At 52.3% G+C, this 185,625-nt stretch carries 132 protein-coding genes, 1 pseudogene, 3 riboswitches and 1 other annotated feature (1 of these 137 cut by a window edge); of the genes and pseudogenes, 111 read left to right on the top strand and 22 right to left on the bottom strand.

Annotation, left to right across the window (positions count from 1 at the left end; translation table 11 throughout):
• Positions 1–624: 624 nt before the first annotated feature.
• Positions 625–1,527 (bottom strand): LysR family transcriptional regulator, encoded by a 903-nt coding sequence (locus tag HQN87_RS23465; protein WP_173138199.1) that lies wholly within the window; start codon positions 1,525–1,527, stop codon positions 625–627.
• A gap of 170 nt (positions 1,528–1,697) precedes the next feature.
• On the opposite strand from HQN87_RS23465, the gene HQN87_RS23460 reads away from it, so the two are divergent.
• The 4 genes from HQN87_RS23460 to HQN87_RS23445 are packed head-to-tail and all read left to right on the top strand — an operon-like array spanning position 1,698 to position 6,331.
• Positions 1,698–2,822: an extracellular solute-binding protein gene (locus tag HQN87_RS23460; RefSeq protein ID WP_173138197.1), complete on the top strand. Its 1,125-nt coding sequence runs from the start codon at positions 1,698–1,700 to the stop codon at positions 2,820–2,822.
• Between the two features lie 6 nt (positions 2,823–2,828).
• On the top strand, positions 2,829–4,514 hold the full coding sequence (locus HQN87_RS23455) for an ABC transporter permease (RefSeq protein ID WP_173138196.1): 1,686 nt from the start codon (positions 2,829–2,831) through the stop codon (positions 4,512–4,514).
• Positions 4,511–5,644, top strand: coding sequence for an ABC transporter ATP-binding protein (locus HQN87_RS23450; RefSeq protein WP_254075622.1), 1,134 nt, complete (start codon positions 4,511–4,513; stop codon positions 5,642–5,644). Before HQN87_RS23455 ends, HQN87_RS23450 begins: the two co-directional genes overlap by 4 nt.
• 36 nt (positions 5,645–5,680) lie before the next feature.
• Positions 5,681–6,331: a metallophosphoesterase gene (locus HQN87_RS23445; RefSeq protein WP_173138195.1), complete on the top strand. Its 651-nt coding sequence runs from the start codon at positions 5,681–5,683 to the stop codon at positions 6,329–6,331.
• Positions 6,332–6,460: 129 nt separating this feature from the next.
• Here HQN87_RS23445 and HQN87_RS23440 read toward each other — a convergent pair whose 3' ends face one another.
• Positions 6,461–6,640, bottom strand: a complete 180-nt coding sequence (locus HQN87_RS23440) for a hypothetical protein (protein WP_173138194.1) — start codon at positions 6,638–6,640, stop codon at positions 6,461–6,463.
• A gap of 230 nt (positions 6,641–6,870) precedes the next feature.
• On the opposite strand from HQN87_RS23440, the gene HQN87_RS23435 reads away from it, so the two are divergent.
• Together HQN87_RS23435 and HQN87_RS23430 are read left to right on the top strand one after the other, a co-directional pair.
• A complete protein-coding gene (locus tag HQN87_RS23435; protein WP_425517051.1) occupies positions 6,871–8,256 on the top strand; it encodes an MATE family efflux transporter in 1,386 nt (461 codons plus the stop codon).
• A 649-nt stretch (positions 8,257–8,905) separates the two neighbouring features.
• Complete coding sequence (locus tag HQN87_RS23430; protein WP_173138192.1) at positions 8,906–12,910, top strand: glycoside hydrolase family 10 protein; 4,005 nt, start codon at positions 8,906–8,908, stop codon at positions 12,908–12,910.
• Positions 12,911–13,095: 185 nt separating this feature from the next.
• Here HQN87_RS23430 and HQN87_RS23425 read toward each other — a convergent pair whose 3' ends face one another.
• Positions 13,096–14,073, bottom strand: coding sequence for a Gfo/Idh/MocA family protein (locus tag HQN87_RS23425; protein WP_254075621.1), 978 nt, complete (start codon positions 14,071–14,073; stop codon positions 13,096–13,098).
• Between the two features lie 391 nt (positions 14,074–14,464).
• On the opposite strand from HQN87_RS23425, the gene HQN87_RS23420 reads away from it, so the two are divergent.
• A complete protein-coding gene (locus HQN87_RS23420; protein ID WP_216857420.1) occupies positions 14,465–17,017 on the top strand; it encodes a hypothetical protein in 2,553 nt (850 codons plus the stop codon).
• On the opposite strand, the gene HQN87_RS23415 is transcribed toward HQN87_RS23420, so the two are convergent.
• Positions 16,985–18,061, bottom strand: a complete 1,077-nt coding sequence (locus tag HQN87_RS23415) for a D-alanine--D-alanine ligase family protein (protein WP_173138188.1) — start codon at positions 18,059–18,061, stop codon at positions 16,985–16,987. The two genes, HQN87_RS23420 and HQN87_RS23415, sit on opposite strands and share 33 nt — an antisense overlap.
• Positions 18,062–18,103: 42 nt before the next feature.
• Positions 18,104–19,042 (bottom strand): tyrosine-type recombinase/integrase, encoded by a 939-nt coding sequence (locus HQN87_RS23410; RefSeq protein WP_173138186.1) that lies wholly within the window; start codon positions 19,040–19,042, stop codon positions 18,104–18,106.
• A 474-nt stretch (positions 19,043–19,516) separates the two neighbouring features.
• Between HQN87_RS23410 and alaS the strand changes: the two genes are divergently transcribed.
• The 11 genes from alaS (at position 19,517) to HQN87_RS23355 (ending at position 33,641) form a co-directional block, all read left to right on the top strand.
• A complete protein-coding gene (gene alaS, locus HQN87_RS23405; RefSeq protein WP_173138184.1) occupies positions 19,517–22,150 on the top strand; it encodes an alanine--tRNA ligase in 2,634 nt (877 codons plus the stop codon).
• A 335-nt stretch (positions 22,151–22,485) separates the two neighbouring features.
• Positions 22,486–22,761: an IreB family regulatory phosphoprotein gene (locus HQN87_RS23400; RefSeq protein WP_173138182.1), complete on the top strand. Its 276-nt coding sequence runs from the start codon at positions 22,486–22,488 to the stop codon at positions 22,759–22,761.
• The gene (ruvX, locus tag HQN87_RS23395) at positions 22,761–23,177 is read left to right on the top strand and encodes a Holliday junction resolvase RuvX (RefSeq protein WP_173138237.1); all 417 of its coding nucleotides are present in this window, start codon (positions 22,761–22,763) and stop codon (positions 23,175–23,177) included. Before HQN87_RS23400 ends, ruvX begins: the two co-directional genes overlap by 1 nt.
• A gap of 13 nt (positions 23,178–23,190) precedes the next feature.
• Positions 23,191–23,499, top strand: coding sequence for a DUF1292 domain-containing protein (locus HQN87_RS23390; RefSeq protein WP_036696606.1), 309 nt, complete (start codon positions 23,191–23,193; stop codon positions 23,497–23,499).
• Complete coding sequence (locus HQN87_RS23385) at positions 23,492–23,800, top strand: DUF1292 domain-containing protein (protein ID WP_173138180.1); 309 nt, start codon at positions 23,492–23,494, stop codon at positions 23,798–23,800. Before HQN87_RS23390 ends, HQN87_RS23385 begins: the two co-directional genes overlap by 8 nt.
• A gap of 182 nt (positions 23,801–23,982) precedes the next feature.
• The gene (gene mltG, locus HQN87_RS23380; protein ID WP_367272787.1) at positions 23,983–25,008 is read left to right on the top strand and encodes an endolytic transglycosylase MltG; all 1,026 of its coding nucleotides are present in this window, start codon (positions 23,983–23,985) and stop codon (positions 25,006–25,008) included.
• 47 nt (positions 25,009–25,055) lie between these two features.
• Positions 25,056–25,988: a peptidase U32 family protein gene (locus tag HQN87_RS23375; RefSeq protein WP_173138178.1), complete on the top strand. Its 933-nt coding sequence runs from the start codon at positions 25,056–25,058 to the stop codon at positions 25,986–25,988.
• 262 nt (positions 25,989–26,250) lie between these two features.
• Positions 26,251–27,573, top strand: a complete 1,323-nt coding sequence (locus tag HQN87_RS23370) for a peptidase U32 family protein (RefSeq protein ID WP_173138177.1) — start codon at positions 26,251–26,253, stop codon at positions 27,571–27,573.
• Between the two features lie 357 nt (positions 27,574–27,930).
• Complete coding sequence (locus HQN87_RS23365) at positions 27,931–30,126, top strand: methyl-accepting chemotaxis protein (RefSeq protein WP_246553400.1); 2,196 nt, start codon at positions 27,931–27,933, stop codon at positions 30,124–30,126.
• 476 nt (positions 30,127–30,602) lie between these two features.
• The gene (locus HQN87_RS23360) at positions 30,603–31,685 is read left to right on the top strand and encodes a LacI family DNA-binding transcriptional regulator (protein ID WP_173138175.1); all 1,083 of its coding nucleotides are present in this window, start codon (positions 30,603–30,605) and stop codon (positions 31,683–31,685) included.
• 138 nt (positions 31,686–31,823) lie between these two features.
• Positions 31,824–33,641: a peptidoglycan D,D-transpeptidase FtsI family protein gene (locus tag HQN87_RS23355; protein ID WP_173138174.1), complete on the top strand. Its 1,818-nt coding sequence runs from the start codon at positions 31,824–31,826 to the stop codon at positions 33,639–33,641.
• Here HQN87_RS23355 and HQN87_RS23350 read toward each other — a convergent pair.
• Entirely contained in the window at positions 33,590–34,813 is a 1,224-nt protein-coding gene (locus HQN87_RS23350) for an AI-2E family transporter (RefSeq protein WP_173138173.1), read from the bottom strand. The genes HQN87_RS23355 and HQN87_RS23350 overlap by 52 nt on opposite strands.
• 247 nt (positions 34,814–35,060) lie before the next feature.
• Here HQN87_RS23350 and HQN87_RS23345 point away from each other — a divergent pair, with 247 nt between their 5' ends.
• The 12 genes from HQN87_RS23345 to HQN87_RS23290 all read left to right on the top strand — a co-directional run bounded on the left by HQN87_RS23345 (position 35,061) and on the right by HQN87_RS23290 (position 51,311).
• The gene (locus tag HQN87_RS23345; protein ID WP_173138171.1) at positions 35,061–36,446 is read left to right on the top strand and encodes a polysaccharide deacetylase family protein; all 1,386 of its coding nucleotides are present in this window, start codon (positions 35,061–35,063) and stop codon (positions 36,444–36,446) included.
• Positions 36,447–36,657: 211 nt separating this feature from the next.
• Complete coding sequence (locus tag HQN87_RS23340) at positions 36,658–37,788, top strand: amidohydrolase/deacetylase family metallohydrolase (RefSeq protein WP_173138169.1); 1,131 nt, start codon at positions 36,658–36,660, stop codon at positions 37,786–37,788.
• Positions 37,742–38,854, top strand: coding sequence for a DgaE family pyridoxal phosphate-dependent ammonia lyase (locus HQN87_RS23335; RefSeq protein ID WP_173138167.1), 1,113 nt, complete (start codon positions 37,742–37,744; stop codon positions 38,852–38,854). The genes HQN87_RS23340 and HQN87_RS23335 overlap by 47 nt, the downstream gene beginning before the upstream one ends.
• Positions 38,847–39,602 carry a 2-dehydro-3-deoxy-phosphogluconate aldolase gene (gene dagF, locus HQN87_RS23330; protein ID WP_173138164.1) on the top strand — a complete coding sequence of 252 codons (756 nt, stop codon included), beginning with the start codon at positions 38,847–38,849 and terminating at the stop codon, positions 39,600–39,602. The genes HQN87_RS23335 and dagF overlap by 8 nt, the downstream gene beginning before the upstream one ends.
• Complete coding sequence (locus HQN87_RS23325) at positions 39,595–40,611, top strand: sugar kinase (RefSeq protein WP_173138162.1); 1,017 nt, start codon at positions 39,595–39,597, stop codon at positions 40,609–40,611. The genes dagF and HQN87_RS23325 overlap by 8 nt, the downstream gene beginning before the upstream one ends.
• A 137-nt stretch (positions 40,612–40,748) precedes the next feature.
• On the top strand, positions 40,749–41,765 hold the full coding sequence (locus tag HQN87_RS23320) for a glycoside hydrolase family 130 protein (protein ID WP_173138160.1): 1,017 nt from the start codon (positions 40,749–40,751) through the stop codon (positions 41,763–41,765).
• A 333-nt stretch (positions 41,766–42,098) separates the two neighbouring features.
• Positions 42,099–43,403 carry an extracellular solute-binding protein gene (locus HQN87_RS23315; RefSeq protein WP_173138235.1) on the top strand — a complete coding sequence of 435 codons (1,305 nt, stop codon included), beginning with the start codon at positions 42,099–42,101 and terminating at the stop codon, positions 43,401–43,403.
• A 100-nt stretch (positions 43,404–43,503) separates the two neighbouring features.
• Complete coding sequence (locus tag HQN87_RS23310; protein ID WP_173138158.1) at positions 43,504–44,379, top strand: carbohydrate ABC transporter permease; 876 nt, start codon at positions 43,504–43,506, stop codon at positions 44,377–44,379.
• A 30-nt stretch (positions 44,380–44,409) separates the two neighbouring features.
• Complete coding sequence (locus HQN87_RS23305; protein WP_173138156.1) at positions 44,410–45,240, top strand: carbohydrate ABC transporter permease; 831 nt, start codon at positions 44,410–44,412, stop codon at positions 45,238–45,240.
• Between the two features lie 58 nt (positions 45,241–45,298).
• Positions 45,299–47,107 (top strand): cache domain-containing sensor histidine kinase, encoded by a 1,809-nt coding sequence (locus HQN87_RS23300; RefSeq protein WP_173138154.1) that lies wholly within the window; start codon positions 45,299–45,301, stop codon positions 47,105–47,107.
• Positions 47,097–48,677 (top strand): response regulator transcription factor, encoded by a 1,581-nt coding sequence (locus HQN87_RS23295; protein ID WP_173138152.1) that lies wholly within the window; start codon positions 47,097–47,099, stop codon positions 48,675–48,677. Before HQN87_RS23300 ends, HQN87_RS23295 begins: the two co-directional genes overlap by 11 nt.
• A gap of 306 nt (positions 48,678–48,983) precedes the next feature.
• Positions 48,984–51,311, top strand: coding sequence for a glycoside hydrolase family 3 C-terminal domain-containing protein (locus HQN87_RS23290; protein ID WP_173138150.1), 2,328 nt, complete (start codon positions 48,984–48,986; stop codon positions 51,309–51,311).
• A gap of 86 nt (positions 51,312–51,397) precedes the next feature.
• Here the strand turns inward: HQN87_RS23290 and ilvD are convergent, their stop codons facing one another.
• A complete protein-coding gene (ilvD, locus tag HQN87_RS23285; protein WP_173138148.1) occupies positions 51,398–53,083 on the bottom strand; it encodes a dihydroxy-acid dehydratase in 1,686 nt (561 codons plus the stop codon).
• 275 nt (positions 53,084–53,358) lie between these two features.
• Positions 53,359–54,399 (bottom strand): acyltransferase family protein, encoded by a 1,041-nt coding sequence (locus HQN87_RS23280; RefSeq protein WP_173138146.1) that lies wholly within the window; start codon positions 54,397–54,399, stop codon positions 53,359–53,361.
• A 221-nt stretch (positions 54,400–54,620) separates the two neighbouring features.
• Here HQN87_RS23280 and HQN87_RS23275 point away from each other — a divergent pair, with 221 nt between their 5' ends.
• The 4 genes from HQN87_RS23275 (at position 54,621) to mgrA (ending at position 58,067) form a co-directional block, all read left to right on the top strand.
• The gene (locus HQN87_RS23275) at positions 54,621–55,370 is read left to right on the top strand and encodes an alpha/beta hydrolase (RefSeq protein WP_173138144.1); all 750 of its coding nucleotides are present in this window, start codon (positions 54,621–54,623) and stop codon (positions 55,368–55,370) included.
• A gap of 46 nt (positions 55,371–55,416) precedes the next feature.
• A complete protein-coding gene (locus tag HQN87_RS23270) occupies positions 55,417–56,190 on the top strand; it encodes an HAD family hydrolase (protein WP_173138142.1) in 774 nt (257 codons plus the stop codon).
• A gap of 35 nt (positions 56,191–56,225) precedes the next feature.
• Positions 56,226–56,966 (top strand): NAD-dependent protein deacylase, encoded by a 741-nt coding sequence (locus HQN87_RS23265; protein ID WP_173138140.1) that lies wholly within the window; start codon positions 56,226–56,228, stop codon positions 56,964–56,966.
• Between the two features lie 96 nt (positions 56,967–57,062).
• Complete coding sequence (gene mgrA, locus HQN87_RS23260; protein ID WP_173138138.1) at positions 57,063–58,067, top strand: L-glyceraldehyde 3-phosphate reductase; 1,005 nt, start codon at positions 57,063–57,065, stop codon at positions 58,065–58,067.
• Positions 58,068–58,169: 102 nt separating this feature from the next.
• On the opposite strand, the gene HQN87_RS23255 is transcribed toward mgrA, so the two are convergent.
• A complete protein-coding gene (locus HQN87_RS23255) occupies positions 58,170–59,027 on the bottom strand; it encodes an AraC family transcriptional regulator (RefSeq protein WP_173138136.1) in 858 nt (285 codons plus the stop codon).
• A 237-nt stretch (positions 59,028–59,264) separates the two neighbouring features.
• Here HQN87_RS23255 and HQN87_RS23250 point away from each other — a divergent pair, with 237 nt between their 5' ends.
• The 14 genes from HQN87_RS23250 to pulA all read left to right on the top strand — a co-directional run bounded on the left by HQN87_RS23250 (position 59,265) and on the right by pulA (position 78,824).
• A complete protein-coding gene (locus tag HQN87_RS23250; protein WP_173138134.1) occupies positions 59,265–60,443 on the top strand; it encodes a galactokinase in 1,179 nt (392 codons plus the stop codon).
• 1 nt (position 60,444) lies between these two features.
• Positions 60,445–61,431: a UDP-glucose 4-epimerase GalE gene (gene galE / locus HQN87_RS23245; protein ID WP_173138132.1), complete on the top strand. Its 987-nt coding sequence runs from the start codon at positions 60,445–60,447 to the stop codon at positions 61,429–61,431.
• A 41-nt stretch (positions 61,432–61,472) separates the two neighbouring features.
• A complete protein-coding gene (locus HQN87_RS23240; protein WP_173138130.1) occupies positions 61,473–63,056 on the top strand; it encodes a UDP-glucose--hexose-1-phosphate uridylyltransferase in 1,584 nt (527 codons plus the stop codon).
• 125 nt (positions 63,057–63,181) lie between these two features.
• Entirely contained in the window at positions 63,182–64,345 is a 1,164-nt protein-coding gene (locus tag HQN87_RS23235) for an iron-containing alcohol dehydrogenase (RefSeq protein ID WP_173138128.1), read from the top strand.
• 158 nt (positions 64,346–64,503) lie between these two features.
• Complete coding sequence (locus tag HQN87_RS23230) at positions 64,504–65,040, top strand: NfeD family membrane protein (RefSeq protein ID WP_173138126.1); 537 nt, start codon at positions 64,504–64,506, stop codon at positions 65,038–65,040.
• On the top strand, positions 65,040–66,614 hold the full coding sequence (gene floT, locus HQN87_RS23225) for a flotillin lipid rafts scaffold protein FloT (protein ID WP_436836488.1): 1,575 nt from the start codon (positions 65,040–65,042) through the stop codon (positions 66,612–66,614). Before HQN87_RS23230 ends, floT begins: the two co-directional genes overlap by 1 nt.
• Positions 66,615–66,938: 324 nt before the next feature.
• The gene (locus HQN87_RS23220) at positions 66,939–67,646 is read left to right on the top strand and encodes an ABC transporter ATP-binding protein (protein WP_173138124.1); all 708 of its coding nucleotides are present in this window, start codon (positions 66,939–66,941) and stop codon (positions 67,644–67,646) included.
• Positions 67,639–69,258, top strand: coding sequence for a hypothetical protein (locus HQN87_RS23215; protein WP_173138122.1), 1,620 nt, complete (start codon positions 67,639–67,641; stop codon positions 69,256–69,258). The genes HQN87_RS23220 and HQN87_RS23215 overlap by 8 nt, the downstream gene beginning before the upstream one ends.
• Before the next feature lie 111 nt (positions 69,259–69,369).
• The gene (gene glcT, locus HQN87_RS23210) at positions 69,370–70,233 is read left to right on the top strand and encodes a glucose PTS transporter transcription antiterminator GlcT (RefSeq protein ID WP_173138120.1); all 864 of its coding nucleotides are present in this window, start codon (positions 69,370–69,372) and stop codon (positions 70,231–70,233) included.
• Between the two features lie 251 nt (positions 70,234–70,484).
• The gene (ptsG, locus tag HQN87_RS23205) at positions 70,485–72,542 is read left to right on the top strand and encodes a glucose-specific PTS transporter subunit IIBC (protein ID WP_173138118.1); all 2,058 of its coding nucleotides are present in this window, start codon (positions 70,485–70,487) and stop codon (positions 72,540–72,542) included.
• A gap of 99 nt (positions 72,543–72,641) precedes the next feature.
• Positions 72,642–72,917, top strand: coding sequence for an HPr family phosphocarrier protein (locus HQN87_RS23200; RefSeq protein ID WP_039309348.1), 276 nt, complete (start codon positions 72,642–72,644; stop codon positions 72,915–72,917).
• Positions 72,910–74,622 (top strand): phosphoenolpyruvate--protein phosphotransferase, encoded by a 1,713-nt coding sequence (gene ptsP / locus HQN87_RS23195; protein ID WP_173138116.1) that lies wholly within the window; start codon positions 72,910–72,912, stop codon positions 74,620–74,622. Before HQN87_RS23200 ends, ptsP begins: the two co-directional genes overlap by 8 nt.
• 201 nt (positions 74,623–74,823) lie before the next feature.
• The gene (locus HQN87_RS23190; RefSeq protein WP_367272784.1) at positions 74,824–76,071 is read left to right on the top strand and encodes an MFS transporter; all 1,248 of its coding nucleotides are present in this window, start codon (positions 74,824–74,826) and stop codon (positions 76,069–76,071) included.
• Positions 76,072–76,397: 326 nt separating this feature from the next.
• A complete protein-coding gene (gene pulA / locus HQN87_RS23185; RefSeq protein WP_173138111.1) occupies positions 76,398–78,824 on the top strand; it encodes a type I pullulanase in 2,427 nt (808 codons plus the stop codon).
• 957 nt (positions 78,825–79,781) lie between these two features.
• On the opposite strand, the gene HQN87_RS33080 is transcribed toward pulA, so the two are convergent.
• The gene (locus HQN87_RS33080; RefSeq protein WP_173138109.1) at positions 79,782–81,386 is read right to left on the bottom strand and encodes a diguanylate cyclase domain-containing protein; all 1,605 of its coding nucleotides are present in this window, start codon (positions 81,384–81,386) and stop codon (positions 79,782–79,784) included.
• Positions 81,387–81,977: 591 nt separating this feature from the next.
• Positions 81,978–82,267: a binding site (T-box leader), on the top strand.
• A 59-nt stretch (positions 82,268–82,326) separates the two neighbouring features.
• Here HQN87_RS33080 and pheS point away from each other — a divergent pair.
• The 9 genes from pheS (at position 82,327) to HQN87_RS23135 (ending at position 97,862) form a co-directional block, all read left to right on the top strand.
• Positions 82,327–83,361, top strand: coding sequence for a phenylalanine--tRNA ligase subunit alpha (gene pheS, locus HQN87_RS23175; RefSeq protein ID WP_173138107.1), 1,035 nt, complete (start codon positions 82,327–82,329; stop codon positions 83,359–83,361).
• A gap of 390 nt (positions 83,362–83,751) precedes the next feature.
• On the top strand, positions 83,752–86,196 hold the full coding sequence (gene pheT / locus HQN87_RS23170; RefSeq protein WP_173138105.1) for a phenylalanine--tRNA ligase subunit beta: 2,445 nt from the start codon (positions 83,752–83,754) through the stop codon (positions 86,194–86,196).
• A gap of 212 nt (positions 86,197–86,408) precedes the next feature.
• Positions 86,409–88,574 carry a hypothetical protein gene (locus HQN87_RS23165; RefSeq protein WP_436836490.1) on the top strand — a complete coding sequence of 722 codons (2,166 nt, stop codon included), beginning with the start codon at positions 86,409–86,411 and terminating at the stop codon, positions 88,572–88,574.
• Between the two features lie 1,169 nt (positions 88,575–89,743).
• Entirely contained in the window at positions 89,744–90,733 is a 990-nt protein-coding gene (locus tag HQN87_RS23160) for a sugar-binding protein (protein ID WP_173138101.1), read from the top strand.
• The gene (locus tag HQN87_RS23155; RefSeq protein ID WP_173138099.1) at positions 90,730–92,163 is read left to right on the top strand and encodes a sensor histidine kinase; all 1,434 of its coding nucleotides are present in this window, start codon (positions 90,730–90,732) and stop codon (positions 92,161–92,163) included. The genes HQN87_RS23160 and HQN87_RS23155 overlap by 4 nt, the downstream gene beginning before the upstream one ends.
• A gap of 30 nt (positions 92,164–92,193) precedes the next feature.
• Entirely contained in the window at positions 92,194–93,774 is a 1,581-nt protein-coding gene (locus HQN87_RS23150) for a helix-turn-helix domain-containing protein (protein ID WP_173138097.1), read from the top strand.
• A gap of 263 nt (positions 93,775–94,037) precedes the next feature.
• Entirely contained in the window at positions 94,038–95,066 is a 1,029-nt protein-coding gene (gene xylF, locus HQN87_RS23145; protein WP_173138231.1) for a D-xylose ABC transporter substrate-binding protein, read from the top strand.
• A gap of 88 nt (positions 95,067–95,154) precedes the next feature.
• Entirely contained in the window at positions 95,155–96,666 is a 1,512-nt protein-coding gene (locus HQN87_RS23140; RefSeq protein WP_173138095.1) for a xylose ABC transporter ATP-binding protein, read from the top strand.
• Between the two features lie 2 nt (positions 96,667–96,668).
• Positions 96,669–97,862 carry a sugar ABC transporter permease gene (locus HQN87_RS23135; RefSeq protein ID WP_173138094.1) on the top strand — a complete coding sequence of 398 codons (1,194 nt, stop codon included), beginning with the start codon at positions 96,669–96,671 and terminating at the stop codon, positions 97,860–97,862.
• 89 nt (positions 97,863–97,951) lie between these two features.
• Here the strand turns inward: HQN87_RS23135 and HQN87_RS23130 are convergent, their stop codons facing one another.
• On the bottom strand, positions 97,952–98,350 hold the full coding sequence (locus HQN87_RS23130) for a cupredoxin domain-containing protein (protein WP_216857417.1): 399 nt from the start codon (positions 98,348–98,350) through the stop codon (positions 97,952–97,954).
• Between the two features lie 197 nt (positions 98,351–98,547).
• Here HQN87_RS23130 and HQN87_RS23125 point away from each other — a divergent pair, with 197 nt between their 5' ends.
• The gene (locus tag HQN87_RS23125; RefSeq protein ID WP_173138092.1) at positions 98,548–99,681 is read left to right on the top strand and encodes a GGDEF domain-containing protein; all 1,134 of its coding nucleotides are present in this window, start codon (positions 98,548–98,550) and stop codon (positions 99,679–99,681) included.
• A 47-nt stretch (positions 99,682–99,728) separates the two neighbouring features.
• On the opposite strand, the gene HQN87_RS23120 is transcribed toward HQN87_RS23125, so the two are convergent.
• Positions 99,729–100,076: a phage holin family protein gene (locus tag HQN87_RS23120; RefSeq protein WP_173138090.1), complete on the bottom strand. Its 348-nt coding sequence runs from the start codon at positions 100,074–100,076 to the stop codon at positions 99,729–99,731.
• Between the two features lie 152 nt (positions 100,077–100,228).
• On the opposite strand from HQN87_RS23120, the gene HQN87_RS23115 reads away from it, so the two are divergent.
• From HQN87_RS23115 to HQN87_RS23060, 12 genes are all read left to right on the top strand, one after another.
• Positions 100,229–102,595, top strand: coding sequence for an endonuclease MutS2 (locus HQN87_RS23115; protein WP_173138088.1), 2,367 nt, complete (start codon positions 100,229–100,231; stop codon positions 102,593–102,595).
• 23 nt (positions 102,596–102,618) lie between these two features.
• A complete protein-coding gene (locus HQN87_RS23110) occupies positions 102,619–103,038 on the top strand; it encodes a DUF350 domain-containing protein (RefSeq protein WP_173138086.1) in 420 nt (139 codons plus the stop codon).
• Between the two features lie 131 nt (positions 103,039–103,169).
• On the top strand, positions 103,170–103,715 hold the full coding sequence (locus tag HQN87_RS23105; protein ID WP_173138084.1) for a hypothetical protein: 546 nt from the start codon (positions 103,170–103,172) through the stop codon (positions 103,713–103,715).
• Positions 103,716–103,792: 77 nt separating this feature from the next.
• Positions 103,793–104,980, top strand: coding sequence for an MFS transporter (locus HQN87_RS23100; protein ID WP_173138082.1), 1,188 nt, complete (start codon positions 103,793–103,795; stop codon positions 104,978–104,980).
• A 113-nt stretch (positions 104,981–105,093) separates the two neighbouring features.
• Positions 105,094–105,196: riboswitch (cyclic di-GMP riboswitch) on the top strand.
• 143 nt (positions 105,197–105,339) lie between these two features.
• Positions 105,340–109,374 carry a fibronectin type III domain-containing protein gene (locus tag HQN87_RS23095; RefSeq protein ID WP_173138080.1) on the top strand — a complete coding sequence of 1,345 codons (4,035 nt, stop codon included), beginning with the start codon at positions 105,340–105,342 and terminating at the stop codon, positions 109,372–109,374.
• Between the two features lie 25 nt (positions 109,375–109,399).
• Positions 109,400–112,720: a fibronectin type III domain-containing protein gene (locus HQN87_RS23090; RefSeq protein WP_173138078.1), complete on the top strand. Its 3,321-nt coding sequence runs from the start codon at positions 109,400–109,402 to the stop codon at positions 112,718–112,720.
• A gap of 28 nt (positions 112,721–112,748) precedes the next feature.
• Entirely contained in the window at positions 112,749–113,693 is a 945-nt protein-coding gene (locus tag HQN87_RS23085) for a hypothetical protein (RefSeq protein ID WP_173138076.1), read from the top strand.
• 14 nt (positions 113,694–113,707) lie between these two features.
• A complete protein-coding gene (locus HQN87_RS23080) occupies positions 113,708–114,502 on the top strand; it encodes a hypothetical protein (protein ID WP_173138074.1) in 795 nt (264 codons plus the stop codon).
• 68 nt (positions 114,503–114,570) lie between these two features.
• A complete protein-coding gene (locus tag HQN87_RS23075; RefSeq protein WP_173138072.1) occupies positions 114,571–124,266 on the top strand; it encodes an RHS repeat-associated core domain-containing protein in 9,696 nt (3,231 codons plus the stop codon).
• Between the two features lie 7 nt (positions 124,267–124,273).
• On the top strand, positions 124,274–124,777 hold the full coding sequence (locus tag HQN87_RS23070) for a HEAT repeat domain-containing protein (RefSeq protein ID WP_173138070.1): 504 nt from the start codon (positions 124,274–124,276) through the stop codon (positions 124,775–124,777).
• 77 nt (positions 124,778–124,854) lie between these two features.
• Positions 124,855–125,475 (top strand): DUF4291 domain-containing protein, encoded by a 621-nt coding sequence (locus HQN87_RS23065; protein ID WP_173138068.1) that lies wholly within the window; start codon positions 124,855–124,857, stop codon positions 125,473–125,475.
• Positions 125,476–125,853: 378 nt separating this feature from the next.
• Positions 125,854–126,579 carry a response regulator gene (locus HQN87_RS23060; protein WP_173138066.1) on the top strand — a complete coding sequence of 242 codons (726 nt, stop codon included), beginning with the start codon at positions 125,854–125,856 and terminating at the stop codon, positions 126,577–126,579.
• Between the two features lie 146 nt (positions 126,580–126,725).
• Here the strand turns inward: HQN87_RS23060 and HQN87_RS23055 are convergent, their stop codons facing one another.
• On the bottom strand, positions 126,726–127,184 hold the full coding sequence (locus HQN87_RS23055) for a hypothetical protein (protein ID WP_173138064.1): 459 nt from the start codon (positions 127,182–127,184) through the stop codon (positions 126,726–126,728).
• Between the two features lie 204 nt (positions 127,185–127,388).
• On the opposite strand from HQN87_RS23055, the gene HQN87_RS23050 reads away from it, so the two are divergent.
• The 5 genes from HQN87_RS23050 (at position 127,389) to HQN87_RS23030 (ending at position 134,163) form a co-directional block, all read left to right on the top strand.
• On the top strand, positions 127,389–128,819 hold the full coding sequence (locus tag HQN87_RS23050; RefSeq protein WP_173138062.1) for a flavocytochrome c: 1,431 nt from the start codon (positions 127,389–127,391) through the stop codon (positions 128,817–128,819).
• A 22-nt stretch (positions 128,820–128,841) separates the two neighbouring features.
• Positions 128,842–129,198: an FMN-binding protein gene (locus HQN87_RS23045; RefSeq protein ID WP_173138060.1), complete on the top strand. Its 357-nt coding sequence runs from the start codon at positions 128,842–128,844 to the stop codon at positions 129,196–129,198.
• A gap of 189 nt (positions 129,199–129,387) precedes the next feature.
• The gene (gene dcuS / locus HQN87_RS23040; RefSeq protein ID WP_173138058.1) at positions 129,388–130,998 is read left to right on the top strand and encodes a DcuS/MalK family sensor histidine kinase; all 1,611 of its coding nucleotides are present in this window, start codon (positions 129,388–129,390) and stop codon (positions 130,996–130,998) included.
• A gap of 125 nt (positions 130,999–131,123) precedes the next feature.
• Complete coding sequence (locus HQN87_RS23035; protein WP_173138056.1) at positions 131,124–132,683, top strand: flavocytochrome c; 1,560 nt, start codon at positions 131,124–131,126, stop codon at positions 132,681–132,683.
• Positions 132,684–132,969: 286 nt separating this feature from the next.
• Entirely contained in the window at positions 132,970–134,163 is a 1,194-nt protein-coding gene (locus HQN87_RS23030) for a YncE family protein (RefSeq protein WP_173138054.1), read from the top strand.
• A gap of 71 nt (positions 134,164–134,234) precedes the next feature.
• Here the strand turns inward: HQN87_RS23030 and HQN87_RS23025 are convergent, their stop codons facing one another.
• Positions 134,235–135,470 carry an NAD(P)/FAD-dependent oxidoreductase gene (locus HQN87_RS23025; RefSeq protein WP_173138053.1) on the bottom strand — a complete coding sequence of 412 codons (1,236 nt, stop codon included), beginning with the start codon at positions 135,468–135,470 and terminating at the stop codon, positions 134,235–134,237.
• A gap of 181 nt (positions 135,471–135,651) precedes the next feature.
• Between HQN87_RS23025 and HQN87_RS23020 the strand changes: the two genes are divergently transcribed.
• The 6 genes from HQN87_RS23020 to HQN87_RS22995 all read left to right on the top strand — a co-directional run bounded on the left by HQN87_RS23020 (position 135,652) and on the right by HQN87_RS22995 (position 140,139).
• Positions 135,652–135,885 carry a hypothetical protein gene (locus HQN87_RS23020; protein WP_173138051.1) on the top strand — a complete coding sequence of 78 codons (234 nt, stop codon included), beginning with the start codon at positions 135,652–135,654 and terminating at the stop codon, positions 135,883–135,885.
• A 56-nt stretch (positions 135,886–135,941) separates the two neighbouring features.
• On the top strand, positions 135,942–136,340 hold the full coding sequence (locus HQN87_RS23015; RefSeq protein WP_436836487.1) for a spore coat protein: 399 nt from the start codon (positions 135,942–135,944) through the stop codon (positions 136,338–136,340).
• A gap of 133 nt (positions 136,341–136,473) precedes the next feature.
• Entirely contained in the window at positions 136,474–136,968 is a 495-nt protein-coding gene (locus HQN87_RS23010) for an Lrp/AsnC family transcriptional regulator (protein ID WP_173138049.1), read from the top strand.
• 13 nt (positions 136,969–136,981) lie between these two features.
• Positions 136,982–138,199, top strand: coding sequence for an aminotransferase class I/II-fold pyridoxal phosphate-dependent enzyme (locus tag HQN87_RS23005; protein WP_173138047.1), 1,218 nt, complete (start codon positions 136,982–136,984; stop codon positions 138,197–138,199).
• Between the two features lie 258 nt (positions 138,200–138,457).
• The gene (locus HQN87_RS32445) at positions 138,458–138,652 is read left to right on the top strand and encodes an aspartyl-phosphate phosphatase Spo0E family protein (protein ID WP_246553693.1); all 195 of its coding nucleotides are present in this window, start codon (positions 138,458–138,460) and stop codon (positions 138,650–138,652) included.
• A gap of 590 nt (positions 138,653–139,242) precedes the next feature.
• A complete protein-coding gene (locus HQN87_RS22995; protein WP_173138045.1) occupies positions 139,243–140,139 on the top strand; it encodes an alpha/beta fold hydrolase in 897 nt (298 codons plus the stop codon).
• A gap of 46 nt (positions 140,140–140,185) precedes the next feature.
• Here the strand turns inward: HQN87_RS22995 and HQN87_RS22990 are convergent, their stop codons facing one another.
• Positions 140,186–142,207: a methyl-accepting chemotaxis protein gene (locus HQN87_RS22990; RefSeq protein ID WP_254075620.1), complete on the bottom strand. Its 2,022-nt coding sequence runs from the start codon at positions 142,205–142,207 to the stop codon at positions 140,186–140,188.
• Positions 142,208–142,512: 305 nt separating this feature from the next.
• Here HQN87_RS22990 and HQN87_RS22985 point away from each other — a divergent pair, with 305 nt between their 5' ends.
• The 5 genes from HQN87_RS22985 (at position 142,513) to HQN87_RS22965 (ending at position 146,786) form a co-directional block, all read left to right on the top strand.
• Positions 142,513–143,277: a class I SAM-dependent methyltransferase gene (locus tag HQN87_RS22985; protein ID WP_254075619.1), complete on the top strand. Its 765-nt coding sequence runs from the start codon at positions 142,513–142,515 to the stop codon at positions 143,275–143,277.
• A gap of 79 nt (positions 143,278–143,356) precedes the next feature.
• A complete protein-coding gene (locus HQN87_RS22980) occupies positions 143,357–143,923 on the top strand; it encodes a cob(I)yrinic acid a,c-diamide adenosyltransferase (RefSeq protein ID WP_173138041.1) in 567 nt (188 codons plus the stop codon).
• The gene (locus HQN87_RS22975; protein ID WP_173138039.1) at positions 143,920–145,014 is read left to right on the top strand and encodes an RluA family pseudouridine synthase; all 1,095 of its coding nucleotides are present in this window, start codon (positions 143,920–143,922) and stop codon (positions 145,012–145,014) included. Before HQN87_RS22980 ends, HQN87_RS22975 begins: the two co-directional genes overlap by 4 nt.
• Before the next feature lie 437 nt (positions 145,015–145,451).
• Positions 145,452–145,817, top strand: a complete 366-nt coding sequence (locus HQN87_RS22970) for an arsenate reductase family protein (protein WP_173138037.1) — start codon at positions 145,452–145,454, stop codon at positions 145,815–145,817.
• A gap of 27 nt (positions 145,818–145,844) precedes the next feature.
• Entirely contained in the window at positions 145,845–146,786 is a 942-nt protein-coding gene (locus HQN87_RS22965; RefSeq protein ID WP_173138035.1) for a 5'-3' exonuclease, read from the top strand.
• A 163-nt stretch (positions 146,787–146,949) separates the two neighbouring features.
• On the opposite strand, the gene HQN87_RS22960 is transcribed toward HQN87_RS22965, so the two are convergent.
• A complete protein-coding gene (locus HQN87_RS22960; RefSeq protein ID WP_173138033.1) occupies positions 146,950–147,888 on the bottom strand; it encodes an SAM-dependent methyltransferase in 939 nt (312 codons plus the stop codon).
• A 14-nt stretch (positions 147,889–147,902) separates the two neighbouring features.
• On the bottom strand, positions 147,903–148,316 hold the full coding sequence (locus HQN87_RS22955; RefSeq protein ID WP_173138031.1) for a peptide deformylase: 414 nt from the start codon (positions 148,314–148,316) through the stop codon (positions 147,903–147,905).
• Between the two features lie 187 nt (positions 148,317–148,503).
• On the opposite strand from HQN87_RS22955, the gene HQN87_RS22950 reads away from it, so the two are divergent.
• A complete protein-coding gene (locus HQN87_RS22950; RefSeq protein WP_173138029.1) occupies positions 148,504–150,000 on the top strand; it encodes an alpha-N-arabinofuranosidase in 1,497 nt (498 codons plus the stop codon).
• A 13-nt stretch (positions 150,001–150,013) separates the two neighbouring features.
• Positions 150,014–150,289, top strand: coding sequence for a DUF6171 family protein (locus HQN87_RS22945; protein WP_173138027.1), 276 nt, complete (start codon positions 150,014–150,016; stop codon positions 150,287–150,289).
• Positions 150,290–151,349: 1,060 nt separating this feature from the next.
• On the opposite strand, the gene HQN87_RS22940 is transcribed toward HQN87_RS22945, so the two are convergent.
• Positions 151,350–152,282, bottom strand: coding sequence for an ArsR/SmtB family transcription factor (locus HQN87_RS22940; protein WP_173138025.1), 933 nt, complete (start codon positions 152,280–152,282; stop codon positions 151,350–151,352).
• A 150-nt stretch (positions 152,283–152,432) separates the two neighbouring features.
• Positions 152,433–152,626, top strand: a riboswitch (cobalamin riboswitch).
• Between the two features lie 384 nt (positions 152,627–153,010).
• Here HQN87_RS22940 and HQN87_RS22935 point away from each other — a divergent pair.
• The 16 genes and pseudogenes from HQN87_RS22935 (at position 153,011) to HQN87_RS22865 (ending at position 170,965) form a co-directional block, all read left to right on the top strand.
• Positions 153,011–153,775: an energy-coupling factor ABC transporter permease gene (locus HQN87_RS22935; RefSeq protein ID WP_173138023.1), complete on the top strand. Its 765-nt coding sequence runs from the start codon at positions 153,011–153,013 to the stop codon at positions 153,773–153,775.
• Positions 153,775–154,068 carry an energy-coupling factor ABC transporter substrate-binding protein gene (locus tag HQN87_RS22930; RefSeq protein ID WP_173138021.1) on the top strand — a complete coding sequence of 98 codons (294 nt, stop codon included), beginning with the start codon at positions 153,775–153,777 and terminating at the stop codon, positions 154,066–154,068. Before HQN87_RS22935 ends, HQN87_RS22930 begins: the two co-directional genes overlap by 1 nt.
• Positions 154,065–154,853, top strand: coding sequence for a cobalt ECF transporter T component CbiQ (cbiQ, locus tag HQN87_RS22925; protein ID WP_173138020.1), 789 nt, complete (start codon positions 154,065–154,067; stop codon positions 154,851–154,853). The genes HQN87_RS22930 and cbiQ overlap by 4 nt, the downstream gene beginning before the upstream one ends.
• A 32-nt stretch (positions 154,854–154,885) precedes the next feature.
• Positions 154,886–155,746: an energy-coupling factor ABC transporter ATP-binding protein gene (locus HQN87_RS22920; RefSeq protein ID WP_173138018.1), complete on the top strand. Its 861-nt coding sequence runs from the start codon at positions 154,886–154,888 to the stop codon at positions 155,744–155,746.
• Between the two features lie 14 nt (positions 155,747–155,760).
• Positions 155,761–157,491, top strand: a pseudogene (gene cobJ / locus HQN87_RS33240) (precorrin-3B C(17)-methyltransferase); the annotation flags it as partial.
• Positions 157,492–157,518: 27 nt separating this feature from the next.
• Positions 157,519–158,784, top strand: a complete 1,266-nt coding sequence (locus tag HQN87_RS33235; RefSeq protein WP_436836489.1) for a sirohydrochlorin chelatase — start codon at positions 157,519–157,521, stop codon at positions 158,782–158,784.
• Complete coding sequence (cobK, locus tag HQN87_RS22910) at positions 158,781–159,575, top strand: precorrin-6A reductase (RefSeq protein WP_173138014.1); 795 nt, start codon at positions 158,781–158,783, stop codon at positions 159,573–159,575. Before HQN87_RS33235 ends, cobK begins: the two co-directional genes overlap by 4 nt.
• 2 nt (positions 159,576–159,577) lie before the next feature.
• Positions 159,578–160,243, top strand: coding sequence for a precorrin-8X methylmutase (locus HQN87_RS22905; RefSeq protein WP_173138012.1), 666 nt, complete (start codon positions 159,578–159,580; stop codon positions 160,241–160,243).
• An 845-nt stretch (positions 160,244–161,088) separates the two neighbouring features.
• A complete protein-coding gene (locus HQN87_RS22900; RefSeq protein WP_173138221.1) occupies positions 161,089–162,195 on the top strand; it encodes a cobalt-precorrin-5B (C(1))-methyltransferase in 1,107 nt (368 codons plus the stop codon).
• Complete coding sequence (gene cbiE, locus HQN87_RS22895; protein ID WP_173138010.1) at positions 162,188–163,411, top strand: precorrin-6y C5,15-methyltransferase (decarboxylating) subunit CbiE; 1,224 nt, start codon at positions 162,188–162,190, stop codon at positions 163,409–163,411. Before HQN87_RS22900 ends, cbiE begins: the two co-directional genes overlap by 8 nt.
• Positions 163,412–163,525: 114 nt before the next feature.
• Positions 163,526–164,401, top strand: coding sequence for a precorrin-2 C(20)-methyltransferase (cobI, locus tag HQN87_RS22890; protein WP_436836486.1), 876 nt, complete (start codon positions 163,526–163,528; stop codon positions 164,399–164,401).
• Positions 164,402–164,406: 5 nt separating this feature from the next.
• Positions 164,407–165,201, top strand: coding sequence for a precorrin-4 C(11)-methyltransferase (gene cobM / locus HQN87_RS22885; RefSeq protein WP_173138217.1), 795 nt, complete (start codon positions 164,407–164,409; stop codon positions 165,199–165,201).
• A complete protein-coding gene (locus tag HQN87_RS22880; protein WP_173138008.1) occupies positions 165,194–166,354 on the top strand; it encodes a cobalt-precorrin 5A hydrolase in 1,161 nt (386 codons plus the stop codon). The genes cobM and HQN87_RS22880 overlap by 8 nt, the downstream gene beginning before the upstream one ends.
• A 1-nt stretch (position 166,355) precedes the next feature.
• Positions 166,356–168,227, top strand: coding sequence for a cobyrinic acid a,c-diamide synthase CobB (locus tag HQN87_RS22875; RefSeq protein WP_301953213.1), 1,872 nt, complete (start codon positions 166,356–166,358; stop codon positions 168,225–168,227).
• A 642-nt stretch (positions 168,228–168,869) separates the two neighbouring features.
• A complete protein-coding gene (locus HQN87_RS22870; RefSeq protein ID WP_367272782.1) occupies positions 168,870–169,751 on the top strand; it encodes an ROK family protein in 882 nt (293 codons plus the stop codon).
• 203 nt (positions 169,752–169,954) lie between these two features.
• Entirely contained in the window at positions 169,955–170,965 is a 1,011-nt protein-coding gene (locus HQN87_RS22865; protein ID WP_173138006.1) for an HRDC domain-containing protein, read from the top strand.
• 197 nt (positions 170,966–171,162) lie between these two features.
• On the opposite strand, the gene corA is transcribed toward HQN87_RS22865, so the two are convergent.
• On the bottom strand, positions 171,163–172,098 hold the full coding sequence (corA, locus tag HQN87_RS22860; protein ID WP_173138211.1) for a magnesium/cobalt transporter CorA: 936 nt from the start codon (positions 172,096–172,098) through the stop codon (positions 171,163–171,165).
• A 424-nt stretch (positions 172,099–172,522) separates the two neighbouring features.
• Positions 172,523–172,655, top strand: a riboswitch (SAM riboswitch).
• A gap of 118 nt (positions 172,656–172,773) precedes the next feature.
• Here corA and metA point away from each other — a divergent pair.
• The 3 genes from metA (at position 172,774) to mqnC (ending at position 176,279) form a co-directional block, all read left to right on the top strand.
• A complete protein-coding gene (metA, locus tag HQN87_RS22855) occupies positions 172,774–173,691 on the top strand; it encodes a homoserine O-acetyltransferase MetA (protein WP_173138005.1) in 918 nt (305 codons plus the stop codon).
• Positions 173,692–173,759: 68 nt separating this feature from the next.
• Positions 173,760–174,926, top strand: a complete 1,167-nt coding sequence (locus HQN87_RS22850) for a PLP-dependent transferase (protein ID WP_173138003.1) — start codon at positions 173,760–173,762, stop codon at positions 174,924–174,926.
• A 216-nt stretch (positions 174,927–175,142) separates the two neighbouring features.
• On the top strand, positions 175,143–176,279 hold the full coding sequence (gene mqnC, locus HQN87_RS22845) for a cyclic dehypoxanthinyl futalosine synthase (protein ID WP_173138001.1): 1,137 nt from the start codon (positions 175,143–175,145) through the stop codon (positions 176,277–176,279).
• A 103-nt stretch (positions 176,280–176,382) separates the two neighbouring features.
• Here the strand turns inward: mqnC and HQN87_RS22840 are convergent, their stop codons facing one another.
• Entirely contained in the window at positions 176,383–177,084 is a 702-nt protein-coding gene (locus HQN87_RS22840) for an HAD family hydrolase (protein ID WP_173137999.1), read from the bottom strand.
• Between the two features lie 33 nt (positions 177,085–177,117).
• Positions 177,118–177,444 (bottom strand): hypothetical protein, encoded by a 327-nt coding sequence (locus HQN87_RS22835; RefSeq protein WP_173137997.1) that lies wholly within the window; start codon positions 177,442–177,444, stop codon positions 177,118–177,120.
• A gap of 210 nt (positions 177,445–177,654) precedes the next feature.
• Between HQN87_RS22835 and HQN87_RS22830 the strand changes: the two genes are divergently transcribed.
• The 3 genes from HQN87_RS22830 to HQN87_RS22820 all read left to right on the top strand — a co-directional run bounded on the left by HQN87_RS22830 (position 177,655) and on the right by HQN87_RS22820 (position 183,274).
• Positions 177,655–182,118 carry a bifunctional 2',3'-cyclic-nucleotide 2'-phosphodiesterase/3'-nucleotidase gene (locus HQN87_RS22830; RefSeq protein WP_173137995.1) on the top strand — a complete coding sequence of 1,488 codons (4,464 nt, stop codon included), beginning with the start codon at positions 177,655–177,657 and terminating at the stop codon, positions 182,116–182,118.
• A gap of 126 nt (positions 182,119–182,244) precedes the next feature.
• Positions 182,245–183,087, top strand: a complete 843-nt coding sequence (locus tag HQN87_RS22825) for an SPFH domain-containing protein (RefSeq protein WP_173137993.1) — start codon at positions 182,245–182,247, stop codon at positions 183,085–183,087.
• 13 nt (positions 183,088–183,100) lie between these two features.
• Positions 183,101–183,274 (top strand): type II toxin-antitoxin system antitoxin, encoded by a 174-nt coding sequence (locus HQN87_RS22820; RefSeq protein WP_036722388.1) that lies wholly within the window; start codon positions 183,101–183,103, stop codon positions 183,272–183,274.
• A gap of 186 nt (positions 183,275–183,460) precedes the next feature.
• Here HQN87_RS22820 and HQN87_RS32810 read toward each other — a convergent pair whose 3' ends face one another.
• Positions 183,461–183,586 (bottom strand): hypothetical protein, encoded by a 126-nt coding sequence (locus tag HQN87_RS32810; protein ID WP_281424971.1) that lies wholly within the window; start codon positions 183,584–183,586, stop codon positions 183,461–183,463.
• A 139-nt stretch (positions 183,587–183,725) separates the two neighbouring features.
• Between HQN87_RS32810 and thrS the strand changes: the two genes are divergently transcribed.
• Positions 183,726–185,625, top strand: partial view of a threonine--tRNA ligase gene (gene thrS / locus HQN87_RS22815; RefSeq protein WP_173137991.1) — the 5' portion only. It continues 38 nt past the right edge of the window; 1,900 of the gene's 1,938 nt are visible here — the first part of the coding sequence; its start codon is at positions 183,726–183,728; its stop codon lies beyond the right edge, outside the window.

Here is a 185,625-nt window from a genome sequence, read left to right as displayed (position 1 = left end):
ATAGCGGATGAATCCAGTTTCTGGGGGTCGGGGTTCCCCCTCCCCCCAGAAACACCTACACCCCCAACCCGTAACCCGGGGAGGTACTTCTACTCTCTTACACAAACTTCTTGACGCTACCGCCAGAAGCGGACGGTAGGCAGGAATGAAAGGTATAAATCCCTCAGAATCCGCCGGGAGTGGGCGGTAGACAGGAATGAGAGGTATAAATCCCTCAGAATCCGCCAGAAGTGGGCGGTAGGCGGGAATGAGAGGTATAAATCCATTTGAATCCGCCAGAAGCGGACGGTAGGCAGGAATGAGAGGTATAAATCCCTCAGAATCCGCCAGAAGCAGACGGTAGACAGGAATGAGAGGTATAAATCCCATTGAATCAGCCGGGGGTAGGCGGTAGTCAGGAAGCAGTAGGCGGAAATATTTGAATAAAAGAGTAGAGTAGAGGCCCCTCCCAACCTATCGTAGCATCGCCGAACTGTCCCTGCCCCCGAACTCATATCTACCCCTGCATTCAAGTCCATCCCCACATTCCAACCACTCCCTCCCTCACTCCCTCCCTCACTCTCTCCCAGATTCTACCTCTCTCATTCCCGTCCTCATCCTCATTCCCATCCCCATCCCCATCCCCTAATCCCCCCTCCCGCCAGCGGTACGGATGAAGTCCACGAAGCTGCGGATGTGTGCGGCATAGATTGGCTCATCCCGGTAAGCTAGGCAGATATGCCTCCGGTTGGTATAGCCTGCTCCGGGCAGAGGGCGCCGGATTAACTCCCCGGCAGCGGTCTCTTTGAGCACACTGCGCAGCGGGAGTACACCGATGCCCGAATTGAATTTCAGCGTCTCCTTAATCGTCTCAATGGCTCCAAGCTCCATCACGGAATGGAACTGCAGTCCGATGTAGGCTGCCCATTCCTCAGCGAGCTGCCGCGAGGTAGAGCCTTGTTCATGCAGCAGGAAAATTTCATGCTCAAGCTGATCCACGCTAAGCGTTTCTGCGGATGCCAGAGGATGCCCCGGATTCAGGACAAGCTGCAGCTCGTCTTCGATGAGCGGCACGATCTGCAGTCCCTTTTCGGGCTCATTCGGCAGGGAGACGATTGCGGCATCAATTTCATGCTGCCGCAGAAGGGAGAGGATGGTCTCCGCTTTTTTTACGGTCAGCAGCAATGCAGTCTCCGGGTGCGCCTGCTTGTACTCCGCCAGGAACGGGGGCATGAAATAAGTGGCCGGTGTATAGCTGGCGCCCAGCTTCAATTTGTTGTGACCCTGCGCTGCCCTTGCCTGCATCCGGTCAGCGGCCTCTTCCATCAGTGAAACTACACGGCGTGCATAAGGCAGCAGCTCGTCTGCCGCTTCGGTACGGATCAGCTTGCGGGACTGCTTCCGGAACAACTGTGTTCCTAGACTCTCCTCAAGCTTCCGCAGATGAAAACTGACGGTAGGCTGCGTCAGCCCGAGCTGATCAGCCGCTTCCTGCAGAGTCCCCCTGCGCATGACCTCGACAAACACCTTTAACTGCTGCACATTCATAGCATTTCGCTCCCCTCTTTTTTGAATATAGAGTTTATCTATCAAACATTCAATACACATAGATATATTTAATAAAACTACCTACCGGGCTTAACGCTGCTCTTACACTATCTTGTTAAAGTTTGAAGTAACGCGAAGGCGAAAAACGATTCTCAAGGGGGATTCTTCAAGTGAAAAGAGAGTGGCGGAAGACAGCGGGTGTTGCAGCAGGGTTGTTATCATTATTGGCCGTGACGGCCTGCGGAGGACAGAATCAGAACGCAGCGGGTGCTGCCGCAAACGGAAACAACCAGGGTGCCGAAGCGACAGCAACAGCCACATCTACAGCAGTACCAACAGATACAGCCACAAGTACAAATGCCGGCGGCGAGACCCTTACGGTGTATTTGAATGATTTTGACGCGGTCATCGGGGAGATGTTCGAGAAGAAAAGTGGAATCAAGCTCAATATCGTATCCGGGAACGGCGCGGAAATCATGTCCCGGATCGAAGCTGAGAAGGGGAATCCGCAGTGGGATGTCGTATGGATTGATGCGATGCCGTCCATCTACGGGCTGGATGCCAAGGACCAGCTTCTGACCGGCTGGACGCCGGAGAATGTGGCCGGACTGAAGGACAATTATGAATCGCTGATCCCGGAAGACGGCTCCTACTATCCGACCGGAGCCCATGCCTCTGGAATTATCGTCTACAATAAGACAACCGTTAAAGGCACAGATATCCCGGCTTCCTGGGAAGATCTGAAAAAAGCGGCCTACAAAGGAAAACTGGGGATGGCTGATCCTGCAATCGCAGCACCGGCATACCCGTTTGTAGCGAGTTTTTTTGAGGATAAAGGAATGGATGGCGGCAAGGAATATTTCAACCATCTGATGGAGCAGGGGCTCCGTGTCTACCCGAAGAATCCTCAGGTGGTACAAGCCCTTACTTCCGGTGAAATTGATATTGCGGCGCTGCAGGAATCCAATGCCTACTCCATGCTGAGTGCCGGAGAACCGGTGGAGCTGGTATGGCCGGAGGAAGGCGCACCAGCCTCTGTCCGTGTTGCGGCCATTCAGAAGAACACAGACAAAGCCGATGCGGCCAAGCAGTTCGTGAGTTTCCTGCTTGAACCTGAGGTGCAGCAGGAGCTGATTGACAGCGGCGACGAAAGTTATTTTGAACCCTCCGCAGAAGGCGCAACTCCCAAGGCTGACCGGGCTAAGGGTGCCAAGCTGAACTTTACGGATGCCGCCTATGCAAGTGAGCATGAAGCCGAGATCAAGCAGTGGTTCGCTGATCAGGCGGTACAATAGACGGTTATGCTTAGAGTTCTGAATGTAAACCGGCTGGGCTGGATGGTCAGTATTCTGCTGGCCATTCTCGTCCTGTGTCCGTTAGCGGCGGTAATCATTCAGGTGCTGCTGCCGGGAGTATTCTTTGGAGAGCTGAACTTCGGGGATTTGTCCCTGCTGCTGGATGTATTCAACCGTCCGCTATGGAGAAAATCCCTGGAGAATTCTCTCCTGCTGGGGCTGGGGACGACGCTGTTAGGAACCCTTCTGGGGACAGTGCTGGCGGTAATCCGTTCCCGCTGGAAGTTCGCAGGCGCCGCTGCCCTGGATGCGGCAGCCTGGATCTTGTTCATTATGCCTTCCTTCATCCTTGCCCAGGGCTGGATCATGTTCTCGGCAGGAAATGGTCTGGCGGCTTCGCTGCTGGGCTGGAAGTGGGTCAGCGGTGCGGTGTTTTCTCCCGGAGGACTGATCGTGGTGATGACCTTCAGCAAGTTTCCTCTGGCATATCTTACGGTAAGAGCGGCCATGGAATGGAAAATGGATATGCTGTCACAGGCAGCACGGCTATGCGGTGCCCGTCCATGGCGGGTCTGGCTGAGCATTGAGGCGCCGCTGCTTCTGCCTTCGATCTGCTCAGGAGCTCTGCTGGTCTTTATGGATACCATAGGCGATTTCGGATTGCCTTCAGCGATAGCCGTGGTATACCGTTTCCCGACACTGCCTTATTCTATTTATTCGGCCATTTATACTTCACCGATCCGTTTCGACATGGCCGGGGTGCTGTCATTATATCTGGTGCTGCTGATTACACTGGCAATCGCTGTCCAGTTCTACATTCTGCGCAGGTCCCGTTACGATATTTTGTCAGGACGGGCCGAGCGCCTGATTCCCGGGTCCTCCGGCCAATATCACTGGCTTCTTAGCGGCGCGGTCATTCTGCTGCTCATTGTTGTCATTGGTATTCCGATTGGCTCGAGTCTAGTGATGTCTGTTCTGCAAGTGCAGTCAGACGGCCTGGTCCGCAGCAACCTGACGCTTCAGCATTATGCCGAGCTGTTCCGGCAAGGAGCAGATTTGTTCCCGGGAATCGGCAGATCCCTGGCGATTGCCGCCATTGCTTCGCTGGCCGGACTTCTCATCGGTCTGGGCGCTGCGTTCGTCCTTTCGTATTCCCGGTTCAGGTTCAAAAAAGCCATCGAGACCGCGACACTAATCTCATTTGCAGTGCCGGGAGTGGTGCTGGGAATCGGATATATCTTTGTCTGGAATCAAAAATGGCTCGAGGTGCTGGGACTGAGGCTCTACGGCACGCCAACGATTCTCGTATTGGCGGCTATTGCCGGAGCTATTCCGGTGATTACCCGGATGATTACCGGCTCGATGGCTAAAGTCCCCGAGCATCTGCTCGATGCCGCCCAGCTACAGGGAGCTTCGCTGGTTAGCCGGGTGAGAAGGATACTGATCCCGCTGATCCGCGGAGCACTGGTATCGGGTGCACTTGCTGCGTTCGGCTCCTGTGTGTTCGATCTGGCAGTCAATTCGATTCTGTTCCCGCCGAATTTCGTGACACTGCCGATTGTAATAGATGATGCGTTCGAGGATATGCGGTTTGGCTACGCCTCTGCGGCAACGGTTACCGGAGGAGGCATTATTGTACTGATTCTGATCGTGATTGAAGCGGTCTTCAAGAGAAAAGGGGTTACAGCATGAGAGAGGCACAAGCACAGATGGTTCCGGTGACAGGCAAGCCGCTGCTTGAGGTTAGAAATCTGCAGAAAAGCTACGGCGATTATAAAGCATTAACCGGCCTCAGCCTCGAACTTCAGGAAGGTGAAATCATCAGCGTGCTGGGCCCGTCCGGCTGCGGTAAATCGACGCTGCTGCACCTTGTGGCAGGCTTAAGCCGTCCGGACGGAGGCGAGATTCTGCTGCACGGCCAGACCATTGCTACAGCGGCTAAGATGCTGCCGCCCGAAAAACGCGGCATCAACATGGTCTTCCAGGATTATGCGTTATGGCCGCATTTGAATGTGTTTGAGAATGTGGCGTATGGACTGAAGGAGAAACGGATGCCCGCCCAGCAGATGAAAGACAAGGTGGCCGGTGCTCTTGCCCTGCTGCAGCTTGAAGGCTTTGAGCGGCGTCTGCCGCCGCAGCTGTCCGGCGGGCAGCAGCAGCGGGTAGCGATTGCCAGGGCGCTCGTAACCGAACCGAGGCTGATGCTGCTCGATGAACCGCTCTCCAACCTGGATATGCGCCTGCGCGTCGAGATGCGGACGGAAATGTCCGTCCTCTTCCGCAGGCTGAGGATGAGTGTATTCCATGTCACGCATGACCCGGAGGAAGCCTTTGCTATGGCAGACAGGCTTCTGCTGATGCGCAGCGGTGCGATCGACCAGTTCGATACGCCCTTTGCCTGTTATCATAAACCGGCAAGCAGACAAGCGGCCTCGTTGCTCGGAGCCATCAACGTGCTTAAGGGACAATTTGCCGGCACAGCTGAAGACCCGGCTATCGCTTGTTCCGCCGGACGTATCTCCGGAATCTTGTGTGAGCCGGGAGGGAGACTTCAGGTGAACGGGCCCGCTGAGCTGCGTTTCCGTCCGGAAGCACTGGCACTCCTGCAGGAGAACTCTGATATAGCCGGTGAGAGGGACAGGAAGACGAATATTCTGGAGGCCAGGGTCGTCCATTGCGTCTTTGAGGGGACGAGATGGCGGACGCTGGCAGAAACGGCAAGAGGCGAAAGACTGTATCTGTTCAGTGAAGACTATGTGGAGACAGACAAAGATATCCGTATGGTACTCCCTAGTCACGCTGCTTATTTGTACGGGCTGTGAGAGAAAAGCGATTTTACCGGAAAGGCCGTTGATACTATGCCGCACACACTACAGAAAGCTTACCGGCTGCTTGCAGTATCGGACATCCATGGACATGCCGCAGGACTGCAGCAGTTGCTCGATGCCGCCGCCTATAATCCCAGGACAGACCAGCTGATTCTGGTGGGGGATTACATAGATGAGGACCCGCAGAGCCGCTCAACGCTTGAGCTGATACGAAGCTTAACCCGGGAGGGAGCACTCGCCGTTCCGGGTAATATGGAGACGAAGCTGCTGAGCCAGCCTGAAGGACACTCGGCAGTGGAGTTAACCTTCCGTAACTGGCTGTGTCAGTTACCTCCGTATGTGGAGGCGGACGGGTATCTGTTTGTGCATGCCGGGTTCCGTCCCGGAGTGCCGCTGGAGCAGCAGACGCTGCTGGATATGACCGAGATCCGCCAGGATTTTTGGGAGGCTCCGCTGCCCGCCTTCGCCGGTCAGGGCATTGTGTTCGGACACACCCCGACCTTCAAGCTGGGAGCGGCGGCGGGGAAGATCTGGAGAAGCGGCGGAAAGATCGGCATTGACACAGGGGCTAAGCATGGCTGCCGGCTGACGCTGCTTGATGTCCATAATGGTATAGCGTACTCGTGTTCTACAGAGTCCAGACAACGGTATGGAGACTTCCGTGCCGATCTTCTGGAGTGACTGCTCCTAATTCTGTATCGCCCTGTATGAATGGCACAAAAATAACCCGCAGGTAGAGGTCCTCTACCCTGCGGGTTATTTGCGTAGAATACATCACGGGTATGTAGCACAGACCAACTGTGCGGAAGCTTAATCCTTATCAATCAGCTCCAGCTTTTCAAGGATTTTCAGGGTGGTAACGGCGGACAGCTGCACGGCTAATTGAATACTGGCCTGGCTGTTTCCAGCCTGCTCCAAGGCGGCTTTGTTCTCGGACATGACTTCTTCCGTAACCTGCCCGATCAGACTTTTGACAATTTCATTATTCATCAGAGACTCCTCCTCCCGCAAAAAATAGTCACAAGCTATATTTCGGACAGATCCAGGATTTTACTTAGAGCGAAAGGGATGGCAATGGAGTGCGTGTTTCTATTTTGTCATCGTCGTCTAAAAAGTAATACAGACTTAACACAGACTTGGAATGGAATCTGTAGTAAACTGGAAGGAATGTATGTATTGTATGCCTGCAAATATTCTACAGAAAAGAATGTGATATGTTTATGCAGCTTCAAGCCCGTCTGCCGGCCAAGAAATGGCTGGAGAAATATCTGTCCGGGGAAGGAATGGATTACCGGCAAATTATCGCCCTGTTTCTTCCGATTCTGATTGACCAGGCCTTCATTATCGGGCTGAATCTGGTCAACACTGCGATGATCAGCTCGTCGGGGATGGCGGCGGTTAGTGCAGTGAATATGGTAGATTCTCTGAATATTTTCTTGATTAACGTATTTGTTGCTATTGCGACGGGGGGAACGGTGGTAGTTGCCCAGTATAAAGGCAGCGGAAATGACCGGATGGTCTCCCAGGCCACGGCCGGTTCGGTCGCCTCCGTATCGCTGATCTCGGTGGGGATTGGTCTCTTGCTTATGTCCTTTCATACCCCAATATTGAATTTACTGTTCGGGAACGCCTCCGCCGATGTGCTGGACAACGCCCGGGTCTATATGATCGGCAGCAGTATTTCTTACTTAGGAATCGCCGTGGTTCAGGCCGTATGCGGTGCGCTGCGGGGCGTGGGGCGGACGCGGGCTTCGCTGTTGCTGTCGCTGATTATGAATCTGCTGTATGTACTCCTGAACATTGTCTTCATTAACCTGCTGCACATGGGTGTGCTGGGGATGACGCTGGCGGTCAACATCGCGCGGTATGCGGGCATGATCTTCGCCCTGGTGTACCTGTTCAAGATTGATACAGTGCTGCGTGTGCAGGTCCGCGACCTGTTCCATGTTCCGCTCTCCATGCTGCGCAGAATCATGTTCATCGGTGTGCCGTTCGCTGCGGAGCAGATGTTCTTCAACGGCGGCAAGCTGCTGACCCAGATCTTCATCGTCAGTCTGGGCACCTATGCGATTGCCACCAATGCGATCGCCGGGTCGCTGGCGATGGTGTTTCAAATTCCGGCCAGTGCATTGTCGCTGACGATCGTAACGGTGGTCGGCCAGTGCATCGGGCGGGGGGATGTGGCGGATGCCCGGAAGTTCATCAAGTCCTTCCTCTGGATCGGTTCTGCCTCTTATGCCTTGGTGGCCTTGATCCTGATGCCGCTGTTCCATCCGCTGGTGTCGATCTTTTCCCCGCCGCCGGAGATTATTGATGATCTGTTCGTGGTGCTGCTGGTGAATGCGATTGCCCAGATTCCGCTGTGGGCCTTCAGCTTCATTCTGCCGTCTGCGCTGCGGGCAGCGGGCGATTCCCGCTTCACCTCAATAGCTTCGATGCTGACCATGTGGCTGTTCCGGGTCATATTCGGCTACATTCTGGGGATTGTGCTGGGTTACGGGGTTCTGGGCGTGTGGCTGGCGATGAACTGCGAGTGGGCCGTCCGCGGAGCTGTGTTCCTGTGGCGCTTCCGGGGGAAGAAGTGGTATGCGCATAAGCTGATCTGATAGCTGCTGGTGATAAGGCCGTCCTCTGCTGGCGGATCACCCATATATGAAATAGTCCTATTTAAGAGAAAAGGATAACAGAGCAGCATTTCTCGCGTTACTGAGAAGTGCTGTTTTGTGTTTTTTGCATCTTCGTGCAGACTCCCTGCACGTGGTGTAATGAAGGCTGGCATGATACGATGCCGAGCTACGTCGGCGGTCCAAGTGTTCTCAGGTAGGAGTGGCTTGCCCCGGCCAGCAATTGGATAAACGTAGCTTAATTCGTCAACTTCCCAGCAATCTGCTGAAGCAAGTGGAAAAACAGCATCTAACACGGATGGTTTTCACTATTTTGGAGGAAATGTAATGATGTAAGTGCTGTTTGTCCAACTGCTGATTAAGCACGGGGTATTCGCTCACCAGCAAGTGTTGAAAATCCAACTATTTCCGTCCTCTGTAGCATCCGGCTTGTAGAGTAGGCGATAGGTGCTGCTTAAATTGTGACACTCCAGTGAAATGAACTATAAAAAGCACGGTACAACCTTTAGTTTCGGGTAAGACGCATTTTTGTCCTTGTGCTACGATTTGGGTGGTGAAAGGAAAGGCTTTCGATTGCCTTGGAAGCGCTTAACTTATTGAAACCTAAATTTCATACAGAGGAGTGCAATGCATGAAGAGAATGATCAAGCAAGTCTCTCTGGTGCTGCTGGCAGCCCTTCTGCTTCTTCCGGCAGGCGGATATGTTCCGGCGGCTCAAGCGGCGGAGGCCACGACCACGGTCTATCACGAAACGTTTGCGGGTGGCATAGGCAAGGCAGTCCCATCCGGGGGCGCTAGCCTTAGTGCAGTCAAGGATGTTCCTTTCGACGGGAATGCCGATGAAGCGGCGTTGTACGTAAGCAAGCGGGTGAATAACTGGGATGCGGTTGATTTCAAGTTCACGGACATAGGTCTCAAGAACGGAAAAACGTACACCGTCACTGCGGTTGTCTACGTTGACGCAACTGTGGCGGTCCCAAGCGATGCTAATGCAGCCCTACAGACAGTGGACGATTACACCAACGATGCATCAGTACCTTATAAAGCAGGGCAATCTGTAACCCTGACTAAGAAATTTACGGTGGATACCAGTAAGAAGGATCATTCCCTGCGTATCAACTCCAACGAGGCCGGGGCCGCAGTCCCCTTTTACCTTGGAGATATTCTGTTCACCGAGGAGGGCACACCAGGCGGCGGGGAAGATCCTGTAAGAGAACCGGCCTTGCCGTTCAGCACGGTTGATTTTGAAGACCAGACGGCGGGTGGATTCACCGGCAGGGCGGGAACCGAGCTGCTTACGGTGACCAATGAAGCGAATCATACGGCGGATGGTTCCTATGCGCTGAAGGTGGAAGGCAGAACGGCTACCTGGCACGGGCCTTCCCTGCGTGTCGAGAAATACGTGGATAAGGGCAGCGAATATAACATCTCCGCCTGGGTCAAGCTGATTGATCCGGCAAGCGCGCAGCTCCAGTTGTCCACGCAGGTGGGCAATGACAGTGGTGCGAGTTATGTGGCCCTGTCCCCCAAGACCATCAGCAACGCTGACGGCTGGGTCAAATTTGAGGGCAGCTACCGCTATAACAGTGTGGGCGGCGAATATCTGACCCTTTATATTGAGAGCTCCAATAACTCAGCAGCCTCCTTTTATATCGACGATATCACTTTTGAGCATACAGGCACCGGCCCGGTTGATATTCAAAGGGATCTGGTTCCTCTAAAAGCGGCTTATCAGAATGACTTCCTGATCGGCAACGCCTTATCCGCCGAGGATCTGGAAGGGGTCCGGCTGGATCTGCTGAAAATGCATCATAATGTGGCTACCGCAGGCAATGCCATGAAGCCGGATGCGCTGCAGCCCACTAAGGGTAATTTCACGTTTACAGCGGCAGATGCGATGGTGAACAAAGTGCTGGCTGAAGGGATGAAAATGCATGGGCATGTGCTGGTATGGTATCAGCAGTCGCCTGACTGGATGAACCTGACCACGGATGCAGCAGGCAATACCGTTCCTTTGGGGCGTGCCGAAGCACTCACCAATCTAAGGACGCATATCCGGGAGGTTATGGAGCATTTTGAGGGCAGGGTGATCTCCTGGGATGTAGTCAATGAAGCAATGAATGATAACCCGTCTAACCCGTCCAACTGGCAAGACGCTCTGCGTCAGTCTAACTGGTATAATGCCATCGGCGCGGACTATGTAGAGCAGGCTTTCCTGGCGGCCAGAGAGGTGCTGGACGATCATCCGGAGTGGGATATCAAGCTGTATTACAATGATTATAACGATGATAACCAGAACAAAGCCCAGGCCATCTACAGTATGGTCAAGGAAATCAACGACAGGTACGCGCTTGCGAACCCCGGGAAGTTGCTGGTTGACGGTGTGGGTATGCAGGCACATTACAACATCAACACGAATCCCGATAACGTCAAGCTGTCGCTGGAGAAATTCATCTCGCTTGGCGTAGAGGTCAGCATTACCGAGCTGGATATCCAAGCGGGAAGCGACAATAAGCAAACGGAGAAGGAATTGGTGGACCAAGGCTATCTGTATGCGAAATTGATGGATCTCTACAAGACATATGCCGCCAATATCGCTCGTGTTACCTTCTGGGGAATGGATGACCGTACGAGCTGGAGAGCTGTCTCCAGTCCGCTCTTGTTTGACCGGAATTTGCAGGCCAAACCGGCCTATTACGGCGTCATTGATCCGGCAAAATATATGGCAGAGCATGAACCGAACAGGGCAGAGGCTAATGTGTCTGAGGCTGTTTACGGCACACCGGTAATTGACGGAACTGCGGATGCAATCTGGTCCTCGGCGCCTGAGATGGCAGTGAACCGGTATCAATTGGCCTGGCAGGGTGCAAGCGGAACCGCACGTACGCTGTGGGATGACCAGAATTTGTATGTGCTGATTAAGGTCAGCGACGCCCAGCTCGATAAGAGTAACCCGAATGTATGGGAGCAGGACTCTGTCGAGGTCTTCCTGGATGAGAATCTGGGCCGCACCACCTTCTATCAGGATGATGACGGACAGTTCCGGGTCAATTATGACAATGAAGCCTCCTTCAGTCCGGTAGCCATCGGTGCAGGCTTCGAGTCGGCCACCAAGGTAGCCGGAACAAGCTATACCCTTGAAATGAAGATTCCGTTCAAAAAAATCACCCCGGCCGGAGGCACTAAGGTCGGCTTCGACACTCAGATTAACGACGCCAAGAGCGGCGTCCGGCAAAGTGTTGCCGCCTGGAATGATACCACCGGGAACGGTTATCAGGACACCTCCGTCTACGGAGTGTTGACGCTTAAGGCCAAAGACGGCGCTGAACCGCCGACGAAGCCGACCCCAACGCCAACACCGACACCGGCAGCAACGCCGGAACCGGAAGCCACACCAACACCGACACCGGAACCTGTGTACGGCGGTACGAACTACAGCAGTAGCACACCGGCGCCGAAGCCTGTGAATCTGGAGAGCAAGGATGGCGTAATTACGCTCAGACCAGAGGTGAAGACCGAGGGCGGAGAAGCGAAGGCCATTGTTACAAGCGAACTGTGGCAGCAAGCCTTGAAGCAAGCCGTCCCGGCTGCGGACGGCCGCAAACAGATCGTCATTGATCTGCCTAAGCAGACAGGTGCGGTCTCCTATGAAGCTCAGCTGCCGCTGTCAAGCATGAAGGGACAGGAGAAGTATCTGCTTGTTATCAAGAATGGTGTTGCCACTCTGGCAATCCCAAGTGAGCAGTTGGCTGGTATTACAGCGAGCACGGATTCCATCTCTATTCGCATACAAGAAGTCCCGGCAGCCAGTCTGGATGCAGCAGTTACTAAGCAGACCGGCACCCGTCCGGTAATGGAGCTGAGTCTATGGGCAGCGGGGCAGCGGATAGCCTGGAGCAATCCGGGGACGCCGATTACCGTAACCATCCCGTATCAGCCTTCAGTGGAAGAGCAGGGGAACTTGGATTCTTTAGTCATCCGCTCTCTGACGGGCAATGCCTCCCTGACTGCTGTTGTGAACAGCCGTTATGACGCGGCTAAAGGAGGATTTGTATTCCAGACCTTCGGGTCCGGCACGTTTGTGGCAGCCTATGCTCCGCTATCGTTCACGGATCTGGGGAACCTGTCTTGGGCGAAGCAGGCTGTCGCTGCCATGGCTGCGCGCGATATCATTCCGGGCGGCAACAGCTTCATGCCTGCGGCTCCTATGAACAGAGCAGACTTTACCGCCTCGCTGGTGAAGGTGCTGGAGCTTAAGGCTGCTGCTGAAGCAGTTGCAGGCTTCAGCGATGTCCAGAGCAACGCGGTATACAGCAAGGAGCTTGCCGCCGCGAAGCAGCTGGGTATCGTCACAGGCTATGCGGACAATACCTTCAAGCCAGCGGGCGTCATCACCCGCCAGGAGATGATGGTGATTGCAGCGCGTGCCCTGAAGGCGGCTGGAATCACGGCTGAAGGCAGCGGAGCAATAGCATCTTACACCGATGCCGGTCAAATCTCAGCCTATGCCAAGGACAGCGTGTCCGCCCTGCTGAAATACGGCGTAGTGAACGGTAAGAACGGCAAGCTTGCTCCGGGGGACACACTCTCCCGCGCGGAAGCAGCGGTGATTTTGTACCGGATCTGGAAGCTGTAAAGGATACTCGCAGTCTTAATTGATAGAATGAATGGATAAGATACAGACGCAGTTAAACAACCAGCCGCCGGGAATCTGCCCGGCGGTTGGTTGTTTGGGTTGCGGTTTGTTTTCAAGGGGAGCTATTAGATTGCGGGATAAGCATTGGTAATAGAAACCGGAGCTGTTCTTAAGTATGCCGCCTGTCAGCGTCCATTGTAATTCCGTACCAGTTCATCCATCACGCGGCTGGTACGGATAGCGGTATCGCCAGTGCTGAGAGCGGTGCCGTATCCCAGAAGCTCATCTACAATGGACTGGATCAGCGGCTGCTGGATATGGGGCGGATGGGCAATGAATTCAGGCTGCTCCCCGTCTTCGGTCCGGAGAATAACCGGCTGCTCCGCAAAGGTGGAGAAGGTGATACTGCCGCGGCTGCCAACGATTTCAGTAACGTCTTCGTTAGAAAAAGCATTAAAGCACCAGATGCCCGTCCCATGGACACCGGACTCAAAGCGGTATCTTCCGGAGACGGTATCCTCAGGTGTGTAGGGGCTCCCAAAGTTGGACGCATGTCCACTGACATCCTGAATCGGGCCGAGCAAGAAATCCAGCAAATCCAGCGTATGGCTGCCCACATCGAGTAATAAACCGCCGCCGGAAATTGCCGGGTCCACCCGCCAGTTCTCCTCACTTACTGCCGTAAGCGGCTTAGTCATATGCAGGGTGCGTACGAACCTGGGTTCGCCGATCGCTCCCGTATCCAGCCACTCCTTAACCTTGCGGAAGCGCGGAAGCCCTCTCCGGTAATAAGCAACGTAGAGTGGGACCCCTGCCTGCCCGCAGGCAGCAATCATGGCTTCGCATTCTGCCGTATTGAGAGCCATCGGCTTCTCGACATAGACAGGTTTTCCGGCATGGGCAGCCGCTAAAGTGTACTCCATATGGGTGGAAGGCGGTGTGGCGATATATACGGCATTCACTCCGGGATCATTCAGGAGATCGGTTGCCAGGCTATACCACCCAGGCACTCCATGCCGCCGTGCATAATCCTCTGCTAGTGCTCCGTTTCGCCTCATGACAGCCGTAAGCTGTGAACCCTCAGCCTTTTGCAGAGCCGGACCACTCTTGACCTCAGTTACATCCCCGCAGCCGATAATACCCCAGTTAATGATTTTGCTCAATTCCGTATCCTCCTCCGGGTCTGCTTCTGCCATTCTCCCTGACACTATCAACTTCCCGCCAAAATCCTGCACAAATTACAACATTCCCCCTCATTATACCAACCGCAATCCTGTTATGTTGCATAAAAAACAGCATTTTCCCGCCCCCAGTCCGCTTAGGTGGATGTAATCCTGCAGTTACTGCAACAATGTCTGATGGACGCTGGTTATCTAAGATTCCGAGTTGCAGATGATGCAACATTAGAACAACACAAAATGAATGTGAGGGTAAGATTCACGACAATGCGAGATCGGCTATCATTCCAGGCTGTAATGGCTACTAGCCTGAAGCTCTAACGTTTGCAGACTTGCTCTTGCTGTCGAAGTAAGAATAGTGCGGAATCGAAAACGAATGGCTAATTATGTCGTTAGTGAAAGATCTGTGAAAGATATGGTAGAAAAAAGGATTATTTTGAAAAAAGTCGAATATGTCGATTATCATGTTGAAACAAAAATAATGCGGTGTATTTCTAAAGAAATACATCCTAATAACTCAGAATTATTTGGAGGTTATGTTTTGAACTGCTTAGAATTAATGCCCATTGAAAAAAGGATAATCCAATACATCAATAAATTCATTCAAGAAAGTATGGATACACGAATTGTTAAAATCACGACAAATAGCAACATTAGTTTGTTAAGATATTATCAGGCTGAACTGCATTCCTACGAAATTATTACATTTAGCGATTTGAGTTCAAATAAATATACAGATAATAATTCGAAATTTTCAGGTGGGACTACTTTTAGTCTCCTTCCACTTAAAGATATAGTGTCAACGTTTGCTCCAACGAGTGTGCTTCTGACTGTCCTATCGACTATAATTCCAAGCACTACTGCGATTAATTATCAAAAGCAGTTTAAGCCAATTATTAATGGTTTAAAAGTGAATCGAACTAAAGCTAAGACTTATAAGAAAATGACTAGAATAATTATCGTAGAGGATTACAATAAGCTGTCCGATAAAGAGTTTGATTTACTAAAGACAATTTCTTATTTTATTCAGGCAAAGCAACTCCTCAATATCGGAATTATCATTCAGTGTTCTGAAGAAGAAAAATGGGATACGAGTTTAATGGATATTCCAAGTGAAAACTTTGATATTACAATGGAGGATTTGAATTTTTTAACGTCTAATGAGATCATATTTAAACCTTATGTATTACAACTTGCTCAGAAATTCGGTATTCCATTTTTCAAAAAATATAGTGACATTATTATTCACTCTATTCAAGCATCTGAAGAAAATTATGATACTATGCTTCAAAAAATCCTTGATAAAATGCTTGCTACTTCACATCAACAAAGTCAAATTGACCAGGGGGAGTTAGATAAATTCCTGAAATATTGTAGTTTATTTATTAATTCCTTTACTAAATTTGATATTGAAGATGTATTTGATGAGAAGTCTTTAAACTTCCTTAATCCTGCTTTACAAGCTAAAGTATTGGATAATCAACAAGAAGACACTTATCTATTTATGGAGGAAGCGATAAAGTTATTTTTTTATAACAGAGCTAGAAGAGACGTACCTAGTCAAATAGTGGGGAAATTATATAAACATATAAACAAGCACTACCCTTATGAATATATATATTTAGCACATCTTGTAGAAATGTTTTCACGAGATAGAGAAGAAATTATTTCAGCGTATATAGTCGCATACTGCTACACAAAAAAAGAAGGGTTATTTCAGCAGCGATTACAGTTGTTATCAGCTATTTCTAAGTACTCACCAGAATATCGTTATTTAGAGTGTATAGAAATGCTCAGAGACCATACTTCATACGAAATAAACATGTTAAAAGAAATGGTAGAGTCTTTGTTGAATAATGCTAAATTAAGTTCATTAACTGTACTAGCAAAGTTATGTTTTTACTGCTCTATTGCCATTTATTATTATGAACATGAATTGAATCAGTCTGTTCTTGAAAATCTGCATAATGAAATATTTGTTTCTTTGAATCAGTTAAATGAGAATAATTGTAATAACCTTCCCTATTGGCAAAATGAGTTTAATATGAACCTAATTTTATTGACCACAGTTCTCAAAAATCCGTATTCCAAAGCAAAAAGAAATGCACAAAAAAGTATTGGGAAAATGATTGAGTATTTTGAATTTAATAAGGAAAAGGAAATGAAGAATTACTTGAAATTATTGCGTTTAGGGAATGCGATATATCCAGAGGATATAGAAAAAGGCATGTTATTTACTAAAAAGGCGTTTACCCTTAGTAAGGGGAAAGAAGACTGGGTTGTTGATCACGAACTTTCCAAAATCAATTACAGCTATAGTCTTATTTATCTTGGACAGTACAGCAAAGCTTTTGATTTACTTAAAGCCAAGCCCTCAATAGATTTAAGTTTAATAAACCAAGACACCCAATTGTCATTTAAAAATAACTATTGGATTGCGGGCAGATTATCAAATAGATTATCTTTATCAAGAGTTTTAAAGGAATTTAACGGGTTACTTAAAGAAGCTGGAAATTCAAACTCAAGTGATGTAATGATTATCCGAAACAATGCTGCTGCAGCATTGTTAAAGAATAATCATGAGAAGGCAATTGAAATGCTTGAGTACGTTATTAGTCATGGGGATTCGTACCATCAATTCTATGCTCTTCATAATTTGCTTTCATTTTATTTTGAAGCAGGAGATGTTGATAACTATAATCACACAATAGTAAAGATCAAAGCTAACGATGACCCACTGATCCAACCCTTTCAGAGTTTTTTTAATGATAAATTCCAAATAATGCTTTTGCTTATGAAAGAAGAACTAACATTTACAGAGAAGGAAAATCGGTTACTGTACATCATGAATGAACGCTATCCTTCTCCAGGCTATGCCTATTTTAAAAATTTGATATTATATGGAGGAATTGAACGCTGGTTCGAATAGATCATATTTTATGATAGCCAACATAATTAGTAGCCTGTAAACCGCATGATTATCCTTAAGAAAATGTTGGAGAAACATATAATGGGTCGAGCTCATCGATGATACAGTTGGATTTGGAGTAATATCGATGACATAAGCAAAATCTTCAGTAAGGCGGAAATCAAACCGGCAGATTGAAGAGAATCCTAGTATTTTAGCGCAAACAAGAGCAGTTTCCAGAATAGAGTCAAATAGTTTTCCGTTATATGATGTGAAATCATATCGCTCTGATGCAACAATATCGTAAGTGAGAATTTCATTATCGTCTGAGAAAAGTATTTCAACGACTCCGGGTGATACATGCTTGCCTTCAATATTAACAACAGGAACTTCAACTTCTTTTCCTGATATGTACTCTTGAATTAGGAAGTCTCCATAAGTGTCAAAAGTTCTCTGAATAATGATAAAAATCTCATCAATTGTCTGAGTGCTTAAAGATATTTTGGAGACGCCTATACTAGCGGATTCTGAGTTCGGCTTTATTATAAAATCCTTGTTTTGATTAATAAATCGGTCCGTATATAATTTTGCTTCTTCTATGTGATGGCAAAAATAAGTTTCAGGAAATGAAATATTTGGAATGTTGGAATTTGTAATATAGTTGTACATTAACTCTTTATTCCCTCCTAAAACAGAAGGGTAAAAATCCGCACTAATATTATAGAGTCCAAAATGTTCACATAACAACGGAATCAGGCATCTTCTACCAATTCCTTTTGTGTTCTGAGCCATTGAGTATACAAGGATATAGTTGAAACGTTCTTTATAAGTATGAATACTTGTAATAAATTCCTTCTCGCCGTTAACCGGAAAGAAAAAGTTAGTAATAGATCTAAAGGCATTCGTAATTTCACTTTTTTCATTACTGGTAATACATTCGGATTGGTGTGAATCGTTATCAAAGTCATTCCAATCATTATAAACAAAAATAACGCAGAATTGATCTGAAAGCTTTCCATATGTATTCATCAAGTTGTATGTGTCTATCACTTTTTTAAAACCCATAATTTACCTCCAAATAATTCTGAGTTATTAGGAGGTTTTTAACTATAATTTCAGATTATTTCTTGCATTGAATCGGTTAAGAACTTCTTTCTTTCGTTCTACAGAAACTTCTGTATAAATTTGGGTAGTACTGACATTGGTATGCCCAAGAATTTCTTGGACGGAGCGGAGATCGGCTCCATTGTTTAGTAAATGTGTTGCAAAGCTATGTCGTAAGTAGTGGGGAGTGGACTTCTTACTGATGTTTGCAAGATCTCTGTACTTAGCATAGATATCCTCTATAGAATAAATGGAAAGACGATCTCCATATTTATTGATAAAAAGCGCATCTGAGTTTGGGTTTAACTCTTCCCGAATACTGAGCCATGCATTAATCTTTTTGACTACCTCAATACTTGAAATATATAGAAGCCGTTCTTTACGCCCTTTCCCAAAAATCAGAATAGTGTTCTCCTCTAAATCAAAATCCTCTAGATCAATGGAAACGAGTTCCCCTATTCGTATTCCAATCACATATAACAACTCGATAATTGCATTATTCCGTGTACAAATTATTCTCCTGAAGGAGGAGTGTAATTGTTTCATATGTTCTTGAGGGGAGTTTAGAAGGCGCTCAACTTCGTTTACAGATAGTGTCTTTGGAATGCGTTTTGCTGTTTTGAAATGCCTCCCGAAGCTTGCTATAGGTGAAACTGATATTTTTTCTGTCTGAACAAGATAGTTGAAAAAGGCTTTGATACTGATATATTTTCGTTTGATTGTTGAATCACTCAATATGTTTTTTGAGTTCAATTCTTCTAAATATGTAATCAAATTTTCTTTTGTAATCAAGTCTAGAGACTGAAGAATGTACCAAGCGTATAATCCATTCAAGTCAGATAAATAAGCTTTAATTGATTTTAACGATAAATTACGTTCTACACTTAAAAAAAATTCATACTCCTTGAGATGTTGTGTAAAATCAGCGATGGTTAGTTTCATGTTGCCTCCTAATTTCTGTGTTTTCTTGAAGTAATAAATTACAAATTGATTATTAATCAGCTTACTTCATTTTGACTTAAATGGCTTGGTGTTTTTATGCTTGAGAATTTCCCTACCCAAGATTGACAGAAAACCACCCGCTGGCTATACTTGAAATGTTAAAAAGCAAATCGGATAAAACGTTGATGAAAACAAGTACGCCGGAGAATGGCTCCATCAGAGAACAGGTTCCTTTGCGGATGGTCCGCATCGGGTGTGAGAACCTGGAAGTCAGGCCGGCAGAAAGCTACTTTCGGAGTGCGGGGACAACCCCGCCGGGGGCGCCCGTTAACAGCCGCACAAGGCGATCGTCTGCAGTTGTCCGTTTTTTACGGATCAGGACGATAACCAGGGTGGTACCGCGATAATCATCGTCCCTGAATCTAATTCAGGGGCGTTTTTTGCATTTAAATGAAGAGACGGGAGCTGTACATGATGAAAGCAAGTGAAATCCGTTCCAAATGGCTGCAGTTTTTTGAGAGTAAAGGTCACCGCATTGAGCCGAGTGCATCCCTCGTGCCGCACAATGACCCATCGCTGCTGTGGATTAACGCAGGCATGGCGCCGCTGAAGGCGTACTTCGACGGCCGGGAGATTCCTGAGAATCCCCGCCTGACCAATTCGCAGAAATGTATCCGTACCAATGATATTGAGAACGTGGGCAAGACGCGCCGTCACCACACTTTTTTTGAGATGCTAGGTAACTTCTCCATCGGAGATTACTTCAAGGAAGAGGCCATTACCTGGGCTTGGGAGTTCCTGACCGGCAAGGAATGGATCGGCTTCGACGGCGAACGGATCTCTGTTACCGTATATGCCGAGGACGAAGAAGCGTTCAAGCTGTGGAACGAGAAAGTCGGTCTGCCCGCAGAACGCATCATCAAGCTGGGCGACGAGAACTTCTGGGATATCGGCGAAGGCCCGTGCGGACCATGCTCGGAGATTTTCTATGACCGTGGTGAAGCGTACGGCAGTGATATGAGTGATCCTGAAATGTACCCGGGCGGTGAGAATGAACGCTGGCTGGAGGTATGGAACCTCGTATTCTCACAGTTCAACCATAATAAGGACGGCAGTTATACGCCGCTTCCGAATAAGAATATTGATACCGGCGCAGGTCTGGAGCGCTTCGCCTCCATTCTGCAGGATGTAGACTCCAACTTCGATACCGATCTGTTCCAGCCGATCATCCAGAAGACTGCTAAGCTGGCTGGAGTGAATTACAAGGACCAGGTGGAACAGGATATCGCGTTAAAAGTCATTGCCGACCATGTACGTACCGTTACGTTCGCAGTGGGTGACGGCGTGCTTCCTTCCAATGAAGGACGCGGCTACATTATACGCCGTCTGCTCCGCCGTGCCGTGCGTTATGGGAAGACGCTGGGGCTGGACCGTCCGTTCCTGCATGAGCTGACCGAGACTGTCGGCGAGATTATGGGCGTGTACTATCCTTCTGTGGTGGAGAACCGTGAATATATTGCCAAGATCATCCGGCTCGAAGAGGAACGCTTCCACGAGACCCTGTCCGATGGTCTGGCTATCCTGGGCGAGATCAGCGCCAGAGCCAAAGCTGACGGCCTCAGCACCATTGCCGGCGCCGATGCGTTCAAGCTCTATGACACTTACGGTTTCCCGTTTGACCTGACCGAGGATTTTGCCTCTGAGCAAGGGCTTGCCGTAGACCGCGAGGGCTTCGATGCTGCTATGCAGGAGCAGCGTGACCGTGCCAGAGCAGCCCGTCAAGACAGTGCCAGCATGAAAATTCAAGGTGGCGCACTCGCCGATCTGACGGTTAAAAGTGAATTTGTTGGATATAATGACACGGTAGCAGAGTCCAAAGTAATGGCGATTGTCATTGACGGCGCACTTGTTGATGTCGTCAGTGAAGGCGCGCAGTGCCAGGTGATTCTTGAAATGACTCCGTTCTATGCAGAAAGCGGCGGTCAAGTCAGCGACACCGGAGTTCTGACCGGCGGATCGGTGACAGCTAAGGTGAGTGGCCTCTTCAAAGCACCGCACGGCCAGCATGTTCACCTCGTTACGGTTGAAGCAGGCGATCTGAAGGTGGGCGATACCGTCCGTGCCGAAGTGAACCGGGCAGAGCGTGAGGATATCGTGAAGAACCACACCGCAACCCACTTGCTGCACAAAGCACTGAAGGAAGTGCTGGGCAGCCATGTCAACCAGGCAGGCTCTTTAGTAGAAGGCTCACGCCTGCGGTTTGACTTCTCGCATTTTGGAGCTATCACTCCAGAGGAACTCAGCGATATCGAGCAGCGTGTGAATGCCCAGATCTGGCGGAGTCTTCCTGTAGTTATTGAGAATAAGCCGATTGATGAAGCCAAAGCCATGGGAGCTATGGCGCTCTTCGGAGAGAAATACGGCAATGTGGTCAGGGTCGTTCAGGTCGGAGATTACAGCCTGGAGCTGTGCGGCGGATGCCATGTAGCCAATACCTCGCAGATCGGAATCTTCAAGCTGCTCAGCGAGAGCGGCATCGGTTCCGGTGTGCGCCGGATTGAAGCGGTGACCGGACGTTATGCGTATCAGTTCACGGAGAGCCAGCTGGACCTGCTGAAGCAGTCGGCAGCGCTGCTGAAATCTTCGCTGACCGATGTGCCTAAGCGCATCGAAGCCCTGCATGCCCAGGTACGCGAGCTGGGCCGTGAGAACGAATCCCTGCAGTCTAAGCTGAGCGCAACCTTTGCGGCTGAGCTGACCAGCAGTGTGATCACTGTAGGCGGAGGCACACAGCTTCTGGCTGTCTCCGTGCAGGCCGGCAATATTGATGCGCTGCGCTCAACCGCAGACGAGCTGAAGTCCAAGCTTCCGGATGCCGTACTGGTACTCGGTGCCGTGATGGATGACAAGGTTAACTTTGTGGTTGCTGTGCCGCAGGACCTCGTCAAGAAGGGCTTCCACGCCGGCAAGCTGGTCAAAGAGATTGCAGCGGTCTGCGGCGGCGGCGGCGGCGGACGTCCGGATATGGCCCAGGCCGGCGGCAAGGATGCCTCCAAGCTGGACGAAGCCCTGAAGAAGGCTGCCGAGCTGGTAGCTGCACTGGCTTAAGCGTCATTCAGTGATTGAATTGTTGTAAGAAACTGTGAAGATTTATTAACGGTGAGATACGGCGGTACTGAGGGCTTTATATCAGTGCCGCTGCTTTATTCACAAAATGTATATTTTTGAGGGTTATTCATTATTGACCTGGGGCTTGCAATAGCTTAAAACCCAAAAAAACATCTGTTTTTGTAGACAAAATGCCAAAAAAAGCGCTTTTACAGGGCAGGATTTCCTCGTTAGGGCATGAATATGTTATGATGAAGGCAGCAAGTAAGCTGTACAGCAGCAACTTTGCGAAGCCGCCCGGGTAGGGTGATTTTGCAGAAGGAAGGTGTCACCAAATGGACTCCATGGACAAAACGGTCAAATTCAATGTGAAGGGCGACGAAAAGGAAGCCTCCCCCCAGGAAATACTGCTCGCCGTATACGACGCGCTGGTGGAGAAAGAATACCATCCGATCAACCAGATCGTAGGGTATCTTCTGTCTGGAGATCCGGCTTACATTCCGCGCCACAACAATGCGAGAAGTTTGGTCCGGAGAAAAGAGCGTGATGAGCTGATCGAAGAACTGGTCCGTTTCTATCTGGCCAATCACCGGGTGGACCCGCCGAAATGATGAAGAAGCTGGGACTGGACTACGGCGACCGCAGAATCGGTGTCGCCACAAGCGATATTTTCGGATGGACAGCACAGTCTCTGGAGACCATTGAGCGGCGCGGAAACGGCAACGAATATGACCGTATCCGTGAACTGATCAAGGAGCATGAAATCGGTGAGATTGTCGTTGGGCTGCCGAAGAATATGAACGGCTCAGTAGGACCCCGTGGTGAAATTTGCATTGAATTCGCTGCCAAGCTGCGGGAGCAATTTGATTTGCCCGTACACCTTTGGGATGAGCGTCTGACGACGGTATCTGCTGAGCGGGTGCTTATTGATGGGGACGTCAGCCGGAAGAAACGCAAGGGGCTTGTGGACAAAATGGCCGCAGCGCTGATTTTGCAAAATTTTTTGGATGCTAACAGTAAAAGGTGAGGGGTGTGCGGATATGACAAACGAACAGATCGGCCAAGAAGAGGAACCGGAAATTATCTATATTCCCGATGAGGAAGGTAATGAAGAGGAATTCGAGGTCATCATGAAGTTTGAAGTCGACGGATCGGATGCCAAGTATATGATGGTGGTTCCACTCGATTCCGAGGATGAGGAGACAGATGAGGTCTACGCGTTCCGTTACGAGGAAGACGGCGACGATCTGCAGCTCTTCATGATTGAGAATGACGAGGAATGGGCCATCGTAGAAGAGACCTTCAATACTTTGGTTGACGAGCTGGATGGAGGAGCAGAGAATGACTGATTTTTCCGCTGATCAAGCGGTATGGACTTCTAAGCTCAAGGAAGTATACGGAGAAACAGTAGAACTGGAAGATGAGCAGGGCAAGTCTTCCGTTTACGATATTATTGCAGAATTTGCTGTCGGTGACCGTGCTTATGCGGTTCTGGGCGGTTCGGGAAGAGCTGCGGAGCAGGAAATTCTGCGCATCGTAGTTTCTCCGGACGGACTTCCCGAGCTGGAGAGCATCATGGACGACGATGAGTGGGAGAATATTTCCGAGCTGTACGATGAGCTTACCTTCCCGGCGGAAGACAGCGAATAAGCATCTGCGGCAACTTAATCTAGAGCGGGTACGGAAGAGGGCGGAATTTTTCCGCGCTCTTTTTGTTTAAGGATAAGGGATTCTAGTTTATGCTGAAAAAATAAGTTGAATTTTGGACAATACAAATTTATACTTTATAGTCGGAAAGTGAGGCGTAATATTTGAAAGCCGTGATCCGCACTGTGCTTATCTTAATCCTGGTCCTGGCGGCTGCCGCAGGAGGAGGAGCATGGTATATTTGGAATGGAATGCAGCCGGTAGAGCCCGCAGGGCCGCCTGTAACGGTTACGATAGAGAAGGGTATGGGCAGCTCGCAAATCGCTGACCTGCTCGAGCAAGAGGGAATTATCAAGAACAGCCTGTTTTTCAAAGGGTATCTGAAATGGGTCCAGGAGGGCTCCAGCTTCAAGGCTGGAACGTATAATGTAAGTCCCGGCGACTCGTACGACACCCTGATCAGCCGGATGAATGCCGGAGACGTCGTGAAGGAAGAGATGGTTACATTCACGATCCCTGAAGGGTATACAGTAACCCAAGTGGCAGAGAAGCTGGCTGCTGCTTGGAACCAGAAGCCGGAGGTTTTCCTGAAATTGATGGATTCCGGTGAGGGCCTGGAGGCTGTAAGCCTGCTGGAAATCCCGTCCAACCCGCAGCTGCGCCATCGTCTGGAGGGATATCTGTTCCCGGAAACCTATGAGCTGGTTAAGGACAGCACTCCGCAGGAGGTTATTGAAGCCATGCTGGATCAGCTGGTGAAGAAGCTGGATACGATTCCTGAATGGAAAGCAAAGCTGGCGAACCGCGGACTCACCCTCCATGAACTGCTGACCGTAGCTTCACTGGTGGAGCGTGAGGTTGTGGTGGATAAGGAACGCCCGCTGGTTGCCGGTATTATCTATAACAGACTGGACAAAGGGCAGAAGCTGGAGATAGATGCTACGGTTCAATATTTGCTGGACAAGCAGAAAGAGCGGCTGTATGAGAAGGATCTGAAGGTGGACAGCCCTTATAATACGTATAAGCAGGCAGGACTCCCGCCTGGACCGATCAGCAGCCCCGGCCTTGCCTCCATTGAAGCAGCGATGACTCCGGAGGTATCGGATTATTTCTTCTATGTCACTAAGAAAGACGGGTCACAGGGGCATTTATTTGCCAGGACCTACAAGGAACATTTAGCCAATATTCAAAAAAGCAAACAAAATCCCTAAGAACCCGCTACAATAGTAGGGATGCGCTACACACAGGAGGTAACACAATGAATAACACACCGGAGCTGCTGGTTACAGCGGCTTCTCTGGAAGAAGCTGCTGCCCTGCTAACGGCAGGAGCGAATGCGCTGCTGATCGGTGATGACCGCTTCGGCATGCGGCTTGCCGGGCATTTTACGCTGGAGGATACGGCGGCAGTGGTCAAGCTCGCACATGCCCGGGGCGCCAAGGTATACGGAAGTATAAACGGACTGATTCCCAATACGATGCTGGAGGAGCTTCCGGCTTATGTGAAGGCCATTAGCGAGCTGGGTGTCGATGGGGTAGAGTTCGGTGATCCCGCCGTTCTTGCGGCAGTGAAGGCGGAAGCGCCGGGAATGAAGCTGCACTGGAATGCGGAAATGACGTCCACCAACTATGCTACAGCCAATTATTGGGGCAGCAAGGGAGCTTCGCGGGTCGTGCTGGCACGTGAGCTCAATATGGATGAAATGACGGAGATGGTGCCTCATTTGGAAGTGGAAGCCCAGGTGCAGGTGCATGGCATGACCAATATCTATCATTCCAAGCGTAAGCTGGTAGCCAGTTATATGTCCCATCAGGGCCGTCCGAGTGATGGCGGAAGCCTGGGCAAGGAGCGCGGGCTGTTCCTGATTGAAGCGGAGCGTCCGAATGAGAAATTCCCGATTTATGAGGATGAGAACGGAACGCATATTATGAGCTCAGATGATATTTGTATTCTGGAGGATCTCCATTTCCTGCTCAAGGCCGGTGTGCATAGCCTGAAGATTGAGGGACTGCTGAAGCCTGCGGCCTACAACGTGGCTGTCGTTAAGGCTTATCGTCATGCTATTGACTTATACGCCGCTGATCCGGCGGAATATGCTTATGATGAAGCTTGGCTGGAGGAGGTCCGGGCGTTGCAGGACCCTGAGCGTGAACTGTCGTTCGGCTTCTTCTACAAAGAACAGGTATATTAATATAAAAGGGTTTGTCTCAGCTCTTTAAAATGGGTTGTTAACTTTACCATCGAGATGGGTAGCAGCGGAGGGGAATTTGGAACTGCAGGAGCGATAGCGTCCGCCTTTAGGTTTGAATTTCAACCGCTGACAGCGGATTATAATTGGGAAATTCAAACCTAACAGCGGCCGAAAGTCCAAATTCACCGCAGCAGCGTTTATCATCGGTATGCAAGCTTCGCAAGCTTTTTAACAAGATGAGACACAGAGAGGAGAACAGGAAATGGGAACCATGACCAAGCCTCAATTCAAAGGCAAACGTTACCGTCTGGACAAACCGGAGCTCCTGGCTCCGGCAGGGAATCTGGAGAAATTGAAATTCGCCGTACACTATGGTGCGGATGCAGTATATATTGGAGGCCAGAAATACGGCCTGCGCTCGGGGGCAGATAACTTTACCTTCGAGGAAATGCGCGAGGGCGTTGAATTTGCGAAGAAATATGGCGCCAAAGTATTCGTTGCGACGAACATCTATGCTCACAATGAAGATATCGCGGGGATTGAAGAATACCTGCGTAATTTATATGAGGCCGGGATTGCAGCTATTATTGTAGCCGATCCGGTAATTGTGGACACCGCCCTCCGCCTGGTACCGGGCCTTGAGGTGCATCTAAGCACCCAGCAATCCACGCTCAACTGGCAGGCGGTATCTTTCTGGAAGCAGGAAGGACTGCCCCGGGTAGTATTAGGCCGGGAGACCAGCCTGGAGGAGATTGCCGAGATCAAGCAGCATGTGGATATTGAGATTGAGAGCTTCATCCACGGGGCCATGTGCTCCTCTTACTCCGGACGTTGTGTATTGTCCAATCACTTCACAGACCGTGACTCCAACCGCGGGGGCTGCTGCCAATCCTGCCGCTGGAAATATGATCTGTTTGAAGATGCCCGTCCGGAAGGGAACTGGGTATCCGAAGAGGATCAGGCGGAAGCGCCGCAGGCCCTGCAGCCTGGAGTAACGCAGTTGCCGCTGCATCAGCCTGAGGATAATCCGTTTACCATGGGATCGAAGGATTTATGTATGCTGGAGAGTATCCCTGACCTGATCGAGGCCGGAATAGACAGCTTCAAGATTGAGGGCCGGATGAAGTCGATTCACTACGTGGCTACTGTAGTGAACGCCTACCGCAAAGCCATTGATGCTTATATGGCAGACCCGGAAGGGTATGTGCTGAAGCCGGAGTGGCTGGAGGAGCTGCAGAAGGCGGCTAACCGTCCGCTGAATACAGGATTCTTCTACGACACACCGGACCATGAGGATCACATTTATGAGCCGGAGGAGAAAGCTGCTCCTTACGACTTTGCTGGTCTGGTGCTGGAATATGATGCTGAGACGGGGATGGCGCTCGTTCAGCAGCGCAATAACTTCAAGCCGGGACAGGAAGTCGAATTCTTCGGACCAGACGATACCTTCTTCAAGCAGACCGTAGGCGAGCTGTGGGATGAGGCGGGTAATCCGCTGGAGGTTGCCCGCCATCCGCTGCAGCGGGTGCGGATGAAGGTCGATCAGCCGGTTGCTTATTTTGATATGATGCGCAAGAGAAAATAGCAGCTTCTTATACGTGGAGTGTCCGTTACTAAATGGGCACTCCTTTTTTGAAAGATAATAAATTATAGGCTTCGCGTAATAAATCTTCCTTATCTTTCTCGCTGAAACGGATGCCATCCTTTTGAAGGATGGCATCCGTTTCTACTTGTATGCCAAATTACTTATGCAGTTCGGTAAAAATATATGAATATTGAAGTGATTTGTAAAAAATGCTAAGAAAAATGAGACTTTGTGCCGATATAAAGGGCAGGTAACGCTTACATACGTCTTCCAATCTAATGGATAGGTAGGGTGATGGTAATGGGGGCTCCGAATCCGGAGAACGAGTTAAACAAACCAAAGGAGAGAAGGATAAAAGTGGCAAAGAACAGTAAAAAGCCAAAGAGTACACAAAAGGCTAAGGCCGGTCAAACAGAAACGTCACAGACAACAGGCAAAACGGCAGAACAGGGAACGTTGAAGAATGTATTGAACGGCTCGTTGCGTCAGGTCAAGAGAGTAAACCCGACGAAGTCCGTGGGGGTGAAGCTGTTCCTGATCTTCTTATCCTCCATTGTGGTGGTGGTGCTATTCCTGGGACTTCTGTCGTACAACAAGGCCAAGAATACGATTAAGGATAGTGTGTCCGAAGCGAACCGGCAGACCATTATTCAGACCTCGGAGAAGCTGGATATTACCTTGAAGCAGTATGAGAGCCTGGCACTTCAGCTGTATTTCGATACACAGATGCAGGCGAATCTGACAGAGCTGTCTTCTGCGAAGAGCAGTTATGATAAGTTTGTGGCTACGGATGCCATCAGCAAGAAGTTGTCCAGCCAGACGACAACGGATTCCAATATCGTGGCCATTTCACTAATTCCAGACGATCCTGAGATGACGATTATCTCCAGCGGAAGCGCCAGCTTCGACGGGGACGGTCTGAGAACCCAGGAATGGTTCAAGACAGTTGTCGCTAATTCAAGCTCTTACGAGCCTTATTATACGGCAGAAGCCAAATCAGCACAGAACTACTGGTTCCCTACGGCGGTTCAAGGCAGTGGCGGCAAGAATCTGGCAATGGTCAGAACGCTCAAGAATCTGGGTTCCAATGCCTCTTATGTTGTCATGCTGGAGCTGAAGAGCAGCCTTCTCGAAGAAGCCTTCAAGAGCGTGAAGCTCGGGGACAATTCACGGATTCAGCTGGTTTCACCGGATGGAACCGTAGTAGCCTCCTCCAAACCGGAAGAGGACGGGCAGGTGTCAGAGCTTCCCTTCATTATGGAGAGCAAGCAGAACAGCAAGAGCCAGGAAGCCGAGGATGCGAACGGCGATGATGTGCTTGCTGTATACAACCCGATGCAGAAGGCAGACTGGAAACTGGCCGGCGTAGTTCCTACCGGAGAACTGGTCAAGTCCGCTACGCCGATTCTCGTTACAACCTTCATCGCTGCGGGTGCTGCAGCCCTGCTCGCTATTCTGGTTGGATTCTGGATGGTACAGATGATTGCCAAGCCGCTCGCACGGCTCAAGGACCTTATGGTGGAAGGAGCCAAGGGGGATCTGAGTGTCCGTACCGAGTATGTCTCGAAGGATGAGATCGGCGATCTGTCCGCTTCGTTCAACCTGATGATGGGGCGGATTACGGAGCTGGTTGCCCAGACTACGGATACTGCCCGGGAAGTACTTGAGACTGCAGGCGAGCTTGGGGACGCATCCCGCAAGACGGCCATATCTGCCAAAGAGATTGCGGCGGCTACGGAAGAGATTGCCGGGGGGGCCGGCAGTCTGGCTCAGGAGGCGGAGCGCGGCAATGAGCTGACTGATCTGATTGCTACGCAGATGCAGAGTGTAATTGCGGCCAATGCCGAGATGGATCAGGCAGCACGCGGAGTCGGGGAAGCCAGCGGACAAGGGGCCGTTCAGCTCGAGGAGCTGCTGCAGCAGACCGGACGTACCGGTGAGATGACCTCTGCACTGGTGGATAGGGTCAATAACCTGAAGGAAACCGTGTATTCCGTGATCAAGGTGCTGGATGTTATGAAGAATATTACGCAGCAGACTAATATCCTGTCTCTCAATGCCACGATTGAAGCCGCAAGAGCAGGCGAAGCCGGCCGCGGCTTCATGGTAGTAGCCGGGGAAGTCCGCCAGCTTGCGGACCAGTCGAAGCAGTCCATTGCACTGGTCGCCGGAATTACAGACAAGATTGTGGCTGAGATGGACGAGACGGTAGCTGTACTGTCGGAAGTAGCCCCGCTGTTCAAAGAGCAGATGGTTTCCGTGAAGAGCACCAGTGAGATCTTCGTGTCCGTGAAGGGGCAAATGGAAGACTTCATCACCAGTCTGGAATCTGTGACAGGCGCAATCGACAGTCTGAACCATTCGCAGGGCGTGCTGTCGGATGCCATGGGTAACGTAAGTGCGGTAGCCCAGCAGTCGTCGGCAACCTCCGAAGAGGTGGCTTCGCTTAGCAGTGAGCAGCAGAATGTTAGTGATCACCTTGTAGCCTTGTCAGGCAAGCTGCAGGGTGCCTCGACACAACTGGAGAGCAAGCTGTCATTGTTCAAGATCTAGAGTGAGATTAGATTTACTGTTGTGAATGCTCCGTATACTAGAGACCGCTTCTTCACCCTCGGTGAAGAGCGGTCTTTTTATGCAGCCGAAACGGTATCATTTGTTGAAAAGTAGGACAAAGCCATTTCTGCTTATTGTACTAACGTTCACTGACCCGTATACTTATTTTGTTATATAAGAAGCACTAATGAAAATAACAAAAAGCAAAAGAAGCGGAGGGGAAATTTGGAACTGTAGGAGCGGTAGCGACCGCCTTTGTCACCGGATTTCCACCGCGAAGAGCGGAATAAATCAAGAAATCTGGGGACAACAGCGGCCGGAAGTCCAAATGTTCACCGCAGTGACGATGAAGCTTCAAGTTCAAATCTTAAGTGCGTCTTATATAGCTAATTGTTATGGATTCAAGAAAAGTTAGCTACAATGAAGATAAGGATTTCACTGAAATTGTCAATTGGAGCTGGAGGTCTTACTATAATATGGCTAAAAAAGTCACTATGCAAAAAATTGCCGACCATCTCGGCGTATCTAAATTTGTTGTGTCCAAGTCCCTTTCGGGCAAAGGCGGTGTTAACGAAACCACCCGGGAGAGGGTGATTCAGGCAGCCTCGCAGCTGGGCTATTTCACGCAGAAGAACGCATACGTCCAGAGTATCAAGCACCCTCAGCAGTCTGCAGGCCATGACCGGAATAGACAATCAGTCCTGGTGCTGATGCCCAATATCCGCGCACAGACCCAGGACTCTCTATACTGGGGGAAGATAGTAGACGGTATAGCGCTGGCCCTGGATCAGGAAGGTCTCGGCATGGTCATTATATCCGAGCATCGTACCGATAATTTCGTAAATATCCTCAATCCTGCCGGCCTGCTTGGATTAATTGGGGTAGGGCAGATCTCAACCTCGCTGCTCCTGGAAGTGCACCGGACCGGTCTGCCTATGGTGCTGATTGACCATGAAGACCCGCTGATTCCCAGCGATACGGTATTTGCCAATAATACAGATTCCATGGTCCGGCTCACCAATCATCTGATGGGCATTGGACATACAGAGATGCATTTTATTGGGAATAACCTGTATTCCCGCAGCTTCCGTGACCGCTGGATCGGCTTCCGCAGTGCGCTTGAAGAGAAGGCCATGAAGACACCTGCCGGCGATGACGAGATGCTTCAGCTGGAGGGCCTGGATGACGGTACATTCGATGAGAGTTTCAGGCAGTGGATGCGGGGGCGTATCCGGGCCAATGCTCTGCCTACCGCCCTGGTCTGTGCCAATGATTCCACTGCGTTAATCGTCTGTGAGGTGCTGAGGGCGGAAGGTCTTAACATTCCGCAGGATATTTCAGTAACGGGCTTCGATAACATTGAGGATGCTACCAGAGGCAACCCTCCGCTGACTACGGTGCATGTCCCCAAAGAAGCGATGGGCCGGGCGGCAGTAGAGAAGCTGCTGAACCGTATTCATAACCCTTCCGCACCTCTGGAGAAGATCCTGATTGCAGCGGATATTGTCCATAGGGATTCGGTGGCGGAGCCGCTCCTACCAACAAAGTCACAGCAGTGAAATAACGTTTATCCAAATTCAGTGTGTGATCTTATATTTCAGGACCGCTTTTCCTACAGGGAAAGGCGGTTTTTTTGCCGCTTGGGGTGGGTATAATAGTAGCCATGGTTCTGCAGCACACTGGATGGAGGTATTGCCTTGCACAAGCTGGTTCATAAACGTATATTCTGGGGATGCCTACTCCTGTGTATCATGCTTGCCGGCCTGATGATCAGGCTGGCCTGGGTACAGCTGCTGATGAAGGACAGCCAAGTAAGCGGGACCCGGTACACGATGGCCCAGATGGCCGAAATTCAAAGTGAGCGGGAGGCCGTGCTGGACAGCGGTAGAGGGCGGCTGTACGCCAAGAACGGGGAAGCGCTCGCGGGAGAGACCATATGGACGGCTGCACTGTTCCCGCAGGAGGAGCAATTTCACCTGCATAACGATGCCGGAAGCCACAAGGAAGACAAGCAGCTGCACAGGCTAGCGGAGATTCTAGGCGTCAGCTACAGCCAGCTTCAATCCAGACGCACAGGGCTTAAGGAGCCGCTTCTCTGGCCCTCGGGGCAAGGGGCTGATCCGCTGGCATTGACATTGCCGCAGGCGAGAGAGGTGGAGAAACTGAAGATTGAGGGAGTCAGGGCGCTGCCTTTTGCCCGCAGATATAACGGGTCTGATACAGGCCGTCAGTGGCTTGGTTATCTGTCTGAAGCTTCGGGTGACGCGCTCCGGCAATCGCCTACAGGCCTGAGAATTCCCAGAACAGGAACAGACGGGCTGGAGAAAACGCTGGAACCGCTGCTGCAAGGTGTGGGGCACACGGAGGCAGTAGCCCAGGTCGATGCACGCGGCAATAGGATTCCGGGCAGTCCGGTCAAATTTAAGGCACCGGGCAATCCCTATTACCCGCTGTCTTTATATACCACGATTGACTTGAAGCTTCAGGAAGGAATCGAGGAGCTGGCTGCAAAAGCGGGTGTGAAGGAAGGGGCCATTGTTGTATTGGACAGCCAGAGCGGAGATATCGCGGCGATGGTCTCTTTGCCATTCTATAATCCGCAGCAGATCTCCCCGCAAGGAGGAGAATGGAACAATCATGCGCTGCAGGCGGCAGCCCCGGGCTCCATCTTCAAGATTGTAACAGCCGCGGCTGCGCTTGAAGCCGGGGTGACTACCCCGGACGAACCCTTCTTCTGCACAGGCCAGTATGGCAAATATGGTCTGTCCTGCCTGCACGGCAAAGGACACGGCGCCCTCACCATGGAGCAAGGGTTCGCCGTGTCCTGTAATACTGTATTCGCTACGCTGGCCGAGCGGCTGAGCGGGGTGAAGCTCCAGGCTGCTGCCCTGGCCTTGGGGCTGGGCCGGGACATCGGGTGGCAGGCGGAGAATACGCTGGGCCTCCCGCTGCTCCGGCCGCTCGCCGGAGAGCAGCCGGGGACTATCTTCACCACGCTGCTGCCTGATGACGGCGGGGCCAGAGTCCAGACAGCCATCGGCCAGCGCGATGTGCGGATCACGCCGCTGCAGGCGGCGAATCTGGTGGTCACGCTGCTGCATGGCGGCGAAGTCAGAGCGCCGCGTATTCTGCAGCGGGTCGCTTTTGCCAACGGGCAGACGCTTCAGAAGCTTCCCGGGCATCTGGCGCCTGCGCCGGAGGGCCGAATCTCCGCCGCCACTGCCCGTGTGCTGCTGGGAATGATGCGTAGTGTGGTGACAGAGGGAACAGGCCGGATGCTTGCGCATTCGGCCTGGCCGGTTGCCGGCAAATCGGGCACTGCCCAGACACTGGTCAAAGGGAAGGCCCGCAACAATCAATGGTTCATCGGCTATGGCCCGGTAGACCATCCGAGATATGCGGTGTCCGTTGCGGTAGAGAATGTGGCACCGGGCAGCCCGCAGGCTGCGACACGGCTGTTCGGTCAGGTATTTGAGCTGCTGTCCGAGCTGGAATCGGGGCGGGCAGGTGCCTGATGGTCTGGTCCGGCAGGATCTGTGGCAACATCCCCGCTAACCGGACCGCCCGCTGTAGAAGTCCCGGACGCCGCGAATGGAGACACGACGAACTCCTCCTGCGGCAGATAGATCCACTGCTGAAGATATCCCTGCTGGATCAGCTCTTTAAGCAGGATGAGCAGAATCGGCGACAGAATAAGTCCGGCTATGCCGAATAAGGAGGAAGACAGAATGACGAAGGAGAGCATCAGGAAGGCGGAGGAGACACCGATCGAATTCCCTGTGATTTTGGGCTCCAGCAGCTGTCTTACGACCATCACCACGACCAGCAGAACGATCAGTCCGATGGCGAGCGAAGAGTTGCCTACAATGAACAGATAGATAATCCAAGGAATCAGAACCGCAGGTACCCCGAGCAGCGGCAGCAGGTCGACGAGTGCGCAGACCAGCGCCAGGGTAAGCACATTTCCTGTCCGCAGAATCAGCAGACCGGCAAGAATGATCACGAAGGTGATGCTGATCAGAATCATCTGGGCTTTGATATAAGAACCGATGGCCTTGAACACATTGCCCTGCAAAAAAGCAAAGGCTGTCTTAAATGTCTTCGGAAGCTTGTCATGAGCGATACGGCGCCAGTCCTTGATCTCCATACTGAGGAAGAAGGCCAGAATGATCGCAATACCGAAATTAGCCATAAAGGAAGAGAAGGAGCCAAGCACTCCGACCATATATTTAAAGAAGGCCACCATCCACTGGGAGAGAATATTCGTGGCATCCCTGAAATAGCCGTTCAGCTTGTCTGTGAGATTGGCCGGGAGCGCATCCACTTTGTGCTGAAGATAGGTTGTTGTCTCTGTGAAATGCTGCTGGACCACGTATGTATATTTGGGCAGGTTATTCTGAAGGTGGATCGCCTGGGTTGTAATCAGCAGTCCGGCACCAAACAGTGCGCCCAGAAGAATGACCAGGAAGAGAAATACGGAGATCGCGGAGGCAAAAGGCTTGGCTAACCCCTTACGGTTGAGGAAGCGGGCCAGCGGCTCAATGAGCAGAAATACAAAAAAGGACAGGAACACCGGCGCAGCCAGCTGATACAATTTGCTGAAGCCAAGCATCACTAAATATAGCGTGAGAAAAACCAGCCCGATGTCGAAAAAGGTACGCCAATATTTTTTGTACAGCGGCAGCATAGATTTAAACGACTCCTTTTTTAGATCAATTATTTTTAGAGATTTCTTTCATTTCATTGTACACGATTTTAATAAAAAGCGTCTATTTCTTTGACAGCTGTGTTAAAATAGGAGGTAACGTTTTTTTCTTGAAAGTTAAGAGTTCATACAGACGCTTCTACTTACACTCCTACTTGGCCGTATCACATCTATCTGTTTACAGACGTAGGGCGAGCCAAAGTCAACTCTGGAAAAGCGGTGATTTTACATGCAGACTTTGCTGCTCTGGCTATTTTACATCTCTACCTTTTATGCTTTTATTCCTGGAATGATCAGCCGCTTATTTGGTTACCGTGTCTTTCGCAAGGGAATTGGACGCACGGATTACGGACTGACCTTCGATGACGGGCCGGACCCGCATTATACACCGCTACTGCTTGATCTGCTTAAGCGTTACGGGGCGAAGGCGACATTCTTCGTCGTTGGCTCCCACGCGGAGCAGCATCCCGAGATTATTAAGCGAATGCATGATGAAGGGCATTTGATTGGCATTCATAATTATGTGCACAAGACGAATTGGCTGATGCGTCCCGCTGCAGTAAGGAAGCAGATTGACCGGACGGGCGACATCATCTTCGGTATTACCGGCGAGCGCAGTACGTATTACCGGCCGCCCTGGGGGATCGTGAACCTGTTTGACATCTCCAAGCGCCGGCAGGTGCAGATTGTGCTGTGGTCGGCCATGTTCGGTGACTGGAAAGAAAAGCTTGGAGCGGAACGGCTCACCGAGAAGCTGATTGCGAAGCTGGGCCCGGGTGAAGTCCTGCTGCTGCATGACTGCGGCACAACGATCGGTGCCGATCCGCATGCGCCGGAGCATATGCTTATTGCACTGGAGCGGATGCTGGAGGAAGCGGACAGACGGGGACTGCGCAGCGTCCGGATTGATGAGATGATTAAGGCGGTGCAGCGCTCCCCGATCACACGTCTGTCGTTCGGCAAACGGCTGGTCGTCGGATTATGGCTGGCCTGGGAGAAGGCCTTCCAGCTGCTGTTCCGGATTAAGACGATCACTCCGGCAGATCCGTTCCTGCATTACCGCCTGCGTAAGTACCAGGGTAATCCTGTTCAGATGGACAACGGCGAGTCCTTAAGCAAAGGCGACAAGGTCATCGAGCTGCATATCGACAACAGGCAATTGTTCGAGCTGGGCATTCATTCCCGTTCCTCGGCCCAGCTGGCCATCCGCATGATCCGCCGGATGGAGAAGGATCTGCCGGTGCTTGCGGAGCGTATTGCCGGTGATCTAGAGCTGGCCGAGGCCAAGGCGCTCTACGGTGTGAGCTTGCTGAACCGCGGGCCGGAGAAGTTCGGATTCATGGTGCTGGATCTGCCAAGCGGCCTGTTCGCAAGCTCCACCAAATTCTATCTCAGTATTCTGCTCAGCGTCATTCATCCGTCAGGCGGAGCGAGACTTAAAGTCCGCAGTGAGCTGCTGGTACCCAAAATGATGCTGATGCCCGTGTCGCAGCTGCTTGACCAGATGAACCAGCAGCGGCCGCAGAAGCTGGTGAAGCAGCGGGAACGTGTCCGGGAAGAGGAGCACTCCCTTGAAGCTGAGCTTGAACTGCCCGGAGCAACGGTGGTTCATTGAAGCACGTGCGTAATTAAATGAAATAGCCATAATAAGCTAAGCTTCCATAACCTTTGGGTTATGGAAGCTTTTTTTGTTTGTTAGCTTAGAATGATCTGAATTCTCACGATATAATCGCAATTTTATGGGATATTTCTTTCGGCGGGGCCGGGCTATGATTAATTCATACACTGGGCGGTATAAACAGCCGGACCGAAAGGTGATGAGGATGATGGCAGGGCGGTTGCTGCTCCGCCGGGTAAGGCGGATGAACGGTGAAGAAGTGGATTTGGTGGTGGAGAAGGGAAGGATTGCGGAGATCCTGCCCGCAGGTACCGCAGAGGCGGGCGGCTGCCGGGTATGGGAGACCCCGGGAGCCTATGTCTCCAGCGGCTGGATTGATATGCATGTTCATGCTTTTCCCGCTTTTGACCCGTACGGGGATGAGATAGATGAGATAGGCGTGAAGCAAGGGGTGACCACTATTGTGGATGCCGGAAGCTGCGGGGCTGACCGGATTGCTGAGCTTGCAGAATCGGGGCGGAGAGCGGCTACCCGGCTGCTGGCTTTCCTCAATATTTCACATATCGGGCTGCAGCGGATTGATGAGCTGGCCGATATGGAATGGATTAACCGGGCGAGACTGCTGCTGGCGGTCTCGAAGCACCCGGGATTTATCGTAGGACTGAAGGCGAGGATCAGCCGGAGTGTGGTGAAGGAGAACGGACTTGAGCCGCTGCATGCAGCGGTTCAGCTCTCGGAAGAGACGGGCCTGCCGCTGATGGTACACATCGGCTCGGGCCCTCCGGATATCCGTGAGGTGATTCCGCTTTTGCGCCGGCGGGATATCATCACCCATTATTTGAACGGCAAAAGCAATAACCTGTTTGACGGCGCGGGCCAGCCGCTTGAGGTCTTGAAGGAAGCGGTCTTACGCGGAGTCCATCTGGATGTCGGACACGGAACTGCCAGCTTTTCGTTTGAAGTGGCGGAAGCCGCGAGGCGCAGCGGTGTCCACCCGGATACCATCAGCAGCGACATCTACCGGGGCAACCGGCTGCATGGGCCGGTCTTCAGTCTGGCCCATGTGCTGACTAAATTTCTTGCGCTCGGCTATTCTCTTGAGGAAACCGTGGCACGGGTAACGACACAGGCTGCAGACTGGCTTGGCAGACCTGAGCTGGGTGAAATACGCACCGGAGGCGAGGCTAATCTGACGTTGTTCCGAGTGAAGGACGAACTGGCGGAATTGGTGGATTCAGAAGGGACGCGGCGGTTAGGCCGGCAAATTATTGAAGCGATGGGAGTGTTCGTTGATGGCAGATTCATTGAATGCGAAATACGGCCTGAAGCGGGTGATTAATGCCAGCGGCCGCATGAGTATCCTGGGGGTATCCGCCCCCGCGGATACGGTGATGGATGCGATGAAGCAGGGAGGGCAGCGGTATGTGGAGATTGCCGAGCTGGTAGATAAGGCTGGAGACTATGCGGCACGGCATATCGGTTCGGAGGCTGCGGTGATTGTCAATTCAGCTTCCAGCGGAATTGCACTTGCGGTAGCGGCGGTAGTAACACGTGGCGAACCGCGTGCAAGCCTTCGCCTGCATCAGGATAAGCTGTACCGGAATGAGATTATTATGCTGAAGGGGCATAACGTGCAATATGGTGCGCCTGTTGAAACTATGATCTACCTCGGCGGCGGGGCAGTGCTGGAAGCCGGTTATGCCAATGAAGGCCGGGCAGAGCATCTCAGGGATGCTGTGTCGGACCGGACGGCTGCCATTCTGTATGTGAAATCCCATCATGCAGTGCAGAAGAATATGATTTCTGTCGAAGAGGCCTGGGAGGTCGCCCGGGCGGCAGGGCTTCCGCTGATTGTGGATGCCGCAGCGGAAGAGGATCTGCAGAAGTATGTGCAGGTGTCCGATCTGGTTATTTATAGCGGCTCCAAAGCCATTGAAGGACCGACCTCCGGCATTGTCGCGGGCAAGCGGACCTATATCGAATGGCTGAAGGTGCAGCTCCACGGCATCGGACGGAGTATGAAGGTCGGCAAGGAAACGACGTTCGGTCTGCTGCAGGCACTGGATGAGTATGCGGTTAAACAGGACAACAGCAGCCAGGAACAAGCAGCCTTGCAGACGTTGCTGACCCTGAACGAGCTTCCCGGCATACAGGTGTCTGTTGTCCAGGATGAAGCTGGACGGGCGATTTTCCGGGGAAGAGTCCAGGTGGACCCGGCTTTGGCCGGAATTTCTGCACAGGAGCTGTCCGAAGGGCTGCAGCAGGGCGATATCGCGATTTATACCCGTGACTATGGCGTCCGGCAAGGTTATTTCGATATTGATCCGCGTCCGCTCACGGGCGATGACATTCACATCATTGCGGCGGGAATTCGCCAATGGACTGGAGGAGAAGCAGATGTCTAAGATTGCAGAACGGTTCTACAAGGGACGGGTCGCTTTGAATGTGCTGGCCCGGGATATCGGGAACGCCAAAGAGGTGTTCGAGGCGTCCGAGGGGCATGTACTGGTTGGCGTACTCTCGAAGGATTATGCCACTGTTCAGGAAGCGGTAACCGCAATGGAAGCCTATGACCGGGAAATTGACGGCGCAGTATCCATCGGACTGGGAGCCGGGGATAACCGTCAGGCTGCGGTGGTGGCGGAAATCGCCAGGTACTATAGCGGAAGCCATATCAACCAGGTGTTTCCTGCCGTAGGCATCACCCGCGCAAGTCTGGGCGGGAAGGACAGCTGGATCAACGCTCTGGTCTCTCCGGCAGGGCAGCCCGGCTATGTTAATATTTCCACTGGACCGGTTAGCGCTGCTCAGACGGAGCAGGCGGTTATTCCTGTGAAGGCGGCGATCGCCCTGGTCCGGGATATGGGCGGCAATGCACTGAAGTATTTCCCCATGCAGGGGCTGAGCAGGGAAGCAGAGCTGCGCGCAGTGGCTGAGGCCTGTGCCGAGGAACGCTTTGCACTGGAGCCGACAGGCGGCATTGACCTGTCCAACTTTGAGGCTATATTGTCCATTGCGCTTAGTGCTGGCGTCCCGCAGGTCATTCCCCATGTTTATACTTCCATTATTGACCAGGATACCGGACTTACGCGGCCTGACGATGTGCAGAAGCTATACCGGATGATGACCCGGCTGGCGGATAGCTATGTCTAAACAGATCGCCGCCTTCGGCGAAGTGATGATGCGGTTGCAGGTACCCGGATATGAGCTGCTGTCACAAGCCAGCACTCTGAACTATTCATTCTCCGGGAGTGGTGTGAACGTATTGTCCGCTCTGACCCGGTACGGGCATCAGGGCAGTCTGGTAACGAGACTGCCCGAGGGTCCGCTGGGCGATGCCGCAATCGCGAGCCTGCGTAAGCTGGGCATTCATTCCGGCTATATTGAGCGCGGCGGGCAGTATATCGGCATGTATTTTCTGGAGAACGGGTTTGGGGCAAGGCCCGGCAGAGTAACTTATACGGACCGGGCCGGAAGCAGCTTCAATACAGCTCCGCAGCATACGTATTCCTTCGCCGGGCTTGCCGGCAAAGCGGATGCTGTCCATTTCTGCGGCATTACGCTGGCGATGAATGACGGCGTCAGAACGGCGATGAAAAGCTACGCCGAAGCGGTCAAGCTCAAGGGAGGCCTCGTGGTTTTTGACTGTAATTACCGCCCGTCCCTCTGGAGGGAAGGCGGCTATGAGCTGGCGAGGCTGCATTATGAAGAGATGCTTCATCTGGCCGATATTGTGCTCATGAACGAGCAGGATGCCATGTTCATCCTGGGTATGGATGCGGTAAGCGGTGAACGGGAGGGACAGCTTCGTGAGCTTATTCCTGAAGTGGCTGCCCGTTACAGTCTCTGTACGGTTGCCGGAACACACCGGACCATTCATGAGGACAACCGCCACTCCCTGCGCGGATATATCTTCAAGGCAGGCAGCTTCTCGTTCTCGGATCATCTGACATTTACAGTCCTGGACAGGGTCGGAGCGGGAGATGCTTATGCCAGCGGGATTATTCACGGCGAGCTGGAGGGCTTTGATCCGCAGCATACGGTTTCGTTCGCTGCTGCTGCCGGAGTACTGGCACACACCGTAGCGGGAGACTCGCCGATGTCCTCCGAGCAGGATGTCTTTCGGATGCTGATGAATCCCGGCGGCGATGTTCAGCGCTGAGGCTTCTCCCTTAACCGGGATATCAGCGCTATTATTCGGATGATTTCTATACTATGCGGGATATTTTGACGCCCGGGAGCGGGCTATAATGGGGATAATTCAATTCAAGTACAGGTTAACCCTGAGGAGGCAGAGCAATGAGAATCAACAGACATCCGGAGAATCCAATCGTGGTGCCGGGCAAATATGACTGGCGGCTGGCGACGGTATTTAATCCGGCAGTGATCAAGGATAACGGGAAATTCTATATGATTGAACGGACCGCAGGCTCGCTGACGCCGTGCAAAAATGTCCTGGGTCTGCTGGAGAGCGAGGACGGTGTCCATTTCACCCATGTGAAGGACGAGCCGGTGGTTACACCCGATATGCTCGGCTTTCCTTACGGCAGTGTACAGGACCCGAGAATAGTGAAGATTGGGGACCTGTTCTACATGAGCTTTGCGCTCCGCCCCTGTGCAATGAATTATTATCCGACCGGAACCGGCATTCCAGAGCGCTCCATACCTGAATATCCCGATGGCTGGGGCGAGGAGGAGGGGCACTGGCTGACGCGCTCTATTCTGATGTCCTCCCGCAATCTGACGGATTGGGAGTATGTAAGCACTACAACTCCGCTTGAGATTAACGACCGCAATAATATGCTGTTCCCGGAGACAATAGGCGGCAAATACGCGCTGCTGCGCAGACCGGAGGAGTACATCGGTGAAGCTTACGGAACGGAGCAGGCGGCAATCTGGATCTCGTATTCGGAGGATCTGAAGGAATGGGAAGAACCGAGTCTGCTGGCCAAAGCGGAAAACGCGTGGGAAAGTAAAAAGATCGGGGCGTCCACTCCGCCGATCCGTACCGCTCACGGCTGGGTGCTGCTGTATCACGGTGTGGACAGCGATACGGTGTACCGTCTCGGCGCCATGCTGCTCGATCTGGAGGACCCGTCCAAGGTGATCGCCAGAACGAAGGACTTTATCATGGAGCCGGAGACGTATTATGAGAAATTCGGCTACCAGATTCCCAATGTTATTTTTCCGACCGGCTGTGTGCTCGATGACGGCATTCTGCATATCTACTACGGCGTAACCGATACAGCCATTGCGCTGGCAACGGTTCCGCTCTCCGATATGCTGGAGCATTTGCTGGGGCAGACGGTATTGTAGAAGGATGTTCGCTAACCGCTTGGATATTTTCAGGCGGTTCCTATCCGCTTAATATTGGAAGCGTTTACCCAGAAAAATTCCCGTAAAAGAGGAATTTATATAACGTATAGTGTAATATAATATGACTTACTTTCATGATTTTCAGTGTATTTTTCATATTTCTTGCAAATTCGCTGTAGAATATCGGATATAATCTAACATTTGTGGGATATAGACCGCAGCCCATAGCTTTTATAATTAACGTAACAGCTCAGGTAGTCCTGCAAGAGGGAATCTGAGGTGCGGGAATAGCAGATACTAATAATAGTAGAAAGAGGGTTGATTAGGGTGACAATGAAACAGACCAAAAAAGTAGCTTTGCTTGGGATGGCGGGCGCGCTGGCTTTGTTCACAGCAGCATGCGGCAACAGCAACAACGCGGGTAATACGGGCGGGAGCGGGAATAGCGAAGAGACCATCACCCTGAATATGATGCATCCCTGGACCTCGCCGAATGTGGACAATGAGGTATACAAGGCGCGGATCGCCAAATTTGAGGCGGAGCATCCGAATATTGTAATCAAGCAGGACGGAGTGCCTTCCGCACAATATAAAACCAAGCTGCGGACGCTGGCAGCCGCCAACAATCTGGCGGACATTAATGTCGTATGGCCCGGAGCCGATCTGGAGCCGCTGGTGGAGGGCAGCCTGGTGGAGCCGATTGATAGTCTGATGGATAACTGGAAGTCGATTCTGCCGGAGAGTGCCCTGGCCGGGTTCAATATTGGCGGCAAGCAGTATGCCATTCCGACCAAACAAACCTTCGTAGACATCATTTATTACAACAAAGAGATGTTCGCCCAAGTAGGCTATACAGAGTTTCCTGATACGTACGATAAGTTCATCGACGCAGTTACCAAGCTAAAAGCGGCGGGGATTACACCAATCTCGCTGGGCAACAAGGAGCAATGGCCGCTGCAGTCCTCCTATCTGTCCATTCTCGGGGACCGCTTTACCGGCAGTGACTTCCTCACCAAGGTGGTAAATAAGGAAGCGAAATTCACAGATCCGGAGTTCGTCAAAGCGATTGCGGTTATTGATGAGCTGACTAAGCTGAAGGCCTTCAATACCGATGCCAACAACATGGATTCCGTACAAGGCCAGGATTATTTCATCCAGGGCAAAGCAGCGATGCATATCTCTTCCTCAACAGTAGATGCGAGAATCCGGATCAATAATGACGAAGGCGACAAGTTCGGCATTGCCCTGTTCCCGGGTGTGGAAGGCGGCAAAGGTGATCCGGTGAAGAGCGCGGGTGTGGTGCAGTACGGTATCGCCATTAAGAGCGGGCTGAATGAGAAAACCAAAGCGGCGGCTGAGGAATTCATGAAGTATTTTGTCAGTGAGGACCTGTACAAGGAGTTGATCCGCAACGGGGTAGTAGTTCCGGCCACCGTGGAAATTCCCGGGGATGCCAGCCCGTATCTGAAAGAAATGCTTGAGCTGACCGGCAAAGGCACAGCCCCTGTATTCGACAGCATCATTCCGACACAAGTGGTTGACGTTGTACAGAACGGCATACAGGCGCTCACGATAGGCCGCGGCACACCGGAAGAGGTCGCCAAGGACGCACAGGCAGCTTTTGACCAAATGAACTAGGATGAACAGGGAGAAACGGGGACCGCCGCTTGCAGCATCAGGCGAAGCCGTTTCTCCATTTCATAAGCAGAAGAGGATTCAACTGGAAGGGGGATGCCCTGTGCATACACTTAAGCAAAATAAACTGGCGATCTTTATCGGATTATTCCCGGCGCTGGTCATCTATCTTGGAATTGCGATCATACCGATCGGCATTTCGCTCTACTACTCGGTGATGGACTGGAACGGGATTGGCAAGATGTCTTTTGTCGGCTTGGACAACTACTCCCGTATTCTTACGGATGATACGTTCTGGCTGTCTGTGCAGAATAATATTGTCATTATGCTGACGGGGCTGGTTGGTCAACTTCCGCTGGGCCTCATCATGGCGATGCTGCTGAACAAAGGGCTGAAGGGCTCAGGCTTTTTCCGTACCGTAGGGTTCATGCCTGTTGTTATCTCGTCCGTTATGGTTTCCTTAATCTGGGGCATGATTTATAACACGGAATACGGGATGCTGAACAGCATGCTGGCCTTCTTCGGACTGGAGAGCTGGCAGCAGAACTGGCTGGGGGACATGAAGTGGTCCATGCTGTCCATCAGTGTGGCGTACATTTGGCAGAACTGCGGGCTGTACATGGTTATTTTCCTTGCTGCTCTGCAGAATATCCCGGATGAAGTTAATGAAGCCGCCGAGCTGGATGGTGCAACAGGCTTCCGCCGCACACTGCATATCACGATTCCTATGCTCCGCAGTACTATTATGGTAGCGGTCGTATACAGCATCAGTAACTCTTTCCGGGTATTTGATTTGATTCAGGTGCTGACCGGCGGCGGTCCGGCACATCAGACAGAAGTCATGACACTCTATATGTACAATAGCGCATTTATGAATTTGCGTTACGGCTATGGCAGCGCGGTATCGATTCTGATTCTGGTGTTCAGTCTGGTCGTGATTTCCATCGTTAACCGGATCGGCCGGGAGAAGGACGCCTGATGAAGATGTACAGAAAGGAGGAGAGAAGCTATGAATAAAAAAACACCGTTATTCAAAGTCATGGCCTACACATTTTTGAGTCTGTTCGCTATTATGAATATAATTCCGATATTCTGGATGATCGTGAATTCGTTTAAGGAAGAGCAGGAATATGCGGCGAACCCGTTCTCCTTCCCGACCACGCTGCATTTCTCCAACTACACCAAGGCTTGGGAAATCGCAAATATGAACATTTACTTCTTGAACAGTCTGCTGATTACGTTCGTATCGCTGATTGTGACCGTGCTGCTGGGCTCGCTTGCCGCCTATTTCCTTGCCCGGTTCACATTCAAGCTCCGCGGCTTCACGTATGCGCTGTTTCTGCTGGGGATGCTGGTGCCGATTCATGCCACATTGATCCCAATCTTCCTGATTATGCAGAAACTGAGTCTGATAGATACGTATTTCTCACTGATTCTGCCATATACGGCTTTTCACCTGTCACTTACGGTGTTCATTCTGGAGGGCTTTATGCGGGGCTTTCCCAAGGATCTGGAGGAGTCGGGGATTATGGACGGAGCGGGTGTATTCCGCATTTTCTGGTCCATTATTCTGCCTATCACCCGCCCGGCTATGGCTACCGTCGTGATACTCAACTTTATTTACAACTGGAATGAATATTTATTCGCGCTAGTACTGATCACCTCCAATTCGCTTAAGACGCTTCCGCTGGGGCTCGCGAACTTCGTCGGCGTGGAGACAGCGAGCTATACGCTGCAGATGTCGGCGCTGACGATTGCACTTGTGCCCATATTGATCTTCTATCTGCTGCTGCAGAAGCAGCTGGTTACCGGAATGACCGCCGGAGCTGTCAAAGGCTAAATACAGGTCCGCAGTGAGGAGTGAAGCAGCGGCGGTGGAAGAAAAAAGGAGTCTGAGGATGAAGACACGCTGGAGAAAGGCCGGTAATTTCGGCTTGAAACGCAAGGCTATGGTGATATTTCTGCTATTTGTCTTTCTGCCGACCATCGGGGTCGGGGTCATCGTTCAATATAAGTATAATAAGGTGCTCCGCGAGCAGTTCATCAGTGCTACCCGCCGCAACCTTGATAATGTGACCAGCCAGCTTGGCGAGCAGACCAAAATGGTGGAGGATATCGCCGACTACTTCATTCTCAGTCCCGACATGCGGAACTTTCTCCGCAGCTATCCGCCGCTTGAAGCTGAACAAAGGTCTGTATATAAACGCAATATTGAGGATTTCCTGACCTTCCAGTTAATGTCGAGAAGTTATATCCGCTCCATTGAGATCTCCGGCTACAACGGTAATGCTATTGAGATGGGTGAGCCGTTCAGCGGGGATGAAGGCAAGTGGGAGCGTGAGGCGGTGGCCCGCAAGGGCGGGATTCTCTGGACGGAGGGCTATCCGCTGAACAGCTCCTGGAATGGGCAGGTCCGGGTGCTCTCCATGATCCGTGTCCTGAATTCCTTCAGTGAGATTACGAAGTCGCTCGGCATGCTGACCATCCGGCTTGATGAGGCGGAGATCGCCGCTCAGCTTGAAAAAGGTGTGCTGGCAGCAGGTTATGGCAGCGTGTTCGTAATGGGCGGAGCGGGTGATCTGATCCTGGAGTCGGTCAACCGTCTGCCGGACGGCTATGTGCCGGACCAGGGCCTGATGCAAAGGCTCACGGCTGGCAGCAGCAAGCTGGCTACCGCTGAAATCGGGGGCAAACGGTACCTGACTATGTATAACCAAATTGACAATTCCGACTGGAAAGTGGTCGTTCTCATCTCCGAAGGGAAGATGGCGGAGGAATTCCGCAGCGTCAAGATCGTGATGTCCATTATCCTGATTGCTATTCTGGTGCTGGCGCTCACTGCGCTCCTTGGATTCCACTATACGATTATCCGTCCGATTCTGCGGCTGAAGATTGAGACGGGGCGTGTGGCCGGCGGTGACTTCAGCGCGAGGGTGCCCGTCAGCTCTCAGGATGAGATTGCTGAACTGGGCAGTAAGTTTAATGAGATGGTCATGACCATCCAGCAGCTGATTGATCATAAATACAAGCTGGAGCTCCGCGAAAGGGAAGCGGAGCTAAGGCTGATGCAGAATCAGATGGACCCTCATTTTCTGTACAATACCCTGGATATGATCCGCTGGACGGCCCGTCTGGAGCAGGCGGAGCAATCCAGTCAGCTGATCGAAATGCTGTCCAGATTCTTTCGCGCCAGCGTCAATAACGGAAGCTATCAGACGACGTTGGGCAAGGAAATGGAATTTGTACAGGCTTATTTGTATTTACAGCAGTACCGGTTGGGGGATAAGCTGTCCTATTCGCTGCACCTGGAGCCGGGTATTGAAGAGGCAGTCACTCTGAAGGCGACCCTCCAGCCGCTGGTGGAGAACTCGGTCAAGCACGCTATGGACAGGAGCAAGGCTGTTCATACGATTGAAGTGAAGGCTTATACGGCTGAAGATGAAATACGAATTGATGTGACCGACAATGGAACAGGCATGACTCCGGACCGGGTGCGGGAGATCGCAGCTACCCTGGATCGCAGGCCTTCCATGCGCGTCAGCGGCCATGAAGGGGCGCTGCGCAATATTCATGAACGGCTGTCTATTTTTTTCGGACAGGATTACGGGCTGCGGATTATCCATACATCGGGTGAAGGTACACGTATCCGTGTCACACTCCCGCTGCGGCAGGCCGGAAGCGAGGGGGGAGAAGATCATGGGCAATAACGGACGAACAGACACCAAAGGGCTTAAAATGCTGATTGTTGATGATGAACCGGTCATTTGCAAAGGACTTCGCCTGACCATCGACTGGGCTGCGCTGGGAATAGAGGTCATCGGCGAAGCTTACGACGGTGAGGAAGCGCTGCAGATTATGGGGGAGCATGAGGTGGATTTCGTACTCTCGGACATCCGGATGGATGGCATGGATGGTCTCCAGCTTGCTGAGCAGGTGGGACGGCGTTATCCCGGGGTCCGCATGATAATTATCAGCGGCTATGAAGATTTCGATTATGCACGCCAGGCGATCCGGCTCGGGGTGAACGACTATTTGTTGAAGCCGGTTAATATAGACGAGCTTACCGGGGTAGTGGGCAAGCTGGCAGAAGATATCCGGCAGCAGAAGCAGGAGGGCGGCAGAGATGAAGTGAAGCTCTGGCTGACCAACATGGCCCGGCAAGGGATGGCGTACCGCAAGGCTGCCCCCTCTTCACTTCAGGGAGCACAGTTCAGAATTCTTGCCACGCAGCTGAGCTGCTTCCACGGGCGTTATTCGGAGCTTGGGCAAGAGGAGTATGAGCAGCTTCAGGAGCAGTGGATAGGCTGCCTTCAGGGGCAGCTGGCATTACCCGGCCTGAAGCTTGTCTCTATCTTCGCTCATGAGAATCTGCTGATTACATTGGCGGCGGCAGACCACCGGCTGGAGCCGCAGGAATGGCGTGAATGGCTGGACGGCTTCGTTCCCGGGCTTATCCCCGGGGCGGAGCTGCACTGCGGAGCATCGCAGACTTATGACGATGCCGCAGAGACGTCGGACCGATGTGCGGAAGCCGCGGGGCTGCTGCGCTATGCTGTACTGGATAACTCTGCTGTGCTTGAGGAAGATATTGTCCGGCAGTGGAGCGGTACAAGAGAGCCTGCGGCATTGGATATTGCCGGTACGGTGCAGAATCTGGTAGCGGCTCTATTCAAGCAGGATGCCGGCGAGACCGGGGAGCTGGTATCGGAGATGCTGAGATTTTTCAAGCGTGAATCGTATTTGCTGCATGAGATTGTGACTGTGTATGAGGAGCTGTTCGCTCTGCTGCGCCAGCGGCTGCGCAAGAGCGGAATTACCGGTATGGATTATGGCCGCCAGTCACCGGACCTCTACCTGTTCAATTCTTACGATGCTCTCCAGGAGCTGATCCAGAAGGACATGGGCGACCTGCTGGAGCTGATTGAACAGAATGGCACAGACCGCTCCTACTGGATCGTTGAGAAGGCCAAGCGTTACATTGAAGCGCAATACCGTACGGATCTGAAGGCATCCGAGGTCGCGGCCTGGCTGAAGATTACGCCCAGTTATTTCAGCTATATTTTCAAGCAGAGCACAGGAAAGGGGTTCACGGAATACATGAACGAGCTGCGGATCGAGCAGGCTAAGGCACTGCTTGCGGCTACACATGATAAGATATTCGAAATTGCCGACAAGGTGGGCTACAAGGAATACAAATATTTCGTGACGGTGTTCAAGTCCTATACGGGCATGACCCCCAAGGAATACCGGGGCTTGCGGGCGAGCAAGGACTTGTAAGGTTAGGCGGGACAAGGCAGTTAGATAAGAAGCACTAGAGAAATAAACAAAAAGCAAAAGAAGCGGAGGGGAAATTTGGAACTGTAGGAGCGGTAGCGACCGCCTGAAAGCTTTCCGTAGGAAAGCTAGCATCGTAAGCATCAGCAGTCCCCGGATTTCAACCGCGAAGAGCGGAATAAATCAAGAAATCTGGGGACAACAGCGGCCGGAAGTCCAAATGTTCACTGCAGTGACGATGAAGCTTCAAGTTCAAATCTTAAGTGCGTGTTAAATAGATGACTTTGGGCAAGCGGGGGGAGCAAGACGATGGAAATATATAAGCAACCTTCCTACAGTGTGGAGGAGCGGGTTCAGGATCTTCTGTCCCGCATGACACTGCGTGAAAAGACGGGCCAATTGAACCAGCGGATGTATGGCTGGGATGCTTATGCCTGGGAGAACGGGGAGCTTGTGCTTACCGAGGCCTTCCGCCGGGAAGTGGCTGCAGGCGCAGGCATGGGGGCATTGTATGGATTATTCCGCAGTGACCCGTGGTCCGGCGTGGATTACAGCAACGGAATTACAGCCGCCGCCAGCGCGGCTGCTGCGAACAAGGTGCAGCGCTATGTGCTGGAGCATACCCGGCTGGGCATTCCTGTACTGCTTAGTGAGGAATGCCCGCATGGGCATCAGGCACTGGACGGAACATTGCTGCCCGTGAATCTGGCTGCCGGAGCAACCTGGAATCCGCAGCTGATGGAACAGGCTTACAGCCGGGTAGCGCTGGAGCTGCGCAGCCGGGGGGCTCACCTCGGGCTGCTGTCCGCCCTGGATATTCTGCAAGATCCGCGCTGGGGCCGTTCCGAGGAATGCTACAGCGAGGACCCGTTCCTGGCGGCTGCCTTCACGGCAGCGGCTGTGCGCGGGATGCAGGGAACAACGCCGGAAGAGCTGGATTCACCTGACAAGATTGCAGTGATTCTCAAGCATCTGTGCGCTCAGGGAGCCGCGCAGGGCGGGAGGAATGCCGGGCCGGCAGCAATCGGTGAACGTGAGCTGCGCGAGATTCATCTGCCGGCCGCGCAGGCAGGTACAGCGGCGGGTGCGGCCGGATTCATGGCAGCCTATAATGAAATCGACGGCATTCCCTGCCATGCGAATGAGGCGCTGCTGAGCGGTATTCTACGCGGGGAATGGGACTTCGGCGGGATCGTTATGGCTGACGGTCAGGCGGTAGACCGTCTGATAGCGCTGACCGGCAGTTATGAAGGCGCAGCAGCGCTGGCCTTATCCGCCGGCGTTGACCTCAGCCTGTGGGACAAAGCGTTCAGCACGCTTGAGGAGGCAGTGAACCGGGGCCTTGCCCGCGAGGCTGATATTGACCGTGCAGTATCCCGTGTGCTGGCGCTGAAATTCCGGCTCGGCTTGTTTGAACGCCCCTATACGGATGAGCAGCTGGCGCTTTCTGTAGTTGGTCATGCGGCTACCCGCAGCCTGAACCTGCAGGTGGCAAGGGAATCGGCCGTTCTGCTGAAGAACGAAGATGCTTTGCTTCCGCTCTCCGGCAAGCTCCGGCGGATTGCGGTTATCGGTCCGAATGCGGATCGGCTGTACAATCAGCTCGGTGATTATACCAGCATCCAGCGGGAGGGAAGCGGTACGACCGTACTCCAGGGCATCCGGCAATGTGCCCCCGCCGGTGTTGAGGTTGTACATGCTCTGGGCTGCGGCATCCGCGAATCTTCCACAGCCGGTCTGAGCGAAGCGGTGGAGCTGGCACAGCGTGCGGATGTTGCTGTACTGGTGCTGGGAGGCAGCAGTGCACGGCAGTTCGGCGGCGACTTCGAGGCCAACGGTGCCGCAATTATCAGTGAAGGCAGTCCATCCGAAATGGACTGTGGAGAAGGCGTGGATCTGGCTGACCTGCGGCTCGGCGGCATCCAGCTGCAGCTTGCAGAAGCAGTGGCTGCCACCGGTACACCGGTGGTCGCAGTTGTGATCCAGGGCCGTCCACATGCGCTGGACGAACTGGAGCCGTTAGCCGGTGCGCTTCTCTGCGCGGCATATCCCGGGGCGGAAGGCGGACAGGCCATCGCTGAAATAGTGTTCGGCCACGTGAATCCCAGCGGCAAGCTGCCGGTGTCTCTGCCGCGTTCCTCCGGGCAGCTACCGGTATATTACAACCAGAAGGACCCGGGCCGTCCCCGGGTATATGTGGATATGCCGTCTGCCCCGCTGTATGCCTTCGGACACGGGCTCAGCTACACCAGTTTTGAATACGGCAGTGTCTCTTTATCCGCTGACTCCATCTCAACTGCTGATCTGGGTACCGGCAGCCGGGTAGCTGTCAGTATCAAGGTGAAGAATACCGGCGCTATCTCAGGTATGGAGACCGTTCAGCTGTACATCCGTGCCCGGGAGTCGGGGATCACCCGCCGGATTGCAGAACTGAAGGGCTTCAGCAAAATCTCTCTGCAGCCGGGAGAAGAGCAGACCGTAACCTTCCATCTGGGCGTGGAAGAGCTGGGGATATGGAATACTTCAATGAAGTTTGCGCCTGTCCCCTGCCGGGTTACGGTGATGGCTGGAGGGAGCCTTGCCGGAGCCCGGACAGCGGAGCTTGAGATTACGGACGGACTTGGTACCGGAGTATAATCAACGAACAAAAAAAGAGCAGCGGTTCTCCTGTCAACGGAGAATCGCTGCTCTATTGTGTTATATCCGGTCGCGGCGGCTAACTATTAGATCTTCAGCACGCCGCCTTTGCTTGCATTGGTAACCAGCTTGGAGTAACGGGCCAGATAACCGGTCTTCACCTTCGGTTCGAATTCCTTCCAGCCGCTGCGGCGGACAGCCAGCACTTCTTCTTCAACCAGCAGCTCGATCTTGCGGTTGATCAGATCCAGCTCGATGATGTCACCATCCTCGACAAAAGCAATCGGTCCGCCCTCAGCCGCTTCCGGCGAGATGTGGCCAATGCTGATGCCGCGGGACGCACCGGAGAACCGGCCGTCAGTGATCAGGCCGACCTTGGCGCCAAGACCCATACCGACGATCTGCGAAGTCGGAGCCAGCATTTCCGGCATACCCGGTCCGCCCTTCGGACCTTCATACCGGATCACAACGACATGGCCTTCTTTGACCTTGCCGTTCGCGATTCCTTCCAGCGCCTGCTCCTGGGAGTCGAAGCAGATGGCAGGTCCTTTGTGGTAGCCGCCAACGGAAGCGTCTACGGCACCAACCTTGATGATGGAGCCTTCAGGAGCCAGATTGCCGTAGAGTACAGCCAATCCGCCTACTGGGGAATAAGGGTTGTCTATTGTATGAATAACTGACGTATCCTGAATCTCATGACCGGTGACATTCTCGGCCAGAGTCTTGCCGGTTACGGTCATGCAGTCGCCGAAGATGGCGCCCGGCTTCTTCAGCAGCTCGTTCAGCACGGCGCTGACGCCGCCTGCCCGGTCCACATCCTCGATGAAGATATCGGATGCTGGAGCCAGCTTGGCCAAGTAAGGCACGCGGTTGGCTACTTCATTGATGCGCTCCAGCGGATAGTCGATTTCAGCTTCTTGAGCCAGGGCCAGGGTATGCAGCACCGTGTTGGTGGAACCGCCCATAGCCATATCCAGCGCAAAGGCATTGTCCAGTGATTCATGGGTTACAATATCACGCGGCTTCAGATCCAGCTTGATCAGCTCCATGAGCTGGGTAGCTGATTTGCGGACGAAATCTCTGCGTTCTTCTGCTACAGCCAGAATGGTGCCGTTGCCCGGAAGTGCCAGGCCCATAGCTTCGGCCAGACAGTTCATGGAGTTGGCAGTGAACATACCGGAGCATGATCCGCAGGTTGGACAGCCGAATTGTTCCAGTTCAAGCAGTTCGGCGTCATTGATCTTGCCGACCTGATGGGCACCTACGCCTTCAAACACGGAAGTCAGGGAGAGCTTCTTGCCTTTGCTGTCTACGCCGGCCTTCATCGGCCCGCCGCTGACGAAGATGGTCGGGATGTTGACGCGCAGTGCGCCCATCATCATGCCCGGGGTGATTTTATCACAGTTGGGAATGCAGACCATTCCATCGAACCAGTGAGCGGAGACCATCGTTTCCACTGAATCGGCAATAATCTCGCGGCTTGGGAGCGAATAGCGCATTCCGATATGTCCCATGGCAATACCGTCATCTACGCCGATGGTATTGAATTCGAACGGAACCCCGCCGGCTTCACGGATCGCTTCCTTCACGATTTTGCCGAATTCCTGCAGATGCACATGACCTGGTACAATGTCGAGATAGGAATTGCAGACCGCGATGAACGGCTTGCCGAAATCCTCTTCCTTAACGCCTGCGGCCCGCAGAAGGCTGCGGTGCGGAGCGCGGTCAAAGCCTTTTTTGATCATGTCTGAGCGCATTTTTTTGTTTGCCATGATGACATTTCCCCTTAAAAGTATTGGTGAAGCAAATATAGTGCCGCATTAACGCAATGCAATCCGGGAATTCACGTGTCTGCGGTGATTGGTTAAGAACGTTAATAGAGAGTCTATCACAAAAAGTCTCTTTTTTCTACCGGACAATGTGAAGTTTGTCGCAGTCCTGGGGCGGCGGATTCATGGAAACGGCTTCATTGTTGTGCAAACAGAAAGAAGCCCCTCCCGGATGGGAAAGGCTTCTATATAGATAGATTTGGAACAATATCCTTAATCTAGAGCGAACGTCTGAGCGCTGTGCGCTGCAGCGAGATCATCCAGTCCACAGACGGCTCGACGAGCGGATTCAGCAGGCGTCTGAGCGCAGGCTGGGCCAGCAGCACCGTACAGCCGACTGCACCGGCAAGCAGCAGGGCAACTCCGGCAGGATTAGTGATATAGTCGTACAGGCCGGAAACGGCAGCCGCCCGGACGATGAATCCGTGAAGCAGGAACACGTAGAGCGTACGGCGTCCCAAGTCCGTCATGCGGCTTAACCCGTAAGGGACCAGGCCGAGAAACGCCAGGGAAGCGGCAAATTGCAGACCGTACACAGCGAGCCGGAACACTCCCGCATACCAATCATGGGCGCCAAGCTGCATGTAGGTCATACTGCCGTACAGCCAGCCGAGCGGGAGATCACGGCCGAACAGGCCGATTAGAGCGAGCAGCAGGAGGGAGGCGGCAGCGGCAGTGATTTTGACATATTGCTGATACAGCTTGACGAAAGCTCCGAAGGAGAAATGGGTTCCGATGACGAAAAAGGGCAGATATACAAAGGTGCGGCTGATGCTGAACCAGATCCCGTCCGGTTGCAGATAACCTACGGCCACCCCTGCGGTAACGGCGAAGGCCAGTTGGGCGCTGCGGGTCCAGCGGCTCATGCCCAGCATCAGCAGGCGCCAGCAGATGTGGCTGGCCAGGAACCATAGCAGCAGATAAGGAGCGAAGAAGGAATGCTGTATATTATTCACATGAAACAGGGAGGCGTCCAGTGCGGAGTATAGGCTCTGAAAAATAACATATTGCAGGGCAATCTGCAGCAGGACTTTGCGTCCTGGCGCTCCATGTAAGCTTGAACGGGCAAAGTATCCGGTCACCAGCACAAACAGCGGCATATGAAAACTGAAGATCCACTGGTAAAGGGTGTGAAGTCCGCTCATTTCTTGAATCAGGGGTTCGATCGCATTGGCCGCAAAGACAGTTACAATAAGCATGAAGCGCAGATTGAGAAAAAAAGTCTCTCCGCGCGTGTCAAGCGAGCTTTCCCGGGTCATGACGTAACCTCCAAGTGAGATTCGGTTTACGTGTTGCGCAGTGTTTAAATACTTTAATTTTAAAATACATGATTTCCGGTAAATAAATTGTGAAATATATCACAATAGTAAGCGCTATCATTGGGAATAGATGCGCCCATATGTGGCGAACTCTTGAAGGTTGTTTGATTTCATTGATTACTTTATAATTTTCAGTATGCAATAACCGGGAGTGAAGTTGAATGAACAAGAATATTACCAGACGCCGTGTGCTTATAGGGATCGTGCTGATTCTGCTGGTGGCAGGGGTGTTTATATGGAGGTATCTGACCCCGTATAAGCCGGAAGAACGGGCCGAAACAGCCCTTATCTCTGCCGGAGGAGTATCTGTGGAGCAGAATGACAATTGGATCTCGTTTGACCCTGCGGTTGTGCTTGGCACATCCGTGATCTTTTATCCCGGTGCCTTGGTCAAGGCGGAGGCGTATGCCCCGTTGGCCAGAAAAGTGGCTGCGGCCGGCCACCCGTTCTACATTGCCAGAATGCCGCTTAACCTCGCCGTGATTAAAGGGGATGCGGCCGAAGAGATTATCCGCGTTCATCCCAAGCAGTCCTTCGTCCTTGGCGGCCACTCGCTCGGCGGCGTCATGGCCTCGCGCTTCGCTGCAGATCATGCCGGTCAGCTGGAAGGCGTTTTTTTGCTGGCCTCGTATCCTGACGAGAAGGGCAGCCTGAAGGACACTACGCTGTCTGTATTGTCTGTGCTTGGCACGGAGGATAAGGTGGTTGATCAGAAGAGCTATAACCAAGGACGCGCCTATTTACCCGGCAATACTGTATACGTGTCGGTTGAAGGCGGCAATCATGCCCAGTTCGGGAGTTATGGCCCGCAAAAGGGTGACGGTGTCGCTGCGATTACAGAAGAAGAACAGCAGACGCGGACTGTGCGGGCAATGCTGGACTGGATGGGCAATCTGCGCCAGACCAAATGAATATAGAATCATAGAAATAATGTAATCTATGCAGAGGAGCGATGGAATGCCTGTGTTGCATATTAATGAAATCACCGTTCCCTGCCGGGGTATCCTGTTCGACAAGGACGGAACGCTGCTGGATCTGCTTGGCACCTGGGGCCATTGGGCGAATCTAATGCTTGAGGGATTAAGCAGCCAGCTCACGCTGATCGGAAGCTCTTCCGGTTCAGGAGCGGACCTTGCCAAGGTGCTGGGAACGGTCCATGATTCCGCAGGCAAGGTGACCGGGTATGATCCCGCCGGACCGCTCTCCATGGCGACCGCCGAAGAGACGATCGGGATTCTGGCCTGGCAGCTGTATGCTGCCGGTGTTCCCTGGAATGAGGCGGTCACGCGTGTAAATGCAGTCTCCAAGGAAGCGATGAGCGAGCTGCGCAGAAGGCAGGCAGCGCTGCCAATGCCGGGCTTACAGGATTTTCTGGAGCAGTGTAAGGCAGCTTCCTTGAAGCTCGGTGTAGTGACCTCAGACAATATGGGGACTACCCGTGAGCATCTGGAGTGGCTTGGAATTTCCGGTTATTTCGGTTCGGTCGTCACCAGAGACAGGGTGAAGTACGGTAAGCCTGCACCGGAGATGGCCGAGACCGCCTGCCGCGAGCTCGGTCTTCTGCCCGGCGAGACCGTTATTATCGGTGACAGCAATGCAGATATGCAGCTTGGCGCAGGCGCGGGCCTCCGTCTTGCCATCGGGATATCTCCGGACGGGAGTTCAGGTCACCTGCTGGATGCGGATATCGTGATCTCCGGATATGAACAGCTTCGCCTTACAGCATTCTAAATACATTCCGTACAGAAGGGAAATGTGTAGAGACTATGGATCAATTGCAGCTGCTGGCTTCCTGGTTGAAGAACAGCAATAATATTGTATTTTTTGGCGGCGCCGGAACCTCGACGGAGAGCGGCATCCCGGATTTCCGTTCGGCAGCCGGACTCTACCAGACACAGCACAATTCTCCTTACCCGCCTGAGGTGATGCTCAGCCGCAGCTTTTTTATGTCCTCGCCGGACATTTTTTTTGATTTCTACCGCAGCAAGATGATTCATCCCGGTGCGAAGCCGAACGGCGCCCACCGGCTGCTTGCAGAGCTGGAATCCTCTGGAAAACTGAAGGCGGTCATTACGCAGAATATTGACGGCCTGCATCAGATTGCGGGCAGCCGCCGTGTGCTGGAGCTGCATGGTTCGATCCACCGGAATCACTGCATGGGCTGCCAGCGGTATTACGGCCTGGAGGAATGGCTGGAGCAGAGTGATGCAGTGCCGCGGTGCCTGGACTGCGGCGGCATGATCAAGCCGGATGTAGTGCTCTATGAGGAAGCGCTCGATCATGAGGTGCTGGTGGAGGCTGTAGACGCTATTGCAGCGGCGGATCTGCTGATCATCGGCGGCACCTCACTCACTGTTCAGCCAGCCGCGAGTCTGGTCACTTACTTCAGAGGACGGCATACGGTACTGCTAAACGGCGAACCCACCCCGTACGATGATCAGGCGGATCTGATTATTACAGAGCGGATCGGTGAGGTGATGGGCAGAATACAGGGACTGCTAGGCTAGGCTTCAAGCTTTTCTGGAGAATAAGATTACAAATTCCGTCCTGCGTTTAAAGTAGGGTAATGCATCACAAAGCGAAACGAGAGGCAGGGATAAGATATGGTATATGTGGCTAATGAGGAACGGTATGAAGTCATGCGTTACAACCGCACCGGCAGGTCTGGACTGAAGCTTCCGGCCATCTCCCTGGGCCTGTGGCATAATTTCGGCGGCATTGATACCTATGAGAACGGCCGTGAGATGATTACCCGTGCTTTTGATCTCGGGATTACCCATTTTGACTTGGCGAACAACTACGGGCCTCCGGCCGGATCAGCAGAAGAGCTGTTCGGCAAGGTTCTGGCCCGGGATCTCTCCCCTTACCGTGATGAGCTGGTGATATCGACCAAGGCGGGATACAATATGTGGCCTGGCCCCTACGGGGACTGGGGTTCACGCAAATATCTCCTGTCCAGTCTGGACCAGAGTCTGAAGCGGCTGGGGCTGGATTATGTGGATATCTTCTACTCTCACCGCCCGGACCCGGAGACGCCCATGGAAGAAACGATGGGAGCGCTGGATCATGCCGTACGTTCAGGCAAGGCACTCTACATCGGCTTGTCCAACTATACGGCGGAGCAGACCTTGCAGGCGATTACCATCCTGAAGGAGCTGGGAACCCCGCTGCTGATTCATCAGCCGCGATATTCCATGCTGGACCGCTGGATCGAAGGCGGGCTTCAGGATGTGCTGGAGGAACACGGGGTGGGCAGTATCGCCTTCACTCCGCTGGCGCAGGGTCTGTTGACCAATAAATATCTGAACGGTATTCCCGGCGATTCCAGGGCCGCCGGGCCTTCAACCGCTCTGAATGAGAACCGGATTACACCGGAGGTGCTGCGCAAAATCCACGCGCTGAACCAGATGGCGGTAGCCCGCGGTCAGAGTCTGGCCCAGTTCGCCTTGCTCTGGACGCTGCGCGGAGGCCGGGTAACCTCGGCGCTGATCGGCGCGAGCCGGGTCAGCCAGATTGAGGAGAATATCGCCGCTCTGTCCTATGGCGAGTTCTCCCAGGAGGAGCTGGACCGGATCGAAACGATCCTGAAGACGGAGAGTGAAGCCTGAGGTCGTCAACCTATTAACCTGTAATGTCAGAGGATCAGCTTAATAACCATAGCAGCATGAAACAGCCCGCTTCCGGTTCAGGATTCGGGCTGTTGGTCCAGGCTATTTCCCACCGGGGTTCACCGTTGCCAGGCGGTAGGCGGTGGGGGACTGGCTGTAGAAGCGTTTGAACTGCCGGGAGAAGTACAAGGCATCCGTCAGTCCCACCGAAGCCGCAACCTGCTCCACGGACAGCTCGGGACGTTCACGCAGCAGCTGGCGTGACTTCTCTACCCGCAGCTTCAGCAGATAGGTCACCGGAGAGAGCCCGGTCTCCTGCTTGAAGATACGGGAGAGGTAGGCCCGGTTATATCCCAGGCTGCCGCACATTTGTTCAATCGAGACCGGATGGGCATACTGTGAAGCCATATAGTTGATCATTTGCTTTACCGTCCGCTTGACCTGCGATTCTGCGCCCGGGAGCCGGGAAGAAGAGACCAGCAGCTCCGCAGCTTCGCCTGCAATAAGGTATAGATATCCCAGAGCGGTGAGAGAGGCGCTCTCCTTATTGGCATAGAAGGCGGACATCATACCGGCCAGCGCACCGGGAATCACGCTGCCTTCAGCGGTAGACAGCACCGGTGCAAATGGAGTGAAGCCCGCCTGCTGCGCAAGCTGACCGGCGTCACCGCCGGTGAAGGCGGCCCAGCGGTACCGCCAGGGCTGCTGCGGATCAGAGATGTAGCTGACGAGCTGGCCCGGGTGAATCAGGAAGCAGTCCCCGGCCCCCAGCTCATAAGTACGTTGCTCCGTCCGGAAGACCCCGGAGCCGGATTCAATATAATGGAGCAGATAGTATTCGTAGATCTTGGGGCCAGCCTGATGCAGCGGAAGCGTCTGGCTCTCCCCTGCAAAGAGTACATGCAGCACTTGCTTATCGTAATATACAGGATTAGATCCTACAGAATAGGTATGTTGCACTTCTAAGCCGCCTTTCCTGAATATAACGCTACCACTGCTATTTGAAAGGGTAAGCGCCAAGTGAATTTCCTTCTTACCGAGTATAGCCTGAGTAAGGATAGAAGTCACATTTGTCCATACATTGCACACATGATTGCATTATCAGGGCAAGTCTGATTTTATTATAATGTAGTCATGAAGGACGCAAGTTGAATTCCAAAGTCCAAGCACAAGCACCGAAAGGATGGAGTGGCAATAATGAGCATACAGGCACTGAACAGCAAATTTATCGAGAAGTACGGGGAGAGCGGGGAAGAGGCGCGGGTATTCTACGCACCAGGCCGCGTGAATCTGATCGGAGAACATCTGGATTACAACGGCGGCTATGTGTTCCCGGCAGCGCTGGACTTCGGAACCACCCTGATCGTGCGTCCGCGCACAGACGGCAAGGTTCAATTCGCATCGACGAATTTCCCTTATGAAGCCTCTATCGACTTCAGTGAGATCGGCCATGCCAAGACCGGCGAATGGGTGGACTATCCCGTAGGCGTAATGGTAGAGCTGGCCAAGAAGGATCTTCCGGTATCCGGAGGCTACGACCTTTTGTTCCACGGTGAAATTCCTAACGGTTCGGGCTTGTCCTCTTCCGCTTCCATCGAGGTAGTAACAGGCTTTGCCTTCCTGACGCTGCTTGGCGGTGACACAGACACCGTAGAGATCGCCCTGTTGTCCCAGCGTGCGGAGAACCAGTACGTCGGCGTGAACTCCGGTATCATGGACCAGTTCGCAGTGGCCAACGGCAAGCGCGACCAGGCCATCCTGCTGATGTGCGACACTCTGGAATACAGCCTGGTTCCATTCGTGACCGGCAGCTATAAGCTGGTGATCAGCAATACGAACAAGAAGCGCGGACTGGTGGACTCCAAGTATAATGAGCGCCGCAGCCAGTGTGAAGAGGCGCTGGCTATTCTGAAGCAGGAGGTTCCCTCCCTGTCTTATCTGGCCGAGATGAAGCCGGAGCAATTCGGGCAGCATCAGGATAAAATCACCGACGAAACGGTTAGACGCCGTGCCCGCCATGTGGTGGAAGAGAACCAGCGCGTACTGGACTCGGTTGAAGTTCTGAAGAACAATGACCTGAAGCAATTCGGTCTGTATATGAATGACTCCCATGTCTCGCTCCGCGACCTGTATGAGGTCAGCTGCGAAGAGCTGGACGTTATGGTGGAAGAAGCACAGCGCATTCCGGGCACACTCGGCTCGCGGATGACGGGCGCAGGCTTCGGCGGATGTACGGTATCTCTGGTGCATGAGGATGATGTGCAGCGGTTCATCGCTGAGGTAGGTGAAGCTTACAAGAACAGAACAGGTCTGACCGGCGAATTCTATGTATGCGGCATTGGTAACGGTGTGGAAGAATTGAAAGGAGTGAAATAAGATGGCGATTCTGGTAACGGGCGGAGCAGGATACATCGGTTCACACACAGTAGCTGAGCTGCTGGACCGCGGGGAAGAGGTAGTGGTGATTGACAATCTGCTGACCGGGCACCGTGAGGCGCTGCTTGGCGGCAAGCTGTATGAAGGAGACCTGCGCGACAAGGAGCTGCTGGCCAAGCTGTTCTCCGAGAACGAGATTGAGGCAGTGATTCACTTCGCAGCCAGCTCCCTGGTGGGCGAGAGCATGAAGGACCCGGTCAAATATTACGACAACAATGTCTATGGAACACAGTGTCTGCTGGAAGCCATGCAGCATGCTGGTGTGGACAAAATCGTCTTCTCCTCTACAGCCGCAACCTACGGCGAACCGGAAAAGGTGCCCATTGAAGAGACCGACCGCACGGAACCTGCGAATGTCTACGGCGAAACCAAGCTGACCATGGAACGCATGATGGCCTGGTTCGACAAAGTGCTGGGCATCAAGTATGTAGCGCTGCGCTACTTCAATGCCGCAGGCGCTCATGCCAGCGGCAAGATCGGCGAAGACCACCGTCCGGAGAGCCACCTGATTCCGCTGGTGCTCCAGGCTGCCCTGAAGCAGCGTGAGAACATCGCAGTCTTCGGGGAAGACTATCCGACGGAGGACGGAACCTGCGTACGCGACTACATCCATGTCAGCGATCTGGCGGATGCGCATGTCCGTGCAGTAACCTATCTGCGCAGCGGCAGTGCAAGCAATATCTTCAACCTGGGCAACGGCCTGGGCTTCTCCGTGAAGCAGGTGATTGAGACGGCGAAGAAGGTCACCGGCCTTGATATTCCGGTTGTGATCCAGGAGCGCCGTGCCGGAGACCCGGCAGTGCTGGTCGCTTCCTCCGCCAAAGCCCGTCAGGTGCTGGGCTGGGACCCGCAGCACGCCGACCTGGAAGGGATCATTCAAAGCGCCTGGAACTGGCATTCCGCGAACCCGCAGGGGTACGGGGAGTAAGCCTGGCTTGAAGAATAAGCAATCATATGAGGAGAATTGAAATGCAGAACGATAATAGTACAGCTGCTGCCTCTGAGAAGGCGCTGTATGCGATTGAACAGCTGGTTCTGTTCGCCGGGCACACGGGGCTGATTCAGCCTGCAGACGTTGATTACAGCCGCAATGAACTGCTGGACCAGTTCGGCTTCAGCGAGCCGTATGCAGGTGCATTCACGGAAGCTCCGCTGGACAGCCCGCAGGCCCCGCTGGACCAGCTGATTGACTACGGGTTCGGCATCGGGCTGATCCCGGAGAATACAGATACGTACCGCGACCTGCTGGATGCCAAGATTATGGGCCTTCTGATGGCCCGCCCGTCTGAGGTGAATGCCGGGTTCGCCGCGACGCGGGCAGAGCAGGGGATTCAGGCGGCAACCGACCGCTTTTACAGGCTGAGCATTGATTCCAATTATATTCGTATGGACCGGGTGGCCAAGAATGTATATTGGCTCCAGGATTCGCCTTACGGGGATATCGAAATGACGATCAACCTCTCCAAGCCGGAGAAAAGTCCGAAGGAAATCGCCATGGCCCGGCTGCTACCGCCTCCGGTCTATCCCAAGTGCCAGCTCTGCCGCGAGAATGTAGGCTATGCCGGACGGGTGAATCACCCGCCGCGTCAGAACCTGCGCGTGATTCCGCTCTCGATGAACAACGAGAAATGGTTCTTCCAATACTCGCCTTATGTGTATTATAACGAGCATTGTATCGTGTTCCATCACGATCATGTGCCGATGAAGCTGACGAAGGATACGCTGAAGCGTCTGCTTAGCTTTGTGGAAGCCTTCCCGCATTATTTCATCGGCTCGAATGCCGATCTGCCGATTGTCGGCGGCTCTATTCTGACTCATGACCACTTCCAGGGCGGGCGGCATACCTTCCCGATCCAGAAGGCGCCCAAAGAGGAGACCTTCTCCCATGCTTCGTATCCAGGCGTCAGCTTAAGCACCGTGAAATGGCCGATGTCTGTGCTGCGGATGCATGCGGAAGATCCTGCGGTGCTGCTGGAGGCAGGCAACCATATCTATGAGGCCTGGAAGACGTATAGCGATCCGGCAGCCGAAGTCCTGGCGTTCAGTGAAGAGGGCGGCGAGAGCGTGCCGCATAATACGGTTACCCCTATCGTGCGCCGGGCAGAAGACGGCGGCTACGAGATGGATCTGGTGCTGCGCAACAACCGGACCAGCGAAGAATATCCCGAAGGGATTTTTCATCCGCACCGGGAGATGCATCATATCAAGAAGGAGAATATCGGCCTGATTGAGGTGATGGGACTGGCGATTCTGCCGGGACGGCTCAAGGAAGAGCTTGATGCCATTGCTGGCGTACTGGCAGGCGATACCGCACTGCTGGAGGCTGTCCAGAGCCAGGGGGCAGCTCATCCGCTGGCGCTGCATACCTCCTGGATTGTGGAGCTGGCAAGCCGCTTCGGCACCTCCCTTAACCGCGAGGAAGCGGTGAAGACGGTCCAGAACGAGGTTGGCATGAAGTTCACGCATATTCTGGAGCATGCCGGAGTCTACAAACGCACGCCGGAAGGACATGCGGCGTTCCGCCGGTTCTTGAACAGCAGCGGGTTCAACTAAGAGCTGGATGAAGTGGCCCTGCCGGGATACCGGCAGGGTCTTTCTGTATGCATTTGAATGCGTTAAGCAGGAGGTCTATAATATACAAGTGCTTCACATTCACATACTCATGGAGGTTTACCCATATGCGCAAGTTTGAATTTTATAACCCTACCAAGCTGATTTTTGGACAGGGGACGTTGCAGGCACTACGCACTGAAGTGCCGAAATACGGCAAGAATGTACTGCTGATGTACGGCGGCGGCAGCATCAAACGCAGCGGCCTGTATGACAATGTCATTGCTGAGCTGGCTGCTGTAGGAGCTGTAGTGACCGAGCTGGCAGGAGTGGAGCCGAATCCGCGTCTGTCTACGGTACATAAGGGTGTGGCCTTATGCCGGGAGAACGGAATTGAGCTGATTCTCGCCGTCGGCGGCGGCAGCGTACTGGATTGTGCCAAGGCAGTGGCAGTCGGTGCGAAATATGAAGGGGATATGTGGGACTTCGTAGAACGCAAAGCGGCCCCGCAAGGAGCGCTCCCGCTGGGGACGGTGCTGACTATGGCGGCAACCGGCTCGGAGATGAACAACGGCTCGGTTATCACCAATGAGGTGACCAAGGAAAAAATGGGCTGGGGCAGCGTACATGCTTATCCGGCCTTCTCGATCCTTGATCCGGAGAACACCTTCTCCCTGCCGCATGACCAGACGGTCTACGGTATGGTGGACATCATGTCCCATACGCTGGAGCATTATTTCCACACAGACGGGAATACGCCGGTACAGGACGGCTTCTGCGAGACTCTGCTCCGCACCGTGATCGAGACTGCGCCGAAGCTGATTGAGGATCTGAATAACTTCGAGCTGCGCGAGACCATTATGTACTGCGGAACGATGGCACTGAACGGTATGGTCAGCATGGGCTTTGCCGGTGACTGGGCTACCCACAATATCGAGCATGCCGTATCGGCAGTGTATGATATTCCCCACGGCGGAGGTCTGGCCATTCTCTTCCCGCAATGGATGAAATATAACCTCAGCACGAATCCTGCCCGCTTCCGTCAGCTTGCTGTGAATGTGTTCGGAATTGACCCTTCCGGCAAAACAGATGAACAGACCGGCCTCGAAGGCATTGAAGCGCTGCGCCGCTTCTGGGATTCGATCGGCGCTCCGAAGACGCTTGGCGATTATGATATCGACGACAGCGAAATCGGCAGCATGGCAGACAAGGCGGTCCGTTTCGGCCCGTTCGGCAACTTCCGCAAGCTGCAGCGTGAGGATGTTGTGGAGATTTACAAGATGGCCCTGTAATGGTTACACACAGCCGCTTCCATTCTACGGGAGCGGCTTTTTTTGTCGTAACTGACATACAATAATGAGAGTTACACCCAACTTTGTGAAACCAAGGGCATGGTTGCTGCGTTTATACTAGTATGGCAGTCCGGAAGTATCGACGGGAGGAGACTATAATGCAAACGCTGTATTTGGGCTGTTTGACACTTGGTGTTTTATTTGCCGTAGTCAGTGTGGTGATTGGTGACCTGATCGGGAGTGCGCTGCACGGGGTTTTTGACATTGTATCCTTCGATTTCCTGAATCCTACCCTGTTGGCAGGAGGGGTAACTGTATTCGGCGGAGCAGGAATGCTGCTTAACCGCTACAGCGGACTGGAAGATGGCGTAATTCTTGCCTTGTCTCTGCTGATTGCGGCATTCATGGGAGTGGTCATGCACCTGGTGGTAGTGAAGCCGATGAGGAACAGTGAGATGTCCAGCGGGTTCTCCATGAGCGAGCTGCCGGGCAGGATCGGCGAGGTAACCATTCCGGTTCCCGGCGCAGGCTATGGTGAGATCATGGTGAAGTTCGGGGCAAGCAACAGTCTGCATACGGCAGCCAGCTTCGAACAGCAAGCACTGCCGGCCGGGATCAAGGTTGTAGTCGTAGAAGTTCGCGAAGGTGTAGCCCTTGTATCTGAATTTGAAGAGAGAAGAGGAGTGGATACTTAATGATGGATTATATTCCAGAGAACATATTCATACCCGCAGTAGTGATCGCTGTATTGCTTGTACTCGGACTTGCGTTCTGGGCGCGTTACAAGACGGTAGGCCCGGACGAAGGCATGATTGTCACCGGTTCCTTCCTGGGCAAGAATCATATCTCGGATGACGGCTCCGGCCGCAAAATCAAAATCGTCCGCGGCGGCGGTGCGTTCATTCTGCCCGTCTTCCAGAAGGCGGAGTTCATGTCCCTGCTCTCCCACAAGCTCGATGTGACGACCCCGGAGGTCTACACCGAGCAAGGCGTACCGGTTATTGCCGACGGGGTGGCGATTATCAAGGTGGGCAGCTCCACCGAGGATGTGGCAACAGCTGCCGAGCAGTTCATGGGGAAGCCGATTGAATCGCTGAAGAGCGAAGCGCAGGAAGTGCTGGAAGGGCATCTGCGGGCGATTCTCGGAACGATGACCGTGGAAGAGGTCTACCGCAACCGTGACCGGTTCGCGCAGGAGGTTCAAGGCGTTGCCGCCCGCGATCTTAAGAAGATGGGACTGCAGATTGTCTCATTCACCATCAAGGATGTGCGCGACAAGCACGGGTATCTCGAAGCGCTCGGTAAGCCGCGGATTGCCGCAGTGAAGCGGGATGCGGAGATTGCGGAAGCTGAAGCGGTGCGTGACGCGCGGATTCAGAAGGCCAATGCTGAAGAGCAGGGGCAGAAGGCCGAGCTGCTGCGCGATACCAATATCGCTGAAGCATCCAAGGAGAACCAATTGAAGGTGGCGGCGTTCAAGCGCGATCAGGATACCGCCAAAGCGGAAGCCGACCAGGCGTACCATATTCAGGAGGCTCGTGCCAAGCAGACCGTGGTGGAAGAGCAGATGAAGGTCGAGCTGGTCCGCAAGGAACGCGAGATTGATATCCAGGCGAAGGAAATTCAGGTACGTGAGAAGCAATATGATGCAGAAGTGAAGAAGAAAGCGGAAGCGGACCGTTATGCGGTTGAGCAGGCGGCGGAAGCCGATAAGGCCAAGCGGATGCGTGAAGCCGATGCGCTGCAATACAGCATTGAGAAGCAGGCTCAGGCAACCTCAGAGCAGAAACGTCTGGAAGGTCAGGCGATCGCCGATGCCGAGCTGGCTAAGGGTAAAGCGGAGTCCGAGGTTATCCGGCTGCGCGGTCTGGCTGAAGCGGAAGCCAAGGAGAAGCTCGCGGAAGCCTTCCAGAAATTCGGCGAAGCGGCAGTACTCGATATTATCGTCAAAATGCTGCCTGAGCTGGCCGGCAAGATTGCCGAGCCGCTGGCATCTATCGACAAGCTGACTGTGGTGGATACCGGCAACGGTGAAGGGGCGGCGCGGGTCAGCAATTATGTGACCCAGCTCATGTCCACAGCTCCTGAGATGCTCAAAAGCGTATCCGGCATTGATGTCGAGGCGCTGATCAAAGGACTGACTAAGGGCAAGTCTGAGCACAAGGATGTTGTCAGACATACAGCAGCACCCATAACCACTGTGGTCAGCAGACCCGCTCCGGTACCCCCGGCCGCTCCGGCCGACCCGGCGGAACAGCCTGAGGGATAACAGTGCAGCAACCAGGTATGGCTGGCAGCATTAACCGCCAGTCATACCTTTTTTACAAGAATTTAACTATATAAGAGGCACTAAAGAAATAAACAAAAAGCAAAAGAAGCGGAGGGGAAATTTGGAACTGTAGGAGCGGTAGCGACCGCCTTTGTCACCGGATTTCCACCGCGAAGAGCGGAATAAATCAAGAAATCTGGGGACAACAGCGGCCGGAAGTCCAAATGTTCACCGCAGTGACGATGAAGCTTCAAGTTCAAATCTTAAGTGCATCTTATATAAGCAGAGATTCTTTATCTTTCACGCTGAAACGGAGGTAGAGGCATGGAGCTCATACTGGATAATATACGCAAGAGCTTTGACGGCAGGGAAGTACTGAAGGGCATTGACTTTACCTTTGAGCAAGGCAAAATTTATGGCCTGCTCGGCCGCAACGGCGCAGGTAAAACCTCATTGTTCAACTGCCTGAGCGGGGAGATCCGCATGGATAGCGGCGGGGCTTTTCTGCGGCGGGACGAGGTGAGTCTTCCGCTCTTGGAAGAGGAGATCGGCTACGTCTTTTCCTTGCCGATTCTGCCTGATTTCCTGACGGGCTACGAGTTTGTGAAGTTCTATATGGATATCAATAAGGACAAAATCGGGCCGGGACGAACCATTGAGGAATATTTCGATATCATCCGCTTTGAGGAGGAGGACAGGCACCGCCTGATCAAGGGCTATTCCCACGGGATGAAGAACAAGATCCAGATGCTCTGCTTCATCATTTCCCGGCCGCCGCTGATCCTGCTGGACGAGCCGTTAACCTCGTTTGATGTCGTGGTGGCCCTGGAGATCAAGAAGCTGCTGCGTGAGATGAAGCAGGACCATATCATTATTTTCTCCACCCACATTCTGCAATTGGCCGCCGATCTCTGCGATGAGCTGGTCATTCTGAATAACGGTACGCTGCGGGAGATTCCTGCTGAGACCCTGCACAGTCCGGAATTTGAGGAGCAGATCATTGCCCTGCTGAAGGATGAGGACCATGATTAGGACGCTGAAGGCGATTCTGGAAGTGCGGGGGATGTCCGGCGCGAACCGGCTCATGTTCTATGTCCGTAAGCTCCCGGTGCTTGGCAAGCGGGTCCCGGCTTCGGTCTATGCGGAGACTGCGCTTAAGCAGACCTTATCCGTTGTCGTGCATATTCTGAAGGTACTCATGGCCTTTCTGACCAAGTTTGCTTATCTCGGGATCATGATCTATCTCCCGGTGAAGTTCATCGGCAATGATATTACCTTATCCCTCTCTGTTCAGTACCAGCTCTATCTGCAGATTCTGCTGTGTCTAAGCTTCCTGGTTGGTGCGTTTTCAAGCGTTATTATTCTGGAGCCGAAGCGGGATAAATACATATTCGTGAAGCTGATGAGGCTGCCCGCTGAGAGGTATATGCGGACCACACTGACCCTGCGCGGAGTCAGCTTCTTGGTCACGTTTATTCCGGCGATGATGGTCTTCGGGAGCCTGCTGGGCGCTCCGCTGTGGCACGGGGTTGTTCTTGCGCTGTTGCTGACCTTCTGGCGGGCTGCTTGCGAGGCGCTGCATCTGTGGATTTTTGACCGCTACGGCATCGTTGTCATCAAAAAAACAGGCGTGGTCTGGACCGCTATCGGCATAGGTTACCTGCTGGCTTATATTCCATTGCTGCCCGGCTTCGCCGTGGTGGACAGCGGGATGCTGTTCAACCTGCCTGTAGTGCTGGGTGTCATGGTGCTGGGTACACTTAGTGCAGTCTATATTGCCCGGTATGCGGGCTATCAGAACGCAGTTGATGCGGTTACCAAAATAGATGATCCGCTGCTGGATATGGGACGGATGATGAAGGAGGCGCGCGTAAAAGAGGTTGCAACCCAGGAGCAGCAATACACGGCTGAGCAGCTGAAACCGGGTCCATTCGAGGGGAAAAGCGGGTATGCTTACCTGAATGCGATCTTCTTCTCGCGCCACCGGCGGCTGCTCACCAGTCCGATTCAGCGGCGGCTGGTTATTATTGGTGCGCTGTTCGCCGCCGCCTTGCTGACGATGCTGTTGTCGCATGCAACTTTTACCAAGCTGGCCCATTATCTGATCAGCGCTTTGCCGACCTTCCTGATCGTTATGAATTATACCTCCATTGGTGAACGCCTATGTAAAGCTATGTTCTACAACTGCGATCTCAGTCTGCTGCGCTACGGCTTCTACCGGGAACAATCGGCTATCCTGAGCAACTTCCGGATTCGGCTGCTGCGTCTCAGCGTGCTCAATCTGATTCCGGCGGCAGCGATCTGCCTTGCTGTCAACGTGCTGCTGCTGTTGTCCGGGGAGAGCTGGGGTGCGGCGGATGCGGTGATCTTCTGCGTGACGATCCTGGCGTTGTCCCTGTTCTTCTCGGTGCATCATCTGTTCATGTACTATATTTTCCAGCCGTACAGCACGGAGCTGAATGTGAAGAATCCGTTCTTCACGATTGTGAACAGTGTAGTGCTGGCGATAGGATTCATCGCGATGCAGTTCAGGAGTGAACCCGGGATGTTCGCTTGGGTTGTAGTGCTCTCTGCCGCTGTCTATATGCTGGCCGCTCTGGTATTGGTCTATAAATTCTCAGGCCGGACATTTAGGGTGAAATAAGCCTCCATGCTCCTTGCCGTACCCTTCTAATTTGAGATTCTTGATGTTATGATAGTAGGTATCGTGCTGCCAGAATAAATCGGGTATTCAGAATTAAAAGAGGTGTCGCAAGTGAGCAGCATTACAGTGGCCAAGGTGCTTAATAATAATGTGATCATTGCCGAGCATCCCCAGCATGCCGAGGTTGTCGTCATTGGCAAGGGGATCGGCTTCAACCGCAAAACGCGGGACCGGATCAACCTGTCCTCTGTGGAGAAGATGTTCATTCTGCGGAGCCAGGAGGAGCAGGAGCAATATAAGCAGTTGGTGCCGCAGGTTGACGAGAAGCTGATTGAGGTGGTTCAGGAGATTGTACTGCATATTATGCAGAGCAGCCGCCAGCCGCTGAACGAACATATCCATATCGCGCTTACGGACCATATTTCCTTCGCGATCCGCAGGAGCGAGCAGCATATAGCCATTCATAATCCGTTTCTGTATGAGACGCGTGAGATTTACCCCGAGGAATATAGCCTGGCGGAGTATGCGGTGGAACGCATCAATGAAGTCATGGAGGTTACGCTCCCGCCGGATGAGATCGGGTTCGTGGCCCTCCATATTGTCAGTGCGCTGAGCAACCGGCATATCTCTGAGGTGAAGCAGCATTCCCAGCTAATCGGAGATATGGTCGGGCTGGTGGAGGATAGCCTGGAATACCGCATTCCGCGAGAATCTCTGGACTATTCGAGACTGGTGACCCATTTACGGTTTGTGCTGGAACGGCTTCGCCGGGGGGAGACGGTCCGTGAGACGTCGTCGCTGGACGGATTAATGAAGCGGGAATATCCCGAGATGTACATGCTTGCCTGGAAGCTGACCAAGGTGATCGAGCAGCGTGTGCATATACCGGTCTATCCTGCGGAGGTAAGCTACCTGACGATTCATCTGCAGCGTCTTGCCCAGAAGAAGGAAGATGAGACAGGGATGGAGGAGTAGACCGGCTTTAGCGATTTTTGGGGTTGCAACTTCAAATCAATGGTGCTACAATGATCCCTGTTATGAAACAGAAGCAGAATACAAACGTGTAACTGATACGATCAGGCATGAGTGATTTACAGTATTATGGTTGTCCTGCCCCAACTCGGGGTACTCTAACGTTAGCGTTAGCCGGGCAATCTATGTGCTGTATTGCTCATGCCTTTTTTGGCTTCTGTTGAAAGAAATTTAGGAGTAGGAAGTGACCTTGAATGTTCAAAAAATTATTTGGCGTTCTGCAGAGAGTCGGTAAAGCGCTTATGCTTCCTGTTGCCATTCTGCCTGCAGCGGGCTTGCTGCTCGGAATCGGGAACATGCTGGTGAATCCGGACTTCCTGCAATACGTGCCTGCACTGGAGAATAATATAGTACAGGCCATTGCCACGGTACTAATGAACTCCGGGCAAATCGTATTCGATAACCTGTCCCTGCTCTTTGCCGTCGGCGTAGCCATCGGGCTGGCCGGAGGGGAAGGCGTAGCCGGGCTGGCAGCGATTATCGGCTTCCTGGTGATGAACGTAACCATGGGTACGGTAGTTGGTGTCAATGCTTATGTGCTAACGTGGAAGGATTTCTCGTATTCCAGTGTGCTGGGGATCCCCACCTTGCAAACCGGGGTGTTCGGTGGTATCCTGGTCGGGATATTGGCCGCATCCATGTACAAAAGGTTCTTCCGTATAGAATTGCCGTCTTATCTCGGCTTCTTCGCGGGTAAACGTTTCGTACCGATTATGACGGCAGTGACCTCCCTGATTCTCGGTCTTGCACTGACACTGGTATGGCCGCCGATCCAGCACGGTCTGAACTATGTGTCGCAGAGTATGATCAATACCAACCTGACGCTGTCGGCCTTTATCTTCGGGGTCATCGAGCGTTCCCTGATTCCGTTCGGCCTGCACCATATCTTCTATTCACCGTTCTGGTATGAATTCGGAAGTTATATTGACAAGGCGGGGGATCTTGTCCGCGGGGACCAGAGAATCTTCATGCAGCAGCTTCGTGACGGTGTGGATTTCACAGCGGGTACATTTACTACAGGTAAATATCCGTTCATGATGTTCGGCCTTCCGGCTGCGGCCCTGGCGATTTACCACGAGTCCAAGCCTGAGAACAGACGGATTGTCGGCAGCTTGATGGTCTCGGCCGCACTGACTTCGTTCCTGACAGGGATTACGGAGCCGCTGGAGTTCTCATTCCTGTTCGTAGCTCCGCTGCTGTTCGCGGTCCATGCCGTCTTTGCCGGTCTGTCCTTCATGACCATGCACATCCTTGATGTCAAAATCGGGATGACCTTCTCCGGCGGCTTCATCGACTATGTGCTGTTCGGTGTCATTCCGAACCGTACCGCCTGGTGGCTGGTGATTCCGGTAGGTCTGGTGCTTGCGGTAATCTACTACTTCGGATTCCGCTTTGTCATCCGCAAGTTCAACCTGAAGACTCCGGGACGTGAAGATGCCTCGGACGATGAGGAAGAAGTAAGCACAGAGAGTGTATCCAAGACGGGCGACGATCTCCCGCGCAACATTCTGTCTGCCCTGGGCGGCAAAGAGAACATTACCCATCTGGATGCCTGCATCACGCGTCTGCGTGTCGAAGTCAAGGACAAAGCGGGCGTAGATAAGAACCGTCTGAAGAAACTGGGTGCTTCTGGTGTTCTTGAAGTGGGTAACAACGTACAAGCGATCTTCGGAACACGTTCGGATACGATCAAGTCCCAGATTCAGGATGTGATGAACGGCAGAACACCGGCTGCTGCTCCTGTAGCGCCTAAGCCGGAGCTTGAGCAGCAGGCCGGCGAGCAGGGTGAAGCTATTATTGCCGAGGATATCGTATCCCCGGTGAACGGTGAGCTGATGGATATTACACAGGTTCCTGATGCGGTCTTCTCGCAGAAAATGACCGGTGACGGCTTCGCCTTCCTCTCTGAAGACGGCAAGATTGCTTCGCCGGTATACGGCAAGGTATTCAACGTGTTCCCGAGCAAACACGCGATCGGCATTATGTCGGACGGCGGCAAGGAAGTCCTTGTTCATATCGGGGTCAATACGGTTAAGCTTAAGGGCCAGGGCTTCACGGTTCTGGTAGAGGAAGGCGATCTGGTAGCTGCCGGACAGCCGATTATGGAAGTGGATCTGGAGTACGTGAAGGCCCATGCACCTTCCGTCATTTCCCCGGTTATTTTCTCCAATCTGCCTGAAGGCTCCTCCGTTACCCTGAAGAAGCCGGGTAAAGTGGTCATCGGCGATAAAGATATCATCACCATTCAGTAAAATGTGCAAAGGCGAAACGCTTCCATTATAATGAAGGGAAGCGTAAGCCTTCACCATAATTAAGATCCCAAATTAACAGAAAGCGAGTTGGATATTATTATGCAAACAACTTTCAGAATTATTGACGAAGATGGAATTCACGCACGTCCGGCAACAGCGCTGGTAAATACAGCTACAAAATTCAAAGGCACCGAGGCTTTTGCGGAAGCCAAAGGCAAAAAAGTAACACTCAAGTCGATCCTGGGCGTTCTGTCCCTGGGCCTTGAAGCAGGAGATACCCTTACCCTGATTACTGAAGGCAGTGAAGAAGCCGAAGCACTCAGCGCACTACAAGAGATTATGGTTAAAGAAGGGCTGGGAGAGGTCCATGAATAAAATTTCAGGAATCGCGGCTTCCGCAGGTATTGCAGTAGCCCGTGCCTTTATCCTGGAACATCCGGACTATACCATTACCAAAACAGCAATTACTGATGTAGATGCTGAGCTTGCGAAGCTGAAGGATGCCCTGGACAAATCTAGAGGCGAGCTTCAGGCGATCAAAGAGCGTACCCTGGCTGAGCTTGGCGAGAAGAAGGCGGAGATTTTTGAATCCCATCTGCTGATCCTTGATGACCCTGAGCTGATTACGCCTGTAATGGATAAAATCCGTGAGGAATCGGTGAATGCGGACTATGCCTTGAATGAAGTAGCCACCCAGTTTGTAGAAATGTTCCAGAACATGAAAAGCGCGTACCTGCAGGAACGTGCAGCCGATATGCGTGACGTCACCAAACGTGTGCTGAACCACCTGCTTGGCATTCACTATGTGAGCCCGGCAGAAATCAGTGAAGAGGTTATCGTCATTGCGATGGACTTGACACCTTCGGATACCGCACAGCTTAACCGCAATTTCGTCAAAGGCTTCACGACCAACATCGGCGGCCGGACTTCCCACTCGGCGATTATGGCCCGTTCCCTGGAGATTCCGGCAGTTGTAGGGACCAAGAATGTCTTGTCCCTGGTCAAATCCGGCGATCTGATCATCGTTGATGGTCTGAACGGCGATGTGCTGATCAACCCTTCGGAAGCCGAAGTTGCTGAGTACACTGCGAAGCAGGCAGCCTATGATCTGCAGATTGCTGAGTGGAAGAAGCTCCGTGATGAGCCTACCGTATCCGCTGACGGCAAGCATGTAGAGCTGGCTGCCAATATCGGTACTCCGAATGATGTCACTGGCGTGATTGAGAACGGCGGAGAAGGCGTAGGCTTGTACCGTACAGAGTTCCTGTACATGGGCCGCGACAAGCTGCCTTCTGAAGAGATTCAGTACAATGCCTACCGCACTGTGCTTGAGAACATGCAAGGCAAGCCGGTAGTGGTGCGTACGCTGGATATCGGCGGGGACAAGGAATTGCCTTATCTGGATCTGCCGAAGGAAATGAATCCGTTCCTGGGCTTCCGGGCGATCCGTCTCTGTCTGGACCGTCAGGATATCTTCCGCACCCAGCTTCGTGCCTTGCTGCGAGCAAGCGCACACGGTGACCTCCGGATTATGTTCCCGATGATCGCCACCCTTGGCGAATTCCGTGCAGCCCGTGACCTGCTGCTGGAAGAAAAAGCCAAGCTGCGTGAAGAAGGCAAGGAAGTGTCGGACAACATTCAGCTCGGTATCATGGTTGAGATTCCTTCGACTGCTGTGCTGGCGGACCAGTTCGCCAAAGAAGTGGATTTCTTCAGTATCGGCACCAACGACCTTATCCAATATACAATGGCTGCGGACCGTATGAATGAACGGGTATCCTACCTGTATCAGCCATACAACCCGGCGATTCTGCGTCTGGTCAAAATCGTGATCGACGCTGCACACGCCGAAGGCAAATGGACCGGCATGTGCGGTGAAATGGCCGGTGACTCTACAGCTATTCCTCTGCTGCTGGGTCTGGGCCTGGATGAATTCAGCATGAGCGCTACCTCCATCCTTCCGGCGCGCAGCCAGATCGCTAAGCTCTCTGCTGCGGACATGAAGGACATGGCCGCCCAGGCGCTGCAGCTCGGCACTGCCGAGGAAGTAGCGGCACTGGTGCAAGCCCGCGTGAATTAATCCGTTCGTCTGTTTACGCTTCACACTTTTCCAACTACTTTGCCGGCCTCCGATCTCGGGGGCCGTTTTTTTATTTTTTAGTTTAAAACAAACTGGGAACAGCTTGTTCTGGCAGCATTTTATATAATAAATCCATTACCGGGCAGATTGAAGGATTAAGTTCCCGAGTTCAGTCTTTACAGCTTTGGAGGGTGGTTTATAGTGCAGAGGTTTAGTGCGTCACAGATTTATTTGTTCATCGTTTTTATGATGTCATTGGCAAGCAGTACGATATTTACAACCTACAGTATTTATTATGTTTCTGAGCTGCGGTTAAATCCGTTTCAACTGGTGCTGGTGGGAACGGTACTGGAGATAACGGTGCTTATATTCGAGGGGATTACCGGGGTGGTTGCTGATACATACAGCCGCAGACTGTCGGTTATTATTGGAATGTTCGTGCTGGGAAGTGCTTTTGTCCTGGAAGGGAGTATTATCTGGATCATGCAGCCGGCTTCCTTTCTCCCCGCATTTGGCTGGCTGGTGGTCTCCCAGATGCTGTTTGGAATCGGCTGGACGTTCGTCAGCGGGGCAGATACGGCCTGGATTGTTGATGAGCTGGATGAGGAGTCAACGGGAAGCCTCTTTCTGCGTTCCAAAATCTTTGCGTTAAGCGCTTCTCTCCTGGGCATCGCCATCGGCGTAGGTTTAACCATGCTGGCGCCTAATATGCCATTTTTGGCGGGCGGAGTTTTCTATTTCATCCTGGGATTGATCTTGATCCGCTATATGAAGGAAACGGGGTTCACCCGCAGGGAGCGTGCGCTTCATTCGTCTCCTGTCCGTGAGCTGGGCAAGACCTGGATCAGCGGTGCATCCATACTAAGGCATCATCCGCTGCTTCTGCTGCTGACCGTTGTAACTTTATTTAGTGGTGCTGCGTCTGAAGGATATGACCGCCTGTGGCAAGTCTATCTGATGAATGAAGTCGGCTTTCCGGAGACGGTGTTCTCTGTGGCAACAGGGTTCGGGCTGATCAATGCAGCAACGACCCTTCTGGGTATGCTGGCTGTCTATATTGCCGGAAAGGTCATTGATTTGGAGCGGGAGCGCCAGGTAGCGGCCGCCTTGTTCCTGCTGACATTACTCCGCATGGGCTGTATTCTGCTGCTGGTGTTTGCACCTGATTTCTACTGGGCCATTGGGGCTGTGCTGATCCTGGGGGTAGTGACTTCCGTGAGCGAACCTGTCTATACGACCTGGCTGAACACGAAGCTGCCGTCACAGAACCGCGCCACCCTGTTGTCCATGATCAGTCAATCCGATGCCCTGGGCCAGAGCGCAGGCGGTCCGGCTGTGGGTTACATCGGCAGCAGGATCTCCATCAGAGCTTCGCTGCTGTCCGCAGGCATCCTCTTGCTTCCTGTCATCGCTTTATATGGAAGGCTGCTGCGGAAGCGGTCCGTATGATCTGGAAGATTTTACAATTGTAATCGGGCGGTGAGACAAGTATACTTCCGATTAACTAGCGGCTATAACTTAATTAGCTTAAATCCCGGGAACTGAATGCCGATATAGGGTATATCACAGGGGTACAAATCTACCCTTAACCCAAACCTGTGACTATAATGTTACATATTATACAATGAACCCTTTGAAGGAAATCCCGCGTAATCCGCTTGCAGAGCAGTGCAAGTACAAGTATTAGTTGTGCATGATGTGGATATAGCTTGAAAGTAATAGAATGATTCGTTTTCCGGGGAATATGGCGGAGAGCATTAGGATGGTGAATGTCAATGAATAGCAATTATATCGAAGCAGAGCCCGTAATTGAGACCTATGAAGGCAATGACCTCGGTTTAACGTATACTGCGGAATTCTGTGTATTCAAAGTCTGGGCACCTACTGCATTTACAGTATCGCTTGTATTGTATGCTACAGGCGGCCACGGGATCACTCCCCAGGATGGAAAGGTTAAGGACGGCGGCAAAATCCTTGGCATGCAGCGCTCTGAGGGCGGGGTGTGGGAGATCCGGGTTCCCGGTAACCTGAAGGGTAAATATTATATGTACCGGGCCGTATTTGCCGACGGATCTATTAATGAAGCGGCAGATCCATATGCAACTGCTGTATCGGCTAATGGCCTGCGTACGGCGATTGTGGATCTGGCGGAGACGGACCCGGAGGGCTGGGACCGCGATGCTTCTCCAGTTCTGCCGCATCCGGCTGATGCTATCATCTATGAGCTGCATGTACGGGACTTCTCGGCACATCAGAGCTCTTGTCTTAAGCACGCAGGGAAATTCAAAGCATTCACCGAAACAGGACTGCGGGATGCTGCGGGTCATGCGCTGGGCATTGACCATCTGGCAGAGCTGGGTATTACCCATGTGCATCTGATGCCGGTCTTCGACTATCAGACAGTGGATGAGCTGGGGACTCCGGGTGAAGAACCGGCGTCTGCGGTCTTCACGGACTATAACTGGGGATATGATCCGCAGCATTATAATGTGCCGGAGGGCTCCTACAGCACAGATCCGGCTAACCCGCTTACCCGTATCCGTGAATTCAAGGAGATGGTACAGGCGCTCCACAGCCATGGCATCTCGGTCATTATGGATGTGGTCTACAATCATACGTATGGTCTGGAGAAGGGGCCCTTCCAGCCGCTGGTGCCGGATTATTATTACCGTCACGACCAGAGCGGCAGGCTCTCGAACGGCTCGGGTGTCGGCAATGAGCTGGCTACGGAACGGCCGATGGTCCGCAAATATATCAAGGATTCGTTGTCCTACTGGGCTTCGGAATACCATATCGACGGGTTCCGCTTCGATCTGATGGGACTGATGGACAGTGTAACCATGCGTGAGATTACCGAAGAGCTGCGGCTGGAGATTAATCCGGATCTGCTGCTCTACGGTGAGCCTTGGACAGGCGGAGACTCTCCGCTTGCAACCAAGACACTGAAGGGCGTTCAGCGCGGTAAAGGCTATGCCGTCTTCAATGACAACTTCCGCGCTGCCCTTAAGGGAGACAGTGACGGCTGGGGCAAGGGCTTCGCTACCGGAGAATACGGCAAAGAAGGCGCAGTGGCTTCCGGGGTGAAAGGGGCCATTCATGAATTCACCGATGCGCCTGTAGAGACGGTCAACTATGTAACCGCACATGATAATCTTAATCTGTGGGACAAAATTCTGGCTACCCAGGGACTCCGCGGGGAAGCCGGGCTGCCGGATCTGGAGAATGGCAGACTCCGGGGCGGAGGTGATCTTCAGGCCGCAGTGGAGCGGGCTAATCCTTACTTTGCCGTTGATCCCGAGGATGTGCTGGAGAATGAGACGGTCCGCCGTTCCTTGCTGGCTAACGGAATCATTCTGACCTCGCAGGGAATTCCGTTCCTCCATGCCGGGGATGAGCTGCTTCGCAGCAAATACGGTGATCATAACAGCTACCGCAGCCCTGATTGTATCAACGCGATCCGCTGGGAGAACAAGAAGAGGTTCATTGCGGTATTTAACTATTACAAAGGCCTGATTGAGCTGCGGCGGAGCCATCCGGCTTTCCGCCTGCACGGCCGCCAGGAGATTGAGCGCAGCCTTGAGTTCCTGCGCTGTGACGGCGGCGTTGTCGCCTATATGCTGAAGAATCATGCCGGCGGCGATTCATGGAGTAATATAGTGGTGGTCTACAATGCCAACATGGAACCAGTCACCCAGTATCTCCCGGAAGCTTCCGGGGGCTGGAACATCGTAGTTGATCATACCCATGCCGGACCGGAGGCCTTCCGGCAGACGGATAGCGGCAGCATTGAGATTGCCGGACTGTCGATGATGGTACTCTATGATAAATATGGTGAACCCGAGCCAAGATCGAAGGTAGTGGAGGTTCATTATGAACGGCCGGATGGCGATTACCGGGGCTGGAATCTCTGGGTATGGGGTACAGGCATACAGGATGGACAACGGGACTTCCAGCACATGGAGGACGGCCATGCGGTCGCGCGGATTGAGGTGCTGCCGGAGACGTCTTCGATCGGCTACATTCTCCGGCTGAACGACTGGGAACAGAAGGACGGCGCCGGAGACCGCTTCATCGACTGCTCCGGCAGCGAGGAGCCGGTTAAGGTCAGGGTCAGCGACCGCCGGCAGGCGGACGAGGGCCACGCCGATGTGGTCCATGGCGAATTGAGCCACTCCGAAGGACCGCTTGAGCGGAGCGGTTGAGTCGTGAGTTAGAAGCTGGAGCTTGGAGCTAAGGCTGAGAGCTAAGAGCTAAGAGCTAAGAGCTGAGAGCTAAAAGCTAAAAGCTAAAAGCTATTCTGCTTGTCCCCCTTTTTAGGGGGCGCAGGATAGCTTTTTTATTGTGAGGTAGATTTGAAATGAAAGGGATAAATCCCTCTGAATGTGCCGGAAAGTGGGCTAAGTGTGGAAATGAAAAGGATAAATCCCTCTGAATGTGCCGGAAGTGGGCTAAGTGTGGAAATGAAAGGGATAAATCCCTCTGAATGCGCCGAAAGTAGGCTAAGTGTGGAAATGAGAGGGATAAATCCCTCTGAATGCGCCGAAAGTGGGCAGAGTGAGGGAATGAAAGGGATTTATCCCTCTGAATTAGCTGGACGCGGGCCAAATGAGTAAATGAGGGGTAATAGTGCACCTGAATGCGCCGGGTGCTGGCCAAATATGAAAATGAAGAGCATTAGTGCACCTGAATCCGCCGAACGTGGGCCAAATGAGTAAATGAAGAGCATTAGTGCACCTGAATCCGCCGAACGTGGGCCAAATGAGTAAATGAAGAGCATTAGTGCACCTGAATTCGCAGAACGCTGGCCAAATGAGTAAATGAAGAGCATTAGTGCACCTGAATGCGCCGGGTCCGGGCCAAATGTGGAAATAAAGAGCATTAGTGCACCTGAATGCGCCGGGTGCTGGCCAAATGAGTAAATGAGGGGTATTAATGCACCTGAATACGCCGGGTGCGGGCCAAATGAGTAAATGAAGAGCATTAGTGCACCTGAATCCGCCGAACGCGGGCTAAATGAACAACAGAGCGCCAGAGCAACTGAGAGGAGTAAGCGGCCACATACAACCCTTCTAAAATCCAACAAACAGGGGAGTTTCATCAGCCACAGCATGGCTTTTGAAACTCCCGCTGTTTGTTATTGCCTAAGTCGGACATATGTGCTATTTCCGCTGGTCGTTATATTTTTTATCCACATGCTCACTGTACAGGTTAGCCTCGTTGCCGCCATGGTTCTTGGAGCGGTACATTGCCAGATCGGCGGCACGGAGCAGCTCGTTGATGCTGCTGCCATGCTGCGGGTACAGGGCGACGCCAATGCTGGCTGAGGTATGGAAGCTGGAGCCTTGGTTGACGGACCACGACTTATTGAACAACTGGAGCAGACGGTTCAGCATCTCATCCAGTATTTGCGGGCTGGTGAACCGGTGCAGCACCACGGCGAATTCATCACCGCCGATCCGGAAGGCCTGGCCGGAGCCCTTCACAGTCTGCTGCAGTTCCCGTGAGAGCATCTGCAGGAATTCATCCCCGGCAAGATGGCCGAGCGTATCATTAAGCTGCTTGAACCGGTCGCAGTCCAGTAGCGCCACGGCGATTTCCTGTCTGCGCTCCTCGGGCTGGTTAATCAGGTTCTCCATGTACATTTTGAAATGGGCACGGTTGGGAATCGCTGTCAGATGATCATAGAAGGCCAGCTTGTGCAGCCGCTCCTCATATTGCTTGCGCTGGGTAATCTCACGCGATACCAGCATGAACTGCGCCGGGAAAGCGCGGCTGCCCGCAATAGGTGTAACTTTGGTCTCCAGCCAGACCCAGTGGCCTTCGGCCGAACGCATGCGCAGCTCGGATATTCTCGGTGCGGACTGAATGACACTTTTCAGCTTAGCCCAAGAGATTTCGGCTTCACGTATATAGTTGGAGAGCGGAGCCCCCTTACTCGGCACATAACCAAGCGCAGTTGCATGGGAGGGGGAAGCATACAGAATCAGACCATTCGGGTCCGTTAGAATAATAAAGTCAGACATCGTCTCGCCGATCAGCTGATACAGCGATTTCTCTTCCCGCATTTCATTCTGCAGGGAGATCAGTCGGCGGGAGAGATAGATGATAAGCAGCACGAGCAGAAACAGGAACAGGGAGTAGATGGCGAACAGCGAGCTTTTGAGGTTATTGAACTCCAGCATGACCTGACTGGCATAATTGTCGATCATATCCTCTGCGTTATCCAGACGTCCTCTCACTTCGTTCAATTGGGTATGTACGGCGAGGGCGGAGTAGGATTCAGCATTCCAATCGCTCTGGACCCGGCGCGAGATCAGCTCCCGGCCGCTATCCTTCCAGTCGGCAAGCGTAGCCCCGAAGTGGTCCAGCTCGCTTCTCAGCTCATCCAGCAGCAGCTCACTCTGCTTCATTCCATTGAACGGGCTCTCCACGGAGTCCAGATTATATCTGGCGGTACTGACCCGCTGCTGCGCCTGGGCATTATTATCCTCGAATTCTTGAGATAACTTACTGCGCTGCGCACCGTTCAGATTCCCGCTAACCGAAGACTGAAGCGCCAGAGCAGCCTGATACAGATCTCGGTCGGCATTCAGAATGAGCTCGGAGTTCAGGTATACGTCACTGTATAAGGAGTCCGATAATTTGTTCATTGTATGATTCAGATACAGCAAGGAAGCCACACTGATACCAACCAGAAGAACGGAGATGGAGGTGAATAATAGGATTAGTCTGCGTGTACTTGTGATTTCGGAAAAAACTGCCACTGTCATCCTCTCCCCGCACAAAACTTTTACAAATCTCAATGGTGTAGCTTGGATGCATGCGGAACTTATCCTAATTGCGGAATAAGGCATCTTGCAGGCATGAAAAAGAGAGTTATGTTAGCGAGTCCTAGGAAGCAGGGGAAGAAGGAGGCAATGAAAACACAAAGTTCCGGTTTGATCGCGGTTTCTTTTCACCAGTATATAGGACATCCCTTAAGCAGAGCAATTGCTGAAATAAGACATATTCCTTGCAGCCGATAGAAGAACTATTATGTATAACTTACTACTATATAAATATTCTGAATAAATATTCTGACCTTTGAGTCCTATTACCCACTTTTACTGCAAACGATACCCCTAAGGCATCAATTCTGCATTAAAATTATGCTAAGCCGTTTGACCCGTCAGCCCCGCATTCATCGAAAGACTTGTAAATTGAGCAGAGGTGTAATCTGTAGCATACCTTCCGGGGCGCCTTGTTGTGCAGTGCGTACTAAGGGCGTATTCATGCTTGTCAAAATGTCTGTTTTTGCATATAATAAATAGACATATCTTCTGAATGTGAAGATCGAAGTTTAAGTTATTCATCCACAAAATGCATTGATGGAGAAAAGTACGCAGTGCCTGGCTTACAGGGAGGAAGCGCCGCAGATTGAGAGCGTTTCTAAGAGAGCAGAGCTGCCGAAGTTCACTCCGGAGCAGTTCCCTGAATTCCGTTCAAGGCTTCCTTGAGCGTGATAGTAGGGGGGACCGGCCGCAGACCGTTAGTTCTGTATAAAGTGAGACAGGTCTCCGCTAGACCATAAGAGGGAATATTACTCTTATAGGGAAGCGTACCGGCCGTCTAACAAGGGTGGTACCACGGTCTTTTCGTCCCTTTACCGGGAGGAAAGGCCTTTTTTTGTTGAACAATATGAGATTTGAGGGGGCAGTACAAGCCATGAAAGAAAAATTGGAAGCACTGAAGGCTGAGGCGCTGGAGAAGCTACAGGCGGTAACCGATCCGCAGATGCTGAATGAGCTGCGCGTCAAATACCTGGGTAAAAAGGGTGAGCTTACAGAGGTTCTGCGCGGCATGGGCGGACTAAGCGCGGAGGAGCGTCCGGTGATTGGCCAAGTGGCCAATCTGGTGCGCAGTGCCATCGAAGAGGTTATCGGCACGAAGCAGGAGCTGTTCCAGCAGCAGGAGACCCAGAATCGCCTGAATGCGGAGAAGGTCGATGTTACCCTGCAAGGCCGCGGCCTGCCGCAAGGGGGGATTCATCCGCTCAGCCGGGTGATCCAGGAGATCGAGGATATTTTCATCGGCATGGGCTACCAGGTTGCAGAAGGACCGGAAGTGGAGACAGACTACTATAACTTCGAGGCTCTGAATCTGCCGAAGAACCATCCGGCCCGTGATATGCAGGATTCCTTCTATATTACAGAAGACATTCTTATGCGCACACAGACCTCGCCGGTTCAGATCCGTACCATGCAGGCGATGAATGGTGAGACTCCGGTCAAAGTGATCTGTCCGGGCAAAGTATTCCGCCGTGACGATGACGATGCGACCCACTCCTTCCAGTTCCATCAGATTGAAGGCCTGGTGATCGGCCGCAATATCCGCATGAGCGATCTGAAGGGCACCCTGCAGCAGTTCATGAAGGAGATGTTCGGGCCTAGTGCAGGCATCCGCCTGCGTCCAAGCTTCTTCCCGTTCACCGAGCCGAGTGTTGAGGTGGATGTGAGCTGTTTCAAATGCGGCGGCGAAGGCTGCCGTCTCTGCAAGCAGAGCGGCTGGCTGGAAATTCTCGGCGCCGGCATGGTGCATCCGAATGTGCTGCGGATGGGCGGCTACGACCCTGAGATCTACAGCGGCTTCGCGTTCGGCATGGGTGCGGAACGGATTGCCATGCTGAAATACGGCATCGACGACATCCGTTATTTCTATACGAATGATATGGGATTTGTGAAGCAGTTCAAGGGTATTTAGGGATTTGGCGGCTGTGCGTGGAGGGCGTGTTGGACGCTTGTATGAAAAGGTGATGAGGTACTGGGTTACTTTGTATCTAAGACTGCAATAGAAAGAACCGGAGGGGAATTTTGGAACTGGAGGAGCGTTAGCGACCGCCTGAAAGCTTTCCGCAGGAAAGCTCACTTCGGAAGCATATGCTAGGATTGAATTTCTACTGCAGCCAGCAGTGTAATCAGGAAATTCAATCCTAACAGCGGCCGGAAGTCCAAATATTCTCTGGAGGTTCTGCTAGTGCAGAATGCTCCGAAGTAAGCTAGGGAGCGCAATATCTTTTCATGCATGTCCTTCGCGCCAAGCATAGACGGCATGGAGATCAATACATCTGAAACAAAAAGGAAGTGTGCGATTATGAAAGTATCAACCGCCTGGCTGGCCGATTATATATCGCTGGAAGGGGTGACCGCAGGTGAGCTGGCGGACAAAATCACCACCGCCGGCATCGAGATTGACGGAGTAGAACGCCGCAACAAAGGAATTTCCGGGATTGTTACCGGCTATGTGAAATCCAAAGAGAAGCACCCGGATGCCGATAAGCTGAATATCTGTATCGTGGATGCAGGTCAGGGCGAGGATCTGCAGATCGTCTGCGGAGCCAAGAATGTCGCAGCGGGCCAGAAGGTTCCGGTTGCACTGGTAGGCGCCAAGCTGCCGGGCCTGGAGATCAAAAAAGCCAAGCTGCGCGGCGTGCTGTCCCAAGGGATGATCTGCTCGGCCAAAGAGCTGGGCCTCAACGACAAGCTGCTGCCCAAAGAGCTGCAGGAAGGCATTCTCGTGCTGCCTGAGCATACAGAGGTGGGCCAGGATATTCTTAAGGTGCTTGGACTGAATGACGAAATTCTTGATTTCGATCTGACGCCGAACCGTTCCGACTGCCTGAGCATGATCGGTGCTGCTTATGAAGTGAGCGCGGTGCTGGGCCGTGAGCTGAAGCTGGCTGATCCGGCTGCAGAACTCGTAGAAACAGGCGGAAAGGCTGCGGATTCTATCGCCGTGACGATCGAGAATGAAGCCTTCTGCAGCCATTATGCTGTGCGTTATATTGCCGGAGTGAAGACTGCACCGTCCCCGCTGTGGATTCAGAACCGCCTGATGGCAGCCGGAGTACGTCCGATCAACAACATTGTGGACATCACCAACTATGTGATGCTGGAATACGGACAGCCGCTGCATGCTTTTGACGGCGGGCAGTTACAGGGCGGGACCATCGGCGTACGCTTCGCCCGTGAAGGTGAAGGGCTGACGACACTTGACGGCCAGGAGCGCAAGCTGGAGCCGCAGATGCTGGTGATTGCCGACGGTTCGGGGGCGATTGGTCTGGCTGGAGTGATGGGCGGACTCTCTACAGAGGTTACCGCAGACACCGTCAATATTGTGCTGGAGTCCGCCAAGTTCGACGGGGGAACTGTACGCAAGACCTCGCGTCAGCTGGGCCTGCGCTCGGAGGCTTCCCAGCGGTTCGAGAAGGAAGTGGACCCGAACGCGGTAATCCCTGCACTGAACCGTGCGGCGGCATTGATAGCCCGGTATGCCGGGGGGGCTGTGCATGAAGGGATTGTTCAGGCCGGTGCAGTTGCGGAGCAGGAGAAGGTGCTGCAATTATCGCTGGAGAAGCTGAACCGTTATCTCGGTACGGATCTGTCGCTGCTGGAAGTGAAAACCCTCTTCGGCCGTCTGCACTTCAAGTGCGGCGATGCTGCCCAGGGAATCGTCGAGGTCCAGGTGCCGACACGGCGCGGCGACATCAGCCATGATGTCGATCTTATTGAAGAAATTGCCCGCTTGTACGGATATGATAATATTCCGACAACCTTGATCGAAGGCACCACTACACCCGGAGCGCTGACCAGACAGCAGTTCCTGCGCCGTGAGCTGCGCCGCCTGCTCTCGCTGGGCGGATACCAGGAGGTTATGGGCTATTCCTTCATTCAGCCGGAGCAGAGCAAGCTCTTCCCGATGCTGGCGGACGGCAAGCTGTCTGTGAAGCTGGCGATGCCGATGAGCGAGGAGCGCAGTGTGCTGCGCACCAGCCTGCTGCCGCAGCTGCTGGACATTGCTCTTTACAACACCAACCGCCGCCAAGGTGACCTGGCGCTGTTCGAAATCGGCAATGTATTCTTCACGGAGGAAGAAGTGCTTACCCGTCAGCCAAGCGAGCTGCCCGTACTCGGGCTGCTGCTGAGCGGCACGCGTGCCGCCAAGCAGTGGAACGTAGCGGCTGAGCCGGTGGATTTCTTCGATCTTAAGGGTGCACTGGAGACCGTATTTGAACATCTCGGCCTTACGGACCGTGTGATCTATGAGGGGGATGCCCCTGAGGGTTATCATCCGGGACGTTCGGCTTCGATCTATCTCCAGAAGGCAGAAGGCCGCATGAAGATCGGTACGATGGGCCAGCTTCATCCCGAGCTGCAGCGTCAGATGGATCTGGAGGATACTTATGTATCCGAGGTACTGCTGCAGCCTCTGTATGATGCGGCGCGTGCCGAGCTGCATTATAGCGAGCTTCACCGCTTCCCTGGCATGGAGCGGGACATTGCGGTTGTTGTGAATACCGAGGTTCCGGCAGGCCACCTGATCGCAACGATCCGTGAGCATGGCGGGACACTGCTGCAAAATGTGCAAGTCTTCGATGTCTACACAGGAGGCCAAATGGAGGCAGGCAAGAAGAGTGTAGCCCTGTCGCTGCTGTACCGCCATACCGATCATACGCTTACCGATGAAGAGGTAGTGGAGGTTCATGGCAAGGTGGTCGCTGCACTTGAACAAACTTTTGGCGCTGAATTAAGAAAATAGCAGGAATTGTGCAAAGCCGCAGCGAATCCATTTAGAAACAGAGATTCGCTGCGGCTTTTCTGTACCCTTGTGAAGTGCGGAGGTTCATGTAAATGAGTGATATGGACACGTTCTTTTGCCAAAGGTTAAGGAATAACGCTACAATAGGAGCATGAGAGTAAAGAAACCATCTAAGAATCCGCACACATACAAAGGAGGGCACAACTGTGGCTATGGACCGGACCCGTGTCGCCGTGGAGATATACGGAACTTCCTATAAGCTGGTTGGAAGCAGCACTGAATACATGAAGCAGGTTGCCCGTTATGTAGACGAGCACATGCGTGCAATATCCCAATCCCATTCCAGACTGGATACACCGCGGATTGCGGTGCTTGCAGCTGTACATATGGCTGAGCAGGCCATCCAGGTTCAGGATTTCAAGAATGAGCTGAATATGCTGACAGGTGAACGTACCGAGCTTCGGGTTGAGGTGTCACGCCTCCAGGAAGCACAGCGTGAACGGCAGGAAGAATACGAGAAGCTCGAAGCGGCGGCGAAGGAAGAGGCGGCGCGGCTGATTGCCGCTGCCGAAGAAGAACGCGCAAGGCATTTGGAGCTCCAGGAACAGGAGCGTAAGCTCCATGCACAGCTGCTGGAGGAGGAGAAGCAGGCTGCTGCTTCCGGCCGCGAGCAGCTGGTGCAGGAGCTGAAGGAACGCGAGGCAGAGCTTAAGGCGCTGCGCGAGAATCATGAAGCAGAGCAAGCCGCAAGCCGTGAGGCGGCGCGGCAGGAACTGGAAGCTGCCGAAGCCATGCGGCTGCAGCAGCTTGAAGACCTGCAGAATGCCCATCTGCAGGAATTGACGCAATTGCGCGAGACGCTGACCCGGGAGAAGACGGAGAAGTTGTCAGAACTGGAGCAGGAGCTGCTTCAGACGCGGGAGTCGATGGGCAGCGAGATCGTGGAGATCCGTACAACCTTAAGCAAGGAGCTTGCCGATACCAAGGCTGCGCTCACCAGTGAGCTTAGCGGAGAGCGGGAAGCGCTTGAGAAGGAGCTGGCCAAGAATAAGGAGCTGCGTCAGTCGCAAGGGACGCAGGAGCATAGACATAAGCAGCAGCTTCAGGAGCTGGAGAAGCAGCTTGCGGAGCTGCGCGGCGGAACCGGGCAGCTCCAGTCCCGGCTGCGTGCGGCGGAAGCCGGGCTTAAGGGGGAACGCGATGCGCGCCTGACGCTGCTTGCGCAGTACGAGGCCGTGCTGAAGCGCGAAGAGCAGCTGGGCGAAGAGCTGCGGCTTGCGGCAGAGCAAGGCCAGCAGCATAGCGAGGAGCTGGAAGAGGTACGCCAGCGTTACGGACAGGCTCAGGAGGAAGCGGCCGGGCTTAACCGCGCCCTGCAGGAGACAGCGGACAAGCTTAGCGCGGCACTTGAAGAACTGAGCACAGCCACGGAACTTGGCAATCTGCTGAATGATGAGCTGGAAGGCCTGCGCCAGCGTTATGAGCTGACCCAGGAAGAAGCGGCGGCTCTGCGCAAATCTCTGAAGGAGACAGCAGATCAGCTTAGCCGGACACAGGCAGAATTCGACCGGACGGCTGAGGAGGCGGTGTCCTGGCAGGAGCTTGCGAACAAGCATATGGAGGATATCGGCGAACTGGAGATGAACCTCTTGGAAGCCGAGGAGAAGTCGGCAGCGCTGCAGCGTGAGGTGGAGACCCTTCGCGGACAGGCCGATGGTATGGTACAGCAGCTTGACCGGGAAGCCCGGCTTCGTGACGAAGCTGAGCAGGAGGTTGCCGTTCAGCATGAGGCAGCCGAGACAGCCCGGAAGGAGCTGTCTGCGCTCCGCGGCCGTTATGAGGAGCTGATCGCCCAGTACGACGAGATCCTGCAGGATGGGGAACAGCTGAAGGAACGGTACGAGCTGCTGGAAGCCGAACGCGAGGAATCCGCGCGGCGTCTGGAAGAGCTGTACGAAGCGGGCCGTGAAGCTGCCGCAACGGTAGCAGAGCAGCAGGAAGCACTCCGCGAGACGAAGGAGTATGAAGCTTCCTGGAAGCAGAAGTACGAGGAGCTTCAGCAGCGCGAGCAGCAGTGGAGCGAGCAGGAAGCGCAGCTGCGTGAGGAGATCGAGATCTGGCAGCAGGAGGCCGGGGAAGCTGAAGCCCAGGCGGAATCGGTGAGCCGCTCGCGCAGCGAGACGGCGCAGCAGCTGGAAGAGATTGGTGAGAGCTACGAGCTTGTCCAGGGCCAGCTGCGGCTGGTTCAGGCCCAGTTCGAGATGCAGCAGAGTGAGCTGGAGAAGCTCTCCAGGGAACACCACAGTTTGCAGGCGGAATATGCCAAGCTGCAGAGTGAATATAATGAATGGATTCAACTGATCGAACAGGACAGTTGAATGGCGGATGTTTTACGAAAGGGCTGTTTTAAGCAGGAGACTGCCGGGAACAGCCCTTTTGTTGATGTCTGGTTTAGTAGATTAGGATATTCGTTAGTGATAGATAAGGTATACACGGGATACATACAACCAAGAGTAAGTTTATTTGGAACTGACAAGCTTGCAGGACAAATTTGCTCTAAGTCAGGAGACCTGCTGAGTCCAACGGAATTGGGGTAAAGGCAGAATTAGAGACTAGATAGACCAGAGGCGAGAATGAGGGGCAGAAGTGCACTTGAATCCGTCGAAAGTGGGCAGTAGGCGGGAATGAGGAGTAGAAGTGCACCTGAATCCGTCGAACGTGAGCGGTAGGCGGCAATGAGGAGCAGAAGTGCACCTGAATTGGCTGGAAGTAGCTAGGGAGCGCGAATGGAGAGTAATAGTGCACCTGAACTGGCCGGAAGTAGCTAGGAGGCGGAGGTGGAGAGCAAAAAAGTGAAACTGAATCCGTCGAAAGTGGGCAGCAGGCAGGAACTAAGAAGAGGAGAGGGATAAATCCCTCTGAATATGCCGGAAGAAGGCGCAACGGGGAAATGGGAGGGATAAATCCCTCTGAATCAGCCAGAAGTAGGCGTGACGGAGAAATGAGAGGGATAAATCCCTTTGAATGGGTCGGAAGTAGGCGCAACGGGGAAATGGGAGGGATGAATCCCTTTGAAATCGCCCGAAGCAGGCTGGACTGCGATAGGTTCAACGTCTGGTGTGAGGCTTATTTTACCACTAGCTAGTTTTAGCCGCCGATTATGCTATTCTCATAAATCAACTGTTGCAACCGTTTACAACTGGGCTGGGATAGGGGTAAACACGGAATGTTGGAGTAAACACGGAATGTTGATGTAAATACGGGTATGGTTGTAACCAATGAATGTAGGTGTGAAGTAACCAAGAGATATGTATGTAACGAAGAAAAACGGGTTGTGGTAATAGGAGACTTATATTGTGCTATTAAAGTTCGGTATGTGCTATCAAAGTTCAGTTGTGCTATCAAGGTTCGGTTGCCTACAAGGTTCGGTTTCGCTACCAACGTGTGGTTTGTGCTACCAAGGTGTATTGTGCTACCAAAGTGTGGGTTGCAGTAACCAAGAGCTGTACGCTGAGACGAACAAAGGATGTTGGCTGAGGTGAGGGAGATGGATAAGAAATGGGTCAGCGGCGTGGGGGTGATTGTGCTTTTTGTGCTGCTGGCGTATCTGTTTATGGGGTTCGCGCGTCATTCGGCCCGGATGGGCAATATCGTCAAGGAATTAAGCGGGCGTCCCAGCGGGAACAGTCCAGGTTATCATATTGTGCTGATTGAACAGGAGCGGTATCACCCGTACTGGGAGATGGTCGAGAAGGGGGCGAAGGAGGCCGCAGAGAAATACGGGATGGATATCGAATTTACAGGACCGGTGCGCAATAACATGGAAGAGCAGATCAGTCTGCTGGAAAAAGCGATTGCCGCTCAGGTGGATGCCATCATCGTGCAGGGGCTCAACGACGAGAAGTTCACTCCGGTGATTGATAAAGCGGTCAACCGGGGGATTCCGGTGATTACGATAGATACCGATGCTCCGGCCAGCCGCCGGCTGGCTTATGTGGGGACCGACAATGTCGCTGCAGGCGAGGCGCTCGGACGTATGGTGGTGCAGACTACCGGCGGTAAAGGCAAGATCGGCGTCATCATCGGCAGCGAGCTGGCCAAAAACCAGCTTCAGCGGCTGGACGGCCTGCGGAATATTGTGAAGAGCTACAGCGGCATGGAGATTGTCGATGTCCGCAGCTCGAACATCTCACACATGGAGGCGATCCAGCAGGCGGCGGATATGCTGCGCTTCCATCCGGAGATTGATGTGATGGTCGGCACCAGTTCAACGGATGCGCTTGGTGTTCTGCAGGCTTCAAGGAGCCTGAAGCGCGGGGACCTGACCATTATCGGATTCGATAACCAGGCGGAGACGCTGGATGCCATCAGCCGTGGGGATATCGCAGCCACTGTTGCACAGCAGCCTTATCTTATGGGGGATATGGCGGTCCGGCTGCTGCATCAGTATTTTGCGGGAGTTCAATTGCAGCCGAGGTATTACACCGGAGTGAAGGTGCTGGATAAGTCCAATGTGCAGGAGGGAGAGAGCCTATGAGTATCCGCCTGAAGCTGCTGATTTGTATTCCGCTGCTGGTGCTGCTGATGAGTTCGGTGTCCTTTGTGCTGTTTGAGAGTGGAAAAAATGTGCAGGAGAGCTACCATCTGATGATGAACCGGATCATGCTGTACAAGGAAGTGTCCTATGAGGTTGGAGAGAATATGCGCTCCTTGAACCGCTTCATTATGCAGGTCGATACGGACAGCTTCCCGGAGGTGGAGAAGCATCTGGGCGCAGTGCGGGAGCTGCGCGGCAGGCTGGACGGGATGGCGACCATCGGGGGAAGCGGTCTTCCGCTGATGAACTACAGCCATATCATTGATACGTTTCTGGAGCAGGCCGGGCAGATGATTACAGAAATTGACGGCAAGGATTCCAATACACTGGCCGGCGCCTATATCGAAGCAGAGCAGACGCAGCGGTTCATCCGGGAGGAGGCGCAGGAGCTGGTTGATCTTGAGCTGGACCAGTACAAGCCGATCTACGGGGAGATCATGTCCACGACAGCGAAGCTGAACCGGATGGGCAGCCTGCTGGTGATCACCGCCGCGCTGCTTAGCATCTGTATGGCCGTCTGGCTGTCCAGCAGCATCACCGGACCGATCCGCCGCCTGGTGGCAACGGCGAAACAGATCTCCAAGGGACGGATGGATACCAAGGCGCCGGAGAGCGTCAATAACGATGAGATCAGCATTCTGTGCCGCGCTTTTAACGGGATGATCGACAATATCCAGGAGCTGATGAAGGAGAATATCAAGAGTGCGGAGAAGGACCGTCTGGTCAAGGAGCTGGAGCTGAAGATGCTGCAGAGCCAGATCAATCCGCATTTCCTATTCAATACGCTGAATTCCATCGCCAAGCTTGCGTATCTTGAAGGGGCGGCGAGAACCAGTGATCTGACTGTGTCGGTATCACGGCTGCTTAGGTATAACCTGCAAAAGCTGGATCAGGCGGTTCCGCTGCGCGAGGAGGTGGAGCATGTGAACGAGTATATTAATATTCAGCGGGCCCGCTTCCGTGACCGGATCGCCTTCGAGATGGAGATTGATGAGGAGGCGATGGCCGGAATGGTGCCGTGTCTGACGCTGCAGCCCATCTTCGAGAATGCCTTCGTTCACGGTCTGGAACAAATGGAGGAAGGGGGCGTATTGTCGCTGTCGATCCGCTACCGGAGCGGGCAGGTGGACATCAAGATCAGCGATAACGGAGCCGGCATGAACCGCGAGACTGTAGCCAGGCTAATGGGATCGATTCAGGAGGAAGCTCCGTCATTCAGCGGCAAAGGCCAGTCTACCGGGCTGGGTACCCATAATGTATTCAAAAGGCTGCATCTCTTCTTCGACGGCCAGCAGCTGATTGAGATCAACAGCCGTGAGGGGCAGGGGACGGCTGTGCTGTTCAGATTACCGTTCCGCCCGTCGGCCTAGAGGGCAGAAGAGAAAGGGGAGGCGATAAGGATGTACAAGCTGCTGATCGCAGATGATGAGGCGCTGGAGCGGGAAGGGCTGGAGCTGATGATCCGGCATATTTTGCCTGATCAATTCGAATTCCTGCATGCCGAGAACGGCCGCAAGGCGATTCAGCTTGCCGAGGAGCACCGGCCGGATATGGTCTTCATGGATATTAAGATGCCGGGCATTCAGGGACTGGAAGCGGTGCGGCAGATTCTGGAGAAGCTGCCCGCCACGCAGATTGTAATGATTACTGCCCATGACTACTTCTCTTATGCCAAGGAAGGGCTGCTGCTGGGCGTGCGCGACTATCTGCTGAAGCCCGCCAGACGCGAAGAGGTAGCGGAGGTGCTGAGACAACTGATTGCGGTCATCCAGGAGGAGAGGCGCCGCAGGAATGAGCAGCTGGAGCTGGAGGAGAAGCTGGCCCATCTGCTGCCGCTGGCCGAGAACGAGCTGACCCTGATGCTGATGCTGGAGCATGTGCAGGATCTGGAGCCGCAGCAGCTTGCGGGTCTGCTGGATATACAAGTAAGCAAAGGGTATGCGATGGTCCTGTCGTTCCCCCGGCCCGGGGGAGCCGCCTGGGAGGAATTCCGGCTGGTGAGGCGCGAGATCTATGAGGCGGTCAAGCAGTTCGCCCGGACGGGGCTAAGCTGCCTGGCCGGGCCGCTGATCGGGCATCAGCTGGCGCTGTTCATCCCCTTGCCGCCGGGACGGAGCGGATATTCCCAGCGTGTCAGCTCGCTGGACTTAGGGGAGCGGCTCCGGGGGTATGTCGGGCAGCGCTTCGGACTGCCCGTCAGCATTGGCATCGGCTCAATCCGTGAAGGCTGGGACGGACTTAGCCGGTCTTACCGGGAAGCCGTCCGGGTATGTGCAGATCACCATGATTCGTTCACGGTCCACCACTATGATGATATTATCCAGAGCTCGGGGCAGTCGGCTGTCTCTCTGGATGAGGAGAAGAAGCTGCTGGATGCCGTACTTCAGCGCAGCAAGCAGGAGGCTATAGAGCGGTTCGGCAGGTTGTATGCTTATTTCGAGCAGGGTGGAGAGCAGCCGCTTCCCGCCCTGCGCGGAGAGGTAACCGGCCTGCTGCTGTTCCTGGCCAGGAGCGTTCACTCTGTAGCCGGTGCGGAGATTCTGGCTTCCTTGAATGCTGCGGAAGATCCCGTCTCCCTGAGGCTAAGCGCAGAGTCCTGGGTGGAGCGGCTGATCGACAGCCTGGAGGAGGAACAGGAGCATAACCGTTCCCATGTCCATCAGCGGGCGCTGCTCTATATCAGCCAGCAGTATAAAGAGGATATTTCCATGGAGCAGACGGCGGAGTATGTGAACTTAAGCCCGCATTATTTCAGTAAATTGTTCCGGCAGCATGAAGGGGAGACCTTCATCGACTATGTCACACGCCTGAGAATCAATGAGGCGAAACGCCTGATCGCCGGGGAGCAGTTGAACCTGAAGGAGATTTGCTATGAGGTAGGCTACAAGGACCCGAATTATTTCAGCCGGGTCTTCAAGAAGGCGACCGGGATGACGCCCAGCGAATTCCGCCAGCAGCATGAGAAGCAGGGTCCTTGCTAAGTGAGCAAGGACTTTTTTGTGCTGAACCCCCGGATTATCCTATGAAAGCCGGAGGGAAGAATTACATTACAGCAGAGCGTACCGGAGTGCGGGTGGAAGGCAAAAAAGTGCAGGGAATCGCAGCTCCAGGCCAGGATTTTCCATGCTACACTTCTCATGTAAGCGCAATCAAATATAGGGTATGAAAAGGGGCGTAGGGCAGAGTGAGAAAATATGGAAGAGCAATTTCCCTGGGGCTGGCAGCGTTAGTGCTGGCGGCGTCAATGGCGGGCTGCGGTGTGGTCTCAAGCGGTGACAATCAGAAGAAGGAACCGGCAGGCGCTGCCAAGGACGGGGATAAAATTGTCATCGGCATGTCCATGGACACGTTGAAGGAGGAACGCTGGCAGAAGGACCGGGATATCTTCACCGCGAAGGTGGAGGAGTTGGGCGGTGAAGTGAAGGTGCTGGCTGCCAACGGCGATGATGCTACCCAGTTAAGCCAGGCGGAGCAACTGATCTCCCAGGGTGTAGATGTGCTGGTGGTCATTGCCCATAATGCAGAAGCTACCGCTCCTATTGTAGAGAAGGCCCACAAGGAAGGCATCAAGGTCATTGCCTATGACCGGCTGATCAACAATGCCGAGGTGGATTATTATATCTCATTCGATAATGTGCGTGTCGGAGAATTCCAGGCTCAGGCAGTCATTGATCAAGCCCCGAAAGGCAACATCGTCTATATCGGCGGTGCGGACACGGATAACAACGCTCACATGTTCAAGGAGGGAGCGATGAATATTCTGAAGCCGCTTGAGGAGAAGGGCGATATCAAAATCGTCTACGACCAGTTCTCCAAGGACTGGAAGCCGGAAGAAGCGCTGAAGAATATGGAGAATGCGCTGACCGCGAACAATAATGATGTTCAAGGGGTAGTAGCAGCCAATGACGGGACAGCAGGCGGCTCGATCCAGGCGCTTACGGCGCAGGGGATGGCTGGCAAGATTCCGGTATCCGGCCAGGATGCCGACCTTGCCGCTGTGCAGCGGATCGCTGAAGGTACCCAGCTCATGACGGTCTACAAGCCGATCAACGCGATAGCAACCAAGGCTGCAGAGATGGCGGTAGCGGCTGCCAAGGGCGATAGTATTTCCACTGAAAAGACAGTTAACAACGGTAAAATTGATGTTCCTTCTGTGCTGCTTGATCCGCTGGCAGTGAATAAGGATAACCTCGATGTGCTGATCAAGGACGGGTTCCACAAGCTTGAGGAGGTCTACAAGAACGTTCCGAAGGACCAGTGGCCGAAACAATAAGGGCGGCCTGAACGGCAAGCAGATGCGGCGCCCGTGGCGTTACCGCATCTGCTTGCCGGTTCAAGGGCCGGAAGGGAGAACGGCAGGCATGGATGTACTTGAAATGGTGGAGATCAGCAAGAGCTTCCCCGGCGTGAAGGCACTGGATCATGTGAACTTCAAGGTCAAGCAAGGGGAGATTCACGCCTTATGCGGTGAGAACGGTGCGGGCAAATCCACACTGATGAAAGTGCTCAGCGGATTGTACCCTGCGGGGACATACGAAGGCGAAATCCGCATAGGCGGGGAGAAGAAGGCCTTTCATAAAATTACGGATGCGGAGCATGCCGGGATTGCGATCATTCACCAGGAGCTTGCGCTTGTGAAGGAGATGACGGTCGGCGAGAATATTTTCCTGGGTGCAGAGCCGGTGAAGCGCGGGGCCATCCAGTGGAATGAGCTGTACCATCAGGCTTCGCTGTGGCTGAAGAAGGTCGGGCTGAATCTGTCGCCGGACACGAAGATCGGCAATCTCGGCATCGGCCAGCAGCAGCTCGTGGAGATCGCCAAGGCGCTCTCCAAGCATACCAGGATTCTGATTCTGGACGAACCGACGGCGGCTCTGACCGAGAGTGAGGTGTCCATCCTGATGGACATTCTGCACCAGCTGCGGCGCGAAGGCGTTACCTGTGTCTATATCTCGCACAAAATGCCCGAGGTGTTCGCGCTGGCCGATTCGATCACCGTGCTGCGGGACGGGCGGACTGTGGCGACGCTGGACCGCAAGGCGACCAACGACGACCAGATCGTCTCGCTGATGGTCGGCCGTGAGCTGACAGAACGTTATCCGCGGGTGAAGCATTCACCGGGTGACAAGGTGCTTGAGGTTAAGGATTACACGGTGTGGCACCCGGAGAAGCGCCATCAGACGGTGCTGCGAGACATTGAATTCACGCTGCGCAAGGGCGAGATACTGGGCATTGCCGGATTGATGGGAGCGGGACGGACGGAACTGGTCAGCAGTCTGTTCGGCGCTTATGGAGGACGGTCGGAAGGTACGGTGCTGATCGAAGGCAAGGCCATTAAGATCCGCTCCATTGCCGAAGCGATCAAGGCGGGAATTGCCCTGGTCACGGAAGACCGCAAACGCCAGGGGCTGGTCATGGGAATGGATGTCAAACGCAATACCACTTTAGCCACACTGGGCAAAGTCGCCCGGCTGGGAGTCCTTAATGAGAATGAGGAGATTAAGTGGGCGGACCGGTATGTGCACGATCTGAAGACCAAAACAGCATCGCTGGAGACGCCGGTGGGCACGCTGTCCGGGGGGAACCAGCAGAAGGTGGTCATCGGCAAATGGCTGATGAGTGATCCCAAAATACTGATTATGGACGAACCTACCCGGGGCATCGACGTCGGGGCGAAGTACGAAATATATCATTTGATGAATCAGCTTGTGGAGCAGGGAGTAGCGATTATTATGATCTCTTCGGAGCTTCCGGAGGTGCTGGGCATGAGCGACCGGATTCTGGTGATGTGCGAAGGGCAGTTTGTACGGGAATATGATTGGCGGGAAGCCACGCAGGAGAATATTATGCTGGCCGCTACGGGAGGTAGATAGAGATGCAGCTGCAAAAAGAGGGTAAGGAACCGGCAGCGGTTCCGGCAGCCGGAGGATCGCGCTTACGCGGCTTGTTCGGCAAAATGGATATGCGTGCCTATACGATGGTGGGGGCACTGATTCTGATCTGGGTGCTGTTCGGAATGCTGAATCCGACCTTCCTGACCTCGCGGAATCTGTCCAATCTGTTCACACAGATGTCAGTGACCTCTATTCTGGCCATCGGCATGGTGCTGGTCATCGTGGCCGGGCATATCGACCTGTCTGTCGGCTCTATCGTGGGGCTGACCGGCGGGATGGCGGCGATTCTCAGCAATTGGCTGGAGCTGCCCGCGATTGTGGTTATTCTGGGTACCCTGGCCGCCGGTGCGGTGCTGGGTCTGATTCAGGGCTGGCTGGTGGCGTATAAAATGATTCCCGCCTTCATCGTCACCCTCGGCGGGATGATGGTCTTCCGCGGGGTGCTGATGGGCGTGACCGAGTCGATGACCATTCCGGTATCCGACCCGGTGCTGGCCTTGCTCGGCAATGCTTATTTTGCCCCGGGCTTCGGGATCATCCTGGGGGTAGCTGCCGTGGCTCTGCTGCTCTGGAGCGCGTTCACGAAACGCCGCTCCCGCAAGAAATACGGCTTCGTCATTGCCCCGCTGGGCCTGGATATCGCCAAGGTAGCGGGACTGTCACTGCTGGTGGTGGTTTTTGTAGCCTTAATGAACAATTACAAAGGGATTCCGTTCCCGATTATCTTCGTCATCGTGCTGGCGGCGATCTTCTACTTCTTGTCCACCAAAACTACGTTCGGACGCCATATTTATGCCATAGGCGGCAATATTGAAGCCGCGCGCCTCTCCGGGATCAACATCAAGCGCAAGTCGATGCTGATCTTCGTACTCAGCGGGCTGCTCGGCTCCATCGCCGCGATCGTGCTGACCTCGCGGCTGGCTTCGGCTACCATCACCGCCGGGAACATGGCGGAGATGGATGCGATTGCCGCCTGCGTCATTGGCGGCACCTCCCTGATGGGAGGAGCAGGAACCGTTATTGGCGCCATCATCGGGGCGCTGGTAATGACCTCGCTCGATAACGGAATGTCGCTGATGGGACTGGAATCCTTCTGGCAGTACGTGGTCAAAGGCTCAATCCTGGTCATTGCCGTCTGGCTGGACATTTCAGGCCGCAGCAAGGGTGTGAGATAGCAGGAGCTTCAGAATAAAAAGCCGGTAAGGATCATATCCTTGCCGGCTTTTTCCAAATATAAAAATGTACTTGCAACTACTTAAGGCGTCTATTCCACGATGATCTTGGCGCTCATCCCGCTGTGGCCGGAGCCGCACATGATCGCACAGGTCATCTCGAAGGTTCCGGCCTCTTCGGGAACAATGACCTGGGAGGAATCCTTCGCATCCAGCCGCAGCTTCATCTCGGGCACCAGGATGCCGTGGTTCCCGGTTTCATTTTTGAACGTGATTTTGACGGGCACGCCTTTTTTGAGGTGATATTCTTCCTGGTCGAAGCTGTAATTCGTTGCTGTAATAATGAGCTCTTCATCAGCCGTCAGTTCGGTATCGGCCGCTGTGCCCTTAGCGTTCTCAGTGCTGCTGCCGCCGGAATTCGCTCCGCAGGCCGTAAGCAGAAGAGCAAATAAGATAAAATAAAGAATAGCTGACTTTCTGATCCTAACCATCCCCCTTGAGAATTGTGAGCAATTGACATTAAGCATAGCCTAAATCTGCCGAATTGTCTCGGGGAAAACCTTGTCGAAATTTGCAGAAATATGATGCAAAATAGTTTAAAATTTAATATAATTAAGTCTGTTATAATTAAAATTTTATCTTATCTGGCGAGAAGAAGTAGGGGATTCAGATCATTATTGATTACGCCTTGCAAAGTGCAGAGAAATGGCACCGGAGAATACTGAGCGGATACTGGATTATCGTGTTGTGTCTGCTCATCGCCCAGTTCCTCTATATGCAGTACTCCCGCTCTATTGGAATGGAGAGTATTTTCGGTTCCGGCAACGGGCATATGTTCGCCGCCTGTAACCTGATGATACTCATGGCTATGGCCTCTGCCGAGATCTGGCTGCGCCGCTCCCAGGATCATCATAAGCAGGCGGTAGTGATTTGCGGTTTCATCGTTTCCTATCTGATGTATTTTGTGCTGGAGCCTTATGTAGACGGTGCACAGATGACAGTAATGATGCCGATTATGATTGCCCTGATCTATTTCGACCAGCGGATGCTCTACACGCTTGGGGTGTTCAGCACCCTATTCTACGCCGTGATTTATTTCGGGCTGGAACGGCCGGTGCTCGGCAAGCCGCTCCTGGAGTTTCTGCTGGTGGAGTGTGTATATATCGTATTTGCCCTGATGGCGCAGGCGGTAATCATCCGGGGCCGCGAGACCCGCGAGTATCTGGAGCAGCTCACCAAGTCAGAGCAAGAGCTCGTGGTGGAGCGGGCCATCTCTGACAAGCTGCTGAAGATGGACGCGCTGACCGGCCTGTATAATCACAAGTCGTTTCATGAATATCTGGATTCGCTCCTGGAGCAGTGTGAGAGCAACAGGCTGAGGCTGCAGCTGGCCCTGTTTGATATTGATAATTTCAAATGTGTAAATGATACGTACGGTCACTGGGTCGGCGATCTTGTCCTCAAGGAAGTGGCGGCGAAGGTGAACAGCCTGATTGGGCTGAATGATTTTGCGGCCAGATACGGCGGGGAAGAATTCGCGGTGATTTTTACGGATAAAAGCTATCAGGAGACCTATGCTGCGGTTGAGGAAATGCGGAGGAGCATCGCCGCGATGACCCATCCTTATGCCGGAAACAAGCCGATCACGGTCAGTATCGGGTTGTGCCATTATCAGCTTGGAGACGGCAAGGAACAGCTGTTCCGCAAGACGGATGATGCCCTGTATACAGCCAAGCGGGGCGGGAAAAATGCGGTTGTTACTTCTTCTGCAGCTCCTGGCGAATTCCTTAACCTTACAAAAAACCCCCAATTGCCGGTATAATCCGGGAGCTGGGGGTTTTGTTGTCTGCACTGGCTTAAGCCGCGCGGCTATTTGCCGGCTTCGAACGGAGTGGATACCGGCAGGAACAGGTCGATGATCCCGATGACCAGGGCTGCAAGCAAGGCGCCGAGGACGGAGACACTGACACCGCTGACGACAAATTGGGCAATCCAGATAACCAGGGCGCTGACCAGGAAGCCGACGATACCGCGGCCGAAGGGCGTTGTTTTTTTGCCGAAAATACCTTCAACTACCCATCCGAGCAGAGCGATAACCAGAGCAAGCAGGAATGCGCTCCAGAATCCTCCAACCGTGAACTGCGGGACAATCCAGCCGACCACCATCAGGACGATGGCTGCGACTATAAAACGAACCACATGACCTAAGAATCTCAATGAACTAACCTCCTTTGGCGTTCGCTTAAGGATATGTGCGTTGTTATTGTGGCCTTCCTTCGTTTTTCTATGCCCAGAAATCATACCCAAATAGCGAAAATGGGCTAAATTAGGTATAATGGTTGCATCTATGAAGGGAGCTGTGACGGTAATTGGACGACAAGATTTTGCATACGCTTGAATATCGCAAGATTTTAAATAAATTGATGCAGTATACGCAGACGCCGATGGGACGGCTGACCGCCGAGCTACTGAAGCCCTCCGGGGATTTCGAAGGGGTGAAGCTGCTCCTGCTGGCTACGGATGAGGCGGTTAACGTGGACCGGCTGAAGGGGATTCCTTCGTTCGGCGGCGTGACCGATATCCGGCCTGCGCTGAAGCGTGCATCAATTGGCGGGATGCTGGGAACTGCGGAGCTGCTCTCGGTGGGCAACACCATTGGCGGAGCGCGCCGGGTGAAGCGGTTCCTCCATGCCATGAATGAGGATGAGAGCATTCCTACGCTCTTCGCGCAGAGTGATCTGCTGTCGGAGCAGAAGCCTGTTGAGGATGCCATCCGGCAGTGTATTGACGAGAACGCCGATGTCATGGATTCGGCGAGTACGGAGCTTGCCTCCATCCGCCGCGAGCTTCGCGGGGGAGAGACGCGTATCCGCGAGAAGCTGGATTCGATGATCCGCTCCTCCTCGGTATCGAAGATGCTGCAGGATCAACTGGTGACGATCCGTGGAGACCGGTTCGTCATTCCGGTGAAGGCCGAATACCGTGCCCATTTCGGCGGTATTGTGCATGACCAGTCCGGATCGGGGGCAACGCTGTTCATCGAGCCGGAATCCATCGTAGCGATGAATAACAAGCTGCGGGAGACCCGTCTGCGTGAGGAACGCGAGATCGAGATCATCCTGCACCGCTTGACTGCCCTTGTCGGCGACATCGCCGAAGAGATGGCTTATGACATCGACATTCTCGGCGGGCTGGACTTCATCTTCGCCAAAGCGCGCCTCGCACGCGATATGAAGGCTACCCAGCCGCGGATGAATGACCGCGGATATCTGCGCCTGCGCAAAGGGCGCCATCCGCTTATTCCGGCGGAGCAGGTCGTGCCGCTGGATGTGGAGCTCGGCAACAACTACAGCTCCATCATCGTCACCGGGCCGAATACGGGCGGGAAGACGGTTACCCTGAAGACCATTGGCCTGCTCAGCCTGATGGCGATGTCGGGGTTGTTCATTCCGGCAGAGGAAGGCAGCCAGCTCTGTGTCTTCGATGCCATCTACGCCGACATTGGCGACGAGCAGAGTATTGAGCAGAGTCTCAGTACCTTCTCCAGCCACATGACCAATATCATATCCATCCTGAAGCGGATGACGCCGAAGAGCCTGATTCTGCTGGATGAGGTGGGGGCCGGTACAGATCCGGCGGAGGGCTCCGCTCTGGCGATTGCCATTCTGGAGCATATCCACCGGACCGAATCCCGGATGGTTGCAACCACCCATTACAGTGAATTGAAGGCTTATGCTTATGAGCGTGCAGGCGTCATTAATGCCAGTATGGAATTCGATGTGCAGAGTCTGAGCCCGACGTACCGGCTGCTCGTCGGGGTGCCTGGACGAAGCAATGCGTTCGCCATTGCCGAGCGTCTGGGGATGCCTGGCACCATTCTTGAGCACGCCCGCGGCGAGGTCAATGAAGAAGACCTGCGCGTCGAGCATATGATTGCTTCGCTGGAGGAGAACCGCCTCACCGCTGAGAACGAACGCTTACGGGCGGAGGTTATCCGCCGCGAAGCGGAAGAATTCCGCAAGCGGCAGCAGCTGGAGCTGGAGAAGCTGGAAGGCCAGCGCGACAAACGTCTGGAGAAGGCGGAGAAGGATGCCAGCGATATCCTTGCCAAGGCCCGCAAGGAAGCCGAGGAGATTATCAGCGACCTCCGCCGCCTGGCGATGGAGGAAGGGGCTTCCGTCAAGGAGCATAAGCTGATTGAAGCCCGGCGCCGTCTGGATGAGGCAGAGCCTGCGCCGCGTAAGAAGGTATTGCCGCGCAGCACCGCCAAGGCGCCGCGTAAGATTCAGCCGGGGGACGAAGTCAAGGTGGCGAATGTGAACCAGAAGGGCCTTGTGGTCGAGCTGAGCGGAACCAAGGAAGCCGTAGTCCAGTTCGGCATTATGAAGATGAAGGTGAATCTGAGCGATCTGGAGTTCCTGGCTTCCGCACCGGATTCGCCTCCGCCCGCCCTGCGCCGGGCCACAACGGTCAAGCGTACGCGTGATGAGAATGTCCGCAGTGAGCTTGATTTGCGCGGTGCCAATCTGGAAGAAGCCATTATGGAGACCGACCGCTTCATCGACGAAGCGTTCCTTGGCAACCTGGGGCAGATCTCGATTATCCACGGTAAGGGTACGGGAGTCCTGCGTACAGGAATACAGGAATACCTCCGCAAGCATAAGCATGTCAAAAGCTATCGGCTGGGGAATTACAATGAAGGCGGCGCGGGTGTCACAGTGGCTGAACTGGAGTAGTTCCGGCAGAAAGAGGGAGAAGCATGCAGGATAATATTGATCTTTTGCTGGAACATCCGCTGGGAGCGCTGCTGGGCTACTTCACTGTGGCCATATTGGGTCTGGTCGTATTCCTGTCATTCTTTGAGATGGTGACGAAATACAACTGCTGGGAAGAAATCCGCAAGGGGAATGTGGCTGTAGCGATGGCAACCGGAGGCAAAATCTTCGGGATCTGCAATATTCTGCGCTTCAGCATTGAAGCGGGAGCGTCGATCTATGAGACGATGAAATGGTCGGTGGTAGGCTTCATGCTGCTGATCCTGGCTTACTTCCTGTTTGAATTTCTGACTCCGGTCTTCTCGATTGATGACGAGATTGCTGCAGACAACCGGGCTGTAGGACTGACAGCAATGCTGATTTCTGTTTCATTATCTTATGTGATCGGCGCGGCTATATTTTGAATTAGGGAGCAGGGAATTATGAAGATTCTGGTTCGGATTCTGTTCATTTCCGCCCTGGCTTTTATAGCGGCCGGCATTATCTATTTAACGGTTAATTGAACCGAATGTGAGCAGTGAAGGAGATTGTACAGATGGAGACAACAGTTTGCCCATGGTGCCATACCGAGATTGTATGGGATGAGGAGTTTGGACCCGAGGATACCTGTCCTCATTGCAATAATGAGCTTAGCGGCTACCGCACAGTTACGATTGGGGCGGAGGATCTTGAAGATGAGGAGCCGGATGCTGCGGAGGCTTCCGGAGAGGAAGAGGTCAGCGACGAGGATCTGTGGGATGATGACGATAAGGATAGCGTCGTGCCTATATTCAACACCCTGGTCCAGTTCGGTGACGATTATGATCTGACGCGTTATGAGCAGAGTGTATCGGCTATTCTGGCGGCTCAGCTTGAAGCGCCGGAGTGTCCGCAATGCCATGAGCTGATGATTCATTCCGGTACCCAGCAGGTAAGCGGCTTTACTCCGGCAACGCCTGAAGCACTGGGCGGCACAGCCGTGCTGAAGCCTCCGTTCTCGCTGAATCTGTTCGTGTGCCCTTCCTGCTTCCATGTGCAGCACAGCCTGGCGCAGGAAGACCGCATCCAGCTTGTCCGTAATCTCAGTACTGCCGCCGAATAATTCGTATTCATGCTTTCCCTGCAAATTGGACATGTTAGTGATAGATGAGGTGCCAAGAAACTGCAGGGAGGTATAGCATGAGAGGGTTAGTACGGGGACAGGCGGCGCTGCTGCTTGCCGTAGGCGGGCTATATCTGCTGGCTACGGTGCTGGCAGGGACTTTTTTGAACGTGTACCTGTGGAAAAGCCGGCCGGATTTCGCCATGATCGGCTGGTTTACGGTGGCACAGCAAATGGCCGTCGGTCTCAGCTTTTGGCTGGGCGGCAAATGGGTGAAACAGCATAACAAAATGAATGCCCTACGGCTGGGAATTGCCGTTTCGGGCTTTTTTTATTTGCTGGTGCTGTGGCTGCGCGGGGACGCTGTGCATTACATCTGGCCGCTGGGCTTGATTCTCGGGCTTGCGATCGGGTTCTACTGGCTGGCCTTCAATATTGTCTTCTTTGAGATTACCGATGCCGGCAACCGCGATTTCTATAACGGCTGGATGGGGCTGCTCGGTTCGCTGACAGGGATTGTCGGCCCGTGGGTCTCCGGCTGGATGATCTCCTACTGGCAGGGCGGGCGGGGGTACCGCATCGTATTTATCCTGTCACTCTGTATTTATGGGGTGGCGGCTGTGCTCAGCTTCGGTCTGCACAAGCGGCCGCGCGGCGGAGCCTACCTCTGGCTGGAGCCATGGCGCGAGCTTAGCCGCCGGGATAGCCCCTGGCGGCCCGCTGCGGCCGCGCTATTGTTCCAGGGCATCCGGGAGGGCGTATTCTCATTCCTGATCGGACTGCTGGTCTACATTGCGGCCCGGGAGGAGAGCAAGCTGGGGCAGTTCGCGCTGCTTACCTCCGCCGTATCGCTGATCAGCTATTACACCGCAGGCAAATGGTTCAAGCCCCGGGCCCGTCTCGGCGGGATGCTGGCGGGCAGTCTGCTGCTGGCAGCCTTCGTCCTGCCGCTGCTGTGGAAGGTCAATTACACCACGCTGCTGATCATGGGGATCGGCACCTCACTGTGCCTTCCGCTCTATATGCTGCCGATGGTTTCTACCAGCTTCGACCTGATGGGCGTCTCTGAAGAGAGCGCCGGGAAACGGGTGGAGCTGGTTGTGCTGAGGGAGCTTAGCCTGATGAGCGGCCGGCTCCTCGGCCTGCTGGTGTTCATCGCTGTGCTGTCGGTCAATCAGTCTCCGCAGACGATTACCCTGCTCATGCTGCTGCTGGGTGCAGCGCCGCTGGGAAGCTGGCTGATGCTGCGGCGGTTGCTGCATTAAATGTTCACAGAATGTACAATATTAAATGATTCAAATATAGGGTATTATTGCCAAGGTAAGTACAGATTGTAATTGAAGTGAATTGCAAATGGATTCTCTTGATTTAACCATTAGAACTACAAAGGCAAACCTGCACGAAAGTCAGGGACGCAAAGCCACGGGCCTTACGCACAGGATAGTAACAGCTAATCTGTGAATGGTAGCCGGGCCGCTTTTTCCAGTGGTTTTTTTGCGCCCTTTTTTAAATTGAATTGTTAATTGAGCGGAGGTCTTTTATGACAAACAAGAAAAGCTTTATAAGTAAAATATTGTGTTTTATCATTCTGGCTCAATTCCTGACGCCTTTTGTGGGATTCCCTATGATGAAGATATCTGCGCAGGACAGCATGCTTAAGGTCAGGTTCCAGCCCGAAGAAATTCCGGTGCAAGACGGGGAAATCGCGGATTTCGGATCGGTGTTTAGCTTGAAAAACAATTACTCCTACGGCTGGAATATGGACCATAGAGATGTTACGGTCTCAAGAGATACCTACGATAACTCCGGCTTCAATAGCCTGACACGAATTCGTCCTGACGGAAAATGGGAGATTGAACTGGACAATGGTACTTATGAAGTTGCGGTAACCGTAGGCGACTCTGTCTATGACAGCAACAATTCCCTTACAGTTGAGAACGTCAAAGTGATAGAGGGGCTGTCTCTTGAAGCAGGCCAGCATAGAACCGTTAAGAAGACAGTTGCTGTAGAAGATGGAAGATTAACTGTAAGTCAACTCAAGGGTTCCGGAATTGAAACGGCTCTGAATAGCCTGGAGATTTCGTTAGTTAAGATGTACACTCCTACGTTGATCCCCCCTCAAATCCGCTTGCCTTTTGAACCCAATAAGGTCGCAGGAGACAAAGTAATTCTATCGGGTAGTATGACCAATATACATAATGCTCCTCCGTTTATTCGTGTGAATGGACTGCAAGGAGAAATTTCCAGGCATATCCGCGAACAAATCGAATCTATTGATCAACAAATACAACAGTACAGCAAAAATGCAGTTCCAGTTGGAAATGCTGATATTGAGACAATCCAGAGGTCTATCCACTCAAGCGACAAGAAACCCGCAATTATATCGACAGGACACCTGAATTTAGAATCAAGTGTTACCTTCGGAAGTGTGGATCAGCCCGTCATTTTGATAGCGGATGGCATTAATACTAATCGGAATCTGAATATAACCGTGTACGGATCTTTAATCCTTCGCGGTGGACTGAATGCAAACACGCAATTAAATATCAATATTCTCAATCCTGGACAGGGTACGGATCTTGGTGACCTCTGGGCAAAGGGCGCTGTGCATCTAAATAACAATTCCAATGTGCATGTAGATCATGAGCTGTTTGCAGGTTCCTTGATTTATAACAATGGCACACTAGAGCTTGCAGCGAAGCGGATATTAGTTGAAGGTAATATGAACATCAACACTTCTGTAACAATGAACATAGAGGAAGAAATGTCTGTCGGAGAGATTGTATCCAATAATTCGCAAGCTGATTTAAACATAACCCAAGGAGATTTGTTTGTCCGTGACAATGTCAGTGTGAATAATCATTTGAATATAACTACTGGCGGATTATTCGCAGTAGGCGGCAACATGATCTCCAATCAAAGACCTGTCATCCATACCGGGAATGAAGCCGGGGGACGTACGTTACTGAAATATGTTCTATCAGGCCTTAAGGCGGAGTATTTCAGCGGAAATAACTTTACGGGCAAGAAGGCAGTGAAGGTGGATGACTCTATTTCTCTGTCAGGGCAACCCGTCTTGGGTGTGCCAGGCATAGCGGATCAGCGTTTTTCAGTAAGATGGACGGGCCAAATTCAGCCTAATTATTCGGATCAGTACATCTTCTCGGTACATACGTCCGGCGGAGTGAAGCTTTGGATTGACGATCAGCTTCTTGTAGATGCCTGGTCTGCGAAGCAGCATGTGGAACAAGGGGCCATCCAGCTTGAAGCCGGAAAGAAATATAACCTGAAGATGGAATATGCAAATGAGATGGGCAATCCTCAGGCCAGCTTAGTCTGGGAAAGCGGGCAACAGATTCGTGAAGTAGTCCCATCTGTATCTCTAAGACCTTTTTCTATACCGGCCATAACTGCAAGCGCCGAAGATACAGCGATTTCACTGAAATGGCCATCATTATTTAATGCAGATGGGTATGAGGTGGAGTTCGATAAGGAAATTACTGTTCTCGGCAGTGAGCCTTACTTTTCCAAGACTGTGCTTGATCCAGGTACTGAACATTTCTATCGCATCCGGGCAAATAGCGGAGACATCAAAGGGGAGTGGTCTACTGTTGCTTCGTATTGGACCTTGCCTGCCGTTCCCCGGAGCATCCAGCTGACTTCAACAAGTCATACGATTACTCTGGATTGGGAGCCGGTGATCGGGGCCTCCAGTTATGAAATTGAGGTCAATAACAGCACCAAAAATATAGGCTCCGTGTTAACTTACCAGGAACATGATTTGAATCCGAATATGCCTAAGATCTTCCGCATCAGAGCTGTGAACAGCAGCGGATCAGGAGCATGGAGCGACATTATTACGAAAACCACCCTTGTTGGGGTGCCTTCCAAGCTACAAGGGATAGCGGGCGATACCTCCGTTCATTTGCGCTGGGATGCTGTGTCAGGTGCCGCTGCCTATGACTTGGAATTAGACGGTGTGTTATTTAGTGACATTACGGAACCATCCTATGTACATGATGGTCTTAAGCCTAACAGTCAGCATAGTTACCGGGTAAGAGCAAAGAATGACAATGGGGTCAGTGAATGGAGCGAACCCATCACAGTATATACTGCACCTGGAGTTCCGCAGAATCTTGCAGCTACAGTACAGGGGAACTCTATTCATGTAGTATGGGACCGAGTTGCCGGTGCCACAGGTTATGACATAGAAGTAGACGGAGACATTCTGGATAACAAGTTAATGAATGATTATACTCATTCGCGGCTTGATTTGAATTCAGAGCATACCTACAGAGTACGTGCGAGAAATGACAATACAGCAGGGAACTGGACTGCAACGATTGTCTATTCAACCCATCCGGGAGTCCCGAATAATATACAGACTTCAGCTGAAAGCAATCAAATTACAATAACCTGGGACCTGGTTACAGGTGCTGCGGGTTACGAGATTGAATTGGACGGTACAACGATTCGTGCAGTTACGGATAATCTGTACATCCATAAGAATCTTCAACCCTACTCCACTCATAAATACCGGATAAGAGCCATAAGTGCAGCAGGGGCAGCGGAGTGGAGCGGGTTCGTGTCAGCAACTACTATTTTTGGGAAACCATCGAATCTGCGGGCTGTTCCTACAAATACAAGTATTAAGCTAACGTGGGACAAGGTAGAGAATGCAACCGGCTATGATATTCTGCTGGATGGTGAAGTTCTGAACAATGGAGAAGCATTGTCCTATAATCATGCAGGGCTGGAGCCTTATTCCTGGCATAACTACCGGGTGAGAGCCAAGCATGGAAGCTTCCTCGGAGAATGGAGTGAGCCGCTGACTATTGCCACAGTGCTCGGGATTCCGGGTAATGTGAAGACCGAAACCAAAAGCAATCAAATTCGTCTATCCTGGGACTCCGTTACTGGAGCGACAGGTTATGAAATCGAAGCTGACGGTACAATTATTGATAATGGTAGCAAGGTTACTTTCACGCATACAGGATTGTCGCCAAATACCAAGCACAACTATCGTATACGGGCCAAAAACACTCTGGTGGTTAGCGAATGGAGCGAGTGGACTACCTTAGTTACAGGCATTACAGCACCGGCTATGCCTCAGAATCTTCGGGGCGATGTTACGGTGAACTCCATTCAGCTTGCTTGGGATTCGGTGAATGGAGCATCCGGCTACGATGTGGAAGTCGATGGACAGATCATCTCGTATTCCAATCACTTGGAATATACACATAGCGGGTTAGAGCCCAATACCATGCACGCTTATCGGGTTCGGGCTAAGAACGGCGGGGTCAGCAGCGACTGGTCAGAGCTTTTGAAGAAAACAACCACTCCAGCATTAACGATCAAACCGGAAAAAGATTCCCAGCTTAATTTTGTAATGATCATCCCTTATAAAAATGGAAAGTCAGAGCGGCAAGTTACAGTCACATACAATGCCAAGGATCTTGAGATCATGGATCTTCGTGCAGAGACTCCTGATCTGGAGCTTGGGACTGGAATCATTACAAGAACACCTGTAAATATCATCCGTTTTGAACCGGGGACAATAGTCTTCAGCGTACAAACGAACGATAAGGCTGCGATGAACACCTTTATCTTCACTGCCCTGACTAATCAATTTACTAAAGTAACCTATACCATAGAATAGATTCAATAGCGGTAGGAGAGGAACTATGAGGGATATGTTGAGAAAATGGACTTCTATTTTATGTGTTTTTGTAATGGTTACTTTGAATTGCTTCTTAGGAGGCTTGCAGGTTAAGGCGGCTGGGGAGTCTAACATTGTTAGCTTTGCAGATCTTCACTTCGATGGTTTCATAAAAACGGCTGGATATGTGTCAGACATGGGTAATATTGCAGAAATTACGTTGGATATGCCAGGAATTACACTCAAGAATATTCGCTTTGATCTATCTACAAGACAAATGAGTTACGATATCGCTTTGGACCATGCAGCCGTTATGACTTCAGGCTCACGTACCGATTGGAACTCTGACAATCAACGTACAAGATACTTGGACATAACTGTTTATGCGAGTAATTCAAGCAGTAGTTCTAGTGCAGAGTACTATACACATACACGTGTAGAAAATTTGAATTGGGGTTTTACTCCTACAAGCAACACGTTCATAACCAATGCAGGTGACTTTGTTGTGCAGCATGGGGGAGCACTGGCTGGTGAAATTCCAACAAAGATCAGCATTGGGGTATATGCAGGGGATAATAACCATAGGCCAAATGAGCCTTCTAATGGCTGGAGAAACTCACTCTCTGAGTATCTCCCGGAGAAGAACCTTACCTCCAATGCCGCTCCTTCAATTACCATACCATCACCGAACGGACAGCAGCTTGGTCCAAGCTCCTTGTTTGTCCCTGTGATAGGGGTAACAGATTCAAACGGTGATGCGCTTGAGCTGAAGTACTTTGTGGACTCGGAGGCAGCAGCAAGGGAGAGTAAGACCGTAACCAATACAGCCACAATGCAAACCGTATCTTTCAGCCCTTTGAATGTAGCTTCTATGTCCGAAGGCAGCCATACCATCCGGTTTACGGCCAGCGATGGAAAGGTCACCACCCAGAATTCTATTACTATCTTTGTGGATAAATCGCCTCCTGCGATTGGAAATGTAAATATAATTTCTTCAGACTCACAGGTTCAAGTATCAGGAACCGCCGCAGATTCTATATCAGGGCTGGATAATGTCCCTTACCGTTACACCGTAGGGAGTCAGTCCAGCGGCTGGACTACTAATCCAAGCTTCACTGCCACGGGGTTGGCTTCAAACACTGCATTTTATACAAAGATTGAAGCTAGAGATAAAGTGGGAAATATCGCGGTCCATGAGCAGAATGTCTACACGAGAGCGCAGGTTCCATCACTATCTCTTCAGCAAAATGGTGAAACTTCGCTAATGATGCAGCTGCATGATCAGAATGCTGCTTCAACTCAATATTTGATTCAAATGGGTACTTCTTATGTTACTTCGTCCGGCAGTCTTACCTCTTCACCTGTATGGATTACCCCAGCCAGTAAAACCGTAATAATCAATGGCTTAACAGCAAATACATCCTACACCTTCCAGGCTAAATCCAGAAATAATGAAGGAGTAGAGACGGCGTTCGGAGCTGCTGCAAGCGGAACTACATTGGCTGCGGCACCCAGTGGAATCACTGCAGAAGCTTCACAGCAATGGATCAAGCTTGAATGGCCTTCATCAGCTAATGCTCTAGGTTATGAAGTGGAGGCATCCGGAGCGATTATCCATAATGGAACTTCTACTACCTATACTCAAAATGGATTATTACCTAATACTCAACACACTTATAGAGTTAGGGTTATTAATGCAGGAGGCACAAGTCAATGGAGTCAACCCTTTATCAAGCTGACCTTACCCGAACCTCCGGTTGCGCCAGTGAATTTACTGACGGTACCTTCGCAGAAATTCATTTCATTAACCTGGGATTTGGTTCCTCATGCTACGCGGTATGAAGTGGAAGCAGATGGAGTTGTGACGGACAATGGAAAGCTTAACTCCTTCATGCACAAAGATCTGGAAGCTTCAACGGATCATACTTATCGTGTAAGAGCCGGTAATACTGGAGGAGTGAGTGAATGGAGCCAGCCTGCCAGTCAACAGACATGGCCTAACCCGCCAGAATCTCCAACGAAGATAGCTGCAGTACAGGATATACATACTGTAATTGTAAAGTGGGATGAGATGGAGCGGGCCAGCGGTTACGAGATTGAAGTGGACGGGCTGATTATTGATAATAAAAAGCTGACCAGCTATACCCATGAGGGATTAGCTGCACTTAGCGGCCATACCTACAGAATACGCGCGGTCAATATTGGGGGCAAAAGTGCGTGGAGTTCTCCCCTGGATGTAACCACCCATCCCGAGATCCCTGATGTGCCTACAAACATAATGACGACAGCGGATGAGAGACAGATTACAGCATCGTGGCGTACCGTTCCCCATACCGATAGCTATGACATCGAGATGGATAACGGGGCTGTAACCAATGTTACGGAGAATATATTCGTGCATGACCAGCTCCCTGCGGATTCCAGACATACCTATAGAATTAGGGCGAACAATATCAGCGGGCACAGTGAATGGTCCAAGCCTATAATCATGACTACCATGCCGGCGGGGATGAATACAGAATCCTTAACGAATGTTGTCGCAGTAGTAACGAATAAATCTATCACCCTGTCCTGGGATACAGTTGCCACTGACGCAAGATATGAAATCGAGGTAGACGGCAAATTATTGGATAATGCTGCGGATACCATTTACAATCATGTCGGGCTTCGTGCCGAAGAATATCATCTGTATAAAATCAGAGTGAAGCAAGCAAATGAACGCGGGGACTGGGTTGCAGTCTTAGCCCTCTCAACACTTCCCAACCTGCCGGATTCGCCTTCCAAAATAGAAGGGTTTGCCCAAAATTCGTCTATTGAATTGCGCTGGGAGAAGATAGACGGCGCTAATGGCTACCAGCTTGAGGTAGACGGGAAAACGATTGATGTCGGCAACAATATAAACTATCTGCATAATGAGCTTCTGTCAGGAACTGCCCATACCTACCGGGTTAGGGCGAAGAATACTACAGGAGTGACAGCTTGGAGCCCTGCGTTGCAAAAGAGCACTACAAGTCCGGATTACGTTCTTAAAGTGAAGAAGGATGGGACAGCAAGCCTGACACTATTGGCTCAGAATGTACAGGATTTCAGTGAATTGGAATTTGTTGTGACCTATAATCCGGATGAACTTGAATTAATAGATTTATATGATTTCACTCCAGTCAGTGATCTGTCTAACGGAAGGGTTCCCGGTTCTAATCTAACTGCAACGTATACGGCTGGAAAAGTTACATTGTCTATGGATCAGAATGTTGTGCCTGGTACCTCTTGGTCCGGCGAAATAACCACGCTCATGTTCAAGTCGAGAATAACAGGTGAGAGCAACGTTAAAGTTACGGTAGATTGAATGATGCTGAAGGTGAAGGGGAATTGAAATGATTCACAAACGAAAGGTTAAATATATATCTTTGGCTATCATAGTGGCTCTGCTGGCTGAGGCTGCCATTATTAGCTTTCCCAAGCTTAACAAAGAGGAAGCCATACAAGAATCTTCCCGGCAACAAGACGAACAGACAGCCGCAGAGCTTTCCAATCTGAGCGGAGTTGCCGCCAAGCATATTTTAGAGATGAAACAAGCAGGCTCCTCATGGAATGAAATCACGGAGACCTTGAAACATCAGCTCCCAGCTAACAATAAAGAAGATAAGCTGAGTCGTTCAAATCTGCTTCATGAGGCAGGTCTGGGTGAGGAATTACTTAATGAACTTCGGCAGAAGGGCTACGATGATGATGAGATCATGGAAGCCAAAATGTTGACCGAAAGAACCATGCAGCAATTGAAAGAGGTTACCGGCAGTGCGGCAATTTCAGCTACAGTGGAGGCTCCGGCTGCAATGTCAGATATGAACGCGTCAGCCGAAGAGGAGTTGCAATCCGCATACGTGGCAATCAACGGGCAATTCAATGAGGGGGAGGCAGTCACTCTCCTTCTCACCCTGCAGCAGGATTTGGGTTCGATGGAGGAAGTGATGAATGAATACTTACTGTCGCTTCAAATCGGGCTGAACCTGAAGGATTACATCACTGACCCCAAAATGTATCAGGAAAATAAAGAGCAAAAAACAATCACATTAAGAGAAGGCGAAATTGTAACGCTGGAACTTCTTGAGAAGACCATGTTAGAGAAGCTACAGCAGGGTAAGGAAGAACTTCATCGTGAAGTCGAAGAGGGAATCTCAGAAGTGAAGAGCCTTACAAACGAAGGGCAAAACTCTCTGCTTCCCGATATTAATCCCCCTACAGTGCAAGATGTGATGCCGCAGAATCCGGCCGAAGCAGTCAGACAAGAAATTCAGGCGATGAATCCTAATTATAAATAGAGGAGTTAACAGGAATGAACAAACGTAAGATCCTTCAAGTTTCAGCTTTTATCATCATTCTGGCAGTGGTGTTCCAGGCAGGGGTATTTGCCTATGCCAAGGTAGCTGTTACTCCTAAAGTGGAGACTAAGGCAAGTAATGGAGTTAGCTCAGGACCCGTGCAGTCCGAAGTGGTTCGTAGTACATTCGATCAGTTTCTTAAAGAGTTTACTGTTCAAGAAGCTTATCGTACACAGATTGAACAATGGGTTACCGGCGGTTATAGCCGTGCTGATGTAATGACCGCTTATGACTTCTTATATCACAATTTCGGTACGATCAAGGATGGGGCTACATTGCTTGAGGCTGCAGCTGCCGGGAAGGACTGGGCGACCCTTTTTACACAATATCGTGAGACCCATGCAGAGTTTATCCCAAGATCTTTTGATCCGGCGGAGCTTGAGCTGCTGATGCAGATGCAAGGGGCAACTTCGGATGACATTATGATCGCTGACAGATTATCTTTTGTAACCGGCAAGGTACTTGGAGACTTGTTGAACGCTAAGCTCAAGGAAGGGAAGTGGAGCGGTGTTTTTGTGCGGGAAAGCGTGCTTTACAGCGGGGATTCTTTCCCGAGGGTTCAACTAACAGAGCAAGAACTACATAAGTATACTCAGAATGGCAAGCTTACGGAGCAGCAGGTGACACATGCCTTTGTTCTGGCACACAAGCTGGGGGAGTCTGCCGAGGTTGTGGTTAGCAAGCTTGCGCAAGGGGTTTCAGATGAAATGATCATGGCCCAGAGTTATCTGGAAAAGTACGGAGAATAATTTAACAGGCAGACGGGGGTAGCTTTGTGAAAGCATGTATCCGAATATCATTAGCTTCATTTATCTTTATGATGTTTTTCTTACCGGCGGCCAGCGCCGAGACCTTGCAGGATCAACTCAATAATCTGGTAGGTCCCAAGCAAAAGTATAATACCATGCTCTCACCTGCCTATCTGAGAACGAATGAAACGGTAGATGAAATTAGTCCGCAGAGTGGCTCGCTGAGTATTACCCAGACGGATTATGTACTGCCCGGCAAGAATGGGCTAGACCTTGAATTCAAACGTATCTATAAGAATGAAGCGGCTAATGTGCAAGAGATGGAAGTGAATTATGTTGATGGGGCTTGGGTAGACCGGGCATTCTCCTATGCCAAAACTTCCTCCTTCTATGAAGATAGATATAACCTGGGAATGGGTATGCGGTTCTCTTTTCCGAGTATTGAGGTTAAAGTGAATTCGGATGGCTCCAGCCATAAGTTCCTGCATACAGACAGCGGAGATGTGTACCGTCTCAAGCCTGCAAACCTGGAGGGTGCATACGTATTTTTGCCAGAGGGGCAGACTGTCAAAGATGTGGTAGTCCGGGAAGCAACAGCTTACCAGAATGGACAGGAGGGCGGAACCTCCAAGTATAAGATGACAGGCAAGGATGGGAAGAACACCTACTTCTCCGAGGACGGCCGGATCTTGGGGATTGTAGACCGGTACGGCAATACTATTAATTTTCAATACGATACTTTGAGTTATTCCATAGATGGTCACTCCATCACCAAAAAGCTGATCTCCAAAATTACAGACTCGGTGGGCCGTGACACGACTATCGAATACAAAGAGGATTTCAACTATAAGGTGGGACCGATCGGCGTTGACGCTCCTGTCAGTGCAAACAATTATTATACCGCATCGCAAAGTCCGAATAACACGGATTCTGGTGATCTAAAAGGTAAGTTTCAAGTCATTCTCCATCTTCCGGGAGATAAAAGTATCGTGTATGACAAGTCAGCGGCCCTCGTTAATGATTCCAAACGTGTAATTAGAACCCGCTTGCAAAGAGTATATGATACGGATGCTAAGCCTAAATATATGTTCTGGTATGAGCAGCCCGACCTTGGCTTCACCTATTTCAACAAAGACAAGTATTCAGCGTATTCCCGCTACGAGAATCTTGTACTGGTGGATGAAGTGAAGAGCAATAAAGCGAAAAGCTATGTTTATAATACGTACACGAAACGTCTGAATGAAGGCAGTATGCAGTACAGAAAGGTTTTTGAAAGTAGCGATCTGATCAAGAAGGGCTTCGATGCTGCTAAACCTAACTTGTTGGATAAATTCATCACCGATACCTATAACAAAAAGACCTATACCTACACTAATGAAGCTGACGGGTATGGCACCGCAGACTACAAGCAGGATGATAAGGCCTATCTTAAGGATACATACCGTTACTACACAACCCTCACAGATGTGAATGGCAGCACTGTCAAATACACCTATAACGGCAATCAGGAAATGATTCAAACCGAGAAGCTGGGCAAGAATCATAAGGAAACGGTAACCAGTGAGCATGATGAGCTGAAGCTGGTCAAGAAACAGGAGACCCTTGTCTATCAGGTGGCGAACGGACAGGCAACGGGGGAACCGGTTCATAAAATTGAGAACTACCGTTACGATGAATACGGCAATATGACCAGCTATACCGGGCCGATTGCTGATCGGGACAGTAAGGGGTACCCGGTAAACAATGAGCACACCGTGCTGTACACCTATGATATTAACAAATTTCATATACTGACCCAGAAGACCTGGAAGCTGGATCAGAATACAACGGCTCAGACCAATTACCAGCTGGACAGCAAGGGGAACGTACTCAAGGAGAGTAAAGCGAACGATGACCCGGTGAATCCTTGGCTGATTACAGATTATGCCTATGATACCTTTGGCAATCTGATCCGCAAGACGGCGCATGACAGTTCTCAGGACTTCACCACTTATTATGAATATGGCATCGACGCTAATGGCACCAATACCAAAGGGGCTTACCTGACGAAGCAATATCAGCAGTCCGGAGGTAAGACTTATGCCAAAACCTATGCTTATGATATGCATACAGGCAATATCCTTAGTGAGATTGATGCGAACGGCAACAAAACATCCTATCAATACGATGCCGTTGGCCGGGTACTCAAGAATATCAGGCCGGATAATAAGTCGCTGCAATACGAGTATCTGGAGAGTCCTTACGCGAATTTCAAGATCCAGTACACGGATGCCGGGAATTACAAATATCTGAACGAGTATGATATTCTGGGGAATTTGCTGAACTCGAAAATTTGGCAAGACAACGCATGGCTGACAACATTAATCAGGCAATATGATTCCTTTGCGAATTTAATTAAAGAGGTTGATGCGAATGGGCATAGCGCCCGGTACAGCTATGACTCTAATCAGAATGTTGTAGAGAAGTCTTATTATGCCAAAGATCAGACACTTAAGGGCAAGCTTGCCCTGCAATATCAGAATAATAACGATCCACTGATGCCCTTAATGCTGACGATTACAGACGAAGAAGGATACGACAAACGATCTTACTACGACCCTTTGGGCCAGATGGTGAAACGGGAAATCACTCCTGACCATCAGAAATTTTATACCTCAACCGCTTCATTTGATTATGCCGGAAATATTCTGAGCGAATCTGATCAGAAGCAGAATACTACCCGGTATACCTATGACTCCCAGGGTAGGAAGACCAGCCAAACGGATGCCATGGGTAATACTACGGAGTATACGTATAACATTCTGGGCCAGGTCGTTAATGAAAAGGCTCCCGGAGGTAAAATTACTGAGTGGACCTATGATAATCTGGGAAGAAATACAGTCAAGAAAATAATACAATCAGGATCTGCGGATTATTATTATACGAGGAATGAGTTTGATGCTGTAAATAATCTTGTCAAAACTACAGTGGGTGCTTTCCTCAGTGGTGTGAATCAAGACTCGTCTATAATCTCTTATGTCTATGATTCTCAAAACCGAATTTCTGATGAGTATTCCAAATTAACAGAGTCTTCTTCAACTCATATTCATTATGATTATGACGCGAACGGGAACAAAACTAAAGTAGTTGAATATGGTGATTCTATTGGCAATCGACTAATTGTCCGTAATTTCCAATATGATTTTGCGGGACGGCCTATTCTTGAATCTGGTGTCTCCAATGAGAAGGCAGGAGACGGCAAGATTGTAGAACGTGGACAATTCGAAACGAAATATGTCTATGACCTTGCAGGCAACCTTTTGAAGAAACAAATTTTTAATGGTACAAGTTATGATACTGAAGAAAATACTTACACCTATAGAAACTTGATTGCTACCACCAAGTCTCCTTTTAATGCAAAGGGAGCAAGACAAAAACGTTTTGATTATGATAAGGTCGGCAATTTGGTTGCTGAGACTTCTATTATTTCTGGAACCGAACGTACAACTTCGTATACCTATGATGGTATGGCTTTAAAAACAAGTGTTACAGATCCGCTTGGAAATACTACCCGCTATCAATATGATCCAGCAGGGAATGTTGTGAAGATGGTGGACGCCAGATACTATACCCAATCTGTCGCAGAAGCCCCTGGAATTGAAAAAGAGTATGATGCCCTCAACCGGCTGGTGAAAACCACAGCATTCGATGGAACCACTAAAGAGGTTGTTGATTACAAAGAGTACGATGGCAGAGGTAATCCCATTAAACAAGCGGATGGAGAAGGATACAATACCGAGAATCCCGCGAAATCTATAGGAGCGGAGTATCGTTATAATGTGCTCGACAAGCCCGTCTTGGTCGTATCAGCACAAATAGCGTATTTAAATCAGCAGCAGGGCACGAGCCATTTCACCAAGAGTCTTAGCTACGATGGTTCAGGTAATGTATTGATCGAAACGACTGGTCCAGGCAATACTGCTCGATTTAGTTATGACCTCGGAGGAAGACTGCAACAATTAACTTATCCCGATGGTTCTACGGTTAAGAAGGAGTATGATTTAACCGGTAAATGGGTGATTAATAGCATTGATCAGTTAGGGCATGTAACTAAAACATACAATAATATTTTTGAAAAACCTTATTTGATTGAATATGCTGATGGTACAAAAGAAATGTTCAAGTATTCATCCAAAGGGGAGCTTCTTGAGAGTGTAAATAAAGAAGGAAACTCCACATATTACAGCTATGACCTGGCAGGCAATCAGATATCAGAGAAAAGCTTCATCAATAAAGATGGAACATACAACAACTATCGGTTAACCCGAGTTGATTATGATGAGGCCTCCAATATTATGGTCAAAGAAAGCTTCCTGAGTAAGACGAATAAAGCCAGCGGTGCTGTGAGTGAATCCAGCGCAGATAATCGGATGGAGCAAATCTTTGACAAAGCGGGAAGGTTAATCGTAATAAAGGGGCCATTCGGCAGAGAGAGTAAAAGTGATTACGACCGCTCTGGTAATGTGATTGCGTCCTACCAGAAAGTAAGTGATGCTAACTACGACATTACAAGGTACAGCTACGATCTTAGAGGAAGACTGAACAGGTCTACATTACTGGTTAAAACTGCTGATATTAGCTCTGAATATCTTGCAGGTGCGGAGTTCGACAATGAATATGTGGACCGTCTGCATGTGATCACCAGTTATTCCTATTACAAGAACGATCAGATCAAGAGCAAGACTGATCCCAAAGGTAATAAGACTTTATTTGAATATGACTATGATAAGCTCATGGTTAAAAAGACGGATGCGTTGCAGGGAATTTCAATTTATCAATATGACAGTAATGGCAATTTGATTGCTGAGACAAATCCCAACGGAGTGGCTACTCTATATGAGTATGATGCACTGAAGCGCTTGCTCCGAAAGATTGCACCATCAAGTGATGGGGAAAGAGCCATTACAAGGTATGTATATGACTTGGCTGGAAATCTAACTAGAGAAGTGTCACCTAACCAATACTCCTCTGAGAAGGATAAGAACGGTCAGTTAGCACAGTTGAAAGGTATGTCGTATACCTATGACACGATGAACCGGCGCATTTCAAAAATTTCACCTGAAGGAATCGGGTTGGAATATATTCTGTATAATCTGAATGGCCAGGTTGCCAAGGTTGTTGACGGACTTAGATATAACGGAAACCTGAAAACTTCCAAAGGGACGACTTATGCTTATGATGGTTTAGGAAGGATGGTTAATGAAACCAATGCCTTAGGTGTATCCAAGCAATATGAGTATAGTGTGCTGGATAATCTGGTGAAGCAAACTGATGGAAGAGGGAATTCCACGTTCTATAATGTTAATTCGGACGGCACCATAGCTCAAGTCAGCAATCCGGATGGAGGCGTGGTGAAATATGAATATGACAAACTGGGAAGGAAAATATTGGAAACCAGTCCGCTGGGAGCAACGACTGTATACAGTTACAATGCTTTTGGCAAAGAGAAATCAATAAAAGATCCTTACGGATATTCTATTGAAAAAAAATACGACCTTAACAGTAATCAGGTTTCTGAAAAAGACAAACGGGGAAGTCTGTCACTGTATAGTTATGATTCCATGGACCGGCTTACTGTGAAAAAAATCCCTCTGGAGATGGATAGCAGCAAAAACATTGTTTATTTATCTGAACAATATAAGTATGATTCGTTAGGGAATCTGCTCAAGAAGATGATTACAGGATCAAAGGACGATTCTCCTAAACGTGAAACAACTTATACCTATTATGACAACAATCTTGTCCAAAACATTGCAGACAACAGTGGAGCAAATACAGTCAAAAAATATGACAAAAACGGCAATATGATCCGACAGGAAAATCTGAGATTGGATGGTCTTGCTGATGTGCAAGAATTTGAATTTGATTCGGAGAACAGGCTGACTCAAAAAACAAACTGGCTGGATGAAGAAAGTGTAGGTGAAGCCTCCTACCTGCTTAATGTAGCTACCTTAAGAGCCACAGACATGCCTGGGAAAATTCGTCAGACTACTGGTTATGTCTATGATATATTGGGCAACAAAGTTCAAGACATTAATCCGCGTGCTTATGGCTATCTGGAGACGGATACAACGAACAGGAAATTATATACCTCTTATTATACCTACGACATCTTGAACCGCCCTGAGAAGTTCGTTCGATACAAGGGGACAACAGCGGTTTATAAGCAGTATGGGTACGATGAAGCAGGAAATAAAATTACAAGCAGAGATGAGCGGGGAGGAGTAACCCATTATCAGTATGATGCTGCCAACCGTGTAGCGGTCACTACAAATACGAAAGACAAGGAATTTGTATTCCAATACGATCTGGCTGGCAACAAAGTGCAGGAAGAGAACTCCAAGGGGTATACCATTTCATATACCTATGATAAGTTGAATCGTCTGGTTCTAACCAAAGATCCTGAAGGTACTGTGATCTCTAAAAACATCTACGATGCCAATAGTAATATTACCAAAAAAATCGACGCAAAAGGATATGCTGCAGGTAGCGAAGATAATTCACAGTATGGAAATGTATATCAATATGATCTGGCTAATCGGCTTATAGCATTCATTGATCCTGAATTAGCAGCCCAGAACGGAAACTCCAAGTTCACCACGAAATATCAATACAATATATATGGAGATATGGTCAGTCAAGCAGACGCATTAGGCAACTTGATGCAATATGAGTACAATAATGCCGGACATCTGATCAAGGTAATAGACGGAGAACAGGTTGAAGTTACTTATGGTTATGACCGTATAGGTAACAAGCTGTTTATGAAAGACGGGCGGGGCAAGCTGACCCAGTATCGTTATGGCTCCTTTGGAGTTCAGCAGTCCGTTACAGATGCTTCTAATCAATCAATTGGTTATAAATATGATCTTGCACTTAACAAAATACTAATGACAGACCAGATGATGCGTGATACTACCTACGAGTACGACAACTTTAATCATTTAATTGAAACCAAGGTTTCACAGACTGGTGACAAGGTTCTCTATGGTTATGATGAGGCAGGTAATCGTATTCGCATGACCGATGAGAGTGGGGTATCCACTTACATTTATGACTCTGAGAATCTGTTATTAGAAATGTCCAAAGATGGCAAGAAACAAATTAGTTATACCTATGATGATATCGGTAACATTGATACGATTACAGATGCTTTAGGGTATGTAACAACCTATCATTATGACAAATCAAGCAGGATGAACCAGGTGACTTATGACGGTCATACAACCGCCTATACTTATGATTTGAACGGTAACCGGGCGGCGGTTCAATACGAAGATGGCGTAAGGGAAGTGTTCGGCTATGATCGGAACAATCGTCTACTTACCGTAATCAATAAGCGGAAGAATGGCTCCGAGATATCCGGTTATCGTTACACCTATGATGAAGCAGGAAGACAAGAGACGGAGTCTGACAGCTACGGTACAACGAAATACAAATATGATCAAGCTGGCCGTATTTTGCAGATTGAAGCGCCAGGGAAGACGACCGTCTATGCTTATGATGGAGCGGGTAACCGTAAGTCTATGCTTGAGACCTACACTTCCATGCAGCCAAGCAGCTACAAGAACACAATAACTCAACAAGCTATTGAATTTAAATTAAAAAAAGCAGAATACCTGTATTCTTCCAGCAATCAATTATTGAAGCTGGAAGAGAGGATGAACGGCGCAGATGGCAAAGAGGTTCTGCTCAAAACCGTGGATTATCTGTATGATGCAGGTGGCAATGAGTTAAGCCAGCGGACCAGTTATATTCAACCCCACTCTGCTGATCTACACCAATCAACCGGTGGAGAAACGTATGAAGCAGGTGAACTACAGAAGACTAACCGCTATATTGAAAAAGTGTCCCGGACCTATGACGGTTTCAACCGGTTAAAGAAAGCGGTGACCGTTAAATCCGGTGATCGATCTGAAATTGAGTTTATGTATAATGGCGATGGTCTTCGAACCCAAAAAACGGTACGGAGTACTAAAACTCCGGATGTTGATAAAGAGACCCATTACGTATATGATCGGCAGCATGTCATCCTGGAGTTGGATAGCAGCGGCAAGCTAAGTACCCGCTATATCCGGGGAATCAATTATATTGCACGAATGGACCAGGCTGAGAAATATACCTATTATCTCTACAATGGTCATGGCGATGTTGTACAGACAGTGACTGCTAGCGGAGAAGTGCAGAATCAGTACGATTATGATGTCTTCGGTAACCGTACATTAACGATAGAACTCTATGTAGAATCTATTCAATATGGGGGAGAGTTCTATGATGCGGAGTCAGGACTATACTATCTGCGTGCCCGCTATTACGATCCCTATACGGCAAGATTCATATCCGAAGACAGCTACCGGGGCGAAGACACCAATCCATTAAGCTTGAACCTGTATACTTACGCTCACAATAATCCAATCTTGTTCCTGGACCCTACGGGCCACTGGGCAGCGGGTGATGAGAAGTTAAATGTAGAGGCGCAGGCGAAGCTCATTGCATTGACGAATGCTTATTACAAGGCTGTGACAGAGGCGGAAAAGAAAGCAATAACTGCCCAAGCCACAACAGTTAGAACAACAGAAGGGGCTAAAGATAAGTCAGTAGTTAGTCCACTGCAATTCCAAACAGCAGAAGTTACAAAGATTGTGGTGAATGGGACATCGAAGGGCTATGCAACAGAGAAGGAATGGAGGCAAGCGTTACAAAAGGTTGGAATAGGTGCGTCGGATTCTGAGCGGAAAACTGTTGGAGATACATTTTCAGGTGGAGCGAGTACTATAAACTACTCAACAGTCAACATGGTGACTATTGGACGAACAAGTCTGACGGTTACAGTAAACTCTTCTTCTAGGACGGTTGACTCAACAAAGAAGACTACAGACAGTGCGACTGCTTCACTTGCTATGAACTATAAGGTTACAGCCAATGAACTGAAGTTTATAGCGGATACAGGTTCATATATGGGAAGTCTGGAAAAATCTTTATACGTTATTGATGCAGTGAAGTCAAACAAAGGAAAAGTAACGTCTAATATTCTTAAGGATGCCAAGCTTAAAGTAGCAAAAGGCCCCATGGGAACAGTTGATATGCTACAATTCACTTACGATATGTCTGAAAAAGGGTTTACTGTAGGTGAAGCACTTAAAATGTATAAGGAAGAGGTCACCGATCCAAGAATGGCGGAGGCCTATGCTACAGTTACATTAAACCTGGTGGGCAGTGGTTTCAGTTTAAAGAGAATGGCACAAGCCGAGAGCAAGGTGAGTGTAACTAGAACCCCCAGTAAGCCTAAACTGGCAGGAATTGTTGAAGGCGAGGTTAAGGCGGCTGGAGGAACAGGGAAACTTTCTGGGAATTTTGAAACTTACTTTAGAACGATGAGTAAAGCTGACTATAATACCCTCGTACAAACAGGGAAAATGCCAGCAACAAGTGAGACATTTATTTCTCCGACACGGTCATTTTCTGAAGGTTATGATGGAGTCACTATTGAGTTTAAAGTAAATGCTGGAACTACCAAATCTTTAGAGAAAATAGGTGTAAGAGATGCTTCGGATCTAACAAAAAATGTATATAATAATATGCCTACAGTCTCAAAAGGATGGACTTCAATTAATGCATACTTTAAAGGAGAAGGGGATCAAATTAATATAGGTCTGGGTAAAGGCAATGCATTGGATACTTTTAATAGCAACATAATAGAATATAAGATTGTCGGAGGGAAGTAATCGTAAAATGACAAATACCGAAATAGAAGTGGTTAAAAAATTGATGAGAAAATCTATAACTAAGACTGAATTCTTGCAAGATTTCACTGTTGATGTTACACAGAATTCAGGTTATGTTTTAATGCTGTTAGAACGAGCGTATAATCGAAAAATAGCTAATGAGGTTGAATACTCTTTATTTATTGCTTTTTCTTTTAATCTGTTTAACGAAGACTATGTCGAAATTGCTTGCAAGTTAATAGAGTCTCATTGGCATTTTCAGCATGAAAATCTGGCAATGATTCTTCAAAGATTGAAATCACCTGCTAGCATTGAATATTTGTATAGGGCGGCTGTAACACAATTCGATTATCTTGACTTTGACGAAGCGTATGCCTTAGCTGTCAAATGTATATGGGCACTGGGTGATATTAACACTGAAGATTCAAGGGGGAAGTTGAAACTTCTTACAGAGTCGGAAAATGAAATAATCAGAGAAAATGCCGTAAAACAACTAGAACGAAATAATTGAGTAATAAACGTAATTGGGTGAAGTGAATAACTTTACCCGATTACTAAACTTTATATCTTGTGAGGGAATAACCGTATATGGAGAAAAATAAAAATACTACAATAACTGCAGAAGAGAAAAGAATTATGGCACTTTACAATCTTGAGACAATTAGAGTATATCAGGCATATAATCACGAAATTGCAGATGAGGTGTTGGAACTTGGTAGGTTTGGATCTTCTTTTAAAATAAATAGGATGACTTGGATAAAGCCATCATTTTTATGGATGATGTATCGATCGGGATGGGGAACTAAACCTAACCAAGAAAGGATATTAGCAATTGATATAACTAGAGAGGGTTTTAACACAATCCTGTCAAATGTAATCCTATCCGCATTTGATCCTGAAATATATACCTCTTATAACGAATGGCAAAGGAAATTACTTAATTCTCAAGTAAGATGTCAATGGGACCCTGATAGAGATGAATATGGGAATCAATTGACAAGGAGAGCAATACAATTGGGTTTGAAGGGTGATATGGTACAAAATTATCTATACAAATGGATTGTAGAAATTAATGATATAACTGAGTATGTACTAGATGCTAGAGAAGCGGTACGATCTGATAATTTTAGGATTGATATGTTGCCGAATGAAGTTGAGTATCCACTGGAAGACTCTACCAAAAAAACGCTTGGTATACTAATAAGCTAGAACAGAGCTTCGTAGTTGGAAGACCAGTAATATAAACGAATTATGTCTCTGAGTATCAAAATTAGTAAAATCAATGCTTCGCTAGAAGAGGATAGTACAGGTTGATTATGGTCAGATACGACCATGATTAATCTGTTTTTTATTGTCTTAGGTGTATACTCTCCTTTCCATTGGAAGCAGTAATAAGGTAATAAATAGCCGCTATTGTCAGAAGGCTTACATGAAGGGAACAGCAAAAGGATCAGGGCATATTCCTCCAAAATTACCCGGTGTAATGATATATTGTTAAGGGTGGCTACTGCGTAAGGTAAGCCACAATAGACCAGGCATTACGGAACCGCTACAGGAACAGATATTTGTCCGAGATAAGGAGAACCCATGAACATTAAAGTATTAATTGTAGAAGATGACCCGATGGTGGCGAAGTTCAACCGTCATTATCTGGAGCAGATTCCGGGCTTTGAATTTGGGGGCTGGGCCCCTTCAGGAGATGAGGCGATGAAGCTGCTGAAGGAGCAGTCCATCGACCTCATGCTGCTGGATATCTATATGCCGCATACCAGCGGCCTGCAGCTGCTCTCCTCCCTGCGGGAGCAGGGGAGCAAGGTGGATATCATTGTGATCTCCGCGGCCAGTGACAATGCCAGCATCCGCAAGGCGCTGCAGAACGGGGCGGTGGATTATCTGATCAAGCCGTTTGAGTTTGCCCGCTTCCAGGCGGCGTTATCGGCGTACCGTGAAGATTATCAGCTGATGCACAAGGAGCATCTCAGTCAGGAGCAGCTGGATAAGCTGCTGCGCCATTCGCTCGGTACCGAAGAGGACAAGCCGGCTCTGTTGCCGCAGGCCCTGCCCAAGGGGCTGGCTGAAGGCACACTGGACAGCATCTGGAGCACGATCAACCGGCTGGAGAGTCCGGTATTCTCCACGGAGGATATCAGCAGCCATGCGCCGATCTCGCGGATCTCTGTCCGCAAATATCTGGCTTTTCTGACCGAAGCGGGAATTCTGGAAATGGAGCTTAGCTACGGCGCGGTGGGCAGACCGGTCTATATGTACAGGGTGAAGCCGGAGGGGTATGAACGGATAAGTAAGTACTTATAATCGGGTGGAACGGAACGATGAGGATAGCTGGGGATAGTGTGGAGTCACGGCTGTCCCGAGGTTGCCCCCAGGCGGTCCATGACTCCATAGCCGTTGCGAAATGCTGTGAAGTAATTATGCTGTGCCATACCTAAGCGTGCGCTGAATCACTCGAAGGCCTGCTGCAAGGCCAGCGGGTTGAACGGGTTCATAATTTTGTAAGCCTTCAAGTGAGGGTTATTCAAATCATTGTCATAGATAATCATATGCTGCTTACCCTTCAGAATAATATCGAAGCGCTGCTTGCGGTCCGTCTGTACGATGGTAATGTAATAGCTGTACCTGCTGCCGGAGCTGACATTTCGGGCTGATTTCATTAAGCGGACGTCAGAGAAGTCCTCACAGATCTGTCTAATCGCTTCCGGTTCAGTAACGACAATATCCTTCTGTTCGCCGGGAACAGAAGACAACCGGGTAATCTCCAGGGCAGCGATATCTTCCAGAGTAAGTGATCTGGCAACGACTCGTTTGAATGAAGTATAGCGGTTTGCGGAATAGGTGATCAGAGAGACCCCTGCTGCTGCCAAAATCGTTCCGGCAAGCATATATTTTTGGCTTTTTTCCATAGTTTCTGCTCCTCCTAGTAATACAGTCGTGTAAGTCCCCATTATAAATCTATAAACACATCCGGGCAAATGTACTAACTTTATTTACTTTATTATTACTTTAATCACTATATTATTTCTTTAATCACTTAATAGTGGAGGGAGGTCTCTTTCAGGTTATGATGATTGTGAAAATATGCACAATTACAATTGGAGGAACAATCAATGAACCGAAAGAGATGGGCAAGTCTGCTGGGCACAGGGTTGCTGCTGGCAAGTCTGGTGGCGCTGCCAGCCTGCAGCAGTAACAAAGGGGAGTCTACGGACATTGTTATTATCGGCGGCGGCGGGGCGGGAATGACCGCGGCCATTGAAGCGCATAATCAGGGTGCGAAGGTTATTTTAATTGAAAAAATGCCTATGCTCGGAGGCAACACCGTCCGCGCGGAAGGCGGGCTGAATGCCGCAGGCACACCTTATCAGGCTGCGGCGGGCATCACCGACAGTCCTGAGCTGCATTATGAGGACACCATGAAGGGCGGCAAGAACCTGAACAACCCGGAGCTGGTCAGAACGCTTACGAATGGCGCGACCGCTTCAGTAGAATGGCTGAAGGAGAACGGAGCCGAGCTGTCTGAGGTAGGCCGCGCAGGCGGTGCAAGTGTGAACCGGATTCACCGTCCGGCGGGCGGAGAGGCGGCAGGTAATTTCATAGTGGTTGCACTGAAGAAGAAGCTGGAAGAAGACAAGATTGATGTGCGGCTGCAGACGACTGCGGATGAGATCGTCAAGAACAAGGACGGCGTGGTTACCGGAGTGAAGGTGACGGATAAGGAAGGCAAGCATTATACGATCAGCGCGAATTCCGTGATTCTGGCGGCCGGCGGTTTTGGAGCCAATATGGATATGATCAAGGGCTACCAGCCGCAGCTTGAGGGGTTCTCCACTACCAACCATCCGGGCGCGACGGGCGATGGAACAAAGATGGCCGAGAAGATCGGGGCCAAGCTGGTAGATATGAAGGAGATTCAGATTCATCCGACTACCATTCCGGGTCAAGGCGTGCTGATCACCGAAGGCGTGCGCGGAGACGGTGCGATTCTGGTGAATAGCGAAGGTAAACGATTCACGAATGAACTGCTGACCCGCGATGTCGTGTCCCGGAACATTCTGGCCCAGTCCGGCAAGGTGGCCTACATTATTTTCAATGATGAGCTGCGTGCCAACCTGAAGGCGACTGAAGTTTATTTTGGAATGGATCTGGTACAAGAAGGGGCGACCCCAGCGGAATTGGCTGAACAGATTGGCGTAGATGCTGCAGCGTTGACCGATACGATGGACCGTTACAATGGATTCGTCGCTTCCGGCAAGGATACAGAGTTTGAACGGCCGGATCTTAAGCTGTCTTTTGAGCAAGGCAAATATTACGCTATTCAGGTAACACCGGGAATTCACCATACGATGGGAGGAGTAGCCATTAACAGTCACGCGCAAGTGCTGGATACCCAGGATCAGGTGATTGCCGGGCTGTATGCTGCGGGCGAAGTGACCGGCGGGGTGCATGGCGCTAACCGGCTTGGCGGAAATGCGCTGGCGGACATCACCACCTTCGGCCGGATTGCAGCAGACGAAGCCGTGAAGTCGCTTAAGAAATAGATCATAGAAGGAGGAATTATCCATGCAAAAGCGGACAAAAACCATGCTGTTATCAGCGATCGCCGCTGTGACTGTACTTGTGACGGGATGCTCTTCTTCCGGCAAGTATGTGGACGGGACGTATGACGGTACAGGCAAAGGCGTAAAGAGCGATATTAAAGTCGCAGTAGAAATCAAGGATGAGAAAATTGAGGGCATTACCGTTAAGGAGCATAAGGAAACCGAAGCTATGATTGATGCGGCGGTGGAGAATACGATTCCCGAAATTATCGAAAAGCAGACCACCGAAGGCGTCGACGCCCTCTCCGGTGCTTCCGGCTCCAGCGGTGGGATTATCGAAGCGGTGGCTCAGGCACTGGAGCAAGCCAAGAAGAAGTAAGCTAGCTATTCTATTATTTTAGGTGAAAAGGTTGTACACAAGCCATACAAGCCCAGCCCTCCTGTCTCCGGCAGCAGGACTGGGCTTGCTTCATTCCCTCGAACCGTTCCTAAGGAGGAGCTTTACAAATTCAAGTTCAACAAATATAGTTCGATATTGTATAGAGGGTTGGAAGGAGGGCTTGTGCCCATGGGCAAAACAAAAAGCCTCAGTCTCAGGACAATGGTAGCCGTCATGGTCTCTGCCGTTGTGCTGCTAGTATTGCTGATCTTATACTTTATCTTCCGCAATCAGATTATTCCCCAGACCCGGCAGGCACTGGAGGATAAGGCGATTACGATTGCCCGTACGATTGCCCTGATCCCGCTGGTCTCAGAGGGCCTTAGTGAAGGAAACAGCAAGGAGATCCAGGACTACACCTCCAGGATCGCCCGCCGCAATGACATTATGTTTGTAGTGGTGACCGATATGAAGGGTATCCGCTATTCCCACCCGGATGATTCTCTGGTCGGTCTGCCTTTTGCCGGAGGAGGGCAGGAAATCTCCCTGCGCGGGGGCGAGAGCATCTCGGAAGGAGCAGGGCCGCTGGGCAGGTCGCTGCGGGGCTTCGTTCCGGTCTATAACAACCGGGGACATCAGGTGGGAGTGGTCATCGCCGGTCTGTCACTGGAGAGGGTCGAGCGGCTGGTCCGTCTGAATGAATGGACGATTATCGTGATCCTGGTCTCGGGAGCCTTACTTGGAGCAGGCGGCTCGTTCATTCTGGCGGCACGGATCAAGCGGATGGTCTTCGGCATGGAGCCGGCGGATATTTCCAAGCTGCTGCAGGAGCGCAGCGCTATGCTGGAATCTACGCGTGAGGGAATTATCGCGGTAGACCAGGAAGCGCGGATTACGATCCTTAATATGGAGGCCCAGCGGCTCTTGAAGGCGGCGGGGATTGGAGGAAGCGCCATCAACCGGCAGATAGCCGATTATTGGCCGGAGCTGCGCCTGGAGCGGGTGCTGTTGAACGGTGAGGGGGTACAGGACCGGGAACTGGAGCTGGGGGACAGCTCTCTGCTGGTGAACAGTCTGCCGGTCCGGGTCAACGGTACAATCGTCGGAGCCATTGCCACCTTCCGGGATGAGACCGAACTGGCGGTGCTGGCTGAGAAGCTGTCGGGAGTCTCCGTCTATGCAGAAGCCCTGCGCTCCGGTGCCCATGAGTTCATGAATAAGCTGCATGTGATTATGGGCATGACGCATATGGGCCTGTATGATGAGCTGCAGCAATATATTCTGGGCACCGTAAGCAACTACCAGAAGGAGATTGGGTCGATTACGAGACAGATCAAAGATCCGGTAATGGCCGGTTTCCTGCTGGGTAAGCTGAGCCGGGCGCGCGAAGCGGGAATTGAACTGCTGCTGACAGAGGACAGCTATCTGCCGGAGCCGGCAGATCCGCAGGTGATTCATGAGCTGATCACCATTGCCGGTAATCTGCTGGATAATGCGCTGGAGGTGCTTGGGAAGTTCCGCGGGCCAGCCGGTAAGCGGGTTGAACTTGCTTTTCAATATGAAGAGGGGCGGCTGTTATGTGAGGTAAGCGACAACGGCCCTGGAATTCCGGTGAACCTCCAGGAGCAGATCTTTGTCCAGGGCTTCTCCTCCAAGGGAGAACAGCGGGGGATCGGCTTGTATCTGGTCAGGAAAAGTGTGGATAAACTTAACGGCCATGTTCAGCTTGCCGCCGGCAGCGGTCCGGGAGCCCATTTTATCGTGGATGTGCCCTATGCGGTCAAGGAAGAGGAGATGTAGACTTTGTGACGGCTATTCACTTACTTTAGTTACAAAACTCTTTAATTAGTTACGGAAGCTTCCAAAACCTCCTCTATTGCCTCTATGATAATTGTGAAAATATGCACAAGGGGGCAAGTCTTACAATGAATAAGAGATTAACAGCGACGCTCATCCTCGTTCTGTCTGTGATGCTGGTTATCGCGGGCTGCGGAAGCAACAATGCAGGCAGCAGCACCAAGGAGAGCAAAGGAACCAACAGTGCGGCCACAGAGCCTGCAGCAACCGCTGCACCTAAAGAGACAGCCGAAGCCGTATCGGGAGCATCCGAAGCGAGCTATACACCGTACGATCAATTACAAGATAAATATGATATCGTCATTGTCGGTGCAGGCGGAGCAGGAATGTCTGCGGCGCTGGAAGCCAAGGCAAACGGCATGAACCCGGTTATTCTGGAGAAGATGCCGGTGGCAGGCGGTAATACAACGAAATCCTCCTCCGGGATGAACGCTTCGCAGACGAAGTTCCAGAAGGAGCAGGGAATCGAAGACAGCAATGAGCTGTTCTATGAAGAGACACTCAAGGGCGGTCACGACACGAACAACAAGGAATTACTTCATTTCTTCGTGGATAGCTCCGCAAGTGCGATTGACTGGCTCGATTCGATTGGCATCCGCTTGAACAACATTACGATTACCGGCGGAATGAAAGAGAAGCGTACCCACCGTCCGGAAGACGGCTCTGCTGTCGGACAATATCTGGTTGCAGGACTCGTGAGGAATGTTCAGGAGCAAGGGATTCCGCTGTTCGTTAATGCGGATGTGAAGGAGCTTACAGTGCAGGACGGTAAGGTGAACGGCGTCAAGGTTCTGTTCAACCAGGCTGATGAGAAAGTCATCAGTGCAGCAGCGGTTATCGTGACCACCGGAGGTTTCGGTGCGAACAAGGAACTGATCTCTACAGTCAGACCCGACCTGGAAGGGCTGGTAACCACCAATCAGATCGGCAGCACCGGCGACGGCATCACGATGATTGAGAAAGTCGGCGGAACCACCGTCGATATGGATCAGATTCAGGTTCACCCGACAGTACAGCAGGAGAAATCCTACCTGATCGGCGAGGCTGTCCGTGGGGAAGGGGCTATCCTCGTATCCAGTGCAGGCAAACGTTTCGGCAACGAAATGAATACCCGCGACAAGGTGACCGCTTCGATCAATACTCTCCCTGAGAAAACAGCTTATCTTGTCTTTGATTCCGGAGTGAAATCCCGCGTCAAAGCAGTGGAGCAATACATCAAGATGGGCGTGGTCCTGACAGCAGATACCCCGCAGGCACTGGCGGAACAAATGAAGGTTCCTGCCGCTGAATTGAAGACTACTGTGGATACCTGGAACAATGCGGTGAAGAGTAAGTCGGATGCAGAATTCGGCAGAACTACCGGCATGGACCATGATCTGTCCGGGGCCCCCTATTACGCGATTCAGATCGGCCCTGGGATTCACTACACTATGGGCGGTGTGGTCATCAACACCAATACTGAAGTCCTGAACAAAGACGGCAAAGCCATCACAGGCCTGTTCGCAGCAGGTGAAGTGGTCGGCGGGCTGCATGGTGAGAACCGCATCGGCGGCAACTCGGTAGCCGAGATTATTATCTTCGGCCGCCAGGCTGGGATCAAGTCCGCTGAATTTGTCAAAGAACAATAAGCTATATTCCATATGGGTTCTATCTATTCTTAGAGTGAAAAAAGGATGCTCCACAGCCGTCAGGCCTGTGCGGGCATCCTTTTTTCTTCTATCATCTCTTGGCTATCAAATGCCCTTTTTGCGTCCCGGCAGGACATTTTGATGGTCAGGCTGGAAAATTAATGCATATCCTACTTCAGACAACCTGATGCAGAATCCGGAACAACTGGCGCGCCTGCATCAGCTTGTCGGTCTGCTGGAACCAGTGAGTCCATAAGGTCCAGCTACAAGAAAGGGGATTTTACAAATGAATCAGAACGAGATCAGCAACAGCAGTACTTTGGCAGGTTCGATTCCTTACCTTTATGCTTCCTATGAGGTTGGAGTAAGATTTGGGAGAGTTGCCGTCATTGATCCCACGGATGATAGCATCGTCACCCATATTCCGGTTGGTTCTCAGCCTGGCGCTATGTGCATGGACCCTCTGGGAAACAAGGTCTATGTGGTTAACACGGGCGAGAGCAGTGTCTCCATCATTAATACCGAGAACAATAAAGTAATGGCTACTTTACCTGTCGGCCGTGGAGTAACGGCTTTAGCTCCTGCCGCTCCTACGGCGGTCATCGTTCATCCCTTTGGTCAAAAAGCCTACGTCGCCAATTCCAATAATCACTCCATCACGGTCATCGATAACCGTACCAATAAGGTATTGACAACCCTCCCTACTGGAGTTGGCCAGCCCTTTGCCTTCGCCGTCTCCGACAACAACCCGCTTGTCTTTGTTGCTTGTAAATATAAGGATAACAAGGATTATATCTTAACCATTTCGGTTGATAATAACTCGATTTCGACATTTGGAATGAATTCTGAGCTTACCTTTGATCCTCCCCATAACCCCCTTGTGATTCATCCTGATGGGCATACTGTGGGAGTGCTGGGACCGAACGGCTTCCTGAAATATTTTAACGGTGCAACTCCGGGTGAAGAGAAAAACACAAGTGTGCTGGATAATACGGTATCCGGAGTTTACTTTGGCAGCGCACCGGCTAAATTGTTCACTACCTCGCCACCCAATAAGGCCTATCTTAAATATTTTGAGGATCTCTCTATAAAAGCTAGCGGAGAGATTACTCCCGTAAAACTTAGGGATATTAAAAGCTATAGAGGTCAGGACCAGATTCGCGTATCTCCCAACCCGCAATACGTGTGTATAACGGTTCAACCTACAGCCAATACGCCGTGTGGCTTACAAATTTATAACGAGGTGGGAACGGTATCTCAGTTCATTGAACTCTATTACGCAGGCGATCTGACGATTACTCAGGATAGCACCAAGGCTTACGTGGAACAGAGATCGGTTATTGTTCCGATTGATCTGGCAACCGCAGCTGCCGGGGCAGCCATTGACATTAGCTCTGGCTCCAGTGATTCTAATGTCATTATCAAGAATATTGTCGCCTCTTACGAAACGCAGAATTCGGGTACAGTGGTCAGTTCATAATCCCAGATTCAGTGGTTCTTAGGAGATAAAAGATGAGCTGCCCGGAGATTCGGCTTCCGGGCAGCTCATTTCTACATAACAGCCGGAGAGGGCGCCGGCTTGGCAGGGCGGGTCAACGAGAACAGGTCCAGCTCCGGGCGGATCTTGCCGGCCAGCGTATCTGCCAGCAGCTCGGCGGCGATCATACTGTAGACGGTCCCGTTCCCGCCATAGCCCTCAATGAAATAACAATGCGGATACTCCGGATGTTCTCCGATATAAGGCAATCCGTCACGGGTAGTGCCGAATACGGCTCCCCATGAATATTCGGCCTGGACGCCTCGGAGTTCAGGGAACAAGGCCACCAGCTCTTCTATGAGACGCTGGCCCTGGGAGAGCACCCGGACATCCCGCCGCTCGGGACTGGTAAGCGCCTCATCCTTGCCTCCGGCAATAATCCGGCCGTCCGGAGTGGTCCGGAAGTACAAATAAGGCCGCGCCGTTTCCCAGAGAAGACTTTGTTCATGCCATTTAGGGAGACTGCCGAGAGGCTCGGTCATAATGGCATAGGTATTGATCAGCTCAGCGCCCCGGTCCTTTTTCATCTCCTGGGTTTCATACCCCATGGCAAACACTACCTTCTTCGCGAAGATCCGGCCATTCTCTGTATGGCAGATTACACCGTCAGCATTGTACTCGTAATGAAGGGCTTCAGTGTGCTCATAGACCCGGACCCCGCCGGAGTGCGCTGTTTGAATCAGGCTGTGCGCGGTCCGCAGCGGATTGGTCTCCGCATCGCCTTTGGAGAATAATGCACCGGGCTTGGAGAAGGAATAATGCGAGCGGATAGTATCCTCATCCCAGAACTCCGAGTCGAAGCCGTGCTTGATCAGATTCTCATTCTCGTGCTTCAGAACAGGTACGTCTTCCGGCACGCTGGCGTACAGCAAGCTGCTGCGCTCCATAATCTGAGGATCTATATCCAGCTTGCCGGGCAGCTCAAGAATAGCACGCATAGCCTGCTGACAGAGCTTATAGAACAGCACGCCGTTCTCTTCACCGAAGGTATTCATGCAGGAGGTAAGCGATTTGTCATTGGCGATCTGAAGCAGCCCCGTATTGGCGTGGGAGCTTCCGGTGACGACTGTTTTTTTGTCGATGAGGACGGTGTCTGCTCCGCTATGGGACATCCGGTAGGACATCATGGCTCCGCCCATACCGCCGCCCACAATAAGACAGTCGCAGGTGATGTCTTCAGTAAGTACCGGATACACCGGAGGATGAAGCAGGGTATGCTCCCAGGGCAGATGCCCGCTGATAAGTCTCATGGTTTGGTCGCTCCTTTGTATATCCAAAGTATTAGTATTTGCAATTTAACAGAGACTATGCGAAGCCGCAGGGTTAGTCCATTATGGTGTGAGCTTTCATTGTGCCTGGTGGCACATAAAGATTTTCCCTCTGAGGCATACTAAGCAACGCTTGAACATCCAGAAGGAGGGAATACCGAACATGCAATCTAACCAAATGCAGGCACTTAGCGGAAAAGAATTGGAATACATCGCCGATTCCATTTCCAACGAGGATTTGCTGATTAAGCAGCTGGCTGCTACAGCCGGAACCACCCAGAATTCCACGGTTCAGGGAATCTGCATCCAGCAGATCCAGAGTCATACCCACCATATGGATATGCTGGTACAGCTGCTGCATCAGCATCAGCAGTATGCGCCGACCCAGCCGCAATAAGTAGCAGTCTTCAGCAACCGGAAGCAGATGCTCACAAACTTTAAGGAGGTACTACGGTGAACGTACACAATGGAACGCCATTTATGGCGGATGAGGATTTACTCTACACGATTCTGGCCGATTTGAAGCGGACAGTCCGTGAGTATACAACAGCAGCCACAGAATCGAATTGTCCGGCAGTAAGACGGGTGTTCAATGAATTAACGATGGATACCCTCAGAATTCAGGGGGATCTGTACATGCAGATGTCTCAGATGAACATGTATGCCCCTCCCGGTAAAGCACTGCGCCAGGATGTGGACAAACAGATTCAGAGTGCCCAGCAGACCCAGCAGAAATTGCAGCAGTTCGTACGCGAGAAAACGGGCGGAGCAGGTGCCTACAACCACGGCTCCAATGTTCCGCAGCATCAGGCTAACGTGCAGCAGCATAATAACGGTTCCTATTATATGTAACCCTGACGCCTGACTGGTGAAGCATAAGAGCGCTTCATCTAAAATAACCCCGCCCCGGCGGGGTTATTTTGTTTGCAGAACGGTTATTTTCATGTCATATTAATACTAAACTCTTTTCGCAGGAGGCTAGGAAATGAATGAAGAATTGAAGAGGAAAGTGCTGGAACTGCTCAAGGAGGATGCACGAAGCTCAACAGCCTTAATGGCGACCCTGCTTGGTGCGGAAGAAGAAGATGTTAAATCCGTGATTGCACAAATGGAACAGGATCATGTTATTGTGAAATATGCGACGGTTGTCAATTGGGATAAAGTGGATGATGAACGGGTGACTGCCCTGATCGAGGTGCAGATCACGCCGGAACGGGGCCGCGGCTTCGAAGGTATTGCCGAACGGATCTATCTGTATCCGCAGGTGAAGTCAGTCTATCTGATGTCGGGGGCTTACGATCTGCTGGTTGAAGTGGAAGGCCGCAATCTGCGCGAGGTCGCCAATTTTGTCTCAGAGAAGCTGTCGCCGATTGATGCCGTGCTCTCAACCAAGACCAATTTTACGCTCAAAAAATACAAACAGGACGGTATCATCTTTGAAGAGCATGAGGAAGACAACCGTCTGATGATATCTCCGTGAAGGATGTAATGTCATGATCATTAATAACAGTCAGCATACAGGAGATACAAGCAAGTCCATGAACTCCTATTTGGCCCCGCTGGTCCAGCAGATTCAGCCGTCGGGCATCCGCAAGTTTTTCGACCTGGCAGCAGGCAGCAAGGATATTATCTCGCTGGGTGTCGGTGAACCGGATTTCAAGACCCCGTGGCATGTAAGGGAGGCTTGCGTCTATTCGCTGGAGCGCGGCTTCACCGGCTACACCTCAAATGCAGGAATGCCGGAGCTTCGTGAGGGCATTGCCGAGTATTTGCATACCCGCTTCGCGGTGCAATATGATCCTGCGAACCAGATTATCGCCACGGTCGGCGGCAGCGAAGCCATAGATCTGGCGCTCCGGGCTCTGATCGCCCCGGGAGATGAGATTCTGATTCCCGAGCCTTGTTATATCTCTTATTCTCCGATTACAGCGATTGGCGGCGGGATTCCGGTTGGCATTGAGACGTTCGGGGAGAATAACTTCAAGCTGACTGCTGAGGATCTGGAAGCCAAGATCACCCCGCGCTCCAAGATTCTGATTCTCTGTTATCCGAGCAATCCGACCGGCGCAATCATGAGCCGTGAGGATTGGGAGCCGATTGCCAAGGTAGTGGAGAAGCACGATCTCATTGTCATTTCGGATGAGATCTATGCTGAACTGACCTATGGAAGCAATCATGTCAGCTTCGCATCCCTTCCGGGGATGCTGGACCGGACCATCCTGGTCAGCGGATTCTCCAAAGCCTTCGCCATGACCGGATGGCGGATGGGTTATGCCTGCGGCCACCCGGATCTGATCTCCGCCATGCTGAAGATTCACCAGTACACTGTTATGTGTGCGCCTTCGATGGGCCAGGTGGCTGCACTGGAGGCACTGACCAACGGGATGGAAGAGAAAGACCGCATGGCAGACTCTTATAACCAGCGCCGCAGACTGATTGTCAAAGGGCTGCGGGAGGCGGGACTGGATTGTCATGAGCCGCAAGGCGCATTTTATGCGTTCCCGAGTATTCAGCGCACAGGACTCACCTCAGACCAATTTGCCCAGCGCCTGCTGCTGGAATATAAGGTTGCAGCGGTCCCGGGCAGTGTATTCGGTCTGGGCGGTGAAGGCTACCTGCGCTGCTCTTATGCTACCTCAGTGTCCCAGTTGAATGAAGCGGTTGAACGAATTGGGGCATTTGTCTCAGAACTCGCCCGGGAAGGGGCATAGAAGGCATCCAGAAAGAAGTAAATCGGACTATAGCCGATCACCTTTTGACATGGTATTATTTAACTATAAGGACAAGAAACACCTGTAATACACTTACATGGACCTCTTATTCCGGGAATAGGGCGCACAAGGCCGGACGAACAGCACTACATATTCTCTGTCCGGGTGCCGCGCAATAATACATCAGGAAGGGTGATTGTGCTGAGCGCAGATTATTACTTACCTTCCTATGGCGGGAAATGTGGTTCCGGAAGCGGGATACATCCTGCCAGAGGGGATGCTGATGCACGCAGGCTCTCGCTGGAAGATGAAATTCAGATGCTCCGCAGCAGAATGGAACAGCTCTTTATGCAGGAGAATTCCTTCACCTCGGATAATGTCATTGCAATCAGCAGCTTGCTGGATCTCAAGATTAATGAGTATATGCGAGGCCGCCACCGCAAGCGGGATTAGCGCGAAGCCGCGGCGTAATGTTAGTATAACGGATGTCTCCTTGGCGGGAGATGTCCTTTTTTTGTGACCGGATTTTGTGACCGGAAGCAGTTGGATTTTCAGCACTTGCTAATGAACAAATGAGACCTTGCAAGGAAGCAGTTGGATAAACAACACTTAATAGACCGCAAATCAATCAGAGTAGAGGAAACGTACGAAATTAAATGACGTTTCTCCAACTAATTACCTCAGACGCTCGAAATCATCTCAAATAAGATACGTTTATCCAATTGCTTGTGCAGTGAGGGAGGAGATAGCCGCCCTTCAAGAACGATATCCGTTGCTTTGGACAATACAATCATCCAGAGGATAAATTAATACCTTACCCAGGTTAAAATAGTGCGTCTTCCAGGCTGAATTCCCCCATTCAAATTAGGAGGTGCATAGAATTGCATTCATGAGGAATTCGTCTTTTGTTCATTTACTTATTTATCCATAAAATAGTATTATAACTACGGCTACTGTTCCTGTTCCATCAATAGAGCTGGTTCTGCACTTCATGACAATAGAATCAATAGCACCCATCCCAAATCCAAAAGGTGGAAAGATCCATGATCAAGGTATTTAAAAGCGCTTCCGGTAAAGAACGGGTTCATAGCTCCTATAACGAACTGCTATCGCAGTGGGGAACAGAGCACCGGGAATCAACTATTACTACAAAATACGGTCTGACCCATTGTATATCATCGGGCAATCCGTTGAATCCGCCTTTGCTTTTGTTCCACGGGGTAGGTGATAATTCGGCCGTGATGTGGCTGCTCAATATGAAGGAGCTGTCACGGCATTTTTATTGTATTGCAGTAGATACGCTGGGAGGACCGGGGAAGAGTATTCCAGGTGAGAGGTTCAATAAACGGACTTTTGATCAGGTAGATTGGATGAACGGGGTTGCAGATGGTCTGAACCTTGAGCACTTTTATGTGGCAGGGGTATCGAACGGAGCGTACATGGCCTTCAACTATACAGTTCACGAGCCGCGAAGAGTATTGAAGACTGTCTGCATGGAAGGAGGAATGGTCACTGCCCCGTTAAAAAGCATGCTACATACGCTGTTGATGATGTTCCCGGAAATTCTTGTTCCCACACATAGCAATCTGCTGAAAGTAGCCCGGAAGCTCAGTTCGCCTGCGTCCGGCTTTTTTGACAAGCACCCGGAAGTCGGAGAGCATCTGGTGTTATTGATGAAAAATCATAATCAGCAGGCCATGTTTCCCCATAAGCTTCAGCCATACGATAAAGAGAAAGCGATTGCAGTAAGGGATAAGCTTTATTTTCTGCTGGGTGATTATAAGCTGCGTCATAAGAAGGAATTCTTAGGGATACTTGAGGACGGCGGGTTTCGTTACTCAGTCATACCGGATGCCGGGCATGGCCTAAATCATGAGCAACCAGAGCGAGTTAACCGTGAGCTGATAGATTACCTGAAGGGACGGGACGTCCACATCTAAAAAAGCCCCCTGTGTCCGTCCGAGGACAGCCCAGGGGGTTGTTGCTCTAGCTCACCTTGAACGTTGCCACTGCCTGCTGCAGCCCGTCCGCCATCTTCGCAAGCTCAGTAGAGGCAGCGGCGACCTCTTCCATGGAAGCCAGCTGCTCCTCGGAGGAAGCAGCCACACTCTGCGAACGCTCCACGGCTTGCCGTGCGATTTCGGCCATCTGTTCTACTGAGGAGGTCAGCTCCTCCGTTCCGGCCAGGAGCTGCTCGGAAGAGGAGGACATCTCATGAACCTGGGAGTTAATCTCGCCGATGCCGCCGAGGATGTCCGTGAACAGGCGCCCCGCTTCCCCAACCATCCGTGAGCCTTCCTGAACGGCGTTAGCATTGGCAAGCACGGCATCCGACGCAGCCAGATTTCCCTGCTGAATCTCGAGAATCAGGCTGCTGATATGACCGGCAGCCTCTGCCGTCTGCTCGGACAGCTTCTTCACCTCACTGGCAACGACCGAGAAGCCCCGTCCATACTCACCCGCTCTTGCCGCCTCAATCGCCGCATTCAAGGCCAGCATACCGGTCTGATCGCTGATGCCTTTAATCAGTCCGACAATATTTCCGATCTGCTTGGACTGGGAGTTCAGGGACTCAATCAAGCCGGAGGTATCTGCTGCGGCCCGTTCCATCTCCTCCATCTGTTCCACGGCCTCCATAATCACCGAATGCCCATTCTGCGCCTGGCTGGCAGCCCGTCCGGCTGCCTGGGCCGTGTCCATCGAAGCTTCCGCAATCCGCTGGACTCCGGCGGCCATCTCCTCCATGGCTCTTGCAGACTCGCGGGTAGACTGAAGCTGAGTATCCGCCCCGCCCGCCAGATCCTGAATGTTCTCCACAATGACCTCTGTCGTAAGATTGGTCTGATTGGCGCTCGACATTAATTCCTCCGAGGTGGAAGCCACCTGAAGCGAGTGGTCGGCGATGCTTCCCAGCAGTCCGCTTAGATTGTCAATCATCCGGTTCATATGTCCGGCCATATCGCCGAGCTCATCCTGGCTGTCCACACTGAGCTTCCCCGTGAAGTCCCCTGCCGCCATCCGCTGGGACATCTCACTGACGCGGGCCAGCTTCCGGGTAATATATCGGCTGTACAGATACACCGCCGCGAACGTCAGCACAAGACCGATAAGACTAACCAGCACAATCGACCGGAGCAGCCCCTTCAGCGGCGCGTACAGCTCCTTCTCCGGAATAGCGAGGGCAAGAGTCCAGCCGGTATCCGGCAGCTTCTCATAATACATCTGAATGAGTTCGCCGGAAGCAGGGTATGTAACCATCCCGCGGTCCTGCTTAAGCATTGCTGTTCCCGCTGCGGCCAGCTCTGCATCCGGTTCGGCGGTGATCTGCAGCTGCATATTCTTCTCTTGATCAGGTCCGGCAATGTAATTGCCCTGCTTGTCCAGCAGGAAGGCCCAGCCCGTATTCCCGACCTTGGTCTGTTCAATCCGGTTCTGCAGCGTCTGCAGATCTATATCACCAGCCATCACACCCAGCAATTGATGGGCCTCATCATAAAAAGGCACGCTGAACGTACTCATCGTCGTCTTGGTAACCGTATCATAGAACGGATCAGTAATGCCGGCGTGCTCCCTGCCGGCCGTATACCAATTCTGCTTAAGATAATCATATTCCGGGTCATTGTACTGCTCTGTAGTCACAATCTTGGCACCGTCGCGGTAAGCATAGGTAGAGAAATACTTCAGCTTACGGTCATACCGTCCCGGTTCAAAATAAATACCGGCCCCAAAAGTGTCTGTATTCGCTGTCAGCGCATGGCTGATCATGGTTCTGTATTGATCCAGCGTGAATGCAGTGGCACGGCTCTCCAGCGTCCGTGCAAGCACCTCGGGAACCTTACTGTGTTCATTTAGATTTGCATTAATTTCGCCCGAAAGCTCCGATATTTGCAAATCCATTTTTTGTCTGACCTCATCCCGGATCATATTCTTGGAATACAGGTACGACAATAAGGCGACCAGCAGAAGCGTGATCAGGAAGATAGGCAGGATGAATGCAAATGTTCTCATACGTATGCTTTTGAACCGGAGTCTTGAACTTCCCTTGTGAACAACATTTGCCATGTGAATCCCCCCATTATGATAGTGAAACTTTTAAACAAGTATATTGAATATCATCGGCTGGAGATCTCATTTAGTTGTTATCTTTTGTCGAAAAAAATAAAAAAATGTCGTATCTTATACGACCTGAGGCTGAGTCTGCGGCAGACCCGGGGACGGATGGAGGCTTCGGACTGCAGGTATATAATGAATACTCAAGAACATTTCAGAGTAAGCGGCTGAACTGTACGATGTCAGGGAAGAGGATGATAGAGATGCTGCAAGCACAAATGCTCAGGGACCCGAGTACATACGGTGAGCTTAAGCTGGAGGAGACGGGGGCCGTCAACCCGGAGAACGGGCGGCAATATCCGTGGAAGCACGGGTTTTTGGCCTTTTTGGAAGAAGAGGATGCCGAAGGCAGCAATAAAAAGTACCTGGAGCTGTACAACCGGATTGCCCGCTTTTACCGGCTGTCCAACAAGGCCTACTTCGCCCTGAAGTTCGGCGGGGAGCGCAGCTACAGAGCGCAGTTCCTGTCTTCGCTTGAGCTGCGTGACGGTCAGCGTGTGCTGGAGACCTCGGTGGGCAGCGGCGATAACTTCCCGTATCTTAGAGCGAAGGCGGAGCTGTACGGGCTGGATATTTCCAGCGGAATGCTGAAGCAGGCGGTGTGCAATGTGAAGCGCTGGAAGCTGCAGGCTCATCTGTTCCAGGGGACGGCCGAGAGACTGCCTTTCCGGGACAACAGCTTCGACTGCGTCTACCATGTCGGCGGAATCAACTATTTCAGTGATCCGCTTGCTGCGGTGCTGGAGATGATCCGGGTGGCGAAGCCGGGCACCAGGCTGATGATTGCCGATGAGACGGAGAAGCTGGTGAAGGGGACGTACGGGAAGGTGCCGGTGGTTAAGGGGTATTTTCAGCAGGGGGAAGAGATGCCCGGGATGCTTGGTCTTATTCCGCCTAATATGCTGGAGATCGAATACAAGGAAGTATGCAAGGGCCTGATGTATTGTATAACGTTCCGCAAGCCGTAAATGTTGAACTTTGTTTGCCACCATACCTAAGAACGATTACACTATTACTATGTGATTTGCAACTTAGGAGGGAATTTCGATGGCGATCTATACGCGCACGGGCGATAAAGGCGAGACCTCAGTCATCGGCGGCCGGGTGGGCAAGGACGATGTCCGCGTTGAGGCTTACGGCACCATAGATGAGCTCAACTGCTTCGTCGGCCAGGCCCGGAGCCTGATGGAGGACGAGCGGTTCGCGGATGTCCGCGAGCAATTGCTGGAGATTCAGCATGAGCTGTTTGATTGTGGTTCGGACCTGGCGTTCGTGAAGCTGAGCGAGAACAAATATAAAGTCAAAAGCGAGATGGCCGTACGTCTGGAGGGCTGGATTGATGTGCTGCAGGCCGAGAATCCGGTGCTGGAGCGCTTCATTCTGCCCGGGGGAAGCCAACTGTCTTCCGTGCTGCATGTCTGCCGGACCGTCTGCCGCCGTGCCGAACGCCGGGCTGTGACCCTGGGGCGGAGTGCGGATATTAACCCGGAGGCTGTGATCTATCTGAACCGGTTATCCGATTATTTCTTCGCGCTGGCCCGTGCCGCCAATACCCGGCTCGAGATTGCTGACGTAGAGTACGTGCGCAGCAAAAAGGTGTTCCGGAACCAATGACCAGCTATTATCCGCCAATCTCCTATAATGTACCGCCGTCCGAAGACGGATGGCTGCTCAAAACCATCCTCCAGAAGCGGATGGATGTCTCCCGTAAGCTGCTGTCCCGGCTCAAAATGACGGACCTTGGCATTACACTGAACGGAGAGCGTGTCTATATCAGTGTCAAGGTAAGCAGCGGGGACCTGGTGCAGATCCGGATGGAGGAGGAGACCTCGGAGGATATTCTGCCGCAGCCGATCCCGTTCGAGATTCTGTATGAGGACGGGCATCTGCTCGTCGTGAATAAGGCTGCGGGGATGATTGTCCATCCTACCCATGGCCATTATACCGAGACCCTTGCGAACGGAGTGGTCCATTACTGGGCGGAGAAGGGGGAGCGGGTCCGCTTCCGCCCTGTCCACCGGCTGGACCGGGAGACCTCCGGTGTGCTGGTCATTGCCAAGAATCCTTACAGCCATCAGCATATCTCCGAGCAGATGATCGCCGGAACGGTGGACAAGCGGTATGCCGCTTGTGTGCACGGCGTTCCGGCGCCGCGCAGCGGCGATATCGACGGTCCGATCGACCGCGACCCGCTGGAGCCGCACCGGCGGATCGTGACGCCGGATGGTTATCCCTCCTTGACCCGGTACGAGGTCAAGGAGGTCTATGGCCGTGCAGCTTCACTCGTAGAGCTGAAGCTGGAGAGCGGGCGCACCCATCAGATCCGGGTGCATATGAGCTCTATAGGCTGCCCGCTGATCGGTGACGGCATGTACCGTCACCCGTTGTACGGGCGGCTGCCGGAAGGCGTGCAGCTCGGGACGGAGCTGAGTCAGCCTAGCGGTGCACAGCTGGAGGAGAAGAAGCGGGAGGCCGGGCTGGTGCCGCCTTACGGCGAGACGCAAGAGGCGAAGCTGTCGCCCGCGGAAGCGGCGCAGCTCACGCAGATCGCCGAGCTGGACGCATCCATTCCACGGCAGGCGCTGCATGCGGTGCGGCTGTCCTTCCGGCATCCGGTCACGCATGACGATCTGGTCTTCGAAGCGCCGCTGCCGCCGGATATGGTGCTGCTGCAGGAGAAGCTCCGGCAGTCGGCAATCCGTTGAACCGCATACTTGCTGATATCCGAAGGTATCTGGAGCCTGGGAACCTGTATGCTGGCGGAATAATAGAGGAATGCTGCGGCCGGTGATGTACGTCCCGGATAGGCCGGATGCAGCTGCTGCTGAAGTGCCGGGCTTAAGAGTAAATAAGTGCGAGAGTGCACTTGTTTACAGTCATATGACGGTTCTGAGGTAAGCAAGTGGAAAAAGTACAGCTAAAATTAACCAATGGACTGCAAAGTAACGATAACAGCTGATTTAAGTGTCATTAATCCATCTAATTCCTTCAATCGTGCAGTTTGAGGAGGAGCAGGTGTACAATTTCCACTTAATATAATTTCGAAGCACAATCAACTACTACCACTAGCCTCCGCACTCGTATGATGCTGATCTGGCAGCATAGATTGCGGGGTTTCTGACAGGGAACGAAGGAGAATCCGATGAGTGACTTGAAGGTATATCAATATCCCAAATGCAGCACCTGCCGCAGCGCAGTGAAATGGCTGAAGGAGCAGGGGCATGAGCTTACCCTCCAGCATATTGCCGAGCAGCCGCCTACCGTAGAGGAGCTGCGCGTGCTGGTGAAGAACAGCGGACTGCCGCTGAAGAAGTTTTTTAATACGAGCGGTGAAGTATATAGAGAGCTTGGCCTGAAGGACAAACTGGCGGATCTTAGCGAAGACGAGCAGCTTGCGCTGCTGTCCGCCCACGGGATGCTGATTAAACGGCCGGTCGTCACGGACGGCAAGCAGGTTACTGTCGGCTACAAAGAGGATCAGTACGCTGAAGCCTGGAGCAACGCCTAAATTACAGAATACAAGGAGAGGTTACACATGAGCACAGAAACAGAAATGAAGGGCCGGGTAATGATCGTTGATGGAATGGCTCTGCTGTTCCGGGCTTTTTATGCTACCTCTTATGGAGGATATATCCGCAAGACCAGCGCCGGGCTTCCGACGAATGCGGTGTATGGATTTTTGCAGTATTTTTTCGACGCGGTAAGTACGTTTGAGCCTTCACATGTGGTCTGCTGCTGGGATATGGGCAAGGGCACGTTCCGCTCGGAGAAGTATGACGGCTATAAGTCCAACCGCATTGACGCCCCGCTGGAGCTGATTCCGCAGTTCGATCTGGTGAAGGAAGTGGTGGCCGAGCTGGGCGTGCCGAATATCGGTCTGGTGGGTTATGAGGCAGATGACTGCATCGGTACACTGGCTTCGTGCTATAGCGGGGAGTCGGAGGTCTATATTCTCACGGGTGACCACGATATGCTGCAGCTGGTGAATGACAGTGTCAAGGTCGTGATTATGAAAAAAGGCCGCTCCAACTACAAAGTGTATGATCCGGCGGAACTTTTGGCTGAACGGGGACTTACTCCTGCGCAGGTGATCGACCTGAAGGGCTTCATGGGCGACACCAGCGATAATTATCCCGGTGTGAAGGGCATAGGCGAGAAGACCGCAACCAAGCTGCTGACCGAATACGGTACGGTGGAAGGTGTGATCGAGAACCTGCATCTGCTGCCCAAAGGCGTACGGGCCAAAATCGAAGCTGACCTCGACATGCTGCATCTCTCGCGGGAGCTGGCGGAAATCCGCTGCGATGTACCGGTGGTCTGTGAACTGGCGGACTGTCTGTGGTCGCTGCAGCGGGATAACGCGGCACGCAAGTTCAACGAGCTGGAGTTCGGCAGCCTGATGCATCTGATCGGCGGGATCGCCGAGGCCCGGGATGACCGGGGAATCGTACAGATTGAACTCGGAGATTTGGGCTGAAGCAGCACGATAGAATTAGTACAAAAAGACAGTAATGCTCACCTATTTGGGAGCAATACTGTCTTTTTTTAAATAGAAGAATTTATATGTTTCACATGATAGATTATCCTTCTATTTCTCGCTGAAACGAATGCCGTCCTTTAAGAGGACGGTGAAGCCTTGTCTACTTGCGGGTGAAGATGTATACAGCGTTGTCCTCGGACGGCGGCAAGATGAGGCGGGATAATTCCTCATTCAGCTCCATGTCAAAATCTTTGGCATTGTAGTAGGAATCAAAATCACCGGTTATCGCAGGGTCACGGGTACCAATAACGATGTACATCTCCACAGAACCGGAGTGAAAGACATGCTTCTCGTAAGGGTTGCCGGGGACCGGCCATGAACAGATGACAACCTTGGGAGCATAGCGGTTCAATGCGGTTTTGGCGTCTGCTCGTACTACATGAGCGGGATAAGAAATATAGTGTGCCCAGCTATAATCATCGGTTGCTGTGCATGGCGTACCGTTATCGTTCAAGAATCCGGTTAATGTGCCGTCACCCGCAGCGATCTCCAAACACTCACGATCACCGATCAGAGCGGACAGCTGCTTGATTAAAGGCTTGGAATAGAAACAATATATCCCTTGTTTATTAACAAGCGGCATTAGAATTTTGGGGTTGATGATCAGTTTCCAGAATACCCGGAACAGGATAAGAGAAACGGGCTTGCGAACAAGCTTTTCCCGGAACAGCAGTCTCTGCAGAATGAAACCATCCCATAGATTGAAGCGCACGGGTCCGGCAGAGGTCTCCGAGGAAACTGCAAATTGCAGCTGTTCAATCAGATAAATCGCAAAGCGGGCCTTGATAATATGGGGAAGAAAGGTGTTGATGGTGGTTTGATTGAAGCCGCTTTTGACAATTTTATTCTTGGCAATGGTTGCACTGCTTGTATATTTCCGGAGTGAATGCTGAATGAGGTTGGATCGTCCACGGCTGGATATGGCATTGATCTCAAGCAGCACCTCGTCTTTGTATTCAGGGTATTCTGACAAAAGCGTGCGGGTATCAACTTCATTCCTCAGAATCTGCTCGGCAACAGCTTTATTGAATGTCTGCATGGTTGTCTCCTAGTTCAAATGACAATGCCGTCGCAATGATCCACCTCATGCTGGATGACCTGCGCCGCAAATCCTGTGAACTTCTCATAATGCTTCTTGAAATTATAGTCGAAATATTCTACCTCAATATAGTCATATCGTTTCGTTGTGCGTACGCCTTCAAGCGACAGGCAGCTTTCCTCGGCTTCATAAGGACGGGCGCGCTTCTTGATCACCGGATTGATCATTGGGATGGTCAGCTGATGCTCGATGCGGATGGCGATGATGCGCTTGTTGACACCGATCATATTAGCAGCCATGCCGACACACCGGTCTGAATTGGCGCGCAGGGTTTCCACAAGATCCATTAACACCATCAGATCCTTGTCCGTCGCCGGAGTGGACCGCTGGCTTAGTATCGTTACATCTTTACAAATAGGTCTGATCATCATACTCTCCATTTGTGCGTTATTTGTGTGTTAATAATATCATTTTTTGCCGGGAAGTGAAATGCGGGGGGCGCTGTGTGCTGTGCAAGATAAAGATTGACGAACCGGAGGAAGCTTGACTATAATATTAATATAAGTGTTAAATGATTAACAAATATATTAACCTAAAGAGGAGCGTTAACTTCCCATGGCAGAACGCATTGTACTGAACACCGACATCCGCAAAGGTAAGATTGACCGCAACATCTACGGACATTTCGCTGAGCATCTTGGACGCTGTATCTATGAAGGCATCTGGGTGGGCGAAGATTCCCCAATTCCGAACACTAAGGGTATCCGCAACGACGTAGTGGAAGCGCTTAAGGAAATGAAGATTCCGGTACTTCGCTGGCCGGGCGGCTGCTTCGCCGATGAATACCACTGGAAGGACGGTATCGGCCCGAGCGAAGAGCGCAAGCGTATGATTAACACACACTGGGGCGGCGCGGTAGAGAACAACCATTTCGGTACGCATGAATTCATGCTCCTCTGCGCGATGCTGGAATGTGAGCCGTACATCAACGGTAATGTAGGTAGCGGAACCGTGCAGGAGATGTCCGAATGGGTGGAGTATTTGACCTTTAACGGCGTATCCCCGATGGCTGAGCTGCGCCAGAAGAACGGCCAGGAAGAGGCCTGGAGTGTAACTTACTTCGGCGTGGGCAATGAGAACTGGGGCTGTGGCGGCAATATGCGTCCTGAATATTATGCTGATCTGTACCGCCAATATCAGACTTATGTGCGCAACTATGGAGACAACAAGATCCACCGGATCGCCTGCGGTGCGAATGCCGATGACTATAACTGGACTGAAGTGCTGATGCGCGAAGCTACCCGCTTCATGGATTCCCTTACTCTGCACTACTACACCCTGCCGACTTCCGATTGGGCGAATAAAGGTGCGGCTACCGGCTATGGAACGGATGAATATTTCAACACCTTGAAGAAGGCGCTGTTCATGGATGAGCTGGTGACCCGTCACAGTGTCATTATGGACAAATACGATCCTGAGAAAAGAGTAGGCCTGATCGTCGATGAATGGGGCACCTGGTATGATGTAGAGCCGGGTACGAACCCGGGATTCCTCTACCAGCAGAACACGATCCGCGATGCGCTGGTTGCCGGTCTGACCCTGAATATCTTCCACAAGCACAGCGACCGTGTGCGGATGGCGAACATTGCCCAGACCGTTAACGTGCTGCAGGCTGTCATTCTGACCGAAGGCGAGAAAATGCTCCTGACTCCAACCTATCATGTATTCAACATGTACAAGGTGCATCAGGATGCAGAATTGCTGGAGCTGACTGTAGACAGCCCGGTATACAGCTATGAAGGCGTAGAGATTCCTGAAGTATCGGCTTCGGCTTCCGTCACAGCAGAGGGCGTTATTCATGTCAGCCTGTGCAACCTGAATCACGCTGCACCGGCAGTATTGCCGCTGGAGCTGCGCGGACTGGCTGGACAATCAGCAACCGTAAGCGGTACTACACTTGCTGGCGCTTCCATTGATGCTCACAATACTTTTGAGCAGCCGGAAGCTGTAAAGCCGCAGGCGTTCAACGCCTTCAAGCTTGAAGGTGATACCCTGACTGTTGAGCTGCCGCCAATGTCGGTAACTGTGCTGGCAATCACTCCGAAAGCGTAAGGAGAGCATCAGCATGACAACCACTTCAGCCTGCAAAGGATGCCGGGAGGAGTACAAGGTAACGGACGCGCAGATTGCCCGGATTCTGGCCTCGTCCATGTTCAACCCCGGCAATACCGCTTCAGACGAGGTCTATGCCGAGCGGCTTGCCCTTTGCGGGGCTTGCCCCAAGCTGCAGGATGGCGTGACCTGCACCGCCTGCGGCTGTATTATACCTGTCGTGGCCCGGCTGAAGGCCCGCGGCTGTCCGCTGCCGGGCGGCGGGATGTGGCAGCCGGTTCAGGAATGACGGCTGGGGGTAAGCGGCTGAGCGGGTAGAAGATAGCGGATAGAAGATAGAGGCAATGCTATATGAACACCTCCAACCTGCATAATTGCAGCGGGTTGGAGGTGTTTTTGGTTTGTAATGGGAAGTCTGATAGCCTTCCATTGAAGATAGGGGGCGAGATTAGAAGGATACAGGATTCGGGAGCTGCCGGAGGCAGGCTGGGAGGAGACGGTAGTTGGCTGATAGTCGGGTCGGAAGGGGACGGTAGGGAGAACTGAAGGAGAAGCAGAGAAGAGACAAGGGAGAAACCAAGGAGTAAACAAAGGAGAAAATAAGGGGGAATAAAGCGAGAAGCCGAGGAGAATCAAAGGAGAAACCAAGGGGAAATAAAGTGAGAATCCAAGGAGAAACCAAGGAGAAACCAAGAGGAAATAAAGTGAGAATCCAAGGAGAATCAAAGGGAGAAATCCCTCTGGTCCAGCGAAAAGTGGGCTGGACGAGGACGTGAGAGGGAAAAATCCCTCTGGTTCAGCGGAAAGTGGGCCGGATGAGGAAATTAGAGGTATAAATCCCTTTGGTTCAGCGGAAAGTGGGCTGGAGGAGGAAATGAGAGGGAAAAATCCCTTTGGTTCAGCCGCGTGTGGCGTAAGGAGAGTACTAAGGAGCACTAGTGCACCAGAATTCACCGGACGCTGCCCATATGAGCCAATAAGGAGCACAAGTGCACCTCAATTCACCGGACGCTGCCCATATGAGCCAATAAGGAGCACTAGTGCACCTCAATTCACCAGACGCGGGCCAGATGAGCCAATAAGGAGCACTAGTGCACCAGAATTCCCCGGACGCAGGCTAGATGAGCCAATGAGGAGCACAAGTGCACCTCAATTCACCAGACGCGGGCCAGATGAGCAAATAAAGAGCACTAGTGCACCAGAATTCACTGGACGCAGGCCAAATGAGCCAATAAGGAGCACTAGTGCACCTCATTTCACCGGACGCTGCCTAAATAAGCCAATCAGGAGCATTAGTGCACCTCATTACGCCCGGTACCGCCAGATGCAGGCGAATGGAGAAGCAGCTTCTAGATGGAAGCGGGCAGGTCGGCAGCAGTGTCCGTATAAAAAAGTTCAAATACTAGATCCTCGTTATAATTGCCGAATCCCTTGCCGAACAGCGTAAGACCGCCGATATGCTCGGCATTCTCCTCAACCGAGAGTCTGAAGGTCCACTGTTTATTACGGATACCTACCTGATCCAGAGTAACCTCGGACAGCTTCTGTCCATCCATGAAGGTGCCAGCCTTGGTAATCCGCAGCTGCTTGAGCAGCCCGTATTGGTTCGTAAGCGCTGGCCACCAGGCCGGGGTATATTTACCCGGATTATCCCCGTAGTCGCCGGGGCTTGTCCAGAAGCCGAGAGACTGCCCGTTCAGGGTGAAGGTAATGTCCGAGGGCCAGTTATTGTTGACGGACGGGGCTTCGGAAGCAATCTCCATGGTGATCGCAAGCTCCTCCGGCCTCTGGCTCGACAGCAGGAAATTCGGGATTTTGTATTCCACGAACCCCTTGCCGAACCACAGGATACCGGCATTCACCCGCTCCTGATCCCAGAAATAACGGGGATCGTCGAAGTGGCCGATGACCCGCTCCGTTGTAGACAATCCGCAGGTAGGTTCAATCTGGAAGTCCGAATAATGTCCCACCGGAATCTCCTTGCGGTATCCCCTGCGCGGGGTCCGGGCTTGTCCGGGAAACACAATCTCCGCTCCGTCGGCGGCGAGCGTACAGATCTTCTGCAGGCCGCTTTTGCCGGGAGCCATATGGCTGCGGATCAGCCCTGCCGCTTCCAGCTTGCGTACATGCATCGTCATAATGGCGCTGCTGAGCTTAAGGGCTCCGGCCAGCTCCTTCACGTTCATGGGGGTATCGGACAGCAGCCGCAGCATGTGCAGGCGCACCGTGCTGGATAAAGCTTCGTACACGGGCAGTGATTGTTCGGTTAGATCAAGTTTCATCGGATGCCTCCACGCTCAGGTTATATAGTTAATAATTATATTACTCAAATAAACTTTCTACAAGCAAATGAATGCAATGGATAGCTTATTGGGCTGCCTTTCCAATTTATATCACAGACAGGCTAATCTCTGTCCGCTATGATGTAGGATGAATTAGCGATGAAACAAGGTGCTCTTGCCTCGAGCGGGCAAGGGATAACAGGGAATCGGGTGCAAGTCCCGAGCGGTCCCGCCACTGTAAGGAAGAGCTGAACTTCATGAGGTCACTCGGGAATTCCGGGGAAGACGAAGTCCACAGCGCCGGTATTCCAAGCCAGGAGACCTACCTTGTCGACGCACACCACGACTCTACGCGGATAGGAGCGGTGTACGGATAGGTTAATGAGATGAAGCGTTCTGCCCTGAAGGACCGGAGGAATCTTGAGTTTAGAGAGGACACCCGGTTTATAGCTGCTGGCTACAAGGACACGGCCCAAGTGATGGGACGATGGAAAGCACCTTGTTCCGTTTAGCTACGGACTGCGCGCTCTATCGAACTTGCCTGCGTACATACACTCCCACCCATCAGGGTGGGTTTTTTTTGGGAAGATAAGAATGTATATGCTCCGCGCATGAACATTCCTTATCTTTCCCGCTGAAACGGATTGCGTTCTCTTGAAGGATGGCGCAGCCGGTTCTGTTTGAAGTTGCAAGGATGTACAGAAACTCAAAAACATGGAGGCTGACAAATGAAGAAGCGTAGTTTTTGGAGCTTTGCGGCACTGGTTGCCGGATTTACCGTGTACTTTATGCTGAATGAGCCGGGTACGGCCCGGGCCATGCACATTATGGAAGGGTTCCTGCCGGTAGGCTGGGCCGTGTTCTGGTGGGCGGCGTTCATACCGTTCTTCGTGCTGGGGATCATCAGACTCAGAGCCATGACCCGGGAGAATCCGGAACTGAAGCTGCTGCTGGGTCTGGCAGGGGCGTTTACCTTTGTACTGTCTGCGCTCAAAATGCCTTCCGTAACCGGAAGCAGCTCCCATCCCACCGGTACTGGACTTGGTGCTGTGATGCTGGGGCCGCTCCCGATGGGCGTGATCGGCTCTATTGTCCTGCTGTTTCAGGCGGTGCTTTTGGCGCATGGGGGGATCACTACGCTGGGTGCCAATGCGTTCTCGATGGCGGTAGCGGGCCCTTTTGCCGGATATGCCGTGTATAAGCTGATGATGAAGCTGCCGGAACGGGAGAAGCTGGCATTGTTCTGTGCCGCAGCCGTAGCGGATCTGAGTACGTATGTCGTGACTTCCTTTCAGCTTGCGGTGGCTTTTCCGGCGGCGGATGGCGGCGTTCTGGCCTCTTTTCTCAAATTCGGGGGAATCTTCGCCGTAACGCAAATCCCGCTGGCTGTCAGTGAGGGGCTGTTGACCGTATTGCTGTGGAACTGGCTGAAATCGTATAGCCCGAATGAATTGTCGCTTCTGAAGCGCAAGGTGAACGGAGGAAGAGCCTGATGAGCAATAAGTGGAAAAACGGGTTGATGCTGCTGGCCGTTGTCCTGCTGTGTGTGCTGCCGCTGCTGCTCGTGGAGGGGGAATTCGGCGGGGCCGATGATGCGGCTGAGGGAGTAATTACGGAGCTCAATCCTGACTATAAGCCCTGGTTCAAGCCGCTTGCCGAGCTGCCGGGGGAGACGGAGAGTATGCTGTTCGCCTTGCAGGCAGCAATCGGTGCCGGAGTGATCGGTTATACCCTGGGGCTGCTGAAAGGAAAGCAAGGCGGGACGAAGCAGAATAGCAGCAAGTGATCAGACGGATTGACGTTCTGTCCTATAATAACGCGCTCAGGCTGCTGTCTCCCATGTGGAAAAGCGCATTCGCAGCCCTGATGTTCCTGCTCTCCTATACCGTGCATCCTTTTCTGCAAATTGCAATCACCCTATGGATGATGTCGTGGTGTATTCTGCAGGCCAGAATTCCCTTCCGTGCCTACGGACTGCTGTTTGGCACAGCGCTGCTGTTCTACGGCCTGAGCATCCCGGCCCTGCTGGTGGAATTCGGGCATCCGGCAGCGGGGCAGGCGGGTGTATTCCAGCTTCCGGGCCTGCCTCTGCCGGTATATATCACAGCGGCAGGACTACAGCGGGCCGGAGAACTGCTGGCCAGGATCTCGGCCTGTATGAGCTGCTTCTTCTTCCTGATGTTCACTACGCCGTTCAGTGAACTTCTGCAGGTACTCCGCAGGCTGCGGATGCCGCAGATTGTGCTGGAGTTGATGCTGATTATGTACCGGTTCCTGTTCCTGCTGACAGATGCGGCGCACGGGCTATTGCTGGCCCGGCGGCTGCGCGGAGGCCGTAGAGGGTATAAGGCGAAGCTGCGGGAGACTGCGGCTATGGCGGGAGCGCTTTTTGGCAACACGATGCACCGTTATTATGGATTATCGCAGGGGCTGCTGGCCCGCGGATTCACCGAAGAGATTATTCTGCCGCCCTATAGCGCGCGCCCTGTGCCGCGGCGTTATGCTGTCCAGGCGTATGCCGGGGTAGCAGTGCTGGTGCTGGCGCAGCTCTGGCTGTGGGTGCGGGGGTGAAATTTGGCCAAATCACATTAGAGGAGTAAGCAATGGATATGGAATATAGTCTGGCTTTTGACGGGGTGATGTTCCATTACCCTGACACGAAGGAGCTCGCGCTGCATGAACTGACACTCTCCATTCCCAAAGGCAGCAAGACAGCGGTGCTTGGTCATAACGGCTCGGGCAAATCAACGTTGTTCCTCCATGCCGTAGGCATACTGCGTCCCCAGAGCGGCAAGGTTCTACAGGGAGGCAAGGAGTTATCCTACGCCAAAAAAGAGCTGGCTGCGCTGCGGCGGAGGGTGGGCCTGGTCTTTCAGGACCCGGAGCAGCAGCTGATCCTGAGTACACCGCTGGAGGATGTGTCGTTCGGACTGCGCGGGAGCGGCATGGATGAACCGGCTATCGCTGGACGCTGCCGGGAGGTCATGGAGCTGCTGAATCTGGCTGAGCTGGGCCATAAACCGATTCACCAGCTGAGCCTGGGGCAGAAGAAGCGCACGGCCCTCGCCGGTGTAATGGCCATGGAGCCGGAACTGATTCTGCTGGATGAGCCGACCTCGTATCTGGACCCGTTATCGGAGCTGCAGATGCTGAAGGGTCTTGAAGCTATACATGCTAAAGGTACAACAGTGGTTATGGCTACACATGACATGGATCTGGCTTACCGCTGGGCGGACTGGATTATTGTACTGGATCACGGAATGTGCCGGGCGGAGGGAACACCGGAGGAGATTTTTGCCGGCCGGGAAAAGCTGGAGGCGATCGGGCTGAGACTGCCGCTGCTGGCTGACTTATGGTACAGCCTGCCTGCAAGTCTGACCGGTGGACAAAGCGCTCCCCGCACAGCCGGGGAATTCAAAGCACGGCTCCATCCACTGCTGAAGCTTGAACACAGTTATTTATGAACGGGGGAAGAAGGATGAAGAACCAAGGGAAACTGCTGATTATCGGCTTCGGCCCCGGAGCGCTGGAGCATATTACCGGCCGGGCACTGGCTGCCCTCGAAGAGAGTGAAGCGGTAATCGGCTATAACACTTATGTGGAGCTGATCCGGCCGCTGCTGCGGCACCAGGAGATCGTGGGCACGGGGATGACAGAGGAAGTCAGCCGGGCCCAGGAGGCCGTGCGCAGAGCCGAAGCCGGACAGAAGATTGCAGTAATCTCCAGCGGCGATGCCGGTGTCTATGGAATGGCCGGTCTCGTCTATGAGGTGCTCATGGAACGGGGCTGGAACCGCAAGGAGGGTGTGGAGGTGGAGGTGATTCCGGGAATATCGGCGATTCAGTCCTGCTCGTCTCTGCTTGGGGCGCCGATTATGCATGATTCCTGTACGATCAGCCTGAGTGATCATCTAACTCCGTGGGAAAGCATTGCTGCACGTGTGGAAGCGGCGGGGGCTGCGGATTTCGTCATTGCCTTTTACAATCCCCGCAGCGGCAGACGGACGCGGCAGATCGAAGAAGCGCGCAAGATCCTGCTGCGCTATCGTGATCCGGCTACACCGGTCGGCATTGTCAAAAGCGCCTACCGTGACCGTCAGCAGACGATCGTAACGACGCTGCAGGATATGCTGGAGCATGAGATCGGCATGCTCTCGACAGTTGTGGTCGGCAATTCTGCGACCCTTGTCTATGAGGGGCTCATGGTTACGCCGCGCGGCTATGAGCGCAAGTATAGTCTTGGTGCGCAGACGCAGACGCTGAAGCCGCATGAGCGGCTGCGCACGGCAGCAGAGCCTTGGTCGCTGGCTGCGGCGGAGTCCGGCCGGGCGGAGGAAGCGGCTGTTGCGGGAGGGATCGACGTAGCAGCGGCGAGAGGAATTGCTGAGGCGGGAGGGGGCGAAGAAGCAGCGGCAGGAACAATTGTTGTTGCGGGAGGGATCGAAGGAGCAGCGGCGGGAAGCATGGCTGGGGTGGCGCGGATGGAAGAAACAGCAGGAAGCGTGGCTGAGGTGGCGCGGATGGAAGGCGCGGCGGCGCTGAGCTTAACAGCGTCTGCGCGTGTGGAGCGGACCGCTGGCCCTTCGGTCCGCATGGCGGAAATCCAGGATGCCGCGCGCGGACTGGAGATTGCTCCCCCCATCGGCAGCCGCAGCTTCAGCGGCATCCAGTTGAAGCTGCTGGCGGAGCTGGCAGGGGATGAGGGGCAGCTGAGCTATACGAAGGACGGATGGTTTTCGCTGCACGGAAGCCGGAGTGAAGAGGCTGGGGCAATAGCGAGGCTGATAGAGGCTGGATTGAATGTAAGTCTCCCTGGAGATTACATAAAAGTGAAGACCTGCGGTTTCTGTGAGCTGCGCAAAAGCGGGGCGTTAAGTGCAGCCGCACGCCTGCACACCCAACTGCACGGACTCGCTGCGCCCAGAGAGCTGCACATCAGTGTGGCCGGCTGCGGGATGGCCTGCAGCTCGGCTGTTCTGGATGATATCGGCCTTGTAATGTCACGCGGCAGCTATGAGCTCTATCTGGGCGGGAAGAAGTCCGGCCGGGCAGCCCATGCCGGCGTTCTGGTCCGCGAAGGGATGAACGAAGAGGAAGCAGTTACAGCTGTCGCTGCGGCCGTGGAAGACTATAGAATCCATGGACGGGAGAAGGAACGGTATCATGCTTTTTGGGAACGGATGAACAGCACAAGAGGAGCTATTAATGAACAGGACAGCTTAGAAGGAGCGCAAACGATGAGAACTGTACTGCTGGTCGGACACGGAAGCCGGATTCAAGCGGGAAATGATGAGCTGCTGGAGTTCACCCGTCTGCTTGCGGCGCGCAAGCCGGAGCTTAAGGTTGAGACCTGCTTTATAGAGTTGGCCTCACCTTCCATCGCTGGCGGGATTGCCAGATGTGTGGAGGGCGGCGCGAAGCAGATATATATTGTGCCGATTATTTTATTCGCGGCAGGTCATTCCAAGCTGGACATTCCGATGGCGATTGATGAGGCCAAGCTGAACTATCCTGGGGTGGAGTTCATCTACGGTCGTCCGCTCGGAGTGCAGGAGCGTGCCGTAGATATTTTGCTGGAGCGGATTCGGGAAGCAGAATCACTGGCGCTTCCATTGGTGCAGGAGGAGACGGCTGGCGGAATGGGCCTGGACCTGCACCTGCACGGGAAAAGTCCATCCACAATAGAGAATAAGGATACCATCGTGCTGCTGATGGGACGCGGGGGAAGTGACCCGGATGCCAACAGCGATCTCTATAAGCTGAGCAGAATGCTCTGGGAGAGAACCGGCTACCGCAGCGTGGAGAGCTGCTTCATTGCCATTGCTAAGCCATCGCTGCCGGATGGACTCGAACGCTGCCTTGCGCTGGGAGCGCGCAAGATTATAGTTATCCCCTATCTGCTGTTCACCGGAGTGCTGATGAAGCAGTTTGCAGAGCGGGTCTCGCAGTTTGCAGCAGAGCATCCCGAGCTTGAAGTGGAGATTGGCGGCACGCTGGGCGCACATCCGCTGCTTGTTGATATGCTGGCAGAACGGATCGACGAGACGCTGGAGGGACGTTCCTTCAGCAATTGCGATAACTGCAAGTTCCGCGATGAAGCTTCGCTGCATCACTACCATCACCACGGTGATGGTGGGCATGGGCATCACGGGCACGGGCATCATGGACATGAGCATCACGGGCATGGGCAACACGGGCATGGGCAACACGAGCATGAGCATCACGAGCACGGGCATCACGGACATGGGCATCACAGTCATGAGGAGCACGGGCACCACAGCTATGGGGAGCATGAGCACCATAGCCATGGGGAGCAAGGGGATCATGGGCATGGGCACGAACATCACGGTCACGGGCATCACGGGCATGGAGATCATGAGCATAAACATCACCGACATGAGGGACATGGGCACGGACATCATGGTCACGGGCATCATGGGCGGCATGATGTAACGGAGACGGCGGCTCCGGCGGACAGCCCGGGGCTTCGCCAGCCGCGATGATCTTCATGTTATGCGGTACCAGCGACGCCCGGGAGCTGGCGCTGAACCTGTCGCGCCAAGGCCTGGAGCTACAGGCCAGTGTCGTGACGCCCAGTGCGGCTGAACGTCTGGAGGAGGCAGCGATACGCACCCGGGTCGGCAGGCTGGATAAGGCAGCCATGATCTCTCTCCTTCAAGGAGGCGGGTATCGTGCCGTGGTTGATGGCAGTCATCCTTTTGCGCTGGAAGCCCATGCCAATGCTATGGGAGCCGCTGCTGAGGCGGGCTTGCCGTACTTCCGCTACGAACGGCAGAGTCTTATTTATGACAGCCATCCCCGGCTGATTCTTGTACATTCCTATGAAGAGGCTGCACGCAAGGCCAAGGAGCTTAAGGGCTCCATTATGCTGACTACCGGCGGCAAGACCCTGGGGATTTTTGCGGAGGAGCTGCTGGGAGAGCCGGACATCCGGCTGACGGTCAGGCTGCTTCCTTGTCTGGAGAATCTGGAGAAGTGCCTGAGTCTTGGCATTGAGCAGCGGAATATCATAGCGCTTCAGGGCCCTTTTAGCAGAGAAATGAACGAAGCGCTCTATCGGCAGTACGGTACGCAGGTGATGATTACCAAGGAGAGCGGGGCCGAAGGCTCGGTGGATGAGAAGCTGTATGCCGCGCTGGATATGGGTTTGTATGTGATTCTGATTATGCGGCCGGGAGTGTGCTTTGGAGACAGCGGGAAGGTATTTGATTCTTTTGACGAGATTACAGCTGCCGTGAAGACTGCGCTTCTAATGACAAGGGAAGAGGGATGAATGTGGATTTCGGTACGGATTTCAAGCCGGTGACAGTACAGCCGCAGGAAATAGAAGGTCTGAGCTTTCAGATGATAACGGCGGAGCTGGGGGAGCACTCCTTCAGTAGCTTGGAGTACCCGATTGTACAGCGGATCATTCATGCTTCGGCTGATTTTGAGCTGGGGCGCAGCCTTATTTTTCACCCACGGGCGATTGAGGCCGGGATTAACGCCATTCTGCAGGGGAAGCCGATTATAGCGGATGTGCGGATGGTGGAGGCGGGTATTGCCAAGGAACGGATTCAGCGGTACGGCGGCGAGGTTAGAGTGCATATCTCCGATCCTGATGTGATGGAGGAGGCCAATGCGCTGGGAACGACCCGGGCGATTATCGCCACGCGTAAGGCCTGTGCACAAGCACCGGGAGGAATCTATGTCATCGGCAATGCGCCGACTGCCTTGCTTGAGCTGATCCGTCTGGTAAAAGAGGGCAAAGCACAGCCGGGTCTTGTCATCGGTATGCCGGTTGGCTTCGTCTCGGCGGCGGAATCCAAAGAGGAGCTGCGCAAGCTGGACATCCCCTACATTACCAATATCGGCCGCAAAGGCGGAAGTACCATCGTGGTTGCTGCGGTCAACGCTCTAAGTCTGCTGGCGGTCCGCCGGGCTGCAGGCGAGCTGGGGTAAGGCTGGCGTGTAGCAGGAGGAGTATTGGCGTAGAAACAGATGTTGGATTGCTGAACTGGTTGATTACCGGATAAATCGGGCATTTCTCCAAAGAATCAGGATAAAGCAGCTATTCGTATTAGCTTAGCTGTAGCTAGATATAGATTAGTTGACTCACTAATTGTATTTACTGCAATAGAATTCGAAGTTTTATGCGGGAAATCCGATTCTGTTGCAGTTCGTACACTTGATTTCTGGAATTAGGCTTCAAAACACCTCCCTCTCCAAATTCTAATGTACGTAGTGCAGCAGATCCAATTATTCGGCGGATATTGGGTTCAACTAGTGTATAAAGTGCAGTAGAACTAGATTTCCCCATCGGCTTGTAAATCAGACATTGTGAAAACACGCATATTTAATAGATTGGCCCGATAATGGGGCGTGAACTGGCTCCTGGTAATGATTTTAACAATATTTGGTTAATAGAGAGTGAGAGAAGGTTGCCTGCCAAGGGTGAACGCTCAGAGCGTATGCTTCAGTTATTATCAGATTGTGCAGATTCATTCTTATATCATCAGCAAAGAGGGATTGCCATGACCAAAGAGAGACCACATCATCCCGCCAGGCAGAACAGGACCGAAGGGGGGATGGAGGCTGGTGTTAAGCAGGCGGAGCAAGCCGCAGTGCCCGGATTGAAGCAGACAGCTAAACAGGCGGAGCAAGCCGCCATACCCGGATTCGGGCAGGCAGCTAAGCAGGCGGAGCAAGCCGCCGAGCCCGGATACGAGCAGGCAGCTAAGCAGGCGGAGCAAGCCGCCGAGCCCGGATTCGGGCAGGCAGCTAAGCAGACGGAGCAAGCCGCCGTCCTGGAATCCGGGCAGGCACCCCCTGCCCCGCCGCTGCGCAGAGGGTACACGACAGGTGCCTGTGCCACCGCAGCAGCCAAAGGTGCAGCCCTCCTGCTCATTACAGGGGAGCGCCTCCCTGCTGTAGAGATTGATTTGCCGGCCGGCTTCCGTCATACCTTTGAGCTGACCGGGTGGCAGTGTGCAGGATCTCACACGGCAAGCTGTGCAACGGTTAAGGATGCCGGAGATGATCCGGATGCGACACATCTGGCCTGGATCGAGGCGGCGGTGAGCTGGCTGGACCGGCCGGGGGTGGAGATCGACGGAGGCCGTGGAGTGGGCCGGGTGACGAAGCCGGGCCTGCCGGTGGCCGTCGGAGAAGCGGCGATTAATCCGGTGCCGCGGCGGATGATTCAGGAGGCCGTAGCCGCCGTACTGGAGGAGCATGGCGCTGCGCGCGGGCTGCGCGTAGTCATCAGCGTGCCGGAAGGCGAGGCTATAGCCCTTAGGACCCTTAATCCCCGGCTGGGCATCCTCGGCGGTATTTCCATCCTGGGCACGCGGGGCGTGGTTACGCCATTCTCCACCGAAGCCTATAAGGCAAGTGTGGTGCAGGCCATCTCGGTTGCGGCTGCGGCGGGGAACCGGCAGGTGGTTTTGACCACAGGCGGGAGCAGTGAGAAATACGCTATCGCTATGTTTGCGGAGCTTCCGGAGGAAGCTTTTATCCAGATGGGGGAATATGTGGGCTTCTCGCTGGAGCATGCCAAGGCTTACGGGCTCAGCAAGGTCACCTTCGTCGGGATGGCCGGCAAATTCTCCAAGGTCGCACAGGGGGCCATGCTGATCCACTCCAAGAACGCGCCCGTAGACTTCGGATTTCTGGCGTCCGTTGCAGCTGTTGCGGGAGCGTCCGGTGAGCAGGTGCAGGAGATTGCTGCCGCCAACACAGCCTCACAGGTAGTGGATATGATGACGGAGGCGGGGAATTCCGCTTTTTTCGAACAGCTGTGCCATCATGCCTGTGAACAGAGTCTGAAACACATAAACGGAGGCATGATTGTGGAAATGGTGCTGATTACAATGAAGGGCCGTGTGCTGGGAAGGGCGGAGATTCATGGATAACCTGATTTATGTGATCGGGATCGGTGAGGATGGCGCCGGCGGTCTGACCCCGGATAGCTTAAGCATAGTGAACAACAGTGAGGTGCTGCTCGGCGGGGAGCGGCAGTTGAATTTTTTCGGCAGGTACAGTGGTGAGAAAATCGTTATGCAAGGCGGGCTGAAGCCCTTCACAGACAAGCTGGAGGAGGTGTGGCGCGAGCGGCGGACGGTGGTGCTGGCCTCGGGGGACCCGTTCTTCTTTGGCATTGCCGGTTATCTTGTCCGCAGGTTCGGGCCGGAGCATGTGGAGGTGATTCCCCACTACAGCAGCGTGCAGCTTGCGTTCGCCCGGCTGGGGGACAGCTGGCAGGATGCCGAGCTGATTAGTCTGCATGGGCGCCCCATTCAGGGACTGGCCCAGCGCATAGACGGCAAGCACAAAATCGCACTGCTGACCGATGAGAACAACACACCTGCGGTCATTGCCGCTTATTTGCGGGAGTTCGGGATGACGGAATATGAGGCTTTTGTCTGTGAGCGGCTCGGAGGGGCTGAGGAAATTTGCCGGTTCTGGACGCTGGAGGAGATGGAGACCAGTGAGTTCGCTGCACTGAATGTCGTGATTCTGCGCATACAGCAGGGCGTCCCTGCCCCGGTGCGGCGCGGGTTTGCTTACCCGGACGGGGAATTTCAGCAGCGCAAGCCGGAGAAAGGCCTGATTACGAAGCGTGAGGTCCGCGCGCTGGTACTGTCGGAGCTGAACCTGAGCGAGGATGCGGTGGTGTGGGATATCGGCTCCGGCTCGGGAGCGGTAGCGGCGGAATGTGCGCGGATTGCCCGGCTCGGGAAGGTCTACGCCCTGGAGAAAAGTGCGGAGAATCTGCCGAATATGGCAGCGAACCGCTTGAAATTCCGGGCGGATTTCCAGATCATTCCGGAGAAGGCACCGCAGGGATTAGCGGCTCTGCCTGACCCGGATGCCGTCTTCATCGGCGGCAGCGGCGGGGAGCTGGCGAATATTATTGCGCAGAGTGCCGCAAGGCTGCGGCCCGGGGGCCGGATTGTGGTAGGAGCGATCACGGTGGAGACGCTGCATGGCAGCATGGAGGCCCTGAAGTCGGCCGGGCTTGCCTGTGAGGTCACTATGCTTCAGGCGTCGCGCGGCAAGCCGATTCTCGGAATGACCCGTTTTGACGGAATGAATCCCGTCTATGTGGTCTGCGGCCGTAAGGACTGATCCGCAAGCGTGAGCCGCAGGACATGCAGCTTCAGCACCGAATCATTCGTAGTAGCAGAAGATTACTGGAGAGTTGTCCGGACGGAAGGAACAGAAATAAAGGAGGAACCCGCAATGAAGAGCGATGTAATGGAGCCGCGCCAGCAGGCTGCGGACGGACAGGAAGTATCCGGGGAGGCTACTGCAGGAACGCAGTGGGCAGAAGCGGCGATGCAGGCGGCAAGTGAGCTGCTCGGCACCTTGGATGAAGAAGAGCTGAAGCTGGAGGAGAGACTGACGCCCCGGGCTATAGGGACGTTATACGGTGTTGGGGTCGGACCCGGTGATCCCGAGCTGATCACGCTCAAGGCCTGCCGTCTGCTGCGGGAATGTCCGGTGATTGCTTATCCGGCCACCACCAAAGGCGGTAAATCATACGCCTACGAAATCATCGGAATGCATGTTAATCCGCAGGATAAAATAATGCTCGGCCTGATCTTTCCGATGACGAAAGATCCCGAGCTGCTGGCCAGCGGCTGGACCCGCACAGTGGAGCTGTGCTGGGCGGAGCTGAGGCAGGGCCGGGATGTGGCTTTTGTGACAGAGGGTGATCCTAATCTCTATAGTACGTTCATTCATCTGGCCCGGCTGATGCAGGAGCTGCATCCCGGTGTGCCGGTTGTGTCGGTTCCGGGAATTTCTTCGGTGCTGGGCGCGGCGGCTGCGCTGGAGCAGCCCTTGGCGGATGGCAATCAGCGGGTGGGAATTATCCCGGCCACGGCTGATAAGGAGGCGCTTAGGGAAGCGCTGCTGCATCACGATACAGTGGTGTTCCTTAAGGTGGCTAAGGTGCTGGATCTGGTGCTGGATGTGCTGGATGAGCTGGGCTTGTCCGGCCGGGCTTCAGTGGTCACCAAGGTAACCTCCCCCTATGAAACGGTCTGGCGGGATGCGCGGGATCTGCGGGGCAAGGAAGTGGAGTACTTAAGTCTGATGGTGGTGAGCAAATGACGGATATGGTGCTGGAGCCGAAGGTATATATTGTAGGTGCCGGACCGGGTGACCCCGAGCTGATCACGGTAAAAGGCAGCCGCATTCTGCGCTCGGCAGATCTGGTGCTCTATGCAGACTCACTGGTCAGCGAGGAGCTGATCCGCAGCGCCAAGCCCGGTGCGCAGGTGCTCCAAAGCTCGGGTATGGATCTGGAGCAACAGGTGGAGCTGATGACGGCAGCCGTGCAGTCGGGTAAAAGCGTAGCCCGCGTGCACACCGGCGACCCTGCCATGTACGGTGCGATTCTGGAACAGATGTCTCTGCTGAAGCTGAGCGGCGTCCGCTATGAGATCGTGCCGGGCGTAAGCTCGGTATTCGCTTCTGCTGCGGCGCTGGGCGCAGAGCTGACTGTGCCGGAGCTGACGCAGACGGTGATCCTGACCCGTGCGGAAGGACGCACACCGGTGCCGGAGCGCGAGCAGCTGCGCAAGCTGGCGGAGCATCACTGTACGGTGGCGCTTTTTCTTAGCGCTTCATTGGCCGGGCATGTGAGCGGGGAATTTCTGGCCGCCGGCTGGAGCCCCGAGACACCGGTGGCTGTGGTGAAGCGGGCGACTTGGCCGGATCAGCAGATTCTGCGCACGACAGTAGAGAAGCTGGAGGCGGATCTGCAGGGTGCAGGCATCACTATGCATGCCATGATCCTGGCCGGCTGGGCGCTGGACCCGGGACTGACAGACCGTGACGCGCACCGCTCGAAGCTGTACGACAAGGCGTTCACCCACGGCTGCCGGGAAGGAAGCGGCTCCGGTGAGTAAGCGGTATGCGGCAGTTGCGATTACGCGCAGCGGAATAAGGCTGGCCTTGAAGCTGGGGGCGCGGCTGGACCAGACGGAAGTCTTTGTCTATGCCAAGTATAGCGGCGGGCTGGAGGGGCGGGGCGGGGAGATCACGGTTTTTGACGGACCGGTTCAAGCATTGCTCCTTAAGCTATTCGGGGATTATGAGGGGATCATCCTGTTCTTCTCGCTGGGGGCGGCTGTCCGGCTGACGGCTCCGCTGCTGCGGGATAAAAGAACGGACCCGGCCGTCATCGTCATCGACGAGCGCGGAGAACATGTGATCAGTATGCTCTCCGGCCATCTTGGAGGAGCCAACCGGCTGACCCTGGAGATTGCCGAGCTGCTCGGCAGCCATCCGGTGATCACCACAGCCTCGGATGTGCAGGGCACCTTCGCTGTGGACCTGCTGGGCCGGGAGTATGGCTGGCGTGCGGACAGCTTCATTCCTATGAAAGCGGTAAGCGCCGCACTGGTTAACGGGGAAGCGTTAGCTGTGGTCCAGGAGAGTGGAGAGCGCGGCTGGCTGCCTCCCGGAGCAGAGCTGCCGGGGCATGTCCGCTTATTCGCAAGCAGAGCTGAACTCAAGGAAAGCGGACTTAGCTTCAGCGCAGCGATCTTTGTAAGCGACAGGCTGGCGGAAGGACCGGGGGAAGTGCCGGGTGAAAATCAGGACATAGCAGTCCCTGCGGAATGCACAGTAGTGTACCGCCCGCGCAGTCTGGTGCTTGGACTCGGCTGCAACCGCGGGACGAGTGCGGAAGAGCTGGAAGCCGTGGTGCGGCATACGTTAAATAAGCTTAGGCTGTCATTCAACAGTGTGCGGAATGTAGCTACAGCCGGGATCAAGGGCGATGAAGCCGGGCTGCTGGCCCTGTGTGCCAAGTACAGCTGGGACCTGGTTTTATACACGCCAGAGCAATTGAATACAGTGGAGCTGGACAGTCCTTCCGAGGTGGTGTTTAGGGCAACGGGTGCTTACGGTGTCTGTGAACCTGCTGCACTGCTGTCTTCAGGTGCGCCTACCCTCCTGCAGCCTAAGCTCAAAAGCGGCAACGTAACCATCGCTGTAGCCCGGGTTGTCTATTCTGAAGAGCTGGAGGGGAGCGAGCGTGGACGGGGGCAGGAATGAAATGAAACATGAGACGGGAAATGAACCGAAGGGTGAAATGAAGCTTGATAGCCGCGGGAGTGAAATGAAGATTAGTAGCTGCAGGAGCGAGAGGTATGAGGCTGAGGTTGGGACTGGGACTGGGGCTGAGGCGACCTCCCGGCAGCCGCAGAAGCGTCCCCGCTTCGTGATCGCAGGCACAGGCAGCGGCTCCGGCAAAACAACGGTCACGCTGGGCCTGATGCGCGCTTTTGCCCGGCGGGGCCTGAAGGTCCAGGGCTTCAAATGCGGTCCCGATTATATTGATCCCGCGTATCACAGTGCAGTCACGGGCCGTGCTTCCCGTAACCTGGATTCCTGGATGACTTCAAGCGCCTATCTGCGGGAGTATTTCCTGCGCTCCTCGGCGGAGGCGGACATCTCTGTAATTGAAGGTGTGATGGGACTGTATGACGGCAAAGAGGACACCGCGCTCACCGGATCGACGGCGGAGATCGCCATCCTGACGGACAGTCCGGTTCTGCTTGTGGTGGATGTCCGCAGCATGGGACGCAGTGCTGCGGCTATTGTGCTGGGCTTCCGGCAGCTGGAGCCGGAGGTGCGGATTGCAGCCGTTATAGTGAACCGCTGCGGCAGCGAGGGTCACTACCGGATGGTTAAGGCTGCCATTGAGGCAGCCTGCGATATCCCCGTGATCGGGTGGCTGCCCCGCGACAGCGGCCTGGACATCCCGGAACGGCATCTGGGCCTGCTGCCCGCTGTGGAGCGCGGGGAGCTGGAGCCCTTGTTCGACCATGCCGCCGATGTCCTGGCGCAAGGCACGGATCTGGAGCGGCTGCTGGAGCTTGCCGCTGCCGCACCGGCTTTGCAGGCTCCGCTTGAGGCAGCGGCTGTGCAGCATCTGCCGGGTGGAGCGGCTGTGCAACATCCGCTGGGGGCAGCGGCTGTGCAGTATCCGCCGGGGGTAGCGGCTGTGCAGCATCTGCCGGGTGGAGCGACTGTGCAGTATCCGCTGGGGGCGGCGGCTGTGCAACATCCGCTGGAGGCAGCGGCTAAGCTGAATTTCACGCTGGAAACGGAGGCAACAGCGGATACGCTCAACTCTAGGTTGTCCACCGGGGCAGCCCCACAAAAGTCTCCCCTGGCAGAGGAGCGGAATGAGAAGGGCGACCTGTCCTCTCCAGGTGCGGCGCTGACAGCACTGAAGGAGACGGAAGGCCTTGCGCAGCCTTCCCCGGTTATCGCCGTTGCCCGGGATGCGGCGTTCAATTTCTATTACGCCGACAATCTGGAGCTGCTCGCCCGTGCCGGTGCCCGGCTGGTTCACTTCAGCCCGCTCAGCGGCGAGGGGATTCCGCCGGAAGCTGACGGCATCTATATCGGGGGCGGGTTCCCGGAGGAATTCGCGGCGGAGATTGCCGCGAATTCGCTCTTCCTGAGCGGGCTCAGGTCCGCTGCAGCCGCCGGAATGCCGCTCTATGCGGAATGCGGCGGCTATATGGTTCTGGCCCGCAGTTTGACTGACCGCACCGGCGCGGTACATGAGATGGCCGGGATCATTCCGGCACATACCGGGATGCAGGAGCGCCGGGCGGCACTAGGGTATCGTGAAGTAACGGCACTTCACGATTGCCTCCTGCTCAATCGGGGCGAGCGTCTGCGCGGCCATGAATTCCATTATTCCGTCATGAGTTATCCTGACGCGGAGGCCCGGACCTATGCCTATGAGAGCAAAGGCAGGGGGGGCAGCCAGCCTGAGGGGTACATCAGCGGGAACATCATGGCTGCTTATGCGCATATTCATCTGGCTTCGTATTTCCCGGCAGCGGAGCGGCTTGTAGCAGCCTGCCGGACTTACCGGGAGGAGAAGCTGGCCAAGTTGCAGCAGATCTAGAGTTCCAAACCGGAAGCGCAGCAGAAATTGAACTAGTGACAGCTAACTCACTGTATAGATTGAACTTGAAAATATACAGACAGGGAAAAGTGGCGGAGGGGAATTTTGGCACTGTAGGAGGGGTAGCGTCCGCCTTTGTCACCGGATTTCTACCGTGATTAGCGGTTTGAATTAAAGAAATCGGGTGACAACAGCGGCCGGAGGGCCAAACATTCTCTGGAGTCACGGCAATCCCAGGTCATAAAACTTACAAGTTCAATCTATATAGCAGCTAACTCAGCAGTAACTGAACTCAACACAAATCCTGCACGAAATACAACATTCCCCACATCATATGGCCCCCTGAACGGGGAGTGTTGTACATAAGGCAGCATTTCACTTCGAAGCAAGCCGATTAGTGGAACCATTCTTGCATTTTCTGCAACAATGCCTGCATTTACCCAAGTAGCTTCCCTATATGTCAACCGCTTGTCATACATCGGTGAGCCACGTATAATAGGAGCGAGAGAACGCTTTATTATCCCGCTGGCCGGCGACCGGCTTGTCTTTTTTCAAGGGGAATAGTTGGTATTATATGCTGAGGAATTGCAAATTCCGGAAGCTGTCACCTAATGATGTGTATGGAGAAGGGAGAACGCTGCAGTGAAATTGTTGGGAGCGATTGAAGCAGGAGGAACAAAGTTTGTATGCGGAATCGGGAATGAGGACGGGACGATTATCGACCGGGTGAGTTTTCCGACGGAGACCCCTCAAGAAACAATGGGCCAGGTGATCAATTATTTTGCCGGCAAAGAAGTGGAAGCCATCGGCATCGGTTCGTTCGGACCGATTGACCCGGTTATTGGCAGCCCTACCTATGGATATATTACAACCACACCGAAACCCCACTGGGGCGGATATAATCTGGTGGGAGCCGTTGAGGAGCATTTCCAGGTACCCATCGGTTTCGATACGGATGTGAACGGGGCAGCTCTGGGCGAGTACACCTGGGGAGCAGCTCAAGGGCTGGATAGCTGTCTGTACATCACTGTGGGCACCGGGATCGGCGCTGGCGCAGTCGTTGGCGGGAAGCTGATCCATGGGCTGTCCCATCCGGAGATGGGCCATATTCTGGTCCGTCGTCATCCCGAGGACCACTACGAAGGCTTCTGTCCTTATCACGGGGATTGCCTGGAAGGCCTGGCAGCCGGTCCGGCTATCGGCAAACGCTGGGGCAAACCGGCGGGTGAGCTGCCTGCGGACCATCCGGCCTGGGCGATGGAGGCCCACTATCTGGCCCATGCCCTGATGAACTATGTGCTGATCCTCTCGCCGCAGAAGATCGTTATGGGCGGCGGCGTGATGAAGCAGAGTCAGCTTTTCCCGCTGATCCACACTAAGCTGCAGGAATTGCTCGGCGGATATGTACAGCATCCGGCACTCAATGAGGCGATTGGCAGTTATATTGTTCCTCCGCAGCTTGGGGACAACGCCGGTCTGTCCGGCGCGCTGGGTCTGGCTAAGCTGGCATTGGACCGGAAGTAGGCATTCTGTTAAAAAGACATTGACTGTTACGTAATATATGGTATCCTAGGTTTTAACAGTATAGCATTTAAGAGGAAGCACCTCTTTCACGAATTTCGTGGGAGAGGTGCTTTTTTTGTGCCAAGATAAGAATTTATATGCTCAATGCTATAAAGAGTTCTTATCTTTATGCATACTGTAAGACAACGAAGGTAGGGATTCATATGCAGATTGTATTTATGAACCGTTTGTCCAGAATATCAGGAGTGGACCAGGAGATTTTTGCCCAGCTATGGATTGGAGAAGAGGAAGGGCTGTGGCGTCTGGGCTGGCGTGACTTCTCCGGCGAACAGGAGACGGGCGACAGCCTGTGGTATGAAGGCGGGTCGTGGAATGAGATGCTGTGTGTATACCGGCATGAGCTTGCAGTGAAGATGGGGGATGGCTACCGCCCGCTAATTGACGGTGTATTTCATGAGGAGGATAATCTCAGCAGCCGCAGCCAGGAGCAGCTTAAGCTGCAGTATTACAGCGAGCATTACGGGAATGAAGCGGTCTTTGAGGAGCTGTGCTCCTGGCGCAGGGGGAAGGCCTCCAGCGAACGGAAGGCACCTTATATCCTGGCCAGCAACCGTCTGCTGCGTATGATCAGTGCATTTCTTCCCCGTACGCCGGAGGAGCTGCTGCAGCTTCCGGGGGTGGGTGAAGGCAAAGCTTCACAGTATGGCGCCGACTGGCTAAGCATTACCTCGGCTGTAGAACGCGAGCATGACTTTCCGTTAAGCTGGGTGAATCATACGATTGATGAAGAGAGCTTTGTGTCCTGGCATTATAAGCAGAAGGAGCTTAAGTACAAGAAGCAATTAGAGCGGCTGAGACTGCGCCGTGTTCTGCTCCAGGGGATTGAAGAAGGGCAGGGAATGGAGCAGCTCACAGCGCTTAGCGGAGTGTCCCGCCGTGAAGTGCTTGAGGTGGTGGAAGAGCTGGAGAAGGACGGCTATTCCGCCGAGAAGCTCATTGCCTTTGAACTCAGTGAAGTGACCTCTGAAGAACAGAACAATATATGGACAGCCTATGAGCTGATCGGCGACAACTTCCTGAAGCCTGTCCTCTACAAAGTGTATGGGGAGGATTTCGCACCTGCTGACGGCCTGGATCTGTATTACGAACGCCTGCGGCTGATCCGGCTCCGCCTCCGGCGGGAGCAGCCGGCTACCCTGGGAATGGCTACTTAGCTGCTAGTGAGTATCCGAATGCGGCGGAGAGGTCAGGAGGATCTGAATTCCCGGCTTGTGCAGCGGTAGGTACATACAGGCGACACAAGTGGAAACGGCTTTGCTGTTCTTGTAAAGGGCGACATACCAAAAAGACGAAGGCTTCCGAAACCCTAAGGTATACGGTGCCTTCGTCCTGCATATTCGTCCGCCGTCCTTCATAGCCAATCCTTCTTGCGGAAGATCACAAGCATTCCGCAGCCGAGGGTTACCATAACGGCAATGACGCCATAGTAGCCGTACTCGGTGTGGATCTCCGGGATATTGTCAAAGTTCATGCCGTAGATTCCGGTAATCACGGTCAGCGGCATGAATATGGTGGTAATTGCCGTAAATACACGCATGATTTCATTGGCGCGGTTCGCAATACTAGATTGATAAGCTTCGCGTAAGTTGCCCATGAGATCGCGGTACGTTTCAAACGTTTCAGAGATCTTGACCGCGTTTTCGTAGATGTCACTGAAATACTTCTGCAATTGATCGTCGATCAGGCGAAGATCCTTCTTATTCAGCGTGTTGATAACTTCCTTCTGCGGGCCGAGCATCTTCTTCAGCCAGAGAATCTCACTGCGCAGACCAATGATCTCGCTCAGATGCGTTTTCTTGGTATGCATGAGGATGTCTTCTTCCAGCTTCTCGATCCGCGCTTCAATCCGGTCACCGACCGAGAAGAAGTTGTCGACAACGAGGTCGATCAGCAGATACAGGAAGCGGTCAGGTGTACTGACCTCCTGCTCCCACAGTGCGGGCTTCAGGACACGCAGCTCATGGATCTTCTGCTTCGTAACGGTAATAATGAAATGTCTGCCCAGGAACACGTTGAGCGCACGGAGGAAGATTTCCTCATCATCGAACCGGATACTGTTCACTACGATAAAATAATGGCTCTCATAAATCTCCAGCTTCGGACGCTGATCCTCTTCACTTAGACAGTCTTCCACAGCCAGATCATGCAGCCCGTATATAGGCTGAAGCTCTACAAGGTCCTCCACATCTGCATCAATCCAGTAGAACCCCTCGGCAGGGGCGGTTAAAGTTTCTTCAATATTGTCAATAGGCGTAAAAACCCCTGCATTCACCAGCCGGATTTTCATCTGATTCACTCCTTCACTCCCCGGTCTTCTCCGGGGGTATGCTAATTTCAGCACACGGAAAAAATCAGCTTGGCCGGTGGTACAATCATGGATGAAGGCCAAAAGACGGTCCGAGAGCATGAAGAATAAGGGCTCCCGCCGCCGGCAAGCTGATGTTAATCCTGTGTGGTTGTTCGTTCTGCACGCATATTCGCGAGCCCGGGTCGCCTTCCATTCTTCTCTCACCTCTTCTTTTCGCCGTTTTGGGTTTGAAACACTTGTCTAGTATAACGCCGGGGTATGCCTCTTACAAGAGAAATTCTTTTCAATCTCAAGGCTCCTTAAGCATTGTATGGACTTGACGAAAAGGAGGTTCATGATTTAAAGTGAAATTTAAGAAAAAGCATCTACGGATGCTGTGGTACATCCAATTGAATACAGCTAAATCTTATCAAGAGCAGGTGGAGGGACTAGCCCGATGAAACCCGGCAACCGGCGTGTGAACGCACGGTGCTAAATCTTGCGGAAGCTTTGCAGGGACGTTATGCGTCCGGCGGAAGTTCTCTGGCAGATGAGAGGGCGCATATGACTGAATTATATGACCTTTCTCGCCCGGGAAAGGTCTTTTTTCGCTACCCTGCAACAAGCTCAACCGCCTAAGCGGAACCCAATTTCAGTTAAGGAGTGGATACAGCAATGCCTATCAAAATTCCCGACAGCCTGCCGGCCAAGGAAGTATTATCCGGTGAGAATATATTCGTAATGGATGAAAGCCAGGCCTTTCATCAGGATATCCGTCCCCTCAGGATCGCCATCCTGAATCTGATGCCAACGAAAGAAACTACAGAGACACAGCTGCTGCGCCTTATCGGGAATTCCCCGCTTCAGGTGGATGTGGTTCTGCTGTATCCCAGCTCCCATACCTCGAAAAATACATCGGCTGAGCATCTGAAGAGCTTTTATAAGACCTTCGATGAGATCAGCGACCGCCGTTTTGACGGCCTGATCATAACCGGCGCTCCCGTAGAACAGCTGGAATTCGAGGATGTTAACTACTGGGAAGAGCTGAAAGTGATTATGGAGTGGAGCAAACAGAATGTGACCTCGACGATGCACATCTGTTGGGCTGCGCAGGCAGGGCTGTATCATCACTTTGGCGTACGTAAGGTGAGCCTGCCGGACAAATGCTTTGGAGTGTTTCCGCATACGCTGAACCATAATAATGTCAAGCTGCTGCGGGGCTTCGATGAAGTGTTCCATGTTCCGCATTCCCGTCATACCGACGTCTCCCGTGAAGATATAGAGCAGAATCCTGAGCTGCAGATTCTGGCCGAGTCCGAGGAGGCCGGGGTCTACCTGGTAGCCACTCATGACGGGAAGCAGATTTTTGTGACCGGACATTCGGAATACGATCCGTTCTCGCTGAAATGGGAGTATGACCGGGATATCGCCAAGGGGATGGAAGTGCAGCTGCCGAAGCACTATTATCCAAAGGATGATCCGACCCGTACACCACCGGCTGTCTGGCGCGCCCATGCCAACTTATTATTCGCTAATTGGCTCAATTACTATGTATACCAAGAGACTCCTTACGATATCGGGGCATTTATCTAAAAGTTAAAAGTTATATTTATATATAGAAGCAATGTTTATCGCACATAAACTTTTAGGAGGCAGTGGAGATGGATGAGAAACTGAGAATTGAGAGCAGACTGGCACAGATTGGTTCAATGGAGGACCCCGCCACCGGGGCGATTAATTATCCGATTTATCATGCGACGGCCTTCCGTCACCCGAGACTTGGACAGAGCACAGGCTTTGACTACATCCGCACCAAAAATCCTACCCGCACTGTGCTCGAAGATGCGGCAGCGGCGCTGGAATCCGGGGATGCCGGCTTCGCCTGCGCCTCCGGAATGGCTGCACTGACTACGGTGTTCACCTTGTTTGGACAAGGGGATCATCTCATTGTATCACTGGACCTGTACGGCGGAACCTACCGGCTGCTCGAACGGATTCTCGCCAAATACGGCATCAGCGCCTCGTATGTGGACACCAATGATCTCGATGGCCTGGAGGCGGCCCGCCAGCCGGGCACCAAGGGCGTATTCATTGAGACACCAACCAATCCGCTGATGATGATTACGGATATTGAAGCGGTATGTACCTGGGCCCGTCATCACGGGCTGCTCTCGATTGTGGATAACACGCTGCTGACTCCGTTCTTCCAGCGTCCGCTTGAGCTGGGGGCAGATATTGTTGTTCACAGTGCGACCAAATATTTGGGCGGGCATAACGATGTACTAGCCGGGCTTATTGTTACCAAAGGCGCGGAACTGTCGGCAGAGATGGCTGTGCTGCATAACTCCCTGGGAGCCGTTCTTGCCCCGAATGACAGCTATCAGCTGATGAAGGGGATGAAGACACTGGCCCTGCGCATGGAGCGGCATGAGAGCAATGCGCTGGCCATCGCCCGCTATCTGCTGGAGCATCCGGCGATAGCCGAGGTCTTCCATCCGGGACTGCCGGACCATCCGGGGTATGCGATTCAGAACCGCCAATCCTCCGGCAACACGGGCATCTTCTCCTTCAAGGTGAAGGATGCAAGATACGTGGAGCCGTTGCTCCGCCATATCCGTCTGATTGCCTTCGCCGAGAGTCTCGGCGGGGTAGAATCGCTGATGACCTACCCGGCGGTGCAGACCCATGCCGATATTCCTGCGGAAATCCGCGATGCGGTCGGCGTAGATGACCGGCTGCTGCGTTTCTCGGTCGGCATCGAGCATGTGGAGGATCTGATCGCTGATCTTACGCAGGCATTGGAAGCCGCCCGGAGCGAATTGGAGTAGAACAGCATTCGCCCTCCGTCCGGCTAAGCCGGATCAGCATAGGATTAGAGCAGCAGCGCCCAAGGTGCTGCTGTTTGACTTTGTATCAGGACCGTAATCTCATTTCTGGCCCTAAAAGATTTTTCAAGCTCAGCGGATTGTGATACGATGGGGGAACGGGTTAATAAAATGATAAAAATTTATATAACTTCATAGATTAAGAGGAGGCCGTCAACGATGAGTGCAATTGATCTTATTCTGGATAAGACACTTAAGGGTGAACGTCTTCAATTGGAAGACACGATCACGTTGTTCGAGAGCAATGAAATTGAGAAGATGGGGGCGGCGGCAGATATTATTATGAAGCGCTGGCACCCGGACCCGCTGGCTACCTTCGTCATCGGCCGCAATATTAACTATACGAACGTATGTGATGTGTACTGCCGCTTCTGCGCCTTCTACCGCAGACCGGGTTCTGAGGAAGGCTATGTGCTTCCCGATGAAACGATCTATCAGAAGATTGCAGAGACAATCAGTGTGAACGGGACAGAGATTCTGATGCAGGGCGGCACGAATCCGAATCTGCCGTTCAGCTACTATACGGATATTCTGCGCGGCATCAAGCAGCGGTTCCCGGAGATTACGATGCACTCCTTCTCACCGGCGGAGATTATGAAGATGGTGGAGGTCTCCGGTCTGCCGCTGGAGCAGGTGATGCGTGAGATCCATGCCGCAGGTCTGGATTCCCTGCCCGGCGGCGGCGCCGAGATTCTTGACGACCGTACACGCCGCAAGATCAGCCGGCTCAAGGGCTCCTGGCGCGAGTGGATGGATGTCATGCAGACCGCACACCGGATCGGCATGAACACGACAGCCACGATGGTTATCGGGCTGGGCGAGAGCATGGAAGAGCGGGCGCTGCATCTGCTGCGTGTCCGTGAAGCGCAGGATGAATGTATTGCGAACAAATATGACTCCGAAGGGTTCCTGGCGTTCATCTCCTGGACCTTCCAGCCGGATAATACGAACCTGAAGCTTGACCGGCAGACACCGGAGGAATATCTGAAGACTGTAGCCATAAGCCGTCTGGTGCTGGATAATATCAAGAACTTCCAGTCCTCCTGGGTAACGATGGGTCCTGAGGTGGGCAAGCTCTCCCTGCAATACGGCTGCAATGACTTCGGCAGCACAATGATTGAGGAGAACGTAGTATCTTCGGCGGGCGCAACCCACAAGGTCAACATCGAGTCCATTACCCAGCTCATCCGCGAAGCAGGCAAGATCCCGGCGCAGCGCAACACACGCTACGACATCCTGCGGGTGTTCGATGATGCGAATGCGAAGATCGACAATGATTTTGTGATGCAGAACTAGAGGCTAGCTATAGGGTGCTTTTGGCATAATAGGATAACAATAACGCTTATTTAATATTAATCCGTAAGGCGAGGATTAGTTATGGATAAGCGTTATTTGTCTTTTATAAGTACAATGATAATTCGGATAGCTTATGGATGTTTAGATATTCGGTGCTCTCTTGCGAATCCGGTCTTGAAAGGACTAATACTGATTGTATACCCAGAGTTGAGGCGCTCTTTAGGTTCTTTTCATAATCATCAACAAATACTGTTTCTGTTGCCGGCAAATTCATAACATCAAGTGCATGTCTAAACATACCGGGACTTGGTTTGTTTTCTCCAAGTTCAAAACTAAGTGTCATATTATCAAAATAATCATAAATACCGGCATTTCTAAGAACCCTTTTGATGGATGGGTCTGTATCTGAAATAACTCCAAGCTTGTACTTTTCCTTCAGACTTTCAATTGTCTTTTTTGTATTTTCCAGAAAAACATAATTAGAATCGTTATACACTCTATCATATGCAATGATTTCAGCTTGTTCGTATGTAATATGAATTTCAGGTAACCATTCAGCAAGGGTCCTATAGTAATTGATATACCTTTCAAGCTCTTCCTCTTCAGTTTTGTAAATTTCATTTTTGACGTATTCATTTGCTTTTGAAATTGCAGTGTTAAATGTATCTTGTGGTATAGACCATAGGATTTGTGGGTTTATATATTCCAAAGCTTTCACTGTTATTCTCCAATCCCCTGTTGCAGGGCGGAAAATCGTCCAGCCAAGATCGAAAAATATACCACGAACTGGTTTATTTATAGTCATCTCAATCCTCCTGAATTTTAATCTGTATATTTCCTATTTAACCCATATCCTAAACACAATGTGTCCATCCCGCACCTCCTCATCGGCATAGATAGTATTGAAGGAAGCGCCCCCCAGAGTCTTCAACCGTGTCAGGTTATAGACTAGGGCAAACGCCAGCTTAGGATCACTGGTCCGATAGCCGTCATACTCGCCTCCCCCAAGCCGGTTGTAGGCATCGCTCATTACCCACTCTTCCGCTTCCCGCAAAGTATCAAACGTAAGCATTTCCTCAAACCAGCGTATATTTTGCAGGGAGAGAGTCCGTTTCTCATCTTTAAGCCAGAAAAACTCCTGATGGGTGTTCTTTTCCTCGTCCAAGGTTAACCCTCCTTTTACCAATTGTAACGCTATTGCTTCTACAGTTCCAAATTCACCCTTCGCTTCCAAGTTTACATCACGTTAATGATCGTGTCACAATTTACAAAACTCGCAATCCCCGTTAACCCAATCTGATAGATTGAATTGTATTTAATATGTTACGCTTTGACGGTCAATTTAAAGAGATTAACTGGGAGGGTATAAGATTCTATGGGACAAAAGCGTTGGAACAAGCCTGTCGCTTCACTATTGGCTACCACTGTGATTACGGCTCAGGTACTGGGCGGAGTCGTTGCCGGTTCAGTACTTGGAGCGGAGAAGGCAGAAGCGGCCGGGAGTGCAGAGGTTGCGTCAGGGGCCATCAACCTGCGTCTGATGAGTACTACGGATGTGCATACCAATGTGATGGGCTGGGACTACTTTAAGAACAGCGGATCTGTAACCGTGGGACTCGACCGGACGGCAACGCTGGTGAAGCAGGCCCGGGCTGAAGCCAAAGGGATTAATAACCTTTTACTGGATAACGGTGATTTGATTCAGGGGACACCTCTCGGAACGCTTGCTTCCAAGCAGGTCGATGCCGAAGGAAGAACTACGCAGATCAATCCGATGATTGCTGCGCTGAATACAATGAAATACGATGCTGCAACCCTCGGCAACCATGAATTTAACTATGGCCTTCCTTATCTTGAGAGCATTACTTCGGCTACTTCAGCCACTTATGAATATACCAATATTCCTTTTATTAATGCGAATGTGTATGTCGATGATCAAGACAGCAATGAGGCCAATGATGTCAACTACTTCACCCCATATATTATATTGGACAAAAAAGTGCTCGACAGCAGCAACGTGGAGCATACCGTAAAGGTCGGGCTCCTGGGCCTGGTTACTCCGCAGATCATGGAATGGGACAAGTTGAACCTTGAGGGCAAGGTTGTCACCAAGGATATCGCTGCCACCGCCGCTAAATTTATTCCGGAGATGAAGGAAGCCGGTGCAGATATCATCGTTGCGATGGCGCACACGGGATATGATGCCAAAGCGGCTTTGGGCGACGGGTCCGAGAATGACATCAACGCACTTAGCAAGGTGGAGGGAATTGATGCCATTACCTTCTCTCATACCCATAAGGTGTTCCCTGCTGCGAGCGTAGATCTGCTGGATGCTTCGTTCAAGGATGCTTCCGGTAAGGCTCCTCTGCCAGGCATTGACAATGACAAAGGCCAGATCAACGGGGTTCCCGCGGTTCAAGCCGGATTCGGCGGCGGATACTTGGGGATGATCGACCTGTCGGTGGTGCCGGACCCGAATAGAAGCGGGCACTGGATGGCCGATAAGCCGAATTCCCTCTCATCTACCCGTTCGATCTACCGGATAGAGAATAAGGTTAACATCTCCAATGTAGAGCCGGATGCTGAACTCGACAAAGTAATCGAAGGCGCTCATCAGGCTACGATTAACTATGTCAACCAGCCGCTCGGACAGACAGATGTGCCGATGAACAGCTTCTTCGGACTGGTACAGGATGATCCGACGGTTCAGATCGTTACCTATGCGCAGAAGAACTATGCCGAGAAGCTGATCCAATCCGATCCGGCACTGGCTGCTTACCAGGGAATGCCTATTTTGAGTGTAGGCGCACCGTTCAAGGCAGGACGCAATGGTCCGGACGAGTACACTGAGATTGAAGCAGGACCGCTGACCATCCGCAGTGCGAGCGACCTGTATCTATACGACAACACGCTGAAGGTGATTAAGGTCAAGGGTGCTGCGGTCAAAGAATGGCTTGAGATGAGCGCAGGTGCGTATAACCGCATTGATCCCGCCATTTCGGAGCCGCAAGCCTTGCTTAACTCCAAATTCTCTGTGTTTAACTTCGATGTTATTGATGGAATTAAGTACAAGATTGATGTCACCAAGAACGCCAAGTACAACGTGGACGGCACGGTGAATGATCCTGCTTCCAGCCGGGTTACCTCAATCACCTACGACGATAAGCCGCTTAATCTGGAACAGGAATTCCTTGTCGTTACCAATAATTACCGGGCAAGCGGCGGCGGGAATTTCCCGGGCATCAAAGCAGGGGCTTCCGGCGTGACCATGGTTCTGGATACAATTGAAGAGAACCGTCAGGTGCTGATGGATTACATCAAGGAAGCTGGAACGGTCAACCATCCGGCAGACAACAACTGGTCCATTGCTCCAATCGAAGGAGATGTGAAGGTAACCTTCACTTCCTCGCCTAAGGCGAAGAATGTCCTTCCGAAGAATGATAATATTACCGATACCGGAATACAGGACATCAAGGGTTTTGAAGTCTACAACCTGGATCTTAGCGGGGACATCAAAGTCCACCTGCTCGGAATCAATGACCTTCACGGTCAATTGGATACTACCTCTTATGTCACTGTGGGTACAGAGAGTAAGCCGGTAGGAACTGCTGCAATTCTTGCTACCTATCTGAAAAAAGCGCGTGCGCAATACGACCACACCCTGCTGTTCAACAACGGGGACTCCGTCGGAGCTTCTGCCCCAGTATCCTCTATGGAGCGCGATAAGCCGACACTGGAGTGGATGAACATGATGAAGTTCGATGTAGGGACACTGGGTAATCATGAATTTGATCAGGGCGTTGCCGCGATGAAGGCTCAGATCTTCGGCGGGGTGGACCCGGTTAATCCGCTCATTACTCATGCACCGCTGAATTTCGATTATATCAATGCCAATGCGGTGGATGCCAAGAGCGGCGAGCCGCTGATCAAGCCCTACACGGTCAAAGAAATCGGCGGCGTCAAAATCGGATTTATCGGAGTCGTCACCAAAGCAACCCCAAGCAAGGTATCGCCAGCCGGTACAGCCGGTGTGAAATTCCTGAGTGCCGGGGAGGAAGTGGCCGCTATAGAGAAATATGCTGCTGAACTGAAGGGGAAGGGCGTTAATACAATTATCGTCCTGGCGCATGACCCGGCAACAACCAAGATAGACGCGACAACCAAGAAAAATGTCTCTACCGGTGAAGCGGTAGATCTGGCGAATGCTCTTCCGGCTAATTCCCCGGTGGATGTGATCGTGGCGGGCGACAATCACGCCTATGCCAATGATATGGTGAACGGCAAGCTGGTGGTTCAGGCGTATTCTTACGGCACTGCCTACGAAGACATCCGCCTGGCGATTGATCCTGATACAGGAAAAGTCAAGAGTAAATCGGCTGCTGTAATCACTACGTTCCAGGAGAACGTTACACCGGATGCCGAGACTGCGGCACTGGTCCAGCATTACCTGGACAAGCACCCCGAGCTGAGTAAGCCCGTAGGGACAACAGACGGCACAGTGACCCGTACAGATGTATATCTGAAGGAAGCTCCGCTGGGCAATCTGATTGCGGACGCCATGCGTCAGGCTGATTTCAAAGACGGCGCTGCAGGTCCTGCTGATTTTGCCTTCATGAATCCGGGCGGTATCCGTGCCGATCTTCCGAAAGGCAATGTAGCCTTCGGGGATCTGGCCAAAATCCAGCCGTTCGGCAATACGCTGGTGAAGCTGACGCTGACCGGCCAGCAGATCAAGACACTGCTGCAGCAGCAATGGGCGGTGAAGGCGGACGGAACAGCAGACACGAAGACCCTGCAAATATCAGGTCTGAAATATACAGCCAACATGTATCTGCCGGTTGCAGAACGCGTGGCTAACCTGACCAAAAGCGATGGAACACCCATTGAAATGACCAAGAGCTATACAGCCGTAGTCAATAACTTCATGGCTGCAGGCGGTGACAATTACAAGGTCTTGACACAGGCAAGCGCCTCGCTGGCCGGTCCGATCGACCTGGATGTATTCTATGATTACATCGTCGATACTTTCAAAGGCGGCGCCATTACGGCTGCTATTGAAGGCCGGATTATCAATGTTGACAAAGACCCTGGAACGGTTATTCCGAACCCGAGTGCCAGCCCTAGTCCCAGCTCTAATCCTAATCCGAACCCAGGGTCTAACCCTGGACCGGTTGCAACAGCGGCACCTAAACCAACGGCATCGCCTTCGGCCACGCCAAGTCCGGCCGCATCAGCAACTCCGGCACCGGCTGCAACGGCAGCACCTACCCCAAGTCCGGCAGCACCAGCTGTAGCATTCAAGGACTTAAGCAAAGTCGCTTGGGCTGTGGATGCCATCAATGCGCTGGCGGCCAAAGGAATTATCAAAGGTATGGACAGCACAACCTTCGCTCCGGGAAAGAGTGTGACCCGTGCGGAATTTGTAACCATGCTAGTTCGTTCGCTTAACTTAAGCAACAATGCAGCAACTGCGAAATTCAGCGACGTGAAACAGGGAGCCTGGTACTCTGATACGATCGCTGCGGCGGTGAATGCAGGTCTCGTGCAAGGCTCCGGCAACGGCCGGTTCGAGCCGGGCCGTGAGATCACCCGTGAGGAAATGGCGATTATGATCGCGAATGCCCTCAAGGATCAGCTTCAGCAGGTTGACACTGCCACGCTGAACAAGTTTACCGATAAGGCCAAGATTGCGCCTTACGCCCAGCAGGCGGTGGCTGCACTGACCAAGGCCGGGATCATCAACGGCATGGATGCCCAGAGATTCGCACCGAAGAGTATTGCGAACCGCGCTCAGGCTGCCGTAATGATCTTCCGTATGCTGGAGAACCAAGCTTCATAATAGAAGCTGCTGAGTTTATATATTTGCCAAGGCCCGTGCGTATGCTGCACGGGCTTTTTTCTTTACATCTATATCCAAAAGTGATATCATTATCATATCAAATACATATCGTATGGAGGCGTCATTATGAAGGAGAAACTATTGCGTCCGGTCAGCGGCTTCTGGGTTATCGCTCTGATTGCTATTTGCATCGGAGGCGGGATTTACGTTGCGGTTCAGGAATATGTGGCATTGTCTGTGCTGCTGTTTGTTGCGGCGGGAGTTCTATGTACCAGCATTACCGTGGTTCAGCCGAATAAGTCGGTGGTAGTGACCTTTTTCGGTCAATATGTGGGTACCATTGCAGCCAGCGGCCTGTTCGCAGTCATTCCATTCAGCATCCGCAAGACCGTATCGCTGCGGGTCCGCAACTTCAACAGCGTGAAGCTGAAGGTCAATGATGTGGAAGGGAACCCGATTGAGATTGCTGCGGTCATCGTGTTCAAGGTCATTAATTCGGCCAAAGCGCTGTTCGATGTGGATAAATATATGGCATTCGTGGAGATTCAGAGTGAGACAGCGCTGCGTCATGTAGCCAGCAAGTACCCGTACGATAACTTCAATGAGTCCGGCATGTCCCTGCGGGCCAATGCGGATGAAATTGCCAAAGAACTGGCGGTTGAGCTACAGGAGCGGCTGTCCTTATCCGGCGTAGAGGTTATTGAGGCCCGGCTGACCCATCTCGCTTATTCCACTGAGATTGCCAGCACGATGCTGCAGCGCCAGCAGGCTTCCGCCATTCTGTCGGCCCGGCAGATCATTGTAGAAGGTGCGGTCAGCATGGTGGATCTGGCGATCCGTCAACTCAAAGAGAGCGGTGTGGTTGAACTGGACGAAGAACGCAAGGCGGCGATGATCAACAATCTGATGGTGGCGATTGTGTCGGAGCGCGGCGCAAGTCCGGTAATCAACGCCGGCTCGTTATACTAAAGGTGGTAATCTTATGGCGGCCAAAAAAAGCTTTCCGCTGCGGATCGATCCCGAGCTGCACGAAGCGCTGGAACGCTGGGCGGGAGAAGAGTTTCGCAGCGTAAATGGACATATTGAATATTTGCTGCGTGAGTCTTTGAAGCGTGCAGGCCGCTTGCCGGTTAAAAAACGCCGGGAAGAGGAATAATCCCCGGGCAGTGCGCCGTTTCCGCAATGGACGGTACACCCGTTTCCACTTGACGGAAGATATGCGGAGATTTATAATTACCGTAATTGACGTTATCTGCTTTGACAAAGATATGAATCATTGCTTTGGACCGTTTCAGAGAGAGGAAACCTCAGGCTGTAATTTCCTCCGGTACCGGCTTTTGGTTTACCCCTTTGTAGCTGCGGTTATGAACTCCTGATGGATTCCGGCCTTCGGAACCTTCTTCATGGATAGTAAGAACCGCCGGTTCATGGCCGTTACCCCATGCTGACGAAGGATTATACTCTGCATTGCCGCTGAACGGTCACACGATCAGCAGCTTCTGCGAGGATGAATCGAATTTGGGTGGAATCACGGGTGCAATCACTCGTCCCTTTGCGGGACGGGTGTTTTTTGTGTGTATGCTAACTAACTTGTAGGAGGAAGAACAATGTCAGTAAATATCAAGCTTCCGGACGGATCGGTCCGGGAATACGCAGACGGCAGCAGCATTGATGATGTAGCCGCCTCGATCAGCAGCGGACTGCGCAAGAACGCCGCAGCCGGCAAAATCAACGGTATCGTCGTAGATCTGTCCGCACAGCTACAGGAAGGCGATCTGGTAGAAATCGTAACACTGGATTCACCGGAAGGTCTGGAAGTGATGCGTCACAGTACCGCTCACCTGATGGCCCAGGCGGTAAGACGCCTGTTCGGCACGAAGGAAGTCAAGCTGGGCGTAGGTCCCGTGATTGAAGACGGCTTTTATTACGATATGGATCTGGAGCATCCGCTGAATCCTGAGGATCTGCTGAAGATTGAGAAGGAAATGGAACGTATCGTCTCGGAGAATCTGCCGATTGTGCGCCATGAGGTCAGCCGCAAGGAAGCGCTGGACCGCTTCGGCGAGCTGGGTGATCCTTACAAGCTGGAGCTGATTGAAGCACTGCCTGAGGACAGTGTCATCACCATCTATGAGCAAGGCGAATTCTTCGACCTGTGCCGCGGGCCGCATTTGCCGTCCACTGCCAAGATCAAGGTATTCAAGCTGATGAATGTGGCGGGAGCATACTGGCGCGGAGACAGCAAGAACAAGATGCTGCAGCGGGTATACGGTACAGCCTGGATCAAGAAGGCCCAGCTTGATGAGCATCTGCGCCTGCTGGAGGAAGCGAAGAAGCGTGACCACCGGAAGCTGGGCAAAGAGCTGGAGATCTTCACCTTCAACCAGCTGGTTGGACAAGGCCTGCCAATCTGGCTGCCTAAGGGCGCGAAGCTGCGCAGCATTCTGGAGCGTTACATTGTGGACCTGGAAGCAAGCCTGGGGTATCAGCATGTCTACACTCCTGTACTCGGTAACGTAGAGCTGTACAAAACTTCGGGACACTGGGAGCACTATCAGGAAGACATGTTCCCCAAGATGACGATTGATAATGAGGAGTTCGTGCTTCGGCCAATGAACTGCCCGCATCATATGATGATCTACAAGAGCTCGATGCACAGCTACCGCGATCTGCCGATCCGTATTGCCGAGCTTGGAATTCAGCACCGCTATGAAATGTCCGGTGCCTTGACAGGTCTTCACCGCGTCCGCTCCATGACGCTGAATGACTCGCATATCTTCTGCCGTCTGGACCAGATCAAAGGCGAGTTCATCCGCGTGCTGGAACTGATCAAGCAGGTCTACAGCGACTTCGGCATTGAAGATTACCGGTTCCGCCTCTCTTATCGTGATCCTAAGGATACCGAGAAGTATTATGCCAACGATGAGATGTGGGAGACTGCACAGCGTATGCTGCGTGAGGTTGTGGAAGAAGCCGGGTTGCCGTTCTATGAAGCCGAAGGCGAAGCGGCCTTCTATGGTCCGAAGCTGGATGTGCAGATTAAGACGGTTCTGGGCAAAGAAGAGACATTATCGACCGTACAGATTGACTTCCTGCTGCCGGAGCGCTTTGAGCTGGAATATGTCGGCGACGACGGACAAAAGCACCGCCCGGTTGTCCTTCACCGCGGGATTCTGGGAACCATGGAACGCTTCGTAGCGTTCCTGCTGGAGAACTTTGCCGGATCACTGCCGCTCTGGCTGTCCCCGCAGCAAGTGAAGATTATTCCGGTATCGTCAGCCTTTGACGAATATGCCAAGGAAGTGGAAGCTAAGCTGCTGCGGAGCGGAATCCGGGCGGAAGTGGATCTGCGCAATGAGAAGATGGGCTACAAGATCCGTGAAGCACAGCTGGAGAAGCTTCCATACATGTTCGTTGTCGGCGAGAACGAGATGAACGCAGGCAGCGTATCCATCCGCAAACGCGGCGAAGGTGATATCGGTGCCCGGCCGCTGCAGGAAGCCATTG

Source organism: Paenibacillus tritici (genome assembly GCF_013204885.1).
GTDB lineage: Bacteria > Bacillota > Bacilli > Paenibacillales > Paenibacillaceae > Paenibacillus_AQ > Paenibacillus_AQ tritici.
Note: the sequence above shows the minus strand (reverse complement) of the source record. Positions and strands in the feature narration are given on the sequence as shown.

Bases quoted from the DNA above. Each gene is read 5' to 3' on its own strand.
- HQN87_RS23465 (WP_173138199.1), bottom strand. From the start codon at position 1,527: ATGAATGTGCAGCAGTTAAAGGTGTTTGTCGAGGTCATGCGCAGGGGG.
- HQN87_RS23455 (WP_173138196.1), top strand. From the start codon at position 2,829: ATGCTTAGAGTTCTGAATGTAAACCGGCTGGGCTGGATGGTCAGTATT.
- HQN87_RS23450 (WP_254075622.1), top strand. From the start codon at position 4,511: ATGAGAGAGGCACAAGCACAGATGGTTCCGGTGACAGGCAAGCCGCTG.
- HQN87_RS23445 (WP_173138195.1), top strand. From the start codon at position 5,681: ATGCCGCACACACTACAGAAAGCTTACCGGCTGCTTGCAGTATCGGAC.
- HQN87_RS23440 (WP_173138194.1), bottom strand. From the start codon at position 6,640: ATGAATAATGAAATTGTCAAAAGTCTGATCGGGCAGGTTACGGAAGAA.
- HQN87_RS23435 (WP_425517051.1), top strand. From the start codon at position 6,871: ATGCAGCTTCAAGCCCGTCTGCCGGCCAAGAAATGGCTGGAGAAATAT.
- HQN87_RS23430 (WP_173138192.1), top strand. From the start codon at position 8,906: ATGAAGAGAATGATCAAGCAAGTCTCTCTGGTGCTGCTGGCAGCCCTT.
- HQN87_RS23420 (WP_216857420.1), top strand. From the start codon at position 14,465: ATGGCTAATTATGTCGTTAGTGAAAGATCTGTGAAAGATATGGTAGAA.
- HQN87_RS23415 (WP_173138188.1), bottom strand. From the start codon at position 18,061: ATGGGTTTTAAAAAAGTGATAGACACATACAACTTGATGAATACATAT.
- HQN87_RS23410 (WP_173138186.1), bottom strand. From the start codon at position 19,042: ATGAAACTAACCATCGCTGATTTTACACAACATCTCAAGGAGTATGAA.
- alaS (WP_173138184.1), top strand. From the start codon at position 19,517: ATGAAAGCAAGTGAAATCCGTTCCAAATGGCTGCAGTTTTTTGAGAGT.
- HQN87_RS23400 (WP_173138182.1), top strand. From the start codon at position 22,486: ATGGACTCCATGGACAAAACGGTCAAATTCAATGTGAAGGGCGACGAA.
- ruvX (WP_173138237.1), top strand. From the start codon at position 22,761: ATGAAGAAGCTGGGACTGGACTACGGCGACCGCAGAATCGGTGTCGCC.
- HQN87_RS23390 (WP_036696606.1), top strand. From the start codon at position 23,191: ATGACAAACGAACAGATCGGCCAAGAAGAGGAACCGGAAATTATCTAT.
- HQN87_RS23385 (WP_173138180.1), top strand. From the start codon at position 23,492: ATGACTGATTTTTCCGCTGATCAAGCGGTATGGACTTCTAAGCTCAAG.
- HQN87_RS23375 (WP_173138178.1), top strand. From the start codon at position 25,056: ATGAATAACACACCGGAGCTGCTGGTTACAGCGGCTTCTCTGGAAGAA.
- HQN87_RS23370 (WP_173138177.1), top strand. From the start codon at position 26,251: ATGGGAACCATGACCAAGCCTCAATTCAAAGGCAAACGTTACCGTCTG.
- HQN87_RS23360 (WP_173138175.1), top strand. From the start codon at position 30,603: ATGGCTAAAAAAGTCACTATGCAAAAAATTGCCGACCATCTCGGCGTA.
- HQN87_RS23350 (WP_173138173.1), bottom strand. From the start codon at position 34,813: ATGCTGCCGCTGTACAAAAAATATTGGCGTACCTTTTTCGACATCGGG.
- HQN87_RS23345 (WP_173138171.1), top strand. From the start codon at position 35,061: ATGCAGACTTTGCTGCTCTGGCTATTTTACATCTCTACCTTTTATGCT.
- HQN87_RS23340 (WP_173138169.1), top strand. From the start codon at position 36,658: ATGGCAGGGCGGTTGCTGCTCCGCCGGGTAAGGCGGATGAACGGTGAA.
- HQN87_RS23335 (WP_173138167.1), top strand. From the start codon at position 37,742: ATGGCAGATTCATTGAATGCGAAATACGGCCTGAAGCGGGTGATTAAT.
- dagF (WP_173138164.1), top strand. From the start codon at position 38,847: ATGTCTAAGATTGCAGAACGGTTCTACAAGGGACGGGTCGCTTTGAAT.
- HQN87_RS23325 (WP_173138162.1), top strand. From the start codon at position 39,595: ATGTCTAAACAGATCGCCGCCTTCGGCGAAGTGATGATGCGGTTGCAG.
- HQN87_RS23320 (WP_173138160.1), top strand. From the start codon at position 40,749: ATGAGAATCAACAGACATCCGGAGAATCCAATCGTGGTGCCGGGCAAA.
- HQN87_RS23315 (WP_173138235.1), top strand. From the start codon at position 42,099: ATGAAACAGACCAAAAAAGTAGCTTTGCTTGGGATGGCGGGCGCGCTG.
- HQN87_RS23305 (WP_173138156.1), top strand. From the start codon at position 44,410: ATGAATAAAAAAACACCGTTATTCAAAGTCATGGCCTACACATTTTTG.
- HQN87_RS23300 (WP_173138154.1), top strand. From the start codon at position 45,299: ATGAAGACACGCTGGAGAAAGGCCGGTAATTTCGGCTTGAAACGCAAG.
- HQN87_RS23295 (WP_173138152.1), top strand. From the start codon at position 47,097: ATGGGCAATAACGGACGAACAGACACCAAAGGGCTTAAAATGCTGATT.
- HQN87_RS23290 (WP_173138150.1), top strand. From the start codon at position 48,984: ATGGAAATATATAAGCAACCTTCCTACAGTGTGGAGGAGCGGGTTCAG.
- ilvD (WP_173138148.1), bottom strand. From the start codon at position 53,083: ATGGCAAACAAAAAAATGCGCTCAGACATGATCAAAAAAGGCTTTGAC.
- HQN87_RS23280 (WP_173138146.1), bottom strand. From the start codon at position 54,399: ATGACCCGGGAAAGCTCGCTTGACACGCGCGGAGAGACTTTTTTTCTC.
- HQN87_RS23275 (WP_173138144.1), top strand. From the start codon at position 54,621: ATGAACAAGAATATTACCAGACGCCGTGTGCTTATAGGGATCGTGCTG.
- HQN87_RS23270 (WP_173138142.1), top strand. From the start codon at position 55,417: ATGCCTGTGTTGCATATTAATGAAATCACCGTTCCCTGCCGGGGTATC.
- HQN87_RS23265 (WP_173138140.1), top strand. From the start codon at position 56,226: ATGGATCAATTGCAGCTGCTGGCTTCCTGGTTGAAGAACAGCAATAAT.
- mgrA (WP_173138138.1), top strand. From the start codon at position 57,063: ATGGTATATGTGGCTAATGAGGAACGGTATGAAGTCATGCGTTACAAC.
- HQN87_RS23250 (WP_173138134.1), top strand. From the start codon at position 59,265: ATGAGCATACAGGCACTGAACAGCAAATTTATCGAGAAGTACGGGGAG.
- galE (WP_173138132.1), top strand. From the start codon at position 60,445: ATGGCGATTCTGGTAACGGGCGGAGCAGGATACATCGGTTCACACACA.
- HQN87_RS23240 (WP_173138130.1), top strand. From the start codon at position 61,473: ATGCAGAACGATAATAGTACAGCTGCTGCCTCTGAGAAGGCGCTGTAT.
- HQN87_RS23235 (WP_173138128.1), top strand. From the start codon at position 63,182: ATGCGCAAGTTTGAATTTTATAACCCTACCAAGCTGATTTTTGGACAG.
- HQN87_RS23230 (WP_173138126.1), top strand. From the start codon at position 64,504: ATGCAAACGCTGTATTTGGGCTGTTTGACACTTGGTGTTTTATTTGCC.
- floT (WP_436836488.1), top strand. From the start codon at position 65,040: ATGATGGATTATATTCCAGAGAACATATTCATACCCGCAGTAGTGATC.
- HQN87_RS23220 (WP_173138124.1), top strand. From the start codon at position 66,939: ATGGAGCTCATACTGGATAATATACGCAAGAGCTTTGACGGCAGGGAA.
- HQN87_RS23215 (WP_173138122.1), top strand. From the start codon at position 67,639: ATGATTAGGACGCTGAAGGCGATTCTGGAAGTGCGGGGGATGTCCGGC.
- ptsG (WP_173138118.1), top strand. From the start codon at position 70,485: ATGTTCAAAAAATTATTTGGCGTTCTGCAGAGAGTCGGTAAAGCGCTT.
- HQN87_RS23200 (WP_039309348.1), top strand. From the start codon at position 72,642: ATGCAAACAACTTTCAGAATTATTGACGAAGATGGAATTCACGCACGT.
- ptsP (WP_173138116.1), top strand. From the start codon at position 72,910: ATGAATAAAATTTCAGGAATCGCGGCTTCCGCAGGTATTGCAGTAGCC.
- pulA (WP_173138111.1), top strand. From the start codon at position 76,398: ATGAATAGCAATTATATCGAAGCAGAGCCCGTAATTGAGACCTATGAA.
- pheS (WP_173138107.1), top strand. From the start codon at position 82,327: ATGAAAGAAAAATTGGAAGCACTGAAGGCTGAGGCGCTGGAGAAGCTA.
- pheT (WP_173138105.1), top strand. From the start codon at position 83,752: ATGAAAGTATCAACCGCCTGGCTGGCCGATTATATATCGCTGGAAGGG.
- HQN87_RS23165 (WP_436836490.1), top strand. From the start codon at position 86,409: ATGGACCGGACCCGTGTCGCCGTGGAGATATACGGAACTTCCTATAAG.
- HQN87_RS23160 (WP_173138101.1), top strand. From the start codon at position 89,744: ATGGATAAGAAATGGGTCAGCGGCGTGGGGGTGATTGTGCTTTTTGTG.
- HQN87_RS23155 (WP_173138099.1), top strand. From the start codon at position 90,730: ATGAGTATCCGCCTGAAGCTGCTGATTTGTATTCCGCTGCTGGTGCTG.
- HQN87_RS23150 (WP_173138097.1), top strand. From the start codon at position 92,194: ATGTACAAGCTGCTGATCGCAGATGATGAGGCGCTGGAGCGGGAAGGG.
- xylF (WP_173138231.1), top strand. From the start codon at position 94,038: ATGGCGGGCTGCGGTGTGGTCTCAAGCGGTGACAATCAGAAGAAGGAA.
- HQN87_RS23140 (WP_173138095.1), top strand. From the start codon at position 95,155: ATGGATGTACTTGAAATGGTGGAGATCAGCAAGAGCTTCCCCGGCGTG.
- HQN87_RS23135 (WP_173138094.1), top strand. From the start codon at position 96,669: ATGCAGCTGCAAAAAGAGGGTAAGGAACCGGCAGCGGTTCCGGCAGCC.
- HQN87_RS23130 (WP_216857417.1), bottom strand. From the start codon at position 98,350: ATGGTTAGGATCAGAAAGTCAGCTATTCTTTATTTTATCTTATTTGCT.
- HQN87_RS23110 (WP_173138086.1), top strand. From the start codon at position 102,619: ATGCAGGATAATATTGATCTTTTGCTGGAACATCCGCTGGGAGCGCTG.
- HQN87_RS23105 (WP_173138084.1), top strand. From the start codon at position 103,170: ATGGAGACAACAGTTTGCCCATGGTGCCATACCGAGATTGTATGGGAT.
- HQN87_RS23100 (WP_173138082.1), top strand. From the start codon at position 103,793: ATGAGAGGGTTAGTACGGGGACAGGCGGCGCTGCTGCTTGCCGTAGGC.
- HQN87_RS23095 (WP_173138080.1), top strand. From the start codon at position 105,340: ATGATGAAGATATCTGCGCAGGACAGCATGCTTAAGGTCAGGTTCCAG.
- HQN87_RS23090 (WP_173138078.1), top strand. From the start codon at position 109,400: ATGAGGGATATGTTGAGAAAATGGACTTCTATTTTATGTGTTTTTGTA.
- HQN87_RS23085 (WP_173138076.1), top strand. From the start codon at position 112,749: ATGATTCACAAACGAAAGGTTAAATATATATCTTTGGCTATCATAGTG.
- HQN87_RS23080 (WP_173138074.1), top strand. From the start codon at position 113,708: ATGAACAAACGTAAGATCCTTCAAGTTTCAGCTTTTATCATCATTCTG.
- HQN87_RS23075 (WP_173138072.1), top strand. From the start codon at position 114,571: ATGATGTTTTTCTTACCGGCGGCCAGCGCCGAGACCTTGCAGGATCAA.
- HQN87_RS23070 (WP_173138070.1), top strand. From the start codon at position 124,274: ATGACAAATACCGAAATAGAAGTGGTTAAAAAATTGATGAGAAAATCT.
- HQN87_RS23065 (WP_173138068.1), top strand. From the start codon at position 124,855: ATGGAGAAAAATAAAAATACTACAATAACTGCAGAAGAGAAAAGAATT.
- HQN87_RS23060 (WP_173138066.1), top strand. From the start codon at position 125,854: ATGAACATTAAAGTATTAATTGTAGAAGATGACCCGATGGTGGCGAAG.
- HQN87_RS23055 (WP_173138064.1), bottom strand. From the start codon at position 127,184: ATGGAAAAAAGCCAAAAATATATGCTTGCCGGAACGATTTTGGCAGCA.
- HQN87_RS23050 (WP_173138062.1), top strand. From the start codon at position 127,389: ATGAACCGAAAGAGATGGGCAAGTCTGCTGGGCACAGGGTTGCTGCTG.
- HQN87_RS23045 (WP_173138060.1), top strand. From the start codon at position 128,842: ATGCAAAAGCGGACAAAAACCATGCTGTTATCAGCGATCGCCGCTGTG.
- dcuS (WP_173138058.1), top strand. From the start codon at position 129,388: ATGGGCAAAACAAAAAGCCTCAGTCTCAGGACAATGGTAGCCGTCATG.
- HQN87_RS23035 (WP_173138056.1), top strand. From the start codon at position 131,124: ATGAATAAGAGATTAACAGCGACGCTCATCCTCGTTCTGTCTGTGATG.
- HQN87_RS23030 (WP_173138054.1), top strand. From the start codon at position 132,970: ATGAATCAGAACGAGATCAGCAACAGCAGTACTTTGGCAGGTTCGATT.
- HQN87_RS23025 (WP_173138053.1), bottom strand. From the start codon at position 135,470: ATGAGACTTATCAGCGGGCATCTGCCCTGGGAGCATACCCTGCTTCAT.
- HQN87_RS23020 (WP_173138051.1), top strand. From the start codon at position 135,652: ATGCAATCTAACCAAATGCAGGCACTTAGCGGAAAAGAATTGGAATAC.
- HQN87_RS23010 (WP_173138049.1), top strand. From the start codon at position 136,474: ATGAATGAAGAATTGAAGAGGAAAGTGCTGGAACTGCTCAAGGAGGAT.
- HQN87_RS23005 (WP_173138047.1), top strand. From the start codon at position 136,982: ATGATCATTAATAACAGTCAGCATACAGGAGATACAAGCAAGTCCATG.
- HQN87_RS22995 (WP_173138045.1), top strand. From the start codon at position 139,243: ATGATCAAGGTATTTAAAAGCGCTTCCGGTAAAGAACGGGTTCATAGC.
- HQN87_RS22990 (WP_254075620.1), bottom strand. From the start codon at position 142,207: ATGAGAACATTTGCATTCATCCTGCCTATCTTCCTGATCACGCTTCTG.
- HQN87_RS22985 (WP_254075619.1), top strand. From the start codon at position 142,513: ATGCTGCAAGCACAAATGCTCAGGGACCCGAGTACATACGGTGAGCTT.
- HQN87_RS22980 (WP_173138041.1), top strand. From the start codon at position 143,357: ATGGCGATCTATACGCGCACGGGCGATAAAGGCGAGACCTCAGTCATC.
- HQN87_RS22975 (WP_173138039.1), top strand. From the start codon at position 143,920: ATGACCAGCTATTATCCGCCAATCTCCTATAATGTACCGCCGTCCGAA.
- HQN87_RS22970 (WP_173138037.1), top strand. From the start codon at position 145,452: ATGAGTGACTTGAAGGTATATCAATATCCCAAATGCAGCACCTGCCGC.
- HQN87_RS22965 (WP_173138035.1), top strand. From the start codon at position 145,845: ATGAGCACAGAAACAGAAATGAAGGGCCGGGTAATGATCGTTGATGGA.
- HQN87_RS22960 (WP_173138033.1), bottom strand. From the start codon at position 147,888: ATGCAGACATTCAATAAAGCTGTTGCCGAGCAGATTCTGAGGAATGAA.
- HQN87_RS22955 (WP_173138031.1), bottom strand. From the start codon at position 148,316: ATGATCAGACCTATTTGTAAAGATGTAACGATACTAAGCCAGCGGTCC.
- HQN87_RS22950 (WP_173138029.1), top strand. From the start codon at position 148,504: ATGGCAGAACGCATTGTACTGAACACCGACATCCGCAAAGGTAAGATT.
- HQN87_RS22945 (WP_173138027.1), top strand. From the start codon at position 150,014: ATGACAACCACTTCAGCCTGCAAAGGATGCCGGGAGGAGTACAAGGTA.
- HQN87_RS22940 (WP_173138025.1), bottom strand. From the start codon at position 152,282: ATGAAACTTGATCTAACCGAACAATCACTGCCCGTGTACGAAGCTTTA.
- HQN87_RS22935 (WP_173138023.1), top strand. From the start codon at position 153,011: ATGAAGAAGCGTAGTTTTTGGAGCTTTGCGGCACTGGTTGCCGGATTT.
- HQN87_RS22930 (WP_173138021.1), top strand. From the start codon at position 153,775: ATGAGCAATAAGTGGAAAAACGGGTTGATGCTGCTGGCCGTTGTCCTG.
- HQN87_RS22920 (WP_173138018.1), top strand. From the start codon at position 154,886: ATGGATATGGAATATAGTCTGGCTTTTGACGGGGTGATGTTCCATTAC.
- HQN87_RS33235 (WP_436836489.1), top strand. From the start codon at position 157,519: ATGAGAACTGTACTGCTGGTCGGACACGGAAGCCGGATTCAAGCGGGA.
- cobK (WP_173138014.1), top strand. From the start codon at position 158,781: ATGATCTTCATGTTATGCGGTACCAGCGACGCCCGGGAGCTGGCGCTG.
- cbiE (WP_173138010.1), top strand. From the start codon at position 162,188: ATGGATAACCTGATTTATGTGATCGGGATCGGTGAGGATGGCGCCGGC.
- cobI (WP_436836486.1), top strand. From the start codon at position 163,526: ATGAAGAGCGATGTAATGGAGCCGCGCCAGCAGGCTGCGGACGGACAG.
- cobM (WP_173138217.1), top strand. From the start codon at position 164,407: ATGGTGCTGGAGCCGAAGGTATATATTGTAGGTGCCGGACCGGGTGAC.
- HQN87_RS22875 (WP_301953213.1), top strand. From the start codon at position 166,356: ATGAAACATGAGACGGGAAATGAACCGAAGGGTGAAATGAAGCTTGAT.
- HQN87_RS22865 (WP_173138006.1), top strand. From the start codon at position 169,955: ATGCAGATTGTATTTATGAACCGTTTGTCCAGAATATCAGGAGTGGAC.
- corA (WP_173138211.1), bottom strand. From the start codon at position 172,098: ATGAAAATCCGGCTGGTGAATGCAGGGGTTTTTACGCCTATTGACAAT.
- metA (WP_173138005.1), top strand. From the start codon at position 172,774: ATGCCTATCAAAATTCCCGACAGCCTGCCGGCCAAGGAAGTATTATCC.
- HQN87_RS22850 (WP_173138003.1), top strand. From the start codon at position 173,760: ATGGATGAGAAACTGAGAATTGAGAGCAGACTGGCACAGATTGGTTCA.
- mqnC (WP_173138001.1), top strand. From the start codon at position 175,143: ATGAGTGCAATTGATCTTATTCTGGATAAGACACTTAAGGGTGAACGT.
- HQN87_RS22840 (WP_173137999.1), bottom strand. From the start codon at position 177,084: ATGACTATAAATAAACCAGTTCGTGGTATATTTTTCGATCTTGGCTGG.
- HQN87_RS22830 (WP_173137995.1), top strand. From the start codon at position 177,655: ATGGGACAAAAGCGTTGGAACAAGCCTGTCGCTTCACTATTGGCTACC.
- HQN87_RS22825 (WP_173137993.1), top strand. From the start codon at position 182,245: ATGAAGGAGAAACTATTGCGTCCGGTCAGCGGCTTCTGGGTTATCGCT.
- HQN87_RS22820 (WP_036722388.1), top strand. From the start codon at position 183,101: ATGGCGGCCAAAAAAAGCTTTCCGCTGCGGATCGATCCCGAGCTGCAC.
- HQN87_RS32810 (WP_281424971.1), bottom strand. From the start codon at position 183,586: ATGCAGAGTATAATCCTTCGTCAGCATGGGGTAACGGCCATGAACCGG.